We start from the raw sequence: 230,686 nt of genomic DNA on the forward strand, positions 1-230,686 counted from the left end.
GAACGTGGACGACATCGACGCCGGCCATGGCTTTGAACAGCTCGCCGGCCATGTGGTACGGCGTGCCCTGACCCGAAGAGGCGTAGTTCAGCTTGCCCGGTTGCGCCTTGGCGAGAGCGATGAACTCGGCAAGTGTCTTCGCCGGCACCTGCGGGTTCACCACGATGACGAGATCGGAAAAGTTCACCGGAGCGATCGGCGCGAGGTCCCGCATCAGCTCGTATTTGCGCTTGTCCGGGGTCAGCAGCGATTCATTCGCGGTCTGGGTGTTGGACATCATCAACAGCGTGTAGCCGTCCGCTGGCGACTTCGCCGCCTCGATCGTGCCGATGACACCGCCGGCACCGGTGCGGTTCTCGATCACGAAGGGCTGGCCGAAGCTCTCCTGGAGCACATTGCCGATCAGCCGTGCGGCGACGTCGGCCGGTCCGCCGGCGCCGAAGGGCACGACGATGCGGACCGCGCGGTTGGGATAATCCTGTGCCTTTGAGGGGGCTGCGCAGAAGGCGCCGAGCAGGCCGACGGCGACCACCAGCATGAATCCTCGGGCCTTCATGCCCACCTCCCTGATCCCGTTTTTGTTGGCCGCACTGTAACGGCAGGGAATGCGGACTGTCGACCGCTGACGAGGCCGATCACGCCGGGAATATCGTGCCGTTTTCGGCCTGGCGCGCCGCTCTTCGCGGTCGCAGCAGGAACCCGCAGCGCACGTGATCTGAGCAAATCGCATGGGCATTGCCGGATAAATGCCCTCGGCTGACAGGTATTTTGGTGTTACGAATTTGGCCATGAACCAGCACGCCAAGATCGAAATCCGCCATTCGACCTGTCCGCATGATTGCCCGTCGGCCTGCGCCCTCGATGTCGAGGTGGTCGAAGGCCGCAGCATCGGTCGTGTCCGTGGTTCGAAGCAGCAGACCTATACGGCCGGCGTCGTCTGCGCCAAGGTCGCCCGCTACGCCGAGCGCATCCATCACCCCGAGCGGGTGACATTTCCGCTGCGACGCATCGGGCCGAAGGGCTCGGGGCAATTCGCGCGGATCTCCTGGGACGAGGCGCTGGACGAGATCGGGCATCGCTTCAACGCGGCCGAGCGCGAGTTCGGCGCGGAATCGATCTGGCCCTATTACTACGCCGGCACGATGGGCCTCGTGATGCGCGACGGCCTCAACCGCCTCACGCATGTGAAGAAATATTCCCGCTTCTATCAGACCATCTGCGCCAATGTCGCGCGCATCGGCTATGCCATCGGCACCGGCAAGATCGCCGGCGTCGATCCGCGCGAGATGGCGCTCTCCGACCTCGTCGTGATCTGGGGCACCAACCCCGTCAACACCCAGGTCAACGTGATGACCCACGCCTCGCGCGCACGCAAGGAGCGCGGCGCCAGAATCGCGGCGGTCGACATCTACGACAACGAGACCATGAAGCAGGCTGACATCAAGATCATCCTGCGGCCCGGCACCGACGGTGCCTTTGCCTGCGGCGTCATGCACGTCCTGTTCCGCGACGGCTATGCCGACCGCGCCTATATGGACAAATACACCGATTGTCCTGCCGAGCTCGAGAAGCATCTGAAGACGCGCACGCCGGAATGGGCCTCTGCGATTTGCGGCGTACCGGTGGCGGAGATCGAGGCGTTCGCCAAGGCGGTCGGCGAGACCAAGCGGACCTTCTTCCGGCTCGGCTACGGCTTCACCCGCTCGCGCAACGGCGCGACGCAGATGCATGCCGCGACCTGCATTCCCGCGGTGACCGGCGCCTGGCAGTATGAAGGCGGCGGCGCCTTCTTCAACAATTACGCGCTGTGGCATTTCAACGAATCCATCATCGAGGGCCACGACGCCATCGACCAGAACATCCGCGCACTCGACCAGTCGAAGATCGGCCGTATCCTCACTGGCGATGCCGAGGCCCTGCGCGGCAGGGGGCCGGTCAAGGCGATGCTGATCCAGAATACCAACCCGATGACCGTGGCGCCGGAGCAGGCGCTGGTAGCCCAGGGCTTTGCGCGCGAGGATCTGTTCGTCGCGGTGCACGAGCAGTTCTTGACCGAGACGGCTCAGATGGCCGACATCGTGCTGCCGGCGACCATGTTCATGGAGCATGACGATCTCTATTACGGCGGCGGCCACCAGCACATCTCGGTCGGGCCGAAGCTGATCGATCCGCCCGGCGAATGCCGCTCCAACCACGAGGTCCTGCAGGGGCTGGCCCCGCGGCTCGGCGCCAAGCATCGAGGTTTCGAGATGACGCCGCGCGAATTGATCGACGCGACGCTGAAGCTCAGCAACCACGGCGACATCGCCGGCCTCGAAGCCGACATCTGGCGCGACCTGCAACCGGACTTCCGCACCTCGCATTTTCTCGATGGCTTTGCCCATGCCGACGGGAAATTCCATTTTAGGGCAGACTGGGCGCATCCGCCGTTCGGCGTGACGATGGGCGATTTCGACAAGATGCCGGCGTTGCCGGACCACTGGGCGGTGATCGAGCAGTCCGACCAAGCCCATCCGTTCCGGCTTGCGACCAGCCCTTCGCGCAGCTTCCTCAACACCACCTTCAACGAGACCCCGTCCTCGCAGGCGCGGGAAGGCAAGGCGAGCGTGATGATCCATCCCCTGGATGCAGCCGCGCTCGACATTGCCGACGGCGATGCGGTGACGCTCGGCAATACCCGCGGCGAGACCTCGCTGGTCGCGACGCTGTTCGACGGAGTGCGGCGCGGCGTCCTGATCGCGGAGTCCGTTCATCCCAACAAGAACCATATCGGCGGGCGCGGCATCAACATGCTGACGGGAGCCGAAACCGTCGCGCCGATCGGCGGGGCCGCCTTCCATGACAACAAGGTCTGGATCAGGAAAGCCCCTGCGGCTCAGGGCACGCATTCCGTGACGCCGTAGCCCGCGAACTCTTTCGCGATGTCAGGGTTCATTGACTTCGCCTGCGCGATGTCCGTGGCGCCGTCGCTGCCGCTTTTGCGGGTGGCAATGCCGCGGCCGAACAGCGACGATGACGAGCGCGGGTTGCGCTGGATCGCGTCGTTGTAGTCCTTGATCGCCTCAGCAGTCCGGCCGAGCTTGAGGTTGACGAGCCCGCGGCTGTCGAGCGCATCGCTCAATCCGGGATCGATCTGGAGCGCAAGATTGCAGTCGGCGAGCGCGCCCTGCAGATCGCCGGTCGCAGCGCGCGTCCAGCACCGGTTGTTGAGCGCCTCGCCATCCCTGGGATCCTTGCGGATCACAAGGTCGAAATCCTGCATGGCGAGCGCATAGGCGCGCTTGATCGCATAGACCTGGCCGCGCTTGTAGCGCGAGGCGACGTCATTTGCGTTCGCCGCGATCTTGCGGCTGAGATCGGCGATGACGGGATCCTTGGCGAGATCGTCGGCGCTCGGGGGCGGCTCCGCTTGCGGCGCCTCGCAGACCGGCTTCTGCGGCTCCGGTTTCTGAGGCTCTGGCTTCGTCGGGTCGCCGGCCTTGTTGTTGGCCGGCTGCGCCACCGAACCTGCGAACGAGAATTCCGTGGTCAGCGAGGACGACAGCCACGGCACCTGCTCCCGCTTGGTGGCGGCGACCACGCCGTTCTTGGTGTTGGTCAGGGCTTGCTCGGCGCTGATGTTCGGCGCGCGCATCTCGCGGAGCAGCTCGGCGACGAACAGGCCGTGCTCGGTCTTGCCGCTGGCGGCAACCGCGCCGAGCGCTGCGGAGTAGAGCACGAGCGAATTGCTCGGTGCGATCGCAGGCGCAAGGCCCGCCGAATAGCGGCGGAAGCGCCGCTCGAACGGGTTGCGGCGCGAGGCATCGATCAGCGCGATCTTGATCGCGGCGCCGCGCGTGTTCATTTCGGCGAGGATGACATCGAGGCTGAAGCCGTCGCGCGCCACGTCCGGCTCGGTCCAGATCTGCGCGTCGACCGGAAGCAGGTAGGTCTGCCGGTTGGACTGGATGGCAAGACCGTCGAAGAAGATCAGCGCCACCGCGCCGCGTTCGATGCGGGCATAGAAGCGATCCAGCACCTGCCGCATGGCGTCGGCCGTGAGATTGCTCTGGCGATCGACGACGAAGCCGTCGCGCTTCAATTCTTCAGTGACGTCCTGAGCATCGTTGGTGACCTCGTTCAGCACGAATTCGTTGTCGGGGTATCTTGCGTTGCCGATCACCAGCGCGAGCTTGGCGGCGTCGGCCGCGCGGCTTGCAGGTCCTGCGCTCAGCACGAGCAAGCCTGCCAGCAACAAAATCGTCGCGGTGCGCATGAAATGGCTCATCGGTGATCAAAATCTCCAGTCAGGATAGCGGTCGTCGCCGTTAATTCAATCGCCATGCGAATTTGCGCCCACACGCTATGGTGAGACAGCGTTGCAGATTGCCCTTGCGCGCGCTGCCGGTCCTGCCGCAAATGGCTGCAAAACGGAAGACAAGGAAGCGAGCGTACCATGACCGATACCACGGCAATCATCACTGAGAAGCGCGGGCAGGCATTCTGGATCACCATCAACCGGCCGGAGAAACGCAACGCGCTGAACGGCGAGGTCATCGCCGGCATCACCAAAGGCTATCGCGACGCGCATGACGACAAGGACGTCCGCGTCATCGTGCTGACGGGCGCGGGCGACAAGGCGTTCTGTGCGGGCGCCGACTTGCAGAATTCCGGCGCGGCTTTCGCGATGGACCATTCCAAACCAAATGTCGACTATGCCGATCTGTTACGTTTGTCACAGAACGCCACCAAACCGGCGATTGCACGGGTCGGCGGCGTCTGCATGGCCGGCGGCATGGGCCTCTTGTGCATGACCGACATGGCGGTTGCGGCCGATCACGTCATCTTCGGCCTGCCGGAGGTGAAGGTCGGCGTGTTCCCGATGCAGGTGCTGAGCCTGTTGCAGAGTATCGCGCCGCCGCGTCTCGTCAACGAATGGGCGCTCACCGGCGAGCCCTTCGATGCCAAGGCGGCGCTGAGCGCGGGCCTGCTCAATTACACCGTGCCGACGGCCGAGCTCGATGCCAAGGTCGACTGGCTGATCGGCCGCATCGTCGACAAATCGCCGACCGCGATCCGTCGCGGCAAATACGCCATGCGTGCCATCGCCTCGATGTCGTTCGACGAGAGCATCGCCTACACCGAAAGCCAGATCGCGCTGCTCGCGATGACCGAGGACGCCAAGGAAGGCCTGAAAGCGTTCAGCGAGAAGAGGAAGCCGGTCTGGACGGGAAGGTAGAAGAAGAGCTCGACCTCGTGTCCCGGACGCGCTGCAGCGCGTGAGCGTTGCGGCGCAGAGCCGGGACCCAGCGGCGGACGGGGACATTCGTTAGGATGGGCCCCGGCTCTGCGCCGTAACGCCGAAGAGGCGCTGCGCTGCGTCCGGGGCACGAAAGTGCGGTCCACGAGCTCAGTTCGATTTCGAAAGAGGATGTAGTCGCATCCTCCGCGGTCATTCCGGGGCGCGCGTAGCGCGAGCCCGGAATCCATCATGCAGCACGCGATACGGCGAAATGGATTCTGGGCTCGCGCCAAGTGGCGCGCCCCGGAGTGACAAGCTACCCCGCGTTGGCCTTCAGCCCCGCAGCCTGGATACCCGCGAGCGCGCAGGCCTCGTCATTGTCGGAGGTGTCGCCGGAGACGCCGACGGCGCCGAGCAGCGTCGTGCCGTCCATGATCAGCACGCCGCCGGGGACCGGCACCAGCGCGCCCTTGGCCAGGGTGTTCACGGCATCGATGAAATAGGCCTGCTCCTGGGCGCGCTGGAACAGCGCACGTGAGCCCATGCCCATGGCGAGCGCGCCATAGGCCTTGCCGTGCGCGATCTCGCCGCGCATCAGGCTGATGCCGTCCTGCGCCGCGGCGAGCTTGAGCACGCCGCGGGCGTCGAGGATGGTGACGACCAGCGGCTTGAGCTTGAGCTCGCCGGCCTTCGCGAAGGCGGCGTCGAGAATCTTGCGGGCGGTGTCGAGGGTGAGGTCAGCCATGGTTGGTTTCCTTTGCAGCGGTTGAGGTGGAATTGGTTTCGGCGCGATCAAGGCTCATCGCCAGCACGCGCGCGACGTGAAGCGCCTCGCGTCGCGCGCCGTCGTGGATCTGGTGGCGGCAAGATGTGCCGTCGGCGACGATGAGCGCAGCCTGATCAGCGCGCCGCACGGCGGGCAGCAGCGACAGCTCGGCCATCTCGATCGAGGCATCGTAGGTGTCCGCGCCATAGCCGAACGCGCCGGCCATGCCGCAGCAGCTGGACTCGATGGTCTCGACTTTCAGGCCGGGGACGAGGCGCAGCACCTGCTCGACGGGCTTGAAGGCGCCGAAGGATTTTTGATGGCAATGGCCGTGCACCATTGCCTTGTCGGCGACGGCGCCGAGCGGCAATTGCAGCCGACCCGCCTCGGCCTCGCGCACCAGGAATTCCTCGAAGGTCAGCGCATGTGCGCCGACCGCCTTGGCGTCATTGTCCTTGCGCAGCGAAGCGAGCTCGTCTCGCAGTGTCAGCAGGCAGCTCGGCTCGAGACCGACGATCGGCACGCCGCGCGCGGCGAAGGGCGCAAAGGCCGCCACCAGACGATCGAGCTCGGCCCTGGCCTCGTCGACGAGACCGGCGGAGAGGAACGTGCGCCCGCAGCACAGAGGACGGCTGCCGCTCGCAGGCTTCGGCAGATGCACGCGATAGCCGCCGGCCACGAGCACGCGCAGCGCTGCGTCGAGGTTCTCGCGCTCATAGATGCGGTTGAAGGTGTCGGCGAACAGGACGACCTCGCGGCCGGTCTCGGGTCCAACCGCTTCCGCCGGCGGCGCAAACACGTCGCTGCGGAAGGCGGGCAGGGCGCGGCGCGCGCTGATGCCGGCAAAGCGCTCGAACAGCTTTCGCAATAGCGGGCTGCGATTGCGCAAATTCGCCAGTGGCGCGAAGCGCGAGGCGAGGCCGGCATAGTGCGGGAGATAACCGACCAGGCGATCGCGCAGCGTCAGGCCGTGGGAGGTGACGCGTGCGGCGAGCACTTCGATCTTCATCTTGGCCATGTCGACGCCGGTCGGGCATTCATGGCGGCAGGCCTTGCAGGAGACGCAGAGTTTCAGCGTCTCCATCATTTCGTCGGAAGAAAGCGCGCCCTCGCCGAGCTGGCCGGAGATCGCCAGCCGCAGCGTGTTCGCCCGGCCCCGTGTGACATCCTTCTCGTTGCGCGTCGCACGATAGGACGGGCACATCACGCCGCCCTCGAGCTTGCGGCAGGCGCCGTTGTTGTTGCACATCTCGACCGCGCCTTGGAAGCCGCCGCCGGCGCCCGGCCAGGCCGACCAGTCGAGCTTGGTCTTCAGCTCGCCGACGCGATAGTCGGGCTTGAAGCGGAACAGCGAGCGATCGTCCATCCTGGGCGCGTCGACGATCTTGCCGGGATTGAGAACGCCGTCGGGATCGAAGCGCTGCTTCACTTCCCTGAAGTCGGCGACGAGACGCTCGCCGAACATCGTCTCGTGGAATTCGGAGCGCACCAGGCCGTCGCCGTGTTCGCCGGAATGCGAGCCCTTGTACTCGCGCACCAGCGCGAACGCCTCCTCGGCGATGGCGCGCATCGCCTTGACGTCCTTCTCCAGCTTCAAATTCAGCACCGGGCGCACATGCAGACAGCCCTCGGACGCGTGTGCATACATCGTGCCGCTGGTGCCGTGTCTGGCGAAGACTTCGTTCAGCCGCGCGGTGTAGTCGGCCAGATGCGGCAGCGGCACGGCGCAGTCCTCGACGAAGGAGACCGGCTTGCCTTCCTGCTTCATCGACATCATGACGTTGAGGCCGGCGGCGCGGAAATCGGCGATGCCGCTCTGCAGCGCCGGCTCTGATATCTCGACCACGCCGCCCCATTTGCGCGTCTCGTTGGTCCAGCCGAAGCCGAGATCGCCCATCAGCTCGCCGAGCTGCTCGAGGCGCGTCAGGTTATCCGCCTGGTCTTCTTCCGCGAACTCGACCACCAGCACGGCGTCAGGATCGCCCTTGATCGCGGCCGAGATGATGGGCCTGAACATCGCGATGTCGCGACCGAGCGCGAGCATGGTGCGATCAACCAGCTCGACCGCGATCGGTTTCAGCTTGACCAGATGCTGAGCCGCATCCATCGCCTCGTAGAAGCTACCGAAATGGCAGATTCCGAGCGCCTTGTTACGGATCACAGGCCACAGCTTCAGCTCGACCTTGGTGGTGAAGGCCAGCGTCCCCTCGGAGCCGACCAGGAGATGCGCCATGTTGTTGCGCGCATTGCGCGGCACCAGCGCATCGAGATTGTAGCCGCCGACGCGGCGCTGCACGTTTGGAAAGCGCGCGGCAATCTCGTCGGCTTCGTGGGCCCCGAGCTCGAGCATGTCGCGGAACAGGGCGCGTGCGCTGTCGCCGGCCTCGACATCGGAGAGATCGCGCGAGACCTCGCCGAAGCGGCTGAGCGTGCCGTCGGCCAGCGCCGCCTCCATCGACAGCGTGTTGTCGCGCATGGTGCCATAGCGAAGGCTGCGGCCGCCGCAGGAATTGTTGCCGGCCATGCCGCCGATGGTGGCACGCGACGCCGTGGAGACGTCGACCGGAAACCAAAGGCCGTGCTTCCTGAGCTGGCGGTTGAGGTCGTCGAGCACGATGCCGGGCTCGACCACGCAGGTCCGGCCCTCGACGTCGAGTGCCAGGATCCGGTTGAGGTGCTTGGAGAGATCGACCACCAGCCCGTCATTGACGGTCTGGCCGCATTGGGAAGTGCCGCCGCCGCGCGGGGTGACCTTGCGTCCCTCGTCGCGGGCGATCGCCATGGCCCGCAGCGCCTCGTCCATGGTCCGGGGCACCACCACGCCGGCCGGCAAGATCTGGTAGAACGAGGCGTCGGTGGCGTAGCGGCCGCGGCTGAAGCCGTCGAACAGGACGTCGCCAGTGATTTCCCGGGCCAGACGTGCTGCCAGACGGTCCGTTTGGACCGATTCCGGTGATTTTCCAGCCACTTCCGCCGCCATGGTCCGCTCTCGCCTGTTCGCCGGCACCGTCTTGCCTCCCGTCACGGCCCTTGGCAAGCGAGCCCTGCTTCTTGTGCATTGACGGACCCCGCCGGGCGAGGGACAAGCCCGGCGAATAGTGATATGCGAGCGGCTCGCCGGAGCCCTCAATGCGGGCCCACGGGCGCTCGAGCCAAGACAGCCTCGAAGACCGGGAAGGACGCCGATGACCGTGCACACTGGAAGGCATTTCCTACAGATTCCAGGACCGACCAATGTGCCCGACCGGGTGCTGCGGGCGATGGACATGCCGACGCTGGACCATCGTGGTCCGGAGTTCGCCGAGCTCGGTTTTGCGGTTCTCGCCTCGATGCAGCGGGTGTTCCGCACCAAGCAGCCCGTGATCATCTTCCCCTCGTCCGGCACCGGCGCCTGGGAAGCGGCGATGGTCAATGTGTTCTCGCCCGGCGACAAGCTCCTGATGTGCGAAACCGGCCAGTTCGCCGTGCTGTGGCGCGGCATCGCCGACAAGTTCAAGCTCGACGTCGACTTCATCCCGAGCGACTGGCGCCACGGCGCCGACCTCGCCGAGATCGAGAAGCGCCTGGTCGCCGACAAGCAGCACGCGATCAAGGCGGTCTGCGTCGTTCACAACGAGACCTCGACCGGCTGCGTGACGCCGCCGCTGGAGGTGCGCAAGCTGCTCGACCGCGTCAAGCATCCGGCGCTGCTGATGGTCGATACCATCTCCGGCCTCGGCTCGATGGAATATGAGCACGACGCCTGGGGCATCGACGTCTCGGTCGCCGGCTCGCAGAAGGGCCTGATGCTGCCGCCCGGCCTCGGCTTCAACGCCGTCTCGGACAAGGCGCTGGCCGTGGCGAAAGCCAATCCGGGCATGCGCTCCTATTGGGATTGGCAGGAGGTGATCAGCTTCAACAAGCTCGGCACCTTCCCCTATACGCCCGCGACCAACCTGCTCTACGGACTGCGCGAAGCGGTGAAGATGCTGGAAGAGGAGGGGCTGGAGAACGTCTGGACCCGCCACAAGCGTCACAGCGCGGCGACGCGCGCGGCGGTCAAGGTCTGGGGCCTGGAGACGCAGTGCGCCGATCCGGCGGCGCACTCGCCGGCGCTGACCGGCGTGCGCGTGCCGGATGGCCATGACGCCGACGCCTTCCGCAAGGTGGTGCTGGAAGCCTTCGACATGTCGCTCGGCACCGGCCTGAACAAGGTCAAGGGCAAGGTGTTCCGGATCGGCCATATCGGCCATTTCAACGATCTGATGCTGATGGGCACGCTCGCCGGGGTCGAGATGGGTCTGGATCTGGCCAAGATTCCGCACCGGAGCGGCGGCGTCTTGGCGGCCATGGACGTCCTGAAGGGGCGCGACGTGGTGCCGATGACCAAGGCCCAGGTGGCCTAGAGCCCAGCTAGCCTGGACTGACCGAGAGAAGAAGAGAGCGCGCGATGAACGCACCGACGACCGCTAACGAAGACCTGCTCTACTCCGTCCAGGACGGCATCGCGCGGATCACCTTCAACCGCCCGCAGGCGCGCAACGCAATGACCTTCGCCATGTATGACCGCATGGCCGAGATCTGTCTGGAGATCAACGCCGATCGCTCGATCAAGGCGCTGATCCTGACTGGGGCCGGCGACAAGGCGTTCGCCTCCGGCACCGACATTTCCCAGTTCCGTGCGTTCAAGACCGCGCAGGACGCGCTCGACTACGAGGCCCGGATCGACCGCGTGCTCGGCACGCTCGAGCAGTGCCGCGTACCCGTGATCGCCGCCATCGCCGGCGCCTGCACCGGTGGCGGCGCCGGCATTGCAGCCTGCTGCGACCTCCGTATCGGCACCGAGACGATGCGGATGGGCTTTCCGATCGCGCGCACGCTCGGCAACTGCCTGTCGATGTCGAACATCAGCCGCGTCGTCGCGCTGGTCGGGCCCGCCCGCACCAAGGATATGATCTTCAAGGCGCGCCTCGTCGAGGCGCAGGAAGCGCTAGCGCTCGGCTTGCTCAACGAGATCGTCCCTGATGTCGAGACGCTGCAGCGCCGCGCCGACGAGACGGCAAAACTCGTCGCAAGCCACGCGCCGCTGACGCTGGAGGCGACCAAGGAAGCCGTGCGCCGCATCCGCCGTACGCTGTCGCGCGAGGAAGGCGAGGACCTGATCCTGAAGGCCTATATGAGCGAAGATTTCCGCGAGGGCATGGACGCCTTCCTCAACAAGCGAACGCCGAACTGGAAGGGCAAGTAACCGATCTATTGAATTGACACTGCAGAAGCTACGATGCGGGGCCTTGAAATCTATTTCTTGCCCAAAACTTTCAATCGGAATTGTAAACTTGGAGCCGCAGGAACCGCTGCGTTGGTCTAGAGGTATGCCGAGAGAGGTCCTCATAACACTGTGGTCCTTGGCTGCTGCGTGCGTGGTGGCTTTCAGCCTAGCCGCACTCGTGTCATCGCATTAGGATTCACGCGTGTGCTTCTTTCAGGTCGTCCTGGTTGTTCTTTTGCTGGCCGGTGCTGGTACAGACGTGTTCGCTAAAAGCACGCCGCACGACCCAACACCTAAATCGCAGTGCCTCGTGAATGCGTCCGAACTGCCGTCGGGAACGCCAAGGGTCGTGTGTCCGACACGCAGCTCGCCGGGAGGCTTTTGCGTCTGTCCCAAGTTCTCGGAGGATGGCCAAGCCGAAGGATACTATGTTGGGACGGTAAGATAGCATCCGCGAACGCAAGGCAGGTCCTCAGCGAGAGCTAGCCACCGCCGCTAAAGGGGGTGGCGCCTAGCTACCTTTTTGCTCTGACTACCGAGGGGCAGCTTTCGGGAGGCGAGCCGATCAGGGCCATTCGGCCTGGCCAAGGCAGCCTTTGTCCCTTCAGCGACCTCGGGAGATGTCCGTTTTTCCGCCGCTATTAGGGGGGAGCAGACATCAGGCGGCCAGCCGCCTTTGAGTACACGGCCTAGGTTGATGTTGCGGAACTAAGATCGTGCGGCACACTTGGATTCACTCCTCGCGGCCATAGCCATCCCGACGGGTCTAGATCTCGCGAGTTTCTCGGTAACTTGTAGCTTTATCAATGAGGCACGTCGTGCCTGATCGTTGGAGGTGCTCCGCGATAATTCCGGCGCGGTGAGCAATCTTGCGCTGAGCGACCTTGAGAGCTCCGGCCCGTTGGGCGCGCGCGAAGACATCACAGATCGCTGGGAGGAAGTCCGGCGCGTAACCGAACGTTTTCACGCCTTGTTTGGTGCGGAATTCAATCTGCTTAGCGATCATAGCTAGGCCTTCGCCGACAAAGGGCGCTAGATTCTGCACTGTCAAAAAAGCAGGGAGATTGGCGCCGGCCCTGTAATGCTGGCGTCCTTTGGGTGGCCGAATGCGGCCTAGGCCTACCATAACGCCATCGTGAGTGATCACACGTTGACCGTCGTCGAGGACGGCAACTTCGATATCGATGTCTCCAAAGTGAAGGACACCTTCATGCGACGCCTGCGGCAAGTATCTCGCCCAACGGGCCTTGGCAGCCTTCCGCGCAATCTCCCTTCGCTCCTCGCCCGATAGCGCAGCTGCTCTTGCGGTTCCGCCAGCGGCTCGGGCGGGCACGCCCCACTGCACTTTCCAGCGCGTTCTCTTCCGCTCGGGAACGGGGCTCAGGTCTACTTTTCTACGCGTATTCATACTTCAGGACTATGGTTGGATCAGAAAATTGCAAGCGCGGCGGGGAAGCAAAAATGGACTGGGTGAAGCGATCTTGCTCGCACGATGTTACGCCGCGAGCAATGCCGGATCATTCAATACGGCCTTAACACGTGCAGGGGAAGAGCAGTGCCAGACTGCTGTGCAGAATGCTTTGAGCATCGCGTCCTTGCACTTAATTTGTGGAACCGGCCGAAGCGTTGCCGTGAGAGCTTGGGCAACGCTGAGTGCTTGGTAGACATTCCGCTCCTGATATAGCTTTGGACCCAATAGGCTTCCCAGCATTCCGCCCCAAAAGCTGTGCTTGTGAGACCGTACCAAGACGCCCTTCTTGCCGACGGAGATCCAACAGGCGTCTCCGTTGTCCAAGATGATCGTCGCGTCGTGGCCAAATTTCTCGTTGATATAGAGCAGGCGCGGCATCACTTCACACTCTGAATTTGTCTAAAATTAGGAAAAATCGAATCATCTGAGCATCTCGAGGATCTCCGGACCCGATCAAGGCCATTGAGCTCTTTTCCGCCCCTCCTCACGCGAGCAGCGACTCGCTTGTAACGCAATCGCGCGGGACTTGCCTTATTCCAAAGTCATAACCGGGATGACGTCGGACGGCTTGAACTTAGTCCAATTCGCCAGCACAATGGGTGTTGAATTCATCTCTGAATTTCCAATCCAAACAAGAGCATAGGGAAGACGCACGTGGGACATGGAATGAAGGCCGCAATGGCGCTTGCGGCCGCGCTGTGCGGCACGCCAGCTGTTGCGGGCTGGGAGCCAGCAAAGCCGGTCGAGATCGTGGTGGCGGCGGGCGCGGGCGGCGCGTCAGACCAGATGGCGCGGATGATGCAGGCCGCGATCCAGAAGAACAATCTGATGAAGCAGCCGATCGTCGTCTCGCTCAAGGGCGGCGCCTCGGGTGCGGAAGCGCTGATGTACATGAAGTCCAGCGAGGGCGATCCGAACAAGGTGCTGATCGCCTATTCGCTGATCTACATGCTGCCGCTGTCGGCGAAGATCCCGTTCAACTGGCGTGAGCTGACCCCGGTTTCGGTGGTCGCGCTCGACCAGTTCGTGCTCTGGGACAACAGCGCGGGCCCCAAGACGGTGAAGGAGTTCGTCGCGGCCGCGAAGGCCGCGAGCGCGCCGTTCAAGATGGGCGGCACCGGCTCCAAGCGCGAGGATCACGTGCTGACCGTCTTCCTCGAGCAGAAGACCGGCGCGAAGTTCTCCTATCTGCCCTACAAGTCCGGCGGCGAGGCCGCGACCCAGCTGGTCGGCAACCACACCGAAGCCAACGTCAACAACCCCTCAGAAAATCTCGAAGTCTGGCGCGCGGGCCAGGTGCGTCCGCTCTGCGTGTTCGACAAGGAGCGCATCGCCTACACCAGCAAGGTGACGGAGACGCAGTCCTGGGCCGACATCCCGACCTGCAAGGAGGAGGGGGTCGACGTGCAATATCTGATGCTGCGCGCGATGTTCCTGCCCGGCAAGGTCACGGCCGAGCAGCAGGCGTTCTATGTCGATCTCTTCCACAAGGTGACGCAGACCGCGGAGTACAAGGAGTACATGGAGAAGCAAGCGCTGAAGCCGATCTTCCTCACCGGCAAGGACATGGTGCAGTTCCTCGAGGAGGATGATGCGCAGAACAAGTCGCTGATGACGGAAGCCGGATTCGTCGCGAAGTAGCCGTCTGCCTCTTCTCCCTCGCCCCGTTCTTACCGGAAGAGGGTTGGGGTGAGGGGCCCTCTGCGCGAGTCGAGCCCGTGGAGAGAGCCCCTCACCCGGCGCTTCGTCATCGCCGAAGCTTTGGCTTCGGCGTTCCAAAAACGGCCGCGGATGCGGCCTCAGCCTCTTCCCGCAAGAACGGGTAGAGGCTGACAATTCCCAGCTGTGCACCAGAGCTCATGTCCCAAACCGATCTAGAAATCGTCGTCGACGATCCGACCGCGCCTGAAGACGACTCGCCCTCCGTCGTCTCCTCCGGCACGATCGAGATCGTCGTCTGTCTCCTGTTGCTCGCGCTGGCCGTGACGCTCGGCTACGACAATTGGCGCACCGGCGCGTCCTGGGATTCGACCGGGCCCGAACCCGGTTATTTCCCGTTCTATCTCTCGGTCATCCTCGGCGGCGGCAGCCTCTACGGCCTGATCGTGTCCCTGCTTGCGCGTCGTACCGCGTCCGGAACCTTCGTCACGCGCGCGCAGGCCCGCCGCGTGCTGGCGGTATTCGTGCCGACGCTGCTGTTCTGCCTGGTGATGCAGTTCCTCGGCCTCTATGTCGCGAGCTTCCTCCTGATCTCGGGCTTCATGCGCTTCGTCGGCAAGATCGCGCTGTGGAAGTCGCTGCTCACCGCCTTGCTGTTCACGGCGATCATGTTCGTCACCTTCGACATCGCCTTCGACGTCATCATGCCGAAAGGGCCGCTCGAAGCGGCCTTCGGCCGCTAGGCGGAATTTGCGATGGAAGCTTTCGGTCTCCTGCTTCACGGTTTTGTCGTTCTGCTGACGTGGAAGACGGTCCTCCTGATGATGGTCGGGCTGGTGCTCGGGATCTTCGTCGGCGTCCTGCCGGGGCTCGGCGGCCCCAACGGCGTTGCGATCCTGCTGCCGCTCACCTTCACGATGGATCCGACCTCGGCGATCGTGATGCTGTCCTGCATCTATTGGGGTGCGCTGTTCGGCGGTGCCATCACCTCGATCCTGTTCAACATCCCCGGCGAAGCCTGGTCGGTGGCGACCACATTCGACGGCTATCCGATGGCGCAGCAGGGCAGGGCGGCGGAGGCGCTGACCGCGGCGTTCACATCCTCTTTCATCGGCTCGCTGGTCGCGGTGCTGCTGATCACGTTCCTTGCGCCGATGATCTCGTCCTTTGCGTTGAAGTTCGGCCCGCCCGAGTTCTTCGCGGTTTATCTGCTCACCTTCTGCTCCTTCGTCGGATTGGGGCGCGAGGCCAAGCACAAGACGGTCATCTCGATGTCGCTGGGCTTGCTGCTGGCCGGCATCGGCATGGATACCGTGTCGGGCAATCTGCGCATGACCTTCGGCTCGCCGGAGCTGCTCCGCGGCATCAACTTCCTGGTCGCCGTCATCGGCCTGTTCGGCATCAGCGAGATCCTGCTGACCATGGAGGAGCGGCTGGCGCTGCGCGGACATGCGGCGAGCATTTCGCTCCGCGTCGTGCTCGGCGTCTGGAAGGATCTGCCGAAATACTGGGTGACGCTGCTGCGCTCCTCCTTCATCGGCTGCTGGCTCGGCATCACCCCGGGCGGCGCGATCGCGGCCTCCTTCATGGGCTACAACCTTGCCAAGCGTTTCGCCAAGGATCCCGAAAGTTTCGGCAAGGGCCGCATCGAAGGCGTGTTCGCGCCGGAGACGGCGGCACATGCCTCGGGCACCTCGGCGCTGCTGCCGATGCTGGCGCTCGGCATTCCCGGTTCGGGCACCGCGGCGATCCTGCTCGGCGGCCTGATGGTGTGGGGGCTCAATCCGGGCCCGCTGCTGTTCGTCGAGCACAAGGACTTCGTCTGGGGCCTGATCGCCTCGATGTATCTCGGCAACGTCGTCGGCCTCGTGCTGGTGCTGACGACGGTGCCGATCTTCGCCTCGATCCTGCGCGTGCCGTTCGCCGCGGTGGCGCCGATGATCGTGGTGTCCTGCGCGATCGGGGCCTATGCGATCCAGAACGCGATGTTCGACATCTGGCTGATGCTCGGCTTCGGCATCGTCGGCTACGTCTTCAAGAAGATCGGCATTCCGCTGGCGCCATTCACGCTGGCCCTGGTGCTTGGCAACCGTGCCGAGGATGCTTTTCGTCTGTCGATGATCGGCTCCGGCGGCGACCTCAAGGTGTTCTGGTCGAACGGCCTGGTCGGCTCGATCACGACGCTGGCGATCGTGCTGCTGTTCTGGCCGGTCATCGACGGTCTTCTGAGGCGCTTTGGGCAGACGCAACGGGCAAGAACTGGGTTGCAGCAACGTTTAGACCAATAATGTTCCCCGCGGTCTCAAGGGCCTGGTATCCAAGCTGGTTTCCTAGCGGGTTGGCGCGAATCACGCCGTCGGGATATCGAGGCATGTTCCGTTGAAGTCATATCTCTTGGAAAGTCGCTAGGTTTTATGATGACCGGAGGTTGTGTTGAAAAAACGGTAGGTCGGTTCCAGCTTCGCAGATCTCGTTTGCTATAGCCCTCGCGAAACCGAACTTTGTGTTGCGAGGGAACTCTACGGGCTTCGTCGAAAGTAAGTCTGCCTGGTCGCTCCTAGTGTAGATGGGCACGAGGGGTGTATGCCATTGGGCGATGAGTGCCCCACAGGCGCTACATGAGAATTGCCCGGTCTCCGGCCTTGCTGACGATCTTAAGGACCGTCGGTAGACGGACCGACACCCCGGGCAGACCATCTCGGAGATATTTCGACTGGCCATGTTGAGGTTTGCTCTGACTGGCAAGTAGGTATTCGAAGGAGATTATGGTGATAAAAGCAGGCGGTCAATTCCTGCCGCTGGTTCGCCGCTCCATCGCTCTTTCGGGCTCCAGCCAGTTTCTCGACTTTGGACTTTCGTAAGCGTACTATCGACGGGTACATTCTCTGTTCTGACGGAGCTTGATTCGTCATGCCTGAAGCGGTTCTCTTGTTACTAGCTATCGGAGCCGTGGCACTCGTGATGATCGCTTTTTGGGGATTGCATCGGCGCATTTGATTTCTCTGCTGCGGATCAGAGAGAGTGCGGCGTCGGCTTTCTCACTAGCAGAATGCGGCGGAATTGCTGACTAAGGGAATGATCCCGTCGTCTTCTTTCTGTGTTAAGTTCGTTCGACGGCCACGATCAGCATAAGTCGATCCAATGCAGGAAGTATTTTTCCAGCTTTCCGGTTCGCTGCCACGGTGGGCAGTCTGTGCGCTTTTGGTCGGCCTTCTTGCCTCATCCTGCGTGAGCTCAAGCGATACTTCCTCCACTCCAAAGATTGCAACTGGTGCTCCGTGGGCCCGAGACCTGAATGAGCCGCCGCCAAGTCGCCCGCCGGCAGTTAGACCTGCTCAAGACTCGGTAAATTCGGCAACCAGTACTTCGCGTTAGTCGATCACGTGCTCCAAGTTTAGGGTGGTTCAGACCGGTCGGCCGGGGAGCTGCGAGTCCTGGGGTGTGAACTGGGGCTTTTACAGTCCATTTGTCGACTTGAAGTCCTGCTCGCGGGCGCAGGTGCTTGTCCGCGGCCTTGAGAGGACGACGAAACGTCTTTGAACCAGACGAGGTATCTTCAATCGGATCAACAAATCCAATTCCGGGGAAGAGACGGCGGCTGTGCGTCTAGCTACGACTTCAACTTTTCGAACGGCCGCCGCTATTCGAACAACTATGACGCCCCTGGCTTCTACTGAGATCCCCAGCAGTTTATCGACGCGCGGGTGGGAATCAACGGCAAGGTCCGTGGTCTGGCAGGGTGGCACGGTACTTAGTGGAAAGACGCTGGATTCCGATCAAACAGATACCAGCGTGTGTATGCATGCACGTGCTTCCTGGACCCTGTGCTTGTCCTGACAATATTCCAAAGAGTCAGTTTCTGATGTATCTAGTTGTAGGCAATCTTTGCGTATTTCCCAAAGGGAAGTCAAATGACGTCTAAATTGCTGCAACGTTGGCGGGCCCGACGCTTACCATTGGTTTGCCCGCGATGTCTTGAGAGAGCCTCCAAGAGTTCATTCGCGAGAGGGCGATGGTTGCTCCAGGGCGAGGAATTATCTTGCGAACGTTGTGGAAAGTCCGCCGACGTTGCCGGATGGCGGCTCGCGGCCGATTACGTGCTGCGGCCTTCAGAAAGATTCTCAAATCCGTTCCCGGACGTGTTTCGATGATTGGGAGGCAGTTAGACCGACCGATCAACTTGGCCTGTTTTAGCCGCTTGCCGCCGGCATGCTACAATTGCCTTGCACATATCGTTCAACAAGCTCGCGAGTGATCGTTCTCCGAGAGGAGGCTCGTTACTTTACACCACTCTGTGACGCCTAAGTTCCACGATCTCGTCTGCGTCGAAGCCAAGCTCCTTCAGCACCTCCTCGGTCTGTTCGCCGAATTCCGGCGGCCGGGCCACCATCCTACTCGGCGTACGCGTTAGCGTCACGGGTTGGCCGACCAGGCGGATATGGCGGCCCTCGTCGTTCGGCACGTCCTGCGCAATGCCGAGATGCTTGACCTGGGCGTCCTCGAACATCTGGTCGATGGCGTAGATCGGCCCGCAGGGCACGCCGGCCTCGTTGAGCTCGCGGACCCAGGTTTCGGTCGACTTCGTCACCGTGCGCTTCTCGATCTCGGCGTTGAGCGCGTCGCGGTTCTTGGAGCGGGAAGGGGCCGTCGCATAGTCGGGATGGGTATAGAGATCCGGTGCGCCGATCGCCTGGGCGCAGCGCTCCCAGATCCGCCCGCCCGTCGTGGCGATGTTGATGTAGCCGTCCGAGGTCTTGAACACGCCGGTGGGGATGCTGGTCGGATGGTTGTTGCCGGCCTGCTTGGCGACCTCCTGCTCCATCAGCCAGCGCGCGGCCTGGAAATCGAGCATGAAAATCTGGGCCTGCAGCAGCGAGGTCTGCACCCACTGGCCCTTGCCCGAGACCTCGCGCTCGAGCAGCGCGGTGAGGATGCCCATGGCGCAGAACAGGCCGGCCGTCAGATCGGCGACGGGAATGCCGACCCGCATCGGGCCTTCGCCCGGTGCCCCGGTGATCGACATCAGCCCGCCCATGCCTTGCGCGATCTGATCGAACCCGGGCCGCTTGTGATAGGGCCCGTCCTGGCCGAAGCCGGAGATGCTGCCGTAGACGATACGTGGATTGATCTTGGCGAGACTCTCGTAGTCGATGCCGAGCTTCTTCTTCACGTCGGGCCGGAAATTCTCGACCACGACGTCGGCCTTGGCGGCCAGGCGCTTGAACACGGCGAGGCCGCGCTCGTCCTTCAGGTTCAGCGTCATGGCCCGTTTGTTGCGATGCAAATTCTGGAAATCGGATCCTCGGCGCGGGCCGCCCGGCTGCTCGCCGCCGGCGTCCTCGGTCAGCGCATCGATCTTGACGACATTCGCGCCCCAGTCCGCCAGTTGCCGCACGCAGGTGGGCCCGGAGCGGACGCGGGTCAGATCGAGCACGGTGAAGCGCGACAGGGCTTCCGAGGCATGCGGAAAAGGCATCTTGAATGGCTCCGGGACAGATTGCGGGCCTACCATAGTGCCGTAAGATCATGCGACAAGCCCGGCCCGGCGCCGATGCAGCCTGCCGAAATGCCATGCCTGATGCGGTCCCTGAGATCAGCGCGAGAGGCGCTTCAACTCCGCGCGCGCCTGTTCGGCGAGGGGGTCATCGCCGTGACGTGCGATGAAGAGCTCGAAGGCCTCCCGCGTTCCCTTGCGGCGAGCGGCTTCGTATTCCTCCGCCACGGCAACGGCGGGATCTCGGGCCATCGGCATGGAGGGGGCGCGTCCCGCCTTGCCGTTCTCGTCCGCATTGGCCTTCTCCACCATGACGGGCAGTCCTCCGAAGGGTTGATGATCCCGTCCGGCGAGCGCGGTCAGGGTGCCAAACAGGCCGGCCAGGAGTAAGCTTCGCTTCATGAAACCCCCGCAAACCACAGGTGCCGCGGGAACAGAGCTCTTCTACGGACCCGTATGACTACGGAACTTGATGGCTAACACGGTCTTATGGAAGGGGCGCGGACGTCGCGACGCAATTTAAACCAAACGTTTAACTCTCAAGCTAGAATCATGTGCTTCCGTCCCGAATCGCACGCGATGCGTTGCTCTGGAGAGTCCATTGGCTACCGCTGTTAATGTCAGTGCCACCAACAACGCCGAGATCGACGGCCTGCTATCGGGCTACAAATGGTCCGGCGCGATTACCTATAGCTTTCCCGACGCAGCCAGCGACTACGCCAATCCCTATTACGGCGGCAACAGCGAGCCGACCAAGTCGGGCTTTGCATCGGTGCCCACGCAGATCCAGGCGGCGATCAATTACGCGATCGGGCTGATCCTCAGTTACACCAACGCCGATATCCAGTACGCGGGCACCAACGGCGCCGACATCATGATCGCGCAGTCGCCGGCGGCCAATCCGACCGCCTACGCCTACTATCCCGGCAATTATGCATCCGGCGGCGACGTCTGGTTCGGCACCCAATACAATTTCTCGCTGGCCAAGCTCGGCAATTATTACTTCACCACCGCGCTGCACGAGCTCGGCCATGCCGTCGGCCTCAAGCACAGCCAGGAGACCGGCGGCCCCGCCAACGTCGCGGTGCCGAGCGCGCATGACGACAGCGAATACACCGTCATGAGCTATCGCAGCTATGTCGGTGGTTCGACCACGTCCGGCTACACCAACGAGGCGTACGGATATTCGCAGACCTACATGGCCAACGATATTCTCGCGCTCCAGACGATGTACGGCGCGGACTTCACGACCCAGAACGGCGGCACCGTCTACACCTGGAATCCGACCACCGGGCAGGAGTTCATCAACGGCGTCGGGCAGCTCGCGCCGGGCGGCGGCGCCGCCGGCTCGGCCAACCGCATCTACGAGACCGTCTGGGACGGCGGCGGCGTCGATACCTACGACCTCTCGAACTACACGACGAACCTGAGCATCGACCTCAATCCCGGTGCCTCGTCGGTGTTCTCCTCCGTGCAGCTGGCCTATCTCGGCGACGGCCATTACGCGTCGGGCAACGTCTACAACGCCTATCTCTATAACGGCGACGCTCGCTCCTACATCGACAACGCCACAGGCGGGTCCGGCAACGACACCATCATCGGCAACGCCATCGCCAACACGCTGAACGGCGGCTCGGGCAACGATACGATCACCGGCGGCGGCGGCAACGACACCATCATCGGCGGTGCCGGCAGCGACACCGCGGTGTACGCGGGCAGCCGAGTGAATTACGGGGTCTCGTACAATTCGGCGACCCAGACCTTCGCGGTGGCTGATCTGCGTTCCGGCTCGCCTGAGGGGACTGACACCGTGACAGGAACTGAGTATTTTCAGTTCGCCGACGGCAGAATTGCAAGCGCCAACCTGATCAACGCTACGATCGAAGCGGTCGGGTCGACCAGTTTGGTGCAGACGGGAGACAACTTCTACCTTGACGCAATCAGCACGGGCAGCGGGCCCATCCTGAAGATTTCCGGCTCGCCGGTCAGCGCCATTGGGTGCGGCACCTGGGCGCCCATCGCAGCCGAGCAAACCGCCAGCGGATATGATGTGGCCTGGAAGGACTCGGTGTCAGGCCACTACACGGCCTGGAGCACGGACAGCAACGGCAACTATATCAGCAATATCGTTCCCGAGGTGACGGGTACGAATGCGTCGTTTCAGTCGCTCGAGACCACCTTCCATCAAGACCTCAATGGTGATGGCAGCATCGGTGTTCTCGCCCAAACTATTGAGGTGCAGGGCTCCACCAAGTTGGTGCAGATGGGAGATAACTTCTACCTTGACGCTATCAGCACGGGCAGCGGGCCCATCCTGAAGATTTCCGGCTCGCCGGTCAGCGCCATTGGGTGCGGCACCTGGGCGCCCATCGCAGCCGAGCAAACCGCCAGCGGATATGATGTGGCCTGGAAGGACTCGGTGTCAGGCCACTACACGGCCTGGAGCACGGACAGCAACGGCAACTATAACAGCAATATCGTTCCCGAGGTGACGGGTACAAATCCGTCGTTTCAGTCGCTCGAGACCACCTTCCATCAAGACCTCAATGGTGATGGCAGCATCGGTGTTCTCGCCAAAACTATTGAGGTGCAGGGCTCCACCAAGTTGGTGCAGATGGGAGATAACTTCTATCTTGACGCTATCAGCACGGGCAGCGGGTCCATCCTGAAGATTTCCGGCTCGCCGGTCAGCGCCATTGGGTGCGGCACCTGGGCGCCCATCGCAGCCGAGCAAACCGCCAGCGGATATGATGTGGCCTGGAAGGACTCGGTGTCGGGCCACTACACGGCCTGGAGCACGGACAGCAACGGCAACTATAACAGCAATATCGTTCCCGAGGTGACGGGTACGAATGCGTCGTTTCAGTCGCTGGAAACCACCTTTCACCAAGACCTCAATGGTGATGGCAGCGTCGGTGCGGGCGGCGCGTCATCTGCCGCGAATCTCCTGGTACACTTCTTGATCTACTGAAGTGCGTTATGAACTTTGCGTCTGTCGTAGCGTTCCGGTCGAGGAAGAGATGAACGCGTGGACGTCCCAAGCCTCTCGAGCTCCCACGTTGCTGCTGGTCCCGGCCGTGCTGGTGCTGACAAGGGCGACCGCGCGATACTTGTGAACGGCACTGCGTGAGCAGGTTCTCGAAGCGGGCATTTGACACCCGACGAACTGGCTGAACGTCGCCCGGGGACAGCAGCAGGAGCAGCAGGGATGCCGCCGCGGAAATCCCGTGAGTAGTCGCTCGTAGGATTCGGAGAAGAACCCGATCCACAGAAGCCGAGGACGAAATAGCCGAAGCAGAAGGGGGGGACAAACAGCAGGAGGCGGCGGAGAAGCCGATCGCAACGATGGCTGTGATCCATTGGAGAGCCAAAAGGTCGCGACCTCAATCAGCGACAAGGAGGCGATGGCCCGCTTTGCAGCAACACAGGGTCCTCAGCCCAGCTTTCGATTCAGAGGTGCGCAAAATCGCTGATGATGCCGGGCGGTGCTCTCTTGCCGAAATTCGCTGCGGACGCTGAACTTGCGAGCGGGATCAGGCGACGTCGAGCGAGTGCTTGAAGTAGGCGATCGTCTCCTTCAGCCCGTCTTCGAGCGCGACCTTCGGCTCCCAGCCCAACGCCGCCTTTGCCTTGGTGAGGTCAGGCTGACGCTGGCGCGGATCGTCCTGCGGCAGCGGCTTGAACTCCAGCTTGGAGCGCGAGCCCGTGAGAGTGATGACCTTCTCGGCGAGCTCGCGAATCGTGAACTCCGAATTGTTGCCGATGTTGATCGGGCCGGTAACGTCTTCCGCGGTCGCCATCAGCCGCATGATGGCCTCGACGAGGTCGTCGACATAGCAGAACGAGCGGGTCTGCCCGCCATCGCCGAACACGGTGATCGGCTCGCCCTTGAGCGCCTGGACGATGAAAGACGACACCACGCGGCCGTCATTGGGCTGCATGCGTGGTCCGTAGGTGTTGAAGATGCGTGCGACCTTGATCGGCAGGCCATGCTGACGCCAATAGTCGAAGAACAGCGTCTCGGCACAGCGCTTGCCCTCGTCGTAGCAGGAGCGGATGCCGATCGGATTGACGTTGCCCCAGTAATCTTCGGTCTGCGGATGGATCAGTGGGTCGCCATAGACCTCGCTGGTCGAGGCCTGGAAGATGCGCGCCTTGAGCCGCTTGGCGAGCCCCAGCATGTTGATGGCGCCGTGCACCGAGGTCTTGGTGGTCTGCACGGGGTCCCGCTGGTAGTGGATCGGCGAGGCCGGGCAGGCCAGGTTGAAGATCGCGTCGACCTCGATATAGAGCGGGAAGGTGACGTCGTGCCGGACCGCCTCGAACAGCGGATTTGCGATCAGATGGGCGATGTTGCGCCGGCTGCCGGTGAAGTAGTTGTCGACGGACACCACCTCGGCCCCCGTCTCGAGCAGCCGCTCGCACAGGTGCGACCCGATGAAGCCGGCGCCTCCGGTCACGAGGATGCGGCTGTTCTTGTAGCTTTCAAAGGGCATGATCGGTTCCAGATGTCTGCGGCTGAGCGCGCTGAGTGGTATCGGCAACGGCCGGCCTCGCCAATAGCCAAATGGCTTGGTACCTAAATACCGTTACTGTGCATATGGTTGTTTCGCTTTTTTGTGGGCTCGTCCGGCAGGCGCCGGCGGCTAGAACTCCCGCCGCTTCAGCCAAGCCCTCGCGCCCCAATGGGCAAAGCACCAGGCCGATTTGGGCAGGGAGAGCTGTTCGACATTGCGATAGATCTGCCAGACCCATTTGGCGGAGCGCACCGGGCGGCTGGAGACCGAGGAACCCCTGACGCGATAGCGTGCAAGATCCTCGTTGAGGCCGTGGGCGGTGTGGCCGGGCTGGAGGATCGAGAGCCACAGGCAGAAATCGTCATAGCCCTCGTTCTTTATCGCGATGGGGCCGGCGATCTCGCGATCGACCATCGCGGTCAGCGTCGCGATCGCGGTGTTCTTCAGGAGCTGATCATAGGTCAGTGAGGCCGGCACCTCGATTAGACGTCCGGTGACGGTGTTGGTCTCGTTGATGCGGCGGAACGCGGTGTAGCTGAGGACGGCTCGTTTTGCCTGCGTGAAGGCAAGCTGCCGCTCCAGCTTCTCGGGCAGCCACAGATCGTCGCTGTCGAGGAAGGCGAGATAGCGGCCCTGGGCGGCCTCAATCGAGGCTTGGCGCGCCAACGCCGGCCCGCCGTTCTTCGGCATCCGGATCAGCTTGACGCGCGAATCGCGTGCGCCGATCTCGGAGATGATCTGCGGTGTCCTGTCGTTCGAGCAGTCGTCGGCGATCAGGAGCTCCCAATCGGCAAAGGTCTGGCTCTGCACCGAACGAATGGTCTCTTCGATCAGGCCTTCGACGTTCCAGGACGGTGTGATGATCGAGACGAGCGGCATGATGGGTCCGTTCAGTTCACGCGGGTCGGCTCGGCGATTGCCGCGCGCAAGGAGGCCGCAAACGTGTCGAGCAGCTTGGGATCGCTGATATAGAGCTCGCCCGGATAAGACCGGCGCCAGGCAGACTCGAAATAAGGGGCGCCTTTGGTCGGATCGAACGGCCCGACGGAGAGCGCCTCGCGCAGCCGCGCGGGCACGTCGGCCAGACGGTCGACCGCATAGACCAGCGGACAGGAGCGGTAGAACGCATCGCCCATCACCACCACCGGCTTGCCGAGCAGCAGCGCTTCGGCACCCGACTTGCTGTTGACGGAGATGACCGCATCGGCGCGGTTGAGCACAGTGTAATTGTTGGTCTGCGGCGGCAGCAGCACGAAATTGTCGAACCGGCGCGCCAGCTCGAACAGGCGGTCGGCCGAGATTGCGCCGATTTGGGCGGGGTGTTCTTTCACCACTAGCACATGCGAGTCAGGGATCGTCCGCAGCAGGAAGTCGACGGTCGCGACCTGGTCGAGATAGTCCGGCGAGCGCAGCGTCAGCGCCATGTCGGCCGGAACGTGAAACGGATAGTAGATGAAGGGCGCCTCGGGAATTGGCTTGTAGAGCTTGCGCAGCCGCGTCGCATTGAGCGCCATCGCGGCGTGCACGCGGGCGTGACGCAGATTGTGCCCGAACTCCTGGTGCTTGCCGAGTGCGAACTGGTCCCACAACTTTTCGCTGAGACGGCGGGCGTTGCGCAGGTTTACGACCTTCTTGAAGGCCGCCGAATAATGATGCTGGTCCTTCTTGGGGATGACGATCGCCCGCTGCGTCAGCGTGTCGTCCAAATAGGTGCGCACCTCCGATGACACGGCGTCCGCCGGCGCCGGCATCACGTCGGGCGCTCGAAGCGTGTCGGGGGTGAAGTACATGCGGCCGCGAAAGAACGAAGGCTCGATGAACCAGCTGCGGATGTTGCGGCGCTTGGCGGCGTAGAAGCTCGCGAGTACCGAGAGAAAGCCGCCCAGTTCCTGCACCAGCTCGGCGCGCTTGCCTTGCCTCTCCAGCCGGTCGAGCACCGTCTCCATCGCATGGGCATAGATCATGAAGCGCCGGCGCAGCGCGACGGTATCACGGATGCCGAAGGTGAAGCGCTCGTGGCTGAACAGGAAATTGGTCCCGTCGAGCCCATAAGACGCGACGCGCGTGTCGAACGCCTTGCGGTCATCGGGCGAGGGGCCAGCCTTGAGGCCCTCGCGATACATGTTCGTGACCGGCACTCCCTCCGCAGCCGACATCTCCGCGCTGCGATCGTCGAAGGCAAGCAACTCGATGTCATGGCCTGTGGCGCGCAATCGCTGTGCGATCGGAACCCAGAACCGGGTCTGGTATTCCGCGAGAGTCGTGATCAGGACTGTTTTGTCGGCGGGCATAATTAGGGCAGGGTTACTCGGTTGCGGTTTCCGCATATAGAAGCCTGCGCGATTGCTCAAGGGCGATTGAGCGGGGTTCCGCCATTGAATCGTGCTAAGAGTGCCATAAACCGGGCTGTCGGAAGTCCCGGACAGGAGAGAAATACTGGCTCGAATTCATGGATAAAACGGTCGTCTTTCGCGCCGATGCATCGGTCGAGATGGGGCTGGGTCACCTGACGCGGTGCCTTACGCTTGCCAATGCACTCGCAGGCAGCGCGGTTAGATCATTCTTCCTCATGCGCGGTCATGCTGCCGGCCTTGTGCAAATGGTCGAACGGGCGGGACACGCGGTCCGGCTTCTGCCTGACCCGGCCGAGCCGGCCCCGGAGCCCGGCGGTAACGCCGTCCCGCACGCGCATTGGCTGCCGACGACATGGCAAAAGGACGCTGAACAGACGTGCAGCGCCTTGGCGGAGATCGGTCGGGTCGAATGGCTCATCGTCGATCACTACGCGCTCGATATCCGATGGGAACGCGTCTGCCGGCGCGATGGTTTGCGTATTCTCGTCATCGATGATCTCGCTGACCGCGACCATGATTGCGAGGTGCTGCTCGATCAGAATCTCGTATTCCAAATGGAGGTGCGCTATCGTGACCGCGTCCCAGCTGCCTGCGTGCAGTTGCTCGGGCCGGGATACGCGATGCTGCGGCCGGAGTTCGCCGAGCAGCGCGCACTCCTCACCCCGCGAACCGGTAAGATTGGCCGCATCTTAATCTGCTTCGGCGGCTCCGATCCGACTAACGAGACCGCGAAAGCGCTGACGGCGATTGCAATCCTTGCAACGTCGCAGCTTGCCGTTGACGTCGTGATCGGCCCGTCCAATCCGAACACAGGTTCGGTCCATGCGCTTTGCCGACAAATGCCGAACGTGGCGCTGCATCCAAGCTCGAGCAACATTGCGGAGTTAATGCGGCGTGCCGACCTGTCGATCGGAGCGGGAGGTGTAATGAATTGGGAGCGCTGCTGCCTGGGTCTACCCGTGCTAGCCCTCGATATTGCAAAAAACCAGGTGCCGTCGCTGACGAGGTTGGCACAGGCGGGAGCGCTTGTCCATCTCGGTTCCGGGGCCATTGTATCGGCAGATGATATTGCCGCTGCGGTAAAAGCGCTCGCGGCGGACCGGGCACGGGCCAGGCGTCTGGGCGAAGTTGCAGCGACGCTCGTTGACGGCGACGGAGCGGAACGCGTCTGTCGCGCGATTTTTTCCTGATTTTGCTAGGCAAAGCAAGCCCGAGATGCGGCCGGTTCGGTTGACTAATTGGCGATGCGCGCCTATGTGGGTGCTGCTTTCGGGCTCGCATTGGGGCGTTTCGAGTACGTTCGGCTTTGAAACCGAGGCCGGGTTTTGGCTAAACAAGCGAGCGGGCTGGGTCGCTGTCTTAGTGCAGTGGCGCCGCGACCCGTGGGTGTCAGGAGCGATCGATGACCGACACGATCTCAATTGCGGGACGCCCAATCGGCCGGGCGCACCGGCCGTTCATCATTGCGGAGATGTCGGGCAATCACAATCAATCGCTTGATCGAGCGTTGACCATTGTGGAGGCCGCGGGGAAGGCCGGCGCCCACGCGCTGAAGCTGCAGACCTACACCGCCGACACCATGACCTTTGATCTGGATCACGGCGAATTCTTCATCGACGATCCGAACAGTCTGTGGAAGGGCAACTCGCTGCACAAGCTTTACCAGCAGGCCTACACGCCGTGGGAATGGCACAAGCCGATCTTCGAGCGGGCCCGTGAACTCGGAATGATCCCGTTCTCGTCCCCGTTCGATGCCACTGCGGTGGATTTCCTGCAGGAGCTCGGCGTACCCTGCTTCAAGATCGCCTCGTTCGAGAACACGGATCTGCCGTTGATCCGCAAGGTTGCGTCGACTGGCAAGCCGGTCATCATGTCGACGGGCATGGCGACGGTGGCAGAGATAGACGAGGCTGTGCGGGCCGCACGAGAAGCTGGCTGCAAGGAATTGATTCTCCTGAAATGCACCAGCACTTATCCGGCTGTTCCTTCCGATACGAACCTACTGACAATCCCGCATATGCGTGCGCTGTTCGGTTGCGAAATCGGATTATCCGACCACACGTTCGGTATCGGTGCCAGCGTGGCCAGCGTTGCACTCGGTGCCAGCGTGATCGAGAAGCATTTCACGCTCGCGCGCGCTGAAGGCGGGGTGGACTCGACCTTCTCCATGGAGCCCGATGAGATGGCCTCGCTGGTCGTTGAGACTGAGCGTGCTTGGATGGCGCTGGGCGAGGTCCAATACGGGGTGACCGAGAAGGAAAAGAACTCGCGAACCTTCCGCCGCTCGCTCTACGTAGCCGAAGATCTCCAGGCGGGAGATGTCCTGACAGAGAAGAACCTGCGGATCATTCGCCCCGGCTTTGGATTGCCGCCGAAGTATTTCGCGACCCTGATCGGCAAGCGCATTGGCCGCACCGTGCGCAAGGGCACGCCGATGAGCTGGGACCTTCTGACTGCCGTCGACGAACAGGTTGCTGAGCCGCGACAGGCGGTGCCGAGGAACGTCCGTGCCTGACCAGCCGCATGTCTGCCTGATCGTTGACAATCCGCTACGCGATCTCGAGGGTCTGGTTCTGCTTGGGCGGGAACTCGCCGCCCGAGGTGTGAAAGTCACCCTCGTTCCCATGTACGAGCAAGGATCCGACGTTCCGGCCCTGAAACCGGATCTGGTGCTGTTGAACTACACGCGGCCGAACAATGCCGACTTAATCAAGCTTTACAAGCGAGCAGGTATACTGGTCGGTGTACTAGATACTGAGGGGATTGGCGGCAACAATGCCGACCAGTTCGCCACGCTGGTCAAGAACGCAGGCTCGACCGCTCTGCTCGACCTCTACTGCGTATGGGGACAGGCGCAACGGGCTGCTTTTCTCAAGCACGGGACCGTGCCTGCGCATATCCTTCGTGCGACTGGATGTCCGCGGTACGATTTTTGTGCGGGGCCATGGCGCGCGGCACTGTCGAGGCCGGCTGTCGGTGGGGGCTATGTGCTCCTCAACACGAATTTCCCGAGCGTGAATCCGCATTTTTCAAACGGACCGGATGACGAGGTGGAGACCATCGTCAACGCAGGCTATTCTAGGGACTACGCAAATCAGGTCATCATCGAAGCCAGACACGCATATCGATCGACGCTCGAGATGTCGATGAAGCTGGCAGAGCATTACCCCGACGTACATTTCGTGCTGCGTCCGCACCCATTCGAAAACATCAAATCATACGATGCACTGAGCGCCTATCCGAACTTTGAGGTGCGGCAGGAAGGTACGTCGATAGAGTGGATCAATGGGGCGCGCTTGCTGATTCACCAGAATTGCTCGACAGCCATTGAAGCGACGATGTTGGATGTCGAGCCGCTGAGTATGGAATGGTTCAATACGCCCTCTTTGCGTGTTCAGGCAGCAGCACAAGTGAGCCGGCCCGTCGCGTCGGAATCCGATCTGATCGCGCTGGTAAAGCAGGGGCTGGAAGGGCGGATGCCCCCGGTTGCCGAGGAAACCGCGCAACTCCGCTGCCAGATCATCAGCGATCTCTTTACAGCTGTCGACGGCGCAAGTTCGATCCGCGTAGCCAATGCCATACTCGAAACTATCGTGGCGGCCCGTGGCAAGGGGCGTCTCGGCACCCTACCACGACCTTCATCCCGCGGCCGTGCAGTTGCCATGGCCCGGGTCGCGCTGGGATACAAGGCAAGCTCCGTCATACGTCGCCATCTTGGCTCGGCGGAGATCGAGCGTCGCCGTCTAAGGAAAGCGTTCTCAGTTGACGCGGTCGGCGCCGTACTTCAAAGGATAGATGCTGTTTCCGCGGACGGACGACAATTTTCCGTCCGCGAGGTCGTTGGTGACACGCGCTGGATGGCCCGGGTCGTGAGCGGTGCTAGCCTGCAATTGACGGAAGCGAGCTGATTGCGCTTACCGAGGAGATGCAGTGCTACTCCGAGGACCGATACCTGCCAGATATGCCTTGATACTTTTTCACGAGTAGCCGATGCCAAAATATCGATGCGTTCCCTCCTTGTATGGCCATTCAGCGGACCCGATGCCCACCATCGGGGAGATCGAGAAACACTATCGCGAATCCTATTATCAAGCCCCGACAGGGCAATACAAGAAGGAGTATGATCAAGCGGAGCTCGACTATTTCGACGATCGCGCAAGCATCGCATTGGACTTCGCGGCGGCTCACGGCGTTTCCAGGGGAAATGCGATTGATCTCGGGTGCGGGGAAGGGTTCTTCCTGAAGTCGGCGCATCGACGCGGCTTCAATATCTTCGGCGTGGACCACTCCTTGGTCGGCGTTGAACGGCAAAATCGCGATCTGATCGAAAATAACGTCGATCATCTCCATGCCGGGGACATTGGATCTCAGCGACACTTCGAAGGCGTTTCGTTTGACCTGGTTTATTGCAAGAACGTCATCGAGCACGTCATCGATCCAGACATCATCATGACGCGCATCGGCTCCTACCTGTCTCCCGGAGGGCTGGCAGTTATCGAAGTTCCGAACGATTTCTCTACGCTTCATTCGACCATATTTGGCGATGTCAGCAAGGAAGAGCTTCCGATCTTCGTGCCGCCCGTACACTTGCATTATTTCACGACGAAAACGCTACCTGAGCTTGGCAGGCGCAACGGCTTCTCCGTCATCGATTGCTTCGGCGACTACCCAATTGATCATCTTTTGATGGAAGACGCTTTCAATTACTACAAAGACAGAAAACTTGGTCCATTCGCGCATTCCTTGCGACGAAAGTTCTTTCGTTATGCATGTAGTGTCGACGTTGAAGCCAGGCTCGCGTTGTTCAGGTCGATATTCACGGCGGGATTGGGTAGGGATATTTGTATCGTGGTGCGACGGCCCTAATCTACCGGTCCTGAAACGCGTCGCCGTCAATCGATCATGATTTCATCCGCGCATCGGTACATCCGTTTGCCAGGAGACGGTGGACAATATGGCCCGATCGCAAGCCCACGAGAATCGAGCAAGGACCAGATGAAGTCCTGAAAACCAAGTTTGTGACGGAAGCGGACCGTGCTCGAAAAGCGCGGATTGATCTCAAACACTTTTGGGCCATCGGCCGTCAATCGTAGCTGCACGTTGATCGAGCCATTGAGCTTAATCGCGTCCGCGATTCCATGCAGCTGTAGGCGGAACGGTGTGCTGTCCGCGACCACGGCTGCGCCGGTTAGTCCGCCATGCAGCCGACGGCGGAGCGCGATCATACGGGTTTCGCCCGAACGGTTGCGGTACAGGCCGCAGGTATATTCCTGGTCGCTCGGCAACAGCAACTCCTGCCACAAGTCGCCGGCCCGTGTTCGCGTGGCGATTTCGACGTCTTCCTCCGTGTTGACCTGCCGCAGATCCTTACTGCCCTGGCCGCGCCGCCGCTTTAAAATGCAGGGCAATGCGACGGGCGGCGCTTCCCCGACGATGCGGGTCCAGGGCACCCCAAGTCCGTGCTCGGCAAGTCGATTGAACGTTGCATATTTGTCGAGACCTGTTTCGACGGCGAGCGGGTTTGCGGCCAGGACCTGTACGCCGGCGAAGGCGTCAAGGTGTCCAGCTGCCAGCAAGACTGCGATCTCTGCTTCCGACATGGGCACGATCACATCCACGCCGTGGTCCACGACGATTCGTTGAAGTGTTTCGAGATATGAATGGTCGTTTGCCCGCGGCGCCACTTCGCACACGTCGAAGAAGGCGAGCCCCGCGTGATCGGCGTGGATGTCGCAGCCGATGAGCCGGCGCACGACGCCTGCTTCACGCGCAATGCGACAGAGAGCCAACGCGATATCGCCGCCGCACCCAGTTATCAGCATCGTATCATAAATCATCTCGCGGTCCTGACTTTGTCGAATCGGCTGTCGGATTGTTTCGTTCGAGTACCTCCGCGAGGTAGGGCAGATGAGGGTCGCGTCGACGCGCTTCTTCGGCGAGAGGACGCGTGTCGTACGGTGTGCGGTTGATCACCATGGCGCGCGTTGACGTGTCGATGCTGCACCAGCACGCAAACCCTCCTCGGTCGCGCGCCTGACCTACCGAGCCGGGATTGAGAAGCACGGGGCGTGCTCCGGCATTAAGCATGGGATAGTGCGTGTGCCCCATCAGCACGATATCCGCACCGTCTACTCGACAGGCGTTCAGTGTGGCGGCATTCGAATCGGGATAGACGTACTCATCGGGATCGCGTGGCGAGCCATGGCACAGCTCCAGTGCAACGCCTCCGAGATGGATTGCCGCCCGGTCGGGCAAGCGGATCAACCAATCGCAATCTTGCGGCTCGAGCGTTGCTGCAGCCAAATCCAGCGCGCTGCCGTATCGTTCTTGGTATGTCTGTTTGGCGCGGTCGCTCCTGAGAGCTTCGGCGAACATCCGTTCGTGATTGCCTCGGATTGCAACGAAAGGCCACTGCCGCAACTGTTCAAGCACTTCGCTTACGGCATAGTAATAGCCAATGAGATCTCCGAGCACGATCAGATATTGAACGCCGCTCTTACGCGCCTCGACAAGTGTCGCGCGCAGAGCCCCAGCATTGCCGTGGATATCGGCGAGCACCGCAATCCTCATAGCAGCCCGGCTCGCGCAAGGATTTCGCGGGCAACATCGCGAGGATGCCGCAGTTTGGCTTCGGCCTCGAAGCTCAAAAACATGTCTCGCACCGGCAAGTCCTGATCGGCAGCACTGCGTAGCACGATTTGCATGTCGGTGTTCAGTACGCCAGGATCGATGTGCTCGACAACGACGTCGGGTCGCTCGGCGGCGAGGCAATCGAAGATCATCGCGGCCGCGGCCTTGCTGGCGCAGTATGAGGCAAGCCCGGGCAACGCGCGGTGCGCCGCTCCCGTGCTGATGTTAAGAACACGCAACCTGGTCCCCTGCGCGTCGGCCCCCGCGAGCAGCTTGCGTGCCAGGATTGCCGGAGCAAGGGCATTGACTTCGAAGGCCTTGACCAGCGCGCGGGCATCGATGAAACCGAGCGTGCCGATCGGCTCGACTATACCGGCATTGCTGATCAGGACGATCTCATCGGCAGTTTGCGGCAAAGCGCTGGCGAGATCGATTTGATCGAGGCTTGGCAACGCGGAAAAGTCCGCAGCCACGAAGGTGCAAGCGTTCTTGGCTGCGGCGGCCTCGTGCCGCGGATGCAGACGCCGGCCTAACGCCATCGGTCGTGCGTCAGCCGCAATAAGCAGGTCGAGCAACTCAAAGCCAAGACCACGAGAGGCTCCGGTGACGATGATCGCGCGCTGTTGCTCCATGAGGATCTTCTCTTCTTACATCCTTCGGTATTCACCGACAGGAGCCGCTTTTGCAAGACTCCGTCGAGGCGTCGTGGACGATCTGCGGGTGTCGCGCAAGAAGAAGGTGACCTGCGACTTCGTTCGCCCCCCTGTCCCGGAGCAAACTGTCGCGGACGATGGCTGCCGGGCCGTAAGCCATATCGGGGTCAACCCCTGCGCACTAACGCGGGGCCGGGCGGGGGGGGGGGGGCAAATTGGTATTAAAATACCTCCAGCGACGTTTGGAGTCAGCCGGAGGCGAGCACCATGAAACGAAAGGCGAGAGGGTTGACCATTGCTTGCTTTCCCCCGAATCCGGCAATGGTGAATGCCTCGGGTCTATGCTAGCTGCGGCCCCTGAATGAGGCGAATTGATCGATGCTGCAACGTTTCTTGCAAAACACGGCTATCTCGGCTGTGGCTTACGGCCTTGCAGGCGTGTTGGGGCTGCTGGCCGTCGGCCTGATTGCGCGGTATTACGGTCTCAGCGTGCTGGGTTTAATTGTGCTCGCGCGCGCGTTCCTGCCGGGTGGGTTCTTGTCCTTGTTGGACTTCGGCGTATCGGAAACGACCACTCAAGCGATTGCGCGAGGGCGCCTCGGGGATTGGCGCGCCGCGAGTGAGAAGGTTTCGCTGCTCACGGTAATTGCGGCGGTAACTGGAACCGTTTCAGGTCTTGCGCTCTGGATTTCGAGCGAGTCGCTCGCGGCGATTTTCAAGGTTGCACCTAACGAGGTTGCAGCGTTTAATTCTATCCTTGAAGTTACTGCGCTGGTGCTTCCAATCGCCTTCTTGGGCCTCGTTACGGAAGGAGCGCTTAAGGGATTTGAGGAGTACGGCTGGTTACGGTTGACGGAAGTCGCGAGCAACGTACTCTATGTCGCCTCGATCTATCTCGCCGTCTGGCGCGGGGCGCCGTTTGAACTAATTGCGTACTCCTACCTCGCCACCACGATCGTCGCGAAATATTTAGTACTGGCAGTTGTCGTCTACAGGTTTGCACTGCCGACGCCGTTACGGTTCGTCGCATGGAGAAGCGATAGTCGCAGGGATATCCTCTACCGCAGTTGGCTAATGTTCAACGGCAGGATAGTCGGCGTGTTGCAGCATACAACGGCGCCGCTTGCTATTGGCATCCTATTCAGTCCTGCAGAGGTTGGAACTTTTGATCTGATTACTCGACTGCCTCGCTTCTTGAAGGCGATCATGGCCCCGCTTTACTCTGCAATCCTTCCGATTTCTGCTCGCATCGAAGAAGCGTCGGATGCGCGGCGCCTTCAGATCCTTGGGCGGAACAGCCTCGTCTTTCCTGGTGCGATCGCGTTGCCCGTTCTGATTGTGATGGCTCTTTTGTCGAAGCAGATACTCTATCTGTGGGTCGGGCCGCAGAATGCCGAGCAGTGGCCCTGGCTAGCGCTCTCGCTATGTGTTCCCGCGACGACCATTCTGCTTGGAGCAGGACAGGCCGCGCTGATGGTGAGATCGGACTTCCTGCGCTACAACACCCGGCTCTTGTACCTGCAGGTCCTGACCCAATATCTCTTGATAGGAATGACGCTGCTTTGGGTCCAGGAGCGTGCGTTTATTTTTGGATGGGCTGTTTCGCACATCTTATTCGTGCCAGTGTTTGCGCGCTACGTGCTGTCTGAAATGGACCTCCGTGCTTCTCTGTTTTGGGGGCAGGTGGTCAGGCACGCGGCCGTGGCAGCCATACTTGCAGCGCTTGTGGTCGCGTGCAAATTTATCCACTATCCAGATAATCTTGCTGAACTCATTATCTTCGGCGCGCTGGGTTGTTTGGCAGCCTGGGCCCTAAGCTTTATGATCATTTTAACGAGGGATGAACGGCTGATGCTCGGGCGATTTGTACGATTAATGACGAACCGGTGAACTCTCTGGGGCGGCGAATGAGCTTCCGACTTGATGCACGTGTTGCAATGCCAAGTTGCCTCCTTCTGCTTCCTAGCGTAAGCAGACCTTGGGCGGACGGTGACGAAGTCCTCGAGCGAGAACAATGGTTGAAGCACCGCAGGCCCCTCAAGCGACGAGATGAATAGCTATGAAACTTGAAGTTGCCGAAGCGGTCGCGAGGGGATATCCACCGTCGGTTCTGTACCTCCGCAACGATGATGTCGTTGAGACCGAGGTTTGTGCGTTCAACTATTTCTCCACATTCTTCAACGGTTCTCCGGAAGCTCAGATGCACGTCTGGTTGTTCGACAGGGACGGGACCCAGGTTGGCTACTTCGACAAGGAACTCGGGTTGGACGGCCAGTTGCAGTTGAAGACCTCTCAATTGTGCTCGAGCATTTCCGGGACGGTGGCGGTGACTTTGATGCCCAAGGGCGAGGCAAAGGTCCGACCCGGCAAGAGAGTCACGACCGGGTATTACGCGCAGTACTATTCCCAGCAGGGCGCGATCAGTTTGTCGCATGAGCGAGAGCCGGTCACCTTAACAGAGTTCCCGACGCCGGCTTGGGCGCAGACGTATCTGTCAAAGTTCGTCGAGCAATCAGGGATCATCGTCATCAATCCCTGCATGGCACCGGGATGCGACGCTATGGGGACGGCGAGGTTGATTGCGCTCGATGGTGCTGTCCTTGCTGAGCAGAAGCTCCCGCAGATTCGACCGATGGGAGCTCGCCGCATTGATACACTCGAGCTTTTCCCGGATGCCAGGCAACTTGTCGGATCCGCAGTTACGTTTGCTCTTGAGATCAGCGGTGCCAACCTCGCAAGTCCATTCAGCTTCTATCAGTTCGCGAATGGCAAGTTCAGCTTGCATCATTTCTAGGATAGTGCAGTGAGCCGATTTCCGACGACGCCCTGGAAGCCCTATGAGCCGCGATTCATTCTCCCGACCTTCGCCGGGCTTGAATGCAGGCTCGGTCTCTCTATACCGATCTGGTATCGGCCATTGACGCTGCGTTACATGCGGGGCCTCGTTGCAGGCAGCTTGAAGAAGAAATTTTTCGAGTCCTTGAAGGATCTGGGACCGGAGTTGACGAGTCTGGTCGCATCAGGATTCAGCCGGAAGCTGCGGTTCAGGCTGCACATATTGTCGCGCGGCGGCGAATATTTGACATCCTACGAGGTCCCATCAGCCTACGCGCCGAGGGCGTCCTTTGAGATTGATCTGTCGAGGCTCCTGGCCGATCTAAAGCTGCCCGACGATGACTATCTCGTTGTCGCAGTGATGTCGCGGGGTCGGATGGACAGTAATCGTTCTTCGCCGGCTAGTTTTTCAATGACCTACGTCGACCAGGACAATGTCGCGATCTATCGGACAGGTGCATTCGCGCGGCCATTGAATGAAGGTCGACTTAAATCCCACATCGGGTTCACCGGTATCAATCCGAAGGTGATCGCGACGAAAGACGTGGTGAGCAGCCTTATGCTCATCAACCATTCTTCCGACCCGGAGTACGCCTTTGCGGCGAGCCCGAAGACTGTCTTGATCCGCGAGGACGGAGAACGGCTGGAAGGTGATTTTGGGGGAATCTCCCCGTTGGGTGCCCGCGAGATGTCTATCGCGGACATCTTTGGCAACAAGGTATTTGACTTCCTGAAGCCGTTTGGCGGCAGGGGGACGACCGTCACTACCTGCCTAGGTGTCACGCTGGCGAGCCTTCATCTGCAACGCTCGAATGACAATCGTCGAACCCTGCTAGGGATCGAACATTCGCGGCCCGCTCATATGAATTTTGCCGGGATTTTGCAGCATTGATCGCTTCGATCCGGTGTTGTCCGAAACGGGAGCCGCCATTCCGGCGAACCATCTCCTTGCCTCTTTGGCTCCCCCCTTTGGGTTCCTACGTTTCGGCTTTCGTGTTTGCGCGCAGGTTGTCGGAATGACAGGGCGCGCGAATAGTTCGGGTGCGGCTAGCGGCCATTTTCCGAGGGCTATGGATGCCAAATGCTCTATATGGGTCTTGTTGGACCTGAAGCGGCTGGCCAAGGGAATGGTTATGTCCATCGCGGATGAGCCGGAGACAGAGAGCTTCAACCATTGAGCCCGGAGTTCGTGATTTTTGCGCCACTGAGCGTGATTGCTGCCGGCGGGATGCTGGCTGCGATGGCTTGGGTTGCGTTGAGGTGTCCGGCGCTCGCAATGATCTACTTCTTTCCCCTTTTTGCGTTTGCAGGGAGGCTTGTCTCGGTATTGTATGTCGACCTGTTCGGGCCGATTTTCTCAGAGCAGTTGGAAGCGGAGATTGGACCCGGCATGGCTGCGGTTTCGATTGCAATCTCACAGGGTCTTGTGATCGCAGCAATGCTGTTCTCCTTCCGCGGCCGGCGAGTGCAGAGACTTCTTGAGGCTACATTGCCAGTTTTGCCGCCCGGAACACCTGTCCGGATCTCCAACCTGGCTTTTTGGTCCGCCGTTTTGTTCATGGTGGGACTGTGGATCGAATTGGTGGTGAGGGGGCCCATCCCGCTATTCGCCGCGATGGAACGTTATGACTATACCCAGCAATATGGTGGCCCCTTGCATGTTCGTCTCATCGAGTGGGGAAACATGCTGGCATTCCAACTCGGCTTATTCTTCGTAGCGCCGGTGTTGAGCGGCAAATCCTTTGATCGCAGATTTGCGTTTCTATTTGTGACTATGCTGTTGTACCTATTCCTGGTAGGGCACCGTTTCTCGTCATTTTACGCCTCTACTTCATTCTTTTTGATCCCGATCGGCGCCGTTCTTTTCATCGAGCAGGCATCCAGCCGATCCGAGGACAAGCTATCCGGGGCTTCAGTCTTTCGCAAAGTCGGAATCGCCGGCGGCGTTCTATTGGTGATGACGGCCATGGCCCTCGCTTATTCCTATGTTTTCGTTCGCGGATTCGAGGGCACTACGCTGGCTTCCAAGCTGTCGCAGCGGCTCTTGGTTCAGCAAGGTGAGATGTGGTGGGCGACGTTTGAGCGTGTGTTTGTGCGAGGTAGCTGGGACGGAGCTCTGGCCTTCCACAAGCTCTTCATCGACCCATTCGATCCGACCCGAAACTCGACCATGCAGTTTCTCATGGAACAGGCGTTGCCGCTTGAGCGCGCGCACTTCATCTTGCAGCAGGGCTCCGCCTATACTGGGGGCTGGCCTGAACTCTGTTTTGAACTGGGTGGCCCAATCGGCGGGTTCTTGCTGGTTTTGCTTTCTGCGATCGCATTTTCGGAGTTCATGTTTCTGCTCACGCGCTGTATCGTCCAGGAACGTTTCGTGACTTGCGTCTTCCTCACGCCGTTACTGTATGCGATGTCGATCGGCGTCGTGACGGGTATGGCGAATTCTTTCATTCAGTGGACCTTCGCGGCAAAAGTTGCAGTCGCTTTGATCGTCTACGTAACCGAGGATAGCTGGCGATCCAGCATGACACCGGATCCGCAGCCGCTTCGTCCGATCTACTGATTTCGGCTGGTTTGGAAGCCTGAGAATGAGCGAGCAACGAATCTTGAACTTCGATCCGTATTTGGGCGGCTTACTGCTGCTTTTCGTTCAGGCTGTCCGCAAGCGATGGTTGCTGCTGTTTGGTATGACGGCAGCAACGATGGTGCCAGCTTTCCTCGTTGCGAGCCGACTTCCTCCGGCCTATGAAGCGCAGGCGATCGTGCGGGGCGGCCGTCTCGACGGCGCCGAATCGATGAACTTGCAAGCCCTGGTTTCACAGGTCAATTCGTCGCCGTTCAAGCAGCGCGTGACGCAATCGGTGGGCTTTCCGGACAAAGCTGGCCGAAGCCCTCGATTGATCTCCTCCAGCCTAGTGGCGCGGCCCGAAGGGGCGGAGGCCATGCTGATCAGCGTGCGGGCGGCTGACGCCCAGGACGTGCAGCACGCGCTCGCCATCATCGTGCGTCTGTTGAATGAAGATCGGGAAGGAATTCGCGCGTCGTTCTTTGCCGATATCAATGCGCAGCTTGCTGCCATCGACGCGAACGTGAGCGATCTGCTTCAGACGCGGGAAAGGGCGGAGACCCTGGTGAAGACGATGTCCGAGTCGAACTCGAGTGACTCCGACGCATCTGCTTTACGCGCGGTTTGGCTGCTCAACCTGATCCAGCGTAACGGAGAGAGGCTGGCTGCGTTGAGGGCTGAGCGGCTCGCGCTCGTGGCGCGGCTTGGCTCGTGGCGAACCTATCCGGCGGCTTTGATCGACGGTGCCTTCGTCACGCCCAGACAGGTGTCGCCCCGACCGATTGCGGCGATGTTCGTTGTCGGCGGGCTGACGCTTCTGGCGGGCGTGCTATATGCGCTCATGCGCCAATCGCGGCCCGGCTCTCGCAATCCAGTCGCTGGCGCAGACACAACGCTCGACCGAGGGGAGAGTGCCCCGTGCTGACGCAAGCGGTGATACTCGTTGGCGGCCTCGGGACCCGGCTGGGCGAGCGAACTCGCGCGGTCCCCAAGCCGCTGCTGGACGTCGGTGGCAAGTCTTTCCTGGACTATATCCTCGATGAGGTATCGCGTTATCCCACCATCGAGAAAATATTGCTTCTGGCGGGACACCGTGCCGAGCAGGTGGTCGAGCGCTATGACGGCAGAACATGGCGTCGTGCTTCGATCTCGGTTATATGTGAGCCAACGCAAATGGGAACCGGTGGGGCGCTGAAGCATGCGGCCCCTAAGCTGGAGCCGCAGTTCCTTCTCCTCAACGGCGACTCCTTCTTTGACTTCAACCTGCTCGACCTCGCAGGCTTTGGTTCGGCGGCGATGGTGCGCGTTGCGCTGAAGAGGGAGCATCCCGGCGATCGCTACGGCCGTGCCTTGCTCGAGCGGGACAGCGTCAGGCGCTTTCTGGCGCCGGGAACGCAACCGAACGGGCCGATCAACGCAGGTATCTATCGTATCGACCGCAGAATCCTCGATCTGATCGACCAGCTGCCGTGCTCGCTCGAACAGTCGGTGTTTCCGCGCTTGATCGAGATGGGGCAGCTCGAAGCGGCCGTCTATGAGGGCTTCTTCATCGACATCGGCATTCCCGAGGATCTGGAGCGAGCCCAGCGCGAGTTTCCAGCAAGAATGCGTCGCCCCGCGGTATTCTTCGATCGCGATGGCGTGCTGAACGTCGACAAGGGCTATGTGCATAGGATCGAGGATTTCGAATGGATTCCCGGAGCGCGCGAAGCGATCAAGCTATGCAATGACCGCGGCTATCTCACCTTCGTCGTGACCAACCAGTCGGGCGTTGCGCGTGGCTATTACGGCGTCGATGCGGTTCATAGCCTGCACGACTGGATGAGCCACGAACTCGCGGAGACCGGCGCCCACATCGACGAATTCCAACACTGCCCCTATCATGAGGATGGAATTGTGGAGCAGTGGCGCCGCGCCAGCGACCGGCGCAAGCCGGCGCCGGGTATGATCCTGGATTGCTTCGACGGCTGGCCGGTGCAAATAGAATCGAGCCTGCTGGTCGGCGATAATTCGCACGACGTCCAGGCGGCGGTTGCGGCCGGGATAGCGGGGCATCTATTCAAGGGGCCCAATCTTGAAACTTTCATTCAGCCGTTGCTCGGCAACGGAAGGGATCAGGAGGTCGCCGTGGGCGTCAGTCCCCTCTGACAGCGCGGAACATGAACTCCGCTTGCTCCCAGTCCTCCAGCGTGTCGATGTCCTGCACCAGCACGCGCGGCAGCACGATGCCGATCGATCGCGGCGAGAACACGGGAACGTCGTTGAGGAAGGCGCGCGCGGTGCCCCAGTAGAACTGTCCCGCGTCGTGGAAGACCGGCTCGAGGTCTTGCGACCGCGTTATGCGGTGTTCCGGATGGAGCGCCTCGACCCGGCCTTCTGACGTCAGGCGCACAGCGCGTTGGATCGGAAATGCGTAGCTCGTGATCGAGAAGGCAAAGGCAGCGTCCGAGCCGGTCAGCGCGTCGTAACCCTCCCGTAGATAACGTGTCCGAATCAATGGTGCCGTGGCGTAGATGCAGCAGGCATGACTTACGTCGTTGCCCTGTTCGATGAACCAGCCAACGGCGTGTTTGACGACGGCATTTGTGCCTGTGAAATCGTCGGAGATCTCCTTTGGCCGGACGAACGGTGTCGTCGCGCCGAACTTGCGCGCCACACCGGCGATCTCCTCGTCATCCGTGGATACGATGACTTCATCGAACAGGCCGCTGTCGCAAGCCGCGTTGATCGAATAGGCGATAATGGGGGTTCCGCAAAACGATCGGATGTTCTTGCGGGGAATCCGCTTGCTTCCACCTCGTGCCGGGATGACTGCGATCTTCACGCCAGGATCTTCGTGAGTGCCGCGACAACGGTGTCCTGCTCGTCATTCGTCATCTTCGAGAACAGCGGCAGCGTGATCGCGTCCTGATAGTAGTTTTCCGCCTCCGGGAACATGCCGAAGCGGAAGCCGAGGCGTTGATAGTAGGGCTGTGTGTGCACCGGGATGTAGTGCACGTTAACGCCGATGCCGGCGGCGCGCAACGCATCGAAGACCTGGCGCCGGCTGAGCCTGATTTCGTTCCGCTGCAGCCGGATCACATAGAGGTGCCAAGCCGAATTGGTGTCCGGGTGCTGCCATGGACGGGTCACCGGCAGCTTCGAAAGCAGCGCATCGTAGCGCGCAGCGAGCTCGCGCCGGCGTGCTAGAAAGGCATCGAGCCGATCGAGCTGGCTGGCGCCGAGTGCGGCCTGGATGTCGGTCATCCGGTAGTTCAGGCCCAGTTCGATCTGCTCATACATCCAGGGGCCCAAGTGGTCCTCGTTCGCGTGCCGCGGATCGGACGGCTCCTGCTGCGCCGGACGGATGATGCCGTGAGTGCGCAGATAGCCGAGGCGCTCCGCCAGTCCGCGATCGTTCGCAAGTATCATGCCCCCTTCGCCGGTCGTGATGATCTTGACCGGATGAAAGCTGAAGATCGCCATGTCGCTAAGCTCGACGGCGCCGATCTTTCGTCCCAGATACTCACCGCCGACCGCGTGAGAAGCGTCTTCGACGGTGCGAAAGCCGTAGCGATCAGCGAGGGCATGGATCTCCGTCATTTCGCAGGACTGGCCGGCAAAGTGCACGGGAATGACGACTTTCGGTAGCCGTCCCTGGGTGCTGGCCTGCGCGAGTTTCTCGGAGAGCGCTGTAACGCTCATGTTGTAGGTGCGAGGATCAATGTCGACGAAGTCGACGCTCGCCCCGCAATAGAGCGCGCAATTGGCGGAGGCAACGAACGTGTTTGGCACTGTCCACAAGACATCGCCGGGACCAAGATCGAGGGCAAGGCAAGCAATATGAAGGGCTGCGGTCGCGTTCGACACCGCGATCGCATGCTCCGCGCCGCAATAACGGGCCATTGCCTGTTCGAAACGCGGCGCGGCCTGTCCTTGGGTCAGCCAGTCCGACTGCAGCACCTGCGTGACCGCGTTGATATCATTTTCGGAGATATCCTGGCGACCGTAGGGGATCATTGGTTAGCAATCTTGTTGAATTCTCTGATCTCGGCAACATTCAGGAAGTGATCATTGTTGACGGAGTTGTACTCAAATCCGTCAGAAACCGCCTCGCCGCGTTCGCCGAGTAAATTCATGACATAGTCGACGTCGCGGCGGAAAAACTTGATCGTTGGCTTAATCACGAAGTGATCGTGGAATTTCAACGTCAGATGCGAGTCGTCGGTGGGGCACATGACCTCATGGAGCTTTTCGCCCGGACGAATGCCGACCACCCGCGTCGGTAGCGAGGGAGCCATGGCCTTCGCCAAGTCGAGAATGCGTACCGAGGGGATCATCGGAACGAAGATCTCACCGCCCGACATGCGCTCAAAGCTCTTGATGACGAAATCGACCCCCTGCTGCAGCGAGATCCAGAAGCGCGTCATCCGCGGATCCGTGATCGGCAGCTGATCCGAACCTTCGGCGATCAGCTTGTTGAACAGCGGCACGATTGATCCGCGAGAGCCGACTACGTTGCCGTAGCGGACCACGGCGAAAGCGGTGCGATGGCCGCCCGCCATGTTGTTGGCGGCAATGAACAACTTGTCGGAGGCAAGCTTGGTCGCGCCGTAGAGGTTGATCGGCTGCGCAGCCTTGTCCGTCGACAGCGCGATCACCTTCTCAATGTCCGCTTCCAACGCCGCCTGGATCACGTTCTCCGCGCCATGAACGTTGGTCTTGATGCACTCCATGGGGTTGTATTCGGCGGCCGGAACCTGCTTCAGCGCTGCGGCATGGACGACAAAGTCGATCCCCTTCATAGCGGTGCGAAGGCGCTCGCCGTCCCGAACGTCGCCAATGAAGTAGCGCATCGCAGGCTGATCGAATTCCTGCTGCATCTCATACTGCTTCAGCTCGTCGCGCGAATAGACCACAATACGACGTGGCTTGAAGTTCTTCAGGAGACAGCCGACAAACTTCTTTCCGAACGATCCCGTGCCTCCGGTGATCAGAATAGACTTATCGTTGAACATACTCATTTCTGGGCCGGTCATCATTTGCACGAAATTGGAGAGTGGGAGCTGGTTACCATACGCTCCTGCCGCCGTCCATCACCAGGTTCTGACCGGTCATGTAGCTCGAGGCATCCGAGCAGAGGAACTGCACAGCTGCGCGGTATTCGTCGACATCGGCCATGCGGCCCATGGGGATCAGGCGCGTCAGTCGTTCGACGAAGGCCGGGTCCTGGTTGTTGAAGACGCCCCCCGGCGAGATGGCGTTGACGCGCACGCCGTGATCGGCCCAGTAGGTCGCCAGGTATTTCGTCAACCCGATCAAGCCGTGCTTGATCACCGAATACGTCACGGGCTTCACCGGCTGTTCTTCTTCGCGCATCACTTGTGGCTGGCGGTACAGCCGCTGGTCCGGCGCGATCACGCCGAGATCGGAGGCGATATTGAGGATCACGCCGCAACCGCGTTTGGCCATCGCGCCGCCGAACACCTGCGCGCACAGCATCGCACCGGTCAGGCCAACTGCTATTTCGGTCTGCCATTGCGGCACCGGGAACGCCTCGAAGCGCGAGGAGTGCATGACGCCCGGGCTCGACGTCACCTTCGGGTCGATCGCGGCGTTGTTGACGAGGATGTCGACGGTGATGCCGCGGCCGACGAGCTGATCGTTTGCGGCGCGCACCGAGTCGAGCGAGGTGACGTTGATCTCGAGCGCGATCAGATCGGCTGAAGGCGTGGCCTGCTTCAGCGCCGCGACGGCAGCTTCGGCCTGCGCCAGTCCGACGTCGGTGACGACCACGCGTGCGCCGGCTTCGCTGAGCGCTGCGACGTGCTGCTTGCCCAACAGGCCGCCGGCGCCGGTCACGAGCGCGGTCCGTCCGGTCAGGTCGTAGCGGGAGGAGGGGTTTGCCATCAAAAGGCTCCTGTTCAGCTTCTGAGCTGGCCGCCGTCGGCCACCATCACGCTTCCGGTGATGAAGGCGGCGCGGGGCGATGCAAGGAAGGTAACGACATCGGCGATCTCCTCGGGGGTGCCGAGCCGGCGCAGCGCCACCTCGCGCTGGAGCATGTCATCGACCGCCTGCTTGTTTTCGGCGATCTTGCGCGCCCAGGTGCCGTCGACGCTCAGGATATTTCCGGGGGCGACCGCATTGATGCGAATGCCTTCGAGCGCGAGCGGCCGCGCCAGGCCACGCACGGTCGCATTCAGCGCTGCTTTGGCGGCATAATAGGTGACGGGTGCACCAAGCGCCGCCATGCCTGCGATCGAGGAGATGCAGACGATGGCCCGGTCGCCGCTGCCCTTTGCCATCAGCGGCCGCGCCGCTTCGATCATGTTGGTCGCAGCGAACAGGTTGAGATCGATGATCCGCGACCATTCCGCCGCAGTTTCCCTGCCCGGCGGGACGGAGGCGCCGCTGCCGACATTGCAGACCAGGATATCGAGGTGACCCCATTGTTTCTCGACGCTTTCGACCAGTGCTTTTGCCGCGGCCGGGTCGGTGACGTCGGCGACGTGGGCCGACGCGCTGCTGCCGATCGTTGCGCACGCAGCATTCACCGCATCGGCGCCGCGCGCCGCCAGCGCGACCCTGGCACCTTCCGCCGCCAGCGTCGTCGCGATCGCAAGCCCGATGCCGCGGCTGGCGCCTGTGACGAGCGCAACGCGATCGCTCAGCTCGAGCTTCATCGCGCTGCGTCCTCGATCCAGCCGACCGTCATGTCGCGATATCTTGCTAGCGCGCCCGCATGGTCGCCGTCGGATGCGCGGGCAGTCTGCAGGATGTACTGGCCCTTGTAGCCCGAGCGCTCGATCAGCCGGATCGTCTTGGCAAGGTCCGCATTGCCGGTGCCGAGCGGGACGGTGGTGCCACCGCGAATGCGGTCTTTCACGTGCACGTTGAGAATGCGGGGTGCGTAGGCGGCAATCTCCTCGTCGCTGTCGTAGCCGAGCGAGGCGCTGTTGCCGCTGTCGTAGTTGATGCCGAAGATTTCGGCCGGAAATGCCTCCATGAACCGGGCAAGCTCGTCCGGCGGCAGATCGGATTCGAAGACGACCTTGACGTTTCGCCTCGCCAGCAGCTCGGAGCGGGCAAGCAGCACGCGCTTCAACGTATCGCTCTCGCCCTCGCGCTCGATCTTGCCGTTGTCGACCAGCGGGATCACGACGAACTCGATGCCGATGCGGCTACAGGCGGTGATCAGGAGATCGAGGTCGGCGACGAGCGCGTCGCGCACGACGGCATCGACCTTCCAGAATGGAGCCTGCATGAAGCAGTCGCCCGTCAGGCTCGGGATGCGCACGCCGTTCTCGCGTGACAGTGCCAGAATCTCCTGCTGCCCCGGCTCGGTCGTCAGCGGGTTCTCGCGCAGCCGTTCCTGATCGATGGTCCATTCCATCCGTGTCAGGCCGAGCTCCTTCGCGCGTGAAAATTCCTTTTGCCACTCGTCCCAGGGGAAGGCCTGGATCTTGCCGTCGACCAGGGCCGAGAGCCGTCCCTGCATGAAGCCGATTCGTTGCAGCGTTGCGGTCACGATTTGCTATCCGAGCTGATGGCGAGGCCTTTGGCGACCCAGCCGCCGTCGACGAAGATCTCCTGACCGGTCACATAAGCAGAGGCTTCCGACGTCAGGAAAACGGCCGCTCCTACCATGTCGGCGGGCTGTCCCCACCGGCCGAGCATGGTGTGGCGGCGCCTGTCTTCGTGCATGAGGGGATCGGCAAAACTCTTCGCGGTCATCTCTGTCGCGACATAGCCCGGAGCAAGTGCATTGACGCGGATGCCGTCGGGCGCGTAGTCGGCCGCGAGTGCGCGCGTCAGCCCGGCAAGACCCGCCTTCGCCGCCACGTAGCCGGGATTGCCGGGAAAGCCGCGGATCGAGTTGATGCTGGTGACGTTGACGATCGCAGCCGAGCCCGCCTTCTTCAGGAGCGGATACGCGGCAAGGATGGTGGCGTAAACGCCGGTGAGGTCGGTCGCGACCGTGGCGCGAAAGCGCGCAAGCTCGCTCTCATCACCTTTTGCGGGGAGGCTGATGCCGGCGGCGTTGACCAACGCGTCGATACGCCCGCCTTGCGCGGCGATCATGCCGAATGCGTTTTCGATCGCCTTGTCGTCGGAGAGGTCGCAGGCAATTGCGGTCACGTCCTGCGGTGCGGTCCCGGAACGGCTGAGGCCGAACACGGTAGCGCCCGCATCTCGCAGGCCGGTCGCGATGGCCGCGCCAATGCCCCGCGAGGCGCCGGTGACCACCGCGATCTTGCCTTTGAGCGAGAAGGCGCTGAGGTCAGGCATAGCCGTAACTTTGCATGATGGCGGCGCAAAGCTTGACGTCCTCGGGGCGGTCGATCTGGAACATCTTGTGACGCTCCATCACGTGGAAGCCGATCTTGCCGCCGAGACGGTTGTTCTGCTCGCGCAGGAGGGATGGGATCAGGACGTAGAACGAGCCGTTTTCCAAATAGCGTTTCTCGATCTGTTGCCGCATGCGGCGGTTGCGATAATCGTAGTTGATCGGCTCCGGTCCATTCGCGCCGATGCGCCAGTTGAAATAATCCTCGACCTCGCAGACCGAGAGCAGGCTGTCGAGATGATCGCGATCGAAGGTCGCGAGCGCGTTCTCGATGTCGCTGGGTTCGCGCATCGGCGATGTCGCCTGGAGTGCGACGATCCGCTCGAACCGTCCCATCCGCTCATCGATCGCATCGAGCGCATGGAGCCAGGCGGATTCGGAGGAGGCGAGGTCGCCCGAAATATCGGCCGGGCGCCGCACGCCGACGGCTCCGGCGGCCTCGGCCGCGGCGAGGATGCTGTCGCTGTCCGAAGAGACCGCCACCACGTCGACGCCCCGCGCCGCGCGTGCCTGCTCGACTGTCCACGCGATCAGCGGTTTGCCGCAAAGGTCCAGCAGGTTCTTGTGCGGGATGCCCTTGGAGCCGCCGCGCGCGGCGATCACGGCCAGCGTCTTGCGCGCCATCAGATGTGCCCCTCCAGACGCTCGAGCGCGGTCCAGAAGCCTTCGCCCATGTTCTTGTGGCCCTGCCAAATCTCGGGAATGAACGAGGCCGTCGGCGCATGCTTGCGCAGCACCTGTCCGATCTCGTCGAAGTCGATCTCGCCTTCGCCGATCTGAAGACCCTCGCCGTCGAGCCCCTTGGCGTCGCCGAAATGCAGATGCGCGGTGTGCGGCCCGAGCTGGGCGAGGCCTTGCGCGAAGTCGAAGCCGAAATGATTGGCGGCGAGTTTCGTGTGCGAAATGTCGACGCACATGCGCAAATCATGCTTGGCGCAGAATGCGGCCGACTCGTCCGGGAATATAAAGATGTTCTGGTGACGCTGACCGCCGAAATGCCAGGGGAACGGCGCCATGGTTTGCGGCGTCAGTTCGACGCCGTCCATGTCGAGCTCGGTCAAGCTCCGCGCGAAGATGCGGTAGCGCTCGGCTTTCTCCTCCGCCGGCAGCGGCTCGTCCATGGTGAAGCCGCCGATATTGGCGACGATGGGCGGACGCTTGGTCTTGGGAAAGTATTTCTTCAGGCCGCGGGTGATGTCGATCACCGCCTGCGTCTGCTCCAGCGAATAGCGCCGCAGGGCCTCGTCAGGGGTTGCCAGGTCCATCAGCTTGGAGCCGGCAAAAAGCTCCGGCGCATGCACGACGAAGCCGAGATCATAGGTGCCGGACAGATACGCCGCGGGATCGCGCTCCATGTCGCTGTAGCTGAGATGGAATTCGATGATGTCAGGCTCGCAGATCTCCAGGAAGCGCTCTGCGTCGTGATAGCGGATCGGCACGCCCCAGGGGCGGTCGAAGCGGTAGCGCCGAGCTTTCGCAGCGCCTTCGTCGAGGTCGCTCTGGAAGAAATAGTCGTCGGCCGCCATCGTCCGCGTCAGCTTGCGACCGAGCAGCGCCGGCATCTTCAGCGGCGACAGGCCCTGTCCCGGGCTCTTTACCGCGATGTCGGCTTCCGAGATCACGGTGCCGGCCGAGAGGTCGCGCGCGGCCACCAGGCTCTTGGCGAGGTTCTCGCGGTTGATCAACTCGCCCTGGCTCAGCGCGCGTTCGGCCCGTTTCTCGCCGCGCGCCGCCTCCACCTCGCGGATGCCGGAGACCAGCGACTTGAATTCCTCCGGCTCCAGGCTCGCGGCATGGTCCGGGCCTTCCATCTCGCGGTCGAGAGTGATGTGACGTTCGATGACGACGGCGCCGAGCGCGACGGCGGCCGTCGAAACGGCAACGCCGCGCTCGTGGCCCGAATAGCCGACCACCGGATGGATCTCGCGCAGCGTTTCCATGAAACGCAGATGGATGTTGTGAAGCGCGGCCGGATAGGTGCTCTGGCAATGCAGCAGCACGTAGCTCGCGTTGCGCTCGTCGAGGAACTTCGCCGCGGCCCTGATCTCGTCCGTCGTGCTCATGCCGGTCGAGACGATCAGCGTCTTGCCGGTGGCGGCGAGGCGCGCGAGCAGCGGCAAATTGGTAAGGTCGGCTGAGGCAACCTTGTAGGCTTGCACGCCGAAATCTTCGAGCACGGCGACGCTGCTCGCGTCCCAGGGAGTGCAGAGATACTGGATACCCTTCGCTGCGCAATACTCGGCGATCTTCTTCTGCTGCGCGGTCGGCAGCTCGAAGCGCCGCAAGAGATCGAGCGTATACTCGACGGCGAGGTCGTCGTCCTTGCCCGAAAGGCTCGACGCACGGTAGACCTCGTCCAGCTTGCGCATCTGGAATTTGGCGCAATCGGCTCCGGCCGCGACTGCGGCATCGACCAGCGCAATGGCGCGGTCGAAGTCGCCATTGTGGTTGTTGCCGATCTCGGCGATGACGTAGCAGGGTTCGCCGTCGCCCAGTAGACGGTTGCCGATGCGGACCGGAGCGGGCTGTTTGGGCGATGTCATCAACATTCTCGTCTCATATGCGTCAGACGAATCGCGCGGGAAAACGCGACTTCCAAGTTCGCAGCCCGTTCTCTTCGAACATGATGCGCGAACAGCTATGCCCCTGTTGCTCCAGCGCGGCGATGAGCTGGTAGCGCTCGAACGGCCGTACGAAGAACATGAAATAGCCGCCGCCGCCGGCGCCCAGCAGCTTGCCGCCGACCGCGCCATGCTGCTTGGCGAAATCGTAGATCGCATCGATCGCGTCCGAAGAGATCTTCGAGCTCAGCTTCCGCTTAGCGTGCCAGGCCTCGTCGATCAGTCGGCCGCATTCCAGGAGCTGGCCGCGCAGGAGATGCCGCCGGATGTCGCGCGTCACTTCCTTCTGCTTGGCGGCTGCGGCGACCGCGTCGCTGGTCTCGTGCTGAGCCTTCTGGTCGCGGTGGATGGCGCCGGAATCGCGGCCAGAGCCCGTGTAGCAGAGCACCAGGCTCTCCTCGAGCTCGGCGATGATGTTGGGGTCGAGGCGCAGCGGCACGATGGTGTTCTGGTCGGAGAAGAACTCCATGTGATTGAAGCCGCCGAACACGGTAGCGTACTGATCCTGCCAGCCGCCGGGGATGTTGAGCATCAGCCGCTCGGCCTGAAACGCCATCTCCGCGATCTCGTGGCGGTCCCATTGGTCGCCGCGGAATTCGTTGAAGCAGCCGATGATGGCGGAGGTGACCACCGCCGAGCCGCCGAGGCCTGAGCCGACCGGGAAGTCGGCGGAGACCTCGAGCTCGAACCCATAAGTCGGCTTGATCAGGCGCACGACGGACTTGATCAGCGCAAGCTCTCCGTCCGTTCCGAGTTCTGCGAGATTGTCGGCCTCGATCGTACGCCGGAAATCGTGCGAATAGATCCGGATGCTGGAATCGTTCCGGCGCCGCAACGTCGCGTGAGCGTACATCTTGATCGTGGCGTTGATCACCGCGCCGCCGTCATTCTCCACGAAATAGTGGGTCAGGTCGGTGCCGCCGCCGGAGAAGCTGATCCGCACCGGCGAGCGGGCGCGCGCGAACACCTCGCTCTCCTCTGACAGGTTGAACAGCTCGCGGCTGAACACGTCGACCAGTCGTCCTTCGCCATCGAGGATCGGCACCACGTGCACGCGCTGGTCGAGCAGTTTGAGGATCTGCTCGCGCGGACCGCCGGTCCGCGCCCAGACGAAGTTGCGATTGATACAGGTCACTACCGGATCCTGGATCGTGGTGCCGGACAGCATGCGTCTGCGGATGTCGCCGTCCGTCACTGCGCCGACGATTCGCCCGCTCGCGTCCTGCGCGAACAGGATACCAAGCATATTCGCATTCAGGCGCCGGAAAGCTTCCTCAATGGTCTCAGTTTCGGCGATGGTGACGAGGGTTCGTTCAAGCACGTCTTGAAATCCAGGAAAGGCCAGTTCCAGGCCATATCGTTACAGGGCTGGTAATACGGGAGCGGGTGGGACGATGCAAGGTTCCCGCGCCCAGGCTTCACTCGCCAAAATGGCACGCGTCAACCGCTTTGTCAGCGCAGCGGCCCGATCTACATTGGTCGCAGCTTCTATAGAAGGGCCTAGAAAGGGGTCCACACGACCGAATGTGATCAAAATTTGCGTGGGAATCGAGCACGGGCACCACGAAGGTGCGGCGGTGCTGGACGCGAGTTGATTGCAGCCGCGCAAGAGGAGCGTTTTCACGCATCCAAAGCGTGCACACTGACAGCAATCCCGCTCTACCTACGGCCGCTTGATCGGTGAAATCGCGAAGCAACCTCGCTTTTGGGTCCTACCGCGGTCGACGCGAATTCGGGCACTGCATCCTTCAGGATGGTCCTGATGGTGGCGCGATCGTCTCGGGCGATCGCCTGCTCGAGCGCCGCAATCCATGTACGCAGCGTCTGCATCGGCGGCTCGTTCGGCTGCGCCGCCATGATGCCGGGAACGCCGATCTCGCAGGTCGGCTCCTCGGAGGCGAACAAGATCTCGTACAGCCGCTCGCCTGGGCGCATGCCCGTGAACTCGATTTCGATGTCATAGCCGGGCTCAAGGCCGGAGAGCCGGATCATGCGTTCGGCGAGGTCGACGATCTTCACCGGTTGTCCCATGTTGAGCACGTAGACCGAGACATCCGGCCGCGCCGGTCCGAGCGCGTGCGTCGCCGCCGTGATGACGAGATCGCAAGCCTCGCGGATGGTCATGAAATAACGGACCATCTCGGGATGGGTGACGGTGACGGGGCCGCCGGCCTCGATCTGGGCCTTGAACTTCGGCACGACCGAGCCGTTCGAGGCCAGCACGTTGCCGAACCGGACCGAAATGACCCGCATCGGCGGCTTGACGCTGGCGCTGGCCGCTACATCATGGTCGAGCGCCTGGCAATACATCTCGGCGAAACGCTTGGTCAGACCGAGCATCGATACCGGCTCGATCGCCTTGTCGGTCGAGATCATCACCATGGCCTCGGCGCTAGCGGCAAGCGCGGAATCGGCGACGTTGATGGAGCCGAAGATGTTGGTCTTAACCCCCTCGCTCCAGTCGCGCTCAAGAATCGGCACGTGCTTGAGAGCTGCGGCATGGAACACGATGTCCGGCTTGAACTCGGCCATCAGGCGCATGATGCGCTCGCGATCACGGATGTCGGCAATACGCCCTACGATCGCAGCGCCGGAACTGCGCGCGGCGAGCGTCTCGGTGACTGCGTAGAGCGCCGGCTCGGAATTCTCCAAGATCAGCAGGCGCGCCGCGCCAAATGCGACGACGCGCTCGCATATCTCGGATCCTATGGAGCCCCCACCCCCGGTGACGATCACCGCCTTGCCCCTGATCAAGGTTTCCAGGCGCGTATAGTCGATCTTTTCGCTCGGCCGCAACAGGAGGTCCTCGACCGCGACAGCGGTGAGCCGCGGCGCTTCGCCGCTCTCCAGAGAGGGCATGCGACTGACGATCACGCCTAGCTTGCGCGCCCGCATCAAGACCGATTCCGGATGGGCTTCCGGCTCGAAAGCCGACGGTGTCATCACAAGACGGGCGATCGCCTTGTTGCGGTTGGCAAGATCGGTAAGGATGTCCTCGACGTCATCAATGCCGCCCAGCACCGGCACGTTGCGGATGAGCTGGCCCAGATCGGCGCGTGAGGGCGACAATATGCCGACCGGCCAGATTCGCTTGATCGCTCCGCTCTCGACGCCGCGCAACAACACCTCGGCATCCGCAGTTGGCCCGATCAGCAGCGTGGGTGCGGCGTCATCATTGCGGGCATGACGCCGCACCCGCGTGTAGCGGAAGTAGCGATAAGCCATGCGCAGGGCGCTGAGGAAAGCGATCTCTAGGAACCAATAGAGGACGATCGTCACCTTGCCGAGGAAGAAGGCGCCACGGACATTGGGGGCAACGAAGATATAGTCGAGCACAAGCAGGCCGACCGCCACCACGGTCGCTGCGCGGATGATGTTCAGCGCGTCAGGCAGCGAGATGAAGCGCCATTTCGTCGTGGTAAGGTTGAAGATGAAGAACACGACCACGCTGAAGGTGAGGAAATAGGGCAGGATCTGGAACAGCAGCGGCAAGCGTTCGAAGAAGCCGTCGCCGCCCTCGAAGCGCAAATAGAAAGTGGCAAAAAGCGCCGCTGTGGTCGCCAGCAGGTCGTGGAGCGCGATCAGGAAATTGCGCGAGGTGAGATGCGAAAGACGCGTCATCCGCCGACCGATGAAAACCTAGTTTGGAACAACCTGGCTGCGCTGATAGCCCATCTCGGTAGGACATGCTAGCGGGGACGTCGGTCATGACGAGAGGGGGAGCAGTTCTTCCTGGGCTGATGCGCCCTATCCGTTCACTCGAACAAGGAGGCAGCGCTTTGGCAGCGAGCTGCCGGAGGGCGGGCTGGCTCCTTCGATCTTCGACTCCTGAGCAGCTTGATCGTGCGTTCTTCGCTCAGCATGCAGTTGTTTTCGACCAATCTTGAGCGAGCCACAAATCAGAACGGTCCTGGTGAAATCTTTGGAGTTCCAAACCAAACGGCTCGCTTTCACTCAACTCGAGCGACCTAGAACCTGAGTGGTTTGAACGCGCCCTTGGTTTCGTTCGTGTGACTGCCCTCGATCACACCTGCAATCGGCTCATTGGTTCTATGGCTCCCGCATTCGTATGAGGCGGTCGAGAATTGCATTTGGTTGGTGAAGTTCGGCGAGCCTCAACATGATTGGTATTCGCGCGGCGTAAATGGTTGATCTCTTTGAGCAACAGTAAGGGTCGAAGTTGTATTCCGTTCAGGAGCGCTTCAAATACAGACAGGATCTCTCGGGCCTGGACGTAGGTTTCCATGTTCAAGGTGTGTTGATCAAAGCCGTAGGAGCGGAGCCGGGCTTCGATTTGAACCGCGGCAGACGGGTCGAGCTGCCAATCCAGCGGGTTCCTAATCGTGTAGATTTCGGCGACGTCCTGCAAGTCTGGAGGCATGCCCCCGACGTCCACGCGCCGAAGCGCCGTCTCGACCGCCCTCTGCGGGGTACGTGCTAAGGATCCTGTATCGCAGGATCCGGTAGCGCTGCATCTCCCAGGAGAGTTCGGCAATGTCGATGGCGAGAAGCCATTCGATCGCGCACCGTGGATTGATGTCGCGAAAGATTTCAGCCTGAAGAGCATGATAATGATCAATGTTCTCCCCCGGCAATAGTTGGGGTGACGGGCAGAGCGCTTCGAACTGCGAGGGCAACGTGGCGAGCATTTGCGGTTGAGGTCGGTCGCTTGGAATGTTAATTGCCGTTGCACCTGCGAGAGCGGAGCTTGGGCAGATACGGAGAGGCTTGCTCCATCCGTCTGATGGACGGGACTCGCATTCCAAAGCGCTTTGGCATCGGCAGTGGCGATATCTGGAGATTGGTCCACCAAACTCTTTCGTCTCCGTGCCGGTGCAGGGATTGATGATGGGATCGGCAAAGCGGGACGGTAAACTCGTCGCTGACTTTGCGTCGCAAGGTTCGTGGCTGAGCAAACTTCAGGTGATGCGCGTCAGCGCGGGTCTTCTGGCAGACCAAACAACCCTAGATGCGGATGAAGGAGGTGATCCTTGCTTCGTCTGCGAGGCGGCTCTTTAAGGCGAGGCCGACCTTCTCTCCGGGAGGGGCGTTGGCTGTTGCGTGAACGTCGCTGGGTGTCTCCGAAGGAGGGTCCTTAGGTAGGGGCCATCTGACAGCTGACACGAGCCGCTAGTCTGCTAGATTAATGTCGGGAAGGGCGGCTTCCTCAAACCTCTTCTGGTAGGCGGCCTCGAGAACCCAGGCGTCCGCCTCCAGGAGGGTGTTCTTCAGGGGCAGGCTGATCTTGGCCCAGGCGAGCAGCCCTTCGCTGTCGTCTTGGAGAGCAAGCTCGCCCAAGAGCCGGTCCAGGAGTTCGGCCGAGCGTTCAGGAGATAAGACAGGAGGGCGGTTGAGGACGCTCTTCGGAAGCTTGCCTTTCGGTCCTGGTGCGGTCTGCGGCTCGGTGGCAGCCGGGAGGCCCTGTTACGACGTCGGGCGCATCTAAATCGTCCTCCCCGGCGATCCCGACCAAGTCAAACAGGGCACCGGCGGGCGTAGGTCAGTGCCGCTCCCATCCGATGTGGCGTTTCGACTTCCTTGCTGGAGCAGACCGGTAGATCAGAAGGGATCCATCTCCGGAGGCGTGGGCGAGCAGGGTGGTGAGGTGCACTTGGCCGGTCAGCTGCTCGATCCGGGTGGTCTGGATCGCTGCGATCTCCTGCTGGCTGAGCGTCTTGCGCACGATGTCCAGGCCGGAGGCCAGCGAGGCGTAGCGGAAGGTTCGGTCGTCTTCACGTGGGAATGGAGACCGGATCACGGCGGTCAGGGTCATCTCCGGGTTCGTTTGCTAAGGGAAGGCGGCCTAGCTCTGGTCCGGGTGATCAAACCCAGAGCCATCCCACCATGATTTGGCGAATTTTGTCTATCCCCTTTCGGAGCGCCTCGGCGCGTCCGCCATTATCTTTGGGCCCATGCACGATCGCCTGCGTCCTATAGGACACACCCGTCCGAGTTCCATTAGCTTCTTATCAATCAACGGTTGTCCGCTCTCGGCCCCTAGTGGTAGGAGCTGGAAACAATTACAAACGACGGGGCGCAATTTGAAACACGACCACCGGTCGGTTGGAATCGATTGCCTGCGGGCAGTCGCGATAATCTGGGTACTGCTTTATCACTTCGTGCCGGTCTCCTTGTTCAATCGGGGGACTCACGGCGTTCTCCTCTTCTTCATCATCAGCGGGTACTGCATTTCGTTCAGCGCCGAGACCTCACGGTCCGCCTGGCATTTTTACTGCAAGCGCGTTGGCCGCTTGCTTCCGGCTCTCGTCGTCTGCGGCTTCCTGACGACTGCTTTCAAGCACGCTACTCCAGAACTCATTGAGCCGTCCCGCTTGGTGTCGTGGCGCGACTACGCCTACACACTCGTTGCGCTCCCCACCCTCAACGTTCTCCGCATCGACTTTGCGCCGCCGGATTGGGCGTATTGGTCGTTGTTCGTGGAGTTTCAGTTCTATGCACTTTGCGCAGCAATCCTTGCACTCGGCCTCCGCAAATTCCTCCTGCCTGCGGTCTGTGCCTACTGCCTGGCGCGCTTTGCTCTGTCGAGCCCGAGCACGTTTTACACAAATGACTTTTTCGCCTTCTTCATCGCAGGCCTAAGTGTCGCTTCTCTAGCCGGTGGCAATCCCAAGCAAGCGCTATTTGGCTTGGCGACTGCGCTGTTCCTCGAATGCGCCCATCAATTTCTGCATTATCAGCAACCGTCTATTCCAATGGAAGGATGGCGGCTTCTTACGCTATCGCTTGGCACACTTGCCGTGTTTCTCGCCTCTCGATACGAAGCGCCGAAATTTCTGCGGCCTGCCGCCTTCATTGGCCTGATCAGCTATCCGCTCTACTTGATCCATCAGGACGTAGGCCACATGATCCTTCAGGCGCTGCATATCGGCGACGATCGGCCGATCGACCTACTCTTGCGGGCGGTAGCCCTGCCGGTTTTCCTTGGAATGATCGCCTGGCTGACATACTTCTTTATTGAGCGGCGGAGCATCAAGCCGCTCACCACATTCCTGCAAAATCCGCTTCCTTCAAATGAACTCGCTCTGACGAAAGACGTCGCTACGGATTGAGGACAGCGGTGTCGTCTTGCGGCGCGTTGATGTAGCTACTCGCCGCGCGACTTTTCGGTCGAAGATCAACGATCTGTTTGGCGAACCACTTGAGTTCCGTTGCCTCAGCATATCCGGCCAACTCGGCTCCGGCTGCCGTTCTCGCCAATGGCTCTGCCAGAACGATGAGTCGCGCGAACGGCCGAGAATTGGCAGCGGAGTTGCCTTCATCGCCATCCGCCACATCCGATGATTAAGCGTGCTTGATCGTACCGCCATTAGAAAATTCTCGCTTGGTTGAGAGGTCCAAAACTCCTGCCACCGCAACCCAACCTAGAACACCCCCTCGAAGCCACGGCCTTGACCCCATTGCCGACGATCGAGGCGCTGGTCCATGGACCTCGGCGGCCGCAACAAGCGCATTCCAGTGTGAACGGCTGGTGAACGCCCCGTTCAGGGGCGATTCCATGTTCGCGGCCCATGCTGCACGTAGTGGAAGTTGCTATCGTGGCTTTCGCTGCAGATTGATCAAGAGGGAGAGAAACAGTGCTTATTCACACTGCAATACTGGCGCTGGTTGCCCTTGGACCGGTAGCGGGCGCGCCTGCCCAGGAAGCTCAATTCCAGCAAATCCAATTCCGAGGAAGAGACGGCGGATGCCCGCCAGGCTATGACTTCAACTTTTCGAACGGCCGCTGCTACCCGAATAACTATCACGCCCCCGGCACCTATAAGAGGCCGCTGCCCGACGACCCGCCATACGGCTATCGTTATCGACATCACCGATATGACGCCCCAGGCTATGGGGACCGGCCACGGTACTATGACCGCTACTAAGAATTAGAATGGCCGATATTGCCATTCCTGCATCTTGACGAAGGTCACGAATGCGGCCTTAGCCGAACTCGGAAGGATATGCCGCTTGATAGTTCGACCAGGAGCCATCGATCGCCGCTACGAAGGCATTCTTCAGGATATGGCCGGCGTCGTCCGGGTGGGTGCCGTCGAGGGGCCAATTCGGTGAACGCATGGAGGTTGCCAACCGCGACCTACGGATTCGTGTGGTCGACCGCCCCATCCAAGCCGGCGACAAAGCTAACCCGTACCACCTTCGCCGCGTCTGTTGCGGACGTGACCGCAATTCGCACCTATGCCGGCCTTTCGGAAGATCGGAGAACACCAGTGCAAAAGGACATACCCGACGCCGCCATTGCCGAGCGTCTGACTTCCTAGGGCGTCGCATTGAACGTGCCAGCGACCTTGACATCGATGGACACGACAAAACTGCCCCATTTTGCAGCGCATTCCACCAGCCGAAGAGCACAATGTGCCGGCCCGCCGTCGCCGCGGCGTTGCCCAACCCGGCCAGCGCCGAACTCGAGCGACGACAAGCGATAGCGGCGTCCACCGCCTTCTTGAACGTGGCGCGCTTTGCAGTGAGCTCGAAGATAACACGGCAGATTGTCAGCTGAAAGGGCGGACCCGTTGTTCACCCGGTCATCCCAAAGGCCCCGGCCAAGGACCGGTCGCTGGGAAATCGAACCTCCTGTTGCGCCGGCTTCGATATAATCCTTGCGGAGGAATTCAAAGGCGCGGATACGGAAGCCGCGCTTCAAGATCTGGCTCAAGCTAGGAGTCGACAGGATCGCCTGCGAGCTCTTAGGTTAGGTCTGATCTTGGCAGTGATTGAGGGCGCTGAACCAAAGCCATTGAGATACCTGCCCAGCTTGGAGCGGTATGAGAAGGCTGCCCTGTCGCGGCAGCGGCGGGGGCTCAAACGCGTGAAGCGGAACACGGATCACAACAGATCGAGGCCATAGAGGCAGGAACCGCAAAGTGCCCGCTCAAGCCGGGAAACATCGTCCGATTGGACGGCTCGCGTTCCTCTGCTAATATTTCCAAAGTCTTGGAGGCTGCATGAACTACATCTTCCCACTGTTGGCGGTCGCCATCACCATCGGCCTCTTTGTGGTCTACGCGATGGTGCGGGAGAACTTTCGCCGACCGAGGCCCGCAGATGAAGTTCCTCGCTGGCCGGATTCCAGTCTGAGGTAGCGCCCTAGGGACTTACGCCGGCATTTCGCCGGACAAGCGGCCTACGAGGGCCAGCCCAAACGGCGCGCATCGAAAAAACCGAAATTTCGCTTGCGCCGTCGGGCAAAACAGTAGTTTATGAGGTGCTGGTCTAGCCTTAAATGGAGCCCCTTCTTGGAGCTTCTTGTATCTGACGTTCGATCAGTGCCGCCCGTGGACGGTCCTGGTTTTGGACCGCGTTACTTTCAGCCGTTTGCTCCGCCGCGCTGGCCTGGCTGGGGAAGCAGGGTATCTCGCTATGAGCCGCAGGTGACAGGCTGGGAATTAATTGGCCGTTGGCGATGCATGATTTATGCCGCGCTCTCTCAATCAAGGGGCGGTGCAACGCACGACCAGGGGAGCGATTTTCTCCGAGCGCTGCGGCGAGCTCTCGCCTGCAAGATGCAGACGTGCTCTCGAGGGGCCCGTCAAACCACCCCGCCGAAGTCGATGCCTTCTTTGGCGAGCTTCTCAGCTTCCTCTGCGGAAGCGGTGGGCTTCGTATCGAGGTAAGGATGCTCAGAGGCCGGCAGGATGGTGCGGATGTTCTGACCATCCGCCCGCGTAATGCGGGCAACCCAGCCCCTATGGCCGTGCTCAAATCGCTGGATGTGGTACTGCTTGTACGTAATCATGACTCTTGAACGCAACTGAGACTAAAACAGAACCACGTTAGCTAAAATGATGTCGCCGCACAATGGGTCTGAAGCCGAGCTAGGATCAGCCCAAACTGCCGCATATCCCAGCACCCCAGGTTAATAGAAAAGCCCGCCGACCTGTGAGCCGGCGGGAGTAGCTGAGATTGCGACCGGTTCAGGTCGCCAGTAGACCTCCAGCACCGCGGATGGTCAGTGTGAAGGCTGACCGCAACCTGTCGCCCAGTTGGCTACTCTTTTTTGCTGAGCTTCGCAATTGCCAGATATAGCCTTCTGGAAGCAGCCGTTTTCGCGTCGAGGAAAAGATGAAACGAGCCCTTGCCATTGCGTTGCTAATAATTCTCCCAACGACATGCCTACACGCCGGTTCAACAATCGTCGGCGCCGGCTCGCAATCTTGCACCAGCTGGATGAATAGAAGGAAGAACCCGGTCGTCAAGGCAGCGTTCGAATCCTGGGTTGTGGGCTTCGTTAGCGGGCTAAATGTCAGTGCTGTGAAGGACATCATCGGCGGTGGTGATTTCACCGCCATAGTGGCTTGGATGGACCGGCGTTGTATGTCCCACCCTATGGATCAAATTGGAATTGCGGCTCTAGACTTGGCGATGGAGTTGGCGAGTCAGACGTCCAATCGCTAAGGTCAGGCTGCGATCTCTCATTTTCAGGCAGTTAGATCCTAGCTCGCTGTTCCCGAAGGTATGCTGGATGCGCAAGCGAGCGCGTCTTGGTTTCCTTAAATCTGCATGGCACCTGGACAGATGGTGTGGAAAGTTTAGGTGCGCACTTCCTTCAGGGATCTCCCAGTCGGTCCAGCGTCCGTTGAAGCTCGCGGAAGCAATTCGGCCCGATCCTTACGGCTAGCTCCTCCTCGCTTTCGGCAATCGCCGGTCGCAAGCGACCCAACAGTTCGGCGCCGGCTTCGGTCAAATAGAGCACATAGTAGCGCCGATTGGCCGCTGAGGTAGAGCGCTGTACTAGCCCGCGCCGCTCCAGCTGGTCGACCAGCCTCCCGAGTCCAGCGCGCTCGATCGATAGCGATTGCGCGATGGCGAGCTGATTGGCGCCTGGATTGGCTTCGATCAACGATAGGACGAAGAATTGCGACGGGCCGATCTGAAAGGCGGCAAGCCGCCGGCTGACGTCTTTAAAGACCATTAGCTGGGTTCGCCGGATGCGATAGATGAGTGATTGAGACATATCTGCGCAGGCAAGCAGCGCGGGCGGCACGGATTTTGTCGCTGCGCTGTTGCGCGACGGCTTTACTTCGGGCGCAGTCTGCTGGATTCTTTTGGCGAGTAGTCTGCCACCGCCCTGGTCTGCTTTCATTGGTACGATCCTCATAAGCGCTATCCGACCGGGCTGTCCGCCTCGGTTGCAGAGTGTATCCCAGAGCATCCGGCTCGAAAAGCGAGCGGTACCTTGGAGGCCGCTCCGTTCAGTCGGCGCCAAGCTCTTCTTCCTGCCCCAATACTCGCCCGATCTGAACCCGATCGAGCAGGTCTTTGCCAAGCTCAAGCACCCGCGCCACAAGGCGGCCGCGCGAACCGTCGATGCGGTCTGCGCCGCAATCGGCTAAGCACTCGATGCCTTCACCCTCAAAGAATGCGCCAACTACCTCAAAAATTCAGGCTATCAAACCTAATGCCATCACGCTTTAGTCCAAGTTTTGCCGGATGGAACGAAACGCTCCGTCACTTTGCATGCTTGCTACGTAAAAATGGCACGCGTCGAAACGCACGAAAGCTGGTCACGATCGCGGCTCGCCAGCGAGGCCTAGCGAAAGGTGCGGTCGTCATCGCGCAGGAACGGCGAGCGGATCATCCCGGTCAGGGTCTTGCCCGGGTTTGTCAGTTTGGCTGGCGCCAAGGCCGGGCACGCCACCGCATCCGGCGCACAGGCCGCCAGTCCGAGGAAATTCACTCGCCGGAAAGAATGCACCAGCAACGTGGTGAGTTGGATCGTGCCGGTGGACGCTTCGATCCACGTGGTCTGGATGATGGCGATCTCTTGCTGGCGCAGAGTCTTGCGCGCAGTATCGATGCCCGAGGCCTGCGAGGCGTGGCGTCTTCGACTAGGTTTCCGGGCGAGCTCGGCGACGTTCATCGCCAACAAGCACGACCGGCAGCTCTAAAGCGCGTGCAGGTGCGGCTATAAGGGGTGCGTTGTCAGCCAAAGCCTGCGGGCCACTTCAAGCGGCTCGATGGCTAACCGCAACCACCACTCGACTTCGTTGCTTGCCCGATGCAGCTCCCGGTGATGGGCGCGGCAGAGCGGCACGGTGAATTCGTCGCTCACCTTCAGACCAAGCCCCCTGGGCTGCGCGAACCGCAGGTGGTGCGGATCCGACGGGCTCCGGCCACAAGCGAGGCAGGGCTGCTTGGCGACGAACCGCAGGTGTTCGCGATCGCGGCGCCGCTGCGGTTTTCCGACGCGAGCCCAGCCGGCTGCGCCATCCTTGTCCGCCGCTTCCGGGCTTGGCGTGGATTGTTCGGAGGTTTGCAGCCGGGTGAGCCGGTCCTCGAGAGCTTCGCCAAGCCGCTGGGCCCCCCGGACTGTGAGTGTGTTCGCGTGCCGCCACACCCGCTGTGCCCAGCGGTCGATGTCCTCCACATTGGCAAGTGACTGAAGCTCGGCGAGTAGGCGCGCGGCGAGCGCTTCAGAAGTTTTGGGTTCGGCTGCGGGGGCCGCGGCCTGACCGGCGGCGGCACGTTTCGTTTCTGCGCGCCAGGGCGCGTTGGCTTTGGCCGCGGGCAGAGGCGAGCCAGGCGGGGCCACCCCGGGAGGAGATCCTAATTCATCAGCCGGTGGGTTGGATCCGGGCCTGATGGCAAGATCCGGTGCGTCGAACTCATCTTCGCCGGCAATCCCGACCAACGTGAACAGCGCGTATCGCCGCGCGTAGGTCAGCGCAGCGCCCATCCGATGCGGCGCGGCGATGTCGGCGATGGTGCAGACGGGCCAGTCTGAGGCAATCCATTCGCCCGAGCTGTGGAGCAGGGCGGTGGTGAGCCGGATCAGCCCGCTCTCCGGCTCAAGCGCCGTGGCCTGCACCGTGGCGATCTCCTGTTTGCTCAAGCTCTTGCGCACGATCTCAAGCCCGCGCGCTAAGGAGGCATAGCGGAAGCTGCGGCATTCGCTGTTGGGGAAGGGCCCAGGCAGCGTCGCCGTGAGCAACTTTTCCGGGTTTTCTAGCTCGGCCTGTGCGCGGGCGAGCGCGGCGGCGACCTGATTGATGCTCTGGCTTGATCGATACATGGTTCTGCGTCGGTTAGCTCAAGGCGGTGCGGTGAAACGGTTTTGCGCGCTCGGCCGCCGCTCTCACCGTTCCTCCAAACAACAGGCGGCGCTGTGGCGTCCTCAGGCACCAGCTATGGACGCCCGGTCAGCTCAAAGCTGATGGCGCCGGATTTCGACCGCTTGGCACGTACCCCATGGCCGGTCGCTTCTCGGGCATCTTCCGGCACGAGGGCCTTCAGTTCGCTTCTCGCCCGCTCATGGTCGATCGCCGCGTCGCGCGTGCGGCGAAACACCACCGCCAAAGCAGCCCAGGCGTTGGAGGCGCTCATGTCCACCGCGCGCACCGCTTGCAGGCGCGCTCTCGGCGGCTCGATGCCGAACAGCCGGGGCGGCTCCCCGCTCTCCACACAACGCCAGAATTTTTTCTCAGCAGTCAACAGCAGGTGCTGGTAGAGAGGATCGGCTCCGACCGTCATCTCCACCCACTTGCCGCCGCCGGTAATGACCGACAACACCGCCGTCCGCGATGCCGTCACCCACATGTTGTGCTGCAGCTGCGACATGTGCTTTTCGGCCGCGAGCTCTTCCGAGAAATTCCACGGCAGCATAAATTTGGCCTCGAACACCGCGCCCGTGGCTTCGATCCGGCCGTCGAGCGTGGCGGCCATCCAGCGGTGAAGTGGATGGAAGAACTGCCGCTGCACCTCGCTTACCTTGTGCCCGGTGTGGGTCTCGTACCAGTGCCGGTTGAGGGGCTCGGTGACGGAGCCGAGCTGCACCACCAGATCATTGCCCAGGTCTTGGTGTTCCCGTTCGCCGCGCTTCTCCTGCCACAGCCGCAGCAAGGCGGCCTCATCGACGCCCATGATGATCTTTGCGTCCGAGCCGCCGATGAAAGCGCGGCGGCTTGGCGGAAATGCTCGGCTATCCATCAACATCCTCCCGAAATATCTTTTTTAAACAGAAGCGATCTTATCAGACGGTAACGATTAATCAATCATTTTTCGACAGAAACAGTGGAAAACAACGCCATGGTGACATGCCGATGATCACGCCGGAGCAATGCCGGGCCGCGCGAGGATTGCTGGACTGGAGCCAGCAACGATTGGCCGATGAGGCGCAGGTCGGCATCGTCACCGTTCGCCAGCTCGAGGCCGGTTTCACTCAGCCGCGGCGCGCGACCCTGATCGTGGTGCGGCGAACCCTGGAGGCGGCCGGCGTCGATTTCATCGACGAGAATGGCCGCGGCGTCGGTGTCAAGCTGCGTAGTGGTCGCCCGATCCCGGGTGAGGAGCCCTGAACCCGCTCAATTGGTCAGGACCGCCGCCGGCCAGCCTTGCTCGCGCTTGCGAGGCTGGGATCGAGCGCCAATTCGGCGCGCAGGCGGGCAAATTTCAATCGATATCGCTCAACAGATTCCGCAGATTGAACCGAGTTCTCATAAGAGTCCGCCTGATCGTGTGGGGCGCTTGGTCCAAAATAATCCGGGGCAGCGCTCGCCGGAATGGGCTTCAGCTTAGGATGGAAATACGGCGCGATCGTTGCCGCGATCCTCTCGCGCGTCATTCGCGGGAGACGCTCATCATTCATGAACGCAAGCAGGCGTGCGAGCGGATCGGGAGCCGCGAAGTCTTTTCCAATCATCGTTGCCGTTATGGATGCGCGGAAGCTGAAAGCTTTGGTGGATGATTGGCCCGATAGCATCGGTAAGGACGCCTTCGGCAGGGCTGGTTTCGGCAATAACGGCTTCGGCAAGGAAGGGATCGGCTTCGTTGACGACCGTTTCGGCAATGACCGCTTCGGCAATGATCGCTTCGCCACCAGGTTCTCCCGACAGCGCGTATCGTGCTGTTGCTGCCCTCTGTTAGTTGGGTTGAATTTCCGAGAATGCAAATTTTTTTAACGGAATCCCTTGCGCGCCGGGTTTTTTCCGCTACGTCAAGATTCCTGTCCCTGCTATTTTTTCCTGATTGACCTCGGATTGCGCCGCAACGCGCAGAGAATGTCGAGCCCGCCTGCTACCGCTTACGCGGCGGCCGGAACGACAGGCCACGCCGGCGCGCAAGTCCCGCGAAGGAGTTAGAGGAACATGGGAATAAGCCTACAGCGAAGAACCGACTGGGCTTACCAATTCATCGGAAATGCTTTCAAGGCTTTGCGCGCTCCAAGGTGCTGGCCGGCTAAAGGTGCATCTCAACCGAGTGTCGCCATGCGTTCAACCAAGCGGAGGATGAGCCGATGAGCCGATCGGATCAGGGTGCCGAGCCCGCACTCATCTATGAGCCGCGCTTGCTGCCGTCTGAATCTCAGGCGCACTTTAGGGTGATGCGTGAAGCGATTGTTGCGGAGCTCAAACCGAGGTGCGCCATTGAAGAGATGTGGAGCTGCGAGATCATCCATGGCGAATGGGAAACGCAGCGACTTCGTGGATTCAAGGATCTGATCCTTACTTCCGCCCGCCGTCCGGCACTGAAAAGCCTGTTGAGCATCGTGCTAAATGCCAGCGGCGCTGCCGACATCGATGATTTGGCCGAGCGGTCATTTACCAACAAAGGGGTGCGCAACAAAGTCACAAACATCTTACGCAAATATGGGATGTCGGAGGCCAGTATCGATGCGGAGGCCTTTCGCCATTGCTTGTTTGAGCTGGGTGAGATCAATCGCCGGTTGGCTGAATTGAGTTCGCGCCGCGACAAAAACCTGCAGCTGCTTGAGGACTACCGGGCCGGCTTGGCGAGGCCAAGGCATCCGGCCGAAGGCACCGCTGTCATGATCAGTGGCGACGATGGCGACTGAACGTCAGATCGCGGCCAACAGGCGGAACGCGCAGAAGAGCACGGGGCCGCGAACGGCGGCGGGTAAGCGGCGCGCGGCAGGTAACGCCCAACGCCATGGCCTCAGCATTGTCACCGGGAGCACTGCGGATGATGAAGCCGTGAAATCCCTTGCTCTAGCTATCCTTGCGGGCAGCAGCGCTCCACAGCTTCTAGAAGCGGCCTTCAGCGCGGCGCGCGCCTACCTCGAACTCGCCCATATCCGTCAGATCAAAGCCGACCTCATCCAGCGCATGCTGGACTTCGGCGCCGTGGGGCCGGAGCTCATGCGTGCGCGCTTGGCCGAGTCGCGCTACCTGCTAGCGCTATTGCGACGGCAACGGCAGAAACCAGAGCGGCTCAAACCGGTACTCGTGTCCTCGGAAGCTGAGCGCCAGGCCGAGGTCGTGGGTCGGCTGCTGCCAGAGCTGCGCAAGCTCAACCGCTATGAGTCGCGGATCTATGCGAGGTTGGATCGGGCGCTATCCGAGGTCGCGGCCCAGAACACGGTAAGGGAGCACCATTAATATCACGTTTGCGCAGAACGAACCCAATCGAGTCAATAAATCAGGCGGTTGAGATGCGGTGCTGCGCCATGAACCCGCTAAGGCGGTGTCTCTCCTGCACAAAACTGTGTTCAAAGTGGTGTGTTCAAAGTGAAATTGAGGTTTTTGCGAGGGCCTCTTAGCGTTCGTCGGCGATCACCTTGCCGTCGTTCGGCAGCGCGCCGGGACCGACCAGATCGACGCTTCCACCGAGTTTCGTCACGGCGCGCAAGCTGGCCGCAACCTCTTCGCGCAAGGTGTCGTTCGCGGTCGCCGTTTCCGCTTTCAGTGTCATGGCGTCGGTTTCGCCCTCTCGCGTGACGACGAGACGCAGTCTTCCGAGCTCGGAATGCCGCTTGCCGATCTCGGCGATCTGCTCGGGACGGACGAACATGCCCTTGACCTTGGTGGTCTGGTCGGCGCGGCCCATCCAGCCCTTGATGCGCATGTTGGTGCGACCGCAAGCACTCGCGCCCGGCAGCGCTGCGGTGAGGTCGCCGAGAGCGAGCCGGATCCAGGGATGATGCGGGTCGAGCGACGTCACCACGATCTCCCCGACGTCGCCGGGCGCCACGGGATCGCCGGTGCCGGGCTTGACGATCTCCAGGATCAAGTCCTCGTTGACGACCATGCCTTCACGAGCCTCGGTCTCGAACGCGATGAGGCCGAGATCGGCGGTGCCGAAAGCCTGGTAGGCGTCGATGCCGCGCGCCTTGATCTCGGCCTGGAGCGAGGGCGGGAACGCGGCACCCGAGACCAGCGCGCGCTTGATCGAGGAGACGTCGCGGCCTGAACTCGCCGCGGCATCGAGCAATATCTTCAGGAAATCCGGCGTGCCGCTGTAGCCAACCGGCCGATAGGCCTCGATCAGCTCGAATTGTTGCTCGGTATTGCCGGGCCCTGCCGGGATCACGGCGCAGCCGAGCGCACGCGCCGAGGCATCGAAGATGAAGCCCCCGGGGGTGAGGTGGTAGCTGAAGGTGTTGAGGACGACGTCATCGGGGCGGAACCCGGCCGCGAACAGCGCCCGCGCACCGCGCCAGGGGTCGGCCTGCCGGCCCTCGGGCTCAAAGATCGGGCCGGGGGAGGTGAAGAGGCGGGCGAACGACCCGGGGGCTGCCGCCACGAAGCCTCCAAAGGGCGCAGAGGCCTTGTGCAGGGCGGGCAGTTCCGACTTGCGCAACACCGGCAGGCCCGCCAGTGCCGCTCTGGAGGTCACGGCGGCGGTATCGAGACCTCTCAGCCGCTCGGCATAGGCCGGGGCGGCTATCGCGGCTCGCAGCACTTCCGGCAGGCGGGAGAACAGATCGGCCTCGCGCGCTGCTGGCTCACGCGTCTCGCGGGCGTCGTAATGGGCGGTCATGGCTGTTCTTTCCGTGTTGGCATCCGTTGCGCGCCGCCACCGGCATGGGTATCAGACCGCCATTGGTGAGGCTTAGAGGGGACCCGATGGCGGACGTAGGAAACATTGCGGCGGATGAGGCTGCCGATGTCGTCGCGCGCCTGAAGCGCCGCATGGTCGACGAGGCGCTGCCGCTGTGGTCGACGATCGGCTGGGATCCTGCCGCGGGCGGCTTCATCGACCGGCTGCACCGCGACGGCACCGCGGATACGGCCGCGCCGCGGCGCGTGTTCGTTCAGGCGCGCCAGATCTGGTGCTACGCCAAGGCTGCGCAGATGGGCTGGTATCCTGAGGGGCGCGCAATCGCGCTGAAGGGACTGGAGCATCTGCTGGCCAAAGCCAAAGCGCCTGACGGACGACCGGGCTATGTGCACCGGCTGACGCCGGAGGGCACGGTGCTCGACGGCCGGCGCGACGCCTACGACCACGCCTTCATCCTGTTCGCGCTCGCGAGCGTCTACGCGCTCGACCAGGACGCGCAAGTTCGTGCCGAGATCGACGCGCTGCTGGCTTTCCTCGACGGCCACCTCCGCTCGCCGCATGGGGGCGTGCACGAAGGCCTTCCGGTCTCGCTGCCGCGCCGGCAGAACCCGCACATGCATCTGTTCGAGGCGATGATCGCGTGTTTCGACGCGACTCACGATTTGTCGTTCCAGAACCGTGCCGGCGAATTCTTCGCGCTGTTCCTGGCCAATCTCTACGACAAGCAGAGGCGCATCCTGACGGAGTATTTCGAGGAGGACTGGTCGAAGATCGAGCCGGTCAGCGTCGAGCCGGGGCACCAGGCGGAATGGGTCTGGCTGCTGAAAGGGTTCGAACGCATCACGGGATGTCCGACCGGACAGCGGCGCGCCGAACTCCTGGCGACCGCGCTGCGCTATCGCGACGCGGCCACCGGCTGCCTGATCGACGAGGGGGACGACGTCGGCAATATCCGCCGCAGCACGCGCCGGCTGTGGCCGCAGACCGAGATCGTGAAGGCGTGGATCGCGCAGGCCGAGTCCGGCGAGGCGGGCGCAGCGGACGAGGCGCGTGCGGCGCTGGTGCGGCTCGAACGGCATTATCTCAGCCATCCCGTGAGGGGCGGCTGGTACGACCAGTTCGATCGCGACGGCAAGTCGCTGATCGACACCATTCCCGCGTCGTCGTTCTATCATGTTCTCTGCGCAGTCACGGAAGCGGAGCAGGTGCTGGAGTAAATGTCTCTTGTTTTGACGCGTTTTCTTCACGCGAACCGGTCCCACTTCGCTTGAAAACGCTATGTCAAAGCCAGCGCTTGCGCCGCTTGAAGCTCTTGAGATTCTTGAAGCTCTTGCGTTGGTCGCCGGCGCCGCCGAGGTAGAATTCCTTGACATCCTCGTTGTCGCGCAATTCGTCGGCGGTGCCGTCGAGCACGACCTTGCCCTGCTCCATGATGTAGCCGTGGCTCGCCACCGACAGCGCGGCGCGCGCGTTCTGCTCGACCAGGAGGATGGTGACGCCGAGGTCGCGGTTGATTTTCTGGATGATCGAGAACACCTCTTTCACCAGCAGCGGCGACAGGCCCATGGAGGGCTCGTCCATCAGGATCATCTTTGGGCGCGCCATGAGCGCCCGGCCGATCGCGAGCATCTGCTGCTCGCCGCCGGAGAGGTAACCGGCAAGGCCGGTACGCTCTTTCAGGCGCGGGAAATAATTGAAGACCATGTCGAGGTCGGCGTCGACCTCGCGATCCCTGCGGGTGAAGGCCCCGAGCTTGAGGTTCTCCAGGGACGTCATGTCGGCGACGATGCGCCGCCCCTCCATCACCTGGAAGATGCCGCGGCGGACGATCTTGTCGGGGTCAATGCCGTCAATCCGCTCGTTTTCGAACACGATTTCGCCGCGCGTGACCTCGCCGTCCTCGGTCTTGAGCAGCCCCGAGATCGCCTTGAGCGTCGTCGACTTGCCGGCGCCGTTGGCGCCCAGCAGCGCCACGATCGCGCCCTTGGGCACGTCGAGACTGAGGCCGCGCAGCACCAGGATGACGTCGTCATAGACGACCTCGATGTTGCGCACGGCGAGGAGGGGCGGCGCGGAGACGGCCGTCGGCTTGGTGCGGGATGCTTCGAGAGTGTCGGTCATTGGTGTGCCTACCAAATAGCTACGCCCGTCATGCCCGGGCTTGTCCCGGGCATCCACGTACTTCATGCCGTGAGCTCAGACGTGGATGGCCGGGACAAACCCGGCCATGACGTCTTGAGTTTGCCTCACCAGCCCAGCAATTCCGGCTTGCGCGGCAGCTCGACAGTCTTGACCTTCTCGAGCTTGATCGTGCCCTTGGCCATGAGATCGTTGAGGTCGCCGTCGGTCGCGCCCGAGATCTTGGTGCGATAGAGATCGACCTTCAGCGTGCCGCGATGGTCCTTGTCGGTCCAGGTCGAGGGATTGCAGACGCCTTCCATTCCCGCCGGCACCCAATCCTTCTTCTGGTAAAAGCCCTTGGCGACGTTGTCTCCGGTGGGGCCGCCGTTCTTGGCGGCCCAGTCGATCGCCTCCTTCATGTACAGCGCCGAGCAGACTGCCGCGATGTAGTGCACGGGACGATAGACCTTGCCGCTGGCATCGGACATCTTCGAGATTTCCATCACCGTCTTCATGCCGGGCGCATCGCCGCCCCAGCTCACCGCGGTGCGCAAGGGGAAGATCACACCGTTGGCGGCATCGCCGGCCGTCTTGGCGGCGTTCTCGTCCATGCCCCAGACATTGCCCATGAACTGGATCTCGACGCCGGCGGTCTTGCAGGCCTTCATCACCGAGATGTTGGAGGCGGCGGTGTTGCCGAGATAGGCGTAGTTGGCGCCCGAGGATTTCAAGCTCAGGCACTGCGCGCTGTAGTCACCCGGCGCGAGCGCGAACACCAGCGGCGGCAGCACCTCGAAGCCGAGCTCCTGCGCCATCGCTTCACCGGCAGCCTTCGGGGCGTTCGGATAGGGATGGTTGGCGCCCATGTGCACGAACTTCGGCTTGCCGGACTTGCCCTTGGTCTTCCAATCCTCAGCGGCCCACATCAGCATTGCGCGCAGCGAGTCCGAATAGCTCGGGCCATAGAAGAAATTGTAGGGCGCGGGCTTGGCCTTGCCGCTCACGCCTTCGGGATCGGTGAGGGCGGCGGCATAGGAGCCGGACATGTCGGGAATCTTGTCCTGGGCGAGGAAGCCGGTCAGCGCCTCGGTATCGGCGGTGCCCCAGCCCATGATCGCGGCAACCTTGCTATCCGGCGCCGACCACTTCTTGTAGAGCGCGATCGCGCGCGGCACCTGGTAGCCATAGTCGTTGGTGTCGACGTTGAGCTGCTTGCCGCCGACGCCGCCGTTCTTGTTGACCCAGGCGAAGGTGTCGGCGACGGCCTGGCCAAAGGGCGTGCCGACGTCGGAGGTGCCGCCGGAATAGTCGGCGAGATGTCCGATCGCGATCTGCGCCTGCGCACCGGCCGAAAATGCGGCGATCGCGATCGTGAGCGATGCGGTGCTCAAAAGGGACTTCATCGTCATGGGTCGGTTCCTCCTGTTTATTGTTTAAGTGAAGTTGCCCGCGCTCAATGCGAGAACGGGTAGAGTTTCCAGTATGCCTTGATCTGCCGCCAGCGATGCGCGAGCCCGTCAGGCTCGAACATCAGGAATGCGATGATGATCACCCCGATCGCGATCTCGCGCAGGAAAGTGATGTTGGTGTTGAGCGACAGCGCCTTGTCGATCGCGCCGCCCTTCAAATAGTGGCTGATGAACTCCATCCCCTCGGGCAGGAGCACCACGAAAGCGGTGCCCATCAGCGTGCCCATGATCGAGCCGGTGCCGCCGATGATGATCATGGCGAGAAACAGGATCGAGCGCTCGATGCCGAAGCCCTCCTGCGACACCACGAGCTGGTAGTGCGCGTAAAGGGCGCCGGCGATGCCGGCGAAAAAGGCGGCGAGCCCGAACGACAGCGTGCGGTATTTCGTCAGGTTGATGCCCATGATCTCGGCGGAGAGATAATGGTCGCGGATCGCCACCAGCGCGCGGCCGTCGCGGGTGCGCATCAGATTGGTGACGAGGATGTAGCTCGCCAGCACATAGGCCAGCACGACGTAGAAATATTGTTTGTCGCCGCGCAGCGTGTAGCCGAAGATCGAGAACGGGTTTGCGCTCGCCGGCACCGAGCCGCCCGAGAACCATTCGGCACGGGAGAAGAAGTCGAGCAGGATGTATTGCGCGGCGAGCGTTGCGATGACGAGGTAGAGCCCCTTCAGCCGCGCCGCCGGGATGCCGAAAATCAGCCCGACCAGCGCGGTGACGACGCCCGCGAGCGGGATCGCGAAGAATACGGGGATCGGCGCGTTGTTGGAGATATAGGCCGAGGTGAAGGCGCCGAGCAGGAAGAAGGCGGCGTGCCCGATTGAGATCTGGCCGGTGAAGCCGACCAGGATGTTGAGCCCGAGTGCTGCGATCGAGAAGATGCCGATCTGGATCAGGATGCTGAGCCAGTATCCGCTGAAGAATTGCGGCGCGAGGCACAGCAGCAGCACGCCCGCGATGGCGAAGTTGCGGCTGGTCGTGGTCGGGAAGATCGTGGTGTCCGCCGCGTAGGAGGTGCGGAAATCACCAGCAGGAATGAGGGCAGGGCCGGCCATGGGTCAGATCCGCTCGATGTCATGGGTGCCGAACAGCCCGTAGGGCTTGATCATCAGCACGATGATGAGGACGTAGAACGGCGCGATCTCGTAGAGATTGCCCCAGTGCAGGTATTCGCTGTCGACATATTGCGCGACGTTCTCGAGCAGGCCGATGATGATGCCGCCGAGCACGGCGCCGCCGACGGAGTCGAGTCCGCCGAGGATTGCCGCCGGAAACACTTTGATGCCGTAGCCGGCAAGGCCCGAGGACACGCCGTTCACGACCGCGACGACGACGCCTGCCACCGCCGACACCGTTGCCGAGATCGCCCAGGCCATCGCGAACACGCTTTTCACGGAAATGCCGAGCGACTGCGCCACCTGCTGGTTGAACGCGGTGGCGCGCATCGCAAGACCATATTTGGAGGCGCGGAAGAACCAGGCCATGCCGATCATCATCGCGACCGACACCACCAGGCTCATGACATAGACGGTCTGGATCTGGAGGCCGAACAGGCTGACCGACTGGCTCTCGAACACGCGCGGGAACGGCTGCGGATTGACGCCGAACATCCATTTCAGCGTCGCCTGCAGCACGGTTGAGAGCCCGATCGTCACCATGATCACCGAGATGATGGGCTCGCCGATCATCGGCCGCAGGATCAGGACCTGGACTGCGATGCCGAACACGAACATGAACACCAGCGTCATCGGCATGCCGATCCAGAACGGCACCTGGTACTTCGCCAGCAGGGCCCAGCACACCCAGGCGCCGACCAGCAGCAGCTCGCCTTGTGCGAAATTGACGACCTGCGTCGCCTTGTAGATCAGCACGAACGACATCGCGACCACGCCGTAGAGCGTGCCGACCACGAGGCCGTTGACCAGGAGCTGGATGAGGAAGGCGGTGTTCATGTCGGCTGACCCGGCTCGTCATTGCCTGGCTTGACCCGGCAATCCATCGATGTGGAAAGTAGTTTGCTCGGAAGAGGATGGATGCGCGGGTCAAGCCCGCGCATGACGAAAATCTGTTTCACTCCGCCGCCTCCGCCATGTGCCCATGCCCGCCGAGATCCACCACGCGCAGCGTCGTGCGGACGCGTTGCGTGGTGCCGTCCTGGAAGCGGATCACGGTGTCGACGGGGATGTCGGCATCGCCGCGGTAGATGGCATCGATGATCCCGGCGTATTTCTCGTTGATGACGCTGCGGCGCACCTTTCTTGTGCGGGTGAGCTCGCCGTCGTCGGCGTCGAGCTCCTTGTAGAGCAGCAGGAAGCGCGAGATGCGCTGGGCCGGCGGCAGCGTGGCGTTGACGGTCTCGACCTCCTTCTGAAGCAGCGTATAGACTTCAGGCCGCGAGGCGAGGTCGCTGTAGGTCGTGAAGGAGAGGCGGTTCTTCTCCGCCCATTTCGAGATGATGGAGTAGCGGATGCAGATCATCGCCGCGAGCGCGTCGCGGCCGGCGCCCAGCACCACGGCTTCGGCGATATAGGGCGAAAATTTCAGCTTGTTCTCGATGAACTGCGGCGAGAAGCGCTCGCCGCGCGAGGTCTCGGCAAGATCCTTGATGCGGTCGATGACGACGAGCTGCTGGTTCGCGTTGAAATAGCCGGCATCGCCGGACAGCATCCAGCCGTCCCTGATGTCGGCGACGCTGGCCTCGGGATTCTTGTAATAGCCGAGGAACATGTTGGGGTGCCGCACCACGATCTCGCCGACGCCGTGGACGTCGGCATTGTCGATGCGGATCTCGACATCGTCGGACATCGGCACGCCGGTGGTGTCAGGATCGACCTTGCCCTCGGGGTGCAAGGTATAAGCCCCCAGCAGCTCGGTCTGGCCGTAAAGCGTGCGCAGCGGTACGCCCATGGCCTGGAAGAACTTGAAGGTCTCGGGGCCGAGCGCCGCGCCGCCGGTCGCGGCCGAGCGCAGCCGGGTAAAGCCGAGGCGATCGCGCAAGGCGCGGAACAGGATCGCGTCGGCAAGGCCAGAGCGCTTGCCGTGTTCGAGCGCGGCGAGGCCGCTCTTCATGCCGATGTCGAACAGGCGCTGCTTGAAGGGCGTCGCATCCATCACCCTGGCGCGGACGTCGGCGGCGATGGATTCCCAGACGCGCGGCGCGAACAGCACGAACGTCGGCGCGATCTCGCGCAGATCGTTCATCATGGTATCGGGCTCTTCGACGAAGTTGACCTTCATTCGGCACAACAGGCCTTTGCCGAGCACGTAAACCTGCTCCATGATCCAGGGCAGCGGCAGCACCGAGACGTATTCGTCGTCGGGACCCTTGGGGTCGAAAGCGAGATAGGTCGCGCAGTGGCCGAGCACGCGGCCGGCGGCGAGCATCGCAAGCTTGGGATGGGACGTGGTGCCCGACGTCGTGCAGAGAATCGCGACGTCCTCACCCTTGGTGGCATCGACCAGCTTGTCGTAAAGCTCCGACTCCCGCGCGGCACGTGCCCGGCCGAGCTCGGCAAACGTCTCCGCAGACATCAGCCGCGGGTCGTCGTATTTCCGCATTCCGCGCGGATCGGAATAGATGATGTGCTTCAGCTTCGGCGCGCGTTCGGCGAGGGTGAGCAGCTTGTCGACCTGTTCTTCGTCCTCGGCGAAGACGAGCTGCGCCTCGCCATAATTGAGGAGATAGGAGGCTTCCTCGTCGAGCACGTCGCGATAAAGTCCGAGGCTGAGGCCGCCAATGGCGTGCGTCGCCACTTCCGCCGCGACCCAGTCCGGCCGGTTGTCACCGATGATGCCGATGACGTCGCCGCGGCCAAGGCCCATTTCGAGAAGACCGAGCGCAAAGTCGCGCACGCGGGTCTGATAGTCGTTCCAGGTGAACAGCCGCCAGAGGCCGAGATCCTTTTCGCGCAATGCGATCTCGCTGCCGTGCTCCTTCGCGTTGAGCCGGAGCATTTTCGGATAGGTGTCGGCCTGGGCAACCCGGCCTGCGTAATCCATCATGCCGCGCTCTCCTGCGCTGGCGAAGCATCGTCGGGATCGACCAGCACCTCGTCCTCCTCGCCGAGATAGGCGCGCCTGACGTGGGGATCGGCGAGCACGGTCGCCGGATCGCCTTCGGCGATCTTCTTGCCGAAATCCAGCACCATGACGCGATGGGAGATGTCCATCACCACGCCCATGTCGTGCTCGATCATCACCACCGTCATCCCGAACTCCTCGTTGAGGTCTACGATGTAGCGGGCCATGTCCTCCTTCTCCTCGAAGTTCATGCCGGCCATCGGCTCGTCGAGGAGGATGAGGCGCGGCTCCAGCGCCATGGCGCGGGCGAGCTCCACGCGTTTGCGCAGGCCGTAGGAGAGGGTGCCGGCGGTGGCTTTTCGCACCGACTGGAGGTCGAGGAAGTCGATGATCTCCTCGACCTTGCGGCGGTGCTCGAGCTCCTCCTTGCGCGCGCCGGTGAGCCAGTACAGCGAGCCCGTGAGGAAATTGTTCTTCAGGAGGTGATGACGCCCGACCATGATGTTGTCGAGCACGCTCATGTGGTGGAACAGCGCCAGGTTCTGGAAGGTGCGGCCGATGCCGAGCGAGGCGCGGGCATTCGGCGTCAAATCGGTGATGTCGCGGCCCTGGTAGAACAGCTGGCCCTCGGTCGGCTTGTAGCGACCGGAAATACAGTTCACGATCGAGGTCTTGCCGGCGCCGTTGGGGCCGATGATCGAGAACAGCTCGCCCTCCCTGATGGCGAAGCCGACGTCGGTCAGCGCCCGGACGCCGCCGAATCGCAGGGACACGCCGCGCACTTCAAGACTGGTAGCCACCAAACCAAACCCTCCCGGTGATGGCGCACTTTAGCGGCGCTCTTCGTCCGTTCCTGCCCGGTGATCCTAGTACGGTGGTGCCGGTGAGGCCATGCAGCAGATGGTCTCGACCGGAGCCGCGCCACTCTCGTTCCCGTTTGGGATCAAAAGCCGCATCACCCGAGGTGGTCCTCAATAGGGGAAAGCGCTATTTTGAAATGTCTCCCGGCTGACAATTCTGCGACAAAGTTTGCCGGGCGGCGGTGGCCTTCATCTTTCGTCGGATGGCGGTCGAAATCATCATGTTGCATTGCAGCAGAAGGCGGAGCGACGAAACGGTGCGGCTGGCGGCGAGATCATGATTTCAGAAGAGCATCTGAAGCGCGTCGCCGCCTGGTCGCGCGAGCTCACGCAAGCGGAGATCGAGGTCGCGCGCGCCGGAATCACGGAGCGCTCATACGGCACCGGCGAGACCGTGTTCATGCGCGGCGATATTTTTGCCTATTGGGCTGGCATGGTGGGCGGCCTTGCCCGCATGGGCGGGGTCTCGCGGGACGGCAAGGAGACCAGCCTTGCCGGGCTGACGGCAGGGGCCTGGTTCGGCGAGGGCAGCGTGCTCAAGAACGAGCCGCGCCGCTATGACGTGGTCGCGCTACGCGACAGCCGCGTCGCCCTGATGGAACGCAGCGCCTTCATGTGGCTGTTCGAGAACAGCGTCGGCTTCAACCGCTTTCTGGTGCGCCAGCTCAACGAACGGCTCGGCCAGTTCATCGGCATGCTCGAGGTCAACCGCACGCTGGATGCCACCGCGCGCCTCGCCCGCAGTATTGCCTCGCTGTACAACCCGATCCTCTATCCGGAATCGACCGCGCATCTGGAGATCACCCAGGAGGAGATCGGCGCGCTCTCCGGCATGTCCCGCCAGAACGCCAATCGCGCGCTGAACCGGCTGGAGAAGGAGGGGCTGCTGCGGCTGGAATATGGCGGCGTCACCATCCTCGATATCGAGCGGCTGCGCGGGTATGGGGACTAGCGCGCATTGGCGGGGGCGTGCGCCGGCCAGAGGTCAGCGCGCCAGCGGATCGCAATCGCCAGCATCGCGATGATTCCCGAGGCGGCATAAAGCGAGCCGGTCGCGGAATAGCCGATGATGTCGATCAGGCTGCCGGCGGCAAGCAGTCCGAGCGGCAGGCCATAGATCACCATCATGCGGACGCCCATCACGCGGCCGCGCAGATGCGCGCTCGCCGTTCGCATCAGGATCACGGCTGCCGAGATCATCGACATGCTCTGCGCTATACCTGCGAGAACGAGGCAGGCCATCGCCACCGGCATGGTCCTGACCTCGACGAAGACCAGCAGCATGGCGTACCAGGCCAGCGTCGCGCCGATCAGGAGCCGGGCAATGCGCAGTCCGCTGACGAGGCTCAGCGTGATCGAGCCGATCAGCGAGCCGACGGCGAAGCTCGCCGAGAGATAGCCGAGGCCGGTCTGGTCAGTCTGAAAGATATCGCGCGCGATGTAGGGCAGCAATCCGCCGGTGAAAGGAAAAGCGGTGAGGTTGGCCAGAAAGGCGACGCAGAGCGCCGCGCGCATTCCCGGGCCGTTCCAGGCGTAGACGATCCCCTCCTTGAGGTCGCCGAACAATCGCGAAACGGCGCGGCTGTCGGCGGGAAGATCGCTCGTGGTGACGATCCTTTTCGGCCGGGTCAGGCAGAGCATGAGAAGCGCGGCGGAGAAGTAGAGACAGGCGATCGCCACATAGACGAGGCCGATGCCGAGGAGGGCAAACAGCCCGGCGCCCGTCAACGCTCCGGCGATGCGGGCACTGTCCTGGGTCGTGCGCGCAACGCTGATGGCGCCCACCAGCTGCTCGGCCGGCATGATCTCGGCGAGCAACGCGCCCCGAACGCCGAGATCCGAAGGGCGGATCAGGCCCATGACCGCGACGATGATCATGACGCTCAGCGGCGACAGATGACCGGTCAGCGCCAGAACCATGATGGTCGACGAGAGCACCGTATAGGCAAGACGCATCGCGACCAGGAGATCGCGATGGCCCATGCGGTCGCCGATCATGCCGAACACCGGCGCGACCAATGTCCCGACGAACTGGAGCGATGCAAGCACGGTGAGCAGCAGCACCGAGCCGGTCTCGACCAGGATGTACCAGCCGAGCACCAGCGTCTCGACCTCGAATGCCCAGGAGGTGAGCAGGTCGGACGGCCACTGGAAGCGATAGTTGCGGATGCGAAATGGCGCGAGCGCCGAAGACCGCGCGACTCCACTCACGTCGCGATGACGCGTGTCACGGCGATTCCTTTGCCTTGTTTCTTCTTCTGCGCGAGACCGTAGCGCCGGCGAGGCCCGTGTCAATCGAAGCTGCCGCATGCCGCCATGCACGATGGCTTTGGCGTGCCGGCCCGGCCGCAAGGGCGTCACCGGCTTGCGAAGGCGGCGCATGATGCGGTCACAGAGTTTTCATCTTGCTGTGGCCCTTAAGGTCCGGCGGGTTCGGGGGAGCGGAGCAATCACAGCATGTGGGTACGTTGGCAGGCGTTCGTCGCGTGGCTTCTGGGTTCCCTGATTCTCGCGAGCGTCCTGCCCTGCCGGGCTGGGCCACAGGACATGCTGACGCTGATGCAGCGCATCACCTCGCTGGCGAAGGAAGGCCGCTATGGCGAGGCGGTCGGGCTGGCACGAAAGCTCGTCGCCGAGTCCGAGAAGAGCTCGGGCCGACAGTCGCCGTTGACGGCAACCACGCTGGTGGTGCTGGGCCAGTCGCTCCAGGCGCAAGGCGAGACGACCGGGGCCGAAGCCATGCTGAGGCGGGCACTTGCGATTCGCGAGAAGAGCCTCGGACCCAATCATCCCGATGTTGCCGCCGTGCTCGGCACGCTCGGCCAGATCGAGCTCGGCCTCAACCGGCTGAGCGAGGCTGAGCGGGATATGTCACGCGCCATCGCCATCGACGAGAGCGTGCTGGGCTCGGACCACCTCACGACGGCGCTAGCGCGCATGCAGCTCGGCAATCTCCGTCACCGTCAGATGAAGGAGACGGAGGCGCTCGACATGTTCAGTCGCGCCCTTGCGGTGTTCAGGAAGTCGGCGGGACAGGCCGATATCATGATTCCGGTAACCCTGAACAACATCGCGGAGGTCAATCGCGCGCAAGGCCGGTTGCTCGAGGCCGAAGCGAACTTTGTCGAAGCGCTCGCTCTCCAGGAAAAGCAGCATGGCCCTGACAGCATCTATCTGACGGCGACGCTGAGCAATTTCGGCGAGCTCCGGCGCGCACAGGGCCGGCTTCAGGACGCCGAGCAGCTGGCCCGGCGAGCCCTGGCCATCAGGGAGAAGGCACTGGGGCCGGATCATCCTGACGTCGCCGCAAGCCTCAACAATCTCGCCTTGGTGTTTTCGCGCGAGGGCCGGGACGCGGAGGCCGAGGGGCTGCTGACACGGGCGCTCGCCATTCAGGAAAAGAGTTTTGGAGCGGCGCATCCGAACGTGGCGACGGCGCTGAACAATCTCGCGGAGGCCTGGACCCATCTCAATCGCAAGCAGGAGGCCGAGCAGCTCTTGCGCAAATCGCTCGCCGTTCGAGAGAAAGCCCTCGGTCCGGGCCATCTCGACGTTGCGATCGCTCTCGACAATCTGGTGACGCTGATGGGCGACGGCGATCGGTACGCCGAGGCTGAACCGTTCGCGCGCCGGTCGCTTGCGCTGCGCGAAGCCGCCCTGGGTGCCTCCCATCCGCTGGTCGCGAACAGCCTGAACAATCTGGCCGTCATCCTGGACAGCACCGGGCGGGCGCAGGAGGCCGAGCCGCTCCTGAAACGCGCGCTGGATATCCGTCTGCGTGCTCTCGGCGAGATGCATCCGGACGTCGCCAACAGCTTTGCCAATCTCGGCGCCCATCATATCGATTTGAAGGATTGGCAACAGGCCCGCGATGCGTTCGCGCGTGCGGTGGCGATCCAGAACGGCCGCCGTCCCGCGGAGTTCGGCGAGGACGGCCGCGGCGATCTCAGGGCCCATGAAGACACCAATCCGTATCCGGGATTGATCTCGGCCGCCTACAATCTCGCGAGCGCCGCCAATGGCGGGCAGGCGAGCGCCTTGCGGTCGCAGGCGTTCGAGGCGGCACAGTGGATCGGTGACGAGCAGGCCGCGCGTGCGATTGCAGGCATGTCGGCACGGATAGCGGATGGCCGCGGAGATCTCGCAGCCGGCGTCCGTGAGCGGCAGGATCTTGGCGCGCAAGCGGTTGCGACCGACAAGATGCTGGTGGCGGCAATCTCGCAAGCCAATGCCGTGCGCAATGCGGCCGCGGAGCAGGCGCTTCGCGTCCGTGCCTCGGCCATCGCAAATCAGATCCGGGAATTGGATCGCACGATCGCCGCCCAGTTTCCGGACTATGCGGCGCTGGTCACCAAGACGCCGATCGCGATCGAGGACGTCCAGAAGCAGCTTCGTCCCAACGAGGCGATGGTGCTGTTCACGACGACGTCGCGTGCCACTTTCGTCTGGATGGTGACGCGCTCGGATGTGCGTTGGTATGCGGCCGATCTCGGCGATAGGCAGCTCAACGAGGCCGTCGGCGCGCTGCGCTGCGGTCTCGATGCGGAGGCATGGCTGGACAGGGCATCAACATGCGCTCAGAAGCTCGCCCGCAAAACTCCGCTGGGCGCAGACGAACCGTTGCCGTTCGATCAAGAGCGCGCCTTTGCGCTCTACCAGGCCCTGCTTGGTCCGGTCGAGCGCGAGATCGATGGCAAGGAGCTGATCCTGGTGCCGTCGGGCCCACTGGCGACGCTGCCTTTCCAGGTTTTGCTGACGGATAAGCCCGTGGGAGGTGGCGACCTCACGAAGGCACCCTGGCTGGTCAAGCGATTTGCGACCACCGTCTTGCCCTCCGTCTCCAGCCTCAAGGCGCTACGCCAGGTCGCGCGCAGGAGCGCGGCGTCGAAACCGTTCCTTGGCGTCGGCAATCCGACGCTCGAAGGTGACGGCCGCAGCGAACCCGCGATCGCGCGCGCCAAACTGGCGCGACAGATCCAGACCTGCGCCGCCATCCCGGCGCGGGCGAGCCAGGTCGCGCAAAGAAGCTTGCGTGCGGTCGACGCGCTGTCGGGCGGCGCGGCGGACATTGGGCAACTCCGGCGCCAGATGCCGCTGCCGGAAACCGCGCTCGAATTGTGCGCGGTGGCTGGCACCTTCGCGCCCGTCAAAGGCGATGTCCTGCTCGCCAATGATGCGTCCGAGACGAAGATGAAGACGTTCAACCAGAGTGGTGATCTCGCAAAATATCGCATCCTGCATTTCGCGACGCACGGCGCGCTTGCGGGGCAAGTGCGCGGCTCGATCGAGCCCGGGTTGATCCTGAGCCCGCCAATGGCCGCGACGCAAGCCGATGACGGCTATCTCTCGTCGTCGGAGATTTCGGCCCTCAGGCTCGATGCCGACTGGGTGATCCTGTCGGCGTGCAATACGGCCGGTGGGCAGGCAGCCAATTCTGAGGCTTTCTCAGGACTTGCGCGGGCCTTCTTCTATGCAGGCACGCGCGCGCTGTTGGTGTCGCACTGGGCAGTCAATTCCGACGCCGCGGTGGCCATCACCACCGGCACGATCGATGCCCTCAACGCACATCCAGACATCGGCCGCGCCGAGGCGCTGCGCCGCTCGATTTCGGCACTGATCACCAAGGGCGGCGAGAGCGCGCAGCCCGGAACATGGGCGCCGTTCGTGCTGGTGGGGACCGGCGCCATGTAGCGATACGCATATCAGTGCGCCGCCGCAAACGAACCGGTTGGAGAAGGAGGGGTTGTTGCGGCCGGGGTACGGCGAGGTCATTATCCTCGACATCGGAAGGCTGCGCCGTTGCGGCGAGGAGTGAAGCCGCGACCACGTCCGTTAACCAACCACCGCTTGCTCTTCCAGTGCGACGAGCCCATGCTCGCCAGGTTCCTGGACCCACCCAGTAGTCCAGTAGATCGCGCCGTCGCGGCTTTCGCGAGGTTTTGACCCATGAACTGCTCTTGCTGCGGTTCCGAGGTTCAGAGTGGCTTTGCCTTCTGCCCGAGGTGCGGCACGAAGCAGCCCAATGCGTGCCCCGGCTGCGGCTATGCATGCGCGCCGGATTTCGCCTATTGCCCGAAATGCGGCGCGCTCCTCGGTGAGGCCCCCAAAGACGCGGGAGAGGCGCGGCCGAGCCGGCCGACAGCGCCGATCAGGGCCTCCTCGCCGCCGCTGGCGCCGTTGGCCGACCCGCAACAAGCACGTCGTCCGCAGTCCGACAGGATCGACAGCGAAGCAAACCGCCGCACCATCACCGTGCTGTTTGCCGACCTCAGCGGCTTCACTGCGATGAGCGAGCGGCTCGACCCCGAGGTCATGCAGACGCTTCAGAACCAATTGTTCGAGGAACTGACGGCTGCGGTGCAGAGCTTTGGCGGCTTCGTGGACAAATTCATCGGCGATGCGCTGCTCGCGCTGTTTGGTGCGCCGGCCGCGCACGAGGACGACCCCGAGCGGGCGGTCCGCGCTGCCCTCGACATGATCAGCCGGACGGCGCGCCTCAGCGAGCGCGCAAAAGCCTATGCCGGTTCACCGCTGCTGCTCCATGTCGGAATCAACACCGGGCACGTCGTCGCGGGCGGGTTAGGCGTGGGCGTTGCCAAATCCTTTTCGGTGACCGGCGATACCGTGAATACCGCGCAGCGGTTGCAGTCGATGGCGGCGCCGGGCGAGGTGCTGGTCGGGTCGCTGACCCACCGTCTGACGCGGCATGCGTTCTCCTATGACTCGCTTGGCGAGGTCTCGCTCAAGGGCAAGATGGGCAGCGTTCTGGTCCATCGTCTGAAGGGACCGCTCGATACGCCCCGCGCGGCACGCGGCCTCGACACGTTGGGCCTCGATGCACCGCTGGTCGGGCGCGACGCCGAGCTTGCGCGTGTGATCGGCAGCCTTGATCGCGCGCGCGGCGGCGCGGCTCAACTGGTGCGGCTGATTGGCGAAGCGGGCATTGGGAAGACGCGGCTGGTCGACGAATTCCTCGCCCGTATCCGTGACGAGGATCGCTTCGCAGACTTGGCGGTCCGACGGGCGGTCTGCTCGCCGCTCGGCGAACAGTCTTACGGCGCACTCGCCGCCGTGCTGCGTAGCGCTTATGGCATCGCACAGAAGGCCTGCGCTGCAGAGGCGGAGGCGAAGGTCGCGGAAGCGCTGTCGGAGCTTGGCCTCGCGACTGACGAGGCCGCCCGCCTGATGCCCCTCTATCTGCACGTACTCGGCCTCGGCGACCCCAACGCCCTGCTCAGGCATGTCGAGCCCGAACAGCTCCGCCGGCAGATATTCTTCGCGATTCGAACCATCTTCGAACGCCGCCTGGCACTGTCGCCGCTGCTGATCATCGTCGAGGATCTGCACTGGGCCGATGCGGTCTCTCTTGAAGCGTTGCGGTTCCTGATGGACCGACTTGAGCGGACGCGGCTGATGCTGCTGTTTACCCATCGGCCGACGCCGGAACTGGACCAGCTCGGTTCGAGCAGGATCAGTCACACGACCCTTCGGCTGCCTCCGCTTGGCGACGCTGACGGACAGAGGCTGCTCGCGGCCTACTTCAGGCACGGTTGGCGTGAACCGCCGGAACGTCTGTTCAGTCGGATCCTCGATCGCGCCGGCGGCAATCCGCTTTTCCTCGAGGAGATCATACGCGGCCTCATCGAGGCCGGCACCCTGGAACGCGACGGCGCGCAGTGGCGGATGAAGTCGGATAAAGCCGCCGCCGATATCCCGGCAAGCATTCAGGCGTTGTTGCTGGCGCGCCTCGACCGGTTGCCGCATCAGGTCCGCCTCCTGGCGCAGGAGGCCGCGGTAATCGGTCCGCGTCTTGATGCGGGTGTGCTTGGTGCGGCGGCAACCGAGCCAGCGAGGGTTGAAGCAGGGCTCGAACTTCTATGCGATGCGGAGATCATCGAGGAGATCGCGGGCTCGAACTCGATTGCGCTGCGGACCTACCGTTTCACGCAAACCATGCTTCAGGACGTAATCTATCAAAACCTGCTCCTGCAACGCCGGATCGAGCTTCACGGACGGATTGGTGCCGCGCTGGAGCGGCTCTATGGCAATGAGCCCGAGCGCCTCGAGGACCTCATACTGCTCGGACATCACTTCAGTCTGAGCGCGAGCAAGCCGAAGGGCGCGCGCTATCTGCGCGCGGCCGGCGACCGCGCACGCGCGAGCTATGCCAACGACGATGCCATCCGTCTCTACCGACAGGCCCTCGCCGTGCTGTTGGCCAGCGGCGAACGGGAGCCGGAACGTCTGGTCCTGTACGAGCGGATTGCGGACCTTTGTGGCGCGGCTGGCCGGCGGAATACGGCCGAGGAGCACTATCAGAGCGCGTTGGAGGGGCACCGCGCCGCAGAGGACCGGATCGGCGAAGCGCGGATGCTTCGCAAGCTTGGCCGATTGCTGTGGGACGCCGGCAAGCGGATCAAGGCGGAAACGCATTACGCCGAGGCCGCCAAACTGCTTGGAGGGATCGACGCGCCCATCGAGTGGGCGCATCTCTTGCAGGAGCGCGGCCGTCTCGCGTTTCGCACGGGCGATCACGTGGCCGCCGCGAGCTGGGCAGACGAGGCGCTCGGATATGCCCGATCCGTATCTGCCGACGCCGATAAGCACGCCGTGCTCGAGGCGGCGCGCGCCATTGCGGAGGCTCTCAATACCAAGGGGGTTGCACTGGCGCGGGTTGGACGACACCAGGAGGCGGTGCGCGAGGTGGAGCAAAGTGTCGCAGCCGCCGAAGCCGCCGGCCTCCTTAACGTCGCCTGCCGCGGCTACACCAATCTCGGTGTGCTCTACACGATTGTCGACCCGGCGAAAGCCGTGGAGGTCTGCCGGCGTGGACTGGATGTCGCGTGTCGGATCGGGGATCTCGGCTTCCAGGCGCGTCTTCTCGCCAATTTTGCCGTTGCTTGTTGCACCTTCACGGACAGATGTACCGAGGAGGGGGTGCCGGCTGCCGAGAAGGCGATCGAAATCGACCGTGCGCTCGATCAGCGGGAGCATCTCGCCGTGCCCTTGATCGTGCTCGGGCAAATCCATCAATGCCATTTCCGCCCCGATCTGGCCGCCCTCTGCTATAATGAGGCAATCGAGGTGGCGAACGAAACCGGCGAACCGCAGCAGCTGTTTCCGTGCTACGATGGTCTCGCGACACTGAGCCTTGATCGAGGCGACATGCCCGAGGCCGACCGATATTTCGCGCTGGCCCATGATGTCTGTGCCCGCCACGGGCTTGATCCCGCCGGGCTGATCGTACTGCCATTTCTTGACTAGATCATATGAAGGAGTTCAACCATGTCAGAACTTCATGTCAACGGGCCGCTTCAACCGGGCGATCGCGCACCGAACGTCGTGCTGGATGCCATCACACGCGACGGAAAGATCGCGCTCCAGGATTTTCGCGGGCATAGTCCGATATTGATCGGCTTGTTTCGAGGTCTGCACTGCCCGTTCTGCCGGCGCCATATCGCGGCACAGGCGCAACTAGACGAAGCCCTGCGCGACAAGGGCGTCGAAAGTCTCACGATCGTGAATACGCCCATCGAGCGCGCACGGCTCTACTTCCGCTATCATCCATTACCCAATCTGCTCGCCGCGTCCGACCCCGAGCGGGTCTCGCACCGCGCGTTCGGCCTGCCCAATCTCGAGTTCACGGAGAAGGAAACCGAGTGGCCGCGCAAGGTGGGCATGGATGTGGTCATGAGCATGCAAGTGGACATTCCCGGAGAATTGTCGGGGCCGATGAATCGTTTGGCGGCCGCCGAGCAGCTCAACAAGAATGATGGCTACGAGATGATGGAGGCCGATCAACGCATGGCGGCGACCGGCCAGGGCCAGCTGTTCGGCCAGTTCCTGCTCGATCGAGAGGGGGTCGTGCGCTGGACCTTTACCGAGGTTCCCGAAGGCGGCCAGCGCATGTTCGGGATGCCGAGCCCTCAGGAATTGATGTCGGCTGCCTCGCAAGTGGCAAGCTAAGCATCGTCGCGTGGTCGGCGGTTCAAATACTTCGCTCAACGCGCTGCAACCCGCGGCTTCCTCCGCCCTCAACGAAATTCTGGACTACTTCGGGCAGACTGTGAATGTTGCGGCGTGCGTGCAAGGCCGATGCCGGCGAAATCTGCCTCTCGGAAGCGCCTTATTCGGCGCCGGGCGTCAGCGGTCTCCTCGCGGGTCCCGCCATCGTTGAGTTTGATGCACCTCTGCGCGGCGTCGAAGGCATTGCGTGCGTGTATCGTGTCGTGCGTGGCTAGGATCCTGCTCCCGCACGACTGCTGTACATTTTCACTTCACCGGCACTTTCGGCTTCTTCGCCGCCAGCCCCACGGCCATTGCCGAGATCAGCGGGCGCATGAAATAGGCGTCCTCCGCCGGCGAGATGTCCGTGCGCAGGCCGTGCGCGGCGAGCTCGCCGGAGACCGCCGGGCCTACTGACGCAATCAGGGTTCGTTCGAGGCCGGCGCGCAGCTTGGCTTCGCTGCCATGCGCCTTCGCGGCCTCGATCAGGCGGCGGACCTGGCCGAGATTGGTCAGCGCGAGGGCGTCGATCCGCCCCGCGGCCATGTCGTCGATCGCTGTGACGATGTTGGCGTCCGCTGCCCTGGAATCGTAGGCATAAGGCAGCACGGTATCGACCGCGGCGCCTTGCGCGGCCAGCGCGCCGGTCAGCTCGCTATGGTCCTTGTCCGGATAGAGCTGGAGGCCGAGGCGCCGGCCCCTCAGATCGAGCTTTCCCAGCATCTGGATGACGCCTTCGGTGGTCGGTTTTTCCGTGGTCTGCTGCGCTTCCAGGCCGACCTCGCGCAATGCCTTGCCGGGCTTCGGCCCGCGGGTGAATTTCCGCGCTTTGGCGAGCGCCGCGACGAGGGCTGCGTCGAGCCCGCGGGCGCCGGCGAGCTTCATGATCCGCCGCAGACCTTCGCCCGTCATCAGCACGAGGTCGTCAAAGGGCTTTTCAATGGCGCGGCGGATCCAGGCCTCTACCGGGGCCGGGTCCGGCGCATCGTGGATGGTGAACATCGGGCACTGCACGACCTCGGCGCCTTGCTCGGCCAAAAGCTTGGAGAACTGCGCCTCCTCGCGTGTCTCCAGGATCAGGATGCGGGTGCCGTTCAAGCGGTCGGCCATGGGCGTACTCCAGGTTAGTCTAACGCAATGGTCCGTTCATCCTGACTCCGCGCTTGGGATTGGCGCAAGGGCGGTGTCGGTGATAGAGCAGGGCGCAATCGCGATCGTTCCGCAGCCTTTGCCCAAACCTTCATCAAGAGCCAAGCCTGTTCATCAACATGCCCGATCATCAATATGTCTTGACCCTGTCCTGTCCGGATCGTCCCGGCATCGTCTCGGCGGTGTCGACGTTCCTCGCGCATAACGGACAGAACATCCTCGACGCCCAGCAGTTCGACGACATCGAGACCAAGAAGTTCTTCATGCGGGTGGTGTTCACCGCAGCCGATCTTGCCGTGGAACTGTCGGCGCTGCAGACCGGCTTTGCGGCGATTGCCGAGCGGTTCGGCATGGTCTGGCAGATGCGCGACCGGGCTGCGCATCGCAAAGTGATGCTGTTGGTGTCGAAGTCCGATCACTGCCTGGTCGATATCCTCTATCGATGGCGCACCGGCGAGCTGCCGATGACGCTTGCCGCCATCGTCTCCAACCATCCGCGCGAGGTCTATTCCGGGCTCGACTTCGGCGGCATCCCGTTCCACCATTTGCCCGTGACCAAGGAGACCAAGCGCGAGCAGGAGGGCCAGATCATGGACCTCGTCGGCAACACCAAGACCGATCTCGTCGTGCTCGCCCGCTACATGCAGATCCTGTCGGATGATCTGTCGGCGAAGCTGTCGGGACGCTGCATCAACATTCACCACTCGTTCCTGCCGGGCTTCAAGGGCGCAAAGCCCTATCACCAGGCCCATGAGCGCGGCGTCAAGCTGATCGGCGCCACCGCGCATTACGTCACGCGCGACCTCGACGAGGGCCCGATCATCGACCAGGACGTCGAGCGCATCAGCCATCGCGATACGCCGGAAGATCTCGTCCGCAAGGGCCGCGACATCGAGCGCCGCGTGCTCGCCCGCGCGATCCGTTACCATCTCGACGACCGCGTCATCCTGAATGGCCGCAAGACCGTGGTGTTCGTGGATTAGCGAATAGCGAGTGGTGAGTAGCGAATAGAACAGGTGGCCATATTCGCCACTCCCTATTCGCCATTCGCCTTTAGCGCACGGCGTTGCCCGACGTAGCCCCCGTCGCGCCCTTCTGTGCCTGCTCTTCCTTCTCGCGATCTGCCGCGGGCAGCAGCCGCTTGCGTTCGCGTTCCCGCATGTAGGCGTCGTATTGCGGCGTGCCCGCGCGCGGCGGGGCATCGGCCGGCAGGCCGCCGGCCCATTGCGGGACGTAGTCGCCCATGCCGGCGGAGAGTTTTTCGTTGACCGTTCCGCAGCCTGCAAGGGTGGAAGCGAGCAGGGCGACTGCGGCGATCGAAAGCGAACGGGGGCGCATGGACATCTTCTAGGTCGTGCCCGATCGGGCGTGGATGAGGGGCGCCGGATGGGCGTCAGCGGTGAACCATAGCTCTCAACATGTAAAATTGGCCTATTCGACGGTCGGAAGAACTGTATACATAAAAGGTATTATAGTACGAAAAATTCGCTCTTGTGGCGTCAATTCTAGCTGATACGGTATACATTGCGTATTCCCGGTCATGCTCTTCGGTGCGCGTGACGAGTAGGCTTCACGGCGGAGCAGGGAGATGTCCAGATTCTGCAAGTGAGAGGCGGAATCCTCCATCCACGGCCTCGTGCGGCCTTCATACAGTGGCGCATCAATAAGTCCTCCCAACCCGTCCGTGCCACGAGAGGCTTTTTTGTTGACAGGACCATTTTATTTGTACAATCGTACAAATCTCTCCCTCCGACGGATCACGCGGCTTGCGCCGAATGGTCGCCCAACGTCCGATTGACAACGGGGTTGCAGAGGACGCCATGTGGCCGCACGGCATGGCTTGTCCGAGAGTGAAGCGCGGCAAGGACCGGGCACTCGGTCCGGCTCACAAGAAGTCAGGAATCAAGGGGAGGGACATCTGATGTTCGAACGCAAAGTTCTTTCACGCGCGGCAGCAGCGGCTGCCATCGCGGGCCTCGCGGCGATCGTGCCTGCCAAGGCCGAGGACACCGTCAAGGTCGGTCTGATCCTGCCGATGACCGGCGGCCAGGCCTCGACCGGCAAGCAGATCGAAAACGCGATCAAGCTCTACATGCAGCAGAAGGGCGACACCGTCGCCGGCAAGAAGATCGAGATCATTCTCAAGGACGACGCCGCGATCCCGGACAAGACCAAGACCGCCGCGCAGGAACTGATCGTCAACGACAAGGTCAATTTCATCGCCGGCTTCGGCGTGACGCCGGCCGCGCTCGCCGCCGCGCCGCTGGCGACGCAAGCCAAGATCCCGGAAGTCGTGATGGCGGCCGGCACCTCCATCATCACCGAGCGCTCGCCCTACATCGTGCGCACCAGCTTCACGCTGGCGCAGTCCTCGACCATCATCGGCGACTGGGCGGTCAAGAACGGCATCAAGAAGGTGGCGACGCTGACCTCGGACTATGCGCCGGGCAATGACGCGCTGAACTTCTTCAAGCAGAACTTCACCGCGGGCGGCGGCGAGGTGGTCGAGGAAGTCAAGACGCCGCTCGCCAATCCCGACTTCGCGCCGTTCCTTCAGCGCATGAAGGACGCCAAGCCCGATGCGATCTTCGTGTTCGTGCCGGCCGGCCAGGGCGGCAACTTCATGAAGCAATATGCCGAGCGTGGCCTCGACAAGGCCGGCATCAAGGTGATCGGGCCGGGCGACGTCACCGACGACGACCTTCTCAACAACATGGGCGACGCCGTGCTTGGCACGGTTACCGCGCATCTCTACTCCGCGGCGCACCCCTCGCAGATGAACAAGGATTTCGTCGCGGCCTACAAGAAGGCGTTCGGCAACCGTCCGGGCTTCATGGCGGTGAGCGGCTATGACGGCATCCACCTGATCTACGAGGCGTTGAAGAAGACCAATGGCGACACCGACGGCACCAAGCTGGTCGAAGCCATGAAGGGCCAGAAGTGGGAGAGCCCGCGCGGCCCGATCTCGATCGACCCCGAGACCCGCGACATCGTGCAGAACATCTACATCCGCAAGGTCGAGAAGGTCGACGGCGAGCTCTACAACGTCGAGTTCGCGACCTTCGAGGCCGTCAAGGATCTCGGCAAGACCAAGAAGTGACGCGCGAAAGCGGGTCATCCCGGAGCGCGCTTAGCGCGCATCCGGGATCTCGAAATTGTTGAAACGAGATTCCGGGTTCAGCGCTCCGCGCTGCCCCGGAATGACGAGTGATTATCAAGGTTCACCCGCTCCCGATGACCTCTATCCTCACCAACCTGTTCGATGGCGTCGCCTACGGCATGCTGCTGTTCGTGCTCGCCTGCGGGCTCGCGGTCACGCTCGGATTGATGAACTTCGTCAATCTCGCCCATGGCGCCTTCGCCATGGCCGGCGGCTATGTCTGCATGGTGCTGGTCAACCGGATGGGCTGGCCGTTCTTCGCAGCACTGCCGCTCGCATTCGTCTCCTCCGCGGCGATCGGCATCGTGCTCGAACGCACCCTCTACCGCCACCTCTATACGCGCAGCCATCTCGATCAGGTGCTGTTCACCATTGGCCTGACCTTCATGTCGGTCGCCGCCGTCGACTACATCCAGGGCTCATCGCGGGTCTTCATCAACCTGCCGGCGGCGCTCCAGGGCCAGTTCGACCTGTTCGGCGTCGGCATCGGTCGCTATCGCCTGATGATCATCGTGATCTGCGGCCTGCTGACCATCGCGCTCCAGATGGTGCTGGCCAAGACGCGCTTCGGCAGCCGCTTGCGCGCCGCGGTCGACGACCCGCGCGCCGCCAGCGGCCTCGGCATCAACGTGCCGCAGGTGTTCGCCTTCACCTTTGCCTTTGGCTGCGGGCTCGCCGGCCTCGGCGGGGCGCTGAGCGCCGAGATCCTCGGCCTCGACCCGTATTTCCCGCTGAAATTCATGATCTACTTCCTGATCGTGGTCACCGTCGGCGGCTCCTCCTCGATCACCGGCCCGTTCCTGGCCTCGCTCCTGCTCGGCATCGGTGACGTCGCCGGAAAATACTACGTGCCGAAGATGGGGCCTTTCGTGATCTACACCATGATGATCGTGATCCTGATCTGGCGTCCGAACGGATTGTTCGGCCGCACGGCCGCGCGTTGAGTTCGCCGATGAGCGCTGCTTCCGACGTCGGTCATCACGCCCAGCGCCAAGCGCGTTGGCACTATGGCGAGATCGCCTTCTGGCTGATCGTGCTGGCCTGCGGCTTCGCCTTTCCCACGCGCTATCTGATCATGACCGACATCCTGCGGCTGGCACTGTTTACGATGTCGCTCGATCTCATCCTCGGCTATGCCGGCATCGTCTCGCTCGGTCATGCCGCTTTCTTCGGCGTCGGCGCCTATGCCGCGGGGCTTCTCGCGCTGCACGGGATCGTCAAGGAGCCGGTGCTGGCGCTGATCGTCGCCGGCCTTGCCGCCATGGTGCTTGGCTTTGCCACCAGCTTCCTGGTGATCCGCGGCGTCGATCTGACGCGCTTGATGGTGACGCTCGGCATCGCCCTGCTGCTGGAAGCGCTCGCCGAACGCTTCTCCAACATCACCGGCGGCACCGACGGCCTGCAGGGCATCGAGATGCAGCCGATCTTCGGCGAGATCCCGTTCGACATGTTCGGCAAGGCCGGCTTCTTCTATTCGCTGGCGGTGCTGTTCCTGCTGTTTCTGTTCGCCCGCCGCGTCGTGCATTCGCCGTTTGGGCTATCGCTACGCGCGATCAAGAACAATCCGCTGCGCGCCGCCGCGATCGGCATCCCCGTCAACCGCCGCCTGATCGCGATCTACACGCTGGCGGCGTTCTATGCCGGCGTCGCCGGCGCGCTGTTCACCCAAACCACGGCAATCGCCTCGCTCGACGTGTTCGCCTTCGAACGCTCCGCGGATCTGATGCTGGTGCTCGTCATCGGTGGCACCGGTTACCTGTATGGCGGGCTGGTTGGCGCGGTGATCTTCCGCATGCTCCAGGAAGTGTTCTCCACCATCACCCCGCAGTACTGGCAATTCTGGATCGGTCTCGTGCTGGTCGTGATCGTGCTGATCGGCCGCCAGCGTCTGCACCGCTGGGTGCTGTACGTGCCCAACCTGATCATCAAACAAATCGCTGGACGCAAGGCCGTCGTCGCCGTGCCGGAGAGCGAGGCATGACCATCGCGCTCGAAACCCAAAATCTCGAAAAGCAGTTTGGCGGGCTGCGGGTCACCCGCGATCTGTCCTTGAAGATCGAGCAGGGCGCCCGCCACGCGCTGATCGGCCCGAACGGCGCCGGCAAGACTACCGTCATCAACCAGCTGACCGGCGTATTGAAGCCGAACTCCGGCCGCATCCTGCTCGAGGGACAGGACATCACCGATCTGCCCGTGCACAAGCGCGTGCTGCGCGGCCTGTCGCGCACTTTCCAGATCAACCAGCTCTATCCCGATCTCACTCCGCTCGAGACCATCGGCCTTGCCGTCTCCGAGCGCCTCGGCCATGGCGGCGACTGGTGGCGGCGGATGGGCACGCGCAGCGACGTCAACGGCGAGATCGCCGATCTGCTCTCGCGCTTCCATCTGCTCGACGTCATGAACGAGCAGACCGTGACGCTGCCTTACGGCAAGCAGCGCCTGCTCGAGATCGCGGTCGCGATCGCGGCCAAACCGCGCGTGCTGCTGCTGGATGAACCCGCCGCCGGCGTACCCGAGAGCGAGCGCCACGACATCCTCGCCGTCGTAGGCAGCCTGCCGCGCGATGTCACGGTGCTCTTGATCGAGCACGACATGGACCTCGTATTCTCCTTCGCCGACCGCATCTCGGTGTTGGTTTCCGGCGCGCTCCTCACCGAGGGCCCCCCTGAGCAGGTTGCACGCGATCCGCAGGTCAAGGCGGTCTATCTCGGCGAGGAGGCGGTCAATGTCTGACCTGCTCGCGATCGATTCACTGCGTGCCGGCTACGGCGAGGCGGTGGTGCTGCCGAAGATGAGCTTGCGCCTCGCGGAAGGGCAGGTGCTGGCGCTGCTCGGCCGCAACGGCACCGGCAAGACCACGCTGATCAATTCGATCGTCGGCGTCACCCGCCGCTTCTCCGGCACTGTCGCGCTCGCCGGCACCGATGTCACTTCGCTCCGGCCCGACCAGCGCGCGCGCGCCGGCATCGGCTGGGTGCCGCAGGAGCGCAACATCTTCCGCTCGCTCACCGTCGAGGAGAACATGACCGCGGTGGCGCAGCCCGGTCCCTGGACGGTCGAGAAGGTCTACGAGATGTTCCCGCGACTGAAGGAGCGGCGGAGCAATTTCGGCAATCAGCTCTCCGGCGGCGAGCAGCAGATGCTGGCAATCGGCCGCGCGCTCACCCTCAACCCGAAAGTGCTGCTGCTGGACGAGCCGACCGAGGGCCTCGCCCCGATCATTGTCGAGGAACTGCTCAAGGCGATCGGCACCATCACCCGGGCGGGCGGCATCTGCTCGATCATCGTCGAGCAGAATGCCCAAAAGATTCTGGGGCTGGCCGACCGCGTTGTGATATTGGAACGCGGAACGATCGTCCACGACGCCCCCAGCGCCGCGCTGAAGGCCGACCCGTCGGTCCTGGAGCGGCACCTCGGCGTCGCAGGGGCGGCCCACTAATTGTCCGACGCGTTTTCTTCACGCGAACCGGTACCCACTTCGCTTGAAAGCGCTATAGAAAATATCCAGGGAGTAAGAAAATGCAGCGAACGAAAGCCCCCTTCCGCGCCGACGAGGTCGGCAGCCTTCTGCGCCCGGCCAAGATCAAGGAAGCCCGCAGCCGTCTCGAGAAGGGCGAGATCTCGGCCGACGATCTGCGCAAGATCGAGGACATGGAGATCGAGAAGGTCGTGCACAAGCAGGCCTCGGTCGGCCTGAAGCTTGCGACCGACGGCGAATTCCGCCGCTCCTGGTGGCATTTCGACTTCCTGGCCAAGCTCACCGGCTGCGAGCTGTTTCATCCGGACGCCGGCATCCAGTTCGCAGGCGTGCAGACCCGGCACGACGCGGTGCGGGTGATCGACAAGCTCGACTTTCCCGACGATCACCCGATGCTGGACCATTTCCGTTTCTTGAAGAAGGTCGCCGACCAGGCCCACGTCACCGCCAAGATGACGATTCCGTCGCCCGCGGTGCTGCACTTCCGCGGCGGCCGCAAGTCGATCTCCAAGGACGTCTATCCCGATCTCGACGCTTTCTACGAGGACCTCGGCAAGACCTATCGGAAAGCCGTGAAGGCATTCTACGACGCCGGCTGCCGCTATCTCCAGTTCGACGACACCGTGTGGGCCTATCTCTGCTCGCAGGAAGAATTGCAGAAGGCGCGCGAGCGCGGCGACAATCCGGACGGCCTCCAGCAGATCTATGCGCGCATCATCAACTACGCGCTGGCCGAGAAGCCCGCCGACATGGTGGTGACGACGCATGTTTGTCGCGGCAATTTCCGCTCGACCTGGATTTCGTCGGGCGGCTATGAGCCGGTCGCCGAGACCATGCTCGCTGGCACCAATTACGACGGCTACTTCCTCGAATACGACAGCGACCGTGCCGGCGGCTTCGAGCCGCTGCGCTTCCTGCCCAAGGGCAACAAGGTCGTCGTGGTCGGCGTCATCACCTCCAAGTTCGGCGAGCTCGAGAAGAAGGACGACATCAAGCGCCGCCTGGAAGAGGCCGCCAAGTTCGCGCCGCTGGAGCAGCTCGCACTCTCCCCGCAATGCGGATTTGCTTCGACGGAAGAGGGCAACATCCTCTCCGAAGAGGAGCAGTGGGCCAAGCTGAGCCTCGCGGTCGAGATCGCGAAGGAAGTGTGGGGTAACTGAGCGCCGCAGCGAGGCCTAACCTCGCTCGTGTCCCGGACGCGCTGCAACGCTCTTGCGTTGCTGCGCAGAGCCGGGACCCATGCTGCTAGACTTGCTCTTCGGAGATGTGGGCCCCGGCTCTGCAGCGCACCGCTGAAGAAGCGCTGCGCCGCGTCCGGGGCACGGGAGTATCTCACTTCGCGGCCAGATTGACCTCTCGCCCGGCAGCATCGACCACGCCCCCCTTATTCCTCGTGGCCGACACACCTCAGCCCGCATCCGCGTCATCATTTGCTGAACCTCCAGACCTGGCGCGCCGCATGGCGCGAGAGGGCGGCGAGTTCGCGCCTCCTTCGTCGAGCGCAACTTGGTCGAGCGCGACCGGGCCGGCGCGGTCGCGTCGGCAAAGGCGGACGGCACCACGGCGCGACGGGCCCCCGATCTGCTATTCCCTGAGTGGGCAGAATTTGCTAGAACGCAGGTCCCAATCTTCCTGCCCACCGCGTCCCACTCCATGAAAAACGACGAAATCCTGAGCCAAATCACGGAGTTCTGCCGCAAGGCGGACATGGCGGAATCGACGTTCGGCCGGCGCGCGGTGAACGATGGGAAGCTGGTGCATCGCCTGCGTGAGGGCAAACGCATCACCATCGACACGCTGGAGCGGATCCAGGCCTATATGGCGGCATCGATGGCCGGCGGCGTGCCGCCGCCGCGGGGGCTTCAGGTGCCGCCCGAAAAGCGCGACCCGCGCGGCAATTTCCGCTTCTTCGAGAACCGCCAGAAATACCTGCTGTTCGTCCACACCTGCAGCGAGAAGCGGGTGGTCGCGGATCGGGTTGCGCTGGAGCTTGCCTCCATCCATCCGCGTCCGCCGGCCCTGCGCATGTTCGACGCCGGCGTCGGCGATGGCACGGTGCTGGCGCGCGTGCTGCGCGCAACGCATCAGCGCTTTCCGCACATGCCGTTCTACGTCGCCGGCAAGGAGCTCAGCCTGGAAGACCTGCGCCTGACGCTGGAGAAGGTGCCGGATCGCATTTTCGAGCATCCGGCGTCGGTGTTCGTCTTCACCAACATGTTTTACTCGGAGGCGCCCTGGCTCACGCCGGCATCGCCCGCGGCGGCGGCTGCGACCGTCTGGCACGAGGTCCCGCTGCGGGGCGCCTCATCCGGCGAGTTCGAGCAGCAGATCGCAGAGCTGAGGCCGTTCCTGGAGCAGAACTGGCGCGCCGCGATCAGCCCACGCACCGCCATGCCGCTGTATGAGCGGCCCGTGGTTCTGGTGCTGTATCGCGAGGACCACAGGTTCCTGCTGGATTCGACCATCCCGCGGCCGGGCCAGACCGAAGCCAATTTCGACCTCGTCATCGCGTCCCAGCCTTACCGGGCCCTGTCCTCGGTCAATTTCCGGGCCAAGCGGATCATCGCACCCCTGGCCCGGGCGCTTCGGCCGGGGGGGCGGCTGATCGGTATCCACTCCCACGGCCAGGATCCGGGCATGGAAATGATCCAGGCGATCTGGCCGGGAGAAAATCCTTTCTCGGTCAGCCGTCATGAGCTACTGCGTGCGGTTAAGTATGAACTTGGATCGGTGGGCCGCGACTTAAATTTTAATGCTTACGCGGATAACCGTTCGATCTTCAGGTATGATATGGAAGCGCTGCCCAACGAGGTAACCGGTACGATCGGAACCTCGACGGCCTTTGCAGCGTGGAATGCGGCGGTGTATGTCGCTCAGATTGAGGACGACCGGTTGACAGAAATGACTCAAAACGGCCGCACTCTGGATGCCGCCAGGGACGTGCTGCGAAAGTACAATGGGCTCTGGTTTCTCGACGAATCCTACGTCATCTCGCGCCGGCGTGATTGACACCATCCACAGGTAAACATCGCAAACGCCCGCCGTTTAGCGGCGGAACAAGGGGTTACTGATGCGCGCGTCCTATCTCTTTACCAGCGAGTCCGTGTCTGAGGGTCATCCGGACAAGGTCTGCGATCGCATTTCCGACGAGATCGTCGATCTGTTCTACCGCGAAGGGCCCAAGGCCGGCATCGACCCCTGGCAGATCCGCGCAGCCTGCGAGACGCTCGCGACCACCAACAAGGTGGTGATCGCCGGCGAGACCCGCGGTCCGAAGTCGGTGACCAACGAGCAGATCGAGGGCGTCGTCCGCGGCGCGATCAAGGACATCGGCTACGAGCAGGAAGGCTTCCACTGGAAGACCTGCGACATCGAGATCCTGCTGCATCCGCAGTCGGCCGACATCGCCCAGGGCGTCGATGCGCTGCAGCCGGGTGAGGTGAAGGAAGAGGGCGCGGGCGACCAGGGCATCATGTTCGGCTACGCCACCAACGAGACGCCCGACCTGATGCCGGCGCCGATCTTCTACGCCCACAAGATCCTGCGCCTGATCTCCGAAGCCCGCCACTCCGGCAAGGAGAAGGTGCTCGGTCCGGACTCCAAGAGCCAGGTTACCGTGCAGTACGAGAACGGCAAGCCGGTCGGCGTGCGCGAGATCGTGGTCTCGCATCAGCACCTGGTCGAGGACCTCACGTCCAAGCAGATTCGCGACATCGTCGAGCCCTATGTGCGTGAGGCGCTGCCGAAGGATTGGATCACGCCGAAGACGATCTGGCACATCAACCCGACCGGCAAGTTCTTCATCGGAGGTCCCGACGGCGACTCCGGCCTGACCGGCCGCAAGATCATCGTCGACACCTATGGCGGCGCGGCCCCGCATGGCGGCGGCGCGTTCTCCGGCAAGGATCCGACCAAGGTCGACCGCTCGGCGGCTTATGCTGCGCGCTACGTCGCCAAGAACATCGTTGCCGCCGGTCTCGCCGACCGCTGCACGCTCCAGCTCGCCTACGCCATCGGCGTGGCGCGTCCGCTGTCGATCTACATCGACACCCACGGCACCGGTAAGGTGTCGGAGGACCAGCTCGAGAAGGCAGCCGCCAAGGCGATGGATCTGACGCCCCGCGGCATCCGCAGCCATCTCGACCTCAACCGCCCGATCTACGCGCGCACCTCGGCCTACGGTCATTTCGGCCGCACGCCCGACAACGAGGGCGGCTTCTCCTGGGAGAAGACCGACCTCGTCGAGCAGCTCAAGCGCGCGCTCTAAGTTCTCTTGCGTCATTCCGGGGCGCCGCGACAGCGGCGAACCCGGAATGACGAGTCAAACAAACAGGAACCCCAATGAACGCGAAGCCCGGCTTCACCGATTACATCGTCAAGGACATTTCACTCGCCGATTTCGGCCGCAAGGAACTCTCGCTGGCCGAGACCGAGATGCCCGGCCTGATGGCCACCCGCGAGGAGTACGGCCCGAAGCAGCCGCTGAAGGGCGCGCGTATCGCCGGCTCGCTGCACATGACGATTCAGACCGGTGTGCTGATCGAGACGCTGGCAGCGCTCGGCGCCGACATTCGCTGGGTCTCCTGCAACATCTATTCGACGCAGGATCACGCTGCCGCCGCGATCGCGGCTGCCGGCATTCCCGTCTTCGCCGTCAAGGGCGAGACGCTCGCCGAGTACTGGGACTACACCGCAAAACTGTTCGACTGGCACGGCGGCGGTCACCCGAACATGATCCTCGACGACGGCGGCGACGCCACCATGTACGTCCATCTGGGTCTGCGCGCAGAGAATGGCGACACCGCCTTCCTCGACAAGCCCGGCTCCGAGGAAGAGGAAGTCTTCTTCGCGCTGTTGAAGAAGCAGCTCAAGGAAAAGCCGAAAGGCTACTTCGCCGAGATCGCCAAGAGCATCAAGGGCGTTTCCGAAGAGACCACCACGGGCGTGCATCGTCTCTATGACATGCAGAAGGCCGGCACGCTGCTGTGGCCCGCGATCAACGTCAACGACAGCGTCACCAAGTCGAAGTTCGACAACCTCTATGGCTGCCGTGAATCGCTGGTCGACGGCATCCGCCGCGGTACTGACGTGATGATGTCGGGCAAGGTCGCGATGGTCGCCGGCTTCGGCGACGTCGGCAAGGGTTCGGCCGCCTCGCTGCGCCAGGCCGGCTGCCGCGTCATGGTGTCGGAAGTCGATCCGATCTGCGCGCTCCAGGCCGCGATGGAAGGCTACGAAGTCGTGACCATGGAAGACGCAGCTCCTCGCGCCGACATCTTCGTCACCGCGACCGGCAACAAGGACATCATCACCATCGAGCACATGCGCGCGATGAAGGATCGCGCCATCGTCTGCAACATCGGTCACTTCGACAACGAGATCCAGATCGCCGGTCTGCGTAACCTGAAGTGGACCAACATCAAGCCTCAGGTCGACGAGATCGAATTCCCCGACAAGCACCGCATCATCATGCTCTCGGAAGGTCGCCTCGTGAACCTCGGCAACGCGATGGGCCATCCGTCCTTCGTGATGTCGGCCTCCTTCACCAACCAGACGCTGGCGCAGATCGAGCTGTTCGCCAACAACAAGGACGGCAAGTACAAGAAGGAAGTCTACGTACTGCCGAAGACGCTCGACGAGAAGGTCGCGCGCCTACATCTCGCCAAGATCGGCGTCAAGCTCACCGAGCTGCGCAAGGACCAGGCCGACTATATCGGCGTGAAGCAGGAAGGCCCGTACAAGTCGGACCACTACCGCTACTGATCCGACCGCGATTTCGACACAAGGGCCCCGGAGCGATCCGGGGCCTTTTTTTGTTGGCCGTTCTTGTGATACGCTCACAGGTAGAGCCAAAACAAGCCCGCCACTTCTGCAGTGGGCGGCCGCTTTTCTCACGTTCATTGTCAGAATGCATAGGGAGGGAATGCGATGTCCAGCGAAGCCAATGTTCAGCTGTTGAAAGAAGCCTATCGCCGGTGGAACGACAGCAAGGGCGCGAGCGTCGACTATTGGTTCGACAGCGTCATCGGCCCGCAGATAAGTTTCGGCTCGGTCCCGCGCGGCGCCCAGCCTCTTGCATTCGCCACGGATTACAATGATCGCGCAAAGCTTCGTGGTTACTTCGATGGACTGCTAGCCGAATGGACGATGCAGCACTACACGATGGAGGAATACATAGCGCAAGGAGACGTCGTGGTCGCGCGTGGCTCCACGGCCTGGACCTGCAAGAAGACAGGCAAGACCGCTGAAACGCCCAAGATCAACTTCTGGCGCTTCAAAGACGGAAAGGCTGTTGAATATTACGAGTACTTCGACACCAATTGTGTGGTCGAGGCGACCAAGTGAATTGAGTTGCAATTCGGTTTCGCTCTGCCTGATACTTCACCAGGGAGAACGCCATGGCCGAAGTCCAAGAACATTTCGACGTGCTGATCGTCGGTGCCGGCCTGTCCGGCATCGGCGCGGGCTATCATCTTCAGACCAAGTGCCCGACCAAGAGCTACGTCATCCTGGAGGGCCGCGACTGTATCGGCGGCACCTGGGACCTGTTCCGCTATCCCGGCATCCGCTCCGACAGCGACATGTTCACGCTCGGCTATTCGTTCAAGCCGTGGACCGATCCGAAGGCGATTGCCGACGGGCCGCAGATCCTGAACTATGTGCGCGAGACCGCCGCCGAGAACGGCATCGAGAAGCACATCCGCTTCCGCCACCGCGTCAAGCGCGCGGCGTGGTCGACAAGTGAAGCGCGCTGGACAGTGGAAGCTGAGCGCATCACGGGCGAGGGCGCGACCGAGCTGGTGCGCTTCACCTGCAGTTTTCTGTTCATGTGCTCGGGCTATTACAAATACGAGGCGGGCTACACGCCGGAGTTCGAGGGCGCCGCTGATTTCGCCGGCCGTATCGTCCATCCGCAGAAATGGACCGAGGACATCGACTATTCGGGCAAGCGCGTCGTGGTGATCGGCTCGGGCGCGACCGCGGTGACGCTGGTGCCGGAACTCGCCAAGAAGGCGGCGCAGGTCACCATGCTGCAGCGCTCGCCGACCTATGTCGTATCGCGTCCGGCGCAGGATCCCGTCGCCAACAAACTGCGCCGCAATCTGCCGACGCGGCTGGCCTATCATGTCATCCGCTGGCGCAACGTGATGTGGGGGATGTTCTTCTTCCAGCTCAGCCGGCGCCGGCCGGACAAGGTGAAGAACCTGATCCTCGGCGGCGTCCGCATGGCGCTCGGCCCCGACTACGACGTCGCGACCCATTTCACCCCGCGCTACAATCCCTGGGACCAGCGGCTGTGTCTCGTGCCCGACGGCGATTTGTTCAAGGCGATCCGCGAGCAGCGGGCGTCCGTGGTCACCAGCGAGATCGACACGTTCACCCGCGACGGGATTCGCCTGAAGGACGGCCGTGAGCTTGCCGCCGACATCATCGTCACTGCGACGGGGCTGGTGCTACAGGTCGTCGGCGGCCTCGAGGTTACCGTCGATGGCCGTGCCGTCGATTTCGCCAACACGCTGACGTACAAGGGCATGATGTATGCCGACGTGCCGAACATGGCTTCGGCCTTCGGCTACACCAACGCGTCCTGGACGCTGAAATGCGATCTCACCTGCGAATATGTCTGCCGTCTCATCAACTACATGGACCGGCACAATTTCCGCCAGTGCATGCCGCACAATGACGACCCCGAGATCACCGCGCAGCCGTCGCTCGATTTCACCTCGGGCTATGTGCAGCGCTCGGTCGCCAGGATGCCGAAGCAGGGCTCGAAGCAGCCGTGGCGGCTGTACCAGAACTACGCGCTCGACATCGTCACCTTGCGCTTCGGCCGGATCGACGACGGCGTGATGCGATATTCCTGATCGCACCGTCGGCAATGCGTTGTTTTGCGTATACGGCCGCCGGGCTGAATCGGCCAAGCTGGCGGACGGTTAACGCCGGATTTACGGATGAGTCCTAGCCTGTCTCGGCCGGGGTGACTCGCAAGGCCGAGGTAAGCCCTATGGAAGCCCAGAGAATCGCAGTCGACGCCGTCGTCGCGCTGACCGATTGCGACCGCGATGCCGTCATCGCCTTCATCCGCCGTCTTTATCTTGCCGGCGTCACCGACCCCAAGCGCCTGACCTTCAAGGGCCTCCAGGCGTTGTCTACTACACGATGAAATACTCGCCGACGGCGCTGATCCTCGGCCTCATCGTGATGTCGGCGCTGCGCTGATCTCGCGTTTGCTTACGTAGAGTGGATCGGCGGAGTGCAATCCACCGCAGCGTTGCCTCGGTATTGGCGGATTGCAGCGAAGCACGCTGTCGGCACTGTCTAGTGATGGTGTTTGTGCCCTGCGGAGCCATCAGGGTGCTGATAGCCCCGCAGCTCTGCGTATTTTTGCATTTGGCTCTGATTAAGCAAGGCAGCGGTCGACAGGTGATATTTGAGGTGGCTCTCGCGAAGCCGACCCTGCGTTTCCGAAATGGCAACGAGGCTCGCCTTGAGCGAGTCCGGCGTCACTGCACGGGCGAAGAATAGGTGATCCAGCTCCCTCTCTTGCTCGACGAGCTTGTTGCCGAGGGGGACCGTCTCTTGCTTCATCGAATCGAACAGGCGCTGCACCTCGGCACGTTGATCCGCGGTCAGGTCGAGGCGATCACCGAGCTCGAGAACGTGACTGGGACCGGGATATCCATTGAGTTCAGCGGCAAGCGCCAGGCCCATACCGCGTCCGGTCTGGAGATCGTCGACCTGCTGGTGCGATAGCGCCTTGATGGGGCGCTGCTCGAGGCCGGCATAGGGCTTGCTGGACTGCGCGCTGGCGGCGTTGCAGGTGACGACAAGCGTGACCGCAAGCAGGAGAAGGCGTCTCATGAGTCTGGCTCCATGAAATCAGGCCGGCTGGTCGATCGATCTCCATCGGGGCTCTCTCGTAGTCCATCTTGCTGGATGGTCTCTCCCATGGCAACTAAGCTCGCCGTGATCGAGTAGCCGAAGATGGAGCAAGTGATGGTGCTCTTGCCGACCGCCGACAGCGAGACGAAGCAGTTCTTCCTGGCCTGGCTGGATACCTTCGCGGGCTGTGTCCGCGAGGTCGACTACGCCTCGGCGCGGCCGCTCTTTCATCCGGACGTGCTTGCCTTCGGCACGCACAATGATGTCATCCCGGGCCTGGACCAATGGGTCTCGACGCAATGGGATAATGTCTGGCCGAAGACGACCGACTTCCGTTTCGTCCTCGATCAGACTTCCGTTCTGGCAGCCGCCGATGGCACGATGGCGACCGTCATCGCGCCATGGACGAGCACGGGCTATCATCCCGATGGCAGCGCGTTTGCGCGGCCGGGCCGGGCGACGATGGTGTTTTCAAGAGAGGGCGATAATTGGCTGTGCGTGCATTCGCACATGTCGCTCAATCGTAGTGTGCCGCAGACAAGCCACGCCAACCGGCCGGTGAAGGCCTGGTAGGGTGTAGGGCGGATTAGCGAAGCGTAATCCGCCGTACGGTCGAGCAACAATCGACGTCACCGATTGCCGCGCGAAGGTGGCGGATTACGCTATCGCTAATCCGCCCTACGTTCGCACTTACTCCGGCTGGCCGATGCTCACCTTCAGCGTGCCGACACCGTCGACGCCGCATTCGAGCTTGTCGCCGGGCTGGAGCTGTGACACGCCGGCCGGCGTCCCCGTCATGATGATGTCGCCGGCAGCGAGCTTCACCTGCTGCGAGAGCTGCCAGATGATCTCGGGCACGTTCCAGATCAGCTCGGTAAGGTCGCCCTTCTGCGCTTCCTTGCCGTTGACCGTGAGCCAGATCTTGCCCTTGGCGGGATGGCCGATCTTCGAGGCCGGCTGCACCGCCGAGCAAGGCGCGGAATAGTCGAACGACTTGCCGATCTCCCACGGACGCTCTTTCTTGCGCGAGGCGATCTGGAGGTCGCGGCGGGTGAGGTCGATGCCGACGGCATAGCCGTAGACGTGGTCGAGCGCCTTGTCGGCGGGGATGTTGAGGCCGCCGCTCTTCATCGCGACGACCAGCTCGACCTCGTGATGTAGATCCTTGGTCAGCGGCGGATAGGGGATGGTGGCGCCGTCCGGCACCAGCATGTCGGCATGCTTGGCGAAGAAGAACGGCGGGGCGCGCTCGTCATTGCCCATCTCGCGGATGTGCTCGAGATAGTTGCGGCCGACGCACCAGATGCGGCGCACCGGATAGCGGCTGCTCTCGCCGACGACGGGAAGCGAAGCCTGAGACGGAAGCGGGATGACGTAGGAGGCGGCGTTCATGAAGCGGTCTCGCTGCTCTTGAGGTGGAACGAACTCTATGCGGTTGCGCTGATCGGCGCCAGAGCGCCGGAATGGTGGTGTTGCAGGCGGAAGAACGAGGCGTACCGGCCGCCGCGGCGGAGCAGTTCGTCGTGCCGGCCCTGCTCGACGATCTCGCCGCCCTCGACCACCAGGATCGCGTCGGCGTGCATGATGGTGTGCAGGCGATGCGCGATCACGATGGTGGTGCGGTTCCGGCAGAGATGCTCGATCGCCTCCTGCACCTGCCGCTCGGATTCCGAATCGAGCGCGGCGGTGGCTTCGTCCAGGAGGATGATCGACGCGTTCTTGATCAGTGCGCGCGCCACCGCGATGCGCTGGCGCTGGCCGCCAGAGAGCTGCGTGCCATGCTCGCCGACCGGCGTGTCGTAGCCGAGCGGGAAGCCCATGATGAAATCATGCGCGCAGGCCGCCTTCGCCGCGTCGATGATCTCGTCCTCGCTTGCGCCCGGTTTGCCGAAGGCGATGTTGCTGCGGATGGTGTCGCGGAACAGATAGACGTCCTGGCCGACATAGGCGGTCTGCGCCCGCAGCGATTTGCGCGAGACCGCGCCGATCGACTGGCCGTCGATCACGATGTCGCCTTGCGTCACCTCGTAGAACCGCAGCAGCAGCGCCAGCACGGTCGACTTGCCGCCGCCGGAAGGCCCGACCAGCGCGGTGACCTTGCCGGGCTCGGCAACGAAGCTCATGCGATTGAGCACGGTCTCGCCGGTGCGGTAGGCGAAGCTGACGTCGCGGAGCTCGATGCGAGCGTCGGTGAGCTTCAGCGCCGGCCTGTCGTCGTCGGAGTGCTCGCTCGCCGGGCTGTCGACCACCTCGAGCAGCATGCGGGCGCCAACCAGTTGGCTGTTCAAATCGATGTTGAGCCGGGCCAGCCGCTTGGCCGGTTCGGTCGCCATCAGGAAGGCCGTCATGAAGGAGAAGAACGCGCCGGGCGTGGCGTTGAGCGCGACCACGCTGTAGCCGCCGTACATCAGGCAGCCCGCGACCGCGAAGCCGCCGAGCATTTCCATCAGCGGATTGGACCGGTTGGCGACGCGCGCCATCTTGTTGGCGTTGCGCTCGACGATCGCGATGTTCTCGTCGATGCGCTTCTGCATCGTGTCTTCGAGCGTGAACGCCTTCACCGTGCGGATGCCCTGCAGCGATTCCTGCATCGTCTCCATGATGTCGGCGGTGCCGGTGAACTGGTTGAAGGCGAGGCCCTTGATGCGCTTGACCAGCTTGCGCAGCACCAGCATTGCCGGGGGGACCACGACGAGGCCGATGAACGACATCACGGGGTCCTGCCACACCATCACGCCGATCATGGCAAGCAGCATCAACAGGTCGCGCCCGATGGCGTTGACCAGCATGTTGAGGACGTCAGTGATCGACTTGGCGCCGGCCGTCAGCCTCGCCAGGAACTCGGACGAATGCCGCTCGGAGAAGAAGCCGACGCTCTCGCGCATCAGCTTGGCGAACAGCTGGCGCTGGTTGGTGGCGAGGATGGCGTTGCTGATCTTGGTCAGGATCACCATGTGGCCGTAGGTCGCCACGCCCTTGATGAAGAGCAGGATCACCGTGATGCCGGAGAACATCGCGATGCCCGGGATGTTCTTGTCGACATAGGCCTGATTGATGACCTGGCCGAGCACATAGGTCGCGCAGGCGGTCGCGCCCGCGGCGACCGCCATCAGCGCGAAGGCGACGAGGTAGCGCCGCCAGTAGACGACCCCCTGTTCCGTGACGAGGCGGCGAATCAGGGTCGCTGCCGCATAGGGATCGTCGGTGATTTTCTTTGGAAACTGGGCCATCCGCAGTCCATTGACGGCACAGGGAAAGCCTGCCCGCGCGTCAGGGATCGATGCGGCCTCTGTGCCCGCTAAAGCGGGGCTTTTCAAGCCCAATTAAGGGCTTGCGCCGGGATGGAATCTAGGCCGAGGCGGCGTGGCGGAGCTCGCCATGGCGCTCGTGGAACAGCTTGTCCTCCCACGCCAAAGCGTGGGCCGCGATCGTCTCGAGGTCCTCGTATTGCGGCCTCCAGTCGAGCAGGCCGCGGATGCGGCTGGTGTCGGCGACCATGGTCATGATGTCGCCTGGCCGGCGCGGGGCATATTGCACGGCGAAACTGCGGCCCGAAACCCGGCGCACGGCGTCGATGGTCTCCAGCACCGAATAGCCGCGACCATAGCCGCAATTGAGCGTCGTCGAGGCGCCGCCATTGCGCAAGTACGCAAGGGCCGAGCGATGCGCCTGCGAGAGGTCGGTCACGTGGATGAAGTCCCGGATGCAGCTGCCGTCGGGCGTCGGATAGTCGGTGCCGAACACGTCGATCTTGGCGCGCTGGCCGGTCGCCGCTTCCACCGCGATCTTGAGCAGATGGGTGGCGCCCACGGTGGCTAGCCCGATACGCGCCTGCGGATCGGCGCCGGCGACGTTGAAATAGCGCAGGGTGACGTACTGCATGCCGTAGGCGGCGGCGACGTCGTGCAGCATGATCTCGGTCATCAGCTTCGACGAGCCATAGGGCGAGAGCGGCCGCGTCGGCGCGTGCTCGGGCACCGGGACCTGATCCGGATCGCCGTAGACGGCGGCGGTCGAGGAGAAGATGAAGCGATTGATGCCGCGTTTCACTGCGACGTTGAGCAGGTTGCGCGCGGTCATGAAGTTGTTGCGGTAGTACCCGAGCGGATCGCGCATCGAATCCGGCACGACGACGGAGCCCGCGAAATGGATGATGCTCTCGATGTTGTGCTGCGCGATCACGCCCTCGAGCAGGTTCTCGTCGCCGGCATCGCCAATGAACAGCGGCACGCCTTCAGGCAGATAGGCGGAGAAGCCGGTCGAGAGATCGTCGATCACGACGACGTCCTCGCCGGCTTCCGCCAGCGCCAGGACCGTGTGACTTCCGATATAACCGGCGCCGCCGGTGACTAGCACAGTCATGATCTCACCCGTCTTCGATCAACGCTGCAAGCTAACGTCTGCGTGGTGAAGAGGGGGTATCGGCGCGGCTGAACTGGTCACTATGCTTAATGTTGCGTATAGGGACTTTGCGAAACGGAGCGTGACGTGGCCAATCTCCCCGGCGATCTCGAAGTGATCGTGCCAAATCTGCACAGGCGCTATTCCGGGGTCACCGCGACCAACCGGATGGTGGCGCCGCGACTGGCGAAGCTATATCGCGCCGCGTGGTTCGGATCCGATGCGCCGGCAGGGATCGCGCGCCTGACCGTTGCCGATTTCCTGAAGCTATGGCGCCGCAAGGTGCCGCTGATCTGGCACGCACGGCGCAATAACGAGATGATCGCAGGCGTTGCGCTGCGCGCGCTCGGCTGGCCGTTGAAACTCGTGTTCACCTCGGCGGCGCAGCGGCACCACAGCTGGATCACGCGCTGGCTGATCCGGCGCATGGACGCGATCATCGCGACGTCGGACATCTCGGCCTCGTTCCTGAAGGTGAAGGCGACTGTCATCCCGCACGGCGTCGACACCGAAATCTATGCGCCGCCGCAGGACCGCGCTGCGGCGTTCGCGGAAGCCGCGCTGCCGGGCCGCTACGCCATCGGCTGCTTCGGCCGCGTGCGGGCGCAGAAGGGCACCGATGTGTTCGTCGATGCGATGTGCCGGCTGTTGCCGCGCTATCGGGATTTCACCGCTGTCATCGTCGGTCAGGTCACGGCCGAGCAGACTGTTTTCGCGAATGACCTGAAGAAGCGGATCGAGGCCGCCGGCCTGCAATCTCGCATCGTCATCACCGACGAACTGCCGATCGAAGCGGTGCAGCGCTGGTACCAGCGGCTGACGATCTACGCCTTCACCTCGCGCAACGAAGGCTTTGGCCTGACGCTGATCGAGGCGATGGCGGCGGGCAGCGCGCTCGTCGCCGCGCGCGCCGGGGCGGCCGAGCTCGTGGTCGAGGATGGGGTGAGCGGCGTGCTGATCCCGACGGATGATGCGGATGCGCTCGCCGCGGCACTCGAGCCGCTGATGCGCGACGTGGCCGCGGCGACGGCGATGGGCGAGCGCGGGCGGGCGCGGGTGCTGGCAGAGTTCAGCCTCGATGCGGAAGCGGCGCGGATCGGCGAGGTCTATCGGCCGCTGCTCTGAGCGCTGCTCTTGGGGCTATGAAAGAAAAACCGCGAAAACAACCCCATGCACAGTAGCCGGGATCAGCGAAATCAACGGCTTGGCGGCCGGCACGATGTGTTGCGGATTTCACGAAGTCAATTTGACGCGTCGGGCAAAACACCGGCATGATGTCATCATCGGCTCAGGCCGCGCACGCTCATGTCGTCGTCCGCGCCCCAGCCTCCCTCAGCACCCTCTCCGCAATCCCCACCACTTCGCTCGCCGCGATATCGCGCATGCAGCGGTGGTCGTTCATCTTGCAGACCGTGCTCTGGCACGGCTGGCAGGACAGCACGCTCTTGTCCTGCACCACGGTTGCGGCAAGGCCGTTGAGCGGCGCCCAGAGATAGGGGCTGGTCGGGCCGAAGATGCCCATGGTGGGCGTGCCCAGGGCGGCTGCGATGTGCATCAGGCCTGAGTCGTTGGAGATGGCGACGCCGGCCGCGGCCATGGCCAGCACGCCGTTGCGCAGATCGTTGCCGGTGAGGTCACGCACGCCCGGGCCGCCCGCCGCGACGATCTCCTGGGCGAGGCCCTTTTCCGCGGGCCCGCCGACCACCCAGACCTCCAGCCCGCGCTCGACCAGGAGGCGGGCGGCCTCCGGATAGTAGGTCCAGCGCTTTGAGACGCCCACGGAGCCTGGGGCGAGCGCCACCGCGGCTCCGGCGCCGAGGCCGTTGGCCTCCCGCCAGCGGACGATGTCCTCGGCCAGGACCCGCAATTGCGGCACCGGCCATTCCGGGGGCAGGGGAGCACCGTCGGGCTGGGCCAGGGCGGCGTTCTTGTCGATGAAACGGGGCAGCTTCTTCTCACCCCAGCGCCAGCGGTTGAGCAGGCCGAATCGGAACTCGCCGACGAAGCCGACCCGTTCGGGGATACCGGCGAGGGCGGGCGCGATGGCCGCCTTCCAGGTCCGGGGCAGCACCAGGGCCGTGCCATAGTTCCGCTCACGCAGGAGCTTCCCCAGGGCGAGCTGGCGGGCGACGGCCAGGCGGCCGCGCGGCAGGTCCCAAACTAGCGCAGCGCGCACGCCGGGCATGTAATCGACCAGCGGGGCGCAGAGGGAGGTGGTCAGTAGATCGACCGGGCGATTGGGCCAGCGGTCCTTCAGAACGCGGACGACGGTGTGATTCCGGACGAAATCACCGATCCACATGTAGGGAATGATCAGGATCGGGCGAGTGTCGTCCCGATCTACATGTCCACTAAGTTGCGAATCTTGGTTCATTCGTTATGAAGCCGAAGGCGATCTGATATGCCGGTTCGGTTAGCTGCTCCGGGCCGGCAGGTAAAGCCGGCAGACCACTCAATCCCAAAACCGCTTACACTTTGGCGGCTCATGCGCTAGGGCAGGACCGGGCCGCAAAAATCGGGCAGGGATTTCGGAATGTTGCTGGTGACCGGCGGGGCCGGTTTTATCGGGTCGAATGTCGTGGCCGCGCTCAATGACGCGGGCCGTAGCGACGTCGTGGTTTGCGATTTTCTCGGCAACGAGGGCAAGTGGCGGAATCTCGCCAAGCGCCAGCTTGTGGATATCGTTCCGCCGGCCGAACTGATGGACTGGCTGAAGGGCCGCAAGCTCGATGCAGTGATTCATCTCGGGGCGATTTCCGCGACCACCGCGACCGATGGCGACCTCGTGATCGAGACCAACTTCCGTCTGTCGATGCGCCTTTTGGACTGGTGCACGATGAACGCAGTGCCGTTCATCTACGCCTCCTCGGCGGCGACCTATGGCGACGGCACGGAAGGTTTTGACGACGAGGCCTCGCTGCCGGCACTGAAGAAACTGCGGCCGATGAATCTCTATGGCTGGAGCAAGCACCTGTTCGATCTCACTGTTGCCGAGCGCGTGGCGAACGGCGATCGGCTCCCGCCGCAATGGGCCGGGCTAAAATTCTTCAACGTGTTCGGCCCCAACGAGTATCACAAGGGCTCGATGATGAGCGTGCTGGCGCGCCGCTTCGACGACGTCAAGGCCGGCCGTGTCGTGCAACTGTTCAAGTCGCATCGCGAAGGCATCGAGGACGGCAATCAGCGCCGCGATTTCATCTATGTCGACGACGTCGTGCGCGTCGTCATGTGGCTCTTGGCGACGCCATCGGTGTCCGGACTCTTCAACGTCGGAACCGGCAAGGCCCGCAGCTTCAGGGATCTGATGTTGGCGGCCTATGCGGCGCTCGGCACCAGGCCCAACATCGAATATATCGATATGCCAGAGCAGATCCGCGGAGCCTACCAGTACTTCACCCAGAGCGAGGTCGATCGCCTCCACCGCGCCGGCTATAACGGCGGTTTCACGACGCTCGAGGACGCGGTGAAGGCCTATGTCGGGGATTATCTCGACCGGCCCGACCGCTTCCGCTGAGGCCCCAAGGACCTGAGGCCCAAAGACCATGCCGACGCCCATTCTCGATTTCGATGCCCTCGCGCAAGCCATCTCGGGCCGCACGGTGCTGTGCATCGGCGACATCATGCTGGACGAGTTCGTCTATGGCGAGGTGTCGCGGATCTCGCCGGAAGCGCCGACGCCTGTCATCGCTGCACAGCGCAGCGAGATCCATATCGGCGGCGCCGGCAATGTTGCACGCAATGTCGCGTCTCTCGGCGCGCGCTGCATCTTCGTCGGCCTCGTCGGCGAGGACGATGCCGGTGCACGGCTCAAGGCGGCGCTGGATGAGCTCGCTGCAATCGAAAACGTGCTGGTGCGCGACCCGTCGCGGCCGACCACGCGAAAAGTCCGCTTTGTCTCCGAACATTTTTCCACGCACATGCTGCGCGCGGATTGGGAGCAGGCGCTGCCTGCCTCCGATGAGATCGAGACCAGGCTGATCGAGGCGATCCTGCCGCAGATCGCGCGCGCCGACATCGTGCTGCTTTCGGACTACGCCAAGGGCGTGCTGACAGCGCGCGTGATCCGCCACACCATCGATGCCGCGCGAAAACTCGGCAAGCCCGTGATCGTCGATCCCAAGAGCCTGAACTGGGCGATCTATCGCGGCGCCACGCTGCTCACGCCCAACCGCAAGGAGTTTTCGGAAGCGACGCGTAGCCGCGCCGACACGCTACAGAGCATTGTCGATGCCAGCGAGGATGTGATGCGGCTCGCCGATTGCAAGGCGATCCTGGTCACCCAAGGCGAGCACGGCATGACGCTGGTGCCGCGGGGCGGCGAGGCCGTTCACGTTCCGGCTTTTCCGGTGAAAGTGCGCGATGTCTCCGGCGCCGGTGACACCGTCGCTGCCGCGCTCGCGGTGTCGCTTGCGACCGGCGCGGATTGGGATACGGCGCTGCGCATGGCCAACGCGGCGGCCGCCGTCGCCGTCGGCCAGCAAGGCACCGCCAGCGTGAGCACGGCCGAGTTGCGCCGTAAGATCCTTCCGCATGCCAGTCTCGCGGCCGAGGAGAAGATTGTGCTCGAGCCGGCCGCGCTCGACGCGCAGCTCGCCGAATGGAAGCGGCAGGGCCAGCGCGTCGGCTTCACCAATGGCTGTTTCGACATCCTGCATCCCGGCCACGTCAAGGTGCTGACCGCAGCGCGCGCCGCCTGCGACCGCCTGATCGTGGGGCTCAACAGCGACGCCTCGGTGCGGCGGCTCAAGGGCGCCGAGCGGCCGGTCCAGGACGAGCGCGCGCGTGCCGAGGTGCTCGCCGCGCTCGAGGCCGTCGATCTCGTCGTCATCTTCGAAGAGGACACGCCGATCGACCTGATCACCCGGATCAAGCCCGGCGTACTGGTGAAGGGCGGCGACTACACCCGCGAGCAGGTGGTCGGCCACGAGGTCGTCGAGGAAGCCGGCGGAATGGTCGTGCTGGTCGACATCCTCCAGGGCTTCAGCACGACGGCGCTGGTGCATCGCGCCCGGGGAGGCGACAAGTGACCGCGCTCGCACGCGAGACGACCGGCGAAATGTTGCTTCGCCGTCTGCGCAGCCCCGCCGCCTGGCGCGAGACCGTCGATATATTCGCGGTCCTGACCGCGGCCTCGCTGCCCTGGTCGACCTCGCTCGCAGGGATCTTCAATGCGCTGATGCTGCTCTGCATGGTGCCGTTCCTCGACGTCCGCGCGTTCCTGCAATCGCTGAAGCGTCCGATTTGCATTGCGCCGATCGCGCTGGTCCTGCTCGCGCTGGTGGGGACACTCTGGTCGGATGCGAGCTGGGGCGCACGCTTCTATGCGGTCAATCCGACCATCAAGCTGCTCGTGCTGCCGGTCCTGCTCTATCATTTCGAGCGGTCGCCGCGCGGCCACTGGATATTCATCGCCTTCCTGGTGTCCTGCGCCTTGTTGTCGGTGATGTCCTGGCTGGTCGCCTTCTATCCGAATTTTGCGCTCAAGACCGATCCGCCCGAACGCGGCATCTTCGTCAAGAACTACATCGACCAGAGCCAGGAATTCGCACTTTGCGCCGTTGCGCTCGCCTATCCGATCGTGACGCTGCTGCGCGAGAAGCGATACTGGTTCGCCGGGCTGCTCACGGCGCTGGCGCTGAGCTTCTTCGTCAATATGACCTTCGTGGTGGTGTCACGCACCGCGCTCGTCACCGTTCCGATCATGTTTGGCGTGTTCGCGCTGCTTCACCTCAAATGGCGCAGCATTGCGCTCATCTCTGCCGCTTTGCTCGTCGGCGCCGTTCTCGCCTGGCAGACCTCGCCGCAATTGCGCCACACCGCCGAGAGGTTTGGCAGCGACTACACGCGTTATGTGGAAAGGGGTGAGCCGAGCTCGGCGGGCTTGCGGCTCGAATTCTGGCGGAAGTCGCTCGGCTTCTTCGCGCAGGCGCCTATCATGGGGCACGGCACCGGCTCGACGCGCGGATTGTTCGAACGCGTCGCGACGCCCGGCGGTCTGTACCAGGCCTCCGCGGAGGTGATCGGCAACCCGCATAACCAGACCCTCAACGTTGCCGTGCAGTGGGGCGTGATCGGCATCGCCGTTCTCTACGCGATCTGGATCCTGCATCTGCTGCTGTTCCGCGGCGACGGGCTTGTCAACTGGATCGGGCTTCTGGTGGTGGTGCAGAACGTCTTCACCTCGCTGTTCAACTCCCATCTGTTCGACTTCCACGAAGGCTGGATGTACGTCATCGGCGTCGGCGTCGCCGGCGGCATGGTGATCCGGGCACAACAGCGCGAGGCGAAGATGGGGGAAGCCGGTTCCTGAGCTGCCGCGCGGCTGGCAAGTCTGGCCCAGATGGGCTATCAGCGCGGTCAGGTTGCATCTAACTGGGTTTTCATCGGTCGGCGGATGACGCGTCTTTCGCATCTCACCTTGCGCAATTTCCTGATCGCGCTCCACGACCTGCTGGCGACCGCGGCTGCGCTTTTTGCCGCCTTCTATCTGCGATTCGAGGGTGGTGACGGCTTCTTCGACCGCTTGCCGCTGCTGTTCCAGATCCTGCCCTACTTCCTCGCCTTCAGCGTGGTCGTGTTCTTCATCTTCAACCTGACCACGACGAAATGGCGCTTCATCTCGCTGCCTGACGCGCTGAACATCATCCGCGTCGCGACCGTGCTGACGGTCGCCCTGCTCGTGCTCGACTACATCTTCGTCGCCCCCAACGTCCGCGGCGCCTTCTTCCTCGGCAAGGTGACGATCGTCCTCTACTGGTTCCTCGAGATTTCCTTCCTCAGCGCGCTGCGCATGGCCTATCGTTACTTCCGCTATACGCGGGTGCGGCGTCACGCCAGAGGCCAGGAGGCCGCGCCGACGCTGTTGATCGGCCGCGCCGCGGATGCCGAGGTGCTGCTGCGCGGCATCGAGAGCGGAGCGATCAAGCGCATCTGGCCGGTCGGCGTGCTGTCGCCGTCGAGCTCCGACCGCGGCCAGTTCATCCGCAACGTGCCGGTGCTGGGCGGCATCGACGACGTCGAGGACATCATCGCCGACTTCGCCAAGCGCAACAAACCGATCGCGCGCCTCATCATGACGCCGTCGGCATTCGAGCCGGAGGCCCATCCGGAATCGATCCTGATGCGCGCGCGCAAGTTAGGGGTGATCGTCAACCGGATGCCCTCGCTCGAGAGCGGCGATACGCCGCGGCTCACCGCCGTTGCGGTCGAGGACCTCCTGCTGCGGCCGAGCGAGACGATCGACTATGCCCGCCTGGAGGCCCTGATCAACGGCAAGGCGGTGATCGTCACCGGCGGCGGCGGCTCGATCGGTTCCGAGATCTGCGAGCGCGTCGTTGCCTTCGGCGCGGCGCGGCTCCTGATCGTGGAAAACTCGGAGCCGGCGCTCTACGCCATCACGGAAGCGCTCGCCGCGCGAGGCGCGGTCGCCGAGATCGAAGGGCGGATCGCCGACATTCGCGACCGCGAGCGCATCATGCGCCTGATGGCCGGGTTCAAGCCGGACATCGTGTTCCACGCCGCCGCGCTCAAGCACGTGCCGATCCTCGAACGCGACTGGAGCGAGGGCGTCAAGACCAACATCTTCGGCTCCATGAACGTTGCGGATGCCGCCGTTGCCGCCGGCGCCGAAGCCATGGTGATGATTTCGACCGACAAGGCGATCGAGCCGGTGTCGATGCTCGGCCTGACCAAGCGTTTTGCCGAGATGTACTGCCAGGCGCTGGATCACGATCTCGCAGCCGCGGCGCACGGCGCCAAGCCGCCGATGCGGCTGATCTCGGTCCGGTTCGGCAACGTGCTGGCTTCGAACGGCTCGGTGGTGCCGAAATTCAAGGCGCAGATCGAGGCCGGTGGCCCGGTGACGGTGACGCATCCCGACATGGTCCGCTATTTCATGACCATCCGCGAGGCCTGCGATCTCGTCATCACCGCGGCCACGCATGCGCTCGGAACGCAGCGTCCCGACGTCTCGGTCTACGTGCTCAACATGGGCCAGCCGGTGAAGATCGTCGATCTCGCCGAGCGCATGATCCGCCTCTCCGGATTGCAACCCGGCTACGACATCGAGATCGTGTTCACGGGCATGCGGCCGGGCGAACGTCTCCACGAGATCCTGTTCGCTTCCGAGGAGCCGACCCGCGAGATCGGCGTTGCCGGCATCATGGCCGCGCAGCCGAACGAGCCGCCGATGCAGACGCTGCGCAAATGGACCGCGGCGCTCGAGCAGGCGATCGCGCGCGACGATCGCGCCACCATCAGGACTATCCTCAAGGATGCGGTGCCCGAATTCGGGTCGACCGCGGCCTGACCATGCAGCCCTCCGGCAAGATCGTCGTCGCGAGCCAGCATTATCCGCCGGATACCAGCACGACGGCGGCGATCATGGCCGAGATCGCCTGCCGTCTCGCCGCCGGGCACGAGGTCGTCGTGCTCTCGGGCTGGCCGGGCGCATTGCCGGCCTCGCAGACCGGCCCCGGCAAGCCGCGCGTCGTCGCAATCAAGAACCGATTGGCAGGCAAGGCGGCGCTGGTGCGGCGCGGAGTGTCCGAGCTCCTGTTCGCGGCGCGCACGTTCTTCGCATTGACGCGGCAGCTGAAGCGAGGGGACGTCGTACTCACGGTCACCGCGCCGTTCATGCTGCCTTACGCGGTGGCGGCGGCAGCCAGGTTCAAGGGGGCGCGTTCGGCGCTGATCCTGCACGACCTCTTTCCCGACGTGCTGGTGATGGCGGGCCTCTTGAAGCCCGGCTCGCTGGTGACGCGGACGATGCGGGCCGCCAACAGCCTGATGTTCCGCGCGCTCAATGCCGTCATCACCATCGGCCGCGACGCGGAGCGTCCGCTGCTGAGCTATTCCGGAATGAGGCGGAACAAGATCCGCTTCATCCCGAACTGGGCGACGCTTGTGCCCGCGCCGCGGCCGGTCACGTCGGACAATCCGTTCCGCAAGGCGATTGCCGCGCGCTTCATCGTCGGCCTGTCGGGCAATCTGGGCTTCACCCATGATCCGGAGATCGTGTTCGAGGCGGCGCGGCTTCTCAAGGACGAGGCGGACGTTCACTTCCTGCTGTCCGGCTGGGGCATCGGCTTCGAACGGCTGAAGCAGTTGCAGGCGGCGGCGAGCCTGCCCAATGTCTCCTTTGTCGGGCGCGTTGAGGATTCCGAGCTCGAGGCGTTGCTGGCGTCCGCCGATCTCTGGATCATTCCGTACCGGAAGGACGTTGCGGGGGTGTCGGTGCCGAGCCGGTTCTACAATCTGCTGGCGGTCGGCCGTCCCGTGGTGCTGGTGTCCGAGCCGGAGGCCGAGGCCGCCTTGACGGTGGTGGAGAACGGGCTCGGCTGGGTCGTGACGCCAGGCCGCGCCGATCAGCTCGCAGGCGCGATCCGCGCGGCGTCCCGGTCCGACGACGGCACCATCGCAGCGCGCGCGGTGAAGGCGGCATCGCGGTTCGACAGGACGACCGCGATGAATGCCTATGCGGCGCTGATCGACGAATTGTTGCGCAACCCGGACCTGTCGGATCAACGATGAACGAGAAGAAGCCGGTCGTATTGGTGACGGGAGCGAGCGGCTTCGTCGGCCGTCATATCGTGCCGGCGCTCGCTCGCGAGGGATGGTCGGTCCGCCGCGCGGTTCGCAGTCCGGAAGGCGTCGAGGGCGAGGTCGTGATCGAAACGATCGGTCCCGAGACCGATTGGCAGGCCGCGCTGGAAGGCGTCGACGCCGTCGTCCATCTCGCCGCGCGCGTGCACCACAAGCACGAGGAGCACGCGGTCCAGCTCTACCGCAACGTCAACATCGCCGGCACGCTGCATTTGGCGCGCTGCGCGGCGACGGCCGGCGTGCGCCAGTTCGTCTTCGTCAGCACCGTGCTCGTGCACGGCCGCAGCAATGAGGGCCGCCCCCCGTTCAGCGAGAACGACGTCCTGACGCCGCGCGGCCTCTACGGCATGTCCAAGGCCGCGGCCGAGGCGGGCTTGAGAACGCTGGCGCGCGACAACGACATGAAGATCTCGGTGATCCGGCCGCCGCTGGTCTATGGCGCAGGCGCCAAGGGCAATTTCGCGCTGCTGACGCGCGCGGTCGATCTCGGGCTGCCGCTGCCCTTTGCCGCGATCCGCAACCAGCGCGCCTTCCTTGCCGTGCAGAACCTGTCGTCGTTCATCCTGCGCCGGCTCGGTCATCCCGATCCCGCCAGCAATTTCGAGATCTTCCTCGTGGCCGACAGGGAGCAGGTCTCGACACCCGAATTCATCACGCGTCTGGCCGATGCGTCCGGCAAGAGCCTGCGGCTGTTCGGCATGCCGCCGGGCCTGCTCAGCACGCTGCTCAGCGTCATGGGCCGGCAGGATACGCATGACAGTCTGATCGGCTCGCTTGAGCTCAACATCTCCAAGGCGATCGCGACCGGCTGGCAGCCGGAGGTCTCCCTCGACGAAGGGTTGCGGCTGGCGCTGTCGGCTCAGGACGTCTGAGTGCGCGAGAAGCGCTGCAGCACGAAAGCGACCGCGACCGCGCCTGCGAACAAGGACACGATCGTGATCGTCAGCGAGCCGGCACGAATGGCGACGATGGCAAGCAGCGCCAGCACGAGATTGAGCGCGAACACCTCGCCGGTCACCCGCTTGACGGTGAAGCCGTTGTCGGTGGCGCGCTGATAGAAATGCGTGCGGTGCGCCGACCAGAATTGTTCGCGGCGCGCGATGCGCCGAAACAGCGTGATGGTGGAATCCGCAAGGTAATAGGCCGGCAACAGCAGCGCCGCAGCGGGTTGCCCCTGCCAGGCAAGCTCCAGCAGGCACCAGCCGAGCAACAGGCCGATCGGCAGGCTGCCGACATCGCCCAAGAACACCTTCGCCACCGGCTTGTTGAACGGCGCAAAGCCAAGCATGGCGCCGCACAGGGCCATTGCGAGCCACGCTGCGGACGGAGAGAGGTCGCCATACCAGCCGAGCAATGCGAGCGCGGCCGTGACAGGCACCACCTCCGCCACGGTCATGAGATCGAGCCCGTCCATGAAATTGACGAGGTTCACGAACCAGACGCCGCCGACGAGAAGGAGGATGCGTTCAACGGCAAGCGGCAGGGCAGGAACGATCCGCAGCGCCTCCGGTGTCGTGAACACGACGCCAGCCACAGCTCCCGCCTGCAACAGGAGCCGGAGCACGACCGGCAGCGGCCTGATGTCGTCGACTAGGCCGACCAGAGCGATCAGCACGGCGGAGCCGATCAGGGGCAGGGGAAGCCAAGCGTAAATCCAGGCTACAAGCAGGGTGGCGGCGACGACCGCGATGCCCGCACCTTGCGGTGTTGGAAGCTTGTGAGATGAGCGTGCGTTCGGACGCGCCAACGCATAGCGCTGCAGCAGCGGCATGCTGCACCAGGTGATGCCGGCGGAGATCAGTGCGGCGAGCCCGGCAGGCGCAAGCGCGAGCAGCACCAGTCCGGCCGCAGGGTCCGGACCCGAGACGAAGGTCGTCACTCCGGTACTCCGATCGGAGCCGAGCCTTGCGCGGCCTTCTCCGCGCTGAGGATCCAGACGAGGCCCCCGAACGCGCCGACGATGAAGGACACGGCGCCGAACAGCAGCGAGATGTTGACGCCCTCGTTGGCGGCAAGGCCGGCGAAACCGAACGCCAGGCCCATCGTGGCTTCACGCACGCCCCAGCCGGCGATCGAGATCGGCATCATCGTGATCAGCATCACCGGCGGCACCAGCAGAAAGACGTCGCTGAAGCGGACCGGGGCCGCGATCGACTGCACGACGCACCAGGCGATGACGACGGCGAGCACGTGAACGAGCACCGACAGGATTGCGATGATCGGCCCGCGGCTGCGGCTGAAGATCACGCGGTTGGCGATCACCGCACAGGCGTGAAGGTGGTGCGTGGCCCACCAGGTCTTCAGCCAGCGCCATTTCAGCGCGCCGAAGATCAGGAAGCCGAGGCCGCCGGCGAGCGCCAGGAGATCGACGAGCAGCAGCGCCGAGCGTCCGTGCGGATCGGTGATCAGGGTGTAGCTCCAGGGCAGGCTCGCGACGATCACGATCGCGAGCGCGATCAAGCCGATGGCGCGGTCGACGAAGATGGAGTAGGTCGCCGCACGCCAGCCGGCCCCGGCGCGCGCGACGAGCCACAGCCGGACCGCATCGCCGCCGATCGCCGACGGCAGAGTCTGGTTGAAAAAAGAGCCGATCACGTTGTAGCGCATGGCGCGGCCGAGCTCGAGCGGCGCGCCGCAGACGGCGCTGATCTCGCGCCAGCGCAGCACGCCGACGAAGATCTGCAGGAACGTGATCGCAATCGCCACGCCGATCCAGAACAGGCTGGTCAAGGTGAAGCGCGAAAACAGTTCGGATAGATCGACCTTGCGCAGCGCCAGATAGAGCAGCGCCGCGGAAATCAGGATTTTGGCCGTCGACAGCAGGATTCGGCGCATCTCGTCCGCATGAACAGGGTTTGCGAAGATTTGAGGCAACCCGACGCGAGCGCCGAATTCGGCCGCTTTGGTATGGTTTTGGCGCCGATCTTGCAATAGCCCTCCTTGCAATAGCCCTCGTGGAGGGCGTTATGGAGTGCATGAGGCGGGCGAGGCTATTGCGACCGCCTCGAGGTGGCGGCTAAACAGGATCGGGCGAGGGATCCCCAGGGAACAGGATGACGGATCAGGCGATTTTGGTCACGGGGGCCGCCGGCTTCATCGGCTTTCACGTCGCCCGGCAGCTCCTGGGCGAAGGCCGGTCCGTCGTCGGGCTCGACAATCTCAACGCCTATTACGATCCGGCATTGAAGCGGGCGCGTCTGGCGCTGTTGCAGAGCGACTCCCGCTTTTCCTTCGTCGAGGCCGATCTTGCCGACCGCGAGGCGATGGCGGCGCTGTTTGCGCAGCATCGCTTTACAGAGGTTGTGCATCTCGCGGCGCAGGCTGGCGTGCGCTACTCGATCGAGCAACCGCATGCTTACGCCGATTCCAATCTCGTGGGCTTTCTCAACGTGCTCGAAGGCTGCCGCAACAACGGCTGTCGTCATCTCGTCTACGCCTCGTCATCCTCCGTTTATGGCGCCAACACAAAACTGCCATTTGCGGTTGCGGACCGCACCGATCATCCCGTGAGCTTCTACGCCGCGACCAAGAAGGCGAACGAGGTGATGGCGCAGTCCTACAGCCATCTCTATCGCCTGCCGGTCACGGGGCTGCGCTTCTTTACCATTTACGGCCCGTGGGGTCGGCCCGACATGGCCATGTTTCTGTTCGTGAACGCCATCATGGCGGGCAAGCCGATCCGGCTCTTTAACCATGGCAAGATGCGTCGCGACTTCACCTATATTGACGATGTGACGCGTGTAGTATCCAGACTGATCGATCTTGTGCCCGCGGACGATCCGGCTGCCGCAAATGCGCCGTTTAAGGTCTACAATGTCGGCAATCACCATCCGGAGGAACTGATGCACGTCGTCGGTCTTCTGGAGCGGGAGCTGGGCCGGACGGCGATCAAAGAATTGCTGCCGATGCAGCCGGGAGATGTGCTGGAAACGTTCGCGGATGTCGAGGATTTGATGCGCGACACCGGCTTTGCACCGTCAACGCCGATCGAGCATGGGGTCCATAATTTTGTCACCTGGTATCGGGACTACTTCAAGGTTTGAGATGACGATGGACAAACGCATAATCCCCCTGATCATGTGCGGCGGTGCCGGCACGCGGCTGTGGCCGGCTTCGCGCGAGGTGCGGCCCAAGCAGTTCCTGCCGCTGTTCGGCACGCGCTCGACCTTCCAGGACACGCTGCTGCGCGTCTCCGATCCCCAGCTGTTCGAGCGGCCGATCGTCATCACCAATGCCTCCTATCGCTTCATGGTGCTGGAGCAGCTCGCCGAGATCGGCATCGAGGCCGACGTGATCCTCGAGCCGATGCGGCGTGATTCAGGACCGGCGATCGCCGCGGGCGCGGTGTTCGCGCAGAACCGCGCCAGTGAAGCGATCGTGCTCGCGCTCGCCGCCGATCACGTCGTGCAGGACACTGCCGCTTTCGTCGCCGCCTGCCGCGAGGGCCTTGCGGCCGCGAGCACCGGGCGCATCGTCACCTTCGGCGTCAAGCCGGAGCGGCCGGCGACCGAATACGGCTACATCAACCCGGGCGAGGTGATCTCCGGCGAGGTGCATGCGGTCGCGCGCTTCGTCGAGAAGCCGGACGCGGTGAAGGCATCCGACTACGTCAATTCGGGCTATCTCTGGAACAGCGGCAACTTCATGTTCCCGGCCAGCGTCCTGCTCGACGAATATCGCAAGGTCGACGCGGGAAGCGTCGAGGCCGTCACCAATGCGGTCAACAATGCCGGCCGCGATCTCGGCTTCGTCACGCTGGAGCCCGAGGCGTTCGGTTCGGCGAAGGCGATCTCGATCGATTATGCCGTGATGGAGAAGACCTCGCGCGCGGCCGTGGTGCCGGTGTCGTGCGGCTGGTCCGACGTCGGCTCCTGGCACGCGGTGTGGGAGCTCTCTGACAAGGACGCGCAAGGCAATGCGGCGCACGGCGCCGCGGTGTTCGAGGACTCGCGCAACTGCAACGTCACCACCGACCAGGCGCTGGTCGCGCTCGAAGGCGTCGACGATCTCGTCGTCGTCGCAACCGCGGATGCGGTTCTGGTCTCGCGCCAGAAGGACGCCAACGGCCTGAAGCGTCTCGTCGCGAAGCTGAAGGCGGTCGCGCCCAAGGTCACCGAGGAGCATCTCAAGATGCACCGGCCTTGGGGCAGCTATCAGTCCGTCGACAATGGCGAGCGCCACCAGGTCAAGCGCATCGTGGTGAAGCCGGGCGGAAGGCTGTCGCTGCAGAAGCACCATCATCGGGCCGAGCACTGGATCGTGGTCCGCGGCGCAGCCCGTGTCACCGTCAACGAGACCGTGAAGACCGTGCACGAGAACGAGTCGATCTACATTCCGATGGGCGCCGTCCACCGCATGGAGAACCCCGGTAAAATCATGCTGGAACTGATTGAGGTCCAGACCGGAAGCTATCTCGGGGAAGACGACATCATCCGGATTGAAGACGACTATCAAAGGTCGTAACCAGCAAACTCCGAATCACGCGACCCGGGCCAAAGAGGCGGTATCTTTCGGCTTAAGGCCCGGGGAACGTGTAACTTTTTGAATCAAATCGTGTCCGGGCCGCCAGGGCGGCATTCGCCACAAATGTGGCGTCCGTGCTAGAAGCGCGCCGGGGATTTGCGTTGAATCGGGGTTTGCTCAGATGAGTTCCAAAGGGTCAGCACCGGCAAAGGCCGGCTTGCGCGTCGGCGTCATTGGCGCCGGCGTGATGGGCAGCAACCATGCGCGCGTGCTTGCGGGTCTTCCCGGCGTCAGCCTGGTCGGCATTGTCGATCCCTCGCCGGCGCACCGGACGCGCACCACCGAGCTTGCGAGCTGCCAAGGCTTCGAGACGCTCGACCAGCTCTTCGCCGAAGGCGTCGATGCGGTCACCATCGCAGCTCCGACCCATCTGCATCACGAGGTCGCGCTCGCCTGCATCGCCAAGAACATTCATGTCCTGGTCGAGAAGCCGATCGCGTCCACCGTCGAAGAGGGCCGCGAGATCGTTGCCGCCGCGCAAAAGGCGGGCGTCACGCTGATGGTCGGCCACGTCGAGCGCTTCAATCCGGCGGTCGCCGCCGTCAAGCAGGCAATCGCGGGCGAGGATATTCTCTCCATCGCGATCACGCGCGTCGGCCCGTTCCCGCCGCGCATGTCCAATGTCGGCGTCGTCATCGACCTCGCCGTGCACGACATCGATTTGATCCGCTGGTTCACCGAATCCGACATCGTCGAGGTGCAGCCGCAGCTGTCGAGCGCGGTCGCCGAGCGCGAGGACATCGCGCTCCTGCAGTTCCGTACCGAGAGCGGCGTGCTCGCGCACATCAACACCAATTGGCTGACGCCGTTCAAGGCGCGCAGCGTCACGGTCGCGACCCGCGGCAAATACGTGATGGGCGATCTGCTCACGCGCCAGGTCACCGAGTGCTTCGGCTTCAAGCCCGATGGCAGCTATTCGATGCGGCATCTGCCGGTCGGCCATGACGAGCCGCTCCGCGCCGAGCTGATCGCGTTCCTCAAGGCCGTGCGTCACGGCGAAACGCCGGCGGTCACCGGCGACGAAGGCGTCGCCAGCCTCGAGATCGCGACGCAGTGCCTCGAAACGCCGTCGCAGCCCGCAGCGACGGCGTCCGCCCGCAAGGGTCCGCGCCGCGTTGCCGGCTGAACTCCCTCCATGTCGACCAGTCAAGAAGGCGCCAAGAACCAGACCATGAACCAGCATCTGCGTTCCGAACCCATTCCCTTCATTGACGTCGCCTCGCAGCGCCGCCGGCTCGGCGCTTCGCTGGATGCCGCCGTCAAGCGCGTGATGGACCATTGCCAGTTCGTCAACGGTCCTGAAGTCGCCGAGTTCGAGAAGCAGCTCGCGGCCTACAGCGGCGCCAAGCATGTGATCGGCTGCGCCAGCGGCACCGACGCCATCCTGATGGTGATGATGGCGAAGAATGTCGGGCCCGGCGATGCCGTGCTGTGTCCGTCCTTTACCTTCATCGCCACCGCCTCGCCCGTGGCGCGGACCGGCGCGACGCCGGTTTATGTCGACGTCGATGAGACGACCTTCAACATGAGCCCGGAGTCGCTGAAGCGCGGCATCGCGGCTGCGCGGAAGGCCGGCCTCAAGCCCGTCGCGGTCATTCCGGTCGATCTGTTCGGCCAGCCCGCCGATCACGACGCCATCGCGGAGATCGCCAAGGCCGAGGGCCTGTTCGTGCTCGACGACGCCGCGCAAGGGTTCGGCGCGAGCTACAAGGGCCGCAAGCTCGGCACCTTCGGGCTCGCCACGGCGACCAGCTTTTTCCCGGCAAAGCCGCTCGGCTGCTTCGGCGACGGCGGCGCCATCTTCACCGATGACGACGAGCTGGCGGCGACACTGCGCAGCATCCGGGTGCACGGGCAGGGCGTCGACAAATACGACAACGTCCGGCTCGGCCTGACCGGCCGGCTCGACACCATGCAGGCCGCGGTCCTGATCGAGAAGCTGAAGATTTTCGACGACGAGATCGCCGCTCGCAACAGGGTTGCGGAACGCTACGCGCGCGGGCTGAGCAACGTCGTCACCGTGCCGCGTCTGGCGCCCGGCAACACCTCGGTCTGGGCGCAGTACACGATCCGCCTGCCGAAGGGGACCGATCGCGACGGTTTCGCCGCCGCGCTGAAAGCCCAGGGCGTGCCGACCGCTATCTATTACGGCAAGTCGATGCATCAGCAGACCGCCTACAAGCAATATCCGGTTGCCGACGGCGGCCTGCCTGGCTGCGAGAGCCTGTCGCAGGACGTCATCAGCCTGCCGATGCACGCCTACCTGACCGAAGCCGATCAGGAGCGCGTGATCGCCGCCGTGCGCGGCGCGCTGGCGGGCTGATTTCTTCCCCTCTCCCCTTGTGGGAGAGGGTGGCTTCGCGAAGCGAAGTCGGGTGAGGGGTCTCTCTCCGTGCGGTAAGTGCTGAGAGAGACCCCTCACCCGATTGAGCTTGCGTCTACCCTCGGCGCTGCCCTCTCCCACAAGGGGAGAGGGCACAGCAACGCGCATCGCAAGCCGAGCGGCCGTCTTTTTTAATCACGTCAAACTTCAAAGCCTTATCCTTAGGCTGATAAGTCTCTAAAACAGACGCATGCTCGGACGCATCTTCACGGTTGGTGGTTACACGCTGCTCTCGCGGCTGACGGGATTTGCCCGCGACATCATGCTCGCGGCGATCCTCGGCGCAGGCCCCGTGGCCGACGCCTTTTTCGTGGCGCTGCGGTTGCCCAATCATTTCCGCGCGATCTTCGCTGAGGGCGCCTTCAACGCCGCCTGGGTGCCGGCCTATGCCCATGTGCATGGCGAGAAGGGGGCGGGCGCAGCAAAACTGTTCGCCGACCGCATCTTCACGCTGCTGCTGGCCTCGCAAGTTGTGTTGCTGATCGTCGCCTGGCTGTTCATGCCGCAAGCCATGAGCATTTTGGCACCGGGCTTCGGTGAGGACGCCGAGCAGCGCAAGCTTGCGATCGAGCTGACCCGGATCACCTTTCCCTATCTGCTGCTGATCACGCTGGTGACGCTCTATGGCGGCATGCTCAACGTGATGCAGCGCTTTGCCAGCGCCGCGGCAGCCTCAATCTTCCTCAACGTCGCGATGATGATGACGCTGGCGGTTGCCGTCTGGTTTCCGACCGCGGGCCACGCCGCGGCCTGGGGCGTCCTGATCTCCGGTTTCCTGCAATATTTCCTCCTCGCTGGCGATCTTGCCCGGCATGGCGGCCTTCCGCGCTTTGCGCCCTTGAAGCTCGACGAAGACGTCCGCGGCTTCTTTAGGGCGCTGGGACCTGCGACGCTGGGCTCGATGGGCACGCAGGTTGCGCTGTTCGCCGACACCATCATCGCGACCTTCCTGCCGGCCGGCGCGCTGTCGGCGCTTTATTACGCCGACCGGCTCAACCAGCTCCCGATCGGCGTGATCGGCATCGCCATCGGCACCGTGCTGCTGCCGGAGATGTCGCGGCGCATCACCGCCAACGACCACGACGGCGCGATGAAGGCGCAGCGCCGCGCGTTCGACTTCACGCTGCTGTTCTCGATCCCGTTCGTCGCGGCGTTCCTGACCGTGCCCGACGCGATCATGCGCGCGCTGTTCGCCCGCGGCGCGTTCTCGAAGGCCGATGCCGCTGCCGCCGGCGCCACGCTCGCGGCCTATGCGATCGGTCTGATTCCTTTCGTGCTGATCCGCAGCGCGGTCGCGACTTTTTATGCGCGCAAGGATACCGCGACCCCGGTTCGGGCGTCGCTGACCGGCATCGCGGTCAACGTCGCGCTGAAGGTCGCCCTGATGGGATCGCTCGCCCAGATCGGCCTTGCGCTGGCAACCGCGGTCGGCGTCTGGACCAATCTCCTGCTGGTGCTCTTCTTCGCCGTGCGGCGGGGCTTTCTCGTGCTCGATCGCGCCTGGCTGATGTCGCTCGGCAAATTCCTGCTGACAGGACTGCTCCTCGCCGCAGCGTTCTGGCTGATCGCGCGCTTCAGCGGTCCCGCGCTGGGCGCGATGCGCTTCCACGATGAGTTGACGCTGGTGCTGCTCGCCGCCGGCGGCACGATCGTCTATGCGCTCGCGATCCTCGTCTTGTTCGGCCGCAAGTGGCTGATTTCGCTGGTGCGAGGCTAGGCGAGCAGCGCGCTCGCCTCCAGGCTGCAAGCGGCATCCGTGCATCCCTTGATTTCGTGCGATTGCCGTGGTATCAGCGCTGCATGATCAAATGCTCGCGCATCGTCAACCGCAACCACATGACCCGCTTCGGCTGGGCCGTGGGAGGAGTCGTGCGCTAGAAATTCGACGACGACATCTCTTCCACCAGGCCCCGCCGGCATCGGACGGGGCCTTTTTCATGGCCACGCTCCCTGCCGGCACAACAGCAGGAGCATCCGATGCCACCACAACAGACGAACATCACAGCCGCGACGGAGCGCGATGCCGCGAGACTTCGCCTCGACCTCTCCATCGTTCTGAGCCTGCTCAGGCGATACTTGCTCGCGTTTCAGGAGTGGCGGCCGCGCGCACGGGTCACCTTGCAGGACCTCAGCGACAGGGAGTTGTTGGATATCGGCTTGACGCGCGGCGAGATCGACAGCCTCGCGCCGGAACGCGCCATCGACAGGTTGAGAGACAACACGAGGACTTTGTGGGGCCGCGGTGGGATGTGACGACCACAATCCCAGCTGACTCGTTGCGACAAGGAGAGGAGGCGATCATGATATCGCATGCTGCACGTGCCCAGGCGGACGTGGAAATCCGCCGATTGATTGTCGATGATCTCGATCTCTTTCGCGACATTCGCGCGGAGGCGCTTCGGGCGCACCCTCAAACGTTTGGTTCTCGTGAGGAGGACGAGGGCGGGGAGGCGATGCTGGCGGCCTATCGCCATTGGCTGAGTGGAGCGATCCTTGGCGCCTTTGGGCGCGGGCATCTGATCGGAGTCGCCGGCTTCTATGTTTCGCCAGATAGGCGATCGCAGCATAGGGGCCACATCTTCACGGTCTACGTCAGGGAAGACGGCCGACGTCAGGGAATCGGAGATCGGCTCATCAAAGAGCTTCTTGCCCATGCCGAGGCTCGCGTCGAACAGGTGCATCTTGCCGTCCTGCTGGAAGCAACCGCTGCGATCAGGACCTATGAGCGCAACGGGTTCGAGGTCTACGGCACGGATCCCGGTGCCGTCCGCATAGGTGAAGCCACTTATGACAAATACCTTATGGTCAGGAAATTCAGCCAGTAAACCGGTCTGGCAGGCTCCGGCATGTTGCGCCAGAACCGCCGAGGTGGCTTCGAATCGTCGGACTCTATGGGAACGGCCCGCCTAAACCCGTTTGCCTTGCCAGTTTTTCCACGGCAATATGCCGGCAAAACAACCATGAGAACGGGAAGATAAAATGGCGGCTCCCATCAAGTTCGGCGTTGGCCAAAGCGTGCTGCGCAAGGAGGATGACGCGCTCATCCGCGGCAAGGGCCGCTATACCGACGATTACGCGCCGCAGGCTGCGCTGCGCTGCCTGATGCTGCGCTCGCCGCACGCGCATGCCAAATACACCATCGATGTGAGTCGTGCCCGCGGGCTTCCCGGCGTCGCGCTGATCCTGACCGCCGATGACGTGAAGGATCTCGGCAATCTGCCCTGCCTGTTCAATCTCGAGACCGATCCGTTCACCGGCCCGCCTTACCCGATCCTGGCCAAGGACGAGGTGCGTCATGTCGGCGATTCCATCGCCTTCGTCGTCGCCGAGACCATCGACCATGCCCGTGACGCGATCGAGGCGATCGAGGTCAAATGGAGCCCGCTGCCGTCAGTGACCGGCGTCGTCAATGCCGTGAAGAAGGGCGCACCGCAGGTGTGGCCCGACAAGGCCGGCAACGTGCTTTTCGACGTGTCGATCGGCGACAAGGCGGCGACGGAAGCCGCCTTCGCCAAGGCCCATGCGGTGGCCGAAATCTCCATCGTCAATCCGCGCGTGGTCGCAAGCTTCATGGAGACGCGCGCGGCCGTTTGCGAATACGACGCCAAGCGGGACCATCTGACGCTGACGGTCGGCAGCCAGGGCAGCCACCGCCTGCGCGACATCCTGTGCCAGAACGTGCTCAACATCCCCACGGACAAGATGCGGGTCATTTGCCCCGACGTCGGCGGCGGGTTCGGCACGAAGCTGTTTCCGTATCGGGAATACGCCCTGTTGGCGGTCGCAGCGCGCAAGCTGAAGAAAGCGGTGAAATGGGCGGCCGACCGTTCCGAGCATTTCCTGGGCGATGCGCAGGGCCGCGACAACGTCACCACCGCGAAGATGGCGCTGACTGAAGACGGCAAATTCCTCGCGATGGATTGCGACCTGATGGGCGACATGGGCGCGTATCTGTCGACCTTCGGCCCCTACATTCCCCATGGCGGCGCCGGCATGCTGCCGGGCCTCTATGACATCCAGGCCTTCCACTGCCGGGTGCGCACCGTCTTCACCAACAGCGTGCCGGTCGACGCCTATCGCGGCGCGGGCCGGCCTGAAGCCGCCTATGTCATCGAGCGCCTCGTCGACGCCTGCGCGCGAAAACTCGACATGACGCCGGATGCCGTCCGCCGCAAGAACTTCATTCAGCCGAAGGCGCTGCCCTACAAGACCGCGACCGGCAAGGTCTACGATTCCGGCGACTTTGCCGCGCATCTGAAGCGCGCAACGGAGATCGCCGAATGGAAGGAGTTTCCAAAGCGCGCCAAGGCGGCCAAGAAGAACGGCCTGATCCGCGGGATTGGTCTTGCCAGCTATGTCGAGGTGTGCGGCACCATGGGCGAGGAGACTGCCAATGTGCGGATGGATCCCAACGGTGACATCACCGTCCTGATCGGCACGCAATCGAGCGGGCAGGGCCACCAGACCGCCTATGCGCAGATCGTCGCCGAGCAGTTCGGCGTTGCGCCCGAGCGCGTGCACATCCACCAGGGCGACACCGATATGATCGCCACTGGCCTCGGCACCGGCGGCTCGGCCTCGATCCCGTCGGGCGGCGTCAGTGTCGAGCGCGCCACGCGCGAGCTCGGGCAAAAGCTGAAGGAGATCGCGGCACAGGCGCTGGAGGCCAGCGCCGGCGACCTCGAGATCTCGGAAGGCGTGGTGCGCATCGCGGGCACCGACCGTTCGATCTCGTTCGCCGATCTCGCCAAGCGGCCGGGCGCCGATCCGTCGAAGCTGAATGCCAGCGCGACCTTCGCCAGCGCCGACGGCACTTATCCCAACGGCACGCATGTCGCGGAGGTCGAGATCGATCCGGCCACCGGCATCATCAAGATCGTCAACTACGTGATCGTCGATGATTTCGGCAAGACGCTCAATCCGCTGCTGTTGGCCGGCCAGGTGCATGGCGGCGCCATGCAGGGCATCGGCCAGGCGCTGATGGAGCAGGTGGTCTATGGTGCGGGCGATGGCCAGCTTATCACCGCGACCTTCATGGACTACGCGCTGCCACGCGCGGCGGATGGGCCGGCCTTCGTGTTCGAGACCGCCAACGTTCCCTGCAAGACCAATCCGATGGGCGTGAAGGGGGCGGGCGAGGCCGGCGCGATCGGCTCCTGTCCGGCGGTCGTCAACGCCATCGTCGACGGCCTCTGGCGCGAATACAAGATCGACCACATCGACATGCCGGCAACGCCCGAGCGGGTGTGGATCGCCATCAACGAGCACCACCGCCGTCACAGCCTGTAAGTCCAGGCAAACGCGGAACGCGTTTTGCGGGCTCAGCCAAATGATCCAGAGTGCGACGATTTATCGTCGCGCTCTGGATGGAATGAAACCTGCCGATCGGGGTTGGCCCAATGTGGGGTCAGCACGATCCTGTCTCAGCGAAAGGGATTTTGCGAATGAAGCGAGTGTTGGTTGTTGGGGGCGCGCTGCTGCTCGGGATAGGCGCCGTCTGGGCGGATCAGAACTCCGTCAAGGAAGTCCAGACCCTCATGAAGGGCAACGGCAAGAACGCCGGTGCGATGTCGGCGATCGTCAAGGGCGAGAAGCCCTACGACCAGGCCACCGTGGACAGCGCGCTGGCGCAGTTCGAAGATACCGCCAAGAAGCTGCCGAACCTGTTTCCGGCCAGCGCCAAGGGTGTGAAGCTCGACGGTGATTACTCGCCCTCGCCGAAGGTCTGGGAGGACAAGGCCGGCTTCGACGCCAGGATCGCAAGCTTCGCCAAGGTCGTCAGCGAAGCCAAGGGCAAGATCAAGGATATGGACTCGCTCAAGGCGAACTTCCCGGCGGTCGGCAAGGAATGCGGCGGCTGCCACGAGACGTTCCGCGTCAAGAACGGCTGAGGCGGAGGCTCTTAGCGCGTAGCCCGGATGAGCGAAGCGATATCCGGGGACTTCGGCCGAGCAGATAGTCTGTCCCGGATGTCGCTTCGCTCATCCGGGCTACTGGAATCGAAGGGACGGTTGCGAAAGCAGCCGCCCCTTTTTTCTGTCCGAAGGTCTGACGGATCGCTGCCGGAGCAGTTATCTTCGCCTCAACGGCCGCGGCGTTGATGCGAGTCGGCGCATCTCTTCTTGACTGCGTCGTGTCATCAGGAGTTCCAGCGCGCGGCGAGGATCTCAATCAAGAGCGAGACAGGCCATGGCCAAACCGTTTCCGTCCAAGACGCACATCGGCAATCACATGCTGCATCCCGAGACGCTGATGCTGACCTATGGCTATGATCCGCAGCTGTCGGAAGGCGCCATCAAGCCGCCGGTGTTCCTGACCTCAACGTTCGTGTTCAAGACGGCCGATGACGGGCAGGACTTCTTCGATTTCGTTGCCGGCCGGCGCGAGCCGCCGGAAGGGATGGGCGCGGGCCTGGTCTATTCGCGCTTCAATCATCCCAACAGCGAGATCGTCGAGGACAGGCTTTCGATCTACGAGCGCACCGAGAGCTGCGCGCTGTTCTCATCCGGCATGGCGGCCATCGCGACCACGATCCTCGCCTTCGTCCGCCCCGGCGACGTCATCCTGCATTCCCAGCCGCTCTATGGCGGGACGGAAACCTTGCTGACGAACACGCTGGCGCGTCTGTCGATCGGCGCCGTCGGCTTCGCGGACGGGATCGACGAGGCGGCCGTCAAGCAGGCCGCGGAAGAAGCCATCGCCAAAGGCCGCGTGTCGATGATCCTGATCGAAACTCCGGCCAATCCGACCAACGGCCTGGTCGACATCGCCATGATCCGCCGTGTCGCCGATTCCATCGGAAAGGCGCAAGGCGACACACCGATCATCGCCTGCGACAATACGCTGCTCGGGCCGGTGTTTCAGCGGCCGATCGAGCACGGCGCGGACCTGTCGCTGTACTCGCTGACGAAATATGTCGGCGGCCATTCCGATCTGATCGCGGGTGCAGCGCTCGGCTCGAAGGCGATCATGAAGGGCATCAAGGCGCTGCGCGGCGCCATCGGCACCCAGCTCGATCCGCATTCCTGCTGGATGATCAACCGCTCGCTCGAAACGCTGAGCTTGCGCATGGAGAAGGCCAACAGCAATGCGCGCCTCGTTGCAGACTTCTTGCGCGATCACGCCAAGGTCGCCAAGGTCCACTACCTCGGTCATCACGAGGAGTCTTCGCCAGCCGGGCGTGCGTTCGCGCGGCAGTGTCTGGGGGCGGGATCCACCTTCTCGTTCGACATCGTCGGCGGCAAGGAGGCAGCCGTGAAATTCCTCAACGCGCTGCAAATCCTCAAGCTGGCGGTGAGTCTCGGCGGCACCGAGTCGCTCGCGAGCCTGCCTGCAACCATGACTCATTCCGGCGTTCCCGCCGACATCCGCCAGAAGATCGGCGTGCTCGATTCCACGATCCGGCTGTCGATCGGCATCGAGAATCCGTCGGACCTGATCGCCGACCTCACGCAGGCGCTGAATGCGGCTTGAGCGCGATCGAAAAGTCCGTAGCCCGGATGGAGCGCAAGCGTAATCCGGGGTCTTCATCCCTCGGAGGCCGTCCCGGATTGCGCGGAGCCTGTCGTCGGGCGGCGCTTCGCGCCGACCCGTTGGCTTCATCCGGGCTACGAAGTTAGTCGCTTTGGAATCGAAAAGGCCGGACGCGCCCTCCTGCGCCCGGCCTTCGCGCGACGAAGCAGCGTTGCGGCTTACTTCGTGACCTGACCGCGAATCTCGCCGCCCGGATTGGCCGCGGTGTGGATGTTGACGTAGAGCTTGCCGCCGAGCAGATCGGCGGCCTGCGCGTCGGTGAGCGTCGCTTCGCCCTTGACCGGGCTCGAGGTCGCATTCGGGATCGCAACCGCGACGCCGGCGTTCTTGCCGGCCTCGGCAGGCCCATGGAAATGCGCCGCAGTGGCGGGGCCGGAGAGCCCGGAATAGGTGACGGTCCAGGACAGCTTCTTGCTGGCGGCATCATAGTCCAGATCGGCGGTTCCGGTGCCGCTGGTGGTCGTTGCCGGCACTTCGGACTTGCCGTCGAGCGTTGCTTTCAGCTTTTCGGCGCTGGCCGGGCCCGCAAAAGCGACGGCACCGAGCGCTAACACGGCAATGACGGTCTTGTTCATGACATTCTCCCTGCTGAACCCGTTCGGGCTGCCAAACTTCCAACAGCCGGCATTTCAGTTTATTCCCGTTTCCGGCCAGGGCGGGCTAAATTCTTCGTGGCTGGAGCCGCGACGACATTGGTCTTAGGTTCGCCGCGACGAGTGAATGGATCCGCATGTTGCAACGAACAATTCTCGTGGGGCTGCTCGCTGCGGTCGCTGCCGCCGGCGTCTATTGGTGGCTCAGCGCGCCGGTCGTGGCAGCCGCGGGCCATGCGCCGGCCCATGTGGCAAACCTTGCCAACGGCGAGGCGATGTTCAACGCCGGGGGCTGCGCGTCCTGTCACGCCACTCCCGACCAGCCCGATCGTGTCAGGCTCGGTGGCGGCGTCGCGATCAAGTCGCCGTTCGGAACGTTCTACGCGCCGAACATCTCCCCCGACCCGAATGATGGCATCGGCAAATGGACGGAGGCCGACTTCGTCAACGCGGTGATGCACGGCGTTTCGCCGGGCGGGCAGCATTATTTTCCTGCCTTTCCCTATACGTCCTATCGTCACGCAAGGCGCGAGGACGTGCTCGATCTCTTCGCCTATCTGAAGACGCTTCCGCCTGTGATCGGCAGGGTGCGCGACCATGACATGCGTTTTCCCTTCGATATCCGGCGCAACGTCGGCATCTGGAAATTCCTGTTTCTGGACGACAAGCCGCTCATTGCCGACGGCACGAAGTCGCCGCAATGGAATCGCGGCGCCTATCTCGTCAACAGTTTCGGCCATTGCGCCGAATGCCACAGCCCGCGCAACGCGCTCGGCGGCATCATCGAAGGCCAGCGCTTTGCCGGCGGGCCCAATCCGGAAGGCGAGGGCTGGGTACCCAACATCACACAGAAGCGCCTCGGCGAGTGGAGCGCGAAGGATATTGCCTATTTCCTCAAAAACGGCGAATTGCCCGACGGCGACAGCGTCGGCGGCGCGATGAGGCGTGTGATCAAGAACACCTCGCAATTGTCCGACGAGGACCTTGCGGCGATGGCGGACTATCTCAAATCGCTGCCGCCGGTGGACGGTCCGCCGCGGCCCAAGCGCAAGGAAGCCGGCAAGGAAGCTGGTTAGCTCAGCTGGCGCCGAACGCCTTGAAGGTGATGATGGTGAGGGTGTCCTGGATGCCCGGCAGCACCTGCACCTTCTCGTTGACGAAATGGCCGATGTCGGTGTCCTTGTCGACGTAGAACTTCACAAGGAGGTCGTATTGGCCGGCCGTGGAGTAGATCTCGGAAGCGATCTCGGCTTCGGCAAGCGCATTGGCGACCGTATAGGACTGGCCGAGCTTGCATTTGATCTGGACGAAAAAAGGAACCATCGCGGGCACTCCGAAAGCGTATCTGGCGGCTAATAGGCCAAAACCGGCACGGTTTAGCAAGCGGACTTGCCGGCCACCAGATGGCGGTCGGGCATTCAGGACGTCACGACCGCCGCGGCGAATGCGTCTCTGAGCCGCTGGGCGAGCTCGACCTTGCGATAGGGCTTGGTCAGCACGATCGCCTGTGCAGGCGCGCGGCCTTGCTCGACCAGGGTCTCCAATGCGTAGCCCGAGGTGAACAGGACCGGCAGACCGGGACGAATCCGCCGCGCCTGATCGGAGAGCTCCCAGCCGTTGATGCCGCCCGGCATCACGATATCGGTGAACAGCATGTCGATGCCGGGGTCGGTGCGCAGCTGCTGCAAGGCCTCCTTGCCGTTGACCGCGGCAACGACGCGATATCCGAGCGCTTCCACCCTGCGAATGACGGAGGAGCGGACGAACGGATCGTCCTCCGCGATCAGGATCGTCTCGTATCCTCGCGGCGCCGCGTCCTCGCCATCGGACAGGTCGGCCTGCGATTGTCCGGTGTCCGCGCGCGGCAGATAGATTCGGACCGTCGTCCCAAGGCCTGTCTCGCTGTAGATCGAGACATGGCCGCCTGATTGCTTCGCAAAGCCATAGACCATGCTGAGGCCGAGGCCCGAGCCCTTGCCGACTTCCTTGGTGGTGAAGAACGGCTCGAAGGCGCGTGCGATGACGTCAGGTGTCATGCCTTCGCCGTCGTCGGTGATCGAGATCAACGCGTAAGCGCCGGCCGCAACTTCGGGGTGAAGGGCGCAATAGTCCTCGTCGATCGCGGTCAGCTCCGTGCTCAGCGTCAAATGTCCTCCTGCAGGCATGGCGTCCTGCGCGTTGAGCGCGAGATTGAGCACGGCGGATTCGAGCTGGGCGCGATCGGCAAACGCCACGATCGTACCTGGCCCGGTGCTCGTCCTGATCTCGATGTCTTCACGCAAGGTGCGCTTGAGCAGCTTGAACATGGAATCGAGCAGGCCGCGGCAATCGATCATCTGGGGCTGCAGCAACTGGCGGCGGCTGAATGCGAGCAGCCGCTGCGTCAGCTCTGCGCCCCGTTCGCCCGACTGGCAGATGTCGTCGGCAAAGCGCCGCAGATCGGGCCGAGCCTTGAGCTGCTCGCTCAGATGCTCGGCGTTGCCGACGATGACGGTCAACAGATTGTTGAAGTCGTGCGCGATGCCTCCGGAGAGCTGACCGACCGTCTCCATCTTCTGCGCCTGCTGAAGCTGCTGCTCAGTCAGCTTGCGCGCGGTCAGGTCGTGGACGATGCCGACGAAGATCAATTCGCCATCCTGCCGCGCTTGGCCGACCGACACGTCCATCGGAAAGGTCGATCCGTCCTTGCGCAGGCCAACGGCCTCGCCTGCGGTCGCGAAATGGCTCGCGTGGCTGTCGGGCGCAGCGCCCGCCTCGGGCATCAGCATCCCGATGTTCCGGCTCATCACCTCGTCGGCGGAGTAGCCGAACATGCGCTCGCAGGCCGGATTGAACAGCAAAATGCGGTCCTGCGCATCCAACAGGATGACGCCGTCGACCGCGGTCTCGACGATTGCGGTGAGACGCGCCACGCTCTCGCGCATCGCGCGTTGCGCGTCCCTGACCTGCTGGAGCAGCAGCGTGGCGTCCCGGGTCTTGATTTCCTCCTCCTCGAGCGCGGCCTGGACCTGCCGCAGTTCGAACGGCGAGGGGATCGTCAGGATCTTCGGCAGCAGCGGCCAGAGCGCGCCCGCCGTGACCACGGATGCCACCGCGGTCGCCGCCTTGACGATGCCCTCGATGCCATAGATCGGAACCCAGAGCGTGTAGATCGAAAGCACATGGGTCAGGCCGCACGCCATGATGAAGATCGCGAATGCCCAGTAGACCCAGCCGAATTTGAGGTCGCGCCGCTTGGTAACCAGAATCGCGAGGGCAAACGGGATCGAGAAATAAGCGGCGGCAATGCAGGCGTCGGCAACGACATGGAGCCAGATCAGCTCGGGCTCCCACAACAGGCAGATGCCGTGCGGCGACAGCATGGACGAGTCGAGGAGACGTTCAAAAAAGGCCCACATCGTTCCACCCCAAGATTCCGTTCCAGGCGGCTTGCGGGCCGGGGCGGCCCGCAGCATCGGTGAATGGTTCCACCACCTGACGTCTCACACATCGGCGAAGCAGTTCGCGACTATACCAAGGGCCCGGCGCGGTTGCATTTTCAAGCCCGCACCATTGCGGGGCGAAGCCCGCAATATCCGCCTGATTCGGCGTGCACGCCACGGTATCGCGAATCACGGTCCGCCGCGGTCCGGCGCGCTTGCCGGTGTTCCGCGGTCGCGCTAGGACAGGCCATGGCGGTCTCGGTATCCAGCAAATGTGTCCGGCGATGACGACCCCGGTCGCACTCACCATCGCCGGTTCCGATTCGAGTGGCGGCGCTGGCATCCAGGCCGACCTGAAGACTTTTGCCGCGCTCGGCGTCTATGGCGCTTCCGCCATCACGGCACTGACGGCCCAGAACACGCGCGGCGTCACCGGCATTCACGCCGTGCCTGCCGACTTCGTCACCGCGCAGATCGATGCGGTGTTCGCCGATCTCGAGGTCGGTGCCGTGAAGATCGGCATGGTGGCCCAGGTCGCCAGCATCGATGCGATCGCGGCGGCGCTTTCGCGCTGGAAACCGGGACACGTGGTGATCGATCCCGTGATGGTGGCGACATCGGGTGACCGCCTGCTGGCGTCCGAAGCCGTCGACGCTCTGCGCACCAGGCTGATGCCGCTGGCGTCCGTGATCACGCCTAATCTGCCGGAAGCCGCGGCTTTGCTCGACGGGCCGATCGCGGCAAGCGGGGCTGAGATCGAAAAGCAGGGGCGGCGCCTGCTGGCGCTCGGCTGCCGTGCGGTCCTGATCAAGGGCGGGCACGGCGAGGGCGCGGAGAGCACCGACTATCTCATCGATGCCGACAACACGATCGCGCTCGCCGCGCCCCGCGTTGCGACCCGCAACACCCATGGCACCGGCTGCTCGCTGTCTTCGGCAGTTGCGGCGGGGCTGGCTAAAGGCGCGGATCTCGAAAGCGCCGTGCGCAACGCCAAGGCCTGGATCACCGCCGCGATTGGCGCTGCCGACCGCTTCAGCGTCGGTCGCGGCCATGGCCCGATCCATCATTTCCACAAGTTCTACTGAGGCGGGCCGTCGGCGGGAGCGCGGCCGCACTTTGAGGCACAATAGTCTCCACATCGTCATGGCCGGGCTCGTCCCGGCCATCCACGCCTTGCCACGCAGCACGAAGAACGTGGATGCCCGGGACAAGCCCGGGCATGACGACCTCTGTAAGGTTCTCGCGGAAAGCCCCTGCGGCGCCATGTCGCCTGATTGTCGCATGCGACTGATATTCGCGGGGTGGGCGAGGCAAGGCGTGATTCGTATCTGAGGGTGCCTCAAGGGTTCAATCGGTCATCCCCCTGTCACGGGACATTGTTACAGGCTGGCGCATGGGAAGTTACGATGTGAGTGACGAGAGCCCGGAGCGGCGCTTTCGCACGTTGTTTATCTCCGACGTTCATCTCGGAGCCCGCGGTTCTCAAGCCGATCTTCTGCTCGACTTCCTGCGCTACCATGATGCCGACACGATCTATCTCGTCGGTGACATCGTCGACGGCTGGGCGCTGAAATCGAGCTGGAACTGGCCGCAATCCCACAACGACCTCGTGCAGAAGCTGCTGCGCAAGGCCCGCAAGGGCGCCAAGGTCGTCTACATCCCCGGCAATCACGACGAGTTCCTGCGCAACTATTACGGCACGCATTTCGGCGGCATCGACGTGGTCGAGAACACCGTCCACACCGGCGTGGACGGCAAGCGTTATCTCGTCATCCACGGCGACATCTTCGATCTCGTGGTGCAGAACGCGCGCTGGCTCGCCCATCTCGGCGACAAGGCCTACGACTTCGCGATCCAGATGAATCGCTTCGTCAACTTCTTCCGACGCTTGTTCGGCGTGCCCTATTGGTCGCTGTCGCAATGGGCCAAGCAGAAGGTCAAGAACGCCGTCAATTATATCGGCGCGTTCGAGCAGGCGCTTGCCGCCGAGGCGCGCCGTCACGACGCCGACGGCGTGATCTGCGGCCACATCCACTACGCCGTGATCCGCGACGAGGGCGGCATTCGCTACATGAATTGCGGCGACTGGGTCGAGAGCTGCACCGCGCTCGTAGAGCACGACGACGGTCATTTCGAGATCATCACCTGGGCGGATCATCTGCAGAAACCGGCAGCCGTACCGCAGGTTGCAGCCAGAGCTGCATAGAAGAGGCCGCCTGATGCGCATCCTGGTCGCGACCGACGCCTGGCACCCGCAAGTCAACGGTGTGGTTCGGACGCTGACCAAACTCGCTGATGCTGCCGAGACGCTTGGCGTCGAATTCACGTTCCTGACGCCGCAATCGTTCCGCACCTTTGCGATGCCGAGCTATCGCGACGTGCGGCTGGCGATGCCGCGCCCGGCGCGGATCGCCAAGCTGATCGAGGAAGCGCGGCCCGACAGCATCCACATCGCGACGGAAGGGCCGATCGGCCTGATGGTCCGCCGCTATTGTCGCCAACGCAGGCTGCCCTTCACGACCAGCTTCCACACCCGCTTTCCCGAATATGTGCGCGCCCGCGTGCCGGTTCCGGGCTCGCTGATCTGGCGGGCGCTGCGCCGTTTCCACAGCCCCAGCCGCGCCGTGATGGCGGCAACGCCTGCACTCGCCCGCGAGCTGACCGAGCGCGGCTTCGACAATGTCGTGTTGTGGCCCCGCGGCGTCGACACTCATTTGTTCCATCCCCGCGCCATCGACCTCTGCCTGCCGGCGCCGGTGTTCCTGTCGGTCGGCCGCGTCGCGGTGGAGAAGAACCTCGAGGCTTTTCTCGATCTCGATCTGCCCGGCATCAAGGTGATCGTCGGCGACGGCCCGGCGCGTGTCGCGCTGGAAGAGGCCTATCCCGATGCGATCTTCCTCGGCGAGAAGCACGGCGAGGAACTGGCGGACATCTATGCGGCCGCCGACGTGTTCGTATTCCCCAGCAAGACCGACACGTTCGGTCTCGTCCTGCTGGAGGCGCTCGCGAGCGGCCTGCCGGTTGCGGCCTTCCCGGTGAAGGGCCCCCGCGACGTGATCGGCGATGCCCCGGTCGGCGCGCTCGATCACGATCTGCGCAGCGCCTGCTTCGCGGCTCTCGATGTCTCCCGGCAGGATTGTGTCGCGTTCGCTGCCAATTACACCTGGGAGGCCTCGGCGCGGGTCTTCATCGACAGTATTTTGGCGGTCGGCGCGGTGCTGCCGGGTCGGACCGGCGCGGAACAGCCCCGCCGGGTCGCCTGAGCGGGCAATTCCTCGCGCGCAGGTGTCTTGCCCGGGCCTCATCGGCCGCGATAAGCTCGGACATGACCGAACAGCTCCTCCCGATCGGCCCTGCCGACATCGACGCTGCGGCGCGCGTGATCGCGCCCTACGCCATCCGCACCCCGCTATTGTCCTTCCCCGTGCTCAACGAGCGCGTCGGTGCGAAGGTGTTTTTGAAGCCAGAGATGCTCCAGCGCACCGGCTCCTTCAAGTTCCGCGGTGCCTTCAACAAGGTGTTCTCGATCCCGCAGGACAAGCGCGCCGGCGGCGTCGTCGCGTTCTCCTCCGGCAACCACGCCCAGGGCGTGGCGGCGGCGGCAAAAATCCTCGACATGCAGGCGACCATCGTGATGCCTGCCGATGCGCCGTTGTCCAAGCGCGAGCGCACCAAATCCTACGGCGCCGAGGTTGTGCTCTATGATCGCGACAAGGACGACCGCGAGGCGATCTCGCGCGGCATCGCCGAGAAGCGCGGCGCGACGCTGGTCAGACCTTACGACGATCCCTTCGTGATCGCGGGGCAGGGCACCGCGGGCCGCGAGATCGCGGAAGACATGGCAACGCTCGGCCTCAGCCCCGACATCGTGGTGGCGCCGGCCTCCGGCGGCGGCCTGATCGCGGGCGTCGCGACGGCGGTGAAGGCGCGCTATCCGCTAGCCGAGATCGTGGTGGCCGAGCCCGAGGCGTTCGACGATCACGGCATTTCGCTGAGCGCCGGCCATCGCGAGCCGCATCCGCCCGCGGGCCGAACCATCTGCGATGCGCTGATGGCCCTGATTCCCGGCGAGATGACATTTGCGATCAACAGCAAGCTGCTCGCGCGCGGCGTCACTGCGTCTGATGCCGAAGTGGGTGCCGCTGTCGCGTTCGCCTATCGCGAGCTGAAGCTCGTGGTCGAGCCCGGCGGTGCAGTCGGCCTTGCCGCGCTGCTTGCGGGACGCCTCGACGTTGCCGGCAAGAACGTCGTGATCGTGCTCTCCGGCGGCAATGTGGATGCGGACTTGTTCGCCGAGCTGGTAGCCTAGTCGTCATTCCGGGGCGCGCGTGAGCGCGAACCCGGAATCCATTTCCCCGCCGACTCTGCCGCACAATGGATTCCGGGCCTGCGCCTCTCGGCGAATTCCGGAATGACGATGTGCAAGAGCTGACATGAAGAAAGGGCGGAGCATCGCTGCTCCGCCCTTTCTCTTGCGTGCGCTTGCCCGCGATCAGTGCATGAAGCCGCCGCGACGGTTGCCGCCACTCATGCTCGGCGCCTGGTTCATCGACTGCCGGAAGTTGGTGCCGCTGTTGACCATGCGGGTCGGCATCGTGTTGACCTGCGGACGCTTGTTCTGCACGTCGTTCTGGACCTGCACCTTGCTCACCGGATTGTTGCTGATCTTCACGCGATCGTTGATGCGGATCGGGCGGTTCTGCGTCTGAACGTTGACCGGCTTCGACTCGATGTTCGAGCCACCCTTGCCGACATTCACGGGCATGCTCACGATCTTGCCCGGCTTGCCGTTGACGTTGCCGCCATTCGGGGTGTTGGTCGCTGGCAAAGTGACGATCTTGCCAATGCCGCCATTGGTGTTGGTCGTGTTGGTCGGCGCAGGCAGGGTGACGATCTTGCCCGGGGTCTGCGACGGCGTGCCGTTCGGCTGGCTCGGCTGGTTGTTGTTGCCCGAGGGCAGGTTGACGATCTGGCCGCCATTGCCAAGCTTGCCGATGACATTGCCGTCGACCGGCTTCTGCACGACCGGCAGGTTGCCGCCCATCTGCGGCCCACCATTGCCCTGCTGCAAGGGCATGTATTTGGGCTGGCCGAGATTGCCGATCTTGAAGGTCGGGGCGATGTTCTGCGGCGCCAGGAACTTGGTCGCCTGCATCAAGGGGATTTGCTTCGGCTGCGTCTGTAGCGTCAGCGCGACTTGCGCATAGGGGCTGTTGCCGTAGCTGTCGTAGAAGCTCTTGTACGCCACGGGCGAGTTCACGAGCACCGCCTTGTGCCAGGCCTGCGAGAGCAGGATGTTATTGAGCAGCCAGCGGACGTGGTCGCACAGCGGGTCGTGCGGATACATCTGGATGAACTCCTGATAGTATTCCGGCCGGCCCTCGGACACGACGTAATCATAAGCCTGGCGCGTCGAGCGGCTCGGCAGGTTGGCCGCCATCTGCACCACCGGCGCCTTGACCGGCGCGCGGTTGGCGGCAATTGCGGTGTCGCCGAAGAAGGTGAAGTCGCTCGTGAGCGAGGAGCTCTCCCACGGAATCTGCGCGCCGCTGGTGGTCTGGTTCACCTGCAGACGCACGCGCTTGAACAGCTGCTCGATCGGCACGTTGGGCTCGCGCGCGACGTTCAGGAAGGCTTGCGTATAAGGGCTGTGGCCGCCGGTGCCGTCGAGCGCTTCGGCGCCCGGCGCGGTCGAGTAACCCACGATCGAGCCGTTCGGCGCATCGACGATGGCAAGGCCGCGGCCGGCGTCGTTCACGCTCGGGAACGGATTGTTGCGGCAGGCATCGAGGATGACGATGCGCATGCGGCTCGGGATCGTCTCCAGCGTCGACATCACGTCGACGAGGCGCACCGAATTGCTGACGAGCTCGGTGGGGTTGGAGACCTTCGCGTCGACCGGAACCAGGTAGTTCTCACCGGCGAGTTGCACGCCGTGGCCGGCATAATAGACCATCGCCACCGTGTTCGGACCGCGCGAAGCGACCTTGGCGGAGAAGTCCTGGACGACGCGGAGCATGTCGTTCTGGGTCAAATCGGTTGCGGAGACCACGTCGAAGCCGGCGGAGTTCAGGAACTGCGCCATCGATTGCGCGTCGTCGTCGGGGTTCGCAAGCTGCGGTGCGTTTTGGTAGTTCGCATTGCCGATCACCAGCGCCACCCGCTGCTCCGGGCCTTGCAGCGCGGTGGGGGCAGGCTGGACCGGGGCGACCTGCGCGGAAACGGGCCCGCAGGCGAAGCCGAACAGGCTTCCCAGCAGACTCGCAGTCATCAGGAAAGGCTTTAGGCGGAACATGGCGTGCTCCTCTGGCACTGATCTCGATGCGAGATTGGTTGCGAGGAAGCTTGGCCGCGTTCGAGCGTATGCTCCGTGATCCCTGTCACCATTGCGGCTTACGTGATCTGAATCACGCTTGGAACCTGCTATGGTTAGCGATCGATAACAGGAACCGCCGTCACATGCTGAAATCGATCGATCCGATCCTGACGCCTGACTTGCTTTGGCTGCTCGCCTCCATGGGCCACGGCGACGACCTCGTGGTCGTCGACGCCAACCACCCGGCCACGCACATCGCCCGCAGCACATCGTCGCAGCGCCTGATCCAGTTGCCGGGCTTGACGATGGAGTCGGCCGTCCGCGCCATCATGTCGGTTTATCCGCTCGACAATTTCGATCCCGACCCGGTGCGGGTGATGATGCCGGTCGACGATCCCGACCGCGTGCCCGACGTGCAGCGTGCGGTGCTGGCCGAGATCGAACGCGCCAGCGGCAGCGCCATTGCTCCTGGCAAGCTCTCTCGGGCGGATTTCTATCGCGCGGCAGCGGCGGGTTTCGGCGTCGTGCAGGTCGGCGACAGCAGGGGCTATGGCTGCTTCCTGATCCGCAAGGGCGTGATCAGTTAGCTGGACTGGCGCATCAGCTCTGACGGCCAGCCGATGCGGACGAGGAGGCCGTCAGGACCGTTGATGCCCACTTCATACATGCCCCATTCGCGGTGACGCAGCACGCCGCCGGGGCGGATGATCAGATCGTCCACGCGCGCGGCAATGGCCTCGACGTCGGGCGTGCGGATGAAGACGCCAAAGGGATTGTGCTCCGGCACACGCCATGGGCCATCGCCGGCTTGCGTGAGATGGACCTCGCATCCCCAACCGCTCATGATGACATAGCCATCGTCGCCGCCCGTGCGCGTAAAGCCGAGACGTTCCCAGAACGGTTTAGCGGCGGGAAGATCGTTGCTCGGAATGATCGCGAAGGCGCCGACGCGCGGGGGCTCAGACATGGGGTCACTCCGGAACTTGCAAGACGTTTCGTGCAGCACTCGTGCTGCACTTTGCAAGCGTATCGAGAGAAGCCGATGAGCAGAAGCGGCGAAAAGCCTCGCACTCGAATTTGAGTGGTCTTCTCGCATCCGCCTGTTTATTGTCGAACCATGTCTCGCCTTGTGTGTCTATCTGTTGCCATCGTCCTGTCGCTGCTGCCCGCCACAGCGCCCGCTGCGTCAAACAAGCCTTCCAAGCCGGTCTGGAAAGGCTACGGCTTCCTGCCGGGCTATCGGCAGCCGCTGAGCAACAGCATTCCGCTCTACAAGCAGAAAGACGCGATGCGCCGAATGTCGCGCGCCGACCGACGTCATTGGTATATCGACCCGGTTCCGCAGTATTATCGTTGGGATGGCGAGTGGCACTATTTCGGCCGCCCCGGCTTCAACGGCGGCCGCTACAATGGCGGCAGCTTTGGTCCGTGCTGGACGCGCACCCCGATCGGAGCGGTGTGGAATTGCGGGTGATCGGGTAGGGCGGCTAAGGGAAACTGCGGACGACCTCGATCACGCCGACGATCGCGGCATTGAACGCATCGAGATCTTCGGCCGGAATCCAGTACTCCAGATGGGATCGTCCGCCCGCTTCCTGGACGTCGTATTTTTCGATGAAGCTGCGCTTGACTGCAAAGCGCGTCACGAAGCCTGATCCGCTCGCCGGGACATTCCAGTCCCGCGCGATCTTGATGGCGTAGTCTTCCGTAAGCACCGGGTAGAAGATCGGCTGGTCCGGCAAGCGCGGTGGGAACGCGCGCATGCCGGATTGCTCGATCAGCTCCAACTCTTTCGGGCCGATGGGACGCCAGAGGGTGAGGGTGTTGTGGGCGGAGGACATGGCTGTGATGATAGGGTTCTGATAGCCCTACATACACCGACACGCTCCTCTACTCTATCACCGTCACCCTGAGGTGCTCGCCTCTTCGGCGAGCCTCGAAGGGCGACGGCCCGGCTGCATCTCGGCCGTTCATCCTTCGAGGCTCCCCATGGGACGCGTTGCGTCCCATGCTTCGCACCTCAGGATGACGGAGCCAACAACGACGTGGCGAGAGGATTTGCACCGCAATTTATCTCTCGTGCTGCTGAGCCGGGGCCCATGTCGCAGTAGAACTCGTGGCTGCTGGGTCCCGGATCTGCGCTTCGCTTGTCCAGGACACGAGAGTGAGCACTCGTCCTTACGAGAAGAACGCGATCTTTTCGGCCTGGGTCATGCGGCGGATCGGCGCGAGGGGATCGTTGGCGGGCGCGCGGGGCTTCTGCAGAATGCCGCTGGCGAGGATGGTGGCGCCGAGCGAGGGCTCGGACAAGGATGCGGACAAGGACGCCGACAGGGGCGAGGGCATCGGTGGCAGCGTCGCGGCTGGCGCTGCGGAGAACGTCGCCGTCGCAGCCATGGCCGGGGCCTGCTGCTCCATTACTTCGGCGGCGGCCTCCGCAATGGCGTCGGTGAGGCGCGCGAGCGAGTCCATCGCGATCGGCGCGTCCGCGGCCTGCTCTTCCATCACCGGGGCAATGGCCGGCTGAGGTGCGATCGGCTCCGGAAGCTCGGCGGCAACGGGCGCTGCAGTCTCCGCTGGCCTCGGTTCCGGAGCGGCCGTTTCCAACTCGACCGGCGTGATGATCTCGTCGAAATCAGGATCGGGTGCGGCCATCTCCAGCGCGATGGCCTCGAGCACGGCGTCGTCCTCGGCTTGCGCGGCGGCGTCGAGCGCGAATGCGTCAGCGACGTCCGCGGGGTCCGTGACCGGCTCTTCAAACGAGACGTCTTCAGGCGCCGTATCTTCGGGCGCGACACTCTCCGGCGCGACATGGTCGAGCGCGGCGTGTTCGACAGCGATCTCGCTTTCGGCCGCCATCTCCGGCGCGACGGCCGCATCCATTGCTTGCTCGGCCTCGGCGAACGCTCCGGTGGCGACGGCCGCGTCCATGACGGCTTCGGGCTCGGCAGCTGCCGCGATGTCCTGCGGCGACTCCGTAAAAGCCACGGGGGCTTCGCTGGGCATCGCTGCGGCTGCGGTCGGGGCAGGTGCGGTCTCGGCAGGCGGAGTTTCAGCGGCGGATGAGGGCTCCTCCTGCATCGGAGCCGGAGGCGCCGCCTGCGGCGTTGCGCCGGCGTCGGTGTGCTCGACCCGATCCCTCAGCAGATCGAAGGCAATCTTGAGCTCGACGCGGGGGTCGATGGTCGAAACCTGTCCGCAGGCGGCCTCGATCGAGGCGAGCTGCGAATCAATGAGGTCGCAGATTCGCCCGTCGGCGCCGATTTCGCGCCAGCGCCAGGAGATCTCCTTGATGATGCGCACCCCGCGCGGGATCGCCGCGAGGCTTGCCTCGATCACCGCGGGGTCGAACGCGGCGATCGCGATCGTCTCGGCTTCGCGGATGGCGCGGCGGATCTCGACCAATGCTTCGGGCAGGCGGTCTTCGACGACGGGTTGCCGCTGCGCCGCAAGGGTTTCTTCGATCTTTGCGACCGCATCGAGCACCATGCGGGTGTCGGCATTGCGGTTGCGCTTGGCGTATTCGCCGAGGAACCAGCGGCCGCGCGCGGTCTCCATGAAGGCTTCGCGGATCGCGTCGTAATCCTGCTCGTTCGGCTCGGCCGCGCGGGCAGACATAGGCGAGAGGGCGAATGCTTCGTTGGCCATGGCAATCTCGTCGCGCAAATCACTGCGCGGTATTGTAACGATCACCACGATATCGACCGAATCGCAATTGGTTTGATGCAGTCCGAATCACAAATCCCCATCGCGGCATCCAGGAAGCGGCGATTCGCCGTCAGCCTTGCCCTGTTCTATTCGGCCGTCTTCGCGGTCTCGGGCACGCATCTGCCGTTCTTCCCGGTGTGGCTGAAGGCGATCGGCATCGATGCGGCCTGGATCGGGCTCATCAACGCGCTGCCGGCGATCACGCGCTTCACCACGCTGCCCCAAGTGACCGCCTTCGCCGAAAAGCGACATGCCATCCGCGCCGCCATGATGATGTCGGTGCTGGCGACCGCGATCGGATTTACGGCGGTCGGCCTGCAGCAGCAGCCGCTGGCGCTGTTCCTGATCTATGCGCTGACCTGCATGATGTGGACGCCGACGATGCCGCTGACCGATGCCTATGCGCTGCGCGGTGTCGCCCGTTACGGGCTCGACTACGGACCCCTGCGGCTGTGGGGCTCGGCGGCCTTCGCCGCCGGCTCGCTCGCCTGCGGCTATCTCATCGACAGCATCGCCGCGCGCGACCTGATCTGGATCATCGTTGCATGGGCGGTCGTTGCGGTCGGAGCCAGCCTGCTGCTTCAGCCGCTCGACGATGTCAGGCGCAAGACGACGGAGCGGCATGCCAGCAAGGCGCTGCTGCGCGATGCCGGCTTCTGGGCGATCATCGGCTCGGCGGCGCTGATCCAGGGCAGCCACGTCGCCTATTACACCTTCTCGGCCATCAACTGGCAGCTCCACGGGATCAGTGGGCTGACGATCGCGGGGCTGTGGACGCTGGGCGTGATCGCCGAGATCGTCGTGTTCGCGCTGTCGCCGCGCTTCTCGCTGCATCCATCCACGATGATCGCGATCGGGGGGATAAGTGCCGTTGTGCGCTGGATCGTCACCGCCAACGAGCCGCCGCTCGCGCTGCTTGCGATCGTTCAGCTCGGCCACGGCCTGACTTTCGGCATGACCATCGTCGGCACCATGAATCTGCTGGTGCAGCGCGTGCCCTCGCATCAGATCGCGCGCGGGCAGGGCTATTATGCCGCCTGCAACGGCCTCTTGGGCGCGACGACCTCAATCGCCTCGGGCGCGATCTATGCCCACATCGGCGATGGCCTGTATTACGTCATGGCGGCGATGGCCGCGGGCGGCGCGCTCGTGATCTGGTCGGCGCGGCACCGGCTCAAGACTCAGCCCCAGAGCGAAGCATCCGGCGGATAGACCAGGCTGTCGTCATAACGCAGCCCGTGGTCGCGGTCGTGTGCCAGCAACAGCGGGCCATCGAGATCGACGAAGCGCGCCTGCGGCGTCACCAGCATCGCCGGCGCCATCGACAGCGAGCTTGCGACCATGCAGCCGATCATGATCTCGAAGCCGAGGGCTTGTGCCGCGTCCGCCATGGCGAGCGCCTCGGTGAGGCCGCCGGTCTTGTCGAGCTTGATGTTCACCGCGTCGTAGCGTTCGCGCAAGGGGGCAAGCGAGGCGCGGTCGTGCACGCTCTCGTCGGCGCAGACCGCGAGCGGCCGCTTGATCCGCGCCAGCGCGTCATCCTTCCCGGCCGGGAGCGGCTGCTCGACCAGGGTGACGCCGACAGCCTCGCAAGCGGCGAGATAGTGCTCCAGATTGGCCTCGGTCCAGGCCTCGTTGGCATCGACGATCAGCTCGGATTCGGGCGCCGCCTTGCGCACCGCCGCGATCCGCTGGGGATCGCCGTCGCCGCCGAGCTTGATCTTGAGCAGCGGCCGGTGCGCCGCCTTGGCGGTCGCGGTGGCCATGGCCTCGGGGGTCCCTAACGAGATCGTGTAGGCGGTGGTGCGCTCGCCCGGCACCGGGCGGTCGAGCAGGTCCCAGGCCCGCAGGCCTGCCGCCTTGGCCTCCAGGTCGATCAAGGCGCAATCCAGGGCGTTGCGGGCCGCACCGGGCGCCATGGCGGCCTGAAGGGCCTGCCGCGTCAGCCCGTCCGCGACGGCCTGCTGCATGGCCTGGATGGCCGCAAGGGTAGCCTCCGGCGTCTCGCCATAGCGGGGATAGGGCACGCACTCGCCGCGGCCGGTCAGCCCGTCCCGGCTAACCTCCGCCACGACAGTCACGGCCTCGGTTTTGGCCCCCCGGCTGATGGTAAAGCTGCCCGCGATCGGGAAGCGCTCGATTCGCGCCGCCAGGGAAGCAAATTTCATGGAAGTCATTTTGAACTCTGGCGAAATCTGAACCTGCTAGTTACCTCTAGCAACTAACATTAACCACTTGGGGATACCTTCTCTGGGTAAGGGCGCGTGCGCAACTCTCTGATTTTCTCCGCCCCGGCACGGGAGCGGACATCTTGAACAGCGATCCGAAGCTGGAACGGATTGCCAAGGGCAACGCGCTGGCACTTTGCGCCACTGGGACCTGGACCGCGAGCTTCGCGCCGGTCCTGGAGCGGATCGTGGCCGACGCCGAGAAGCTCGCCGGCGGCCCCCAGAGCATCTTTATCGACGTTTCCGAGGTCGCCAAGCTCGACACCTTCGGCGCCTGGCTGATCGAGCGGCTGCGCCGCAGCCTGACGAAGGGGCCCGTCGAGGCGCAGATCGCGGGGCTCTCCGCCAATTATTCGAGCCTGGTCGACGAGGTGCGGCGGGTCAGGGCGACGGCCGTGGTCGACGGCGGCACGGTGACCATCACCGGCATGCTGGAGCAGATCGGCCGGACCGTGGCCGGTGTGGGCGGGACGGTCGCGGGCCTCGTCGACATGCTCGGCGCCGTGCTCGCGGCAGGATTTCGCGTCCTGATCCATCCGCGCTCGTTCCGCCTGACCTCGACCGTGCATCACATGGAGCAGGTCTGCTGGCGCGCGGTGCCGATCATCGTCCTGATCACCTTCCTGATCGGCTGCATCATCGCCCAGCAGGGCATCTTCCATTTCCGCAGATTCGGCGCCGACATCTTCGTGGTCGACATGCTGGGCGTGCTGGTGCTGCGCGAGATCGGCGTGCTCCTGGTCGCGATCATGGTCGCCGGACGCTCGGGCAGCGCCTACACCGCCGAGCTCGGCTCGATGAAGATGCGCGAGGAGATCGATGCGCTGCGCACCATGGGGTTCGATCCGATCGAGGTGCTGGTGCTGCCGCGCATGATGGCCCTCGTGCTGGCGCTGCCGATCCTGGCATTCCTCGGCGCGATGGCCGCGCTCTATGGCGGCGGGCTCGTCGCCTGGCTCTATGGCGGGGTCGAGCCCGAGGCCTTCCTGCTGCGCTTGCGCGACGCCATCTCGATCGACCATTTCATCGTCGGCATCGTCAAGGCTCCGGTCATGGCCGCCGTGATCGGCATCGTCGCCTGCGTCGAAGGGCTCGCCGTGCAGGGCAGCGCGGAATCGCTCGGACAGCACACCACGGCCTCGGTGGTGAAGGGCATCTTCTTCGTCATCGTCATGGACGGCGTGTTCGCGATCTTCTTCGCCTCGATCGGGATGTGACGATGGCAGGCGAGATCCAAAATCCCATCATCCGCGTCCGCGACATCACCGTGCAGTTCGGCAGCACACGCGTGCTCGACGGCCTCAACCTCGACGTCAAGCGCGGCGAGATCCTCGGCTTCGTCGGCCCTTCCGGTGCCGGCAAGTCGGTGTTGACGCGCACCATCATCGGCCTCGTGCCGAAGGTCGCCGGCTCCATCGAAGTGTTCGGCGTCGATCTCGATTCCTCCAACACCTCGCAACGCCGCAACGTCGAGCGGCGCTGGGGCGTCTTGTTTCAGCAGGGCGCGCTGTTCTCCTCGCTCACCGTGCGGCAGAACATCCAGTTTCCGATGCGCGAATATCTACGGGTCTCGCAGCGGCTGATGGACGAGATCACCATGGCCAAGCTCACCATGGTCGGCCTCAAGCCCGAGGTCGCCGAGCGCTTCCCGTCCGAGCTCTCCGGCGGCATGATCAAGCGCGTGGCGCTGGCGCGCGCGCTGTCGCTCGATCCGGACCTCGTCTTCCTGGACGAGCCGACCTCGGGCCTCGACCCGATCGGCGCCGGCGACTTCGACGAGCTGGTCCGGACGCTCCAGCGCACTTTGGGGCTGACGGTTTTCATGGTAACCCACGACCTCGACAGCCTTTACACAGCATGTGACCGCATCGCCGTTTTAGGGAACGGTAAGATCATTGCGGCAGGGTCGATCGCCGACATGCAGGCCTCGCAGCATCCCTGGCTGAGGCAGTATTTCCATGGCAAGCGCGCCCGCGCGGTCATGGGTTGAGAGCTGGGTTGAGTAGCTGGGATGAGTAGCCGGAGCACCTGATGGAAACGCGGGCGAACTACGTCTTGATCGGGTCGTTCACGCTGGCGGTGATCGCCGCGGCGATCGGCTTCGTGCTGTGGTTTCAGTCGTTGCACACCACCAAGCAGCGCAGCCCCCTGCGCGTCGTGTTCGAGGGCCCGGCGGCGGGCCTGCGCAACGGCGGCAGCGTCAATTTCAACGGTATCCGGGTGGGCGAGGTGGTCTCGGTGAAGCTGGACAACCCGCGGCGGGTTGTCGCACTCGCCATGATCGAAAACAACGCCCCGATCCGCAAGGACACCCTGGTCGGTCTCGAATTCCAGGGCCTCACGGGCGTCGCCGCGATCTCGCTCAAGGGCGGCGACGAGGCCGCGGCGCCGCCACCGCTCGACCAGGACGGCATCCCGACGCTGACCGCCGACCCCAACAAGCTCCAGGACGTCACCGAGGCGATCCGCGGCACGCTGCAGAACATCAACAAGATCGTCGCCGATAATCAGGAATCGGTGAAGAACTCGCTGAAGAATCTGGAGACCTTCACCAACTCGCTCGCCCGCAACTCCGAGAAGATCGACGGTGTGATGGCCAAGGTCGACGGCGTCATGCTCAAGGCCGACAATCTCATGGTCGGCCTCAACACGCTCGCCGGCGGCAAGGACGGCGGCGAGCTGTTCCAGGCGGTGAAGTCGATCCGCGAACTCGCCGACGATTTCGACAAGCGCTCCGGCGCGCTGATGACCGACGGCCGCCGCACCCTCGGCGACATCAGCCGCGCCGTGAACAATTTCGATCGCAACCCGACCCGCGTGCTGTTCGGCGCCAGCAACTCATCGCAAGCAGCCCCGCCGCCCGAGCCGCCGAAGCCTGCGCCCGCGAACGAGCGCAGGCGGCAGTAGACGTTAGTCCACGGACCTCTCCTCGTCATTGCGAGCGTAGCGAAGCAATCCAGACTGTGCCCGTGGCAGCAGACTGGATTGCTTCGTCGCAAGGGCTCCTCGCAATGACGGTACTGTAGCGGGCTGCCGCATTACCAATGCGAAGTGAACTGCCGGCGCAATGGCAGCCCAAAGAAAAAACGGAGGCCATGACGCGTCCGTGCGCGCTGCGGCGATACGAAAGTATGGGGGTCCGGCCGAGCCAAGGTAGGGGGAGGGGCTGGCCCTGCTTGTCAGCTATATCGCGCTCAAGTCGCGCCCACGCAAAGGCGCGTCGACTTCACTCACAGGGGAGGAGAGAGCGTGATACGTCTGTTGCTGCTGTTGCCGTTCATCGGCCTGATGATCGTGCCGTTCTACAACATCCGGGAGCCCCATCTGTTCGGCTTCCCGTTCTTCTACTGGTATCAGCTCGCCTGGGTGCCGCTGACCTCGCTCCTCACTTACATCGTCTACAGGAGCGCGCGCCGTGCTGACTAATGTCGATAGCGCGGCGTTCGCCGTATTCCTCGCTTTGTTCATCCTCGTCACCGGCATGGGCTTCGTCGCCTCGCGATGGCGCAAGCCGGAGACACTCGCCCATCTCGACGAGTGGGGTCTCGGCGGCCGCAAGTTCGGGACCTGGATCACCTGGTTCCTGGTCGGCGGCGATTTCTACACCGCCTACACGGTGATCGCCGTTCCTGCGCTGGTCTATGCGGTCGGCGCCTACGGATTCTTCGCGCTGCCCTACACCATCATCGTCTACCCCTTCGTATTCGCGGTGATGCCGGTGCTGTGGAAGGTCGCCAAGGAACGCGGCTACGTCACCGCGGGTGACGTGGTGCGCGGCGCTTACGGATCGCGCGGGCTCGAGCTCGCGGTCGCGGCCACCGGCGTGCTGGCAACGATGCCCTATATCGCGCTCCAGCTCATCGGCATGGAGGTCGCGATCAAGGCGCTCGGCCTGCACGGCGAGGTGCCGCTCGTTCTCGCCTTCCTGGTGCTCGCGCTCTACACCTATTCGTCGGGCCTGCGCGCACCGGCGCTGATCGCCTTCGTCAAGGACATCATGATCTACATCGTGGTGATCGCTGCGATCGCAATCGTGCCGTCCAGGCTCGGCGGTTACGGCGCGATCTTCACCGCGGCGGACGCGGCATTTGCTGCAAAGGGCTCTGGCGGCATCCTGTTGTCGCCGGCGCAGATCGTGCCCTATGCCTCGCTGGCGCTGGGCTCGGCGCTCGCCGCCTTCATGTACCCGCACACGCTGACCGGCATCTTCGCGTCCTCGGGCGGCAACACCATTCGCAAGAATGCGATGCTGCTGCCGGCCTACACGCTGCTGCTCGGCCTGCTCGCGCTGCTAGGCTACATGGGCCATGCGGCGGGGTTGAAGCTCGCGAGCAACAACGACGTTGTGCCCGAGCTGTTCAAGATGCTGTTCCCGAGCTGGTTTGCGGGCTTCGCCTTCGCTGCGATCGCGATCGGCGCGCTCGTGCCGGCCGCCGTCATGAGCATCGGCGCGGCCAACCTGTTCACCCGCAACTTCTGGAAGGTGTGGGTCGATCCGAAGGTGACGCCGGCGGGTGAGGCAAAGGTCGCCAAGATCACCTCAATGCTGGTGAAGGTCGGCGCGCTGCTCGCCATCCTGCTGATGCCGACGCAGTTCGCGCTCGACCTGCAGCTGCTCGGAGGCCTCTGGATCCTGCAGACGCTGCCGGCGCTGGTGTTCGGCCTCTACCTGAACTGGTTCTCGAGCAAGGCGCTGCTGGCCGGCTGGGCCGTCGGTCTTGCAGGCGGATCGTGGCTGGCCTGGTCGGACGGGTTGAAGCCGCTGCACAGCGTCGATTTCGGCATGGGCAAGGTTGCGATCTACACCGGTCTGCTGGCGCTCGCGCTCAACATCGTGGTGGCCGTCGCGGTCAACCTGGTGCTCAAGCGCGTGCCGCAAGAACGGCTGTCCCGCGAAGCGGCGGAGTGACTGCCATCGGCGGCCGGAGATCGCTCCGGCCGCCGGTCTTCTTTGGAATGAATAGCCTTCCATGCGATTGAAAACGCTCTAGTATCCGCCCGCGTTCCGGAGCCGCTCGTTGCGGGCGGATCGGACGGTTTCGGGTGAGGATGTCTTGCAGGCGTGGTTCGTTCTTGCGGTCGCAGCCGGCTATGTGACCACGCTGTTCCTGGTCGCCTGGTGGGGCGACCGGCGAAGCGCCGGTGGGCCGCTGGTTGCGCCAAATTCCTGGGCGGCCGCGATCAGCTATTGCCTGACGCTCGCGGTCTACAACACCTCGTGGAGCTTCTACGGATCGGTCGGGCGTGCCGCCACCAGCGGACTGGACTTCGCCACGATCTATATCGGCCCGACCCTGGTGCTGCTGTTCGGCCAGAGGGTCCTGTCCAAGGTGATCGCGATCGCCAAGGCGCAGAACGTCACCTCGATCTCGGACTTCATCGCCGCGCGCTACGGCAAGAGTCAGGTGCTCGCGGCTTTCGTGACGCTCGCATCGCTGCTGGGCGTGCTTCCCTACATCGCGCTTCAGCTCAAGGCGGTCGGCAAGAGTTTTGACTATCTGATCCTCCAGCCGGAGCGGGCCAGCGGCGAGGCGCTGCGGTTCTGGCAGGATTCGGCGTTCGGCGTGGCGGCGTCGATGGCGCTGTTCGCGATCGTGTTCGGCGTCCGGCATGTTCATGCCAGCGAGCATCATCGCGGCCTGATGCTCGCGATCGCCTTCGAGAGCGTCGTCAAGCTGGCCGCTTTCCTGATCGTCGCGCTGTTCGTGCTGTTCGGCCTGTCCGGCGGGCCGGCCGCTCTGCTGTCGCAGTTCCAGTCGGATCCGCAATCGGCGGGGATTCTGACCTTTGATCCGACGCAGCCGGTTTGGCCCTCGACGATCATCATCTCGGCGATCGCCTTCCTGTGCCTGCCGCAGGCATTCCATGTCGCCGTCGTCGAGAACGAGAGCCCGAGCCACACGCGCACCGCGGCGTGGCTCTACCCTGCGTATCTTGTGCTGTTCAGCCTGCTGATCCTGCCGATCGCCGCAGCCGGGCTCGACCGCTTCGGCGCGATGATGGACCCCGACACCTACGTCATCTCGCTGCCGATCGCGGCGGACGCGGGCACCGTCAGCCTGATCGCGTTCCTGGGCGGGCTGTCGGCCGCCACGGGCATGGTGATCATGACCTCCGTCGCGCTCAGCACCATGCTCTGCAACGACGTCATCATGCCGCTGCTGCTGCGGTCGCGCGTCTTCGGCCTGCGTGCGCAGAGCCGGCCGATGACGTCGGTGTTGGTGGCGGTGCGCCGGCTCTCGATTCTCGGCATCCTGCTGCTCGCCTATCTGATGCACCGCCTGGTCAACCAGTCCTATCCGCTCACCGTGATCGGACTTCTGTCGTTCGTCGCGGTCGCGCAATTCGGTCCCGCGTTCGTGGGAGGGCTGTTCTGGCCGCGTGCCAACAAGACCGGCGCCTCGCTCGGGATCGCAGTCGGGTTTTTCATCTGGGCCTATACGCTGCTGCTGCCCTCGGCAGCGCCACTCTGGCCAGGGATCGAGGAGATCGTTCGCCACGGTCCGTGGCAGATCGCCTGGCTCAGGCCGAACGCGCTGTTCGACCTCGGAGGGATCGATCCGATCTCGCACGCCACGCTCTGGAGCCTCGGCGCCAACATCCTCTGCTTCCTCCTGTTCTCGGCGCTGGGGCGGCAATCGACCGTCGAGCGCAACCAGGCCGCGGCATTCGCCGATGGTGTCGTGCGCGAATCGATTCCGAAACTGTCGTCCCGCGTGGTGGTCCGGCTCGACGATCTCCGCGCACTGGCGCTGCGGTTTGTCGGCGCGGAGCGCGGCGTGGCGGCCTTCGACAGCCATCTCGCGGCGCGCATCGCCGGCACCGGGCCGCGACTCGATCCGTCGGGGCTCGTCGATCTCGACTCGATCCGATTCACCGAGAACCTGCTCGCCGGGGCGATCGGTGCGGCATCGGCGCGCGTGGTGATCGCAGCGTCGCTGGAAGGGCACTCGCTGTCGCGGCGGGCGGCGATGGCGATGCTCGATGAAGCCTCGGAGGCGTTGCGCTTCAACCGCAGCCTTTTGCAGAGCACGCTGGAGAGCGTGCCGCAGGGCATTTGCGCGTTCGATGCGGATTTCAACATCACGGCCTGGAACGGCCGGTTCATCGCGCTCCTGGACCTGCCGCCGGATTTCGTGCGCGTGGGTCTTCCACTGGCGGACCTGATTGCCTTCAACGTCGAGCGCGGCGAATATGCCGCCTCCGAATTCGCCGCGCTCCTGGTCAATCGTGACGTCGCCACGCAGAGCTGGCCCTATCTGTACGAGCGCAAGCGGCCGGACGGCACGGTGCTCGAGATCGTCTACGACCGCGTTGCGGAGGGCGGCTATGTCTCGACCTACACCGACGTCACCGAGCGTCACCGTGCCGCGGAAGCCCTGCGGCGCGCCAATGAGGGGCTCGAGCTGCGTGTCCGCGAGCGGACCGAGGCGCTCGAGCAGGCGAAGGCGGAGGCCGAGCAGGCCAATCTCGGCAAGACCCGCTTCCTGGCGGCGGCTAGCCACGATCTCCTGCAACCGCTGAACGCGGCCCGTCTGTTTCTGTCGGCGCTCGACGAGGGCCTGCATGCCTCGTCGCGAGCCGGTGATGCCGACAAGGAGCGCACCTTGGCGAGCAGCGCGATTGCGGCGCTGCGCTCGACCGAGCACGTGCTGGACAGGCTGCTCGACATCTCCTCCTACGATGCCGGCGCCGTCCGCGCGGAGGCGTTCGACTTTCCGATCGCCGACCTGCTCGTGCAGTTGAACGTCGAGTTCTCGGCGATGGCGCACGATCGCGGGCTCTTCCTCCGCGTCGTCGATTGCCGCCTCGCCGTGCACAGCGATCCGCATCTGCTGCGTCGCATCTTGCAGAACCTATTGTCGAACGCGCTTCGCTACACGCCTAGGGGGCGCATCCTGCTCGGCTGCCGAAGGCGCGGCGACGGGCTGCGCATCGAGGTCTGGGATACCGGCATCGGGATCCCGGCGGAGGATCAGATACGCATCTTCGAAGAGTTCCAGCGCCTCGCGCCCGGATCGGAGAAGGGATTGGGCCTGGGGCTCGCCATCGTCGATCGCGTGTCGCGGCTGCTGGACCATGCCGTCGATGTCCGTTCGCGCCCGGGGCATGGGTCGTGCTTTGCCGTCACGGTGCCGCTTGCGCGCGGACCGGCCAGGTCGCTTCAGCGCAATCCCGCCATTGCGGCGCCCGCAGCGGCGGAACGGCCGCTGACGATCCTGTGTCTCGACAATGATGCGACGATCCTCGAGGGCCTGACGGCGCTGCTCGACGGCTGGGGACATCGCGTGCTCGTCGCGGAAGATATCGCCGAGGCGATGGCTGCGGCCACAGCCGGTCCGCCCGATGTCGTTTTGCTCGACTACCATCTCGATGGCGGCCGCACGGGCTTGGACTTTCTCGACGATCTCAGGCAGAAGTCGGGTCGCACCGTCCGCGCGCTGGTCGTCACCGGCGATCGCAGCGAGGCGGTGCGCAAGGAGGCGAGGGCGCGCGGCTGCGAGATCCTGTCGAAGCCGGTCAAGCCGGCAGCTCTGCGGCGCTTCCTCGGCGGCGAAGCCCTGAGCCGGCAGTTCGGGACTAAACTGGAGGCTCCCTGACGATGCGCATCCTGATCGGCGACGATCATCCGCTGGTACAGGCCGCGTTGCGTAGCGCGTTGTCGAGCGTGCTGCCCGATCTCGACATCGTCGCCTGCCAGTCGCTGGACGAGGCCATCGGCATCCTGACGGCCCAGTCCGACGAGATCGACCTGATCCTCTGGGATCTGACCATGCCGGGTATCCAGGGCTTTGCCGCGCTGTTCATCCTGTCGGCGCAATTCCCGACGGTGCCGGTGGCGATCATCTCGGCCCGGCAGGACGCCACCACGATCCGCCGCGCCATTGCCTACGGCGCATCCGGCTACATCCCGAAATCGCTCGGCCTGCCCGAGATGGCGGATGCGATCACGAAGATTCTCGCAGGCGAGATCTGGATGCCGCCCAATGTCGGCGGGCGTGGCTCGATCCAGGGCGCCGATGTCGAGCTCGCCGGGCGAATGGCCACGCTGTCGGCGCAGCAGCTGCGCATTCTCGCAATGATCGTCGAAGGCAAGCTCAACAAGCAGATCGCAGGCGAGCTCGACATCGCCGAGCAGACCGTGAAGGGCCATGTCTCTACGATCCTGCGCAAGCTCGGCGTCGGCTCGCGCACCCAGGCCGCGGTCCTGGCCGAGCGGCTGTCATTCGGTCAGCCCGGCGGGACCTGATTTCTCAACGTCAAAAGCAAAACGGAGGCCTCGCGGCCTCCGTTTGCATTTCGTTATTCGCGAGCCGCTTACCCCAGTCGCCCCGCCGCATGCGCCAGCAGCGTGTAGACCAGGCCCGTCTCCGAGGTCAGGTGACTGCGCAGCTCCTGCGGGCCGCGGCCGTCGCGGGCGACTTCGTCGAGCAGGCGCTCGAACTCGGCGACGTAGCGGTCGACCGTGCCCTTGAAGTTGCGGTCGGCGCGGTACTTGCGAGCGACCTCGTCGAAGGCCTTCTGGCCGGCAGGCGTGTAGAGGCGCTTGGTGAAGGCCTTGTTCTCGCCGCGCTGGTAGCGGTCCCACATCTCGGCGGCGAGGTTGCGGTCCATCAGCCGGCCGATGTCGAGCGACAGCGACTCCAGCGGATTGCTGCTGGCCTGTGGGGCCTGCGGCTGCGGAGCGGGTGCGGCGCGGCCACGGGAAGCCTGACCAGTCGGGGCGCCCTGATTGGCATCGGTCCGGTTGAGCAGATCCGACAGCCAGCCGTCACGTCCCTGATCGTTGCCTGCGGGCGCGACCGGCGGCGCTTCGGTGCGGCGCGCGGCCGGCACGCCCAAGTCCGGCGGCGGCAGCGTCGAGGCGCTGCCGGTGTCCCGCATCCGGGTCTCGGTGGCGCGGACGCCGACGGCGGCCAGCACCGGCTCCTCCTGGCGCTGCACGCTGGCGCGGCTCGTCGTGGTGACGTCGAGGCCGCGGCCATGCTGGGCCACGATGCGGTTGAGCTCGGCGAGGGCCTCGATCTGGTCGACGATCACCTTGCGCATCTGCGCAGTGCTCTCGGCGGCCTCCTGCGGCATCTCGAGCACGCCGCGGCGCAGCTCGTTGCGGGTGGCTTCGAGCTCGTTGTGCATCTCGAAGGCCATCTGCTTCATGCTGGAGACGAGGTTGGTGAACTTCTCCGTCGACTGCTTGAACATCGTATCCGCCTCGTCGGTGGTCTGGCGGTAGATGTCGTGCATCGCCTCGATGGTCTGGCGGTGCTCCTCCTCGGACGCGACGCGCACCGCCTCGAACTGGCGGGTGATCGCGGCGGAGCCGGCGCCGGCGGTCTCGGCGACGACGCGCGCGATGTCGCGGGCGCGCTCTTCGGCCGCCGCCAGCGATTCATCGAGCAGGCCGGTGAAGCGCGACAGCCGCTGGTCGAGATCGGCCGTACGCAGGTCGATCGTGGTGACGAGCGATTCCAGCGCCTGCTTGCGCTCGGCGAGCGAGGCGGTGGTGTTCTTGTTGCTCTGCTCGACGACCTGCGCGGCGTCGACCAGTGCCTTGCCGTGCGCGTCGAACTGGGTCGACAGCTCGCCGAGATCCTGGAGCGCCTTCGTGGTCTTGCTGTTGAAGACGTTGAGCTGCTCTTCCAGGTTCTGCGTCGCCGCGCCGTTGCGCGAGGTGACGTCGTTCATCGCCGAGACGAAGTCGGCGACGCGCGTCACCAGCGCCCGCTCGAGCGAGTTGAGGTTGTCGTGCGCACCGGTCAGCACCTCCTGGAGCAGGATGTTGCCTTCGCGCAGACGTTCGAACAGCGCCACGGTGTCGGTGCGCAGGATCTTGCTGGTCTCCTGCATCTCGGTGACGGCTGCGATCGAGACCTGGCGCGATTGGTCGATCGCGGAACGCGAGGCCTGCTCGAGGTCCTTGAGCGACTTGCCGACCGCGCTGGTGGCGATCTCGCTCGCCGCGTTGATGGTGCGGGCGACTTCCGAGCCGTTGCCCATCATGGTCTGCGAGAAGGCCTGGCCGCGCGTTTCGATCGACTTCAGCGCGTCCGAGGTGACGCGGTCGATGTCGAGCGTGAGCTGGCTGGTCTTCGAGCCGATCGCATCGACCAGCGTACCGCGCTTGGCGTCGATCATGTTCGACAGACGGTCGGCCTGCTGCTGCACATAGGTGACGATCTCGTCGGTCTTGCCGGTCATGGCCTGGCCGAAGCTGGAGCTGGCGGCGAGCACCGAACGCTCGACGTCGGACGAGCTCGACTTGACCCGCGAGCTCGCCTCGTTGGAGGCCGTGATCAGCGCGTTCTGGGCGTTGAGCGCGCTGGTCTGGATGTCGTTGGTCGCGTTCGCGGTGGCCGCGCTCAGGGTGCGCTCGATCTCGGTCGAGATCGTGCGGATCTGGCTCGCGGCGTCCGCCGAGGTCGAGGTCAGCGAGGTCTGGGCCTCGCGTGCGCTGTTGAGGATGGTCGAGGCGGTGTCGGCGCCGACCGCGGTCAGCGTACGCTCGATGTCCGTGGTCAGCGACTTGATCTGGCTCGCCGCGTCGGTCGAGGCGGAGATGAGCGAGCCCTGGGCCTCGCGCACGCCGCTGGTGAGCGCCTCGATGGTGGCGCCGCCGGCGGTTGCCAGCGCGCGCTGCATCTCGGCCGCGAGCGAACGGACCTGGCTGGTCTGTTCGGCCGAGACCGTGAGCAGGGTGCTCTGGGCGTCGCGGGCGCTGGTGGTGATGGTCTCGGCGGTCGACTGGCCGACCTGCGAGAGCGAACGATGCACTTCGGCCGCGAGCGACTTGACCTGGCTCGCCGCCTCGGAGGACGCCGTCACCAGCATGTTCTGCGCTTCGCGAGCGCCGGCGGTGATGGTCTCGGCGGTCGAGGTGCCGGCCATCGTGAGCGAGCGCTGCACATCGGCCGTGAGCGACTTGACCTGGGTCGCCGCATCCGAGGACCCGGCAACCAGCGTGTTCTGGGCCTCACGGGCGCCGCTGGTGAGGATCTCGGCGGTCGAGGTGCCAGCCATCGTGAGCGAACGCTGCACGTCGGAGGACAGCGCCTTGATCTGGTTGGCCGTCTCGGTCGAGGCCGCGATCAGCGTGCTCTGCGCATCGCGGGCGCCGGCGGTGATCGATTCCGCCGTGGTGGAGCCGGCCAGCGACAGCGAGCGCTGCACGTCGGCTGTGAGCGTCTTGACGTGGTTGGCCGCATCCGAGGACGCGGTGACGAGGGTGGTCTGGACCTCGCGGGCGCCGGCCAGGATCGAGGCTGCGGTGGCCGAGCCTGCCGCCGACAGCGTGCGTTCGACGTCGGCCGCGAGCCCCTTGATCTGGTTGGAGGCTTCGCCCGAGGCGGCGACCAGCGTCGACTGGGCCTCGCGGGCGCTGCTCAGGATCGAGTTCGCCGAACCGGTGCCGACCGCGGTCAGCGCACGCTCGACCTCGGCGGAGGTCATCTTGAGCTGGGCGTTGACATCGGAGGAGACCGTCATCAGCGACTGCTGAGCGGTGCGCGCACCGGTCTGGATCGTCTCGCTGGTGTTGACGACGAGGTTGGTGAGCGAGCGCTCGGCGTCCTCGACATGCGAGCGGATCGCGGTCGAGATCATCTCGGCGCGGGACATCATGTCCTCGCTGGCCTGGCGGCCGCTGCTTTCGATGCGGCCGGCCACGGCCTCGACGCGCGAGCCGAGCAGGTCCTCGAACTGCGCCACGCGCACGTCGATGTCGCTGGCGACCGAGCCGACCTTGGTCTCGATGACCTGATGGATCTCCTGGAAGCGCGCCGTGACCGTGTCGGTCAGGTGCGTGCTGCGGCCGTCGATGATTTCGGTGACGCCGGTGATGCGGCGGTCGACCGCCTCGATCGCTTGCGCGGTGCCGTCCGTGAGGGTCGAGGTCAGGAGGGTCAGGCGCGTGTCGATCGACTGCACGGCCTGCGATGCGCCGTTCGTCACCGCGGTGGTGAGATAGGTGAGGCGGGAGTCGATGGACTCGAGCGCCTGCGACGCGCCGCCCGTGAGCGTCGTGGTGAGATGGGTCAGCCTCGTGTCGATCGACTGGATGGTCTGAGATGCGCCATCGGTCAGCGAGGTCGTGAGGTGGTTGAGGCGCGCATCGATGGTTTCGATGGCCTGCGATGCGCCGCCGGTCAGCGACGTCGTGAGGTGGGTGAGGCGGGAGTCGACTGACTGGATCGCCTGCGCGGCACCGTCGGTCAGCGACGAGGCGAGCGTGTTGAGGCGCTCGTCGACGGTCTCGGTGACGGACTTCGCACGGGTGTCGAACGACTGCTCGAGCGCGGCGACGCGGCCGACGAGCTGTTCGTCGAAGGTCTTGATGTGGCCTTCGATCGTCGAGTCGAGGCTGGAGATCTTGCCGTTCAGCGAGGTGTCGAGATTGCTGACGCGTTCGCCGATCGTGGTCTCGAACTGCACCAGGCGCTGGTCGAGCACGGCCGTGATCTCGCCGCCATTCGCGGTGAAGCGGGTGTCGAAATTGTCGACATAGGTCTTCAGCGACTCATGGATGTCCTGCGTGCGCTGGCCCATGCGCTCGACGATCTCGCCGCCGAAGGTCTTCACGGTGCGATCGAACTCGGAGATGTGGCGCGTGATCAGGGCTCCCAGCGTGCCGGAGTCGCGGGCGAACTTCTCGACCAGCTCGGTGCCCTGGTTCCGCACCAGCTCGTCGAAAGCGCTCATCTGCAGCGACAGTGAGTCGTGCGCGGTCTCGGTCTGGCTGACGACCTTGGCCACGAGGGTGTTGACGGTGGCGTCGAGCGCCTCGCTCGCCTTGTCGCCGCTCGTCATGATCTGGCCGGCGAGGCGGTTGCCGGCGTCGTCGATCTTGGAGGAGAGGTCGTTGGAGCGCAGCTCGAGCTCAAGCAGCAGCGAGTCCGAGGAATTCTTCAGGCTGTCGTGCACCTGCTCGGTGCGCTCGGAGATGCCGTCGACGATCGCGGCGGAGCGCTGCTCGAATTCGCCGGTGATGCGATCGATGCGCTCGTTCAGCATCTCATGGACGCGGTCGGCGAGGTCGACGAACTCGTCGTGGACGTGGCCGGTCTTGAAGTTGAGGCTGGTGGTCAGCCGCTCGCTGGCGTCGAGCACGGCGCGCGTGGTCTCGTTGCTGGCCTCCTCGAGGCGGTCGAGCAGGTCGCCGCCGCGTTCGCCGAGCGCCAGGATCATGTTGTCGCCGGCATTGCTCAGCGCGCCGGTGATGTGGGCGCCGCGCTCTTCCAGCGCACCGGTGATGGACTTGGCGACCTCGTCGACGCGCGAGGCGATCGCGTCCGAGATCAGCGCGATGTCGTGGCGCAAATCGATCTGCACGCCGGAGATGGCGCTGCGGACCTGCTCGGCCTGGCCGACCAGATTGTCGCGCTGATGCGCGATGTCCTGGAGCAGGGCGCGGATGCGCACTTCGTTGTCGGAATAGGCGCGTTCGAGCGCGGCGACCTCGTTGGCGACCAGCGTCTCGAGCTCGCCGGCGCGCGCGATCGCGCGCTCGATGCCGTCGCCCATCGCCGCGACCTCGCGGCGGATGGCCTGGCCGACGGTGACCATGGAATCGGAGGCCGAGCCCTCGGGCTCGGAGAAGCGGATCGCGACCTGCGCCATCGCCTGCGCGATCATGCGCATTTCCTGGCCGCGCCAGACCAGGCTGGCGAGGAAGTAGAACAGCATGATCGGCGCGAAGAACATCGCGATCAGGCCGGCAATGACGAGCACGCCGCCGCTCTGGCCCATGGCGGCCTGGATCGAGGGCAGGAAGCCGAACGTCAGCGCGGCGCAGGCGGCGAGCCAGACGCCGGCGAAGATGGTGGCGAAGGTATAGACGCTGCGGGCGGGGCGGCCCTTCTGGAGCGCCTGGAGCAGCTGGCCGATGGTCTCGCGGTCGTCATTGGCGGCGCGGCGCGAGGTGCGCGGCTCCTCGATCGGGTCGAACACGTTTGCCCGCTCATTGGCGGCGGGGCGCGGCTCGAAGCTCGGCTCGTCGTCGAAGATCGGGGGCGGCGGCGGCGCCACCGAGGACGCCGTCTCATTGCGCATCGAGGCGTTGCGGCTGGTGTCCGCAGCGGTGTCGCTGATGTTGAGGGCTTCCTGGATCGCAGAAAGCGCAACTTCTGTGGGGTCTTTGACCTTTTTCGGAGTGTTCGCCATGTTCAGTCCGAGCCCTCGTTACTTGTACGCGTCCCCCCGCGAGCCCCGCGCGCTACGGAAGCCCACAGACCGGATCATGCCGCTTGTGCGGATCTCCGAGCCGTCCCCACCCGGACGGCTTGTCCGCCAATTTCCGCAACATCCTATTGGCAGAGCGTCGCGAATGAAATGCCCGCGATTAAGACATTCTTAATCATCGTTAACAGGATCGCGCCCTAACGCCTTAGCAATAAATGCAATTCTCCACCGGACGCGGCCGATTGCGGCAACTTTTCGTCAATAAACGGGCAGATCTGCGTCAAACAGCCCAAGCATTTCGTTAACCATTTCCATGCTTGGGTGAGGTGAAATTCGCCGCCGGACCGGCGGAACCCGTCGCGCGATCCCGGGGCCTGCGCCATGACGCCTGAACTGCAACGGATGGACTGGATGCCCTCGCCCCCGCTTGCACCTATCGACAACCCACTCGACCTCGACCATCTCTCCCGGATGACGCTCGGCGATGCGGAGCTGGAACAGGAAGTGCTGGCCATGTTCGCCGAGCAGGCGGTCCGTCTGATGGCGGCGATGGCGACGGTGCCGGCCGAGGCCGGTGCACTCGCCCACAAGCTCAAGGGCTCGGCCCGCGGGATCGGCGCTTTTGCAGTGGCAGATGCCGCAGCCAGCCTGGAGACCGCGATCCAGACCGGCCACAATCAGCGCCACGCCTTCGCCGCGCTGAAGGAGGCCGTGACCGAGGCCCGCGCCGCCATCGAGGCGATCCTGAAGCCTTGAGGCCAGCCGGCCGAGCCGGCTCTAGTCGCTTGTTTTGACGCATTTTCTTGCCGCAAAGCGGGATTCACTTCGCGTCAAAACCCTATGGCGCCGGGCTGATCGACCCGTTATAGGACAGCCCGGACCCTCCTTCATTCCAGCACCGCGGCAGCACGAGCACACATGGCCAAGATTCACTTTGTCGACCACAAGGGCGAAACCCGCACGGTGGAAATCGAGAACGGCGCAACCGTGATGGAAGCCGCGATCCGCAACAGCATTCCCGGCGTCGAGGCCGAATGCGGCGGCGCCTGCGCCTGCGCGACCTGCCATGTGTATGTCGACGAAGTCTGGCGCGAGAAGGTCGGCAGCCCGACGCCGATGGAGGAGGACATGCTCGATTTCGGTTTCGACGTGCGCCCGAATTCGCGTCTGTCCTGCCAGATCAAGGTCTCCGACGACCTCGACGGTCTCGTGGTGACGACGCCGGAACGCCAAGCCTGATCCTGACGAGCCTGCCCTTCTGATTGAACTATACGTTCGGCGGCGCGACCTCGATGCCGCGCTTGTGCCAGGGTCTGAGCTTCTCCACGATCTCCGCGCTGAGCGGCGCAGGCCGCCGCGTCGCCTCGTCGAGCATGACGCCGACCGACATCGCCGAGGCGATGCACTTTCCTTGCGAGAACACGACCTGCTCGAAGGTCACTGAGGTTCGCCCTAACTTCACCACGCCAAGGCCGAGCTCGATCGTGCCCGGCCAGTGCAGCTCGGCCCGGAAATGGATGTCGAGCCGCACCATGATCCAGGCGAGCCCTGGCGGCGTCAGCCCGTACTCCGGGCTCTTCATCAGCGTGACACGGCCGGTCTCGAAATAGGTGGCGTAGACCGCGTTGTTGACGTGCTGGTTGGGATCGAGGTCACCGAAGCGGACGTTGTCGCTGAGGCGGTAGGGGTAGTCCTCCAGGCGCGGCGTCGTATCGAGGCGACTTGGTGCGTTCACCGATTGATCTCCGTCATATCCTTGCTGGTTACAGCTCAGTTATCCTGCTCCGGCAAGTGGTGCGGCTGCGGGGCGCTCCCGCTTTTATGCCTTCCCTGATCCATCCCCGTTGGCTAGACAGGCAGGGTCACCTCTGCCCAAAGGGCGCCGTCCAACAGACAACGACAGACAAAGAGACGACATGAGCGACGCGATCAAAACCGATGTGCTGATTATTGGCGCCGGCCCCTGCGGTCTGTTCGCCGCTTTCGAGCTTGGCCTTCTCGACATGAAGGCGCATTTCGTCGACATCCTCGACAAGGTCGGCGGCCAGTGCGCCGAGCTCTATCCGGAAAAGCCGATTTACGACATTCCCGGCATTCCGCACGTTTCGGGGCAGGGCCTCACCGACGCGCTGATGGAGCAGATCAAGCCGTTCCATCCGACCTTCCATCTCGGCGAGATGATCGAGACCGTGGAAAAGATCGGCGATCCCCTGTTTCGCTGCACCACGGATGCGGGCAAGGTGTTCGAATGCAAGGTGTTGGTGATCGCGGCCGGCGGCGGCTCGTTCCAGCCCAAGCGTCCGCCGGTGCCGGGCATCGAGGCCTATGAAGGCACTTCAGTCCATTACGCCGTGCGCAAGATGGAAACGTTCCGCGACAAGAACGTGCTGGTCGTCGGCGGCGGCGATTCCGCGCTCGACTGGACGCTCAATCTGCATCCGATCGCCAAGCGCATCACGCTGTTGCATCGGCGCGACGAGTTTCGCGCCGCACCCCACAGCGTCGAGCAGATGCGCGCGCTGGTTGCCGCTGGCAAGATGGATCTCCGGCTCGGCCAGGTCACCGCTCTCTCCGGCACCGACGGCAAGCTCGCCGGCGCCACCATCAAGGGCAACGACAACAATGTGACCGACATTTCCTGCGACACCATGCTGCCGTTCTTCGGACTGACCATGAAGCTCGGTCCGGTCGCGAACTGGGGCATTGCGCTGGAGAACAATCTGGTGCCGGTCGAGACCTCAGCGTTCGAGACCAACGTGCCGGGCATCTTCGCGATCGGCGACATCAACACCTATCCCGGCAAGATCAAGCTGATCCTGTGCGGCTTCCACGAGGGTGCGCTGATGTCGCAAAAAGCCCACCGCTACGTCTATCCGGAGAAGCGTCTCGTGTTCCAGTACACGACCTCGTCCTCCAGCCTGCAAAAGAAGCTCGGTGTCAACTGACGGCGGCCGGGCGGGAAGGGGATGCCCCATGTTTCTGGTGCTGGAATCGTTCGCGAAATCGCCGTAGTCTGCGGCCATTCCGGTCGTGGAATAGCAAGGTGATCTAATGCGGAATTCTTCCAGCTTTCGGCTGCTCCCCTTTCTCGCGCTGGCCTTGTCGCTCGCAACGGTGACGCCGTCTGCGGCGCAGACCGCCGAGCCCACGGCGGCGGGCCTCTGGCAGAAGGTCGAAGACGGCAAGACGGTCGGATGGTTCCTCTTCATCGACCGTAACGGCATCTTCGAAGGCGTGATCGCAAAGACCTTCCCGCGGCCCGGCGACGATCCGAACGAGATCTGCAGCAAGTGCACCGACGACCGCAAGAACGCGCCGGTGCTCGGCATCTCCTTCGTCCGCAACATGAAGCGCGAAGGCATGAAGTACGAAGGCGGCAACGTGCTCAATCCGCGCGACGGCCAGATCTGGAAGGCCAACATGAAGGTCAGTCCTGATGGCCAGACCCTGACGCTGCGCGGCTATCTCGGATTTTCGCTGCTCGGCAAGGACGAGGCCTGGACGCGCCTGCCTGACGCCAACATCGCCCAGGTCGATCCCGCCATCGTCGCAAAATATCTGCCCGCGCAGGCTGCGGCCACCAAGCCGCCAGCACCCGCGACGAAGAGGGGCGGCGGGATGATGGCGCCGGCGCCCAAACAATAAAGGCGTCCGTCGCGCGCTGTGCCTCCTGATCGGCAGTAGCTCGACGCATCATGGTCATTCCTCGCGCAGGCGGGGAAGGCTGAAAGTCGGCGACGGCGATATCCGCCGAAAGACGAATGCGCCGCGGGCCCGCTCCAGTAGTTGCCCGGAATGCATGCTGGCGCCGGATTTGCATAGCTATCCGCAGAGCTGCTGGGGGAATGAGTCGCTGCCCTCCGGGCCTTTCGCCGAGCGGCGGAAGGCGGGCGGTGCGCGTTGTCCCACGCCGCGATCATTTCGACCCGCGGAGACGGCATGCGACTTCCAAGATTGCTATTTGCAAGATTGTGTGCGGCGCCATTGCTGGGCCTGACAGCACTCTTCCTGACAGCACTCTTGGCGACATCGGCGCTGGCGCGCGACGACGGGCGTTACGCCAACTCGCCGTTAAAACCCTGGTTCGAAAGCCTGCACAGCGAATTCGGACAGTGCTGCACCGACGCCGACGGCTACATCATTGCCGACGTCGATTGGGAGTCCGATCGCGGCCGCTTCCGCGTCCGCATCGACGACGAGTGGGTCGTGGTGCCCGACGGTGCCGTGATCACCGTGCCGAACAAGATCGGTCGCACCATGGTGTGGAAGCACTATATCGACGGTCACCCGCGCGTGCGCTGCTTCATGCCGGGCAGCATGACGTAGAGATCGTCTCTAGAATTTGTACGTCACACTGCCGAGCACCGTGCGGCCGACGCCGAGGAAGCAATCGCCGCGCGCCACGCAAGTGGTGAGATGGCGTTTGTCGAAGAGATTGCTGGCGTTGACCTGGAGCCGCCAGGGGCCGTTGTCGTAACGGATCATCGCATCGAACAGGGTGTAGTCTGGCGTGCGGAGCGTGTCCGTGCCGTCCCAGGAGGCCCCGATGTAGCGCACCCCGCCGCCGAGCGTGACGCCCGGCAGGCCGAACAGGGCGAGGCGGTATTTTGCCCAGAGCGAGGCCTGATGGTCCGGCACGGTCTCGACATGCTTGCCGGCGTTGTCGCCGCTCTCGACGCGGGCATCGAGGTAGGTGTAGGCGCCGATCAGATCGAGCTCCGGCGTGATGCGCGCCAGCACCTCGAGCTCGGCGCCGCGGATGCGGACCTTCCCGGTCTGGATCGAGAGCAGCGGATTATCGGGAGCGCTGGCGAGCCTGTTCCGCTCGGTGGTGTCGAAGATCGCGCCGTTGATGGCGTTGCCGGGTGCCGGATTGTACTTGAAGCCGAGTTCCACCATCTCGCCGCGTTGTGGCGTGCAGACACCCGTCGCGCAGACACCGCTGCCGAACACCGGGTTGAACGACTGCGCATAGGTGACGTAGGGCGTGACGCCGAACGGCAACTCGTACATCAGTGCCGCGCGGCCGGTGGTCGCCTGGTAATGCTCGACCGGCGAACCCTGGGTGTCGCTGGTGACGTAGTCGTGGCGCAGGCCGAGCACCGCGAGCCAGGGGCCGAGCCGCAACTGGTCCTGGGCGTAGAGGCCGAGCTGACTCTGGCGGAGGTCGGGCTCGGCCGACATGTCCGGCGACGTGACGCCGGTGTAAACGGGCGCGTAGAGATCGAACGGCGTCGCATCATAGCCTCCGCCGGACGAGGCGCGCTCCCTGTAGCCGCGGTAGTCGATCCCGAACAGCGTCTTGTGCTGGACGGCGCCGGTTGCGAATTTCAGCTCGGCATTGGTATCCGAGGTGAAGTTGTCCTTGACGCTGTCGCGCGCCGAAATGAAGCGCGCCACCGTGCGCCGTCCGGGATCCAGAAACGGGTTGTCCGGGTTGGAGTACACGTCCGGATAGAGGCTGTGATAGATGCCCTCGACGTGCACATAGCGCATGTTCTGCCTGACGGTCAGGGCGTCGTTGAAGCGATGCTCGAACAGGCTTGAGACGGCGGCCGTCTCGGTCCGATAGCGGTCCCAGCCCGGCTCGCTGGCGAAGCGGTTGATCGGAATGAAGCCGTTGGGGCCGGCAAACAGCGTACCCTCATGCGGCAGAAACGCGGTGGAGGAGCCGGACGTGTCCTTTTGGTAGGTGCCGAGCACGGTCCAGCTGGTATCGTTGGTCGGACGCCAGGTCAGCGACGGTGCGAGCACGATGCGATCGTCCTTGACGTAATCCGTCTGCATGTTGCTGTCGCGGAACACGCCGATGAAGCGATAGAGCCACTCGCCGTCCTTTGTCAGCTTGCCCGTGGAATCGAGCTGCACCTGCTTGCGGTTGAAGCTGCCATATTGCACGCCGATCTCGCTGGCGGATTCCGCCCGTGGCCGCTTTGAAATCAGGTTCAGCAAGCCTGCCGTCGAGGTATCGCCGTAAAGCACGGAAGAGGGGCCGCGCAGAACCTCGATGCGCTCCAGCGTATAGGGCTCCGGCCGCCATTCATTGAAATTCCAGGTGTTCACCATCCGCGTGCCGTCGAGATAGATGTTCGGATCCTGCCCACGGATGCGCGGATAGTCGCCGCGCGAGTCCGCGCCGTAGGCGTCGGCGAATACGCCTGGTACATAGCGCAACGCTTCCTGCACGGTGGTCGCGCCCTGGTCGATGACCCGGTCCGCGGTCACCACGCTGATCGACTGCGGCGTCTCGCGGAGCGGCGTGTCGGTCTTGGTGCCGGTGCCGCTGCGGCTTGCCACATAGCCCTGCACAGGGCCTGTCGCGGTTTCCGCACCCGTACCCGCGCCGGCAACCGGTGCATCGGCGTTCGTTAGCGGGCGCTCGGCCTGACGACGGCGGCTCACGGCTTGCGCTGCTTGCCGGGAGCCAAGCAAACGTGCCCGTGCCTTCGGTCGCGACGACGGCCGTTCGACGACGACGGCGGGCAATTCCTGCGACGCTGATTGCGCCTCGGCTGGCGCCGCTTCGATCAGGCCCGCCAACAGCGGCAGCGCGCCGCCAATCAATCTCGTTGCCGTCTTCACCCATGTTGTCATTCGCGACCCCATCATTCCTGACGGGCACGACTAACAAGTGCATTCTCGGGCTTGAAGTGGAGAAGGACGCAATGGTCCCTCAATCATCAGATTTGGAATTAGTATTCCTATAAAACGAGCGCGCGCCGGTTGATGCCGGCGCGCGAATGCGTCAATGACAAGATGACGCGGTGCGCCTTGCGTGCTGGCGATCAGCGCTGCTCGCTCGCCGCGCTCGCGAGCCGCTTGACGCGCGGCGACAGCACCGAGACCTGTGCGGGCGAGGCGGGCATGCCGTCGACGATCATCGCTGGCGCGGCCGACTGCTCCTCGACGTCCGCACCGCCGAGCACCTGCACCTGCATCGCCGAGATCGGCAACGACTTCACTTCGTAAGAGGGAAGCTCACTGGCGAAGGCGCCGGTCGAGCTCGCAATCACGGCGCTGGCGACGGCAATCATTGTGAGAACACGCATTCGAAAATCTCCGTTGAAGATGTCAATCGGAAGTTTGGTCGTGGCGATGCCGGAACAGGTTCGCTCCTATGCGAAGGTTCGATCGCCGCCGGCGGCGGCATTTAGTTGCGTGATGCGGCCGCGACGAAGTGAAGCGGAAACGCTTTGGTCTTCTGTTTCGGATCGTTTCGTCTGTCTGCGCAGTCGATTGAAGACCGGAAATCCCGTCGATCCATGCTCGCCGTGGCACCTTGAATGCGTCTCGGGCGTTGTTCCCGCCGAGTCGGTCAGGTGAAGTGGAGGAGCGTATGATGGCTATTGAGACGGAACTGAAGTTCCGGGTGCCGGCGCGTCATCTCGGCGCGATTTCGCGCGGGCACCTTGCGGGCGCCACGACGGGTGAGAGCTCCCGGAGCGACCTGCTGTCGACCTATTTCGACACTGGCAAGCGCAAGCTGAAGCGGCACGGCTTTACGCTTCGCGTGCGCCGCGATGGCGACAAGCACGTCCAGACCGTCAAGTCGGCGGATGGAGCGCGGTTCGGCCGCGGCGAATGGGAGACGGAGATCAGGGGCGATGCGCCTGATCTCGGCAAGGTGCGCGGCACGCCGCTCGGGCCGATCGCTTCGAAGAAGCTGCGGCGCAAGCTGAGGCCGGTGTTCGAGACGTCGGTGCAGCGCCTCACGCTGCCGATCCGCACGAGGAGAAGCCAGATCGAGCTTGCCGTCGATCACGGCAGCGTCGTCGCCGGGGACCGCGCCAGCGCGATCCATGAAGTCGAGCTCGAATTGAAGAGTGGCCGGCTCGTGGATCTGTTCCGTGTTGCGAAAGAGATCGGACGAAAGTCGCAGGCCGAACTTGATCTGCGCTCGAAATCCGATCGGGGCTACGCTCTCGCGCGCGGTCAGGAGCATCCGGTGCTGTTCGCCGACACAATCGCGTTGGACGACGACATGAGCGCGGGTGAGGCGTTCCGGACCGTCGCGCTTGCGGCGGCGCGCCACTTTTCGGGCAACGCCGATTCTGTTCGCCATGGCGATGCGGAAGGGATCCACCAGATGCGCGTGGGGTTGCGCAGGCTGCGCGCGGCGATCTCGCTGTTCTCAAAAATGCTGACCGACACGGGTGTCGAAGGCATCAAGGCGGAACTGAAATGGCTCACGGGCGAGCTCGCGCCCGCGCGCGAAATCGACGTGTTCATGAAGAACAATATCGAGCCGGCAAGCCGGGACGCGCAGCTCGGTCGCGGCGGCAAGGCGATCCAGCGGGAGTTTTCCAAAAGGCGCGACCTGGCGTTTGACCGTGCCGGGAAGGCGGTCAATTCCCAACGTTTTCGCGCGTTGCTCATCGATGTGCTGAAATGGATCGAATCCGACCGCGCGACCGCGACCAAGGGGGCGAAGATTCCGGTCGCAAAGTTCGCATCCGTGCTGCTTGATCGCCGCATCAAGAAGACGCGCAAGGAGGGTCGTCGTCTCGACAGGATGACTCCGCGCCAGCGGCACAAGTTCCGGATCAGGGTCAAGAAGATCAGATATGCGACGGAATTCTTCGAAAGTCTGTTCGACGGCAGGGGCGAACGAAAGCGGCTCGCGCGTCTGTCGAAGCACTTGAAGAAGATTCAGGACGCGCTCGGCTCGCTCAACGACTTCATTGCCCATCGGGAGATGGCGGTCGACGCGGCGTTGCACGCGCCGCGCCGGAACGGCCGCGCCAGCGCCTTTGCGTCAGGTGTGGTGATTGGCCGTGAGGATCGTGCGGCCAGACCGCTCATGGCGGCCGCGACCCGGGACGTGCGCGCGCTGGAATCGATTTGAGACGGCGGCGCCGTTCGATTCAGGTCACCGGCGCCGGATTGAACAGTGTGAGATCGTTGTGGATGCCCCAGCGATCCGACCACGGTTTTGTGCGGCCGGAGGCGACATCGAGGATCAGGCGGAACAGGTCCCAGCCGGTCTCCTCGATGGTCTTCTCGCCGGTGGCGATGCGGCCGGCGTCGAAGTCGATCAAATCCTTCCAGCGCCGGGCGAGCTCGCTGCGCGTGGCGACCTTGATCACGGGCGCTGCCGCAAGCCCATAGGGCGTGCCGCGGCCGGTGGTGAACACCTGCAGCGTCATGCCCGAGGCGAGCTGGAGCGTGCCGCAGATGAAGTCGGACGCCGGCGTTGCCGCGAACAGCATGCCCTTCTGCGTCGCCTTCTCGCCGGGCGAGAGCACGCCGGTAATCGCGGACGAGCCGGACTTGACGATTGAGCCCAATGACTTCTCGACGATGTTGGCGAGGCCGCCCTTCTTGTTGCCGGGGGTGGTGTTGGCGCTGCGATCGGCGCCGCCGCGGGCGAGATAGGAATCGTACCAGGCCATCTCGCGCACCAGCGCCCGGCCGACGTCCTCGTTGATCGCGCGGCGCGTGAGCAGCTGGATGGCGTCGCGCACCTCAGTCACTTCCGAGAACATCACGGTGGCGCCGGCGCGCACCAGCAAGTCCGCGGCGAAGCCGACGGCGGGGTTCGCGGTGACGCCGGAGAACGCGTCGCTGCCGCCGCATTGCAGGCCGATGACGAGATCGGAGGCGGGGCAGGTCTCGCGCTTGCGGGCGTTGAGCACCTTCAGGCGGGCCTCGGCCTGGGTCATGATCGCATCGACGATCGCGCCGAAACCATCGAAGGCTTCGTCCTGCATGCGCACGATGGCATCGCTGACGCCTTCCGGCACCAGCCGCTCCGGCGCGAGCTTCTCGCAGCCGAGACCGACGACGAGGATCTCGCCGCCGAAGTTAGGGTTCAGCGCGATGTTCTGCAGCGTGCGGATCGGCACCACCGCATCGGGCGCAGTGATGGCGACGCCGCAGCCATAGGCATGCGTCAGCGGCACGACGTCGTCGACGTTGGGGTACTTCGGCAGCAGCTCGGCGCGGATGCGCTTCACCGCATATTCCATCGTGCCCTTGACGCATTGCACGGAGGAGGAGATGCCCAAAATGTTTTTCGTGCCGACCGAGCCGTCCGGATTGCGATAGCCCTCGAATGTAAAGCCTTCGAGTGCCGGCAGCGGCGCCGGCACGGCGGTGGAGATTTCAAGCTTGTCGAGGTCAGGGGCCTCCGGCATGCGGATGCGCGCCTCGTCCACCCATTCGCCGGCCAGGATCGGCGACAGCGCATAGCCGATGATTTCGCCATAGCGGATGATCGACGCGCCTTCCGCGATATCGACCAGAGCCGTCTTGTGGCCCTGCGGCACGAAGGCGCGCAGCGTCAGCCCGCAGGCAAAGCGGGAGCCGGCGGGAAGCCCGAAATCATTGACCACGATCGCGACATTGTCGCGCTCGTTGAGCTTGATGTAGCGGGGCTGCTCTTTCGCTGCGACGTCCTGGTCCATCTGCGCTTGCCTCCGAAGCCGTAGGGTGGGCAAAGGCGCAACGCGCCGTGCCCACCATGCTTCACACCAAACGTAAGCGGCGGGCACGCTTCGCTTTGCCCACCCTACGAAATCTTCCCCGTGGTTAGCCGGGGAAGGTATAGGCCGTCTTCACCGTGGTGTAGAACTCGCGCGCATACGAGCCCTGCTCGCGGGCGCCGTAGCTCGAACCCTTCCGGCCGCCGAACGGCACGTGATAGTCGACGCCGGCCGTCGGCAGATTGACCATCACCATGCCGGACTCGCTGTTGCGCTTGTAGTGCGAGGCGTATTTCAGGCTGGTGGTGCAGATGCCCGAGGCGAGGCCGAACTCGGTGTCGTTGGAGATCGCGAGTGCCTCTTCGTAGTTCTTGGCACGGATGACGGCGGCGACCGGTCCGAAGATTTCCTCGCGCGCGATGCGCATGTTGTTGTTGGCTTCGGTGAACAGCGCCGGCTGGAGGTAGTGGCCGGGGCTCTCGCGCTTGAGCAGCTCGCCGCCGAAGGCGAGCTTGGCGCCCTCGTCCTGGCCGATCTTGATGTAGCGCAGGTCCTGGTCGAGCTGGCTCTGGTCGACCACGGGGCCGATATGCACGCCGGCCTTGAGCGCGTCGTCGACCGACAGGCTGTTGAGGCGCTCGGCCACCGCCGCGACGAAGCGGTCGTGGATGCCTTCGGTGACGATCAGGCGGGAGGAGGCGGTGCAGCGCTGGCCGGTGGAGAAATAGGCGCCGTTGACGGCGACCTCGACGGCGGTCTTGAGGTCGGCGTCGTCGAGCACGACCAGCGGATTCTTGCCGCCCATCTCGAGCTGGAACTTCTTCATCGGGTTCGAGAGCACGCAGGCCTGCGCGATCTTCCGCCCCGTTTGCACCGAGCCGGTGAAGGAGATCGCGGCCACATCCGGGTGGTCGAGCAGGGTCTGGCCGACCACGGAGCCGGAGCCGACCACGAGATTGAACACGCCGGCGGGAATGCCGGAACGGGTGATGATCTCGGACAGCGCATGCCCCGAGCCCGGCACCAGCTCAGCCGGCTTGAACACCACGGTGTTGCCGTAGCAGAGCGCCGGCGCGATCTTCCAGGCCGGGATCGCGATCGGGAAATTCCAGGGCGTGATCATGCCGATGACGCCGACCGGCTCGCGGGTGAGCTCGACATCGAGACCGGGACGGACGGAAGCGCCCTTCTCGCCGATCAGGCGCAGCGCCTCGCCGGCGAAGAACGCAAAAATCTGGCCGGCACGCGCGACCTCGCCGATGCCTTCCGGCAGCGTCTTGCCTTCCTCGCGGGCGAGCAGGCGGCCGAGCTCTTCCTTGCGGGCGAGGATCTCGAGGGAAATCTTGTTCAGGGCGTCGTAGCGCGCCTGCGGCGTCGACTGCGCCCAGGCGGGGAAGGCGGCCTTGGCGGCGGCGATCGCCTTCTCGGTCTGTGCTTTGTCGGCCTTGGCGTACTCGCCGACGACGTCGTTGGTGTTGGAGGGGTTGATGTTCCTGGTGACGCCGGAGCCGTCGACCCATTCGCCGCCGATGAAGTTCTTCAGGATCGCAGTCATGTATTCCTCCAGAGGAAGTTTCATTTCTAGTTTGGCGTGATCCTTGTCGGAAAACCGGTGTCCACTTTTCCGGGATCACGCCCTACCGCACGAGGCAGGGACGTTTGTCGTCGAAAGTCCAGCCTGGGATCAGGTCCTGCATGGCAATAGCGTCATCACGGGCGCCAAGTCCATGCCGCTTGTAGAGGTCATGCGCCGCGTCGATGGCCGCCCTGTCGATTTCGATACCCAGCCCCGGTCGGTCCGGGACCGCAATCTTGCCGCCCTTGATCTGAAGCGGCTCCCTGGTCAGCGCCTGGCCGTCCTGCCAGATCCAGTGGGTGTCGATCGCGGTGACCTTGCCGGGTGCCGCGGCGCCGACATGGGTGAACATGGCCAGCGAGATGTCGAAATGGTTGTTGGAATGCGAGCCCCAGGTCAGTCCGTTGTCCCGGCAGGTCTGGGCGACGCGCACCGAGCCCTGCATGGTCCAGAAATGGGGATCGGCCAGCGGAATGTCCACCGCGCCCAGGCGCAGCGCGTGGGAGAGCTGGCGCCAGTCGGTCGCGATCATGTTGGTCGCGGTCGGCAGCCCCGTGGCGCGGCGGAACTCGGCCATGATCTCACGGCCGGAGAAGCCGGCCTCGGCGCCGCAGGGGTCCTCGGCATAGGTGAGGATGCCGTGCATGCCCTTGCAGAGGCCGATCGCCTCGTCCAGCGACCAGGCGCCGTTGGGATCGAGCGTGACGCGCGCGTTCGGGAAGCGTTTTGCGATGGCGGTGACGGCCTCGATCTCCTGCTCGCCGCGCAGCACGCCACCCTTCAGCTTGAAATCGGCGAAGCCGTAATGGTCGTGCGTGGCTTCCGCGAGCCGCACCACGGTCTCCGGCGTCATCGCCTCCTGATGGCGGAGGTTGAACCATTCTGGCTTGCCGGTCTCGCCCGCGACATAGTCCAGCCTGCTCTTGCGGCGATCGCCGACGAAGAAGAGATAGCCGAGCGTCTCGACGCTCTTGCGCTGCAGGCCTTCGCCGAGCAGCGCCGCGACCGGCAGGTTGAGGTGCTGGCCGAGCAAATCGAGCAACGCGGATTCGATTGCCGTCACCGCGTGGATCATGATGCGGAGATCAAACGTCTGCTTGCCGCGGCCGCCGGCATCGCGGTCGGCGAAAGCGGTGCGGACGTCGGCGAGGATGTTGTTCATCGCGCCGACGGTCTTGCCGATGACGAGATCGCGCGCGTCCTGGAGCGTCTGCCAGATCTTCTGTCCGCCCGGCACCTCACCGAGGCCGGTGTGACCGGCATTGTCGGTGAGGATGACGATGTTGCGGGTGAAGAACGGCGCGTGCGCACCGCTGAGGTTGAGGAGCATGCTGTCGCGGCCCGCGACCGGGATCACCTGCATCGCCGTGATAACAGGTGCGCCGGAGATATCAGTCTCGGCCATTGCAGGCTCCTCGCTGTTGTCGTCCTATTCTGCAGCCTGTTGTGACGATCGGATGGCGGGCAGATTCTTCACCAGCGCGGTCACTTCCGCGATCTCCTGTTCGGTGAGGTCGGTCAGCGGCGGGCGCACCGGGCCGGAATCGCGGCCGATCACCTTCATGCCGGCCTTGATGATCGAGACCGCATAGCCCTTCTTGCGGTTGCGGATCGCGATCAGCGGCAGGATGAAATCCTTCAGCCCGGCCTGAATCGTCGCGTGGTCGCGCTTGCGCACGGCCGTATAGAAATTGGTCGCGAACTCCGGAACGAAGTTGAACACGGCGGAGGAATAGGTCGTCACACCCATGTCGAGATAGGGCAGGGCGAAGGTCTCGGCCGTCGGCAGGCCGCCGACATAGGTCAGGCGGTCGCCGAGCTTGGTGTAGACGCGGGTCATCAGCTCGATGTCGCCGATGCCGTCCTTGTAGCCGACGAGGTTCGGGCAGCGCTCGGCAAGGCGGGCGAGTGTGTCCGGCTGGAGAATCGCGTTGTCCCGGTTGTAGACGATGACGCCGATCTTCACCGAGGCGCAGACCGCCTCGACATGGGCGGCAAGGCCCTCCTGCTCGGCATGGGTGAGATAGGGCGGCAGCAGCAACAGGCCGTCGGCGCCGGCCTTTTCCGCGCCGATCGCGATCTCGCGGGCGATCGCGGTGCCATAGCCGGTGCCGGCAAGCACGGGCACGCGGCCCTTGGTCTCCTCGACGGCAATCTTGACGACGTGCGGAACCTCGGTCGGCGTCAGCGAGAAGAATTCGCCGGTGCCGCCGGCAGCGAACAGGCCGGCAACGTCGTAGCCGCACAGCCAGTCCATATTGGAGCGGTAGGTCGCCTCGTCGAAGGAGTAGTCAGCCTTAAACGGCGTGACGGGGAAAGACAGGAGGCCGGATCCGATCTTCTGGGCCATTTCCTGCGGGGTCATCTTGCTCACGGGCGCTGCTCCCTTATTGCGTGTTGTGGAGGACGCGGGCTTTAGGCCTGCGCGTCCATGCGCCGTGGTTTAGGAGACCGTTCGATGCGGGTCCAAGCCAAAGCCTATATCGACCGATGCGAAATCAGCATCAATCTTCCGCGGGCTCCGTGGAGGCGAGTTCGCCGGCGATTTTGACCAGCGCCGACAGCAGCGGATTCTCGTCGTCGCGGCGCCAGACCATGAACAGCTCGACCGGAACGCGCGTGCGCAGCTTCAGCGGGCGCAGGCGCACGTCGGAAATCTTCAGGCTCGCAGCCGCCGCCGGCACGATGGCAAGGCCGAGGCCGGCGCGCACCATGGCGAGGATCGAGTGGATCTGGCTCAAATGCTGGACGTAGCGCGGCAGCACGTCGGCGCGGGTGAACAGCGCCACCAGCAGATCGTGGAAGTACCGGCTCTCATAGGGCGAATACATCACGAAGGGCTGGTCGTCAAAATCCTTGATGGTGATGCTGTCGGCATTCGCGAGCGGATGCTTCTTCGGGATCGCGGCGAGCAGCGGCTCGGCGACGACGCGGCGGCTGGTGAGTTCGGGGCGCGCGATCGGCGGCCTGAGCAGGCCGGCGTCGATCTGGCCCGAGGTCAGCGCCTCGAACTGGTCGCCCGACACCATCTCCTTCAGCGAGAAGTCGACCTCGGGCAGCTTGGCACGGCACGCCGCGACGAGCTCGGGAAGGAAGCCGTAAGCTGCGGCGGCCGTGAAGCCGATCTTCACCGAGCCGGTCTTGCCGAGCGCGATGCGGCGGGCGACTTGCGAAGCGCTCTCCGCAAGCTTGAGAATGCGGCGCGCCTCCGGCAGGAAGCTGCGTCCCGCAGGGGTGAGACGGACCGAGCGGCTGGTGCGCTCCAGCAGCGGCGCGTCGATGATATGCTCGAGCACCTGGATCTGCCGGGACAGCGGCGGCTGGGTCATGTTCAGCCGCGCGGCGGCGCGGCCGAAATGCAGTTCCTCCGCCACCGTGACGAAACAGCGGAGTTGGTTGAGGTCGAACATCGATACATGCCTTAGATGAATAAGGCGTTTCCCCGGCACTTCTAGCATCGATCACCCCCAAAACAAAGACGGCGGCTTTTGAGGCCGCCGTTGAGTTGCCTGGTCAAGCTCCCATGGGAGCCCTCAGGAGGAACGTTTGAGCGTCACCCGCTCGATCTTGCCGACGATGACGAGATAGGCGAACGCCGCCACCAGCGCGTTGAGGCCGACGAACACCAGCGCGCCGTTGAACGAGCCGGTCGCGGCCAGGATGTAGCCGATCACGATCGGGGTGGTGATCGAGGAGAGGTTGCCGAAGGTGTTGAACAGGCCGCCGGAGACGCCGCCGGCTTCCTTCGGCGAGGTGTCGGAGACCACCGCCCAGCCGAGCGCGCCGATGCCCTTGCCGAAGAAGGCGAGCGCCATAAAGCCGACCACCAGCGCCTGTCCATCGACATAGTTGCAGGCGATGATCGACATCGACAGCAGCATGCCGCCGACGATCGGGATCTTGCGCGCCATGGTCAGCGAACCGGTCCTGCGTAGGATCGCATCCGAGATGATGCCGCCGAGCACGCCGCCGATGAAGCCGCACAGCGCGGGCAGCGTCGCGACGAAGCCGGCTTGCAGGATCGACAGGCCGCGCTCCTTGACCAGATAGACCGGGAACCAGGTCAGGAAGAAATAGGTCAGCGTGTTGATGCAGTATTGGCCGAGATAGACGCCGAGCATCATGCGGTTGGAGAGCAACTGGCGGATGTGGTCCCAGCCGGAGCCGGCCTCGGGCGCACGCGCGCGCGGCAGATCGTTCTTGGGCGCGTCGAGATCGACCAGCGCGCCGCCCTCCTTGATGTACTCGAACTCGGCGTCATTGATCGAAGGATGCTCCTTCGGGCCATAGATGGTCTTGATCCAGACGAAGCCCATGACGATGCCGAGCGCACCCATCACGAAGAACACGAAGCGCCAGCCGTAAGAGTGCGCGATCCAGCCCATCAGCGGCGCGAAGATCACGGTGGCGAAATACTGTCCCGAATTGAAGAAGGCCGAGGCGGTGCCGCGCTCGCTGCCCGGAAACCAGGCGGCGACGATACGGGCATTGGCGGGGAAGGACGGCGCTTCCGCGATGCCGACCAGGAGGCGGAGCGCGAACAGCACGGCGATGGCCGCGCCGGCGCTGAGGAAGCCGACCCAGCCCTGCATCAGCGTGAACAGCGATCAGATGATGATGCTGAAGGCGTAGACGATGCGCGAGCCGTAGCGGTCGAGCAGCCAGCCGCCCGGCACCTGCGCCGCGACATAGGACCAGCCGAAAGCCGAGAAGATCCAGCCCATGGCGACGGGATCGAGATGCAGCTCCTTGGAGAGCGCGGGGCCGGCGATCGACAGCGTGGCGCGGTCGGCATAATTGACGGTCGTGACCAGGAACAACATGGTCACGATGAGCAGTCTGACGCGAGACCTCCTCGCATCCGCTGCGGACACCACTGCGCTCATCAGGCGCCTCCCTAGAACTCGAACCCGTTTCCCCGAGACGAGTCCTAGAGGCGCGCGCGGCAAAGTGTCCAAGTTCAAGGCAGTATCGATCGATGCCGTTTTTGGATTGATGGAACGGCAAGTCGGGGGAACGATCATAAGGTGCCGAGAATGTGCACGATGGTGATGCGCGAGATTATGCCGCGCGCACCGTTGTCATTGCGAGCGCAGCGAAGCAATCCAGAGTCCCTCCGTGGAAAGATTCTGGATTGCTTCGCTGCGCTCGCAATGACGGTCTGCCGGCTGCGCGTAGCCCGCATGAGCGAAGCGATATGCGGGGACAGTGGTCCCGGATGTCGCTTTCGCTCATCCGGGCTACGATACCGCCTGCGCTACTGCCTTGCGCTCGGCAACAGCTGCGGCAGGAATCCGCGCGTCACACCCGGCGGCACGGCGTCCAGCCCGAGCACGGCGCTCGCGGCCGGCAGCGCCGCATCCGCCATCGCGGCATGACCTTCGGCGCTCGGATGCACCGCGCCGCCATAGACGGCGGAGAGCACGCCCCAGGTGGCATCGTGGATGTCGGTCGGCTGGCTCGCCGCCGGCAATCCCTGCGGATAGGTCATCGCGGCAAAATAGCTGTCATTGGCGTCGCGGATCCAGCGCCCGCGCGGCAGGTAGGCACGATATTCCGAGGCGCCGCGGCCGCACAGCATCGGCTGGCTCGCTGCGCTCACGATATCAGGATTGAAGCTCTGGCCGTTCTCGGCAAAGCAGGTGCGATCGAATTCGGGATCGTTGCCTGAATGGGCGCAGAAGCCGTGATCGGCGAACGCCGCCTGGTGCGCATCGACGAAGGTCATGCGGTCGGCTTCGACATCGCGGCACAGCGCGCCACGGGTGCAGGTGGCGAGCCCCTTCAGTTGTGGCAAGAACTCGGTGTCGACGAAGGTCGAAACGCGGGCAAGGCGCTGCGGATCGGCGTTGAAGGACGGATGGATGTCGAAGCCGGCCCGGCCGCCGCGACAGGGCACGCCGCCCTCGGCAAGCGCAGGATTGGCGTAGGAGACATAGACGACGTGCGAGAGGTCGCCACCGACGAGCGGCTTCAGCGCCTCGCGCAGCTTGACGAAATTCTGTGGCAGCTCGCGCGCCAGCGCATCGCGGGAATCGTCGACGCTCGCCATCACGCCGGAGCGGCGGAACAGCGTGCGCTCGGTCGCGGTCTCGACGATCACGTCGGCGACGAGACCGGAGAAATAGACATCGTTGGCGCCGACCGAGAGCAGCACGAGGTCGAGCGTGCGGTCGGGCTGGCGTTTCTTTGCCGCGGTGAGCGCCTCGCGCAATTCCGCGACCTGCGCGTTCACACTGGTATTGCAGACGCCGGTTTTGCCGGGCGGGCATTCGCGGGCGCGCTGCGAGCCGAGCAGCCCGTCGCCGATGCTGGCGCCGGTGCAGGCGAGCGGCAGGTAGGTCACGGCGATGTGAGTGTAGCGCACCGCGAGCGCCAGCGCAGTGCGCGTCTGGTAGCTATACAGCGAGCGGTGGCAGGGCGCGTTGAACCAGAGCGCGCTGTAGCGTTGCCAGTTGGCGAGCGTATCCGGCGCCTCGCAGGCGCGGCCGCCCTTGAAGCCGTGGCGGCTCGGACGGTAATACTGCGCACCGGCGGTACCGAGATAGGAGCGGAAGCAAAAACCTTCGTCCGACAGCGCCAGCGGCCGGTCCGGATTGCCTTCGCCTGAAGCAATGCTGTCGCCGAGGCCGGCGACGAAAATGTCGCGGACCTGGATCTCGGTCTGGACGCGCTGGGTCGGATCGGAGCCGGAGGAGACGTCGACGGTTGCGACTGTCTGCTTGCCGTAGCGGACACGTAAGTTGATCGGCTCGGCGCAGTCGAAGGTCGATTGTTGCGGGCCGTCGCCGTCGTCGAACGACCAGGCGCAGGTGGCGCCGACCGGCACGGCGCCAACGAGGCGCACGGTGACCGGATGGTCGATCGGGGTGAGGTAGTTTTCCTTGGTGTTATCGCGGGTGCAGGGCTGGTTAACCCGACCCTGGAGGTCGATGCAGAGGCGGTTGACCATGTTGCGGGCCCAGCCGCGGCCTTCGCTCTGGAGCTCCAGCGATTGTTCAGCGGCCAGGATGTTGCGGTTGCGCGCGTTCTCGACATGGAGCAGGAAGTCGCGCTCCTCGCGGAACAGCCGGAAGCGGTTACGTACCTCCCAGCTGATCTGCAGGGTGCCGGAATCCTGAGCGGCGGCGCGCTGGGGCGGCAAGGCGATCAGAATCCCCGCAAGCAGCAGGGCGCCTGCGGAAAGGGTACGAAGGGGGAGAGGGATCATGGCCCGCTGTTCAACGGCAAAGTTGAGGCGGAAATAAGAGAGGATTGCTCCCCCGCCTGCAACCTTCGTCTCACGGGTTTGAGGGTCCGCCTACCGCTTGCCGGCCTGCCGCAGCGCCCGTTCGCGCTCCATCGCGGCCACCTGCTTGGGCAGATTAGCCTGGGCGCAGGCCTCCGCCAGCCGTCGCCGCTCCTGCCACGGCGCGACCACGTTCATCCAGAGCTCGCGCGTGCCCATGATGGAGATGGCGAGGCCGAACGGGATCACGAAATAGAGGATGCGGAACACCAGCAGCGTCGCCAGAAGCTCCTCGCGGCCGAATTGGGGCAGCGCCACCAGCATGGCGGCATCGAACACGCCGATCGAGCCGGGCGCATGGCTGGCAAAGCCGATCAGCGTCGCCAGGATGAACACCACGGCAAGCGACATGAAGTCGATCGGCGGATTGGCAGGCATCAGCAGATACATTGCCAAGGCGCAGAAGCCGAGATCGACCACGCCGATCAGGATCTGCACCAGGGTCAGCGGCGCCGAGGGCAGCACCACCTTCCAGCCCTTTTGGCCGAGCTCCCGCCGCTTCTCGCCCATGCACAGCCAGACCAGATATGCGCCAATCGAGGTAAGGCCGCCGAGCGCGATCAGCCGGTTGATCGACGGGGGAAGCTGATCCATCGAGGACGCCGCATCCGGATGGACGGCCAGGCCGATCGAGAGCACGAAGATGTTACCGAGCCAGAAGGTGAGGCCCGACAGGAAGCAGATCTTGGCGACGTCGATCGCGTTCAGCCCGTAATCCGAATAGATCCGGAAGCGGATCGCGCCGCCGGTGAAGACGGTGGCGCCGATGTTGTGGCCGATCGAATAGGACGTGAAGCTGGAGAGTGCCGCGATGCGATAAGGCACGTGCTTCTTGCCGATCGTTCGCAGTGCAAAAAAGTCGTAGAATGTCAGCGTACAGAACGCGAAGAAGACGCAGATCGCCGCGAGCCCGATGCTCCCGCGGGGAATCTCGGTCAACGCGGTCAGGATGACCCCGGTATCGATGCCCTTGAGGGTCCGCACCAGCGTCGTGATCGCGAAGGCGATGATGAAGATGCTCGCGGCAACTCCGAGCCGTCGCCAGCCGATCCATCTCTTGAAGCCGCGCTTCAGCGCAGGCAGCAGTCCGTGCATTCATCCTCCCGGCGGGGGGCAAGACCGACCGGGCCAGACATTGGCCGGTCGGGTGCGATGATGGCCAAAGGCAGGCATCGATCGCTAGGCATGATCCAGCTCATTTAAGGCAAAAACAGCGGCTTGTGCAGCCCTTGACAACAATAGGTTCTGCGCTGGACTGGCTACTTTTGTCATACGCGGTTCACATCGCAGGCGCGTTAAGCATATGAGTCGTGAAACCGGCCGGCTCGCGCATTTCGTGTGCTGTCATGATTTCAGGTCCCGGCGTCGTCCGCATTGTTCCAGCGCAAGCCATACGGGGCTTTTTGGAACGTCGCTGTCGCGCGCTCGTTGTGCCCCATCAGCAACCGAACATGGCGGAATAAGCGGCTTTTCGTGCAAGCCGCTGCCGTCGTGTTCCAGAAACCGAAAGAGGACGGAACGATGGGACTGTTCACAAAAGACATCAAAACCATGAACGACCTGTTCGTGCACCAGCTCCAGGACATCTATTATGCCGAGCAGCAGCTGACCAAGGCGCTGCCGAAAATGGCAAGCAAGGCCACCGATCCCCAGCTGAAACAGGGCTTTTTGACGCACCTCGAGGAAACCAAGCAGCATGTCGCTCGGCTCGAGGAGGTCTTCAAGATGCATGGCGTCCCTGTGAAGGCAGTCGATTGCCCGGCCATTGACGGCATCATCGAGGAAGCCGACGAGACCGCCGGCGAAGTGGCCGACAAGGCGGTGCTCGACGCGGCGCTGATCAATGCGGCGCAGGCCGCCGAACATTACGAGATCGTGCGCTACGGCAGCCTGATCGCCTGGGCCAAGCAGCTCGGCCGCAACGACTGCGCCAGCGTGCTCGCCAAGACGCTCGAGGAAGAGAAGGCGACCGACATGAAGCTGACGAAACTCGCCGAGAGCAAGGTGAACCTGCGCGCGGCGAGTTAAGCCCACGCTCGACCAGGATGGCGCGGCGCGGTCATCCGCGCGGCGCTTGCATGCCCTGCATCATCATTCGGTCATTATCGAAGCATGATGGCGGGCCGGCAGCGTATGTTTCGCATGGGGCTGCAATCGAGGTGGCAGCATGCGAGCGAGCACCATCAAATATGAAACTTTCGACGGCAGGGCCGGCGCACAACGCACCGGCTCGCCTCTTGCGACCTCTCTCACGCTGGCCGCAATGAGCCTCGGCTATGGCGTCGTGCAGCTCGACGTCACCATCGTCAATACGGCGCTTGATGCGATGGGCAGGACGCTCGGCGGCGGCGTCGCCGAGCTGCAATGGGTGGTCAGCGCCTATACCATCGCGTTTGCCGCCTTCATCCTGACATCAGGCGCGCTTGGCGACCGCATCGGCGCCAAGCGTGTCTTCATGGCGGGGTTCGCCATCTTCACCGCGGCTTCGCTCGCCTGCGCGCTGTCGCCTAATGCGGCCGTGCTGATCGCAGCGCGGCTGGTCCAGGGGCTGGCGGCGGCGATCCTGGTGCCGAATTCCCTTGCGCTGCTCAATCATGCCTATGCGGACGACCGCGCGCGCGGCCGTGCCGTCGCGGTCTGGGCTGCCGGAGCGAGCCTTGCGCTCACCGCCGGCCCCTTCGTCGGCGGCGCGCTGATCACGCTGGTCGGTTGGCGCGCGATCTTCCTGGTCAATCTGCCGATCGGGCTCGCCGGCCTGTGGCTGAGCTGGCGCTACGCCAGCGAGACCACGCAAGCGCGCTCGCGCGAGATCGATCTGCCCGGCCAGCTTGCCGCGATCGGCGCGTTGGGGGCGCTCGCCGGCGCGATCATCGAGGGCGGCGCGCTCGGCTTCGGACATCCAGCCGTGATCGCAGCCTTTGCCGCAGCCGCAATTCTCGCCGTGCTCTTCGTCTGGCGTGAGAGCCGCGCTGCGCAGCCGATGCTGCCCTTCTCGTTGTTCAGTCACCGCCTGTTTACCCTGACCACGATCGTCGGCCTCCTCGTCAACATCGCGATCTACGGCCTGATCTTCGTGCTCAGCCTGTACTTCCAGAGGATCAACGGCCTGTCGGCGTGGTGGACCGGTCTCGCCTTCGTGCCGATGATGGCGGCGGTGCTGCCGGTCAATCTGCTGGCGCCTCGGCTCGCCGAACGCATCGGCGCGTGCCTGACCATCGTCGTCGGCGCCTGCGTCTCGGCGCTTGGTTGCCTCGGCCTGCTCGGGATCGAAGCCGGCACGGGCTATTGGGCGATCTTTGCGCAGATGATCGCGATCAGCGGCGGACTCGGGCTGCTGGTGCCGCCGCTGACCTCGACCTTGCTGGGCAGCGTCGCGAAGGCGCGCTCCGGCATCGCCGCGGGTGTCCTGAACGCGACGCGGCAGACCGGCAGCGTCCTCGGCGTCGCGCTATTCGGCTCGCTGGTGGCCCCGGAGGGGGCGTTCATGACGGGCCTGCATCTGTCGCTGGTCGTGTCCGCGGCCGTGCTGCTGCTCGCCGCTGCCGTGATCGGCGTCGGTGCGCCGGCGCGTGGATGAACAATCCAACGGAATGATCACATCTTCCGTTCACCATGCCCGAAACAGGCGCGTAGCCAGTTACCGACTGTCCACCTCTATGGGTTCAAGTGCAGGTCGATAGGGGCCTGCAATGTATCAAGTTCTCTACTGTCTCACCGAAGAGCACGATTTGCGGCTCGTCGCGCTTGGCGGCGCGGTGTGTCTGCTCGCCAGCGCGGCGGCGATCAGCCTGTTCCACCGGGCGCGCGCGACGCAAGGCCTAGGGCGTCTGGCCTGGCTCGGCCTCGACGCCGCCGTCAGCGGATGCGGCATCTGGGCGACGCATTTCATCGCGATGCTCGCTTACGGGCCGGGAGGCGCGGGCGCCTACAACATCCCGGTGACCATCCTGTCGTTGATCTTCGCGATCTCCGTGACCTTCGTGGGGCTGAGCATCGCCATATCGTCCTTGCGCGCGGTGTGGATCGTTCTCGGCGGCGCCATCGTCGGTTCCGGTGTCGCGGCGATGCATTACACCGGCATGGCGGCGCTGGAGATACCGGCGCGGGTTGACTGGATCGGAAGCACGGTCACCGTCTCGGTGCTATCAGGAATTTTCTTCGCGGCACTTGCACTGTTCGTGGCGGCGCGACGCGACGACCTCTTCCACGCGCTGGCGGCGACTGCCCTGCTGACGGTCGCCATCGTCGCGCATCATTTCACCGCGATGGGCGCGGTTGTGCTGACGCCGGATCCGACGCTTGCGATCAGCGGGCTGTCGATCCCGCCGGCCTCGTTGTCCTTCCTCACCGCGGGGGCCGCGGTCGCGATCATCGCGATTGCGCTCGTCGCCGGGCTGCTCGACCGCCGCGCCAAGGGCGAACTTGGCCGCCAGCAGATCGTGCTGGACACGGCGCTGGAGAACATGTCGCAGGGACTGTGCATGTTCGACGCCGACGGCAAGATCATCCTGTTCAACGAGCGCTATGCCGCGATGCTCGGCCGCACCAACATCCTGCTCACCGGCCGCCTGCTGGTCGACGTGCTCAGGGAGGAGCAGGCCAAGGGCCAGTGGCAAGGCGACGCCGGCGAGTTCTTCGCCCGCCTCGTCGCCGACGCGCGCGAGAGCCGCACCACGACCGACGTCGTCAACAGGCTCGGCCGATCCATCAGGGTCGTCAACCAGCCAATGCAGGGCGGCGGCTGGGTCGCGACCTTCGAGGACATCACCGAATGGCTGGAGGCCCAGGCCAAGATCTCGCACATGGCCCGCCATGACGCGCTGACCAGCCTGCCGAACCGCGTGCTGTTCCACGAGCAGCTCGTGCAGGGACTGCGTCGGACCAGGTCGGGCGACCAGCTCGCGGTGCTTTGCCTCGATCTCGATCACTTCAAGGACATCAACGACTCGCTCGGCCATCCCATCGGCGATGCCTTGCTCAAGGAGGTCGGCCGCAGGCTGAAGGCCACCGTCGGCGAGAGCGACACCGTGGCGCGGCTCGGCGGCGACGAGTTCGCCGTGGTCCAGATCGGACGTTCGGAGGAAACCGCGGCGCGATCGCTTGCCGGGCGCCTCGTCGAGGTGATCTCGGCACCTTACGAGATCGACGACCATCAGATCGTCATCGGCGTCTCGATCGGCATCTCGCTGTCGCCGCAGGATGGCGACAATCCGGACGAGCTCTTGAAGAACGCCGACCTCGCGCTGTACCGCGCCAAGGCGGACGGCCGCGGCACATACCGGTTCTTCGAGACCGGCATGGATGCGCGCGCGCAGGCGCGCCGCCTGCTGGAGATGGATCTGCGCGCCGCGCTGCAACGCGACGAGTTCGAGGCGTATTATCAGCCGATCCGCGACGTCGCCAGCGGTCGCGTCGTCGCCTTCGAGGCGCTGCTCCGCTGGAACCATCCGCAGCGCGGCCTGATCGCGCCCATCAACTTCATTCCGCTGGCCGAGGAGACCGGACTGATCGTCCAGCTCGGCGAGTTCGTGCTGCGCTCCGCCTGCACCGACGCGGCCACCTGGCCCGACGATGTCGACGTCGCCGTCAATTTGTCGCCGGTGCAGTTCAAGAATCCGAACCTGATCGCATCCGTGACCGAGGCGCTGGCCGCTTCGGGACTTGACGCGCACCGCCTCGAGCTCGAGATCACCGAATCCGTGCTGCTCCAGAACAGCGAGGCGACGCTGACCACGCTGCATGAGCTGCGCGCCATGGGCGTGCGCATTTCGCTCGACGATTTCGGCACCGGCTATTCGTCGCTGAGCTATTTGCGCAGCTTCCCGTTCGACAAGATCAAGATCGACCGCTCCTTCGTTTCGGAGCTGGCGACGCGCGAGGATTCCATGGCGATTATCCGCGCCGTGACCGGCCTCGGCCGCAGCCTCGGCATCGTCACCACGGCGGAAGGCGTCGAGAACGATGCGCAGCTCGAGCTGCTCCGGCGCGAAGGCTGTACCCAGGCGCAGGGCTATCTGTTCAGCAAGCCGAGGCCCGCCTCGGATGTCGCGATCATGCTGGACCGGCCGCGGCTGCGCGCGTCGGCGTAGGGATCAGCCGCGGCGCAGCGCGAAATGCGCGCCGCAGAACGCCATCACGGCGCCGAGGCACAGCGCGGCGAGGCCGGCCAGCACGCCCGAGACCGTCGGGACCGGGCTCGGCGCCGAAGCCACCTGGCCCGCGCCCGCCAGCAGCAGCACGCCGACCGCGATCAGGAATTGCCGCATCCGCTGCGGGATCTGGCCGGAGACGGCGCTCTGCATCAACGTCGCCGTGAAATAGCCGCCGGAAAAGCCGACCGTCGCAATCAACCACCACGCGATCGCCGCGCCGGCGGGGATGAACTCATGGGTGTCGGAACGCCAGAGCCCGCCGAGGTCGAGCCCGTAGCGCGCGCCCAGCATGTGCACCGCGAGCGCGAGCAGCACGCCTGAGATCATTGCGGCGCCGAGAATCAGGCGGCGCGGAAAAAAAATCGTCTCAGCCATGTCTCGCTTGTAGGATGGGCGAGGGCGATCAGGCAAGCGGGTCGCGGGCGGGACTGCGCGGGATCGGATTGATTGTGAAGATGCAGGATTCGGGAGCTGACGCGACTTCGGGCACGAGCTATGCCTACAAGGCGTCGCTGATCGGTTCGGCGCATCGCTTCGAGCTGACGGAGGAGGGGCTTTCCTGGCACATCGCCGGGCGCTCGGGCCTTTGGCGTTATGACGAGATCAGCGCGATCCGGCTGTCGTTTCGCCCGGTGTCGATGCAGCAGCACCGCTTTCGCGCCGACGTCAGCCACAGCAGTGGCCGCCGTATCTCGATCCTGTCGACGAGCTGGCAGACCGCGGCGCTGATGGCGCCGCAGGACTACGGCTTTCGCGCGTTCATCGTCGCGCTGCATGCGCGGATGGCGAAGGCGGGCAGCCGCGCGGCGCTGACCGCCGGGCTTGGCCGCACGGCCTATGCGGCAGTGCTGGCGTTCCTGGCGATGCTGACGGTGGCGATGGTGGGCCTGTTGATCCGCGCCCTCGTGATCGGCGAGTTCGCCGGCGCGCTGTTCATCCTCGGCTTTGCCGCGCTGTTCGCCTGGCAGGTCGGCGGCTTCGTGCGACGCAACCAGCCGCGGAGCTATGGCTTCGAGCAATTGCCCCGGTCCTTGCTGCCATAGACCGATCGCTACTCCGTCGAGTCGAAATCCTCTTCCTTGGTGCCGAGCAGCGACACGATGGTGCGCAGGCCGGAATCGAGTTGCTCGAAGGTGGGCGGGGCGAGTGCGAGGCGCACCGCGTTCGGTGCATGGCCGTGGGCGATGGCGAAGGTGGAGGACGGCGTCAGTGCGATGCCGCGCCGGGCCGCAGCCGCCACGAAGGTCTGCGAGCGCCAGTGCGGCGGCAGCGTCAGCCACAGATGGTATGAGCGCGGATCGGCGGCGAGCTGGTAGCCGGCCAGCAGTCTTGCGGCGGTCTGCTGCCGCCGCGCGGCGTCGATCCGTTTCAGCCGCGTCAGCTCGGCGACGGTGCCGTCGGCCATCAGCCGCTGCCCGGATGCGAGCGCGTGGCCGGAGGCGATCCAGCCGCCGGTCCGCACGGCGCTCATCACGCTTTCGCGCAAGTGAGGCGGCGCCACGAGGATTCCGAGTGCAAGGCCGGGCGCGACCTTCTTGGACAGGCTGTCGAGCACGATGCAGCGGTCAGGCCCGAGCGCGGCCAGCGGCGTATCGTCGGCGAGGAAGCCGTAGACGGTGTCCTCGATGATGGTGAGGTCGAGCTTCTCGGCGACGCGCATGATGTCGGCGCGCCGCGTCGCGTTCATGGTGACGCCGAGCGGGTTTTGGATGATGGGCTGGAGATACAGCGCCGACAGATGCGCCTCGCGGTGCGCCTTCTGGATGGCGTCGGGCCGCGCGCCGTGCTCGTCCATCGGAATCGGGACCAGCGTCACACCGAGCCTCGCCGCGATGCTCTTGACGTAAGGATAGGTCAGCGCCTCGACGCCGCAGCGGCCGCCGGTCGGGACGAGCGCTGCGAGCGCGGCCGCGAGCGATTGCTTGCCGTTGGCGGTGAAGACGATCTGCTCGGCCTGCGGCGCGAAATCCTTGCGCGTGAGATAGGCGGCCGCAGCATTGCGTGCGCTCTTGGTGCCGGTGCTGGTCGAGACGCGCAGCGCCGATTCGAGCGCGTCGACGCGCTCGAGCCCTGCGAGGCTCTTGGCGATCATCGCCCATTGCTGCGGCAGCAGCGGATAATTGACCTCGAAATCGATCCGCGCATCGCGCGGCTCGCTCAAGGCCTCGACCTCGCGCCTGATGTCGCCGGAGATGAAGGTGCCGCGACCGACCTCGCCGACGACGAGCCCACGACGGAGCAACTCCGTGTAAACCCGGCTCGCGGTCGAGACCGCAATGCCACGGTCATAGGCAAAATTGCGCTGCGGGGGCAGCCGGTCGCCGGGCCTTAACGTGCCGTTAGCGATATCCACGGCAATGGCATCGGCAAGCTTCACGTACTCGAACTTGGACATTATTGCACCGAGAGCAATGTTTTACTTGCTCCGAGCAGTGTACTGGAGCATTTAAGTTCCATCAAGTTCCGCGATTGAGCCGAGGAGAGCGAGAGCAATCCGACGGCAATGAGGTGCAAGCGCTCGTAGCGTCTGCGCCAACGGCATCGGCTTCGCCGCGCGGGACGAGTGCCGGAGAAGACAAATGACCCTGATCTCACAAACTGCCGGGCGGAGCTTACGCCCATCCTCATCGAGCGGATTTTTCAGCACGCTCGCCCATGCCGCCTACGCGCTGTTCGACCGCCTCGAGCGCCGCTCCGCCGTCAAGACATTGAACGAGCTCGACGACCGCGCCCTGCGCGACATCGGGATCACGCGCAGCCAGATCGAGGACGCGGTGTACGGGCAGTTCAAGGCCGAGCTGACGCGATATCTGTGAGTTTGGTCTGAGCGAGCGTTGCTGCTCGCTCTCGTGTCCCGGACGCGCTGCAACGCTCTTGCGTTGCTGCGCAGAGCCGGGACCCAGTAAGCCACAAAGCTCGCTGCAACATGGGCCCCGGCTCTGCAGCGCATCACTTCGTGCTGCGCTGCGTCCGGGGCACGAGAGTGGCGTTCGACCCGCAACTGTCTCAACATCGTCGTTGCGAGCGCAGCGACTTGTCCGCCGAAGCCTCGGCGAAGGCGGAAGCAATCCAGGAATCTCTCCGCCGAGGCAGTGCCGTAGGGTGGGCAAAGGCGCACAGCGCCGTGCCCACCAATTCAATCGCGACAGGCAAAGAAGGTGGGCACGCTTCCGCTTTGCCCACCCTACGATGTCCGAGCTTGTGACACGCAGCTCAAATCGCAGACACACCCTCGCATCCTCGCGGCTCAATTCGCCCGAGCTTTGCTTCATCGCTTCGCCCTCAATTGAAAGAGGGCGCAGGGAAGACCGGGCGCCGGCTGGCACCCGCGGTCCACTGTGCGAAAGGCAGTAGCGAAATCTGCACAGCGGCATACAGGTGAAGCCAAACGACCGGCCTTCCCTGCGCAGTGGTTTGACGGCTTATGTCGTGCTCTCCCCGGGGAGCGATGCACTATTGCCCCCGTCGCCTTGCGGATGATCGATGCGCGTGCCCGGTCGGGCCGCCACATCACCGCTGAGACTTGACGCACAGACCCCGGGCGTCAGGACCACACGATTTTGCCGTACGCCGATCACACCGGTCGTGTGCGCGACACGTTTCGCTCACGGTTGCCCGCCCTGCGAAGCTCTTCGCGCCGATGTCACCTGCGTCCACCGCCGTCCGGCCCGCGTTCGTGACGATCGCGATACGCCCCTCTTCCTTGGGCCGGGTTAAGGCGACACATACGCCGTTTCCGAATTTCGGTAAAGTGGAATATTTCTGCGGCGGGCGTTGACCCAGGGCTCGCGTGTTTTGCCCGTCGGCAACGCAAGGACTTGTAGCCCGGATGAGCGAAGCGACATCCGGGGTTCTCGCCATGAGTGGCCCCGGGTGTCGCTTCGCTCACCCGGGCTACGGAAATGCCGGAGAGTTGAGTTCAGTGCCTGACCACCAGCACCGAGCATTTGGCGTAGCGCACGACGTGCCCGGCGTTGGAGCCGAGGAAATAGGTGCGCATCGCCGGCCGGTGCGAGGTCATCACGATCAAATCGGCCTTCATGTGCGTGGCTTCCTCCAGAATCTCGTGGTAGATGCCGCCCTGGCGCACCACGCTGGAGATCCGCGCTTGCTCGATGCCGGATTCGCGCGCGACGATGACGAGCGCCTCTTCCGAGGTCTGGCGCTGCTGCTCATCGAAATCGGCCGGCACGTATTCGGCCAGCATCACCGGCGTCATCGGCAGCACGTTGAGCAGGCGCACCATGCCGCTCCAGGTCTGCGACAGCGTTGCCGCGGTTGCGATCGCCGGCTTGGCCAGATCAGTGTCGGCGAGGTCGATGGGCACGAGGATGGACTTGAACATTTGCGCCTCCAAATCTTCCAGTCAGCACGTCTTGCCGGCACGTCGCGCGGTCATCCCGATCGAAGCAGCTTGGGGCTGGTGAACAGCACCAGCTTGCCGCGGCGGTAGGCCACGTCACCCCAATCCTTGACGTCAAAGTCGAAGATCGCAAGCCCCGCGGTGGGCAGATTGTCGGCGAGCGCCCTGGCGCCGGCCGGATCGCCGCCGCCCATCAGCATCAGCGCGGCCTCGTGCATGCCGGGATTATGGGCGACCAGCAGCAATCGCTTTGGGTCGGCCGGGGCGGTTGCAGTGCGAATGGAATCCAGGATCTGCGCGGGATCGGCGCCGTAGAGTTCCGGCAGGATCTCGACCTGCGGCGTCGGGACGCGGTCCTTCATCGCCTCCCAGGCGATGTCCCAGGTCTGCCGGGCTCGGACGGCGTGCGACACCAGCACGGTATTGGGGAAGGGCGGATGGCCGGCGATCCAGTCGCCGATCTGGGCGGCATCCTTGTGGCCGCGGTCGTCGAGCCGGCGGTCCTGGTCACGGCCGCTCGGCGCGTCAGTCTCTGTCTTGGCGTGACGCAGCAGCATCAAACGGCGCATGGCATTCTCGAATCGTTCCACGTCCAGAATAATCTACAAGCGCCGACCGAGGACAAGGTGACAGGCGCCCGGTTGGTACCAGGTTGTTAGTTAAAGCATGGTCCTATCGGGAAACCGCTGCGCACTTTTCCGGATCATGCTCTAAGAAAACGACATGAGCGAGACTTTCACAAGCGTGTCCCAGGAAGAAGCCGGCTTTCGCGACCGCACGCGGCTGTCGTTCGACCTCGACGCCGACATCTGCGTCATCGGTGCGGGGCTTGCCGGGCTCACCATCGCGCTGGAGGCGGCCCGGCTCGGGGCCAGTGTCGCGGTGCTCGAGGGCCGGCACATCGGCTGGAACGCGTCCGGCAACCAGCTCGGCGCCGTCATGCCGGGCTTTGCGCTGCCGCTCACTGAGCTGATCGAGCGCATCGGCTTCGAGGACGCGCGTGAATTGTGGGGGTTGTCGAAGGAGGGCGCCGCGTTCGTCCGGGCCAACGCCACGGAAGAGAACATGCCGGGGATCGGCCTGAGCGACGGCGTGCTGGAGGTCTCCAACGTCGATGCCGGCGACCGGCTGATCAGCCGGTTGCAGATGCTGAACGAGGATTTCGACACCGAGGTCGAGGGTTGGCAGGTCGATCGCGTCCGCGAGGTGCTCAAGACCGATCGCTACTTCCACGGCGTGTATTATCCGAAGGCGTTCCAGCTCGACGGCCGCAAATATGTGCACGGCCTCGCAGCGCTGGCGCGGCGGGCAGGCGCCCGCATCTTCGAGGACACGCCTGTCGTCAGTATCGATCATTCCGGCATCCGCAAACGCATCGTCACGCCGTCGGCGCGGCTGCGCGCAACCCACATCGTGCTCGCGGGCAACATTCATCTCGGCGCGCCCTTGAGGCGCCTGTCGGAGACGCTGCTGCCGGTCTGGCGCTATGCCGGAATCACCGCGCCCCTCGGTGAGCGCGTGCACGAGCTCATCGCCTTCAAGGGATCGGTGATGGATTCCGACCGCGTCGACCATTTCCGCATCGTCGACGGCGACCGGCTGATGTGGGAGAGCCCGGAGACCACCTGGGCCGCGCGGCCGCAGCGCTTTGCAGGCGCTGTCAGGCGGCGGATCCGCACGATCTTTCCGGCGCTCGGCAATGTCGAGATCACCGAGACGTTCGGCGGCGCCACCGGCCAGACCGTGCACGGCATGCCGCAGATCGGCCAGTTGCGCAAAGGCCTGTGGGTGGCGAGCGGGTTCGGCCGCCAGGGCATGAACACCTCGGCCATGGCCGGGCAGATGATCGCGCGCAGCATCCTGCGGGGCGATGAGCGCTGGAAGCTGTTCTCGCCGTTCGAGCTGGTCTGGGCGGGCGGTGCCACGGGGCGCGTCGCGGGCCAGTTGGTCGGGGTCTGGGGCAGGGCGAGTTCCGCCGCCGCAGGCTCGCTCGCCCGTTACCGCGAACGTGCCAGGGTCAAGGACAGGGAGCGCGAGGCGCGTCTCGCCGAAGCCAACCGGGCCGCCGGCACCGGTCCGCGCCGCCCACCGCCCGGCGTCCGGCCGCGTCCGGCCCCGCCGCCGAAACCCGCGGCCCAAGAGGAAGAACAGGCCGTGGAACCGGCCTCGCAGCACGCTGGCGTCGCGCGATAGGCCCGAGAAAAATTCCGCCCGGAAGTGTAACGTCTGCCGTTAAAGCCCGTATCTCAGGGCGTGGACGCTCCCGCACGGAGAATGAGATGTTTGACCGCCGCATCCTGTTGACGACTGCCGCCGGCCTGTTCGGCCTTGGGGCCTTCCGCTGGCTGAGAGGAACCCCTGCCGAGGCTGGCGAGAAAGCCGCGGAAAAGTTCGAGATCACGAAGACGGAAGCCGAATGGCGCGCCCAGCTCACGCCGCAGCAATATGAGATCCTGCGCAAGCACGGCACCGAGCGGCCCGGCTCCAGCCCGCTGCTGAAAGAGCATCGCAAGGGCACCTTCGCCTGCGCCGGTTGTGACCTGCCGCTGTTTGCCTCCGAGACCAAATTCGAGAGCGGCACCGGCTGGCCGAGCTTCTACCAGCCGATCGAGGGCAATGTCAGCAAGACCGAGGACCGGGCCTACGGCATGGTTCGCACCGAGGTGCATTGCCGGCGCTGCGGCGGCCATCTCGGCCACGTCTTCGACGACGGTCCGAAGCCGACCGGATTGCGCTATTGCATCGACGGGTTCGGGCTGGTCTTCCACCCCGCGGCAGCGTCGGCGACGTAGGCCTTTCTGCTCGCCCCGGAACGACGATCGTCCCGGCAATTGTTGCCGGCCCGGCAATTGTGCCCCGGTCATCCGACCGGGGCCTTTCTATTTAAGTCATTGATTTCCTGAGAATACCCGCATTGGCATAGCCCTTGCGACTGTCTCCCCCGACTGCGGCCTTGGTCGACCGGCCGCCGAGATCGGATTTGGAGACAAAGTTATGGGTATCTTCGATGCAATGAACACCTCGGTGGGTGGCCTGCAGGCGCAGTCCTACGCGCTGCAGAACATTTCCGGCAACATCGCGAACTCATCCACCACCGGTTACAAGGGCATCGGCACCAGCTTCGTCGATCTCATTCCCGACTCCTCGGTGCCGAGCAAGCAGGTCGCGGGCGGCGTGACGGCCAATGCGAAGGCCACCATCACCACGCAGGGCACGATCTCGGGCTCCACCGTCGCCACCAACATGGCGATCACCGGCGACGGCTTCTTCTCGATCCAGAAGGCGAGCGGCGTCGTCGACAACGTACCTGTCTTCACCGGGGTCACTTACTACACGAGGCGCGGCGACTTCCAGCTCAATGCCAACGGCAATCTGGTCAACGGCGCCGGCTACTACCTGATGGGCGTCACGGTCGACCCGAAGACCGGCAACCCGACCGGCAGCGTGGCAAACGTGCTGCAATTCCAGAACAACTTCATTCCGGCGCAGGCGACCACCTCGATCGAGTACGCCGCGAACCTGCCGACCCAGCCGAACACGGTGGCGAAAACGACCGCGGCGGCCGGCACGCTGCTGGCGGCCGGCGGGCTGAACCCGTCCGACTTCGCCGCCAACCCGCTGCCGGTCGGCACACCTCCGGCGCCCTATGCCAACGCCACGGTCTCAGGCGCAGCCGCCACCGGCAACATCCGTTCGGCCTACTCGTCGACGACGGCCACGGGCACGGTCGCACTCCAGAACAATTCGTCTGCGGTGGCCTCGACCACCACGTCCCTCGACAATGCGGTCGGCACGCATCTCGCCTCCAGCATTCTCACCGCGCTCAGCGGCCAGACCCTGACCATCAACGGCAACACGGTTACCTTCAACGGCGGCACGACGGTTTCAACGGTCGGCAACAACACGACGATCGGCCTCGGTGCGGGCACCACGGCCACGGTTGCCAGCATCCTGAACGGGATCCAGACCGCTGGCGGCGCCGGCGTCACGGCCTCGCTCTCCGCCAGCGGCAACATCGTGATCTCCAGCGGCACCGGCACCGACGTGGCTGTCGGCAGCGGTACGGCAGCCACCGCGCTCGGCATCAGCAGCGTGACCCGTGGCGGCAACGTACTGTCATCGCCCGCGATCTCGGGCGCGACAGTCCTGAGCGGCTCCGCGACGGCCGGCGGCGCCCAGGTGCTCTCGTCCAGCTTCGTCGCCGGCGACACCATCACGGTCGATGGTCAGACGCTGACCTTCATGGCCTCCGGTGCCTCGGGCAACAACCAGATCAACGTCACCGACAACATCACGACGCTGCTCGGCAAGATCGACGCCTTGTCCGGCGCGTCGGGATCGACGGTCAGCAGCGGCGGCGTCATCACGTTGAACACCGGCACCGTCTCCAACCTGTCGGTCTCCAGCTCGAACAGCGCTGCCTTCGCCGCGCTCGGCTTCACCTCGACCATCACCAAGAATCGCGACGGCGGCGGCACCGCCGGCACCGGCGGAGTGATCGGCAACGACATCGCGACCTTCACCAAGGAATCGATCAGCGGCGGCGCGGTGACCGCCTACAACGCCGCCGGCACGCCGGTGAACCTGCAATTGCGCTGGGCCAAGACCGACAGCGCCTCGCTGGGCGCGGGCCATTCCGATACCTGGAACCTGTTCTACCAGACCGATCCGAATGCGACCGGCACGACGGTCGGCTGGGTCAATACCGGCCAGGCCTTCGCGTTTGCCGCCGACGGCTCGCTGACCTCGCCAAGCGGCTCGGGCATCACCATCAACAATGTCAGCGTCAGCGGTCAGTCGCTCGGCTCCGTCGCCTTCAACATCTCCTCGGGCGGACTGACGCAATATGCCAGCACCAGCGGCGCGGTGACCATCAACACCATCACGCAGAACGGCTATGCCGCCGGTCAGCTTCGCTCGGTCGCCGTCAACAACAACGGCATCGTGGTCGGAACCTTCTCGAATGGCCAGAACCTCAACCTCGCTCAGGTTCAGCTGTCGCACTTCAACGGCACCAACTACCTGAAGGCGATGGACGGCGGCGCCTATGCCGCGACCGAGCAATCGGGTGACGCCATCGACGGCGCTTCGGGGACCATCAGCGGCTCGTCGCTGGAGGGATCCAACACCGACATCGCCGACGAATTCACCAAGTTGATCGTGACCCAGCAGGCCTATTCGGCCAACACCAAGGTGATCACGACCGCGAATTCGATGGTGCAGGATCTCTTGAACGTGTTGCGCTGATCAGCGCGTAACATAACCAAAAGCGGGTCAGTGATATGGGTTTGAGTTCAGCCCTCGCCAGTGCGATGAGCGGTCTGCGTGCCAACCAGGCCGCGCTCTCGATCGTCTCCTCGAACGTCGCAAATTCGCAGACGCCTGGTTACGTCGTCCAGAGGCCGAACCAGATCGAGGTCACCACCGGCGAGTTCGGCTCGACGGCGATGACTACCGGCGTCAGCCGGGAGCTCGACACCTATGTGCTGAACCAGCTGCGCACCGAGACCGGCGGCAGCGGCTACGCCGACCAGATGGCCAACATTCTGAAGCAGCTTCAGAATGTCTACGGCACGCCCGGTAATTCCGGTACGCTCGAAGACGCGCTGAACAAATTCACCACCGCGCTGCAGGCGCTGTCGACCAGCTCGGGTGCGTCGTCGGCGCAGACCGTCGCGCTCGGCGCGGCGCAGGCGCTGGCGCGGCAGCTCAACGTCACCACCACGGGCATCCAGTCGCTGCGCTCCAACGTCGAGCAGGATCTCGGCAACTCGGCGCAAGCCGCCAATGCGGCGATGAAGCAGATCGCCGACATCAACACCAGGCTCCAGGGCCTGGCGGCCACCGATCCCTCGGCGGCCACGCTGATGGACCAGCGCGACCAGGCCATCAACACGCTGTCGAACTATGTCGACGTCCGCGTCACCACCGACGGTTCGAACCAGGCAAATATCTACACCACGACCGGCATTCAGCTGGTCGGTGCCGGCCTTGCATCGGAATTCTCTTTTGCGTCCGCCGGCGCGTTGTCGGCGACCTCGCTCTACAACATCGATCCGGCCAAGTCCGGCGTCGGCGCGTTCAACATCAAGCTGCCGAACGGCTCGCAGGTCGACGTCGTCGCCAACAACGTGGTGTCGTCCGGCCAGATCGCGGCCGACCTGAAGCTGCGCGACGAGATGCTGGTGCAGGCGCAGAACCAGATCGACCAGCTCGCCGCCACGATGTCGAGCGCACTGTCCGACAAGACCACGGCCGGCAGCACCGTCTCCGGTCCGCCGGCCGGGTTTGATCTCGATCTCGCTGGTGCCATGCCGGGCAATACGGTCAACATCACCTACACGGACACCGCGACCAACACGCAGCGTCAGGTCACGCTCGTCAACGTGACCGATCCGGCCGCGCTGCCGCTTCAGAACGCCGCGAACGCCAATCCGATGCGGATCGGCTTCAACTTCGCCGGCGGCATGGGCGCGATTGCGTCCGCGCTCAACACCGCGCTACCAGGCTCGCACCTCACCTTCTCAGCCCCCCCGTCGCCGGCGACAGCCACGACATTGCGGGTGACCGACGACAATTCCGGCCTCGCCAAGGTCAGTTCGGCGTCGACCAGCAAGACGATCTCGTCGTTGACCTCGGGCAATCCGCAACTGCCGCTGTTCACCGACGGCGGACAGGCGCTCTACACCGGCGCGATCACCGCCTCGGGCTCGCAGATGACCGGCCTTGCCGGACGCATCGCCGTGAACACGCAGCTGGTCAACGATCCGACCAGGATGTCGGTGTACAACACCTCGCCTGTGACGCCCGCGGGCGACACCACACGTTCCGACTATCTCTACGCGCAGCTGACTTCGGCGGTGTTCTCCTATTCGCCGCAGAGCGGTCTCGGCTCGGCGAGCCAGCCCTTCAGCGGCAGCGTCTCGAACTATCTCCAGCAGTTCCTGAGCGTGCAGGCCAACGCCGCGACCCAGGCCACTCAGCTCCAGCAGGGCCAGAGCGTCGTGGTCTCGACGCTCCAGGCCAAGTTCAGCTCGACCTCCAGCGTCAACCTCGACTCCGAGATGTCGAACCTGATCCAGCTCCAGAATGCCTACGCCGCCAATGCTCACGTCATGTCGGTGGTGCAGAGCATGATGAACACGTTGATCCAGGCTCAACTGTAACAAGTAACAGGGCTCTGAAACATGTCGATCAGCAGCATCAACTACTCCTCGTCGGTTCTCGGCTCGCAGATCCGCAACATCAATCAGCAGCTCACCGATTTGTCGACGCAGCTCTCGACCGGCAAGCTGTCGCAGAACTATTCCGGGATGGGCACCAACGAGGGCTTTGCGATCGCCGGGCGCGCGCAGCTCTCCAACATCGCCGCCTATACCGACACGATCACCAACGTCAATGTCAGCATCAACCTCGCCAACACCGCGTTGCAGTCGCTGACGAAGATCCGCAGCACGGTGCAGACGGGCGCCGCCAACACCGCGCAGGATCTCAACGTCAACGGCCAGACCATCGCGCAGAACACCGCCGCCGCCCAGTTCGGCTCGATGGTCGGCGTGCTCAACACGCAGACGGGCAACCGCTATCTGTTCTCCGGGACCGCCGTCAACACGCAGTCGGTTGCGAATGCCGGCGACATCATCAACGGGACGACCACCCAGGCGGGATTCAAGACCGTGATGGCGGAGCGCCAGGCCGCCGACTTGGGGGCCAACGGCATGGGCCGCCTGGTGCTGGCAACGCCACAGCCGACGCCGAGCTCGGTCCAGGTGTCGGAAGACGTCGCGGGCTCGCCGTTCGGCCTCAAGATCAAGGCGGTCTCCTCGACGCTGACAGGCGCGACGGTCACCGGCCCGAGCGGATCGCCGGTGTCGTTCTCGGTCGATCTCAACGGCGTCAATCCGAACAACGGCGACAAACTCAGCGTTCAGTTCACGCTGCCGGACGGCACGACCGAGCAGATCGACCTGACTGCATCCACGGCGACGCCGACACCGCTCGGCAGCTTCGCGATCGATGCGAGCACGCCGGTCAACCCGAACAACACGGCCTTGAACCTCAACAACGCACTGGACGTCGCGATCAAGAAGCTCGCAGGCACCTCGCTGGTGGCGGCATCCGCGGTCACGGCGGGCGACAATTTCTTCAACACCGCAAGCTCTGCGATCGGCACGCCCAAGACCAGCCAGGCGGGCCCACTCGTACCGATCAGCGGAGCGACAGCGCTGTCCGGTGCGAGCCCCACGGACTCGATCTCGCCAGGTTTCGTCGCCGGCGACACCATCACCGTCAACGGCACCACGCTGACCTTCGTGGCCACGGGCGCGACCGGCAACCAGCTCAACGTCGGCGACAGCATCCAGACGCTGATGAGCAAGATCGACGCGATCACGGGGACGTCGAAGCCGTCGACGATTCATGGCGGTTCGATCACGATCAACACCGACGATGCGGCCAGCCTGAATATCACCAGCTCGAATACGGGCGCGCTGGGTTCGCTCGGTTTTGCCTCGACGCCCATGACCGCCACGCAGCCGCCGCTCCGCGTCGGCTCCTCGCCCGCGAGCTCGGCGACGACGCTGGTCAACGGTTCGGCCACCACCGTGAAGTGGTACCTGGGCAATGACGGGCCCGGCTCGGCGCGCTCGACCGCGATGGCGCGGGTCGACGATTCCGTCACGGTGCAGTATGGCGCCCAGGCGAATGAGGACGCGATCCGCCGCCAATTGCAGGCGACCGCGGTGTTCGGGACCTTCTCGACCTCGCCGACCGGACAGTATTCGGGCGGGCAGGTCGCCGCGCTGAGCCTGCGGGTGACGCAGGCGCTGACGCAGCAGCCGGGTCAGCAGCGCATCGAGGACATCCAGACCGACATCGCGATGGCCCAGAACACGATGAAGGATGCGAGCACGCGCCAGACCCAGGCCAAGGCGCAGCTCCAGACCATCATCGACCAGGCGGAATCGGCTTCGCCGGACCAGGTCGCGAGCGAGATCCTGGCGCTCCAGAACGCGCTTCAGGCCTCCTACCAGGTGACCTCGAACCTGGCGCAGCTTTCGCTCGTCAAGTTCCTGTAAGGCTGCGTTAAGACGCCGTTAACCATGCCTCTTTACCTCTTGGTGAGGATTGGAGTGGGGCGGAGCTGCCGATGTCGGACAAGATGCAACTGGTGGTGGCCACGCCGTGCTTCGGCGGGCAGGTGTCGAGCGTCTATGCGAGCTCGATCTTCGCGCTGCAGCGCGCCGTTCACGGCATGTCCAATCTCGAGCTCAAGGTGCTCCTGCGGGACGGCGACGCGCTGATCACCCGCGCGCGGGCCAATCTGGTCGCGATGTTCCTGGACGATCCCAAAGCGACGCATTTCCTGTTCATCGACGCCGACATCGGCTTCAAGCCGGAGCAGGTGTTCCGGCTGATCGAATGCGGCGCCGACGTCGTCGCCGGCTGCTATCCGATCAAGCGGGTCAACTGGGACAAGGCCGCGCGGGCGATCCAGTCCGGCCGCACCGACGTGGCGGCGGCTTCGCTGGACTATGTGCTCGAGATCGAGGATCCCGACCGTATCGTCGTGGTCAACGGCTTCACCCGCGTGCGCTATGCCGGCACCGGTTTCCTGATGATCCGGCGCCACGTGCTGGAGGCGATGTGCCGCCATCCGGACTATGCGAGCCTGCAGTTCTTCCGCGAGCATTCGCACGACACGCTTGTCGCGAGCCAGAACCGGTTCGCGCTCTTCGAATGCATGATCGATCCTGCGACCGGTACGTATCTGTCCGAGGACTTCGCCTTCTGCAAGCGCTGGACCGATATCGGCGGCGAGATCTGGGCCGACATCCAGAGCTCGCTCGATCACGTCGGGCCGTCGGTATTCCACGGCGACATCGCCTCGCAATTCGCAGCCGCGCCCGCGGCGGCGGCAGATGCCGCGGCGTGAGCCTGCCGGGATGAGCGCCGGCGCATCCCGTCTGTCAGAACCGGACCGCGCCGACGGTTCGCGTTATCGCCTGCGCGATCTCTTCACGCCGCTCGACACGCTGCTCGTCTCCGGCGGAGATCCGCGGCTGGCGCTCGACGCCGGGGATCGCGTCAACGGCTATGGCTGCGCGGCCTCGCCGGAGCCGGAGATCTGGAATTTCGCCTCCTCGACCGCGTCGACGATCTCGCAAGCGGCCTATGACCGTGCCGCGCTGGCGCGCGAAGAGCTGATGCACAAATGCCTGTTCGACGAGGTCCAAATTGCCTTCGATGCGCGCTGTGAAGACATGCGGGACGAGCTGCGCGGCCATCTCCAGCTGCCGCCGCGCGTCGATGTCGTGTTCTCGCCCTCCGGCACGGACTCTCAGCTCCACGCTCTGTTCCTGGCGCGCGCAGTGCTCGGAGCACGGCCGGTGACCATTGTGGTCGGCGCCGACCAGACCGGAAGCGGGACGGCCCATACCGCCCGCGGGCACCATTTCAGCTCGATGACGGCGAGCGGCTTTGCGGTTCGCAAGGACGGCGCGGTTGCGGGGCTCGCCGGCGCCAGTGTTGCGTTGCCGCTGCTCGAGGCCGCGCCCGGGATTGCGATGCGTGCGGACGCCGATGCCGCGGTGCTGCATGCGATCGAGACCACGATCGCGCAGGGTGCGCCCGTGCTGCTCCAGATCATGGATTGCTCGAAGCTCGGCTGGCGTGCACCGAGCGCGGCCTGCCTCGACGAGATCGCGCGGCGCTGGCCGCGCAAGGTTCAGATCGTCGTCGATGCCTGTCAGGCCCGGCTTGGCCGCCGTCGGCTGCGCTCCTATCTCGACCGCGGCTATATGGTGCTGATGACAGGCTCGAAATTCTTCGGTGGGCCTGCCTTCAGCGGTGCGCTGCTGGTGCCGAAGGGCCTTTCGCGATCGCTCGACCGGGTCGAGGGAATAGCGCCTGGTATCTTCGACTATGCCGGCCGTTGCGATTGGCCGATGGGCTGGACGGCTCTGCGTTCGCGCTTCGATCGCCGGCCGAACTTCGGTCAATGGCTGCGCTGGGAGGCGGCGCTCGCGGAGATCGGAAGCTACTACGCCGTGCCAGGTGCTTTCCGCGCCAAGGTGCTGGCCGAGCTCGCCGCCGGCATCGACAGCATGATCGCGTTGTCGCCGTCGCTTCGCTCCGTTCCCGCCACGACCAGGACGGCGAGCGTGGATGACGAGGAATTTGCACAAACCACGATATTTCCGTTCATGCTGCTGCGCGGCGGCAAACCGGCGTCGACCGCCGAGACCAGCGCCATTCATCGGGCGATGGCACGTGACATGAACGAGGAGATCAGCGGCAGCGCGGCGGACCGGCAGGTCGCTGCGCAGCGCTGCCTGATCGGCCAGCCGGTCCGTTTGGAGCGGCAGGACGAGGCACCGCAGGCCGTGCTGCGCCTTTGCGTCGGCGCCCGGCTCGTGACCGAGACCTGGTCGCCGGACGCGGCGCAGGCGCAACGCAATGTGCAGCACGTGCTCGATCGCATCGCCCATGTCCTGGTAAAGATCGAGCTGCTGCTTGACCGTGGCGCGGTCGCGGCCGTGCCGGTAAACTCCGCGTTCGAGGTGTGAGATGCAGCATCCGGTTTCCGCGCCAATCGGCATGACCGCGGCGAACTACGCCGACCGCATCGGCTTTGCGCAGCTGACGCGCCAGGCCTTCGAAGGTGTCGACCTGCATCCGTTGCGCGACCAGCTGGTGGCGCGGATCGCGGCGGGGACCGCGCTGGCGGGCGAAGCGCTGGATCTGTCGTTGATCACCCAGCTTCTCGGCGACAAGGATCAGGGGCTCGCGATCCAGTCGGAGGTGCTCGCCTTCCATCAATTGTTTCGCACACCGAGCGCTGCTCCGAAACCGGGCCTGCGCGTGCTCGCGCTAGCCGCCGACATCGATATGGGCGGCAACACGCCGATCGATTTTCTGCTCGAAGGCTCCGACATCGAGCTGTTGACGCTCTACGTGGTCAAGGGCGTCGGTCTGCCGGAGATTTTGCCCGAGCACGACGTTGCCATCGTGGTCGCCTCCGATTCCGAGGAATGCCGTGAGGCGCTCACTTTGATCGAGAAGGCCGCGCCGCACTGGCCGCGACCGCTGCTCAATCGTCCTGATCGCATCGGCAATCTCGATCGCGACAAGCTGCATCGGCTGCTGGCCGGCGTGCCAGGTCTCGACATTCCCGCGACCATCCACGCGACGCGCGCGCAATTGCTGGATCTTTCGCGAGAGCAAATCGCTTGCCGGGACGTTGCGGACGAGCTGCGCTTTCCGATGATCGCGCGGCCGCGCGGCTCGCATGCCGGCGTCGGGCTCGCGAAGCTCGACGATGCGGCGGCGCTCGCAGCTTATTTTTCCGAGCGGGACGAGCAGGATTTCTTCGTCGCGCGCTTCGTCGACTATGTGAACGCGGACGGGCTCTACCGCAAATATCGTCTCGCGATGGTCGACGGCAAGCCTTACGCCTGCCACATGGCGATCGCCGACCGCTGGGATATCTGGTATCTCAATGCCTACATGGCGTTCAGCGAGGAGAAGCGGGCCGAGGAAGCCGTCTTCATGTGCGAGTTCGACAACGCCTTTGCAGCGCGCCACAGAAGCGCGCTCGACGAGATGAGCAGGCGCGTCGGCCTCGACTATTTCATCGTCGATTGCGCCGAGAACCAGGACAACGAGCTCCTGGTCTTCGAAGCCGACAACACCGCCGTCGTGCACAACATGGATTCGCCGGACGTGTTTCCTTACAAGCCGCCGCAGATGCGCAAGATCTTCGCGGCGTTCTCGGCGATGCTGTCGCGGCATGCAAGAGCAGGCGAGGGGAGTGCTATATGAACGAGATCGTCCGCAACGCGCAAAGCTCCGTCGCGCACGCCTCGCTCGACCCGCAGGACTGGAGCGCATTCCGCGCGCTCGCCCATCGCATGCTGGACGAGACGATCGACGGCATCGCCGAGGTTCGGGCGCGCCCCGTCTGGCAGCCGATCCCCGATAGCGTCCGTGCGGCATTCAAGGCCGACGTGCCGCGCGAGGCGAGCGACCTCGCCGAGGTCTATCGCCAATTCGCCGAGCACGTCGCGCCGTATGCGACCGGCAACGTCCATCCCGGCTTCATGGGCTGGGTGCATGGCGGCGGCACCGCGGTCGGCATGCTCGCGGAAATGCTCGCAGCCGGTCTCAACGCCAATCTCGGTGGTCGCGATCACATGCCGATCGAAGTCGAGCGCCAGATCGTGGATTGGATGCGCCGCCTGTTCGCCTTTCCGGACAGCGCGAGCGGCATCTTCGTCACGGGCACGTCGATGGCCAATCTGATGGCGGTGCTGGTAGCGCGCACGAACGCGCTCGGTACGTTGGCGCGGCAATACGGCATCGGCAACGATGGCGCTCTGCTCGCGGCCTATACGTCGCAGGCCGCGCATGGCTGCGTCTCCAGGGCGATGGACATTGCCGGGCTCGGCACCGATGCGCTGCGCAAGATCGGCGTCGACGCCGATCATCGCATCGACGTCGCCGCGCTGCGCGCGCAGATCGCTGTTGATCGCGAGGTCGGCTTCAAGCCGTTCCTGGTCGTTGCCTCTGCCGGCACTGTCGACATTGGTGCGATCGACGACCTCAAGGCCATCGCGGAGCTGTGCCGCGAGGAGGGAATCTGGTTTCACGTCGACGGGGCCTTTGGTGCGCTCGCGATCTTCTCGCCCGAGCTCGCGCCGCTGCTCGGCGGCATCGAGCTCGCCGATTCCATTGCGCTCGATTTCCACAAATGGGGACAGGTGCCCTACGATGCCGGCTTCCTGCTGGTGCGTGACGGCGAGCAGCATCGGCAGGCCTTTGCGCAGCCCGCGGCCTATCTGCGCCGCGAGGCGAGGGGGCTTGCGGCGGGGGCGGTCTGGCCCTGCGATCTCGGACCTGATCTGTCGCGCGGCTTCCGTGCGTTGAAGACCTGGTTCACGCTGAAGACGTTCGGCACCGACCGGCTGGGTGCGACGATCGCGCGAAGCTGCGCGCTGGCGAAGTATCTCGAAGCGCGCGTGCTGGCCGAGCCGCGCCTGGAATTGCTGGCGCCGGTCAACCTCAACATCGCCTGCTTCCGCTACCGTGCCGATGATGCGATCAATCGCGAGATCGTCGCCGACATCCAGGAGTCCGGAATAGCGGCGCCGTCGAGCACGACGCTGAACGGCAAGTTTGCGATCCGCGCTGCGATCGTCAATCACCGTACCGAGGAGGCGGACATCGATGCGCTGGTCGCAGCGGTGCTGGACTTTGGCGGACGGCGGTGCGGCGACGGAATGATCGAGGTCGAGGCGCCGCCGCTCGCGGCGCAATAGCACTGGTGCATGCCTGAAACGACAACGGCCCCGGAGGCGATCCGGGGCCGTTGTCGTTTGCGGGACTGGGTCGTTCGCGTAGCTTCGTCACGCGAAAACGTGTGGTCAGGCGGCGGAGCTCACGTCGGCCTTGTCCGCGTCCGCCTTGGGATGGGTGGCCTCGAACTGGCTCCGCAGCTTCTCTTCATAGGCGATCAGCTTGCGGGCATCCTTCAGCGCCCGATAGAGGTCGCCGTTCAGGATGTTGTTGTTGATGGCCTCGATGATCGGCCAGGCGCTCGGCACCGCGGTGACGATGTCGCGCACCAGGTTGAAATAGGTGCCGTGCTGGGTCTGCGGATCCGGCGAGATGTACATGAGCTGGACCGCCAGATAGACGAGCTTGGCCGGCGTATCGGCGGTCTCGGGCGTGAGGATGTCGCGCTCGCGCAGGATCGGCACGTTGTCGCCGTCGATCAGGAGGCGGGCACGCTGGTCCGTGTTGGTAATCACGCAGTTACCGACGATGATACGTTCGTGCGGCCTGAGCTCGACCTTGAGGGCCATGCCTGTTCTCCATCAACGCTTTCGTAACCGAGCGTGTGTTGCGGCGGGTCAAGGCGCAATACTCCATCAACATTAGTTAACGAGTTGTAAATCGCCGGCATTCGCGCGGAAAAGCGCAATCATATCAACGTTGAAATTGCGCCGCGTGGCAGCGCCGCAGCCGGGCGGATCGGCCGAATCGCGCGCCGACTCAGTCAAAGCGCCGGTTTCATTTCATGTTTCGTTAGAGGACTCCGTCCCACGGTCCGCCGGTCGCTGGGTCCATCTCGGTCCAAGCAGACGTGTAACAGTAGCGTCGTTTACCAGAAAGGTAACAGAGTTATGTCAGGTATCGTCCTCTCCTCGTCGGTTCGTCAGAACCTGCTCTCCCTCCAGTCCACTGCTGACCTCCTCGCCACCACGCAGAACCGTCTGTCGACCGGCAAGAGCGTCAATTCGGCCCTGGACAATCCCACCAACTTCTTCACCGCACAGTCGCTCGACAACCGCGCCAGCGACATCAATAATTTGCTCGATGGTATCGCCAACGGCGTGCAGGTGCTGCAGGCCGCCAACACCGGCATCACCTCGCTGCAGAAGCTGATCGACAGCGCCAAGTCGATCGCCAACCAGGCGCTGCAGACCACCGTCGGCTACTCCACCAAGTCGAACGTCTCCGCCACCATCTCGGGTGCGACGGCGGCCGACCTGCGCGGCACGACCTCCTACGCCAGCGCGACCGCGAGCAGCAACGTCGTGTTTAGCGGCGCTGCCGGCGGCACCACGGCGGCGAGCGGCACCACGACCCTCGGCGCCACCCTCGGCACCTTCACGGGCACCGCGGCAACGGCCGGCGACGGCACCGCGGCCCTGACCGGCACCATCACCCTGATCGCCACCAACGGCACGACCGCCACCGGCCTGCTCGGCAATGCCCAGCCCGCCGACGGCGACACGCTGACCGTGAACGGCAAGACCATCACGTTCCGCTCGGGTTCTGCTCCGGCGTCGACCGCGGTTGCGTCCGGCTCGGGCGTCAGCGGCAACCTCGTCACCGACGGCAGCGGCAACTCCACGGTCTATCTCGGTACCGCGGGCACCCCGGCTGCGACCGTCAACGATCTGTTGACCGCGGTCGATCTGGCCAGCGGCGTCAAGACGGCATCCATCACCGCCGGTGCTGCGACGCTCGCCACCAGCTTCAACCAGACCGCTTCGAGCGTTGGTGCGGGCGCCGTCACGCTGAAGAGCTCGACGGGTGCTGACCTGAGCGTCACCGGCAAGGCCGACCTGCTCAAGTCTCTCGGCCTGTCCACGTCTGTGGGCGGCGGCAACGCCACCGTGAGCGTCAACCGGACCACGAGCGCGGGCTCGCTCGGTGCGACGATCGCGGACGGTTCGACGCTGAACGTCGACGGTCACGTCATCACCTTCAAGAACGCGCCGATCCCGGGTTCGACCGGTGCTCCGAGCGTTCCGAGCGGGTATGGTACGAGCGGCAACGTCCTCACTGACGGCGCCGGCAACTCGACGGTCTACCTGCAGGGCGGCACGATCAACGACGTGCTGAAGGCGATCGACCTTGCCACCGGCGTGCAGACCGCGACGATCAATGCCAACGGCACCGCGGGGCTTACGACGGCCACCGGCCAGACCAACTCGTCGATCAACGCCTCGGGCCAGCTCAAGCTCTCGACCGGCGTCAATGCCGACCTGTCGATCACCGGCACCGGCAATGCGCTGAATGCGCTCGGCTTCGCCGGCAACACCGGCACTTCGACCGCCTTCACCGCGGCGCGCACCTCGGGCGTCGGCGGCATCACCGGCAAGACCTTGACCTTCTCCTCCTTCAACGGCGGCACGGCGGTCACCGCCACCTTCGGTGACGGCACCAACGGCACGGTCAAGACGCTCGATCAGCTCAACACGAAGCTTCAGGCCAACAACCTGACGGCGACGATCGACGCCAACGGCCTGCTGACGGTCTCGACCACCAACGACTACGCGTCCTCGACCATCGGTTCGAGCGCCGCAGGTGGTTCGATCGGCGGTACGCTGACTTCGGCGCTGACGTTCTCGACGGCTTCCAGCCCCGTCCAGGATACGGTTGCGCAGACCTCGCGTGCTAATCTCGTCAACCAGTACAACAACATCCTGAACCAGATCGACTCGACGGCGCAGGACTCCTCGTTCAACGGTGTCAACCTCTTGAACGGCGACCAGCTCAAGCTGGTGTTCGACGAGACTGCCAAGTCGAGCCTGAGCATCACGGGCGTGACCTACAACTCCAAGGGTCTGGGCCTTGCTGCGTTGACCAGCGGTGTCGACTTCATCGACAACTCCGCGACCAACAAGGTGCTGTCCAACCTGAACTCTGCCTCGAGCACCCTCCGTTCGGAAGCCTCGGCTCTGGGCTCGAACCTGACGATCGTGCAGGTTCGTCAGGACTTCAACAAGAACCTGATCAACGTGCTGCAGACCGGTTCGTCCAACCTGACCCTGGCCGACACCAACGTCGAGGCGGCCAACAGCCAGGCGCTGTCGACCCGCCAGTCGATCGCGGTCTCCGCGCTGTCGCTGGCCAACCAGTCGCAGCAGAGCGTGCTCCAGCTGCTCCGCTAACAAGCGGACGACATCGCAAGACGATTACGGCGGCGGGGCTTCGGCCCCGCCGCTTTCTTTTTGCGCTCGTCCCGCGCAGCCGGCGTCCTGCGGGGCTTTCGAAAAGTAACCAGCGGTTATGGTTAATGGAGCGTAAGCGCAGAGAAACGCCAATGATTTCAGGCTGATTGCAGAACGCGCGGGCGGCTGTCGTTCGTTTATGGTGAACCGACGCTTATGCAGGCGATGTTCGTTTCACCCTTTGTTAGCCATGTCGCGGCACGCTGGCCCCGTCACTCGATCCGAAGCGATCGAACGAAGACGCGTAAGCCAGAAGGGTAAGAGTCATGTCAGGTATTGTTCTCTCTGCGTCGGTTCGTCAGAACCTCCTCTCTCTCCAGTCCACCGCCGATCTTCTCGCCACCACACAGAACCGTCTGTCGACCGGCAAGAGCGTCAACTCGGCTCTGGACAATCCCACCAACTTCTTCACCGCACAGTCGCTCGACAACCGCGCCAGCGACATCAACAATTTGCTCGACGGCATCGCCAACGGCGTGCAGGTGCTGCAGGCCGCCAACACTGGCTTGACCTCGTTGCAGAAGCTGATCGACAGCGCCAAGTCGATCGCCAACCAGGCGCTGCAGACCACCGTCGGCTACTCCACCAAGTCCAACGTCTCCACCACCATCTCGGGCGCGACGGCGGCCGACCTGCGCGGCACGACGTCCTTCGCCAGCGCGACCGCGAGCAGCAACGTGCTGTATAACGGCACGGCCGGCGGTACCACCGCGGCGACCGGCACGACGACGCTCGGCGCCACCATCGGCTCCTTTGCAAGCACTGGCGCAACGGCCGGCAACGGCACCACGGCCCTGGACGGCACCATCACCCTGATCGCCACCAACGGCACGACCGCAACAGGCCTGGCCGGCAACGCCCAGCCTGCCGACGGCGACACGCTGACCGTGAACGGCAAGACCATCACCTTCCGCTCGGGTTCTGCTCCGGCGTCGACTGCGGTCGCGTCCGGTTCGGGCGTCAGTGGCAACCTCGTCACCGACGGCAACGGCAACACCACCGTCTATCTCGGCACCGCAGGCGCCCCGGCCGCGAACGTCAATGATCTCTTGACTGCGATTGATCTCGCCAGCGGCGTCAAGACGGTATCCATCACCGCGGGTGCCGCGACGATCGCCACGAGCGTCGGCCAGACCGCTTCGAGCGCTGCTGGCGGTGCCGTCACGCTGAAGAGCTCGACAGGTGCGGATCTGAGCGTCACCGGCAAGGCCGACCTGCTCAAGGCGCTCGCCCTGACGACGTCCACCGGTGCAGGCAATGCCACCGTGACCGCCAACCGGACCACGAGCGCGGCCTCGCTCGGTGCGACCATCGCGGACGGCTCGACGCTGAACGTCGACGGTCACGTCATCACCTTCAAGAACGCGCCGGTCCCGGGTTCGACCGGTGCGCCGAGTGTTCCGAGCGGCTTCGGTGCCAGCGGTAACGTCGTCACCGACGGCAACGGCAACTCGACGGTCTATCTGCAGGCCGGCACGGTCAACGACGTGCTGAAGGCAATCGACTTTGCCACCGGCGTGCAGACCTTCACGCTGAACGGCAGTGGTGGCGGTACGCTAGCGACTGCGGTCGGACAGGCTCCATCGACGATCAACACGTCCGGCCAGCTCAAGATATCGACCGGCGTCAACGCCGACCTGTCGATCACCGGCACCGGCAACGCGCTGAACGTATTCGGCCTCGCCGGCAACACCGGAAACGCAACGGCATTCTCCGCCGCCCGCACCTCCGGCATCGGCGGCATCGCCGGCAAGACCTTGACCTTCTCCTCCTTCAACGGCGGCACGGCGGTCAACGTCACCTTCGGCGACGGCACCAACGGCACGGTCAAGACGCTCGATCAGCTCAACACGAAGCTTCAGGCCAACAACTTGTCTGCGACGATCGACGCCAACGGCTTGCTGACCATCACCGCGTCCAACGATTACGCGTCCTCGACGCTCGGCTCGACGACTGCCGGCGGTGCGATCGGCGGCACGCTGACTTCGGCGCTCACGTTCTCGACGGCTTCCAATCCCGTCCAGGATGGCGTTGCCCAGACGGCCCGTGCGAACCTGGTGTCTCAGTACAACAACATCCTGAACCAGATCGACACGACCTCGCAGGACTCCTCGTTCAACGGTGTCAACCTCTTGAACGGCGATCAGCTCAAGCTGGTGTTCGACGAGACCGGCAAGTCGAGCCTGAACATCACCGGCGTGACCTACAACTCGAAGGGCCTGGGTCTCGCCTCGCTGACGGTCGGCGTCGACTTCATCGACAACGCCGCCGCCAACAGGGTGCTGACTAACCTGAACGCCGCGTCGAGCACGCTGCGCTCGGAAGCCTCGAGCCTCGGCTCGAACCTCTCGGTGGTGCAGATCCGTCAGGACTTCAACAAGAACCTGATCAATGTGCTGCAGACCGGCTCGTCCAACCTGACCCTGGCCGACACCAACGTCGAGGCGGCCAACAGCCAGGCGCTGTCGACCCGGCAGTCGATCGCGGTCTCCGCGCTGTCGCTGGCCAACACCTCGCAGCAGAGCGTGCTCCAGCTGCTCCGCTAATAACCGACTGAAATCACACAATAAAATCGAGCGGCGGGGCCATTTGCCCCGCCGCTCTTTTTTGCATTCGGAGACGGGGGAGGGCCTTCACTCGCCATTAACCCTATCGCTTAAACCGGCGTTAACCATACTTTAAAGGACACCTCCTAAAACTGGACAAAAGCCCGCTTTCGAGACCGCGCGGCCGATTCGTATCCGGTTCAAGAGGAAGACTCGCCAATGTCCAACATCGTTCTCTCGGCGTCCGTTCGCCAGAACCTGTTGTCGCTGCAGTCGACGGCCGACTTGCTGGCCACGACGCAGGAGCGGCTGTCGACCGGTAAGAAGGTCAACACGGCGCTCGACAATCCCACCAACTTCTTCACGGCGCAGGGGTTGGACAACCGGGCGAGCGACATCAGTAACCTGCTCGACGGCATCAACAACGGTGTGCAGGTGCTCCAGGCCGCCAACACCGGCATCACCTCGCTGCAGAAGCTGATCGACAGCGCCAAATCGATCGCCAACCAGGCGCTGCAGACCACCGTCGGCTACTCCACCAAGTCGAACGTCTCCACCACGATTCCCGGCGCGACGCCCGCCGACCTTCGCGGCACGACCTCCTACGCGAGCGCGACCGCCAAGAGCAACGTGCTCTATACCGGTGCAGCCGGTGGCACGACCCCGGTCACCGGGACTGCAGCGCTCGGTGCATCGCTCGGCTCGAGCGCCGGCACCTTTACCGGCACGGCAGCGCTTGCCGCCGACGGCACCACCGCGCTGTCCGGCACCGCGACATTGGTCGGCACCACCGCGTCCACCACGTTCGGGGCCGCGCCCGCCGACGGCGACACGCTGACCGTGAACGGCAAGACCATCACCTTCCGCACCGGCGCCGCTCCGAGCACGCAACCGACCGGCTGGGGCCTCGACGCCAGCGGACACATCGCCACCGACGGCAACGGCAATTCGATCGTCTATGAGGGAACGGCGGGTGCGCCCGGGGCGACCATCAACGACGTCCTCAGTGCGATCGACCTCGCCAGCGGCGTCAAGACCGCCACGATCAGCGCGAGCGCGGCCACCATCGCGGTCAGCGGTTCGGCGGGTCCCGTCGGCACGCTTCAGACGGCATCGTCCATCTCGGGCGGCGGCCAGGTCACGCTGAAGAGCTCGACCGGTGCCGATCTGAGTGTGACGGGCAAGGCTGACTTCCTCAACAAGCTCGGTCTGACCGCGGCGACCGGCGCAGGCAATGCGAACGTGACCGCGGCCCGATCGACCACCGCCGGCTCGCTCGGCACTCTCGTTCAGGACGGCTCGACCCTGAACATCGACGGCCACACCATCACCTTCAAGAACGCGCAGACGCCGCAATCGGCGGCGAGCGTCACGTCGGGCGGCGTCAGCGGCAACATCGTCACCGACGGCAACGGCAACTCGACCGTCTATATCCAGAGCGCGACGCTGACCGACCTGCTCAACGCGGTCGATCTTGCCACCGGCGTCAAGACCGCGAGCCTCTTCAACGGCGCGGCGACGTTGACGCCCACCGCGGGTCAGATCCCGTCGTCGGTCAACAGCAGCGGCCAGCTTGCACTCTCCACCGGCATCAATGCCGACCTGTCGATCACCGGCACCGGCAACGCACTCGGCGCGTTCGGCCTCAGCGGCAACACGGGAACGGCGACCGCCTTCACCGCGGCGCGCACCTCCGGTGTTGGTGGTGTCAGCGGCAAGACTCTGACCTTCTCGTCCTTCAACGGCGGTACGCCGGTGAACGTCACCTTCGGCGACGGCACCAACGGCACTGTCAAGACGCTCGATCAGCTCAATGTGCAGCTGCAGGCGAACCACCTGACGGCGACGATCGATGCCAACGGCGTGCTGACGGTCACCACCGTCAACGAATACGCGTCCTCGACCCTCGGATCGACTGCCGCGGGCGGCGCGGTCGGTGGTACGCTCACCGGCGTGCTCGCCTTTACCACCGCGCAGCCCCCGGTTCAGGACCCGGTCGCGCAGACGGCGCGTTCGAGCCTGGTCAGCCAGTTCAACAACATCCTGGCACAGATCGACACGACGTCGCAGGACTCGTCCTTCAACGGCATCAACCTGCTCAACGGCGACACGCTGAAGCTGGTTTTCAACGAGACCGGCAGCTCGACGCTCGGCATCAACGGCGTCGTGTTCAACGCGGCGGGTCTCGGTCTCAGCAATCTCGTTCCCGGCACGGACTTCATCGACAACGGCGCCACCAACAAGGTGCTGGCCAGCCTGAATGCCGCCTCGAGCAGGCTGCGCTCGGAAGGCTCCTCCCTCGGTTCGAACCTTTCGATCGTGCAGGTGCGTCAGGACTTCTCCAAGAACCTGATCAACGTGCTGCAGACCGGCTCGTCCAATTTGACGCTCGCCGACACCAACGAGGAAGCGGCGAACAGCCAGGCGCTGTCGACCCGCCAGTCGATCGCAGTCTCCGCGCTGTCGCTGGCGAACCAGTCGCAGCAGAGCGTGCTGCAGCTGCTCCGCTAATTTCGAGAGCCAAGCTCACCATTCGAGATTTCGCGGCGGGGCTAACGCTCCGCCGTTCTTTTGAGGGAGATCGCTAAGACAAGATTAGCTGAGATCAGCACGCATCGCGCGAAGCGCGTTTACACCGTGCGTGCGTGGATCTAGCGTTGCGCTGACGAAGAGCTCCGCGACCCGTAATTATCCGGAGTGCTTCCAAGCACACACGTAAGCAAATCTTAAGCGGTGCTGCCTAGGGTTGGGAAAGAAATCCTTAAGCGCTTACAACGCGCTAGGTAACCTCCAGGGTGTGATTGATGTCGAATTCCGCTGCCTCGGCTTATGCGCGTGTTGCAACCACCACCGCATCTCCTCGCGACATCGAGGCGCAGACCCTGCTCAAGGCCGCGAACAAGCTCCAGGACGCCGTGAACGCCGCCGATCCGCTCAGCGAGCAGACCATGCAGGCCCTGATGTTCAACCGCAAGCTCTGGACCATTTTCTTGAGCGAGGCGATGCGCGACAACAATCCGCAGCCGATCGACGTGCGGCAGAAGATCGCCAACATCAGCGTGTTCGTGCTGAGCCAGACCGCCGCGCTCCAGATGAGCCCGCAGTTCGATCACTTCCGTCCGCTGATCGAGATCAACCGCAACATCGCCGCTGGTCTGTCCGGACGCCCGTGATGGGCAGGTGCTGATCACAGCTTGTCGTTTTGCTTCGACAATACGACTTTCACGCTGACCGGTGCCGGTCAGGCGCAGAGCAACAACGTCGATCCCGCAATCTCGATCGTGATCGTCAGGCGCTGACGTCCGTGCTGAGCGGACGCGAGGGCTCGGACTTCATATCCAATGCATGGAAATAGGCCCGCCGGCGCAGCATCGCTTCGTCGGGGAACTGGTTGACCACTGCGTCGGTCCTGTCATTGACGACCTGGAAGACGAAAGACGCGGCGGCCTGGTCGAATATGACCTGGCGCGAGACGTTCTCGCGGTTCGGCAGATCATTGCGCACGGGCGCGCTCGTATCGCTCGCGGCGACCGCCTGGCTCACCGGAAGATCAGTTTGCACGGCCTCGTTCGCCGCCACGTTGGACGTCGTTACGATCTGCACGGGGGCCGGGATCCCCACCGGCCTGATGCTGAAATCTGTACTCATGGCAGCCTCCTGGTTGCCTAGCGTGAGTCAAATCCCAACCCCTCTAATAACGCAACCATGGAACACCAGGACTGAAGACCCGGTAAGGAAACGTACCTAACCGCGCGACGATATCGTCGCGCGGTTTTTCGTAAAATCGTCTCTTGTTCTTGTGTGCGCTCAGAGCGAGCGGCTGACCGCGAGCGGAGTGATGTGGCGCGGACCTGGAGCCGCGCGGCGCCCGGCGGCCGTATAGGTGTTCGGCACGTTGCGCTTCTGGATCTCGGCATTGACGCCGCGCACGACGCTTTCGGAGACCGCGTGCGCGGTGGCGAGCACGGTGAGATTGACCTGAAGCATCGCGCGGAAGGCATCGTGGTGGCGATGCAGCGTCGAGAGCAGCTCCGGCGCGGATTTCGCGAGATGAGGCTGGTTCGCCTTCAACTGGCTGACGGCGCCGACGTAGTTTCGCGACAGCTCCTGCTTCTTGCTCTCGAGCATCATTGCCTCGCGGACCTTGCCGGCGCGAACGAGCTCGGTCTCGCGCTCGATCAGTCCGAGCAGGGCGCTCATCGCATCCATCAGGTCTTCGGCGAGCTTGCGCGCCTCGGCGCTGCCGGGCGCGGTGTTCGGACGCTGGGCTTGCATCGGCTGACGTGAGGCGTTGAACTGGTTCATCTCGTTTGACCTTATGCCGTGCGGATCGTTTTCGCCTGCTGCAGGATGAGGGTGCGGTAAACTTCGGTGGCGATGCCGACGCCGCCGGCCTTGGCGAAGTTCTTGGAATATTGCTCGGTCAGCATCGAGCGCCATACGCCGGTGCCGGGCGTGTCGCCGAACGGGCCTTCGCCCTTCAGGCCCGAGGTCATCTGCGAGAACATGCTGTTGAGAAACATCGCCTCGAAATCGGTAGCGGTCTTCTGCGCCCTGGCCTGCTGCTTCGGCGGGACCTTTTGCAGGGCGCTCGCAAGCTCGAAGTCCGGGCGGCCGTTGCGGCTTTCCACCGAAAAGGCCGAGGAGGTGGCGAGGCGCGGAGTGTTGATCGTGCCGGTCTGCATCACATCACCTCGATGTCGGCTTCGATCGCGCCGGCGGCCTTGATCGCCTGGAGAATGCTGATCATGTCGCGCGGGCCGATGCCGAGGCCGTTGAGGCCGTCGACGAGCTGCTGGAGCGAGACGCCGTCCTTGACGACGGCGAGCCTCTTGCCGTCCTCGGTGACGGTGACGCTGCTGCGCGGCGCGACCACGGTACGGCCGCGCGACAACGGGTTGGGCTGGCTCACCTGCGGGCTCTCGGAGATGGTGACGGTGAGGTTGCCCTGCGCCACCGCGACGGTGGCGACGCGGACGTCGCGGCCCATCACGATGATGCCGCTGCGCTCGTCGATGATGATCTTGGCGGCGAGATCGGGATCGACCTGGAGCTGCTCGATCTCGGTGAGAAAGGCGACGACGTTGCCCTTGAACTCCGGCGGGATCGAAAGCTGCACCGTGGAGGGGTCGATCGGCTCGGCGGTCTTGACGCCGAGATAGTCGTTGACCGCGGCGGCGATCCGCTTGGCCGTGGTGAAGTCGGCATTGCGTAGCGCCAGGCGCACGTTCGGCAGCCGATTGAGCGCGAACTCGATCTCGCGCTCGATGATGGCGCCGTTGGCGATGCGTCCCACGGTCGGAACGCCGCGCACGATCTTGGCCGCCTCGCCCTCGGCCTGGAAGCCGGAGATCGCGAGCGAGCCCTGCGCCACCGCGTAGACGTTGCCGTCGGCGCCGAGCAGGGGGGTGACGAGCAGGGTGCCGCCCTGGAGGTTCTTGGCATCGCCGAGCGCGGAGACGGTGACGTCCATGCGCGTGCCCTGGGTGGCGAAGGCCGGCAGATTGCCGGTGACCATCACGGCGGCGACGTTGCCGGTGCGGATGGTGGCGCCGCGGATGTTGACGCCCATGCGCTCGAGCATCGCCTGCAGCGACTGCTTGGTGAAGGGGATGTTGTTGAGGGTGTCGCCGGTGCCGTTGAGGCCGACGACGAGGCCATAGCCGATGAGCTGGTTCTGCCGCACGCCTTCGATGTTGGCGAGGTCCTTGATGCGCGAGGTCGCAGCCGCCGGCGCGACCGACAGCGCCAGCGCCGACAGCGCCGCGCAGGCCACCCCAACAATCCTCACCCAACGAACGCCTGGCATCCTCTGCTCCCCAAGCCTTCTGAAAAGGCCTCTCAAATCGGAAAGACCTGCACGACACTCCCATGACGAGCTGGTCCGGCGCTGTCCTTGCCAGTGCTGTGCCAACCGAGGGCAGCGAGGTAGGTGGCTGAATAGGTTGAATAAATCTGTTTCGACCGGTGTCAGCGGTCATTCGCCCTGAGGAGCGAAACTGCCGCCCGTCGGCAGATTTTGCCGGGCTGTTTACGCCCCGTTAACCATAAGACGGCGAAGGTGAGGGCATCGATCACCCGGATTCCTTCCGATGCGCATCTACGGACCGAACGGCACCACGGTTGGAACGCCGGCCAGCCAGGCCAGGCGGACGGGCTCCGGCACCTTCGTGCTGCCCGACACCTCGTCGGCGCAGGAGACGCGGAGCGCTGCCGCACCGAAGGCCGCCACCAACATCGATGGGCTGCTGGCCCTGCAAGGTGTCGAGGAGGATCCGGTCGAGCGCCGCAAGCGCTCGGTCGCCCGCGGCAGGACCGCGCTCGACGTGCTCGACGATCTCAAGATGGGTCTGTTATCAGGCAATCTCGATGCCTCGACCGTGATGCGGCTGCGGGATGCTGCGGCGAATCTGAAATCGTCCTCGGGCGATCCTGGTCTCGATTCCCTGCTCTCCGAGATCGAGCTGCGGGTGGAGGTCGAACTGGCGAAGGCCGGGCAGGCTTAGCGGGCTGTCGTCGCCCGGCTTGACCGGGCGACCCAGTATTCCAGAGAAAGCAGTGATTGAGCCGAGAAGCCTCGGCGTACTGGATGCCCCGGTCAAGCCGGGGCATGACAGCGGGGTTTGGGGGCGAAACGTCGCTTCACACACACTTACGCCGCTTCCTCCTTCTGCTGCGCGTCGTAGCGGCGCTGGGCGGCGAGAACGTCTTTCAGATTCTGCTCGGCCCAATCGCGCAGGGGATCGACCGCGCCGGCGAGCGTCAGCCCGAGCTGCGTGATCGAATATTCCACCGTGACAGGCACGGTCGCGATAGCATGGCGCTTGATCAGCCCGTCGCGTTCGAGCGATTTGAGAACCTGGCTCAGCATCTTCTGCGAAATGCCTTCGATCGTGCGGCGCAACTGGTTGAAGCGCATCGGCTCCTCGCGCAGCAGCAAAAGGATCAGCACCGCCCATTTGTCGCCGACGCGATCGAGGATCTGGCGGGTGGGGCAGTTCGCGGCATAGACGTCGGGTTTCATGGTCGGGCCTCGGATCCGTTCTCGTCGCTTGCGATACGCATGGGGGTTACCCCTGTGTAATCAGGTAAGCACAAAGTGCTCTCTTTACACCAGCATTCTTTACGATACCTAGTCGCCATTAGTTACCACAGTAGCAAAGGAGCCTTCCATGAAAATCGCAATCGCCGGCGCCTCGGGCCGGGCCGGGTCGGAGATCACCAAGGAACTGTCGCGCCGCGGCCACGCGGTCACGGCCATCGCCCGCAACCCCGAGAAGATCGCAGCCCTGCCGAACGTCACGCCGACCAAGGGGGACGTGCTCGACCAGGCGGGCCTTGCCAAGCTGTGGGCCGGGCACGACGTCGCCGTGAGTTCCGTGCACTTCCTGGCCAGCGACGCGCTCAAGCTGATCGGTGCGGCGAAAGACGCCAAGGTCGGTCGTTATCTCGTCGTCGGCGGCGCCGGCAGCCTCGAGGTCGCGCCGGGCGTGAAGCTGGTCACGACTCCCAATTTTCCGGCCCAATACAAGGCGGAAGCGGAAGCAGGCTCGGCCTTCCTCGACCTCTTGCGGCAGGAAAAGGAACTGAACTGGACCTTCATTTCGCCGTCCGCGCTGTTCGTCGAGGGGGAACGCACCGGCAAGTTCCGGCTCGGCACCGATCAGCTTCTCGCAGATGCGAACGGCAAGAGCTGGATCAGCTTCGCTGACTACGCCATTGCGCTTGCCGACGAGATCGAGCGCCCGGCCCATGCGAGGCAGCGCTTCACGGTCGGCTACTAGGCCCTCGGCCGCCCCCGGTCCCTCCAGGATAAACCTTCCTGTGCAAGGGCTTGGGGGCGCCGGTCGGGCGGTGAGGGAAACATTGTCTGTCACAGGAGGCCGCTATATAACGCCCCGCTCAACGGACACCGTTTCCGTTGCGAGTCGTTGCTTAGACAGATAGGCCGCCCTTGGAAAAGTTGAAAAACTACCGACCGACTGAAAAAGAGCCTTTCATGAACGACCGGCAGAAGGAGTACTTCCGTTTGAAGCTCCTCGCCTGGAAGGATGAGATCCTCAAAGAGTCCAAGCTCACTCTGCAAGCCTTGCAGGAGGAGAACGTGAACCACCCCGATCTCGCTGATCGGGCATCGTCCGAAACCGACCGTGCCATCGAACTCCGCGCCCGCGACCGCCAGCGCAAGTTGATCGCCAAGATCGACGCCGCGCTCCAGCGTATCGAGGACAACACCTACGGCTATTGCGAGGACACCGGCGAGCCGATCTCGTTGAAGCGGCTCGAGGCCCGGCCCATCGCGACGCTCTCGGTGGAGGCGCAGGAGCGCCACGAGAAACGCGAGAAGGTCTATCGCGACGAATAGAGTCCGAGCCGCAGAGATGCGGCTCTTTGTTTTTGGACGCAAGGCGCCGTTTCGCGTCGTGGTCAGCATTTTGCCGGTCGCTTGCGCTCGCGTGCCTCGGCGCGCGAGTGCAAGCGCGAAAAGTGAATCGCGATCAATGGGCTAGACTCGATTCCTCCGAGCTCACGTGAGTTCGGATGAGAAACAGCTTTCACTTCAGGTGCGGGGGATTTTGCGAGTCGCATCAACGGGATCGACTCGGGAGTTGAAGCTCTGATCCAGCTGCATCAAGCATCGCTGCAATCATGCCTTTTGCGCTGTTTGCAGGACCTGCGAGGCGCCTGCCTCCATAGAGCCTCCACCAGCTCAATATTTCCTTAAACGCGGGCGAGGCACCGTAATCCCCCGGCCGGGTGCGCTTGTCAGGCCGCAGCGGGGATGCTGAAGTACCGCCTGCGACTGCGTAGCGTGGGAGGCGGCGCCGATGGACAAGATTCTCGAAGCCGCAAAGGCGATCGTGCTGGCACGCCGTAACCATGCGCCGCTCGCGGCGTTGGAACGTCCGCCCATTGATGAAGCCGAGGGCTATCAGGTCCAGCGGGCGCTGCACGATCTGCTGCTGCCGCATGCCGGGCCGCTGGTCGGCTACAAGGTCGGCTGCACCAGCCAGGTGATGCAGGACTATATCGGCATCCCGCATCCCTGCGCCGGCGGCGTGTTCCAGAAGGGTGTGCATGACAGCGGCGCCAGGCTCGCGGCCTCCAACTATGTCCGGGTCGGCGTCGAATGCGAGATCGCGGTGCGGCTGAAGCGCGACCTCGCCGCTGGCGAGGCGCCGTTCACCGCCGAATGGGTCGGGGAGGCGGTCGAGGCCTACCATCCCGCGATCGAGATCGTCGACGACCGCTACGTGAAGTGGGAGACGATGGGCGCGCCGACGCTGATCGCCGACGATTTCTTCGCGGCCGGCTGCGTGCTGGCCCCGGCGGTTCCGCGCTCGTCGGTGCCGGACCTGAAGGCCGTCAAGGGCCGCGCCATCCTCAACGGCGAGGAGGTCAGCCACGGCACCGGCGCCGACGTGCTCGGTCACCCCCACAACGCGCTCGCCTGGCTCGCCAACCATCTCGCCGCCGAGGGCAAGGGCCTGCACGCGGGGCAACTCGTGCTCACCGGCAGCCTGGTCAAGACGCTGTGGCTGAAGGCCGGCGACAAGGTCCGGATGGAACTGGACGGCTTGGGGGCGGTGGAGGCGAAGTTTACGTGAGGGGGCACGGCGCTTCGGCACTCTTCGTCATTGCGAAGGACGGTGTTTGAGCAGCGGCGTCGCTCCTATAGCGCGGCCTGACTTGCAGCCTCCTATAGCCGCGACGCCAAAATACATGCGGCCTCCGGCAGGGGAGCTACCGGAGGCCGCGTCGTACATCGTCGTTCGCGCCTAGGTTCGCGAACACGATGTGGGAGCTCGGGAGAGGGCTAGAAGGGCAGCAGCACGTCCATGACCTGCTGGCCGTAGCGCGGCTGTTGCACGTCCGTGATCTGGCCGCGGCCGCCATAGGCGATGCGGGCCTGCGCGATCTTGCTGGAATCGATGGTGTTGTCGCTCTGGATGTCTTCGGGGCGGACGATGCCGGCGACCACGAGCTCGCGGATCTCGTAGTTGACGCGGATCTCCTGCTTGCCTTCGACCACGAGGTTGCCGTTCGGCAGCACCTGGGTGACGACGGCGGCGACGTTGGTCTGCAACGCTTCCTGGCGATTGACCGAGCCCTTGCCGTCGGCGGAGGAAGTCGAGTCGGTGGTGAGAAGGCGACCGGGCAGGACCTTGAGCGGCTGCGTGACCGTCTGGCTGCCGATAAAATCGGTAATCCCCGAATCTTCCTTGGAGGTTCGGCTGCGCTGGGTTTCGTTGGAGAGGTTGGCCTTGTCGGTGATGTTCACGGTCACGGTCAGGAGGTCGCCGACCTGGCGGGCGCGCTGGTCCTTGAAGAAGGCGCGGCTGCCGCTGCGCCACAGTGAGTTCGGATTGTAGGAGGCGACTTCCGGCTTCGGCATCGGCATCTGCACCGGCTTGTAGCCCGGCTGCGTCGTCGGATTGTCGATCGCCGACAGCTTCGGTTGCTCGCCGATCTGCGACAGGCGGTCGATCGAGGAGCAGCCGCCCAGCGCGCAAGAGGCCAGCAGCAGGGCAGAGATCGCGATGCGACGAAGGCGGAAAGCCGAACTGAACGTGGACATGACTTACTCTGACTTGGCTGGAGGCGAGGCGCGAATTTGCGGGATCTGGGCTTGTGCGACTTGAGCCGGCGGGGCGGGAGCCTGGACCAGGCCCCGGACGATGGCTGCAGTGTCGATGGGAGCGGGCGCTCCGTCGCGCTTGAGCGAGGAGGTCTGCTCGACCGCCGGCGCCATCGGTGCGGACTGGCTCGCGCCCTGGATCGTCACTTGGCCGCGGCCGGTGACGAGGCCGGTCAGCGTGCGCTTGGATTGCAGATTGATCACGCTGACGGTGTCGCCCTCGGCGCCGCTCTCGATCGCCTTGCCGCGCGTGGTGAGGTAGACGCCGGGCACCTGGTAGATGATGGTGACGGCCTGATCGCGCAGCACGAAGTCGGGCTTGACGATGTCGGCGACACGGAGCGGCGTGCCCGCCCGCATCGGCCGGCGCAGCTGCATGCCGACGCTGCGATCGCGCGAGGCGGGCTCGCCGGTGACCTCCGCCTTCGGCCGGCGCTCCAGCGAGACGTCGGAGGACTTCAGGAGATCGGTACGGTCGATGTCGCGCGTCAGCACGGCCACTTCCACCGTCTCGATCGCGGTGCCGGTGAAGCGGAGCTTGGTCGGGGCCGGATTGTTGTCGTTGGCAATCTCGAAGGCGATGTCGAAACGGCCGCTGCGGGCGTCATAGCGGGTTGCGACGGGCTGGAGCCCGCCGCTGTTGGAGGCGTCCAGCCGCATCTCGGCGACGCCGCGGTCGAACGTGACGGTGATGTTGGCGGCGTCCCCGAGGCCGAAGCGGCGTTCGAGCGCCGCGGCGACCGCGTTTTCGAGATCCTTGCTCGCGAGCGTACGGGCGAGGCGGGTAACCTGGACCTCCTTGATGTCGCCCGTCATCACGCCGATCACCTGCTTGGCGCGGAGCACCGACAGCACCTGCGCGACCGGCAGTGCACCGGTGGTGCCGAGATCGGGCGAGCGGTAGACCGGGATCAGCGCGGCCGATCCGGCATTGTCGATGAGATCGCCGACCCGCACCACGTCCGAGGTCACGGTGACGCTGGCGCGCAGCGTCGGCGAGGCGATGAAATCGTCGGCCGCCGCTGCCGGCAAGGCCAGCGCGAGAAGGGCGGAGATCGTGGCGAGGGTGGCGCGGATCATCGTCATCACCTCAGCGGAACAGCGCCGTGGTCGATTGCATCATCTGGTCGGCGGCGCTGATCACCTTGGCGTTCATCTCGTAGGCGCGCTGGGCGGCGATCAGGTCGCTCATCTCCGAGACCACGTCGACATTGGCCTGCTCGAGGCTGCCTTGCGAGATCTTGCCGTAACCTTCGGCCGTGGCCGTGCCGTCCTGGGGCGGGCCGGAGGAGGGCGTCTCGGTGAACTGATTGCTGCCGACGGGCTGCAGGCCCGCTTTGTTGATGAAGCGGGTCAGGCCGATCTGGCCGAGGATGGTCGAGGTCGATGAGCCCGGAAGCGTCACCGAGACCTGGCCCTGCTCATTGACGGAAAGGCCAGATGCGTTGTTCGGGATCGTGATGGTCGGCTGCACCGGGTTGCCCTGCGCGGTGACGACGCGGCCCTGATTGTCCATCTGGAAGGTGCCGTCGCGGGTGTACTGGTAGGTGCCGTCGGGCATCAGGACCTTGAAGAAGCCGTCGCCGGAGACCGCGAGGTCGAGATCGTTGCCGGTCTGCGACAGCGTGCCCTGCGTCATGCTGCGCGGCGTGCCGACGGTCTTGACGCCGCCGCCGATGTCGACGCCGACGGGCAGGATGGTGCCCTGGTCCGAGGCCTGCGCGCCGACGCGGCGCACGTGCTCGTAGATCAGGTCCTGGAACGCCGCGGTCTGCTTCTTGAAGCCGGTCGTGCGCAAATTGGCGATGTTGTTGGAGATCACCTGAACGTTGAGTTCCTGTGCCGCCATTCCGGTCGCTGCGGTGTGAAGCGCCTGCATGTCAGTTCTCCTCAATCAGGCCGGAACGTCGGCGAGCTTCTCGATCGCCGATTTGTGGAGGTCGCTCTGCTGCTGGAGCAGGTTGGCGATGGCGGTGTAGCTGCGCATGACTTCGACCATGCGGGTCATCTCGCCGACCGAATTCACGTTCGACTTCTCGACATAGCCCTGGCGCACGCTGGATTTGGCATTGGCCTGCTGGGTGGCGGAGCCGGCGGCGTAGAGATTGGCGCCGAGCTTGGTCAGCTTGGCCGGGTCGTCGAACGAGGCCATGCGGATCTTGCCGCGGATCGAGTCGGTCTTGGCGGTGCCCTCGAGCACCGTGATGGTGCCGTCGGGGGCGACGTTGATGTCGTGGTCGGTCGGCTGGAAGGTGATCGGGCCGCCGGTGCCGAGCACCAGATTGCCGTCCGGGGTGACGAGCTGGCCGGTGCTGTTGAGCGAGAATTTGCCGTCGCGGGTGAAGAGCTCGCCGCCATTGGCCTGCACCGCGAAATAGGCGTTGCCGTCGATCGCCATGTCGAGCGGGTTGTTGGTCGGCTCCATCGGCCCCTGGCCGATGTCGCGGTAGGTGCCGCGGTCCTGCACATAGGAGACACGGCGGTCGGCGCCGATGAAATTGTCTTCACGCGCGTTCGAGTTGAGAAACTCCTCGAACAGCGAATGGTCGGCCTTGAAGCCGTTGGTGTTGGCATTGGCGACGTTGTTGGCGATGACATCCATCTGCCGTTCCAACGTCATCTGCCGTGACAAGCCGATCAGAAGCGCGTTCTGCATCGGAAATCTCCCCTGAGTGGGACCTGCCATTTCGCTCTCCCAAGCGCCTTGGCGGACCCCGTGAACGAGACCTTCAGGTTCTCCCAAACCGTTGGGTCTCGGCCCTCTCTCAGCGAAAGCCGTGCCAACTCAGAAAATTACGCAATTTCAATGACTTGCTGATTTTTGATGGGTGCGGGAGGGCGGCAGAAAGGTTCTGTTAGCCATGTCTGCCCGGCAGATTTTTCCTAGTGGAGGCCCAATCGAAAGATTCCGTTAACCATTATTACCGTAGCGTTTGCCGTGAAGAGGAGCGCATTGCGCCGGGGCATTTGTATCGCGTCCTTGTCTTAAGGCTTCGCTCTTTCGACCCCTTTGAGAGATCCGGGCGCGGCGACCATGGCAGACAATGAAGCGGAAGGCGGCGCAGCCAGTGAGGGCGCGGAAGCCGCTCCGAAGAACAAGCTGAAGCTCATCATCATGGCCATCGGCCTGCTCGCCGTCCTCGGCGGCGGTGCTGCGACCTGGTTCTTCTTCTTCCGTCACGGCGACGACGAGCATCATGCCGAGGCCGCGCCGCCGCCGAAGCCGCCGTCCTTCGTCGATGTCCCCGACATCATGGTCAACCTCGCCGGCGCGCCGGGCGAGCGGGTGCAATATCTGCGGCTGAAGATCGTGCTGGAGCTGAAGGAAGAAAAGCAGATCGAGGCGATCAAGCCGACGATGCCGCGCGTCACCGACATCTTCCAGACCTATGTGCGCGAGCTGCGCCCCTCGGACCTCAACGGGTCCGCCGGCATCTTCCGCCTTAAGGAGGAGCTGACCAAGCGCGTCAACGCGGCGGTCGCCCCGGTCCAGGTCAGCGCGGTGCTGTTCAAGGAAGTCGTGATCCAGTGAGCACGCTGCGGAAGGCAATGGGCTAGCGTCATGGCCGGCAACGAGCAAATGGACCAGGATGCGATTGCCGCCCAATGGGAGGCGTCGCTCGATTCCGAGGATCCCGCTGAGGCCGCGAAGGCCGCCGCCGAGAACGAGCTGTCGGAGACCATGGCCCTGCAATGGGCGGCCATGGTCGAGGACGGCAGCCGCGATCTCGGAAGCGGCAAGAACTCCGGCGAGCGGGTGCTGTCGCAGGAGGAGATCGACAATCTCCTCGGCTTCACCGTCGGCGACGTCACGCTCGACGACCATTCCGGCATTCGCGCCATCATCGATTCGGCGATGGTCTCCTACGAGCGTCTGCCGATGCTCGAAATCGTCTTCGACCGCCTGGTGCGGCTGATGACGACCAGCTTGCGCAATTTCACCTCCGACAACGTCGAAGTCTCGCTCGACCGCATCACCTCGGTGCGTTTCGGCGACTACATGAACTCGATCCCGCTGCCCGCCGTCCTCACCGTCTTCAAGGCCGAGGAGTGGGAAAACTTCGGCATGGCGACGGTCGATTCCAATCTGATCTATTCGATGATCGACGTGTTGCTCGGCGGCCGCCGCGGCACCAGCCAGCTCCGCATCGAGGGCCGGCCCTACACCACGATCGAGACCGAGCTGGTCAAGCGGCTGGTCGAGGTGGTGCTGGCCGACGCCGAGCAGGCGTTCCGGCCGCTGTCGCCGGTGACCTTCACGATCGACCGGCTCGAGACCAATCCGCGTTTCGCCGCGATCAGCCGTCCCGCCAATGCCGCGATCCTGGTGCGCCTGCGCATCGACATGGAAGACCGCGGCGGCAACATCGAGCTGCTGCTGCCTTATGCGACCATCGAGCCGATCCGGGGCGTCCTGCTCCAGATGTTCATGGGCGAAAAGTTCGGCCGCGACCCCGTCTGGGAAGGCCATTTCGCCACCGAGATCGTGCAGGCCGAGATCGCCGTCGAAGCCGTGCTCTACGAGGCCGACATCCCCCTCAAGCAGCTGATGCGGCTCAAGGTCGGCGACACGCTTCCGTTGGACATGCGCGCCGACGCCAACGTCACCGTGCGCTGCGGCGACGTCACGCTGACCGAGGGGCGGATGGGCCGGGTCGGCGACCGCGTCGCGATCCGCGTGACGAAACCCTTGCGCAAGCCAAGTACGACACTTGCGATGTTCGAGAAGGTGGACGAGCAGAACAAGATGATGGAGGCCCCATGAACCACTCCCTGGGAATGGCGATCGAGACGCTGGTGGCTATCCTGCTGATGCTGACGATCGTCTATTGCGTCATGCTCAACAAGCGGCTGACGCGGCTGAAGGCGGACGAGCATTCGCTGAAGGCGGTCATCGGCGAGCTGATCACCGCGACCGAGATCGCCGAGCGCGCGATCGGCGGGCTGAAGCTGGCGGTGCGCGACGTCAACGAGAACCTCGGCAGCCAGCTCGCCGCGGCGACGCAGATGTCGGACCAGCTCTACAAGCAGCTCGGCGAAGCCGACAACGTGGTGCGGCGGCTGTCCAAGATCGCGATCGCGGCGCGCCCCATGACCAGTCCGGAAACGATCGCCGCGCCCGCGGCCAAGCCATCGACGGCGAAGGCGGTAGCGGCGGCAGCCGAAGCCTTCTCCGAGCGCCGACGATCCAACGGCCTTGCCGCATGAAGTCAGGGTATGAAGTCCTTTCGTAACATCCGCGTCATCCCGGTCGTCCTGGTCGCCGTCGCAGGCCTCGCCACGCTGAAGGTCGCGGGCCTCGTGATCAATGGCGGCTATGTGTTCGACTACAAGCCGAACCAGTCGAAGAAATCCTGGGCGCAGGAGAATCTGAACTTCCCGACCGGCCGCGAGGACCCGGAGATCATCACCGGCTCGACCCATGGTGCGCCGAAGGAGGCGCCCAAGCCCGCCGCGCCCGAGACCAAGCCCGAAGGCACCGTGGTCAAGGTGGACGAAGCCCAGCCGCAGGTCTCGGCCTCCGAGCGCGCGATCCTCGAGCGGTTGCAGGCGCGCCGCCAGGAGATCGAGGCCCGCCAGCGCGAGATCGACATCCGCGAAAGCCTGCTCAAATCGGCCGAGAAGCGCATCGAAGGCAAGGTCGAGGAGATGAAGGCGGTGGAAACCCGCATCTCGGCGACGCAGGCCGAGCAGAAGGCCGCCGAAGCCCAGCGCATGAAGGGCCTCGTCACCATGTACGAGGGCATGAAGCCCAAGGACGCGGCGCGGGTGTTCGACCGGCTGGAGATGGGCGTGCTGATCGAGATCGCCTCGGCCATCGCGCCGCGAAAGATGTCGGACATTATGGGACTGATGTCGCCGGAGGCCGCCGAGAAGCTGACGGTCGAGATGGCCCGCCGAGCCAATGGCGGCGGCGATCAATCGGCTTCGGCCGGAGATCTGCCCAAGATCGACGGCAAGCCGACGCAAAAGCCGAATTGAGCACTCAAGGCGAAGCGTGCTGTGGCAACCTGCGCATT

General features: G+C 64.0%; 191 protein-coding genes and 2 pseudogenes (1 of these 193 only partly in view). 107 read left to right on the top strand and 86 right to left on the bottom strand.

Going from position 1 to position 230,686, the window contains the following annotated elements; all coding sequences use genetic code 11:
* Positions 1 to 556: the 5' portion of a tripartite tricarboxylate transporter substrate binding protein gene (locus tag IVA81_RS33990; protein ID WP_247326416.1), read on the bottom strand. The gene continues 419 nt to the left of window position 1, outside the view; the window shows 556 of its 975 coding nt (coding positions 1-556); its start codon is at positions 554 to 556; its stop codon lies beyond the left edge, outside the window.
* A 232-nt stretch (positions 557 to 788) separates the two neighbouring features.
* Between IVA81_RS33990 and IVA81_RS33995 the strand changes: the two genes are divergently transcribed.
* Positions 789 to 2,903, top strand: a complete 2,115-nt coding sequence (locus tag IVA81_RS33995) for a molybdopterin oxidoreductase family protein (RefSeq protein ID WP_247326417.1) — start codon at positions 789 to 791, stop codon at positions 2,901 to 2,903.
* Here the strand turns inward: IVA81_RS33995 and IVA81_RS34000 are convergent.
* Positions 2,876 to 4,267: a caspase family protein gene (locus IVA81_RS34000; RefSeq protein WP_247326419.1), complete on the bottom strand. Its 1,392-nt coding sequence runs from the start codon at positions 4,265 to 4,267 to the stop codon at positions 2,876 to 2,878. The two genes, IVA81_RS33995 and IVA81_RS34000, sit on opposite strands and share 28 nt — an antisense overlap.
* A gap of 168 nt (positions 4,268 to 4,435) precedes the next feature.
* Here IVA81_RS34000 and IVA81_RS34005 point away from each other — a divergent pair, with 168 nt between their 5' ends.
* The gene (locus IVA81_RS34005) at positions 4,436 to 5,218 is read left to right on the top strand and encodes an enoyl-CoA hydratase/isomerase family protein (RefSeq protein ID WP_247326421.1); all 783 of its coding nucleotides are present in this window, start codon (positions 4,436 to 4,438) and stop codon (positions 5,216 to 5,218) included.
* A gap of 319 nt (positions 5,219 to 5,537) precedes the next feature.
* On the opposite strand, the gene IVA81_RS34010 is transcribed toward IVA81_RS34005, so the two are convergent.
* Positions 5,538 to 5,966, bottom strand: coding sequence for a heme-binding protein (locus IVA81_RS34010; RefSeq protein ID WP_247326422.1), 429 nt, complete (start codon positions 5,964 to 5,966; stop codon positions 5,538 to 5,540).
* Complete coding sequence (locus tag IVA81_RS34015; protein ID WP_247326423.1) at positions 5,959 to 8,967, bottom strand: FAD-binding and (Fe-S)-binding domain-containing protein; 3,009 nt, start codon at positions 8,965 to 8,967, stop codon at positions 5,959 to 5,961. The genes IVA81_RS34010 and IVA81_RS34015 overlap by 8 nt, the downstream gene beginning before the upstream one ends.
* 205 nt (positions 8,968 to 9,172) lie before the next feature.
* Between IVA81_RS34015 and IVA81_RS34020 the strand changes: the two genes are divergently transcribed.
* Both IVA81_RS34020 and IVA81_RS34025 read left to right on the top strand, forming a co-directional pair.
* Positions 9,173 to 10,372, top strand: a complete 1,200-nt coding sequence (locus IVA81_RS34020) for an aminotransferase class V-fold PLP-dependent enzyme (RefSeq protein ID WP_247326425.1) — start codon at positions 9,173 to 9,175, stop codon at positions 10,370 to 10,372.
* Positions 10,373 to 10,416: 44 nt separating this feature from the next.
* Positions 10,417 to 11,214 carry an enoyl-CoA hydratase/isomerase family protein gene (locus IVA81_RS34025; RefSeq protein WP_247326428.1) on the top strand — a complete coding sequence of 266 codons (798 nt, stop codon included), beginning with the start codon at positions 10,417 to 10,419 and terminating at the stop codon, positions 11,212 to 11,214.
* A gap of 787 nt (positions 11,215 to 12,001) precedes the next feature.
* Here the strand turns inward: IVA81_RS34025 and IVA81_RS34030 are convergent.
* Together IVA81_RS34030 and IVA81_RS34035 are read right to left on the bottom strand one after the other, a co-directional pair.
* The gene (locus IVA81_RS34030; RefSeq protein ID WP_247326430.1) at positions 12,002 to 12,463 is read right to left on the bottom strand and encodes a hypothetical protein; all 462 of its coding nucleotides are present in this window, start codon (positions 12,461 to 12,463) and stop codon (positions 12,002 to 12,004) included.
* Between the two features lie 267 nt (positions 12,464 to 12,730).
* Positions 12,731 to 13,084 carry a hypothetical protein gene (locus tag IVA81_RS34035; protein WP_247326433.1) on the bottom strand — a complete coding sequence of 118 codons (354 nt, stop codon included), beginning with the start codon at positions 13,082 to 13,084 and terminating at the stop codon, positions 12,731 to 12,733.
* A 288-nt stretch (positions 13,085 to 13,372) separates the two neighbouring features.
* Between IVA81_RS34035 and IVA81_RS34040 the strand changes: the two genes are divergently transcribed.
* From IVA81_RS34040 to IVA81_RS34050, 3 genes are all read left to right on the top strand, one after another.
* A complete protein-coding gene (locus tag IVA81_RS34040) occupies positions 13,373 to 14,347 on the top strand; it encodes a tripartite tricarboxylate transporter substrate-binding protein (protein WP_246921191.1) in 975 nt (324 codons plus the stop codon).
* Positions 14,348 to 14,565: 218 nt separating this feature from the next.
* Positions 14,566 to 15,108 (top strand): tripartite tricarboxylate transporter TctB family protein, encoded by a 543-nt coding sequence (locus tag IVA81_RS34045; protein WP_247326436.1) that lies wholly within the window; start codon positions 14,566 to 14,568, stop codon positions 15,106 to 15,108.
* A gap of 12 nt (positions 15,109 to 15,120) precedes the next feature.
* Positions 15,121 to 16,653: a tripartite tricarboxylate transporter permease gene (locus IVA81_RS34050; RefSeq protein ID WP_247326439.1), complete on the top strand. Its 1,533-nt coding sequence runs from the start codon at positions 15,121 to 15,123 to the stop codon at positions 16,651 to 16,653.
* A 1,994-nt stretch (positions 16,654 to 18,647) separates the two neighbouring features.
* Here the strand turns inward: IVA81_RS34050 and IVA81_RS34055 are convergent.
* Together IVA81_RS34055 and IVA81_RS34060 are read right to left on the bottom strand one after the other, a co-directional pair.
* The gene (locus IVA81_RS34055) at positions 18,648 to 19,841 is read right to left on the bottom strand and encodes a CoA transferase (protein WP_247326441.1); all 1,194 of its coding nucleotides are present in this window, start codon (positions 19,839 to 19,841) and stop codon (positions 18,648 to 18,650) included.
* 117 nt (positions 19,842 to 19,958) lie between these two features.
* Complete coding sequence (locus tag IVA81_RS34060; RefSeq protein ID WP_247326443.1) at positions 19,959 to 20,261, bottom strand: hypothetical protein; 303 nt, start codon at positions 20,259 to 20,261, stop codon at positions 19,959 to 19,961.
* Positions 20,262 to 20,460: 199 nt separating this feature from the next.
* Between IVA81_RS34060 and IVA81_RS34065 the strand changes: the two genes are divergently transcribed.
* Positions 20,461 to 22,830 (top strand): M10 family metallopeptidase C-terminal domain-containing protein, encoded by a 2,370-nt coding sequence (locus IVA81_RS34065; RefSeq protein WP_247326446.1) that lies wholly within the window; start codon positions 20,461 to 20,463, stop codon positions 22,828 to 22,830.
* Positions 22,831 to 23,392: 562 nt separating this feature from the next.
* Here the strand turns inward: IVA81_RS34065 and IVA81_RS34070 are convergent.
* The 3 genes from IVA81_RS34070 to IVA81_RS34080 all read right to left on the bottom strand — a co-directional run bounded on the left by IVA81_RS34070 (position 23,393) and on the right by IVA81_RS34080 (position 26,667).
* Entirely contained in the window at positions 23,393 to 24,355 is a 963-nt protein-coding gene (locus IVA81_RS34070) for a UDP-glucuronic acid decarboxylase family protein (RefSeq protein ID WP_247326447.1), read from the bottom strand.
* 150 nt (positions 24,356 to 24,505) lie between these two features.
* Positions 24,506 to 25,255, bottom strand: coding sequence for a glycosyltransferase family 2 protein (locus IVA81_RS34075; RefSeq protein ID WP_247326449.1), 750 nt, complete (start codon positions 25,253 to 25,255; stop codon positions 24,506 to 24,508).
* Positions 25,256 to 25,266: 11 nt separating this feature from the next.
* Entirely contained in the window at positions 25,267 to 26,667 is a 1,401-nt protein-coding gene (locus tag IVA81_RS34080; protein ID WP_247326451.1) for a capsule biosynthesis protein, read from the bottom strand.
* Between the two features lie 158 nt (positions 26,668 to 26,825).
* On the opposite strand from IVA81_RS34080, the gene pseG reads away from it, so the two are divergent.
* The 4 genes from pseG (at position 26,826) to IVA81_RS34100 (ending at position 31,596) form a co-directional block, all read left to right on the top strand.
* The gene (gene pseG, locus IVA81_RS34085) at positions 26,826 to 27,920 is read left to right on the top strand and encodes a UDP-2,4-diacetamido-2,4,6-trideoxy-beta-L-altropyranose hydrolase (RefSeq protein ID WP_247326452.1); all 1,095 of its coding nucleotides are present in this window, start codon (positions 26,826 to 26,828) and stop codon (positions 27,918 to 27,920) included.
* 212 nt (positions 27,921 to 28,132) lie between these two features.
* Positions 28,133 to 29,245, top strand: a complete 1,113-nt coding sequence (pseI, locus tag IVA81_RS34090) for a pseudaminic acid synthase (protein WP_247326453.1) — start codon at positions 28,133 to 28,135, stop codon at positions 29,243 to 29,245.
* A complete protein-coding gene (locus IVA81_RS34095) occupies positions 29,238 to 30,638 on the top strand; it encodes a surface carbohydrate biosynthesis protein (RefSeq protein ID WP_247326454.1) in 1,401 nt (466 codons plus the stop codon). Before pseI ends, IVA81_RS34095 begins: the two co-directional genes overlap by 8 nt.
* A gap of 133 nt (positions 30,639 to 30,771) precedes the next feature.
* Complete coding sequence (locus IVA81_RS34100; RefSeq protein ID WP_247326455.1) at positions 30,772 to 31,596, top strand: class I SAM-dependent methyltransferase; 825 nt, start codon at positions 30,772 to 30,774, stop codon at positions 31,594 to 31,596.
* A 26-nt stretch (positions 31,597 to 31,622) separates the two neighbouring features.
* Here IVA81_RS34100 and IVA81_RS34105 read toward each other — a convergent pair whose 3' ends face one another.
* Genes IVA81_RS34105 through IVA81_RS34115 form a run of 3 tightly spaced genes read right to left on the bottom strand, consistent with a single transcriptional unit; the run spans position 31,623 to position 33,992 of the window.
* Positions 31,623 to 32,567, bottom strand: coding sequence for an ATP-grasp domain-containing protein (locus tag IVA81_RS34105; RefSeq protein ID WP_247326456.1), 945 nt, complete (start codon positions 32,565 to 32,567; stop codon positions 31,623 to 31,625).
* On the bottom strand, positions 32,557 to 33,300 hold the full coding sequence (locus IVA81_RS34110) for a metallophosphoesterase family protein (RefSeq protein ID WP_247326458.1): 744 nt from the start codon (positions 33,298 to 33,300) through the stop codon (positions 32,557 to 32,559). Before IVA81_RS34110 ends, IVA81_RS34105 begins: the two co-directional genes overlap by 11 nt.
* Entirely contained in the window at positions 33,297 to 33,992 is a 696-nt protein-coding gene (locus IVA81_RS34115) for an SDR family NAD(P)-dependent oxidoreductase (RefSeq protein ID WP_247326461.1), read from the bottom strand. Before IVA81_RS34115 ends, IVA81_RS34110 begins: the two co-directional genes overlap by 4 nt.
* Positions 33,993 to 34,391: 399 nt before the next feature.
* Between IVA81_RS34115 and IVA81_RS34120 the strand changes: the two genes are divergently transcribed.
* The 6 genes from IVA81_RS34120 to IVA81_RS34145 all read left to right on the top strand — a co-directional run bounded on the left by IVA81_RS34120 (position 34,392) and on the right by IVA81_RS34145 (position 41,562).
* A complete protein-coding gene (locus IVA81_RS34120) occupies positions 34,392 to 35,903 on the top strand; it encodes a teichoic acid transporter (RefSeq protein ID WP_247326464.1) in 1,512 nt (503 codons plus the stop codon).
* Positions 35,904 to 36,072: 169 nt separating this feature from the next.
* Positions 36,073 to 36,807 carry a hypothetical protein gene (locus tag IVA81_RS34125; RefSeq protein WP_247326467.1) on the top strand — a complete coding sequence of 245 codons (735 nt, stop codon included), beginning with the start codon at positions 36,073 to 36,075 and terminating at the stop codon, positions 36,805 to 36,807.
* A gap of 9 nt (positions 36,808 to 36,816) precedes the next feature.
* Positions 36,817 to 37,740 (top strand): hypothetical protein, encoded by a 924-nt coding sequence (locus IVA81_RS34130; protein WP_247326469.1) that lies wholly within the window; start codon positions 36,817 to 36,819, stop codon positions 37,738 to 37,740.
* 282 nt (positions 37,741 to 38,022) lie between these two features.
* Complete coding sequence (locus IVA81_RS34135; protein ID WP_247326471.1) at positions 38,023 to 39,411, top strand: DUF6418 domain-containing protein; 1,389 nt, start codon at positions 38,023 to 38,025, stop codon at positions 39,409 to 39,411.
* A 25-nt stretch (positions 39,412 to 39,436) separates the two neighbouring features.
* Complete coding sequence (locus IVA81_RS34140; protein WP_247326472.1) at positions 39,437 to 40,339, top strand: hypothetical protein; 903 nt, start codon at positions 39,437 to 39,439, stop codon at positions 40,337 to 40,339.
* Complete coding sequence (locus IVA81_RS34145) at positions 40,333 to 41,562, top strand: HAD-IIIA family hydrolase (protein ID WP_247326473.1); 1,230 nt, start codon at positions 40,333 to 40,335, stop codon at positions 41,560 to 41,562. The genes IVA81_RS34140 and IVA81_RS34145 overlap by 7 nt, the downstream gene beginning before the upstream one ends.
* On the opposite strand, the gene pseF is transcribed toward IVA81_RS34145, so the two are convergent.
* The 13 genes from pseF to IVA81_RS34210 form a co-directional block, all read right to left on the bottom strand.
* Entirely contained in the window at positions 41,549 to 42,238 is a 690-nt protein-coding gene (gene pseF, locus IVA81_RS34150; RefSeq protein ID WP_247326474.1) for a pseudaminic acid cytidylyltransferase, read from the bottom strand. The genes IVA81_RS34145 and pseF overlap by 14 nt on opposite strands.
* Positions 42,235 to 43,413: a UDP-4-amino-4,6-dideoxy-N-acetyl-beta-L-altrosamine transaminase gene (pseC, locus tag IVA81_RS34155; RefSeq protein ID WP_247326475.1), complete on the bottom strand. Its 1,179-nt coding sequence runs from the start codon at positions 43,411 to 43,413 to the stop codon at positions 42,235 to 42,237. The genes pseF and pseC overlap by 4 nt, the downstream gene beginning before the upstream one ends.
* Complete coding sequence (pseB, locus tag IVA81_RS34160; protein WP_247327108.1) at positions 43,410 to 44,411, bottom strand: UDP-N-acetylglucosamine 4,6-dehydratase (inverting); 1,002 nt, start codon at positions 44,409 to 44,411, stop codon at positions 43,410 to 43,412. The genes pseC and pseB overlap by 4 nt, the downstream gene beginning before the upstream one ends.
* A 52-nt stretch (positions 44,412 to 44,463) precedes the next feature.
* A complete protein-coding gene (locus IVA81_RS34165) occupies positions 44,464 to 45,303 on the bottom strand; it encodes an SDR family oxidoreductase (protein ID WP_247326476.1) in 840 nt (279 codons plus the stop codon).
* 14 nt (positions 45,304 to 45,317) lie between these two features.
* Positions 45,318 to 46,079 (bottom strand): SDR family NAD(P)-dependent oxidoreductase, encoded by a 762-nt coding sequence (locus IVA81_RS34170; RefSeq protein ID WP_247326477.1) that lies wholly within the window; start codon positions 46,077 to 46,079, stop codon positions 45,318 to 45,320.
* Positions 46,076 to 46,924: a sugar phosphate isomerase/epimerase family protein gene (locus IVA81_RS34175; RefSeq protein ID WP_247326479.1), complete on the bottom strand. Its 849-nt coding sequence runs from the start codon at positions 46,922 to 46,924 to the stop codon at positions 46,076 to 46,078. Before IVA81_RS34175 ends, IVA81_RS34170 begins: the two co-directional genes overlap by 4 nt.
* Complete coding sequence (locus IVA81_RS34180) at positions 46,921 to 47,685, bottom strand: SDR family oxidoreductase (RefSeq protein WP_247326482.1); 765 nt, start codon at positions 47,683 to 47,685, stop codon at positions 46,921 to 46,923. The genes IVA81_RS34175 and IVA81_RS34180 overlap by 4 nt, the downstream gene beginning before the upstream one ends.
* On the bottom strand, positions 47,678 to 48,367 hold the full coding sequence (locus tag IVA81_RS34185; protein ID WP_247326484.1) for an acylneuraminate cytidylyltransferase family protein: 690 nt from the start codon (positions 48,365 to 48,367) through the stop codon (positions 47,678 to 47,680). The genes IVA81_RS34180 and IVA81_RS34185 overlap by 8 nt, the downstream gene beginning before the upstream one ends.
* Positions 48,367 to 50,286, bottom strand: coding sequence for an N-acetylneuraminate synthase family protein (locus IVA81_RS34190; RefSeq protein ID WP_247326486.1), 1,920 nt, complete (start codon positions 50,284 to 50,286; stop codon positions 48,367 to 48,369). The genes IVA81_RS34185 and IVA81_RS34190 overlap by 1 nt, the downstream gene beginning before the upstream one ends.
* A gap of 22 nt (positions 50,287 to 50,308) precedes the next feature.
* Positions 50,309 to 51,685 carry a CBS domain-containing protein gene (locus IVA81_RS34195; RefSeq protein WP_247326488.1) on the bottom strand — a complete coding sequence of 459 codons (1,377 nt, stop codon included), beginning with the start codon at positions 51,683 to 51,685 and terminating at the stop codon, positions 50,309 to 50,311.
* A 338-nt stretch (positions 51,686 to 52,023) separates the two neighbouring features.
* Entirely contained in the window at positions 52,024 to 53,985 is a 1,962-nt protein-coding gene (locus tag IVA81_RS34200; RefSeq protein ID WP_247326490.1) for a nucleoside-diphosphate sugar epimerase/dehydratase, read from the bottom strand.
* 1,509 nt (positions 53,986 to 55,494) lie between these two features.
* On the bottom strand, positions 55,495 to 55,662 hold the full coding sequence (locus IVA81_RS34205; RefSeq protein ID WP_247326492.1) for a hypothetical protein: 168 nt from the start codon (positions 55,660 to 55,662) through the stop codon (positions 55,495 to 55,497).
* A gap of 202 nt (positions 55,663 to 55,864) precedes the next feature.
* The gene (locus tag IVA81_RS34210) at positions 55,865 to 56,137 is read right to left on the bottom strand and encodes a hypothetical protein (RefSeq protein WP_247326494.1); all 273 of its coding nucleotides are present in this window, start codon (positions 56,135 to 56,137) and stop codon (positions 55,865 to 55,867) included.
* 268 nt (positions 56,138 to 56,405) lie between these two features.
* Between IVA81_RS34210 and IVA81_RS34215 the strand changes: the two genes are divergently transcribed.
* Complete coding sequence (locus tag IVA81_RS34215; RefSeq protein ID WP_247326495.1) at positions 56,406 to 57,434, top strand: acyltransferase; 1,029 nt, start codon at positions 56,406 to 56,408, stop codon at positions 57,432 to 57,434.
* Between the two features lie 874 nt (positions 57,435 to 58,308).
* Here IVA81_RS34215 and IVA81_RS40540 read toward each other — a convergent pair.
* A complete protein-coding gene (locus IVA81_RS40540; protein ID WP_256469413.1) occupies positions 58,309 to 58,443 on the bottom strand; it encodes a hypothetical protein in 135 nt (44 codons plus the stop codon).
* A gap of 199 nt (positions 58,444 to 58,642) precedes the next feature.
* Entirely contained in the window at positions 58,643 to 59,041 is a 399-nt protein-coding gene (locus IVA81_RS34220; protein ID WP_247326496.1) for a hypothetical protein, read from the bottom strand.
* Positions 59,042 to 59,330: 289 nt separating this feature from the next.
* Between IVA81_RS34220 and IVA81_RS34225 the strand changes: the two genes are divergently transcribed.
* The gene (locus tag IVA81_RS34225) at positions 59,331 to 59,468 is read left to right on the top strand and encodes a hypothetical protein (protein ID WP_247326499.1); all 138 of its coding nucleotides are present in this window, start codon (positions 59,331 to 59,333) and stop codon (positions 59,466 to 59,468) included.
* A 446-nt stretch (positions 59,469 to 59,914) separates the two neighbouring features.
* On the opposite strand, the gene IVA81_RS34230 is transcribed toward IVA81_RS34225, so the two are convergent.
* The gene (locus tag IVA81_RS34230) at positions 59,915 to 60,121 is read right to left on the bottom strand and encodes a hypothetical protein (RefSeq protein WP_247004913.1); all 207 of its coding nucleotides are present in this window, start codon (positions 60,119 to 60,121) and stop codon (positions 59,915 to 59,917) included.
* An 810-nt stretch (positions 60,122 to 60,931) separates the two neighbouring features.
* The gene (locus tag IVA81_RS34235; RefSeq protein ID WP_247326502.1) at positions 60,932 to 61,468 is read right to left on the bottom strand and encodes a MarR family transcriptional regulator; all 537 of its coding nucleotides are present in this window, start codon (positions 61,466 to 61,468) and stop codon (positions 60,932 to 60,934) included.
* Between IVA81_RS34235 and IVA81_RS40545 the strand changes: the two are divergent.
* Positions 61,431 to 61,715: pseudogene (locus IVA81_RS40545) on the top strand (transposase); the annotation flags it as partial. The gene IVA81_RS34235 and the pseudogene IVA81_RS40545 sit on opposite strands and share 38 nt — an antisense overlap.
* A 200-nt stretch (positions 61,716 to 61,915) precedes the next feature.
* On the opposite strand, the gene IVA81_RS34245 reads toward IVA81_RS40545, so the two are convergent.
* From IVA81_RS34245 to IVA81_RS34255, 3 genes are all read right to left on the bottom strand, one after another.
* Entirely contained in the window at positions 61,916 to 62,251 is a 336-nt protein-coding gene (locus tag IVA81_RS34245) for a hypothetical protein (protein ID WP_247326504.1), read from the bottom strand.
* A gap of 39 nt (positions 62,252 to 62,290) precedes the next feature.
* Positions 62,291 to 63,397: an ERF family protein gene (locus tag IVA81_RS34250; protein ID WP_247326505.1), complete on the bottom strand. Its 1,107-nt coding sequence runs from the start codon at positions 63,395 to 63,397 to the stop codon at positions 62,291 to 62,293.
* Positions 63,398 to 63,510: 113 nt separating this feature from the next.
* The gene (locus IVA81_RS34255) at positions 63,511 to 64,311 is read right to left on the bottom strand and encodes a YqaJ viral recombinase family protein (RefSeq protein ID WP_247326506.1); all 801 of its coding nucleotides are present in this window, start codon (positions 64,309 to 64,311) and stop codon (positions 63,511 to 63,513) included.
* Between IVA81_RS34255 and IVA81_RS34260 the strand changes: the two genes are divergently transcribed.
* Positions 64,296 to 64,679 (top strand): helix-turn-helix domain-containing protein, encoded by a 384-nt coding sequence (locus tag IVA81_RS34260; RefSeq protein WP_346659429.1) that lies wholly within the window; start codon positions 64,296 to 64,298, stop codon positions 64,677 to 64,679. The two genes, IVA81_RS34255 and IVA81_RS34260, sit on opposite strands and share 16 nt — an antisense overlap.
* A 14-nt stretch (positions 64,680 to 64,693) precedes the next feature.
* Here the strand turns inward: IVA81_RS34260 and IVA81_RS34265 are convergent, their stop codons facing one another.
* Positions 64,694 to 65,200, bottom strand: coding sequence for a hypothetical protein (locus tag IVA81_RS34265; RefSeq protein ID WP_247326508.1), 507 nt, complete (start codon positions 65,198 to 65,200; stop codon positions 64,694 to 64,696).
* Positions 65,201 to 65,617: 417 nt separating this feature from the next.
* Between IVA81_RS34265 and IVA81_RS34270 the strand changes: the two genes are divergently transcribed.
* Positions 65,618 to 66,175: a hypothetical protein gene (locus tag IVA81_RS34270; protein WP_247326509.1), complete on the top strand. Its 558-nt coding sequence runs from the start codon at positions 65,618 to 65,620 to the stop codon at positions 66,173 to 66,175.
* Entirely contained in the window at positions 66,165 to 66,719 is a 555-nt protein-coding gene (locus IVA81_RS34275; protein WP_247326510.1) for a hypothetical protein, read from the top strand. Before IVA81_RS34270 ends, IVA81_RS34275 begins: the two co-directional genes overlap by 11 nt.
* Before the next feature lie 157 nt (positions 66,720 to 66,876).
* Here the strand turns inward: IVA81_RS34275 and IVA81_RS34280 are convergent, their stop codons facing one another.
* Positions 66,877 to 68,100: an AMP-binding protein gene (locus IVA81_RS34280; RefSeq protein WP_247326511.1), complete on the bottom strand. Its 1,224-nt coding sequence runs from the start codon at positions 68,098 to 68,100 to the stop codon at positions 66,877 to 66,879.
* A gap of 86 nt (positions 68,101 to 68,186) precedes the next feature.
* Between IVA81_RS34280 and IVA81_RS34285 the strand changes: the two genes are divergently transcribed.
* A complete protein-coding gene (locus tag IVA81_RS34285; RefSeq protein ID WP_247326512.1) occupies positions 68,187 to 69,338 on the top strand; it encodes an AGE family epimerase/isomerase in 1,152 nt (383 codons plus the stop codon).
* A 64-nt stretch (positions 69,339 to 69,402) separates the two neighbouring features.
* Here IVA81_RS34285 and IVA81_RS34290 read toward each other — a convergent pair whose 3' ends face one another.
* The 6 genes from IVA81_RS34290 to IVA81_RS34315 all read right to left on the bottom strand — a co-directional run bounded on the left by IVA81_RS34290 (position 69,403) and on the right by IVA81_RS34315 (position 76,534).
* Positions 69,403 to 70,242, bottom strand: a complete 840-nt coding sequence (locus IVA81_RS34290; protein WP_247326513.1) for an ABC transporter ATP-binding protein — start codon at positions 70,240 to 70,242, stop codon at positions 69,403 to 69,405.
* 125 nt (positions 70,243 to 70,367) lie between these two features.
* Positions 70,368 to 71,651 (bottom strand): ABC transporter substrate-binding protein, encoded by a 1,284-nt coding sequence (locus tag IVA81_RS34295; protein ID WP_247326514.1) that lies wholly within the window; start codon positions 71,649 to 71,651, stop codon positions 70,368 to 70,370.
* 44 nt (positions 71,652 to 71,695) lie between these two features.
* A complete protein-coding gene (locus IVA81_RS34300; protein WP_247326515.1) occupies positions 71,696 to 72,769 on the bottom strand; it encodes a branched-chain amino acid ABC transporter permease in 1,074 nt (357 codons plus the stop codon).
* 3 nt (positions 72,770 to 72,772) lie between these two features.
* Positions 72,773 to 73,666, bottom strand: a complete 894-nt coding sequence (locus IVA81_RS34305; protein ID WP_128918283.1) for a branched-chain amino acid ABC transporter permease — start codon at positions 73,664 to 73,666, stop codon at positions 72,773 to 72,775.
* 118 nt (positions 73,667 to 73,784) lie between these two features.
* Positions 73,785 to 75,716 (bottom strand): long-chain fatty acid--CoA ligase, encoded by a 1,932-nt coding sequence (locus IVA81_RS34310; protein WP_247326516.1) that lies wholly within the window; start codon positions 75,714 to 75,716, stop codon positions 73,785 to 73,787.
* Positions 75,713 to 76,534: an ABC transporter ATP-binding protein gene (locus IVA81_RS34315; protein WP_247326517.1), complete on the bottom strand. Its 822-nt coding sequence runs from the start codon at positions 76,532 to 76,534 to the stop codon at positions 75,713 to 75,715. The genes IVA81_RS34310 and IVA81_RS34315 overlap by 4 nt, the downstream gene beginning before the upstream one ends.
* A 337-nt stretch (positions 76,535 to 76,871) precedes the next feature.
* Between IVA81_RS34315 and IVA81_RS34320 the strand changes: the two genes are divergently transcribed.
* On the top strand, positions 76,872 to 77,546 hold the full coding sequence (locus IVA81_RS34320; protein WP_247326519.1) for a Crp/Fnr family transcriptional regulator: 675 nt from the start codon (positions 76,872 to 76,874) through the stop codon (positions 77,544 to 77,546).
* Here IVA81_RS34320 and IVA81_RS34325 read toward each other — a convergent pair.
* Positions 77,543 to 78,805, bottom strand: a complete 1,263-nt coding sequence (locus tag IVA81_RS34325; RefSeq protein WP_247326520.1) for an MFS transporter — start codon at positions 78,803 to 78,805, stop codon at positions 77,543 to 77,545. The genes IVA81_RS34320 and IVA81_RS34325 overlap by 4 nt on opposite strands.
* 336 nt (positions 78,806 to 79,141) lie before the next feature.
* Between IVA81_RS34325 and IVA81_RS34330 the strand changes: the two genes are divergently transcribed.
* The 3 genes from IVA81_RS34330 to IVA81_RS34340 all read left to right on the top strand — a co-directional run bounded on the left by IVA81_RS34330 (position 79,142) and on the right by IVA81_RS34340 (position 86,560).
* Positions 79,142 to 82,285, top strand: a complete 3,144-nt coding sequence (locus IVA81_RS34330; RefSeq protein ID WP_247326521.1) for a CHAT domain-containing tetratricopeptide repeat protein — start codon at positions 79,142 to 79,144, stop codon at positions 82,283 to 82,285.
* A gap of 255 nt (positions 82,286 to 82,540) precedes the next feature.
* Positions 82,541 to 85,858, top strand: coding sequence for an adenylate/guanylate cyclase domain-containing protein (locus tag IVA81_RS34335; RefSeq protein WP_247326522.1), 3,318 nt, complete (start codon positions 82,541 to 82,543; stop codon positions 85,856 to 85,858).
* Positions 85,859 to 85,879: 21 nt separating this feature from the next.
* On the top strand, positions 85,880 to 86,560 hold the full coding sequence (locus IVA81_RS34340; protein ID WP_247326523.1) for a peroxiredoxin-like family protein: 681 nt from the start codon (positions 85,880 to 85,882) through the stop codon (positions 86,558 to 86,560).
* Between the two features lie 306 nt (positions 86,561 to 86,866).
* Here the strand turns inward: IVA81_RS34340 and IVA81_RS34350 are convergent, their stop codons facing one another.
* On the bottom strand, positions 86,867 to 87,709 hold the full coding sequence (locus IVA81_RS34350; protein ID WP_247326525.1) for a uroporphyrinogen-III synthase: 843 nt from the start codon (positions 87,707 to 87,709) through the stop codon (positions 86,867 to 86,869).
* Between the two features lie 158 nt (positions 87,710 to 87,867).
* Between IVA81_RS34350 and purU the strand changes: the two genes are divergently transcribed.
* A complete protein-coding gene (gene purU, locus IVA81_RS34355) occupies positions 87,868 to 88,731 on the top strand; it encodes a formyltetrahydrofolate deformylase (RefSeq protein ID WP_247326527.1) in 864 nt (287 codons plus the stop codon).
* Positions 88,732 to 88,801: 70 nt separating this feature from the next.
* Here purU and IVA81_RS34360 read toward each other — a convergent pair whose 3' ends face one another.
* Complete coding sequence (locus IVA81_RS34360) at positions 88,802 to 89,092, bottom strand: hypothetical protein (RefSeq protein ID WP_247326530.1); 291 nt, start codon at positions 89,090 to 89,092, stop codon at positions 88,802 to 88,804.
* 577 nt (positions 89,093 to 89,669) lie between these two features.
* On the opposite strand from IVA81_RS34360, the gene IVA81_RS34365 reads away from it, so the two are divergent.
* The 12 genes from IVA81_RS34365 to IVA81_RS34420 all read left to right on the top strand — a co-directional run bounded on the left by IVA81_RS34365 (position 89,670) and on the right by IVA81_RS34420 (position 102,550).
* Entirely contained in the window at positions 89,670 to 90,848 is a 1,179-nt protein-coding gene (locus IVA81_RS34365) for an ABC transporter substrate-binding protein (RefSeq protein ID WP_247326532.1), read from the top strand.
* A 134-nt stretch (positions 90,849 to 90,982) separates the two neighbouring features.
* Positions 90,983 to 91,852: a branched-chain amino acid ABC transporter permease gene (locus IVA81_RS34370; protein WP_246918974.1), complete on the top strand. Its 870-nt coding sequence runs from the start codon at positions 90,983 to 90,985 to the stop codon at positions 91,850 to 91,852.
* 8 nt (positions 91,853 to 91,860) lie between these two features.
* Positions 91,861 to 92,889: a branched-chain amino acid ABC transporter permease gene (locus IVA81_RS34375; protein WP_247326534.1), complete on the top strand. Its 1,029-nt coding sequence runs from the start codon at positions 91,861 to 91,863 to the stop codon at positions 92,887 to 92,889.
* Positions 92,886 to 93,641, top strand: a complete 756-nt coding sequence (locus IVA81_RS34380; protein WP_063203104.1) for an ABC transporter ATP-binding protein — start codon at positions 92,886 to 92,888, stop codon at positions 93,639 to 93,641. The genes IVA81_RS34375 and IVA81_RS34380 overlap by 4 nt, the downstream gene beginning before the upstream one ends.
* Positions 93,634 to 94,347, top strand: coding sequence for an ABC transporter ATP-binding protein (locus IVA81_RS34385; protein ID WP_247326537.1), 714 nt, complete (start codon positions 93,634 to 93,636; stop codon positions 94,345 to 94,347). Before IVA81_RS34380 ends, IVA81_RS34385 begins: the two co-directional genes overlap by 8 nt.
* A gap of 80 nt (positions 94,348 to 94,427) precedes the next feature.
* Positions 94,428 to 95,546 carry a cobalamin-independent methionine synthase II family protein gene (locus IVA81_RS34390; RefSeq protein WP_247326539.1) on the top strand — a complete coding sequence of 373 codons (1,119 nt, stop codon included), beginning with the start codon at positions 94,428 to 94,430 and terminating at the stop codon, positions 95,544 to 95,546.
* Positions 95,547 to 96,039: 493 nt separating this feature from the next.
* A complete protein-coding gene (locus IVA81_RS34395) occupies positions 96,040 to 97,395 on the top strand; it encodes a hypothetical protein (RefSeq protein WP_247327110.1) in 1,356 nt (451 codons plus the stop codon).
* Between the two features lie 61 nt (positions 97,396 to 97,456).
* Entirely contained in the window at positions 97,457 to 98,653 is a 1,197-nt protein-coding gene (gene metK, locus IVA81_RS34400; protein ID WP_246918968.1) for a methionine adenosyltransferase, read from the top strand.
* A gap of 74 nt (positions 98,654 to 98,727) precedes the next feature.
* Positions 98,728 to 100,149: an adenosylhomocysteinase gene (ahcY, locus tag IVA81_RS34405; protein ID WP_027545108.1), complete on the top strand. Its 1,422-nt coding sequence runs from the start codon at positions 98,728 to 98,730 to the stop codon at positions 100,147 to 100,149.
* A gap of 165 nt (positions 100,150 to 100,314) precedes the next feature.
* Complete coding sequence (locus tag IVA81_RS34410) at positions 100,315 to 100,731, top strand: nuclear transport factor 2 family protein (protein ID WP_247326542.1); 417 nt, start codon at positions 100,315 to 100,317, stop codon at positions 100,729 to 100,731.
* Positions 100,732 to 100,784: 53 nt separating this feature from the next.
* Positions 100,785 to 102,251, top strand: coding sequence for an NAD(P)/FAD-dependent oxidoreductase (locus IVA81_RS34415; RefSeq protein ID WP_247326543.1), 1,467 nt, complete (start codon positions 100,785 to 100,787; stop codon positions 102,249 to 102,251).
* A gap of 140 nt (positions 102,252 to 102,391) precedes the next feature.
* Positions 102,392 to 102,550: a hypothetical protein gene (locus tag IVA81_RS34420; RefSeq protein ID WP_247326544.1), complete on the top strand. Its 159-nt coding sequence runs from the start codon at positions 102,392 to 102,394 to the stop codon at positions 102,548 to 102,550.
* Positions 102,551 to 102,705: 155 nt separating this feature from the next.
* Here IVA81_RS34420 and IVA81_RS34425 read toward each other — a convergent pair whose 3' ends face one another.
* Positions 102,706 to 103,248 (bottom strand): periplasmic heavy metal sensor, encoded by a 543-nt coding sequence (locus tag IVA81_RS34425; protein ID WP_247326545.1) that lies wholly within the window; start codon positions 103,246 to 103,248, stop codon positions 102,706 to 102,708.
* A gap of 135 nt (positions 103,249 to 103,383) precedes the next feature.
* On the opposite strand from IVA81_RS34425, the gene IVA81_RS34430 reads away from it, so the two are divergent.
* The gene (locus IVA81_RS34430; RefSeq protein ID WP_247326546.1) at positions 103,384 to 103,842 is read left to right on the top strand and encodes a nuclear transport factor 2 family protein; all 459 of its coding nucleotides are present in this window, start codon (positions 103,384 to 103,386) and stop codon (positions 103,840 to 103,842) included.
* 117 nt (positions 103,843 to 103,959) lie between these two features.
* Here the strand turns inward: IVA81_RS34430 and IVA81_RS34435 are convergent, their stop codons facing one another.
* The 3 genes from IVA81_RS34435 to galE form a co-directional block, all read right to left on the bottom strand.
* Positions 103,960 to 104,661 carry a fumarylacetoacetate hydrolase family protein gene (locus IVA81_RS34435; protein ID WP_247326547.1) on the bottom strand — a complete coding sequence of 234 codons (702 nt, stop codon included), beginning with the start codon at positions 104,659 to 104,661 and terminating at the stop codon, positions 103,960 to 103,962.
* 35 nt (positions 104,662 to 104,696) lie between these two features.
* A complete protein-coding gene (locus tag IVA81_RS34440; RefSeq protein ID WP_247326548.1) occupies positions 104,697 to 106,499 on the bottom strand; it encodes an ABC transporter ATP-binding protein in 1,803 nt (600 codons plus the stop codon).
* Positions 106,500 to 106,617: 118 nt separating this feature from the next.
* Positions 106,618 to 107,631, bottom strand: a complete 1,014-nt coding sequence (gene galE, locus IVA81_RS34445) for a UDP-glucose 4-epimerase GalE (RefSeq protein ID WP_247326549.1) — start codon at positions 107,629 to 107,631, stop codon at positions 106,618 to 106,620.
* Between the two features lie 126 nt (positions 107,632 to 107,757).
* Here galE and IVA81_RS34450 point away from each other — a divergent pair, with 126 nt between their 5' ends.
* Positions 107,758 to 108,795 (top strand): glycosyltransferase family 4 protein, encoded by a 1,038-nt coding sequence (locus tag IVA81_RS34450; protein WP_247326552.1) that lies wholly within the window; start codon positions 107,758 to 107,760, stop codon positions 108,793 to 108,795.
* Positions 108,796 to 108,973: 178 nt separating this feature from the next.
* Here the strand turns inward: IVA81_RS34450 and waaF are convergent, their stop codons facing one another.
* Positions 108,974 to 110,044 carry a lipopolysaccharide heptosyltransferase II gene (waaF, locus tag IVA81_RS34455; RefSeq protein ID WP_247326556.1) on the bottom strand — a complete coding sequence of 357 codons (1,071 nt, stop codon included), beginning with the start codon at positions 110,042 to 110,044 and terminating at the stop codon, positions 108,974 to 108,976.
* Positions 110,045 to 110,203: 159 nt separating this feature from the next.
* On the opposite strand from waaF, the gene rfaD reads away from it, so the two are divergent.
* The 6 genes from rfaD to IVA81_RS34485 all read left to right on the top strand — a co-directional run bounded on the left by rfaD (position 110,204) and on the right by IVA81_RS34485 (position 118,145).
* Positions 110,204 to 111,184: an ADP-glyceromanno-heptose 6-epimerase gene (gene rfaD / locus IVA81_RS34460; RefSeq protein ID WP_247326558.1), complete on the top strand. Its 981-nt coding sequence runs from the start codon at positions 110,204 to 110,206 to the stop codon at positions 111,182 to 111,184.
* Between the two features lie 28 nt (positions 111,185 to 111,212).
* Positions 111,213 to 112,697 carry a D-glycero-beta-D-manno-heptose-7-phosphate kinase gene (gene rfaE1 / locus IVA81_RS34465; RefSeq protein ID WP_247326560.1) on the top strand — a complete coding sequence of 495 codons (1,485 nt, stop codon included), beginning with the start codon at positions 111,213 to 111,215 and terminating at the stop codon, positions 112,695 to 112,697.
* A complete protein-coding gene (locus IVA81_RS34470) occupies positions 112,694 to 113,980 on the top strand; it encodes an O-antigen ligase family protein (protein ID WP_247326562.1) in 1,287 nt (428 codons plus the stop codon). The genes rfaE1 and IVA81_RS34470 overlap by 4 nt, the downstream gene beginning before the upstream one ends.
* 84 nt (positions 113,981 to 114,064) lie before the next feature.
* A complete protein-coding gene (locus IVA81_RS34475) occupies positions 114,065 to 115,978 on the top strand; it encodes an SDR family NAD(P)-dependent oxidoreductase (protein WP_247326564.1) in 1,914 nt (637 codons plus the stop codon).
* A 2-nt stretch (positions 115,979 to 115,980) separates the two neighbouring features.
* Complete coding sequence (locus IVA81_RS34480) at positions 115,981 to 117,201, top strand: glycosyltransferase family 4 protein (protein ID WP_247326568.1); 1,221 nt, start codon at positions 115,981 to 115,983, stop codon at positions 117,199 to 117,201.
* The gene (locus tag IVA81_RS34485; protein WP_247326571.1) at positions 117,198 to 118,145 is read left to right on the top strand and encodes an NAD-dependent epimerase/dehydratase family protein; all 948 of its coding nucleotides are present in this window, start codon (positions 117,198 to 117,200) and stop codon (positions 118,143 to 118,145) included. The genes IVA81_RS34480 and IVA81_RS34485 overlap by 4 nt, the downstream gene beginning before the upstream one ends.
* On the opposite strand, the gene IVA81_RS34490 is transcribed toward IVA81_RS34485, so the two are convergent.
* Positions 118,133 to 119,113 (bottom strand): glycosyltransferase family 4 protein, encoded by a 981-nt coding sequence (locus IVA81_RS34490; RefSeq protein ID WP_247327111.1) that lies wholly within the window; start codon positions 119,111 to 119,113, stop codon positions 118,133 to 118,135. The genes IVA81_RS34485 and IVA81_RS34490 overlap by 13 nt on opposite strands.
* A gap of 35 nt (positions 119,114 to 119,148) precedes the next feature.
* Positions 119,149 to 120,108, bottom strand: coding sequence for a lysylphosphatidylglycerol synthase transmembrane domain-containing protein (locus tag IVA81_RS34495; protein ID WP_247326574.1), 960 nt, complete (start codon positions 120,106 to 120,108; stop codon positions 119,149 to 119,151).
* A gap of 218 nt (positions 120,109 to 120,326) precedes the next feature.
* Here IVA81_RS34495 and IVA81_RS34500 point away from each other — a divergent pair, with 218 nt between their 5' ends.
* From IVA81_RS34500 to IVA81_RS34545, 10 genes are all read left to right on the top strand, one after another.
* Positions 120,327 to 121,316, top strand: coding sequence for an NAD-dependent epimerase (locus IVA81_RS34500; RefSeq protein WP_247326577.1), 990 nt, complete (start codon positions 120,327 to 120,329; stop codon positions 121,314 to 121,316).
* A gap of 7 nt (positions 121,317 to 121,323) precedes the next feature.
* The gene (locus IVA81_RS34505) at positions 121,324 to 122,736 is read left to right on the top strand and encodes a mannose-1-phosphate guanylyltransferase/mannose-6-phosphate isomerase (protein ID WP_247326579.1); all 1,413 of its coding nucleotides are present in this window, start codon (positions 121,324 to 121,326) and stop codon (positions 122,734 to 122,736) included.
* A gap of 181 nt (positions 122,737 to 122,917) precedes the next feature.
* Positions 122,918 to 123,922: a Gfo/Idh/MocA family oxidoreductase gene (locus tag IVA81_RS34510; RefSeq protein ID WP_247326581.1), complete on the top strand. Its 1,005-nt coding sequence runs from the start codon at positions 122,918 to 122,920 to the stop codon at positions 123,920 to 123,922.
* A gap of 9 nt (positions 123,923 to 123,931) precedes the next feature.
* On the top strand, positions 123,932 to 125,119 hold the full coding sequence (locus IVA81_RS34515; protein ID WP_276578197.1) for a DegT/DnrJ/EryC1/StrS family aminotransferase: 1,188 nt from the start codon (positions 123,932 to 123,934) through the stop codon (positions 125,117 to 125,119).
* A 250-nt stretch (positions 125,120 to 125,369) separates the two neighbouring features.
* Positions 125,370 to 126,896, top strand: a complete 1,527-nt coding sequence (murJ, locus tag IVA81_RS34520; protein ID WP_247326583.1) for a murein biosynthesis integral membrane protein MurJ — start codon at positions 125,370 to 125,372, stop codon at positions 126,894 to 126,896.
* Positions 126,897 to 127,156: 260 nt separating this feature from the next.
* Positions 127,157 to 127,432: a DUF1127 domain-containing protein gene (locus IVA81_RS34525; RefSeq protein WP_247326585.1), complete on the top strand. Its 276-nt coding sequence runs from the start codon at positions 127,157 to 127,159 to the stop codon at positions 127,430 to 127,432.
* Positions 127,433 to 127,479: 47 nt separating this feature from the next.
* Positions 127,480 to 128,004: a GNAT family N-acetyltransferase gene (locus IVA81_RS34530; protein ID WP_247326586.1), complete on the top strand. Its 525-nt coding sequence runs from the start codon at positions 127,480 to 127,482 to the stop codon at positions 128,002 to 128,004.
* 154 nt (positions 128,005 to 128,158) lie between these two features.
* On the top strand, positions 128,159 to 130,468 hold the full coding sequence (locus IVA81_RS34535) for a xanthine dehydrogenase family protein molybdopterin-binding subunit (RefSeq protein ID WP_247326587.1): 2,310 nt from the start codon (positions 128,159 to 128,161) through the stop codon (positions 130,466 to 130,468).
* Between the two features lie 155 nt (positions 130,469 to 130,623).
* Positions 130,624 to 131,070 carry a cytochrome c gene (locus IVA81_RS34540; protein WP_247326588.1) on the top strand — a complete coding sequence of 149 codons (447 nt, stop codon included), beginning with the start codon at positions 130,624 to 130,626 and terminating at the stop codon, positions 131,068 to 131,070.
* A 298-nt stretch (positions 131,071 to 131,368) separates the two neighbouring features.
* Entirely contained in the window at positions 131,369 to 132,652 is a 1,284-nt protein-coding gene (locus IVA81_RS34545) for a cystathionine gamma-synthase family protein (RefSeq protein ID WP_247326589.1), read from the top strand.
* Positions 132,653 to 132,870: 218 nt separating this feature from the next.
* Here IVA81_RS34545 and IVA81_RS34550 read toward each other — a convergent pair whose 3' ends face one another.
* Positions 132,871 to 133,287 (bottom strand): CHRD domain-containing protein, encoded by a 417-nt coding sequence (locus tag IVA81_RS34550; RefSeq protein ID WP_247326591.1) that lies wholly within the window; start codon positions 133,285 to 133,287, stop codon positions 132,871 to 132,873.
* Between the two features lie 155 nt (positions 133,288 to 133,442).
* Here IVA81_RS34550 and IVA81_RS34555 point away from each other — a divergent pair, with 155 nt between their 5' ends.
* Complete coding sequence (locus tag IVA81_RS34555; RefSeq protein ID WP_247326593.1) at positions 133,443 to 134,381, top strand: cytochrome c; 939 nt, start codon at positions 133,443 to 133,445, stop codon at positions 134,379 to 134,381.
* Position 134,382: 1 nt separating this feature from the next.
* On the opposite strand, the gene IVA81_RS34560 is transcribed toward IVA81_RS34555, so the two are convergent.
* Positions 134,383 to 134,628 (bottom strand): Lrp/AsnC family transcriptional regulator, encoded by a 246-nt coding sequence (locus IVA81_RS34560; protein WP_018317369.1) that lies wholly within the window; start codon positions 134,626 to 134,628, stop codon positions 134,383 to 134,385.
* A 95-nt stretch (positions 134,629 to 134,723) separates the two neighbouring features.
* Positions 134,724 to 136,667: a PAS domain-containing sensor histidine kinase gene (locus IVA81_RS34565; RefSeq protein ID WP_247326595.1), complete on the bottom strand. Its 1,944-nt coding sequence runs from the start codon at positions 136,665 to 136,667 to the stop codon at positions 134,724 to 134,726.
* A 344-nt stretch (positions 136,668 to 137,011) separates the two neighbouring features.
* Here IVA81_RS34565 and thiD point away from each other — a divergent pair, with 344 nt between their 5' ends.
* From thiD to IVA81_RS34585, 4 genes are all read left to right on the top strand, one after another.
* Entirely contained in the window at positions 137,012 to 137,812 is an 801-nt protein-coding gene (gene thiD, locus IVA81_RS34570) for a bifunctional hydroxymethylpyrimidine kinase/phosphomethylpyrimidine kinase (protein WP_247326597.1), read from the top strand.
* 308 nt (positions 137,813 to 138,120) lie between these two features.
* Positions 138,121 to 138,933, top strand: a complete 813-nt coding sequence (locus IVA81_RS34575; protein WP_104465794.1) for a UDP-2,3-diacylglucosamine diphosphatase — start codon at positions 138,121 to 138,123, stop codon at positions 138,931 to 138,933.
* Positions 138,934 to 138,946: 13 nt separating this feature from the next.
* Positions 138,947 to 139,990, top strand: coding sequence for a glycosyltransferase family 1 protein (locus IVA81_RS34580; RefSeq protein ID WP_247326600.1), 1,044 nt, complete (start codon positions 138,947 to 138,949; stop codon positions 139,988 to 139,990).
* 62 nt (positions 139,991 to 140,052) lie between these two features.
* Positions 140,053 to 141,036, top strand: coding sequence for a threonine/serine dehydratase (locus tag IVA81_RS34585; RefSeq protein ID WP_181769534.1), 984 nt, complete (start codon positions 140,053 to 140,055; stop codon positions 141,034 to 141,036).
* Between the two features lie 183 nt (positions 141,037 to 141,219).
* Here the strand turns inward: IVA81_RS34585 and IVA81_RS34590 are convergent, their stop codons facing one another.
* On the bottom strand, positions 141,220 to 143,022 hold the full coding sequence (locus IVA81_RS34590; protein WP_247326603.1) for a caspase family protein: 1,803 nt from the start codon (positions 143,020 to 143,022) through the stop codon (positions 141,220 to 141,222).
* A 164-nt stretch (positions 143,023 to 143,186) separates the two neighbouring features.
* On the opposite strand from IVA81_RS34590, the gene IVA81_RS34595 reads away from it, so the two are divergent.
* Positions 143,187 to 143,630: an RbsD/FucU domain-containing protein gene (locus tag IVA81_RS34595; protein ID WP_346659431.1), complete on the top strand. Its 444-nt coding sequence runs from the start codon at positions 143,187 to 143,189 to the stop codon at positions 143,628 to 143,630.
* On the opposite strand, the gene IVA81_RS34600 is transcribed toward IVA81_RS34595, so the two are convergent.
* Complete coding sequence (locus IVA81_RS34600; protein ID WP_247326606.1) at positions 143,627 to 144,010, bottom strand: VOC family protein; 384 nt, start codon at positions 144,008 to 144,010, stop codon at positions 143,627 to 143,629. The genes IVA81_RS34595 and IVA81_RS34600 overlap by 4 nt on opposite strands.
* 150 nt (positions 144,011 to 144,160) lie before the next feature.
* Between IVA81_RS34600 and IVA81_RS34605 the strand changes: the two genes are divergently transcribed.
* A complete protein-coding gene (locus IVA81_RS34605; protein WP_247327113.1) occupies positions 144,161 to 144,517 on the top strand; it encodes a hypothetical protein in 357 nt (118 codons plus the stop codon).
* A gap of 13 nt (positions 144,518 to 144,530) precedes the next feature.
* Here IVA81_RS34605 and IVA81_RS34610 read toward each other — a convergent pair whose 3' ends face one another.
* Together IVA81_RS34610 and IVA81_RS34615 are read right to left on the bottom strand one after the other, a co-directional pair.
* Positions 144,531 to 144,884, bottom strand: a complete 354-nt coding sequence (locus IVA81_RS34610; RefSeq protein WP_247326609.1) for an ADP-ribosylation/crystallin J1 — start codon at positions 144,882 to 144,884, stop codon at positions 144,531 to 144,533.
* A gap of 337 nt (positions 144,885 to 145,221) precedes the next feature.
* On the bottom strand, positions 145,222 to 146,691 hold the full coding sequence (locus tag IVA81_RS34615) for a hypothetical protein (RefSeq protein ID WP_247326611.1): 1,470 nt from the start codon (positions 146,689 to 146,691) through the stop codon (positions 145,222 to 145,224).
* Between the two features lie 75 nt (positions 146,692 to 146,766).
* On the opposite strand from IVA81_RS34615, the gene IVA81_RS34620 reads away from it, so the two are divergent.
* Positions 146,767 to 147,963, top strand: coding sequence for a major facilitator superfamily domain-containing protein 6 (locus IVA81_RS34620; RefSeq protein WP_247326612.1), 1,197 nt, complete (start codon positions 146,767 to 146,769; stop codon positions 147,961 to 147,963).
* Here the strand turns inward: IVA81_RS34620 and dgcA are convergent.
* Positions 147,933 to 148,928 (bottom strand): N-acetyl-D-Glu racemase DgcA, encoded by a 996-nt coding sequence (dgcA, locus tag IVA81_RS34625; protein WP_247326613.1) that lies wholly within the window; start codon positions 148,926 to 148,928, stop codon positions 147,933 to 147,935. The genes IVA81_RS34620 and dgcA overlap by 31 nt on opposite strands.
* 134 nt (positions 148,929 to 149,062) lie before the next feature.
* Here dgcA and IVA81_RS34630 point away from each other — a divergent pair, with 134 nt between their 5' ends.
* The 7 genes from IVA81_RS34630 to IVA81_RS34660 all read left to right on the top strand — a co-directional run bounded on the left by IVA81_RS34630 (position 149,063) and on the right by IVA81_RS34660 (position 158,229).
* Complete coding sequence (locus IVA81_RS34630) at positions 149,063 to 150,196, top strand: ABC transporter permease (protein ID WP_247326614.1); 1,134 nt, start codon at positions 149,063 to 149,065, stop codon at positions 150,194 to 150,196.
* Between the two features lie 2 nt (positions 150,197 to 150,198).
* Entirely contained in the window at positions 150,199 to 150,969 is a 771-nt protein-coding gene (locus tag IVA81_RS34635) for an ABC transporter ATP-binding protein (RefSeq protein WP_027545159.1), read from the top strand.
* A gap of 41 nt (positions 150,970 to 151,010) precedes the next feature.
* Positions 151,011 to 151,886, top strand: a complete 876-nt coding sequence (locus tag IVA81_RS34640; protein WP_247326615.1) for an MlaD family protein — start codon at positions 151,011 to 151,013, stop codon at positions 151,884 to 151,886.
* Positions 151,887 to 152,228: 342 nt separating this feature from the next.
* Positions 152,229 to 152,405 (top strand): DUF3311 domain-containing protein, encoded by a 177-nt coding sequence (locus IVA81_RS34645; protein WP_212301179.1) that lies wholly within the window; start codon positions 152,229 to 152,231, stop codon positions 152,403 to 152,405.
* On the top strand, positions 152,395 to 153,888 hold the full coding sequence (locus tag IVA81_RS34650; protein ID WP_247326617.1) for a sodium:solute symporter: 1,494 nt from the start codon (positions 152,395 to 152,397) through the stop codon (positions 153,886 to 153,888). The genes IVA81_RS34645 and IVA81_RS34650 overlap by 11 nt, the downstream gene beginning before the upstream one ends.
* A gap of 145 nt (positions 153,889 to 154,033) precedes the next feature.
* Positions 154,034 to 157,579: a PAS domain-containing hybrid sensor histidine kinase/response regulator gene (locus IVA81_RS34655; protein ID WP_247326618.1), complete on the top strand. Its 3,546-nt coding sequence runs from the start codon at positions 154,034 to 154,036 to the stop codon at positions 157,577 to 157,579.
* Positions 157,576 to 158,229 (top strand): response regulator transcription factor, encoded by a 654-nt coding sequence (locus IVA81_RS34660; RefSeq protein WP_247327115.1) that lies wholly within the window; start codon positions 157,576 to 157,578, stop codon positions 158,227 to 158,229. The genes IVA81_RS34655 and IVA81_RS34660 overlap by 4 nt, the downstream gene beginning before the upstream one ends.
* 68 nt (positions 158,230 to 158,297) lie before the next feature.
* Here IVA81_RS34660 and IVA81_RS34665 read toward each other — a convergent pair whose 3' ends face one another.
* Positions 158,298 to 164,135 carry an apolipoprotein A1/A4/E family protein gene (locus tag IVA81_RS34665; RefSeq protein ID WP_247326619.1) on the bottom strand — a complete coding sequence of 1,946 codons (5,838 nt, stop codon included), beginning with the start codon at positions 164,133 to 164,135 and terminating at the stop codon, positions 158,298 to 158,300.
* A 399-nt stretch (positions 164,136 to 164,534) separates the two neighbouring features.
* Between IVA81_RS34665 and IVA81_RS34670 the strand changes: the two genes are divergently transcribed.
* Positions 164,535 to 164,909 carry an Hpt domain-containing protein gene (locus IVA81_RS34670; protein WP_247326620.1) on the top strand — a complete coding sequence of 125 codons (375 nt, stop codon included), beginning with the start codon at positions 164,535 to 164,537 and terminating at the stop codon, positions 164,907 to 164,909.
* Positions 164,910 to 165,071: 162 nt separating this feature from the next.
* The gene (locus tag IVA81_RS34675; RefSeq protein ID WP_247326622.1) at positions 165,072 to 165,392 is read left to right on the top strand and encodes a 2Fe-2S iron-sulfur cluster-binding protein; all 321 of its coding nucleotides are present in this window, start codon (positions 165,072 to 165,074) and stop codon (positions 165,390 to 165,392) included.
* Positions 165,393 to 165,420: 28 nt separating this feature from the next.
* Here IVA81_RS34675 and IVA81_RS34680 read toward each other — a convergent pair whose 3' ends face one another.
* Entirely contained in the window at positions 165,421 to 165,888 is a 468-nt protein-coding gene (locus IVA81_RS34680; RefSeq protein WP_247326624.1) for a thioesterase family protein, read from the bottom strand.
* Positions 165,889 to 166,069: 181 nt separating this feature from the next.
* Between IVA81_RS34680 and IVA81_RS34685 the strand changes: the two genes are divergently transcribed.
* From IVA81_RS34685 to IVA81_RS34695, 3 genes are all read left to right on the top strand, one after another.
* Positions 166,070 to 167,098, top strand: a complete 1,029-nt coding sequence (locus tag IVA81_RS34685) for an NAD(P)/FAD-dependent oxidoreductase (protein ID WP_247326626.1) — start codon at positions 166,070 to 166,072, stop codon at positions 167,096 to 167,098.
* A gap of 106 nt (positions 167,099 to 167,204) precedes the next feature.
* Complete coding sequence (locus tag IVA81_RS34690) at positions 167,205 to 167,798, top strand: DUF2147 domain-containing protein (protein WP_247326628.1); 594 nt, start codon at positions 167,205 to 167,207, stop codon at positions 167,796 to 167,798.
* 309 nt (positions 167,799 to 168,107) lie between these two features.
* Positions 168,108 to 168,479 carry a hypothetical protein gene (locus tag IVA81_RS34695; protein WP_247327118.1) on the top strand — a complete coding sequence of 124 codons (372 nt, stop codon included), beginning with the start codon at positions 168,108 to 168,110 and terminating at the stop codon, positions 168,477 to 168,479.
* Positions 168,480 to 168,488: 9 nt separating this feature from the next.
* Here IVA81_RS34695 and IVA81_RS34700 read toward each other — a convergent pair whose 3' ends face one another.
* Positions 168,489 to 170,747 carry a TonB-dependent siderophore receptor gene (locus tag IVA81_RS34700; RefSeq protein ID WP_247326630.1) on the bottom strand — a complete coding sequence of 753 codons (2,259 nt, stop codon included), beginning with the start codon at positions 170,745 to 170,747 and terminating at the stop codon, positions 168,489 to 168,491.
* A gap of 191 nt (positions 170,748 to 170,938) precedes the next feature.
* Positions 170,939 to 171,202: a hypothetical protein gene (locus IVA81_RS34705; protein WP_247326632.1), complete on the bottom strand. Its 264-nt coding sequence runs from the start codon at positions 171,200 to 171,202 to the stop codon at positions 170,939 to 170,941.
* 290 nt (positions 171,203 to 171,492) lie between these two features.
* On the opposite strand from IVA81_RS34705, the gene IVA81_RS34710 reads away from it, so the two are divergent.
* Complete coding sequence (locus tag IVA81_RS34710; protein ID WP_247326634.1) at positions 171,493 to 172,998, top strand: CYTH and CHAD domain-containing protein; 1,506 nt, start codon at positions 171,493 to 171,495, stop codon at positions 172,996 to 172,998.
* A gap of 19 nt (positions 172,999 to 173,017) precedes the next feature.
* Here the strand turns inward: IVA81_RS34710 and garD are convergent, their stop codons facing one another.
* The 8 genes and pseudogenes from garD to IVA81_RS34750 all read right to left on the bottom strand — a co-directional run bounded on the left by garD (position 173,018) and on the right by IVA81_RS34750 (position 184,536).
* Complete coding sequence (gene garD / locus IVA81_RS34715; protein ID WP_247326637.1) at positions 173,018 to 174,559, bottom strand: galactarate dehydratase; 1,542 nt, start codon at positions 174,557 to 174,559, stop codon at positions 173,018 to 173,020.
* Positions 174,560 to 174,683: 124 nt separating this feature from the next.
* Entirely contained in the window at positions 174,684 to 176,132 is a 1,449-nt protein-coding gene (locus tag IVA81_RS34720; protein WP_247326639.1) for an aldehyde dehydrogenase family protein, read from the bottom strand.
* A gap of 82 nt (positions 176,133 to 176,214) precedes the next feature.
* Positions 176,215 to 177,558, bottom strand: a complete 1,344-nt coding sequence (gudD, locus tag IVA81_RS34725) for a glucarate dehydratase (protein ID WP_247326640.1) — start codon at positions 177,556 to 177,558, stop codon at positions 176,215 to 176,217.
* Between the two features lie 24 nt (positions 177,559 to 177,582).
* A complete protein-coding gene (gene kdgD / locus IVA81_RS34730) occupies positions 177,583 to 178,527 on the bottom strand; it encodes a 5-dehydro-4-deoxyglucarate dehydratase (RefSeq protein WP_247326642.1) in 945 nt (314 codons plus the stop codon).
* A 130-nt stretch (positions 178,528 to 178,657) separates the two neighbouring features.
* Positions 178,658 to 179,563 carry a LysR substrate-binding domain-containing protein gene (locus tag IVA81_RS34735; protein WP_247326644.1) on the bottom strand — a complete coding sequence of 302 codons (906 nt, stop codon included), beginning with the start codon at positions 179,561 to 179,563 and terminating at the stop codon, positions 178,658 to 178,660.
* Positions 179,564 to 179,686: 123 nt separating this feature from the next.
* A pseudogene (locus IVA81_RS34740) lies at positions 179,687 to 181,039 on the bottom strand (MFS transporter).
* A gap of 371 nt (positions 181,040 to 181,410) precedes the next feature.
* A complete protein-coding gene (locus IVA81_RS34745; RefSeq protein WP_247326647.1) occupies positions 181,411 to 183,363 on the bottom strand; it encodes a hypothetical protein in 1,953 nt (650 codons plus the stop codon).
* Positions 183,364 to 183,453: 90 nt separating this feature from the next.
* Positions 183,454 to 184,536, bottom strand: a complete 1,083-nt coding sequence (locus IVA81_RS34750; protein ID WP_247326649.1) for a YbhN family protein — start codon at positions 184,534 to 184,536, stop codon at positions 183,454 to 183,456.
* 426 nt (positions 184,537 to 184,962) lie between these two features.
* On the opposite strand from IVA81_RS34750, the gene IVA81_RS34755 reads away from it, so the two are divergent.
* From IVA81_RS34755 to IVA81_RS34765, 3 genes are all read left to right on the top strand, one after another.
* The gene (locus IVA81_RS34755; protein ID WP_063203919.1) at positions 184,963 to 185,469 is read left to right on the top strand and encodes a ferritin-like domain-containing protein; all 507 of its coding nucleotides are present in this window, start codon (positions 184,963 to 184,965) and stop codon (positions 185,467 to 185,469) included.
* A 139-nt stretch (positions 185,470 to 185,608) separates the two neighbouring features.
* Positions 185,609 to 187,018: an MFS transporter gene (locus IVA81_RS34760; RefSeq protein WP_247326651.1), complete on the top strand. Its 1,410-nt coding sequence runs from the start codon at positions 185,609 to 185,611 to the stop codon at positions 187,016 to 187,018.
* Between the two features lie 112 nt (positions 187,019 to 187,130).
* Positions 187,131 to 189,530, top strand: coding sequence for an EAL domain-containing protein (locus IVA81_RS34765; RefSeq protein ID WP_247326653.1), 2,400 nt, complete (start codon positions 187,131 to 187,133; stop codon positions 189,528 to 189,530).
* Positions 189,531 to 189,533: 3 nt separating this feature from the next.
* Here the strand turns inward: IVA81_RS34765 and IVA81_RS34770 are convergent, their stop codons facing one another.
* Positions 189,534 to 189,968, bottom strand: coding sequence for a hypothetical protein (locus IVA81_RS34770; RefSeq protein ID WP_247326654.1), 435 nt, complete (start codon positions 189,966 to 189,968; stop codon positions 189,534 to 189,536).
* An 80-nt stretch (positions 189,969 to 190,048) separates the two neighbouring features.
* Between IVA81_RS34770 and IVA81_RS34775 the strand changes: the two genes are divergently transcribed.
* The gene (locus IVA81_RS34775) at positions 190,049 to 190,636 is read left to right on the top strand and encodes a hypothetical protein (RefSeq protein ID WP_247326655.1); all 588 of its coding nucleotides are present in this window, start codon (positions 190,049 to 190,051) and stop codon (positions 190,634 to 190,636) included.
* 8 nt (positions 190,637 to 190,644) lie between these two features.
* Here IVA81_RS34775 and IVA81_RS34780 read toward each other — a convergent pair whose 3' ends face one another.
* Positions 190,645 to 191,988, bottom strand: a complete 1,344-nt coding sequence (locus IVA81_RS34780) for a PLP-dependent aminotransferase family protein (RefSeq protein ID WP_247326656.1) — start codon at positions 191,986 to 191,988, stop codon at positions 190,645 to 190,647.
* Between the two features lie 184 nt (positions 191,989 to 192,172).
* Here IVA81_RS34780 and IVA81_RS34785 point away from each other — a divergent pair, with 184 nt between their 5' ends.
* A complete protein-coding gene (locus tag IVA81_RS34785; RefSeq protein ID WP_247326657.1) occupies positions 192,173 to 192,409 on the top strand; it encodes a DUF1127 domain-containing protein in 237 nt (78 codons plus the stop codon).
* A 1,103-nt stretch (positions 192,410 to 193,512) separates the two neighbouring features.
* Here the strand turns inward: IVA81_RS34785 and IVA81_RS34790 are convergent.
* Positions 193,513 to 193,938 (bottom strand): universal stress protein, encoded by a 426-nt coding sequence (locus tag IVA81_RS34790; protein WP_247326659.1) that lies wholly within the window; start codon positions 193,936 to 193,938, stop codon positions 193,513 to 193,515.
* Positions 193,939 to 193,988: 50 nt separating this feature from the next.
* A complete protein-coding gene (locus tag IVA81_RS34795; protein WP_247326660.1) occupies positions 193,989 to 194,525 on the bottom strand; it encodes a histidine phosphatase family protein in 537 nt (178 codons plus the stop codon).
* 154 nt (positions 194,526 to 194,679) lie between these two features.
* Here IVA81_RS34795 and IVA81_RS34800 point away from each other — a divergent pair, with 154 nt between their 5' ends.
* The 9 genes from IVA81_RS34800 (at position 194,680) to IVA81_RS34840 (ending at position 208,274) form a co-directional block, all read left to right on the top strand.
* Positions 194,680 to 196,149: an FAD-binding oxidoreductase gene (locus tag IVA81_RS34800; protein WP_247326662.1), complete on the top strand. Its 1,470-nt coding sequence runs from the start codon at positions 194,680 to 194,682 to the stop codon at positions 196,147 to 196,149.
* Between the two features lie 86 nt (positions 196,150 to 196,235).
* Positions 196,236 to 196,748 (top strand): peptide-methionine (R)-S-oxide reductase MsrB, encoded by a 513-nt coding sequence (gene msrB / locus IVA81_RS34805; protein WP_247326665.1) that lies wholly within the window; start codon positions 196,236 to 196,238, stop codon positions 196,746 to 196,748.
* A 202-nt stretch (positions 196,749 to 196,950) separates the two neighbouring features.
* A complete protein-coding gene (locus IVA81_RS34810) occupies positions 196,951 to 199,203 on the top strand; it encodes a flagellar hook-basal body complex protein (RefSeq protein ID WP_247326668.1) in 2,253 nt (750 codons plus the stop codon).
* 35 nt (positions 199,204 to 199,238) lie between these two features.
* Positions 199,239 to 201,122, top strand: a complete 1,884-nt coding sequence (gene flgK / locus IVA81_RS34815) for a flagellar hook-associated protein FlgK (protein WP_247326671.1) — start codon at positions 199,239 to 199,241, stop codon at positions 201,120 to 201,122.
* Between the two features lie 21 nt (positions 201,123 to 201,143).
* Positions 201,144 to 203,033: a flagellar protein gene (locus tag IVA81_RS34820; protein WP_247326674.1), complete on the top strand. Its 1,890-nt coding sequence runs from the start codon at positions 201,144 to 201,146 to the stop codon at positions 203,031 to 203,033.
* Between the two features lie 71 nt (positions 203,034 to 203,104).
* A complete protein-coding gene (locus tag IVA81_RS34825) occupies positions 203,105 to 203,890 on the top strand; it encodes a hypothetical protein (protein ID WP_247326676.1) in 786 nt (261 codons plus the stop codon).
* 10 nt (positions 203,891 to 203,900) lie between these two features.
* Complete coding sequence (locus IVA81_RS34830) at positions 203,901 to 205,523, top strand: hypothetical protein (protein ID WP_247326678.1); 1,623 nt, start codon at positions 203,901 to 203,903, stop codon at positions 205,521 to 205,523.
* Between the two features lies 1 nt (position 205,524).
* Positions 205,525 to 206,778 carry a hypothetical protein gene (locus IVA81_RS34835; protein WP_247326680.1) on the top strand — a complete coding sequence of 418 codons (1,254 nt, stop codon included), beginning with the start codon at positions 205,525 to 205,527 and terminating at the stop codon, positions 206,776 to 206,778.
* Positions 206,775 to 208,274 carry an aspartate aminotransferase family protein gene (locus IVA81_RS34840; protein ID WP_247326682.1) on the top strand — a complete coding sequence of 500 codons (1,500 nt, stop codon included), beginning with the start codon at positions 206,775 to 206,777 and terminating at the stop codon, positions 208,272 to 208,274. Before IVA81_RS34835 ends, IVA81_RS34840 begins: the two co-directional genes overlap by 4 nt.
* A 105-nt stretch (positions 208,275 to 208,379) precedes the next feature.
* On the opposite strand, the gene flbT is transcribed toward IVA81_RS34840, so the two are convergent.
* On the bottom strand, positions 208,380 to 208,820 hold the full coding sequence (flbT, locus tag IVA81_RS34845; protein ID WP_247326683.1) for a flagellar biosynthesis repressor FlbT: 441 nt from the start codon (positions 208,818 to 208,820) through the stop codon (positions 208,380 to 208,382).
* 321 nt (positions 208,821 to 209,141) lie between these two features.
* On the opposite strand from flbT, the gene IVA81_RS34850 reads away from it, so the two are divergent.
* The 4 genes from IVA81_RS34850 (at position 209,142) to flaF (ending at position 217,200) form a co-directional block, all read left to right on the top strand.
* On the top strand, positions 209,142 to 211,421 hold the full coding sequence (locus tag IVA81_RS34850) for a DUF1522 domain-containing protein (RefSeq protein ID WP_247326684.1): 2,280 nt from the start codon (positions 209,142 to 209,144) through the stop codon (positions 211,419 to 211,421).
* A gap of 326 nt (positions 211,422 to 211,747) precedes the next feature.
* Positions 211,748 to 214,027: a DUF1522 domain-containing protein gene (locus IVA81_RS34855; protein WP_247326685.1), complete on the top strand. Its 2,280-nt coding sequence runs from the start codon at positions 211,748 to 211,750 to the stop codon at positions 214,025 to 214,027.
* Between the two features lie 219 nt (positions 214,028 to 214,246).
* The gene (locus IVA81_RS34860; protein WP_247326688.1) at positions 214,247 to 216,538 is read left to right on the top strand and encodes a DUF1522 domain-containing protein; all 2,292 of its coding nucleotides are present in this window, start codon (positions 214,247 to 214,249) and stop codon (positions 216,536 to 216,538) included.
* A gap of 293 nt (positions 216,539 to 216,831) precedes the next feature.
* The gene (flaF, locus tag IVA81_RS34865; RefSeq protein WP_247326691.1) at positions 216,832 to 217,200 is read left to right on the top strand and encodes a flagellar biosynthesis regulator FlaF; all 369 of its coding nucleotides are present in this window, start codon (positions 216,832 to 216,834) and stop codon (positions 217,198 to 217,200) included.
* Between the two features lie 115 nt (positions 217,201 to 217,315).
* Here the strand turns inward: flaF and IVA81_RS34870 are convergent, their stop codons facing one another.
* The 4 genes from IVA81_RS34870 to IVA81_RS34885 form a co-directional block, all read right to left on the bottom strand.
* Positions 217,316 to 217,675, bottom strand: coding sequence for a hypothetical protein (locus tag IVA81_RS34870; protein ID WP_247326693.1), 360 nt, complete (start codon positions 217,673 to 217,675; stop codon positions 217,316 to 217,318).
* 159 nt (positions 217,676 to 217,834) lie between these two features.
* Entirely contained in the window at positions 217,835 to 218,332 is a 498-nt protein-coding gene (locus IVA81_RS34875; RefSeq protein WP_247326695.1) for a hypothetical protein, read from the bottom strand.
* Between the two features lie 11 nt (positions 218,333 to 218,343).
* A complete protein-coding gene (gene flgJ / locus IVA81_RS34880) occupies positions 218,344 to 218,712 on the bottom strand; it encodes a flagellar assembly peptidoglycan hydrolase FlgJ (RefSeq protein ID WP_247326697.1) in 369 nt (122 codons plus the stop codon).
* A complete protein-coding gene (locus IVA81_RS34885; RefSeq protein ID WP_247326699.1) occupies positions 218,712 to 219,836 on the bottom strand; it encodes a flagellar basal body P-ring protein FlgI in 1,125 nt (374 codons plus the stop codon). The genes flgJ and IVA81_RS34885 overlap by 1 nt, the downstream gene beginning before the upstream one ends.
* A gap of 283 nt (positions 219,837 to 220,119) precedes the next feature.
* Between IVA81_RS34885 and IVA81_RS34890 the strand changes: the two genes are divergently transcribed.
* Positions 220,120 to 220,533: a flagellar assembly protein FliX gene (locus tag IVA81_RS34890; protein WP_247326701.1), complete on the top strand. Its 414-nt coding sequence runs from the start codon at positions 220,120 to 220,122 to the stop codon at positions 220,531 to 220,533.
* A gap of 146 nt (positions 220,534 to 220,679) precedes the next feature.
* Here the strand turns inward: IVA81_RS34890 and IVA81_RS34895 are convergent, their stop codons facing one another.
* Positions 220,680 to 221,051 carry a helix-turn-helix domain-containing protein gene (locus tag IVA81_RS34895; RefSeq protein WP_247326703.1) on the bottom strand — a complete coding sequence of 124 codons (372 nt, stop codon included), beginning with the start codon at positions 221,049 to 221,051 and terminating at the stop codon, positions 220,680 to 220,682.
* Between the two features lie 148 nt (positions 221,052 to 221,199).
* Between IVA81_RS34895 and IVA81_RS34900 the strand changes: the two genes are divergently transcribed.
* The 3 genes from IVA81_RS34900 (at position 221,200) to IVA81_RS34910 (ending at position 223,635) form a co-directional block, all read left to right on the top strand.
* A complete protein-coding gene (locus tag IVA81_RS34900; RefSeq protein ID WP_247326704.1) occupies positions 221,200 to 221,811 on the top strand; it encodes an NAD(P)-dependent oxidoreductase in 612 nt (203 codons plus the stop codon).
* A 215-nt stretch (positions 221,812 to 222,026) separates the two neighbouring features.
* Positions 222,027 to 222,392: an RNA polymerase-binding protein DksA gene (gene dksA / locus IVA81_RS34905; RefSeq protein ID WP_008554760.1), complete on the top strand. Its 366-nt coding sequence runs from the start codon at positions 222,027 to 222,029 to the stop codon at positions 222,390 to 222,392.
* A gap of 463 nt (positions 222,393 to 222,855) precedes the next feature.
* On the top strand, positions 222,856 to 223,635 hold the full coding sequence (locus tag IVA81_RS34910; protein WP_247326705.1) for a fumarylacetoacetate hydrolase family protein: 780 nt from the start codon (positions 222,856 to 222,858) through the stop codon (positions 223,633 to 223,635).
* Between the two features lie 209 nt (positions 223,636 to 223,844).
* Here the strand turns inward: IVA81_RS34910 and flgH are convergent, their stop codons facing one another.
* From flgH to flgF, 4 genes are read right to left on the bottom strand one after another with little or no spacing between them, the layout of a single operon-like run.
* The gene (gene flgH / locus IVA81_RS34915; protein ID WP_247326706.1) at positions 223,845 to 224,606 is read right to left on the bottom strand and encodes a flagellar basal body L-ring protein FlgH; all 762 of its coding nucleotides are present in this window, start codon (positions 224,604 to 224,606) and stop codon (positions 223,845 to 223,847) included.
* Between the two features lie 3 nt (positions 224,607 to 224,609).
* Complete coding sequence (gene flgA, locus IVA81_RS34920; RefSeq protein WP_247326707.1) at positions 224,610 to 225,746, bottom strand: flagellar basal body P-ring formation chaperone FlgA; 1,137 nt, start codon at positions 225,744 to 225,746, stop codon at positions 224,610 to 224,612.
* A gap of 10 nt (positions 225,747 to 225,756) precedes the next feature.
* Positions 225,757 to 226,545, bottom strand: coding sequence for a flagellar basal-body rod protein FlgG (flgG, locus tag IVA81_RS34925; protein ID WP_247326708.1), 789 nt, complete (start codon positions 226,543 to 226,545; stop codon positions 225,757 to 225,759).
* Between the two features lie 15 nt (positions 226,546 to 226,560).
* On the bottom strand, positions 226,561 to 227,322 hold the full coding sequence (flgF, locus tag IVA81_RS34930) for a flagellar basal-body rod protein FlgF (RefSeq protein ID WP_247326709.1): 762 nt from the start codon (positions 227,320 to 227,322) through the stop codon (positions 226,561 to 226,563).
* A 378-nt stretch (positions 227,323 to 227,700) separates the two neighbouring features.
* Here flgF and fliL point away from each other — a divergent pair, with 378 nt between their 5' ends.
* The 4 genes from fliL to IVA81_RS34950 are packed head-to-tail and all read left to right on the top strand — an operon-like array spanning position 227,701 to position 230,648.
* Positions 227,701 to 228,198 (top strand): flagellar basal body-associated protein FliL, encoded by a 498-nt coding sequence (gene fliL / locus IVA81_RS34935; protein ID WP_247326712.1) that lies wholly within the window; start codon positions 227,701 to 227,703, stop codon positions 228,196 to 228,198.
* Positions 228,199 to 228,228: 30 nt separating this feature from the next.
* Positions 228,229 to 229,431 (top strand): flagellar motor switch protein FliM, encoded by a 1,203-nt coding sequence (gene fliM, locus IVA81_RS34940; protein WP_247326715.1) that lies wholly within the window; start codon positions 228,229 to 228,231, stop codon positions 229,429 to 229,431.
* Positions 229,428 to 229,874 (top strand): DUF6468 domain-containing protein, encoded by a 447-nt coding sequence (locus tag IVA81_RS34945; protein ID WP_247326717.1) that lies wholly within the window; start codon positions 229,428 to 229,430, stop codon positions 229,872 to 229,874. Before fliM ends, IVA81_RS34945 begins: the two co-directional genes overlap by 4 nt.
* A 9-nt stretch (positions 229,875 to 229,883) precedes the next feature.
* Entirely contained in the window at positions 229,884 to 230,648 is a 765-nt protein-coding gene (locus tag IVA81_RS34950) for a flagellar protein FlbB (RefSeq protein ID WP_247326719.1), read from the top strand.
* Positions 230,649 to 230,686 lie beyond the last annotated feature (38 nt).

Source organism: Bradyrhizobium sp. 141, from assembly GCF_023074055.1.
GTDB lineage: Bacteria > Pseudomonadota > Alphaproteobacteria > Rhizobiales > Xanthobacteraceae > Bradyrhizobium.

Bases quoted from the DNA above. Each gene is read 5' to 3' on its own strand.
- IVA81_RS34565 (WP_247326595.1), bottom strand. From the start codon at position 136,667: ATGCTGTCGCCGCACGGCATCTGCCTGTTGTGGGAGCCCGAGCTGATC.
- IVA81_RS34885 (WP_247326699.1), bottom strand. From the start codon at position 219,836: ATGCCAGGCGTTCGTTGGGTGAGGATTGTTGGGGTGGCCTGCGCGGCG.
- IVA81_RS34770 (WP_247326654.1), bottom strand. From the start codon at position 189,968: ATGGCTGAGACGATTTTTTTTCCGCGCCGCCTGATTCTCGGCGCCGCA.
- IVA81_RS34080 (WP_247326451.1), bottom strand. From the start codon at position 26,667: ATGCCCGCCGACAAAACAGTCCTGATCACGACTCTCGCGGAATACCAG.
- IVA81_RS34690 (WP_247326628.1), top strand. From the start codon at position 167,205: ATGCGGAATTCTTCCAGCTTTCGGCTGCTCCCCTTTCTCGCGCTGGCC.
- purU (WP_247326527.1), top strand. From the start codon at position 87,868: ATGCCCGATCATCAATATGTCTTGACCCTGTCCTGTCCGGATCGTCCC.
- IVA81_RS34810 (WP_247326668.1), top strand. From the start codon at position 196,951: ATGGGTATCTTCGATGCAATGAACACCTCGGTGGGTGGCCTGCAGGCG.
- IVA81_RS34515 (WP_276578197.1), top strand. From the start codon at position 123,932: ATGTCGACCAGTCAAGAAGGCGCCAAGAACCAGACCATGAACCAGCAT.
- IVA81_RS34395 (WP_247327110.1), top strand. From the start codon at position 96,040: ATGAAAAACGACGAAATCCTGAGCCAAATCACGGAGTTCTGCCGCAAG.
- flaF (WP_247326691.1), top strand. From the start codon at position 216,832: ATGTCGAATTCCGCTGCCTCGGCTTATGCGCGTGTTGCAACCACCACC.
- IVA81_RS34555 (WP_247326593.1), top strand. From the start codon at position 133,443: ATGTTGCAACGAACAATTCTCGTGGGGCTGCTCGCTGCGGTCGCTGCC.
- IVA81_RS34025 (WP_247326428.1), top strand. From the start codon at position 10,417: ATGAACGCACCGACGACCGCTAACGAAGACCTGCTCTACTCCGTCCAG.
- IVA81_RS34385 (WP_247326537.1), top strand. From the start codon at position 93,634: ATGTCTGACCTGCTCGCGATCGATTCACTGCGTGCCGGCTACGGCGAG.
- IVA81_RS34535 (WP_247326587.1), top strand. From the start codon at position 128,159: ATGGCGGCTCCCATCAAGTTCGGCGTTGGCCAAAGCGTGCTGCGCAAG.
- IVA81_RS34290 (WP_247326513.1), bottom strand. From the start codon at position 70,242: ATGACCGACACTCTCGAAGCATCCCGCACCAAGCCGACGGCCGTCTCC.
- IVA81_RS34710 (WP_247326634.1), top strand. From the start codon at position 171,493: ATGGCTATTGAGACGGAACTGAAGTTCCGGGTGCCGGCGCGTCATCTC.
- dgcA (WP_247326613.1), bottom strand. From the start codon at position 148,928: ATGACTTCCATGAAATTTGCTTCCCTGGCGGCGCGAATCGAGCGCTTC.
- IVA81_RS34505 (WP_247326579.1), top strand. From the start codon at position 121,324: ATGGACAAACGCATAATCCCCCTGATCATGTGCGGCGGTGCCGGCACG.
- IVA81_RS34950 (WP_247326719.1), top strand. From the start codon at position 229,884: ATGAAGTCCTTTCGTAACATCCGCGTCATCCCGGTCGTCCTGGTCGCC.
- IVA81_RS34110 (WP_247326458.1), bottom strand. From the start codon at position 33,300: ATGAGGATTGCGGTGCTCGCCGATATCCACGGCAATGCTGGGGCTCTG.
- IVA81_RS34285 (WP_247326512.1), top strand. From the start codon at position 68,187: ATGGCGGACGTAGGAAACATTGCGGCGGATGAGGCTGCCGATGTCGTC.
- IVA81_RS34685 (WP_247326626.1), top strand. From the start codon at position 166,070: ATGAGCGACGCGATCAAAACCGATGTGCTGATTATTGGCGCCGGCCCC.
- IVA81_RS34605 (WP_247327113.1), top strand. From the start codon at position 144,161: ATGTCTCGCCTTGTGTGTCTATCTGTTGCCATCGTCCTGTCGCTGCTG.
- IVA81_RS34390 (WP_247326539.1), top strand. From the start codon at position 94,428: ATGCAGCGAACGAAAGCCCCCTTCCGCGCCGACGAGGTCGGCAGCCTT.
- IVA81_RS34580 (WP_247326600.1), top strand. From the start codon at position 138,947: ATGCGCATCCTGGTCGCGACCGACGCCTGGCACCCGCAAGTCAACGGT.
- IVA81_RS34910 (WP_247326705.1), top strand. From the start codon at position 222,856: ATGGACAAGATTCTCGAAGCCGCAAAGGCGATCGTGCTGGCACGCCGT.
- IVA81_RS34830 (WP_247326678.1), top strand. From the start codon at position 203,901: ATGAGCGCCGGCGCATCCCGTCTGTCAGAACCGGACCGCGCCGACGGT.
- msrB (WP_247326665.1), top strand. From the start codon at position 196,236: ATGTTTGACCGCCGCATCCTGTTGACGACTGCCGCCGGCCTGTTCGGC.
- IVA81_RS34100 (WP_247326455.1), top strand. From the start codon at position 30,772: ATGCCCACCATCGGGGAGATCGAGAAACACTATCGCGAATCCTATTAT.
- IVA81_RS34835 (WP_247326680.1), top strand. From the start codon at position 205,525: ATGCAGCATCCGGTTTCCGCGCCAATCGGCATGACCGCGGCGAACTAC.
- IVA81_RS34050 (WP_247326439.1), top strand. From the start codon at position 15,121: ATGGAAGCTTTCGGTCTCCTGCTTCACGGTTTTGTCGTTCTGCTGACG.
- IVA81_RS34255 (WP_247326506.1), bottom strand. From the start codon at position 64,311: ATGGATAGCCGAGCATTTCCGCCAAGCCGCCGCGCTTTCATCGGCGGC.
- flbT (WP_247326683.1), bottom strand. From the start codon at position 208,820: ATGGCCCTCAAGGTCGAGCTCAGGCCGCACGAACGTATCATCGTCGGT.
- IVA81_RS34415 (WP_247326543.1), top strand. From the start codon at position 100,785: ATGGCCGAAGTCCAAGAACATTTCGACGTGCTGATCGTCGGTGCCGGC.
- IVA81_RS34775 (WP_247326655.1), top strand. From the start codon at position 190,049: ATGCAGGATTCGGGAGCTGACGCGACTTCGGGCACGAGCTATGCCTAC.
- IVA81_RS34545 (WP_247326589.1), top strand. From the start codon at position 131,369: ATGGCCAAACCGTTTCCGTCCAAGACGCACATCGGCAATCACATGCTG.
- IVA81_RS34040 (WP_246921191.1), top strand. From the start codon at position 13,373: ATGAAGGCCGCAATGGCGCTTGCGGCCGCGCTGTGCGGCACGCCAGCT.
- IVA81_RS34210 (WP_247326494.1), bottom strand. From the start codon at position 56,137: ATGACCCTGACCGCCGTGATCCGGTCTCCATTCCCACGTGAAGACGAC.
- murJ (WP_247326583.1), top strand. From the start codon at position 125,370: ATGCTCGGACGCATCTTCACGGTTGGTGGTTACACGCTGCTCTCGCGG.
- IVA81_RS34165 (WP_247326476.1), bottom strand. From the start codon at position 45,303: ATGGCAAACCCCTCCTCCCGCTACGACCTGACCGGACGGACCGCGCTC.
- IVA81_RS34035 (WP_247326433.1), bottom strand. From the start codon at position 13,084: ATGCCGCGCCTGCTCTATATCAACGAGAAATTTGGCCACGACGCGACG.
- IVA81_RS34585 (WP_181769534.1), top strand. From the start codon at position 140,053: ATGACCGAACAGCTCCTCCCGATCGGCCCTGCCGACATCGACGCTGCG.
- IVA81_RS34575 (WP_104465794.1), top strand. From the start codon at position 138,121: ATGGGAAGTTACGATGTGAGTGACGAGAGCCCGGAGCGGCGCTTTCGC.
- IVA81_RS34760 (WP_247326651.1), top strand. From the start codon at position 185,609: ATGCGAGCGAGCACCATCAAATATGAAACTTTCGACGGCAGGGCCGGC.
- rfaE1 (WP_247326560.1), top strand. From the start codon at position 111,213: ATGCCGACGCCCATTCTCGATTTCGATGCCCTCGCGCAAGCCATCTCG.
- IVA81_RS34300 (WP_247326515.1), bottom strand. From the start codon at position 72,769: ATGGCCGGCCCTGCCCTCATTCCTGCTGGTGATTTCCGCACCTCCTAC.
- waaF (WP_247326556.1), bottom strand. From the start codon at position 110,044: ATGAACCAAGATTCGCAACTTAGTGGACATGTAGATCGGGACGACACT.
- pseB (WP_247327108.1), bottom strand. From the start codon at position 44,411: ATGTTCAACGATAAGTCTATTCTGATCACCGGAGGCACGGGATCGTTC.
- IVA81_RS34665 (WP_247326619.1), bottom strand. From the start codon at position 164,135: ATGGCGAACACTCCGAAAAAGGTCAAAGACCCCACAGAAGTTGCGCTT.
- IVA81_RS34070 (WP_247326447.1), bottom strand. From the start codon at position 24,355: ATGCCCTTTGAAAGCTACAAGAACAGCCGCATCCTCGTGACCGGAGGC.
- IVA81_RS34820 (WP_247326674.1), top strand. From the start codon at position 201,144: ATGTCGATCAGCAGCATCAACTACTCCTCGTCGGTTCTCGGCTCGCAG.
- flgH (WP_247326706.1), bottom strand. From the start codon at position 224,606: ATGTCCACGTTCAGTTCGGCTTTCCGCCTTCGTCGCATCGCGATCTCT.
- IVA81_RS34370 (WP_246918974.1), top strand. From the start codon at position 90,983: ATGACCTCTATCCTCACCAACCTGTTCGATGGCGTCGCCTACGGCATG.
- IVA81_RS34620 (WP_247326612.1), top strand. From the start codon at position 146,767: ATGCAGTCCGAATCACAAATCCCCATCGCGGCATCCAGGAAGCGGCGA.
- IVA81_RS34530 (WP_247326586.1), top strand. From the start codon at position 127,480: ATGATATCGCATGCTGCACGTGCCCAGGCGGACGTGGAAATCCGCCGA.
- IVA81_RS34675 (WP_247326622.1), top strand. From the start codon at position 165,072: ATGGCCAAGATTCACTTTGTCGACCACAAGGGCGAAACCCGCACGGTG.
- IVA81_RS34670 (WP_247326620.1), top strand. From the start codon at position 164,535: ATGACGCCTGAACTGCAACGGATGGACTGGATGCCCTCGCCCCCGCTT.
- IVA81_RS34735 (WP_247326644.1), bottom strand. From the start codon at position 179,563: ATGTTCGACCTCAACCAACTCCGCTGTTTCGTCACGGTGGCGGAGGAA.
- IVA81_RS33995 (WP_247326417.1), top strand. From the start codon at position 789: ATGAACCAGCACGCCAAGATCGAAATCCGCCATTCGACCTGTCCGCAT.
- IVA81_RS34870 (WP_247326693.1), bottom strand. From the start codon at position 217,675: ATGAGTACAGATTTCAGCATCAGGCCGGTGGGGATCCCGGCCCCCGTG.
- IVA81_RS34720 (WP_247326639.1), bottom strand. From the start codon at position 176,132: ATGACTGCGATCCTGAAGAACTTCATCGGCGGCGAATGGGTCGACGGC.
- IVA81_RS34005 (WP_247326421.1), top strand. From the start codon at position 4,436: ATGACCGATACCACGGCAATCATCACTGAGAAGCGCGGGCAGGCATTC.
- IVA81_RS34200 (WP_247326490.1), bottom strand. From the start codon at position 53,985: ATGACGCGTCTTTCGCATCTCACCTCGCGCAATTTCCTGATCGCGCTC.
- IVA81_RS34275 (WP_247326510.1), top strand. From the start codon at position 66,165: ATGGCGACTGAACGTCAGATCGCGGCCAACAGGCGGAACGCGCAGAAG.
- fliM (WP_247326715.1), top strand. From the start codon at position 228,229: ATGGCCGGCAACGAGCAAATGGACCAGGATGCGATTGCCGCCCAATGG.
- IVA81_RS34020 (WP_247326425.1), top strand. From the start codon at position 9,173: ATGACCGTGCACACTGGAAGGCATTTCCTACAGATTCCAGGACCGACC.
- IVA81_RS34045 (WP_247326436.1), top strand. From the start codon at position 14,566: ATGTCCCAAACCGATCTAGAAATCGTCGTCGACGATCCGACCGCGCCT.
- IVA81_RS34480 (WP_247326568.1), top strand. From the start codon at position 115,981: ATGCAGCCCTCCGGCAAGATCGTCGTCGCGAGCCAGCATTATCCGCCG.
- IVA81_RS34340 (WP_247326523.1), top strand. From the start codon at position 85,880: ATGTCAGAACTTCATGTCAACGGGCCGCTTCAACCGGGCGATCGCGCA.
- IVA81_RS34640 (WP_247326615.1), top strand. From the start codon at position 151,011: ATGGAAACGCGGGCGAACTACGTCTTGATCGGGTCGTTCACGCTGGCG.
- IVA81_RS34590 (WP_247326603.1), bottom strand. From the start codon at position 143,022: ATGTTCCGCCTAAAGCCTTTCCTGATGACTGCGAGTCTGCTGGGAAGC.
- flgK (WP_247326671.1), top strand. From the start codon at position 199,239: ATGGGTTTGAGTTCAGCCCTCGCCAGTGCGATGAGCGGTCTGCGTGCC.
- IVA81_RS34525 (WP_247326585.1), top strand. From the start codon at position 127,157: ATGCCACCACAACAGACGAACATCACAGCCGCGACGGAGCGCGATGCC.
- IVA81_RS34310 (WP_247326516.1), bottom strand. From the start codon at position 75,716: ATGATGGATTACGCAGGCCGGGTTGCCCAGGCCGACACCTATCCGAAA.
- IVA81_RS34375 (WP_247326534.1), top strand. From the start codon at position 91,861: ATGAGCGCTGCTTCCGACGTCGGTCATCACGCCCAGCGCCAAGCGCGT.
- IVA81_RS34700 (WP_247326630.1), bottom strand. From the start codon at position 170,747: ATGACAACATGGGTGAAGACGGCAACGAGATTGATTGGCGGCGCGCTG.
- IVA81_RS34105 (WP_247326456.1), bottom strand. From the start codon at position 32,567: ATGATTTATGATACGATGCTGATAACTGGGTGCGGCGGCGATATCGCG.
- IVA81_RS34320 (WP_247326519.1), top strand. From the start codon at position 76,872: ATGATTTCAGAAGAGCATCTGAAGCGCGTCGCCGCCTGGTCGCGCGAG.
- IVA81_RS34750 (WP_247326649.1), bottom strand. From the start codon at position 184,536: ATGCACGGACTGCTGCCTGCGCTGAAGCGCGGCTTCAAGAGATGGATC.
- rfaD (WP_247326558.1), top strand. From the start codon at position 110,204: ATGTTGCTGGTGACCGGCGGGGCCGGTTTTATCGGGTCGAATGTCGTG.
- IVA81_RS34190 (WP_247326486.1), bottom strand. From the start codon at position 50,286: ATGACATCGCCCAAACAGCCCGCTCCGGTCCGCATCGGCAACCGTCTA.
- metK (WP_246918968.1), top strand. From the start codon at position 97,457: ATGCGCGCGTCCTATCTCTTTACCAGCGAGTCCGTGTCTGAGGGTCAT.
- IVA81_RS34360 (WP_247326530.1), bottom strand. From the start codon at position 89,092: ATGTCCATGCGCCCCCGTTCGCTTTCGATCGCCGCAGTCGCCCTGCTC.
- IVA81_RS34015 (WP_247326423.1), bottom strand. From the start codon at position 8,967: ATGGCGGCGGAAGTGGCTGGAAAATCACCGGAATCGGTCCAAACGGAC.
- IVA81_RS34250 (WP_247326505.1), bottom strand. From the start codon at position 63,397: ATGTATCGATCAAGCCAGAGCATCAATCAGGTCGCCGCCGCGCTCGCC.
- IVA81_RS34875 (WP_247326695.1), bottom strand. From the start codon at position 218,332: ATGAACCAGTTCAACGCCTCACGTCAGCCGATGCAAGCCCAGCGTCCG.
- IVA81_RS34295 (WP_247326514.1), bottom strand. From the start codon at position 71,651: ATGACGATGAAGTCCCTTTTGAGCACCGCATCGCTCACGATCGCGATC.
- IVA81_RS34440 (WP_247326548.1), bottom strand. From the start codon at position 106,499: ATGGCCCAGTTTCCAAAGAAAATCACCGACGATCCCTATGCGGCAGCG.
- IVA81_RS34895 (WP_247326703.1), bottom strand. From the start codon at position 221,051: ATGAAACCCGACGTCTATGCCGCGAACTGCCCCACCCGCCAGATCCTC.
- IVA81_RS34485 (WP_247326571.1), top strand. From the start codon at position 117,198: ATGAACGAGAAGAAGCCGGTCGTATTGGTGACGGGAGCGAGCGGCTTC.
- IVA81_RS34335 (WP_247326522.1), top strand. From the start codon at position 82,541: ATGAACTGCTCTTGCTGCGGTTCCGAGGTTCAGAGTGGCTTTGCCTTC.
- IVA81_RS34765 (WP_247326653.1), top strand. From the start codon at position 187,131: ATGTATCAAGTTCTCTACTGTCTCACCGAAGAGCACGATTTGCGGCTC.
- flgJ (WP_247326697.1), bottom strand. From the start codon at position 218,712: ATGCAGACCGGCACGATCAACACTCCGCGCCTCGCCACCTCCTCGGCC.
- gudD (WP_247326640.1), bottom strand. From the start codon at position 177,558: ATGGCCGAGACTGATATCTCCGGCGCACCTGTTATCACGGCGATGCAG.
- IVA81_RS34900 (WP_247326704.1), top strand. From the start codon at position 221,200: ATGAAAATCGCAATCGCCGGCGCCTCGGGCCGGGCCGGGTCGGAGATC.
- IVA81_RS34260 (WP_346659429.1), top strand. From the start codon at position 64,296: ATGCTCGGCTATCCATCAACATCCTCCCGAAATATCTTTTTTAAACAG.
- IVA81_RS34600 (WP_247326606.1), bottom strand. From the start codon at position 144,010: ATGTCTGAGCCCCCGCGCGTCGGCGCCTTCGCGATCATTCCGAGCAAC.
- fliL (WP_247326712.1), top strand. From the start codon at position 227,701: ATGGCAGACAATGAAGCGGAAGGCGGCGCAGCCAGTGAGGGCGCGGAA.
- IVA81_RS34825 (WP_247326676.1), top strand. From the start codon at position 203,105: ATGTCGGACAAGATGCAACTGGTGGTGGCCACGCCGTGCTTCGGCGGG.
- IVA81_RS34170 (WP_247326477.1), bottom strand. From the start codon at position 46,079: ATGAAGCTCGAGCTGAGCGATCGCGTTGCGCTCGTCACAGGCGCCAGC.
- IVA81_RS34180 (WP_247326482.1), bottom strand. From the start codon at position 47,685: ATGCCTGACCTCAGCGCCTTCTCGCTCAAAGGCAAGATCGCGGTGGTC.
- IVA81_RS34055 (WP_247326441.1), bottom strand. From the start codon at position 19,841: ATGCCTTTTCCGCATGCCTCGGAAGCCCTGTCGCGCTTCACCGTGCTC.
- pseI (WP_247326453.1), top strand. From the start codon at position 28,133: ATGACCGACACGATCTCAATTGCGGGACGCCCAATCGGCCGGGCGCAC.
- IVA81_RS34140 (WP_247326472.1), top strand. From the start codon at position 39,437: ATGAGCGAGCAACGAATCTTGAACTTCGATCCGTATTTGGGCGGCTTA.
- IVA81_RS34000 (WP_247326419.1), bottom strand. From the start codon at position 4,267: ATGAGCCATTTCATGCGCACCGCGACGATTTTGTTGCTGGCAGGCTTG.
- IVA81_RS34705 (WP_247326632.1), bottom strand. From the start codon at position 171,202: ATGCGTGTTCTCACAATGATTGCCGTCGCCAGCGCCGTGATTGCGAGC.
- IVA81_RS34230 (WP_247004913.1), bottom strand. From the start codon at position 60,121: ATGATTACGTACAAGCAGTACCACATCCAGCGATTTGAGCACGGCCAT.
- galE (WP_247326549.1), bottom strand. From the start codon at position 107,631: ATGACTGTGCTAGTCACCGGCGGCGCCGGTTATATCGGAAGTCACACG.
- dksA (WP_008554760.1), top strand. From the start codon at position 222,027: ATGAACGACCGGCAGAAGGAGTACTTCCGTTTGAAGCTCCTCGCCTGG.
- flgA (WP_247326707.1), bottom strand. From the start codon at position 225,746: ATGATCCGCGCCACCCTCGCCACGATCTCCGCCCTTCTCGCGCTGGCC.
- IVA81_RS34075 (WP_247326449.1), bottom strand. From the start codon at position 25,255: ATGCCGCTCGTCTCGATCATCACACCGTCCTGGAACGTCGAAGGCCTG.
- IVA81_RS34510 (WP_247326581.1), top strand. From the start codon at position 122,918: ATGAGTTCCAAAGGGTCAGCACCGGCAAAGGCCGGCTTGCGCGTCGGC.
- garD (WP_247326637.1), bottom strand. From the start codon at position 174,559: ATGGACCAGGACGTCGCAGCGAAAGAGCAGCCCCGCTACATCAAGCTC.
- IVA81_RS34595 (WP_346659431.1), top strand. From the start codon at position 143,187: ATGCTGAAATCGATCGATCCGATCCTGACGCCTGACTTGCTTTGGCTG.
- IVA81_RS34410 (WP_247326542.1), top strand. From the start codon at position 100,315: ATGTCCAGCGAAGCCAATGTTCAGCTGTTGAAAGAAGCCTATCGCCGG.
- IVA81_RS34860 (WP_247326688.1), top strand. From the start codon at position 214,247: ATGTCCAACATCGTTCTCTCGGCGTCCGTTCGCCAGAACCTGTTGTCG.
- IVA81_RS34435 (WP_247326547.1), bottom strand. From the start codon at position 104,661: ATGAACGCCGCCTCCTACGTCATCCCGCTTCCGTCTCAGGCTTCGCTT.
- IVA81_RS34350 (WP_247326525.1), bottom strand. From the start codon at position 87,709: ATGGCCGACCGCTTGAACGGCACCCGCATCCTGATCCTGGAGACACGC.
- IVA81_RS34225 (WP_247326499.1), top strand. From the start codon at position 59,331: ATGAACTACATCTTCCCACTGTTGGCGGTCGCCATCACCATCGGCCTC.
- IVA81_RS34280 (WP_247326511.1), bottom strand. From the start codon at position 68,100: ATGACCGCCCATTACGACGCCCGCGAGACGCGTGAGCCAGCAGCGCGC.
- IVA81_RS34790 (WP_247326659.1), bottom strand. From the start codon at position 193,938: ATGTTCAAGTCCATCCTCGTGCCCATCGACCTCGCCGACACTGATCTG.
- IVA81_RS34185 (WP_247326484.1), bottom strand. From the start codon at position 48,367: ATGGCGCGCAAGACGCTGGCCGTGATCGCCGCGCGCGGCGGCTCCAAG.
- IVA81_RS34380 (WP_063203104.1), top strand. From the start codon at position 92,886: ATGACCATCGCGCTCGAAACCCAAAATCTCGAAAAGCAGTTTGGCGGG.
- thiD (WP_247326597.1), top strand. From the start codon at position 137,012: ATGACGACCCCGGTCGCACTCACCATCGCCGGTTCCGATTCGAGTGGC.
- IVA81_RS34475 (WP_247326564.1), top strand. From the start codon at position 114,065: ATGACGCGTCTTTCGCATCTCACCTTGCGCAATTTCCTGATCGCGCTC.
- IVA81_RS40540 (WP_256469413.1), bottom strand. From the start codon at position 58,443: ATGCGTTCACCGAATTGGCCCCTCGACGGCACCCACCCGGACGACGCC.
- IVA81_RS34745 (WP_247326647.1), bottom strand. From the start codon at position 183,363: ATGATCCCTCTCCCCCTTCGTACCCTTTCCGCAGGCGCCCTGCTGCTT.
- flgF (WP_247326709.1), bottom strand. From the start codon at position 227,322: ATGCAGAACGCGCTTCTGATCGGCTTGTCACGGCAGATGACGTTGGAA.
- IVA81_RS34795 (WP_247326660.1), bottom strand. From the start codon at position 194,525: ATGCGCCGTTTGATGCTGCTGCGTCACGCCAAGACAGAGACTGACGCG.
- IVA81_RS34010 (WP_247326422.1), bottom strand. From the start codon at position 5,966: ATGGCTGACCTCACCCTCGACACCGCCCGCAAGATTCTCGACGCCGCC.
- IVA81_RS34125 (WP_247326467.1), top strand. From the start codon at position 36,073: ATGAAACTTGAAGTTGCCGAAGCGGTCGCGAGGGGATATCCACCGTCG.
- IVA81_RS34635 (WP_027545159.1), top strand. From the start codon at position 150,199: ATGGCAGGCGAGATCCAAAATCCCATCATCCGCGTCCGCGACATCACC.
- IVA81_RS34060 (WP_247326443.1), bottom strand. From the start codon at position 20,261: ATGAAGCGAAGCTTACTCCTGGCCGGCCTGTTTGGCACCCTGACCGCG.
- IVA81_RS34495 (WP_247326574.1), bottom strand. From the start codon at position 120,108: ATGCGCCGAATCCTGCTGTCGACGGCCAAAATCCTGATTTCCGCGGCG.
- IVA81_RS34850 (WP_247326684.1), top strand. From the start codon at position 209,142: ATGTCAGGTATCGTCCTCTCCTCGTCGGTTCGTCAGAACCTGCTCTCC.
- ahcY (WP_027545108.1), top strand. From the start codon at position 98,728: ATGAACGCGAAGCCCGGCTTCACCGATTACATCGTCAAGGACATTTCA.
- IVA81_RS34365 (WP_247326532.1), top strand. From the start codon at position 89,670: ATGTTCGAACGCAAAGTTCTTTCACGCGCGGCAGCAGCGGCTGCCATC.
- IVA81_RS34120 (WP_247326464.1), top strand. From the start codon at position 34,392: ATGCTGCAACGTTTCTTGCAAAACACGGCTATCTCGGCTGTGGCTTAC.
- IVA81_RS34550 (WP_247326591.1), bottom strand. From the start codon at position 133,287: ATGAACAAGACCGTCATTGCCGTGTTAGCGCTCGGTGCCGTCGCTTTT.
- IVA81_RS34540 (WP_247326588.1), top strand. From the start codon at position 130,624: ATGAAGCGAGTGTTGGTTGTTGGGGGCGCGCTGCTGCTCGGGATAGGC.
- IVA81_RS34945 (WP_247326717.1), top strand. From the start codon at position 229,428: ATGAACCACTCCCTGGGAATGGCGATCGAGACGCTGGTGGCTATCCTG.
- IVA81_RS34610 (WP_247326609.1), bottom strand. From the start codon at position 144,884: ATGTCCTCCGCCCACAACACCCTCACCCTCTGGCGTCCCATCGGCCCG.
- IVA81_RS34890 (WP_247326701.1), top strand. From the start codon at position 220,120: ATGCGCATCTACGGACCGAACGGCACCACGGTTGGAACGCCGGCCAGC.
- IVA81_RS34430 (WP_247326546.1), top strand. From the start codon at position 103,384: ATGGTGCTCTTGCCGACCGCCGACAGCGAGACGAAGCAGTTCTTCCTG.
- IVA81_RS34420 (WP_247326544.1), top strand. From the start codon at position 102,392: ATGGAAGCCCAGAGAATCGCAGTCGACGCCGTCGTCGCGCTGACCGAT.
- IVA81_RS34270 (WP_247326509.1), top strand. From the start codon at position 65,618: ATGAGCCGATCGGATCAGGGTGCCGAGCCCGCACTCATCTATGAGCCG.
- IVA81_RS34855 (WP_247326685.1), top strand. From the start codon at position 211,748: ATGTCAGGTATTGTTCTCTCTGCGTCGGTTCGTCAGAACCTCCTCTCT.
- IVA81_RS34115 (WP_247326461.1), bottom strand. From the start codon at position 33,992: ATGGAGCAACAGCGCGCGATCATCGTCACCGGAGCCTCTCGTGGTCTT.
- pseG (WP_247326452.1), top strand. From the start codon at position 26,826: ATGGATAAAACGGTCGTCTTTCGCGCCGATGCATCGGTCGAGATGGGG.
- IVA81_RS34780 (WP_247326656.1), bottom strand. From the start codon at position 191,988: ATGTCCAAGTTCGAGTACGTGAAGCTTGCCGATGCCATTGCCGTGGAT.
- IVA81_RS34755 (WP_063203919.1), top strand. From the start codon at position 184,963: ATGGGACTGTTCACAAAAGACATCAAAACCATGAACGACCTGTTCGTG.
- pseC (WP_247326475.1), bottom strand. From the start codon at position 43,413: ATGATCCCCTACGGTCGCCAGGATATCTCCGAAAATGATATCAACGCG.
- IVA81_RS34615 (WP_247326611.1), bottom strand. From the start codon at position 146,691: ATGGCCAACGAAGCATTCGCCCTCTCGCCTATGTCTGCCCGCGCGGCC.
- IVA81_RS34330 (WP_247326521.1), top strand. From the start codon at position 79,142: ATGCTGACGCTGATGCAGCGCATCACCTCGCTGGCGAAGGAAGGCCGC.
- IVA81_RS34785 (WP_247326657.1), top strand. From the start codon at position 192,173: ATGACCCTGATCTCACAAACTGCCGGGCGGAGCTTACGCCCATCCTCA.
- IVA81_RS34560 (WP_018317369.1), bottom strand. From the start codon at position 134,628: ATGGTTCCTTTTTTCGTCCAGATCAAATGCAAGCTCGGCCAGTCCTAT.
- IVA81_RS34235 (WP_247326502.1), bottom strand. From the start codon at position 61,468: ATGAAAGCAGACCAGGGCGGTGGCAGACTACTCGCCAAAAGAATCCAG.
- IVA81_RS34305 (WP_128918283.1), bottom strand. From the start codon at position 73,666: ATGAACACCGCCTTCCTCATCCAGCTCCTGGTCAACGGCCTCGTGGTC.
- IVA81_RS34425 (WP_247326545.1), bottom strand. From the start codon at position 103,248: ATGAGACGCCTTCTCCTGCTTGCGGTCACGCTTGTCGTCACCTGCAAC.
- IVA81_RS34840 (WP_247326682.1), top strand. From the start codon at position 206,775: ATGAACGAGATCGTCCGCAACGCGCAAAGCTCCGTCGCGCACGCCTCG.
- flgG (WP_247326708.1), bottom strand. From the start codon at position 226,545: ATGCAGGCGCTTCACACCGCAGCGACCGGAATGGCGGCACAGGAACTC.
- IVA81_RS34800 (WP_247326662.1), top strand. From the start codon at position 194,680: ATGAGCGAGACTTTCACAAGCGTGTCCCAGGAAGAAGCCGGCTTTCGC.
- IVA81_RS34500 (WP_247326577.1), top strand. From the start codon at position 120,327: ATGACGGATCAGGCGATTTTGGTCACGGGGGCCGCCGGCTTCATCGGC.